Genomic DNA, 204,483 nt, shown 5'->3' on the forward strand with positions numbered 1-204,483 from the left:
GGCACTGACTATCGGTACACTGTTGAGTTCTCAAAGAACGGACACACACCCACTCAGCCCTTCCAGGCCTCGCCGGGGCAACCCGAACAACATTACCAGACCCGAACCACAGCGTCAAACCCGCTGCTTCAGTTCCGGCTCCCTCCGTCTCGTTCCCGGGCGCAGCAGCGCCCCAGTACGATCTGGTGCTTCAGGGATTGTGTTGACCTTCCGGCCGCTCTCGCGTCCCGCGCTGGCAACTCCGAGAACATTACGGGCGGCTGCAACCACTGTCAAACGCCACCGCTCACCCGCGCTGACCTGCACGTTCTCCATCTGACCAAGCACCCCCTGTGCTCCCCACCTGGCTGTATGCCGGAGAGTGACCGCTCGATAACCTTGTGTTGTCGATCGAACTCGCGGGATCACTCCGATCCCGGGGCGGTCGCTGCCCGATCGGGGGAAGTCATGACCTGGCTGTTGCTGGCCGGCGCCATCGTCGCCGAGGTCACCGCCACGGTGTCGCTCAAGCTGTCCGACGGGTTCAGTCGGTGGCTGCCCACCGTCCTGGTCGTCATCGGGTACATCACCGCCTTCGTGTGCCTGGCCATGGCCCTGAAGCGCGGCATGCCGCTGGGGATCGCCTACGGGGTGTGGGCGGCGTGCGGGGTGGCCCTGGTCGCCATCGTCGGCGCGGTCTTCCTGAACGAGCCACTGTCCCTGGTGCAGGTCGGCGGGCTCGCCCTCATCGCCGGCGGGGTGCTCGCCCTCGAGCTGGGCGCCAGCCACCCCTCGTCCTGACCGGACCGCGGGCATGCCCGTCCCGTCCGACGGACGGTGCCGTCCTCGCGGCACGCGGTCGAGACGGGTCAGCTGCTGCACGGTGGGTGACCTGGAGATCTGCTGTCCGAGCCGGGGTGGCGGCCGGCACCGTGCAACCTCCGGCGCACCGTGCCCCGTCCCACTCCCATGACCGCATCCCGACTGTCCCGGCGCGACCTGCTGCTCACTGCGATGCTCGCCACCGGCGGCGCGCTGGTCGGCGGCCTGGCCGGGTGCGGGCGCACTGATCCGGCGCCCGACCCCACCGCCGGCAGCACGACCCCCACCACGACGACCGGCGCGCCGGTGGTGGCGGCCGGTCTGGTCGAGACCCTCAGCGGGACCCGGCCCCGCGCCGCCGGAGATCCGGCGGCGGCGCAGCCCGCGCTGGCCGGCTTCGGCGCTGCGATGTTGCGCGCCGTGGTGCAGTCGGACCCGGCCGCGTCCACGGTCATCAGCCCGTACTCGCTGTACTCGGTGCTGGCCATGGTCCGGGCGGGCGCCGACGGTCAGACCGCGACCCAGCTCGACCAGTTGCTCCATCTGGACGGCGAGCAGCAGGGCGCGGCCATGACGGCAGTCGATGCGGGCGTCGCCGCCGCACTCGACTCGGCCCGTCAGGCCGCGCCCGACGATCCGGACGGCGTGCTGGTGGAGACGGCTGACCAGTCCTGGCTCCAGCGCGGGTTCGACGTCCGCCCGGCTTTCCTCGATGCGTTGGCCAGCCGGTTCGGCGCCGATGCGGTCAGCGCCGACTTCACCGCCGATCCCGAGGCCGTCCGGGCCGCCGTCAACGGCTGGGTCGCCGAGCGCACCCGCGACCTCATCCCCGAACTGTTCCCGAACGGTTCGATCACCGACGCCACCCGGGTGGCCCTGGTCAACGCGCTGTACCTCAAGGCCGCATGGGCCAAACCGTTCCGGGCGCCGGTGGACGGCGACTTCACCACCGCGAGCGGCGAGGCCGTGACGGTGCCGGTGATGACCAGCGAGCGCACCGTCGCCGGCGTGGCCGGGTCCGGGTGGCGGTCGGCCACCATCCCCTACCTCGGCGCCGGACTGGCCATGACGCTGCTGGTGCCGGACGCCGGCACCTTCGACGCCACGCTCGCCGGGCTCGACGCGGCCACCATCGCGGCGGCGGCCGCGGCCGACACCACCTCGGCCGCCCAGTGGACGCTGACCATGCCGACCTTCGCGATCGCGAGCACCCCCGACGTGCAGGCGGCCGCGCAGGCCGGTGGCGTGACCGACCTGTTCGACGCGACCACCGTCGACCTGTCGGGCATCGCGGGCGCCCCGGGCGACCTGGTCGTCGACGCCTTCCTGCACCAGGCGGTGATCTCGGTCGACGAGCACGGCACGGAAGCCGCTGCGGCGACCGGGGTCTCGATCGGCGTGACGTCGGCCGCCCCCGGTGAGCCGCTGGTGGTCGATCGGCCGTTCCTGTTCTGGATCGCCGACACCACCACCGGCGCGCCCCTGTTCCTCGGCACCGTCACCGACCCGCGGAGCTGACCGGGTCGTCCTGGGCCGAGCCGGTCAGCCGGGAACGCTGTCCTCGAGCGGGAACTCGATCCGCACCCCGAGCAGCCGGACCGGCCGGCCGGACTCGAACCGGTCGAGCACCCGCAGCGCGAGCTCGACGACCGCGTCCGGGTCGGTGGTCGGGGCGGGCAGTCTGCTGATCAGCGACCGGGTGAAGAAGGACGACGTCCGGACCGTCACGCCCACCCGGGCGGCCCGCCGTCCCTCGCCGAACACCTCGGCGGCCACCTCCCGGGCCAGCCGCGCCACCTGCGACCGGACCTCGTCCGGCTCGGTCAGGTCGGCGGCGAAGGTGACCTGGTGGCCGCGGGACCGCGGGTCCCGGGGTGTGGGCACCACCGTGGTGCCGACCTCACCCGCGCCGGTGGCCCCCAGCCGTGGACCGGTGGTCGGCCCGAACCAGCCGGCCAGCACGGCCGGATCGGCGTCGGCCAGGTCGCGGACGGTGAGCAGCTCGTGGGCGGCCAGCCGCGCCGCGGTCCGCGTCCCGATGCCCCAGAGGGCATCGGTCCGTCGCTCGCCCATGACCGGCAGCCAGGTGTCGGCGGTCAGCGCGGCCACGCCGTCCGGCTTGCCGAACGACGTGGCCGTCTTGGCCCGCAGTTTGGTGTCACCGATGCCGACCGAGCAGGTCAGCCCGGTCCGTTCCCGCACCGTCGCCCGGACGGCCGTCGCCACCGCGGCGGGGTCGCTGGTGTGCACACCGACGAACGCCTCGTCCCAGCCCCACGCCTCGACGACCACGGGTCCGTCGGCGACCACCGATCGCAGCGCGGTCATCACCGCCTCGGAGGCCAGTTCACAGCTGGTCTGGTCGACCGGTAGCCACACCGCGTCCGGACACCGGCGATGCGCCGTGCGCAACGGCATCCCGGAGCGGACGCCGTGCGCCCGGGCCTCGTAGGACGCGCAGGTGACCACGGTCCGCGGCTGGGTCGGGTCGCCGGCGCCGCCGACCACCACCGGCACGCCGACCAGCTCCGGGCGCCGCAGCCGCTCGACCGTCACCTGGAACTGGTCGAGGTCGACATGCAGGATCCAGGTGGTCCGACGTCCGGCCAGCCCGGCCACGTCTCGCGGGGACGGCACCGGGATCGGGGCGGCGACGGTCACCGCCCCATGCTCCGGCCCACGCGCCCGGACCGCCACCGTGACCCGGGGACCGGAGCCCTCCCGTACCCTCCGCCGGTGACCCTGCTCAAGTCGCTGCTGCTGTTCGTGGTGGCCGCCGTGGCCGAGATCGGCGGCGCTTGGCTCATCTGGCAGGGCGTCCGTGAACACCGCGGGCTGCTGTGGATCGGCGGCGGGGTCATCGCGCTGGGCCTCTACGGCTTCGTGGCCACCCTGCAGCCCGATGCGAACTTCGGCCGCATCCTGGCCGCCTACGGCGGCGTCTTCGTGGCCGGGTCACTGGCCTGGGCGATGGTGGTCGACAAGTTCCGCCCGGACCGGTGGGACGTCATCGGCGCGCTGGTCTGCCTGTTCGGCGTGGCCGTGATCATGTACGCGCCACGCAGCGCCTGATCGGTCGCGTCCGACCCCGGCGATCGGCTGTCCCGGGTCCGGTGCTTGGGTGCTGACCATGTCCGACGCGCTCACCGCTGAGACCGTGACCCTGCCCGGCGCCGACGGCGACCTCATCGAGGCCTACCTGGCCAGACCGGCCGGAACGACCCGCCGCGGTGGGGTCGTGGTCATCCACCACATGCCCGGGTGGGACCGGGGCATGAAGGAGATCACCCGCCGGTTCGCCGAACTCGGCTACGACGCCATCTGCCCGAACCTGTACGTCCGAGAGGCGCCCGGCGCGGCGCCGGACGACGCCGCGGCCACCGCTCGTGCCTCCGGCGGCGTCCCGGACGCCCGGCTGGTCGGCGACGTGGCCGGCGCAGCCGCCCACCTGCGGGCGCTGCCGACGTCGAACGGCCGGGTCGGGGTGATCGGGTACTGCTCGGGTGGCCGCCAGACCGTCCTGGCTGCCTGCCATCTCGACGTCGACGCCGCCGTCGACTGCTACGGCGCGTTCGTGACCGGGACCCCGCCGGAGGGCTTCCCGCTGCAGGTGGGGAACCTGGTCGACCAGCTGCCCGAGCTGCGCACCCCGCTGCTCGGGCTGTTCGGCAACGAGGACCGCTACCCCTCGCCCGACGACGTCGACGAGTTGGAGCGACTGCTCACCGCGCACGGCAAGACCTTCGAGTTCCACCGCTACGACGACGCCGGCCACGCGTTCTTCTCCAACGACCGTCCGTCCTACCGCGTCCACGCGGCCAACGACGGCTGGGAACGCGTCGCCGCCTTCTTCACCACCCACCTCGGGACACCGCGCACCACCGACCCCGCCGGGAGCTGACATGTGCACCTACGCCACGATCCGGACCGAGATCGACGGCAGCGCCAAGGGTCCGGGGTCGTCCTGGACCCACGTCACCGACGCGACGGTCTACTTCGACCACCCGGTGCACGCCGCGGCCGAGCACACGCTGAACATCGACTTCGTCGACCCCGCCCGCGGGCCCGGGTCACGGGTCGCGGTCGAACTGACGGCCGCGTCCGCGCGGGAGCTGGTCCGGGCCATCGAGGGCGCACTGGCCTCGGCCCCGGCCGAGCTCACCGTCTGATCGCGACCTGATCCCTTCCCGATCCGGCGCCGGCCCACCGATGAGTTGCCCTCGACCGCTCGGTCGACCCCGCTGACCGCCCCCGGAGCAGGAAGCAGGCATCCCGATGCGCCCTCTGATCGTCACCGAGTTCGTCAGCCTCGACGGCGTGATCGACTCCCCCGGCGGGGGCTCGTACCCGCACGCCGGCTGGACGTTCCAGGACATCGAGTTCGACGAGGCGGCGTACGAGATCAAAGGTCGCGAGCAGCAGGAGGCCGGCGCCCTGCTGCTCGGCCGGATCAGCTACGACGAGTTCGCGCCCGTCTGGCCGACCATGGACGAGTTCGCCGAGTACAACGCCATGCCCAAGTACGTCGTGTCCAGCACGCTCACCGGCCCGACCTGGAACAACACCTCGGTGCTGCGGAGTCTGGAGGAGGTGGCCGCCCTCAAGGAGCAGGACGGCCAGGGCAGCATCCTGGTCCACGGCAGTGCCACCCTGGTCCAGGGTCTCGCCGCGGCCGGCCTGGTCGACCGGTACCACCTGCTGGAGTTCCCGGTGCTGCTGGGCAGCGGCCGACGCCTGTGGGCGAACGCCGACGCACCCAAGACCTCGCTGCGACTGGTCGAGTCCGCCTCCTACGGCAACGGCATCCGGCTCGCGGTGTACGACGTGATCCGCTGACGTCCGGGCGACCCGGGAGCGACAACGCCCCCGGGTCGCGCGGTCATCGCTTGACGCTGGCCAGCAGGAGCTGGGCGACGTCGAGGACCTCGACGTCCTCGGCGGTGCTGGTTGTCACAGTGGTGCCGCCCGTGCTGGTTTCAGGCGCGGGTTGGCTCTGCCGGGCGGTGAGGCCGTCGGTGAGCATGACGCGGCAGAACGGGCAGCCGGTGGCGATCGCTCCACCCTGAGCCTTCCCGCCATCCGCGCCTGCCAGGGTGGTGAGGGCTTCGTCAGTACGTTCCAGGTTGACCCGCTTGCCGATCTTCTCCTCCATCCACATGCGGGCGCCGCCGGCGCCGCAGCACAGGGCGCGTTGGGAGTTGCGGGGCATCTCGGCCAGTTGCAGGTTCGAGGCCTGCAGCAGCTCCCGGGGCGGGGCGTAGACGCCGTTGTGCCGGCCCAGGTAGCAGGGGTCGTGGTACGTGACGTTCCGACCCGGAGCCTCGTCCGGGCGGCGCTGCGGCACCAGGCGCTTCTCGCGCACCAGCCGGTTCAGCAGCTGGGTGTGGTGGATGACCTCGTAGTTCCCGCCCAGCTGCGGGTACTCGTTCCCGAGGGTGTTCAGGCAGTGCGGGCAGGTCGTCACGATCTTCTTCGTGGGCCGGTCGCCGAACGCGGTGTTGATGGTCTCGACGGTCTCGGCGGCCATCATCTGGAACAGGAACTCGTTGCCGGCCCGGCGGGCCGGATCCCCGGTGCACGTCTCCGCCGTGCCCAGCACCGCGTAGCCCACGGCCGCGGTGTGCAGCAGCTCGGCGGTGGCCCGGATGGTCCGCCGGGCCCGGTCGTCGAACGCGCCCGCGCAGCCGATGAAGAACAGGTACTCGTGATCGTCATCGATCACGTCCTGGACCACCGGCACCTCGAACGGCAGGTCCTTGGCCCAGTCCATCCGGGACGTCTGGTTCTGCCCCCACGGGTTGCCCTTGTTCTCCAGGTTCCGGAACAACCCGCCCAGCTCGGTGGGGAACTCGGACTCGATCATCACCTGGAAGCGGCGCATGTCCACGATGTGATCGACGTGCTCGATGTCCACCGGGCACTGCTGCACGCACGCCCCACAGGTCGTGCAGTCCCACAACACCTCCGGGTCGATGATCCCGCCCGTCGCGCGGCCCAGCTCGTCGAACTCGGCCGGCCCGACCAGCGGCCGCCCCGCCTCCAGCACCGCCAGCGGATCCGAGTGCGCCAACGCCGCCAGATCCGCCTCGGACAGTTTCTCCTCGCCCTCGGCGGTGAGCCCACCGCCCGCGGCCAGGTACGGGGCCTTGGCGTGGGCGTGGTCGCGCAACGCCAGCACCAGCAGCTTCGGTGACAGTGGCTTGGCCGTGTTCCACGCCGGGCACTGCGACTGACACCGCCCGCACTCGGTGCAGGTGGAGAAGTCCAGCCAGCCCTTCCAGGAGAAGTCCTCGACCTTCCCGGCGCCGAAGGTGTCGGTCTCCGGGTCGGCCTCCTGAAGGTCCAGCACCTGCCCGTTCGACATCATCGGCTTGAGCCCGCCCAGGGCGGTCCGCTCCGGTTGCCGCTTGAAGTAGATGTTGAAGAAGGCCAGGAACCGGTGCCAGGCCACGCCCATGGTGATGTTCTGCCCGATCACCAACGCCCACGCCATCGACACCGCCACCTTGACCAACGCGATCAGCGTGATCGCGGCCAACGCGAACCCACCGCCGGGCAACCACGAACCGAGCCAGGTCGACACCGGCGCCGCCCACGTCGGGAACGGCAGGAACCCCGCCGCCGACTCGAACCCGCGGATGGCCAGGATGCACACCGCGATCACCGCGATCACGGTCTCCACGAAGTACGCCTGAGCGAAGTTCGACCCCGCGAACCGTGAGCGCAGTCCGGCCCGGCGCGGGTGCGCCCGCTGCCGCACCACGATCAGGTACCCGATCCCCAGCAACGTGAGCACCGCCACCAGCTCGACCAGCAGCCCGTACCAGGCCTGATGACCCAGCCACGGGATCTCGAACCGCGGATTCCACGTCTGCCCGGCCGCCTGCACCAGGGTCAGCACCAGCGCCCCGAAGCCGACCATCACCAGCCAGTGCGCGGCACCGACCACACCCCACTGCAGCATCCGGGTGTGCGCACCCACCTCGACCAGCACGGCCTTGAGCCGCTGCCCCGGCCGATCGGTCCGGGTCGGATCCGGCGCGCCCAACCGCAGCGTCCGCCAGATCCGCAGCGCGGCCCGACCCAGCCACCCGAACCCGGCCACCAGCAGCAGCACCGCCACCGGACCGCACACCCACTGCAGCGCGGACACTCGCGAGCCTCCAGTCCCGTGGCGGATCGCGGACGTCCGGACCGGCGCCGCCACGGCTGGGCCCGGTCGGGTCCCCCGGCGGCGATCGACCAGCGGTGACGCCGTCCGGCGTCGTCGGGACCGATCTCGGGAGGACGGGTCGAGGTTAACCGCGCACCGGCCGCCACCAGCACGATCGCCGTCGGGTGAGCCGACCGAGTCACCACGCACGGCCGCCGGAGATCCTTCTGGCCGCGACACGTTCGCACGTCCGAACGGTCGGTAGCACATCCACACAGGGGGCGGAAACCGGCATCGTTCCTGTTCAAGGGTTCACAGACGTTCTTGACAAGCTTCCTACGAAGCGCTGAACATGTCGTCCGACCGACCAGTCGGTTCTGTTGTCCCGGGCGCCGCCGCCGGTCGTCGGCGCCCGTCCCGACGACAGCCGTGTCCATGCGTCCACCCAGCCCGACCGGGCTCCCGTCAGGCCTGCCGCACCGGTCGACCCCGGTCAGCGCCCCGAACCTGCAGCGCCGATCCGCGGCCTGCCGGCCCGCCGTGACCGTCCAACGGAGGATGATCAATGAGCCTCGCTGAACTACCACCCGCCCTCCGCAACGTGGGGGCCGGCAAACGCCGGTGGGTGCTGATCACGGTCCTGTGGACCAACTTCGGCGTCTGGCTCGACAGCGCGAAGACCAGCCTGCTCACCCCGTACTGGGCCGGGGACCTGGGGCTTGACGCTGCGCAGATCGCCGACGTCTCCTCGGCCTACCTGCTCGGCTACTTCCCGACGCTGTTCGTGGCCGGCTTCCTGGCCGACCGCATCGGCCCCAAGAAGATGCTGATCATCTGTCTGACCGGCGTCACCGTCATGGGCTTCACCATGGCCGCGGTCCAGACCTACAACGAGATGTACGTCCGGAACCTGATCTTCGGCATCTTCTTCGGCTTCCTGTGGGCGCCGTGCCAGCGGATGCTCGCCGTGTGGTTCCCGGTCTTCGACACGCCTCGGGTGACCGCCCTGTGGGTCGGCTCGCAGATGATCACCGCGATCGTCGCGCCGCTCATCGCCCTGCCCATCGCGATCAACATCGACTGGCGCTGGTCGTTCGTGGTCATCTCGCTCATCGGCCTGCCCGCGCTGTTCCTGCTGATCTTCAAGACCAGTGACGTCCCGTCCCGGCTCAAGGGCATCAGCCAGGCCGAGGTCGAGCTGATCAACTTCGGCCGGTCCGAGGAAGCCCAGGCCAAGTTGCCGACGCGGGAGATCCTCGCGTTCTTCAAGCGCCCGTCGATCATCGCGATGTGCATCGCCGCCGGCCTGGCCACCACCCCGACCTGGTTGATCGGCACCTGGAGCTCCTACGGCGTCATCACTCTCGGCGGCGTGGACGGCAACATGTTCACCTACGTCGCGCCGCTGGCCTCGCTCATCCCCGTCGCGTACACGTTCCTGCACGGCAAGGCCGTCAACACGATCTTCAAGGGCCGGCTCAAGCCGCCGATGCTGCTGGGCGTCGGCATCGCCGCGCTGGGCTACCTGCTGGCGGCCGTCCTGGACGTCCCGTGGTTCCTGTGGCTGCTGTTCATCAGTGCCTTCGGGTTCATGTCGAACCCGCTGTTCTGGGGATCGCTGAACACTTACTGGGTCCGCGCCGCCCGCCCCGAGGCCACCGGCACCTTGAACGGCATCGCCGCGGGCCTGCAGGTGGCGTTCGGCTACGTCCTGGTCAAGGTCAGCGCCGAGTGGTTGGACCCGAACAAGCAGGGTCTGGGCCAGATCAGCACCATCTGGCTGGTCGGCGCGGCCGTCTTCGCCGCCGCCGCCATCCCGGTCCTCTTCGTCAAGGAACCGAAGTCGGACGGCAAGGACCTGCCGACCGGTCCCGCCGCCGGTGCCGCGGTGCACTGACCGTCCGCACGACGGCTCGGCCCGCATGATCTCGGCCGGTCCGGTGGTCCTCGAGACCGCCGGGCCGGCCGTTCCGCGGTCCGGGCCGGATCAGCCCGGCGGATCCGGCGCCGCGCTCAGGCCGACGGACGCCGGGTGTCGTCGCGGCGGAAGTTCAGGTGGGCCCGGGACGGCGTCGGCCCGCGCTGCCCCTGGTAGCGGGAGCCGTACTCGGCCGAACCGTACGGGTGCAGCGATGGGGAGGTCAGCCGGAACAGGCAGAGCTGCCCGATCTTCATCCCCGGCCACAGGGTGATCGGCAGGTTGGCCACGTTGGACAGTTCGAGCGTGATGTGGCCGCTGAACCCCGGATCGATGAAGCCGGCGGTCGAGTGGGTGAGCAGCCCGAGCCGGCCCAGCGACGACTTGCCCTCCAGCCGGCCGGCCAGCCGGTCGGACAGCGAAACCAGCTCGAAGGTCGAGCCGAGCACGAACTCGCCGGGGTGGAGCACGAACGCGTCGTCGCCGGCCACCTCGACCAGGCTGGTCAGATCGTCCTGCTGCACCTGCGGGTCGATGTGGGTGTAGCGGGAGTTGTTGAACACCCGGAAGAACCGGTCGAGCCGGACGTCGATGCTCGACGGCTGCACCAGCGTCGCGTCGAACGGATCGAGGGCCAACCCGCCGGCCTCGATCTCGGTGAGCAGGTCCCGGTCCGACAGCAGCATGCGCGTGAGGGTATCCGCGCAGGTCGCGCCGAGACGAACCGCCCGATCCGGGGGCCCGGGAGTCCCACCGCAGCGGCCGGCCGGACCGTGGGGTTGGATGGTCGGCGAGTGGGACGGGGCGTTCCGCGTCGCCGACGCAGTCGACGCCCCCGTGGACGGAGGGACACACCATGAGCACACCGAACCCGGCACCGGAGCCGACCGGCCCCACCCCGACCGATCCCGACGACGACGCGGTGCCGAACCCGGAGACCGGCGTCGGCATCGGCGCGGACGAGGGTGACACCTTCGAGCCCGAGGAGACCGGCGCGCCCGCCGACGAGAGCTGACCACACCCCGGCCGCCCGTGGGTCGGGAGCGGCCGCGGGGCGCGGACCGCGCCCGGCGTCGGGTAACATTCCCGGCACTGCGGGCGTAGTTCAGTGGTAGAACTTCAGCTTCCCAAGCTGATAGCGCGAGTTCGATTCTCGTCGCCCGCTCGTTCCGGAGCCCCGGTCCCTCCCTCGGAGGGCCGGGGCTCCGTCCGTTGCAGGGGTCCGTTGCAGGGGTCCGTTGCGGGGCTGACCGCGCCGAGCCCGATCCGACGCCGTGTCCGGTCCTGAGCGCGTCGCCGACCCGGCGCGGCATCGGTGGTCGGTCACACTCGGTCGGTGGAGACCCTGATCTACGCGCTCGTCGCCGTGCCGTACGCCTGGCTCGTCGCCGTCCTGACCCGCCGCTGGCTTGGTCGTCCGGTCGGCCGGATCCGGGCCGCCGTCGTCGGGCTGGCCGCGTTCGCCGCCAGCGTGCTGTTCACCGAGTCGACCAGCCGGGCCGCCGGCCTGGTCGACGCCGATGGCGAACGCGCGGTGCCGCTGGCCGTCACATGGGCGTTCTCGCTGCTGGCCTTCGGCTGGGTGCTGGCCATCGGCATCGCCGTCCTGGTGACGCTGGAGGCGCTGTGGCCGAGCCACCGGTGGGCCAACCCGCTGACCGCGTACCGGTCGTTGCAGCGACGGAACCGCCGCACCCGCCGCTACCTCGACATCCTGCGCATCGGTTCGCGGCACGGGCTCGGCCAGATCATGCACGGCCACACCAACGACCCGTCGCTGAGCGCACCGGAACAGCGGGCGGCGGCCGTGGTGCGGGCCATCAACGAGGCCGGCGTCACCTTCGTCAAGCTCGGCCAGCTCATCTCCACCCGCCGCGACCTGCTGCCCGAGCCGTACCTCTCCGCCCTGGCGTCGCTGCAGACCCGGGCCGCGCCGCTCCCGTGGCCGGAGGTCCAGGCCGCCGTGGAGCGGGAGATCGGCGGCCCGCTGGACACCCTGTACGCCGAGGTCGACCCGGACCCGCTGGCGGCCGCGTCGGTGGCCCAGGTGCACACCGGCACCCTGCTGGACGGCACTCCGGTGGTGCTCAAGGTGCAGCGGCCGGCCGCCCGGGCCCAGGTCGAGGCGGACGTGGACATCGTGATGCGGATCGCCCGCCGGCTGGAGAACCGCACCAGCTGGGGCCGCGACTTCCGCACCGTCGACCTGGCCGAGACGTTCACCAGCTCGCTGCGCGAGGAGCTGGACTACCGGGTCGAGGCCGGCAACATGGACATGCTCGCGACCGCGCAGCGCCGCAGCGGGGCGGGCGTGACCGTGCCGGCGGTCTTCCCGCAGGCGAGCTCCCGCCGACTGCTGACCATGGAGCGGGTGGAGGGCACGCCGCTGGTCTCGGCCGGGGCGCTGCTCGCCGAGATGCCGATGGAACAGCGCACCGCCATGGCCCGCGAGCTGCTCCGCACCGTGCTCGACCAGGTGCTGGTGCACGGCGTGTTCCACGCCGACCTGCACCCCGGCAACGTCCTGGTCCGGCCGGGCGGCACGCTCGGGCTGATCGACTTCGGCGCGGTCGGGATCATGGAACGCAGCCTGCGGGACGTGGTGGCCGGACTGCTGCTGGCGGTGGGTCAGGAGGACGACATCGCCGCCACCGACCTGCTGCTGTTGGCCGTGGACACCCCCGAGGACACCGACGTCGAGGCGCTGCGGCGCGGGGTGGGCGCAGTGCTGACCACGGTGTCCCTGCGCTCCGGGGCCGGAGTGTCGATCTTCGCGGCCATGCTCGACGTCATCCGTACGCACCGGGTCTCCGTGCCGCCGGCCCTGGGGCTGGCGCTGCGGACCCTGCTCGCCCTGGAGGGCTGCCTGCGGCTGCTGGACCCGGAGTACTCGTTCGTGGACGGTGCCCTGGACCTGGTGCCGGCGGTGTTCCGGCAGAAGCTGGGACCGGCCCGGCTCGCCTCCCAGGTCCCCACCCAGGCCGCGGTGCTGGGCGCGATGACCCGCCGCACCCCGGCGCAGCTGCAGGACTTCGTCGGTCAGCTGCTCGGTGGCCGGCTCGGGTTCCGGGTCAACCTGCTGGAGGACGAGAAGGAACGCAGCTGGATCAGCGCCCTGGTCGCCGAGACGGTGGGGGCGGTGGCTGCGGTGGTGCTGCTGCTGGTGGCTGCGGTGCTGGCCGCCAGCGACACCGGCCCGCTCATCACCTCGCAGGTGAGCGCGCTGTCGTTCATCGGTGCGGTGATCGGGCTCGGTGGGTTCCTGCTGCTGCTCCGGTCCATCCGCCGCATGTGGGACATGCGGTCCCCCTGAACGCATCGCCGGTGATCATCCGGCGCGCACCCGCGACGACTCACCGTGCTCCCACCGCCGGCTGCCCAGACCGATCGCGGCGGAGCCGGGGGGCCTGCCGCGGGAAGGGGCCGGCATGCCGGGCGCAGCAGCCGGACGCGGTCCGAGGCGGATCCTCGGCGACCACACCAAGTGGCGGATCCGGACGTCGGGATCCCCAGCCGGCCGGTCGCTGACGCCGGGTCAACCGGACGCCGCGCCCGCTCCGGCCGTCGGGTCGGGTTCCTCGACCACGGTGAGGTCGAGGAACTGCTGCACGTCGATGACGCCGAGCACCACCCGGGCCGGCGCCGGGATGCCGGCCCGGGTGCGGTCGACGACCAGCCGCGGATCGGTCAACGTGATCGTGCGACCGCGATGCACCACGGTGCACCCGCCGGCGGCGAGCACGTTGCGGACCCAGTCGGCGTCGGCGCCGTAGGTGAGTGCGATCCGGTACGCGGTCGGTCTGGTCGGAGCCCGCGCTCCCTCGTCCCTCGCTCGCGCGACTCCTCCGGTCGGTCTGGTCGCAGCCCGCGCTCCCTCGTCCCTCGCTCGCACGACTCCTCCGGTCGGTCTGGTCGCAGCCCGCGCTCCCTCGTCCCTCGCTCGCACGACTCCTCCGGTCGGTCTGGTCGCAGCCCGCGCTCCCTCGTCCCTCGCTCGCGCGACTCCTCCGGTCGGTCTGGTCGGAGCCCGCGCTCCCTCGTCCCTCGCTCGCGCGACTCCTCCGTCACCGAACGCGAAGAGGTTGATCGGCGTCCGGAACTCCCGCCCCGACCGGCGGCCCCGGTGCGTCAACAGCCCGAAGCCGGGCAGGGTCGGCGACACTCGACGCATCAGCTTGTTGAGTCCGACCCGGTTGGCCCGGGCCAGCGCGCGCGGCAACGGCATGGCGGCTCCTCGGCTCACCGGCGGCACTACGCCGGTTCAGAGCACGATGCTGCCCAGGTCGGTGCGCCGCCGCCACCCCGCCGGCGCTCGCCACTCCCGCCCCGCCACGACGGCAGCGGCACCGCCTCGCCCGTCAGGAACGACGGGTCGTGCCGCTGCGCGTCGGACGAGGTCGGGGCGCAAGTCATGGCGTCGACCCCAGTGACGGGGGACGACAGTCACGCGGGGATGCGCTCGGCCCGATCGGTGACCGCGCCGGTCGTCCCCTCGTCCGAGGGCTCGCCGGTGCCCCGGCCCGCCGGCAGCAACAGGCCGACCAGCATGGCCAGCGCGACCGCGGCCGCGCCGACCAGGACGGCGGGGCGGGCCGCGTCGACGTAGCCGGTCGGGGTCAGCTCGCCGCCGGCCCCGGTGAACACCGCGGTCAACACGGCGATGCCGAGCGCGACGCCGACCTCGCGGAGCATGCTGTTGGTGCCGGAGGCCTTGGCGTGGTCCACCGTCGGCAGGCCGGCCAGCACCACCGTGGACGCCGGCGCGAAGATCAGCCCCATGCCCACCCCGGCCATCACGAACCCGGGCAGCATGGAGACGAAGGTCTGGTCGGGCGTCAGCGTGATGCCGATCCAGCCGATGCCCGCGGCCAACAGGGCGGTGCCGCCGACGATGAGCGCCCGGGTCCCGACCCGTGGGGCCAGCAGCCCGGCCAGCGGGGCCACCACCATCGGCGCCATCGTCCACGGCATGGTCATCACGCCCGCCTCCAACGGCGAGCGGCCCTGCACCACCTGCAGGAACTGGATCAGGATGAACACCGCGCCGAACGCGCCGAAGGAGAAGGCCAGACCGACGACGTTGACCACGCTGAAGCCACGGTTGCGGAACAGCCGCAGCGGCAGCACCGGAGCGTCGGTACGGGTCTGTCGGCGCAGGAACGCACCGAGCAGCACCATGCCGCCGATCAGGGCGACCAGCACCTCGGCGCTGGTCCAGCCCGCCTCGTTGCCGCGCACGATGCCGTAGACCAGGCCCAGCACGCCGACCCCGGCCAGCAGCACGCCCAGCAGGTCGGCCCGGACCCGCTCGCCGAAGGTGTTGGGCAGCGCGCCGGCGGCCAGCACCGCGCCGAGCACGCCGATCGGCACGTTGATCCAGAAGATGGCCTGCCAGCTCCAGCCCTCGACCACGGCGCCGCCGATGAGCGGGCCGAGTGCCACCCCGAGCCCTGAGACTCCACCCCAGATGCCGATGGCCAGCGCCCGCAGCCGCGGCGGGACCGACTCCGCCAGCAGGGTCAGCGACAACGGCATGATCATCGCTGCGCCGGCGCCCTGCACGGCCCGGGCGGCGATGAGTGTGCCGGGATCGGCGGCCAGCGCGCACCAGGCGGACGCCGCGGTGAAGAGCACGATGCCGGCGACGAAGAGCCGGCGGCGGCCGAATCGGTCCCCGAGGGTGACCGCGAGCAGCATGAGCGACGCGAAGCTCAGCGTGTAGGCGTTGGTGATCCACTGCAGGTCCTCGACCTGGGCCCCGAGATCGAGATGGATGACGGGCAGCGCGCTGGTCACCACCAGGTTGTCCAGCGTGGCCATGAACATCGGCACGGACGCGGCCAGCACGGCCATCCAGACCGGCACGACGAAGCGGCGGGACGGGCCGGCGCCGCCGCGCGCGGGGGCCGGCGGGTCGGCCGGCTCGAGGGACGTCGTCATGGTCGGGAACCTCCGGAGGCGGGACGGCAGTTTTCGGTAGTCATCGACTGATCACTTCCGCCGTCGGACGCTAGTCATCGACTGATAACCTGTCAACGTGTCCGCTCCCCGCACCCGCATCCCGGCCGCCGAACGTCGTGAGCAGATCCTCGACGTGGCGGCAGACCTGTTCGGCAGCAACGGGTTCACCGCCACGACCACCGATCAGGTGGCTCGGGCGGCGGGCATCAGCCAGCCCTACGTGATCCGGGTGTTCGGGTCCAAGGACGAACTGGTCCGCGCCACCGTGGCCCGGGCCGGTGATCGGGTGATGGCCGCGTTCCGGGCGGTCGTCGACGAGGCGGACGGCATCAGCGGGGACGAACTGGCCCACCGACTGGGCGAGGCGTACGTCGATCTCATCGCCGACCGCGGACTGCTGCGGGTGCTCATGCAGGCGTTCCTGGCCGGAGCCGATCCCGCGGTGGGGCCAACGGCACGGCACTGCTTCCTGAAGATCGCCGGCTTCATGCGCGACGCCGCCGGGATGTCCGCGGACCAGGTCGTCGGCTTCCTGGCCCACGGCATGCTCCTGAACACCCTGCTCGGCCTGGACCTCCCGGCCGCGACCGACAGCGGGACGCCCGACGACACGCTCGCCGCCTGGCTGGTCCAGTGCGCGCTGGGGCACAAGGCCGACCTGCTGCTGCGGCAGTCACCGTGACGGTCACCCGTGGGCGTGAACCGGACGATCAGGACGCAGCGGACGCGGCTGTTGATCTCCACTCCGCCCGGGTCAGCGCCGGCAGCACCACCGGTCCCACCACGACGTCCGGGACGGCGAATGCGACGGCCTCGTCCGATCGCGTCCATGTCCGAGCCGCTCAGCGCCACGGTGGTCGCCCACGAGGTGCCCCGCGGGCACGGTCCAACTGGGGCCACCTGGTGGTCGAGCACCTGCCATGGTTCGCGCTCGCCGACCTGGTTCACCGAGCACGTCACCATCGGCGACCGGTAGTCGCACCGGCAAGGCTGCCCGAGCACGAGGCGACAACGCTCGAGGACATGGGGTACGACCAGCAGCAGATCCTCGAACGTCTCCGGTCCGAGCCGCTCCAGGCGTTCCGGGACTCGGAGGCCTCCACCAACTTCGGGCTCACCGCCGCGGACGAGTCGGTGGCCGCGGCAGCGCCGGCGGTCACCGTCGAGTACTTCGACGAGGACGGCCTCGGCGCCTTCGCGCGCTGACCTGCGCCTGGCCCGGACCGTCGGCGGTCCGGGCCAGGATGGGGTCGATGTCCGCCGCTGCTGGAACCGCGCCCGACCGGTGGTCGGTGACCGCCCTCGTTCCCGGTCCCCCCGGGCAGTGGTGGTGGCAGCGGCTGGACGAGGGCGGCACCCCGGTCGGACCGGTCAGCACCGCCGACGTTCGGGCGCTCACCGGGATCGCCGACACCACCCCGTCCGGGCACCGGTGGCTGGTGGAGCGGGCGGACCGCACCTGTCCCCCGCTGGTCGCGGCCGGGCTCCGGCTGTCGCGGATGCACGACGTGGTGGCGACCGAGCGCATCCTGCTCGGCCGCACACTGCGGCACGGCGAACCCGCGTCGGTGGCCGCGGTGCTGGCCCGCCGGGACGGGACGTCCGTTCCCGATGACCCGGCGGACCCGTCCCCCGAGCACCCGGTCGAGGCACCGACGCTGTTCGAGGCGACCGCCCCGGCCGGCGGGCCGGGCTCCGTGCCTGACCTGGTGGCGGCCTGGATCGACCAGCGGAACCGCATCGGTGAGGACCGCGCGCTGCGCCTCCTGGTGGCGGCGGAGGGCGCCGGCGCGCTGGCCGCGGTGGAGATGAGCGCGGACGGGGTGCCGTGGCGCATCGACGTGCACCGGGAGCTGCTGGCCGAGTTGCTCGGACCCCGCCCCGAGCCCGGTGCCCGCCCCGAGCGCCTGCAACGGCTGGCCGAGCAGATCGGCGCGGCCTTCGGCGCCCCGGTCAACCCCGATTCCCCGGTCGAGCTGCGCGAGGCGTTCCATCGGGTCGGGTTCGCGGTCTCCTCGACCCGGGCCTGGGAGCTGCAGCGCGTCGACCACCCCGCCGTCGCGCCGCTGCTGCAGTACAAGGAACTGGCCCGGCTGTGGACGGCGAACGGCTGGAACTGGCTGGACGAGTGGGTCGCGCCGGTGCCCGGTCATCCGGGCCGGGGCCGGTTCCGTCCCGGGTACGTCCCGGCCGGCGTGGTCTCCGGCCGCTGGGCGGCCCGTGGCGGTGGCGCGTTGCAACTGCCCCGGACGGTGCGCACCGCCGTCCGATCCGATCCGGAGTTCCGGCTGGTCGTCGCGGACGCGGCACAACTGGAGCCGCGGGTGCTGGCCGCGGTGTCCCGCGATCCGGCGCTGCAGGCCGCCTCGGTCGCCCCGGACATGTACGCGACGATCGCCGCGGAAGGGTTCGGTGGCGACCGGGCGCGGGCCAAGCTGGCGCTGCTCGGCGCGATGTACGGCGCGACCAGCGGGGCGGCCGGTCAGCTGCTGCCGGTGCTGCAGCGCCGCTACCCGTTGGCCATGGCGGCCGTGCAACGCGCCGCCGACGCCGGGGAGCTGGGCCGGAGCGTGTCGTCGGTGCTGGGCCGGACCTGTCCCGCACCCGATCCGGGCTGGCGGTCCCTGGTGGAGGAGGGTGCCCAGCCCGGCGCCGCCGAGGCGGCCGTGCGGCGGGCCCGGTCGGTGGCCCGGGACCGCGGGCGCTTCACCCGCAACTTCCTGGTCCAGGCGTCGGCGGCCGACTGGGCCGCGGTGTGGCTGTCCCTGGTCCGGCAGGAACTGCTCGCCGCGGCCGGGCCGATCGGCGAGACCCGGACCGTGCTGTTCCAGCACGACGAGCTGGTCCTGCACGCGCCGGCCGAGGTGGCCGACGACGTCGCGCAGCTGGTCGTCGACGCCGCCGACCGGGCCCGGTGCCTGGTCTTCCCGGGGTCGCCGGTCGAAACGCCGGTGCGAGCGGTGGTGGTGCAGGACTACGCGGACGCGAAGTGACCGACGCCGCGAGAGCGCTCAGTACTGGCCGCCGAAGTAGACATCGGTGGCAACCAGCCGACCGTCCCGAACCGTGCTGATCTCAGCGTTGCGGTGCCGGCTGCCGTCCCGCAACTCCTGCTCGTAGACCAGCAGAACGCGCTCGGCGTCGATGCCGGTCAGCACCAGGGTGCGCTGTGAGGTCAACCGGCCGGCGGTCGGGAAGCACCGGTCCAGGAACGCCGCGCGGTCGAGACGGTCGTCCTGTGGGCTGGTGAAGACGAAGTCCTCAGCCAGCAGGCGTTCCGCGGTGGGCTGGTCCTGGGCGAGGTAGGCCGCCACCGCGGCGCCGACCACCTCGGCCGGGGCCGGTGTCGTCGTCACGCGGGGCCGCCCTGCCGGTCCCGGTCCACGGCGGCGCGCAGTTCGGCCAACTTGTCGGCGGCGGCGCGCTCCCGGTCCCGCTGCCGCTCAGCCGCCCGCTTCGCCTCCGGCGTGTTCCCGGCCAGCTCGGTGGCGCCGAGCGCCCGCCCGAACCGTCCCTCGATGCGGTCACGGACGGCGTCCAGGGTCGGCACTCCCTGATCGGGATCACCGAGGTCGGCTTCGAGCAGGTCAGGATCGACGAGTGCTGCGCCGGACACGGGCGCGCCGACACCCGGCTGCGCGTCGGTGGCGGTGGTCGCGTCGGAGCCGGGTGGTGCCGGCGACAGGCCGGGCAACGCCGGGTCCGGTGGCGGCACCTCGGGCGACTGGGAATCGGGCGACTGGGAATCGGGCGACGGAGGCTGGCTCACGGTGCTGCACCCCTTCGGTGGACGTCGCGGGCTGGCACGTCCGCGCCGTCCGAGCGGGTCGTGACCCTCCGGTCGGCGGGCCGGTGCCGCTGTCAACCGTACGAGCCCGCGCCGCGACGCGCCGTGGCGGCGGCGTCGCCCGGTCGGCGCGCACCGAGATCTTGCCGTGGTCACCGTGCGGTCATACCCTGGCCCTACTCGTCGGTAACAAGAGCTGCGACGGCCACCGTCGCGGCCGGTGACACCGGCGTCCACCCCTGATCAGGGCATGTGCACGACGAGGGAGTTCCGGCCATGGGCCACTACCGCAGCAATCTGCGCGACATCGAGTTCAACCTGTTCGAGGTGTTCGGCGCCGACACCCGGCTGGGCACCGGCCCGTTCGTCGAGATGGACGCCGACACCGCCCGCAACGTGCTGCACGAGCTGGAGGAGCTGGCCACCGGGACGCTGGCCAACTCCTTCGTCGACGGCGATCGGCATCCGCCCGTCTTCGACCCGGCCACCTTCTCGGTCCGCATGCCCGAGTCGTTCCAGCAGAGCTACAAGATCTTCCACGACGGCGAGTGGTTCCGGCTGGAGCTGCCCACCGAGCTCGGCGGGTACGGCGCCACCCCGTCCCTGCGGTGGGCCTGCGCCGAACTGGTGCTCGGCGCCAACCCTGCCCTGTTCATGTACTCCAGCGGCCCCACGTTCGGTGTCGTCGTGCACAACAACGGCACCGAGGCGCAGCAGGCGATCGCCAGGCACATGATCAACCAGAACTGGGGCGCCACCATGGTGCTCACCGAGCCGGACGCCGGGAGTGACGTCGGCGCCGGCCGCACCAAGGCGCGGCTGCAGGCGGATGGCAGCTGGCACTTGGACGGCGTCAAGCGCTTCATCACCTCGGGCGACCAGGACATGACCGACAACATCGTGCACCTGGTGCTGGCCCGACCGGAGGGTCCGGGCGTCGAGACCCGCCCCGGCACCAAGGGTCTCAGCCTGTTCGTGGTTCCCAAGTTCCTGTTCGACTGGGAGACCGGGGAACTCGGCGAGCGCAACGGCGTCTACGTCACCGGCGTGGAACACAAGATGGGCCTGAAGGTCTCGACGACGTGCGAGGTGACGTTCGGGCAGCACGACCGCCCGGCGGTCGGCTGGCTGCTCGGCGACGAGCACAACGGCATCGCGCAGATGTTCCAGATCATCGAGTACGCCCGGATGATGGTGGGCACCAAGGCGATCGCCACGCTGTCCAGCGGCTACCTCAACGCCCTGGAGTACGCCAAGGAGCGGGTGCAGGGCGCCGATCTCGCCAGGTCCACCGACAAGACCGCCCCTCGAGTGACGATCCTGCACCACCCCGACGTCCGGCGACTGTTGATGCAGCAGAAGGCGTATGCCGAAGGACTGCGGGCGGTGTACTCGTACACCGCGCAGTGGCAGGACCGGGTGGCGCTCACCGCGGCCGACCAGGGCGGCGATCCGGCCGCGCACGCCGTGGCCCGGGCAGTGAACGACCTGCTGCTGCCAGTGGTCAAGGGGGTCGGCTCGGAGCGGGCCTACGAGCAGCTCTCCCGGTCGCTGCAGGTCCTCGGCGGCTCCGGGTACACCCAGGACTACCCCATCGAGCAGTACCTGCGGGACGCCAAGATCGACACCCTGTACGAGGGCACCACGGCGATCCAGGCTCAGGACTTCTTCTTCCGCAAGATCGCCCGCGACCGGGGTCGCGCCCTCGGGGTGGTCGCCGCGGAGATCGCCGAGTTCATCGGGGCGGCGTTCGCGGCCCGGCCCTCGGCCGATCGACCGGCGTCCGATGGTCGGGGCCCGGACTCGCTCGTTCCTCGCTCGACCGACCTCTCCGGCGATCTGACCGCGCTGCGGACCGCGCTCGAGGACGTGCAGGCCATCGTGCAGACCCTGTCCCGCTACGCGGCCGAGGCCGCCACCGACCCGACGTCGGTGTACCGGGTCGGCGAGCATGCCGTCTCCCTGCTGATGAGCGTCGGCGATCTGCTCATCGGCTGGTTGCTGCAGCGCCAGGCCGGCGTGGCCGAGCAGGCGCTGGCCGGACGGGTCAGCGATGCCGACCGCGACTTCTACACCGGCAAGTTGGCGGTGGCGCACTGGTTCGCTCGGAACGTGCTGCCGCAGTTGTCGACCCGCCGCGCCGTCATCGAGGCGGCCGACACCTCGCTCATGGCGGTGCCGGAGGCCGCGTTCTGACAGCCGTTCCGAGAGCCGTCCCGTCTCCGACCCGTCCGACCGGCCGTCCGTCCCGAACCACCACCACCAGGTCCCGGCGACCGGGATTCACCCGATCACCGACCGGGTACCGCAGATCGGACATCGGACGAACAGGTCCGTCACCCGGGCGGACGACGAGGCGAGGAGACGCCGGATGGCTGAGATCACCGCGCACCAGGGCATCTTCAAGGACACCCACCTGCACGTGGAGGACACCGGCGGCTCTGGTCGCCCGGTCGTGCTGATCCACGGCTGGCCGCTGTCGGCCGAGTCCTGGAAGCTGCAGGTGCCGGCGTTGCGCGCGGCCGGGTACCGGGTCATCACCTACGACCGGCGCGGCTTCGGGCGCAGTGACAAGCCGCTGACCGGGTACGGCTACGACACCCTCACCGAGGACCTGCACACCCTGGTCACCGAGCTGGACCTGCAGGACGTGACCCTGGTCGGCTTCTCCATGGGCGGCGGCGAGGTGGCGCGCTGGTTCACCCAGTACGGTGCGGAGCGGCTGCACAGCGTGGTCTTCGCCTCGGCGGTGACGCCGTACCTGCTGAGGACGCCGGGCAACCCGGACGGCCCGCTCGAGGCCTCGCTCGCAGCGAAGATGACCGCCCAGCTGACCGCCGACCAGGAGTCGTTCTACGACGACTTCACCACCGAGTTCTTCTCCGTCGACGGGGCGCTGAAGGTGACCGAGGCACAGCGGCAGGAGGCCCTCGCCCTGGCCCTGCAGTCGAGCAAGGTCGCCGCGTTGGAGGCCATGGCGTCCTGGGGCACCACCGATTTCCGCGACGACGTGGGCCGCGTGACGGTGCCGACGCTGGTCATCCACGGTGACGGCGACGGGACCGTGCCGTTCGAGGGATCGGGCGAGCGCACCCACGAGGCCATCCCGGGCAGCCAACTGGTCGTGCTGCACGATGCCCCACACGGCTGCAACGTCAGCCACGCCGACGAGTTCAACGCGGCGCTGCTGGAGTTCCTGGCTCTCTGACCCACGATCTCAGCCACCTCTCAGTCTCGTCCGAGCGCCGCCCGGTGTGCTCCTCGGGTCCCTGATCCCGGACCTGAGAAGCACCCGTCCCGCCGCCAGAGTGCTGCTGGTCGGCCTGGAGCTGTTCGGCGCCCGGGCGGTGCTGGCTCCACCCCGTTCCACGACGACTTCCCCGGGGGTGCTGCAGTTCGGCTGGGTGGCGCCGGCCGGGCCGCAGGAACAGGAGATGAGTGATCTGGTGCGCCGGCTGGGCCGGTCTGCTCGGGCGGGTGGTCGTCGACCCCGATGATCGACGGGCGCGTCCGGTCCATCACGATGGTCCGGTTCACCCGGGGGGCCGAGTGGGCCGGAGGATCAGGATGACCGACGACGAGCCGACGCACGAACGCACCGAGCGCGCCTCGACCGACCCGCCCGGTGTGACCGCGCCGGGCGGACTGGCGTACCGGATCCGGCCGCGGGTGATGACCATCCGCTGGGCTGCCGTCGGATCGGTCGTCGGGGCGGTGATCTTCGCCCTGCTGGTCCCCTTCGGTCGACCGGAGGCGTTCGCCCAGGTCATCGGCACGTCGACGGCGGTGGACGCGGTCGTCGACTCGGTCACCCTGTCCGACGACCAACCGAGCGGCCGGGACGACGCTCCGCGGTGGGACGTCCGGATGCACTGGTCGGTCGACGGAGTCGGACGGACCGGGGTGGGGTGGACCCGAGCCGACGAGGTGCCGTACCAACCGGGCGACGCCGTCCGGATCCACGCGGGCGACGGGGACGAGCAGGTGTCACTGTCGACCGACGGTGAAGCCCGCGGCGTCGTGATCAGCTTCGCCGTGCTCGCGCTGGCGTTCCTGTTCGCCGCCCCGCTGATCTGGCGTCTCGGTCGACGCTGGTCCCGGCTGCCGCAGGTCGTCCGGCGCACCGATCCGGTCGGGGTCGTCGTGGTCGCGGTCGAGGCGTCGGCCGCCCGACGGTGGAGCCACTTCGTCAACCGAGGTCAGACCCGCGAGCTGCCCCTCCGGTACCGACCGGAGGACGCTGATGCCCGCGGCGGCTGGTTCGCCGTCGACCTCCGCGAGGACGGTACGGAGCCCCGGCCCGACGACCGGCTGCTGGTCTGGTCCAGCCGACCCGGGCGTCGCGGCCCGTTCGCGGTGCTCCGCCCCGAGGACGGCACCTGGTGGGTGGGCACCGGCGCCGACCCGGTGCCCTCGATGATCCGTCCACAGCGCCGGTTCCGACGCTGAGATCGGCCGGGCGGCGCTGACGATGCGCCGCCCGGCACGCACACCTCAGTAGGCCAGCAGGTTCTCGCGGAACGTCGGCTCCGTGTACTCCGAGCGGATCAGCCCGCGCTTGCGCAGGGCCGGGCCGAGCCCGTCGCAGATCTCGGTGATGTTCCGGCGGGTCACCGGCATCGCGATCAGGAAGCCGTCACCACCGGCCTCGACCATGTACTCGTCCATCTGACCGGCCACCTCGTCCGGGGTGCCGACCAGCGGAGCTGACTCCTGCACGCGGTGGTTGCTGATCGCCTCGCGCAGCGTCTTCCCGGAGCGGGCGTAGTCGGCCACCGTGCTCTGGTGCCCGTTGTTGTTCAGCTCGGGGAACGGCGCGTCCAGGTCGAACTTCGAGAAGTCGGTGCTGGTGAAGTAGGACAGGCCGGCCAGCGCGCCCTCGACGTTCTCGGCCTGGGCGCGGAAGGATGCCTCACGCTTCTCGATCGCCGCCTCGCGGCTGTCGGCCAGGATCGGGTGGACCAGGTACAGCACCTTGATGTCCTTGGGATCGCGGCCGTACGTGATGGCGCGCGCCGAGATGTCGTCCCGGTAGGCCTTCATCTCCTCGGGCCCCTTGACCGCGGCGATGATGGTGTCGGCGTAGTGGGCGCCGAACTCGCGCCCGGCGTTGGACCCGCCGGCCTGGCAGATGACCGGGTGGCGCTGCGGGCCGGGCGGGGTGTTCAGCGGACCCCGGCTGGCGAAGAACCGGCCCTCGTGATCCAGCGTGTGGATCTTGGTGTGGTCGGCGAAGATCCCCTTCTGCTCGTCCATCAGGACGGAGCCGGTCTCCCAGGTGTTGCAGAGTCCCTTGACCACCTCAACCCACTCGTCGGCCATCTGGTAGCGCTCGTCGTGCTCGAGATGCTGCTTGAAACCGTAGTTCTGGGCCGCCTGGTGCGGGCTGGCGGTCACCAGGTTCATGCCCACCCGGCCGCCGGTGAGGTGGTCCAGGGTGGTGAACAGCCGGGCGGCCAGGAACGGCGGGTAGAACGTGGTCGCGATGGTCGCGATGATGCCGAGGTGTTTGGTGTGCGCGGCCAGCAGCGGCACCAGTGGCACCGGGTCGAAGCGGATGGTGCCGCCGTTGTGGACCGACGACTCGAAGGTGCCCTTGTAGATGTTGGGCAGGACCGACGAGTCCTCCATCATCATGTAGTCGAAGCCGGCCCGCTCCAGACCCTTGGCCATGTCGATGAACAGGCTCGGCTGCCCGACGTCGCTGCTGACGTTGCCGGACCACCGGTCGTTCCAGTTGTAGACGCCGAACCCGGTCCCCATGAACCAGCCCATGTGAAACATGCGATGCCTCCAGTGCTCGACCGGCGGCCTGCCCGTCCGGTGTTCCGACCTGCACGGAGTCAAGGCGACCGCCGTGTCGACGCCGTTTCGCGACCGTCGCGGATCCATTGCGCCGGGGGCCATCTGGAGAGCGCCACCGGCGCAAAGCACTGGAAACCCAGGCGATCCCGGGCAGGAACGCGGCGATGGTCCGATGACGCGGCGCACCGGCCGATCCGCCGGTGGACGTCGGCGGACCTGGACGGAGACCACGTGGGAGAGCTGCGCATCGGACTGACCATGGGCGGGGCCGGTGACCTGCGCGGTCAGCTGGCGCTGGCCGCCGAGGCGGAGCGACGCGGCTTCGACCTGATCACCGCGGGCGACTCGAGTTCCGACGTGTTCACCATGCTCGGAGCGCTGGCCCACGGGACCGCGCGGATCGGGCTGGTCGCCAACATCGCCGGCTGGACCCGCACGCCCGCGACGACGGCGCACGCCGCGACCACCATCAGCAACCTGTCCGGTGGGCGGTTCACCCTCGGTCTCGGCCCCACCCCCAAGGCATGGGTCGAGGGCTGGCACGGCATGGCCTTCGACCCGGTCGTCCCCCGGATGCGCGAGTACGTCACCGCGGTGCGGGCCTGCCTCGCCGCCACGCCGGACGCGCCGACCGCCGTCGACGGCCGCTACTACCCGACCCACGGCTACACCAATTGGGGCGTCGACGCGCCTCCCGTGCCGGTGGCCCTCGGTGTCACCCTGCCGCGGATGACCGAGCTGGCCGGCGAGGTGTGCGACGGCGCCATGCTCAACTCGATCGTCCCGTTCGAGACGATCGGCTCAGCGGTCCGGGACCGGCTGGACCAGGGGCGCGCGCGAGCCGGCCGGACCGGTGAGCCGTTCGACGTCGGCATCCTGCGGTTCGTCGGCGTGCACGACGACCGGGCCACCGCCTACGACCTGTGCCGGGCTCAGATCGCCTTCTACTTCCCCATCCCCTACTTCACCACGGTGCTGCAGGGTCTGGGCTTCGAGGCCGAGCTGGCCGCCGGCACCGCCGCGGCCGCGACCGGCGACCGGGCCGCCGCGGTGGCCGCGGTCAGCGACCGGCTGGTCGACGCGCTGGGCATCGCCGGGACGCCGGGCGAAGCGCGCGAGCGGCTGCAGGCCTACGCCGGCCTGGTCGACTGGGTCGCGCTCGCGGGCACCCTCGACCTCCCGCACGACCAGGCGAACGCCCACCTGGGCCGCATCCTCGACACGTTCGGTACGGGCCGATGAGCCGGCGTCCCAACGCCACGACAGGAGCGAGCATGTCCGACGATCTCCGGGTCGGTGTCAGTGTGGGTGGGTCCGGCTCGTTCCGGGACCACGTCGTGCTGGCCCAGCAGGCCGAGCGACGCGGCTTCGACCTGATCACCACCGGTGACAACGGCGCCGAGACCTTCGCCCTGCTCGGCGCCCTCGCCGTGGCCACCGAACGGGTCGAGCTGATCGCCAGCATCGCCGGGTGGACCCGGACCCCGGCCACCATGGCTCACGCCGCGGCCACGGTCAGCGCCCTGTCCGACGGACGCTTCACCCTCGGCCTCGGGCCGACGCCCAAGGCGTGGGTGGAGGGGTGGCACGGCATGGAGTTCGATCCCGTGCTGCCGCGGATGAAGGAGTACGTCACGGCCGTCCGGGCCTGCCTGGCGGCGACGCCGGACGCCCCGACCGACGTCACAGGACAGTGGTTCTCGACCCACGGATACACGAACTGGGGCATGCAGGCACCCCCGACCCCGGTCGCGCTGGGCGTGACGCTGCCCCGGATGACCGAGCTGGCCGGCGAGGTCTGCGACGGGGTGATGCTCAATTCGATCGTGCCGTTCGAGGCCGTCAACACCGCGACCCGGGACCGTCTGGACACCGGGCGGTCCCGCGGACCGCTGGCCGACCGGCCGCTCCGGGTGGGCATCGGCCGGTTCGCCGGGGTCGACGACGACCGGGATCGCGCCTACGACCTGTGCCGCGCGCAGATCGCGTTCTACTTCCAGATCCCGTACTTCGCGACGGTGCTCGAGCCGTACGGCTTCGAGGCCGAGGTGGCCGCGGGGACGGCCGCGGCGGCCGCCGGGGACCAGCAGGCGATGGTGGCCGCGGTGAGCGACCGCCTGGTCGACGCCCTCGGGGTGGCCGGGACTCCCGCGGAGGCGCGGGAACGCTTGCAGGCCTACGCCGGTCAGGTCGACTGGGTGGTGCTGGCCGGCACCATGAACCTGCCGGCCGAGATGGGCCGGGCCCACACCGCCAGGATCCTGGAGGTCTTCGGACGCTCCTGATCCGGCGGGGCGGGCCCGGCCGGCGGCGCCACCCGCGGTCAGGACGAGGCGGACAGCACCCGGGCCGCGTCCCGCTCGGCGGCGGTGTTCCTCTCGCCGGCCCGCGACCCACGCAGCTTGGCCTGGATGTGCTCGCCGACAGTGATGGGAGGGAAGCCGGTCTCGCCCGCGGCCAGACAGGACGGGATGGTCTCGATCACCGCGTCGATGTCCCCGTCGTGGAAGAAGGCGGCGGACCGGCGGCGCCGGATGGTGCCGTCCACGATCGGCGGCTTGACCCGGTGCAACGTCGACATCCATCGCTCGTTGGTCCACCGGGCGGTGAGGTCGCCGAGGTTGATGAGCAGCGCACCGTCGGCCGGCATGACGTCGTGCCAGACTCCCGCGGTGTCCAGCACCTGGAGCCCGGCGACCTGATCGGCCCACAGCACGGTGACGATGCCGTAGTCGGTGTGCTCGCCCATCCCGGTGAGATCGCCGTCCAGGTGGATGGTCCCGGGCGGCAGCGCGTAGTTGTTCATCCGCAGCACGTCGAGCGAGTGGCCGGTCCGGGCCGCGAAGAAGTCGGCCGGCAGGCCCAGCGCGTCGGCGAACACCCGGGTCAGGGTGCGCGCCACCCGGGCCGCCTCGGCGAAGTAGGCCTGCACCGCGGCCCGGTACCGCTCGGCGTCGAGACCGGGAGCGTCCGCGGGCCAGGTGTTCTCGGCGTAGTCGGACTCCGACCCGGCCGGCAGCTGGACGCCCGGATAGGCCGAGGCCCCGGCGCCGACGTTGAACGCCTCGAAGAAGTCGTTCATCCGGGAGGCCGCCTCGACCCCGAGTGACAGGCTCAGCGACTCGCTCTTGGGCGGGGCGTACCCGCGGTTGATCTCCGGCGGGGTCCGGTAGGCCTTCTTGGCCTCCAGGTCGAGGGCGAAGAAGGCATCCATGGCCTCGGCCAGGCCCGCCGTGATCGCGTCAGGGACGCCGTGGCCGACGATCTGCACGAACCCGACGGTGCGGCAGGCCTCGTCCATGGCGGCCGCCACGGCGGCCCGGGCGGCTGCACCGTCAGCGCCGTCGACCGTGCCGTCGGGCGCGTCGGTGACGTAGGCGGAGATGTCCACGGTGGGCACCGAGAAGGGAGCGCCGGAACGGTTCTCGAGGGAGGTGGTCGACATGGGAACTCCTGCGGCAGCGACCGGCCCGGGGTCGCGTGCCGTTCGACGCCCCACCCCGGGGAGCACCGTCACCGGTGCTGATAAGCAGTGTCTATCACCCGATGGTCTCTGGCAAGACTGCGGCTCGGCCGAGCCCGTGGCCACCGCACCCGCACCCGCACCTGGATCACCGCGGTGGTGCTGGCCGGCAGCCTGACGGTGAGCGCCTGCGGCGCGGCCACCACCGCGGCGCCGATCGGCGCCACCCTGGCTCGGCCGGCGCGGACGTCGCCGGCGTCAGCACCTCCGGCCGGGGCGACGCACATCATCGACCGCGACCCGAGCAACGACGACGCGGGCAGCGCGACCCAGCAGGAGGCCTCCGGCATGAGCGGCGGCCCCGGCGGGTCCGGTGGTCCGGGCGGCACCCCACCCACCGCCGGCTGACCGCCGGGCACGCGACCGTTCAGTAGGGTCGGCCGCACCGTGGGCCGTCTGGAGTTCTCGGCACCGATCCGGGAGGAAGCCGATGCCGCGCACCGACCGAGCCGCCGACCCGGACCTGGAACTGGCCGGCCGGATCGGCGCCCGGGTGCGCACGGTTCGGGAACAGGCCGGGCTGTCCATGCGAGCTCTGGCCGAGCGGGGCGGCGTCAGTCAGCCGTTCCTGAGCCAGCTGGAACGGGGACTGACCAGCCCGTCCATGGCCACCCTCTACCGGCTGGCCGCCGCGCTCGGGCTGCCGCCCGGCGACCTGCTGCCCGGCGCCGGCGCCGCGGAGGCCGGGCGGGTGGTCCTCACCCCGGCCGGGTCCGGACGGACGCTGGCCATCGGAGATGCGCCGGACGCCGCGCTCGGCCGGGCCCTGCTGTTGGAACCGGACGAGGCGCTCGAGGTGCTCGACTACGACATCGCCGCGGGCCAACAGGTCGGCGAATGGTTCGCCGGTCCCGGGCCCACCTGCGTGTACCTGCTCGCCGGCCGGCTGGACATCGAGTTCGACCCACCGACCACCCTGGACGGCGCCGCCGGGATGACCGACCGGCTGGTGGCGCCGGGCACCGTCCGGTTGCGCCCCGGCGACTTCCTCACCCACCCGGGCGCGGTGCCGCACCGCTGGTCCACCGTGCAGGGTGGCGCGGCCCGGGTCCTGCTCATCGCACGGCGGACCGGCTGAGCTCCCGCCGATCCGCCGCCCATCGGGGTCGGCGGGCGGTCGTCAGCCCTCGCCCACCAGCACCACGGCCTTGCCGGACAACCCGCCGGCGGCGGCGTCCGTGTGCAGCGCGGCCAGTTCGGCGAGCGGCACCCGGCGCGCGACGTCGATCCGCAACTCACCGGCGTCGACCAGGGTGACCAGCTGCGCCAACTGTCCGGCGTCACTGCGCACGAACAGGTCGACCCCGCGGACGCCGCGGGCGTCGTCGCCCGGAGCCGGCATCCACACCGTCGTGTTGACCAGCACCCCGCCGTCCTCGATCAGCCCCACCAGCCCGGCCAGGTCGTCCGGAGCCACCGGCGCGAGATTGACCACCAGGTCGACGGGGCCGGTGACCGCCGAGGCGACCACGGTGCTGGTGTGGTCGATCACCTCGACGGCCCCGGCGGCGCGCACCCGCGCCGCACTGCGCGGACCGGCCGTGGCGATCACGTGCGCCCCGGCCCGATGGGCCAGCTGGACGGCGTACCCGCCGACGGCCCCGCCCGCCCCGTTGATGAGCACCCGCTGCCCGGCGACCAGCTGCCCCTGGTCGAACAGCGCCTGCCACGCCGTCAGCCCGACCACCGGGAGGGCGGCTGCGTCGGCCAGCGGGAGGCTCATCGGGGCCGCGACCAGGACGCCGGCCGGGGCGATCACGAACTCGGCGGCCGCCCCGTCGCCGACCATCGGCAGGAAACCGATCACCCGATCCCCCACCGCGACCGCCTCGACGCCCTCGCCCACCGCGTCGACCGTGCCCGCGACGTCCAGACCCGGGATGTGCGGCAGCACCACCGGGATCGGACCCTGCATGGACCCGGCCCGGATGGTGCCGTCGACCGAGTTGAACGACGTGCCCGCCACCCGGATCCGCACCTCGCCCGGACCGGGTTCCGGCAACGCGACGTCCTCCAACCGCAGGACGTCCGGAGTGCCGAACTCGTGGAACCGCATTGCCTGCATGGCCTTCGCCTCTCTCGTGCCCGATGTGCTTCGAACTCGAAGCACTTCGTCGACCGTAGCATTGCTTTGAATTCGCAGCAAGTAGGATCGGAACCATGTCCGAACCGCTGCTCGACCGGGATCAGCTCGGCGCCTACTTCGCCCTCATCGAGGTGGCCGGCCTGCTGCGGCACGCGGTCGAGCATCAGCTCCGGGACGCCGGCGACCTGAGCTACGTGCAGTTCCAGCTGCTGGCCACCCTCGGCGACCAGCCCACGGGCAGCGCGCGGATGACCGACCTGGCCGACGGCGTCGTCTACAGCCGCAGCGGCCTGACCTACCAGGCCGGGCTGCTCGAGCAGGCCGGCCTGGTCACCCGGGGACCCTCGGCCGAGGACGAGCGGGTGGTCACGGTGAGCATCACCGACGCCGGCCGGACGCTGCTGGCCCAGGTGCTGCCCGGCCACGCCGAACTGGTCCGGGACCTGCTGTTCGAGCCGCTGTCCGGTCAGGACGTCCGCACCCTCGCCGGGCTGCTGACCCCCGTGCGCGATCACATGCGGGCGGCCCCGCCACGCTCCGCCGCCCCGCGTCGCCGGCGCAGCGCGCGATCGGAGCCCAGCTGAGCCGTGGCATGATCGCCCGCGGCCCGGGTCCACGGGGCAGGCGCATCGGCGCGCATGCCTGATCTCGATCGGGGCCGGCGAGGGAGCGGACATGCAACGACGTCAATGGCCGGTCGGGCTCCTGCTCGCGACCGGTCTGGTCCTCGCCGGTTGCGGCTCCGACACCGCCGACGAGCCGACCGGCGGACCCTCGTCCGGTGCGGCGACCAGCGTGCCGACGACCCGGACCCTCGACGGCGGCGCCGAGCTGGACGACCAGACGACCACCTGGTTCGCGACGTTCTGCTCGGGCGTCTCGGAGTTCCAGACCGCGCTCGGCTCGATGAATGCGGACACACCCGCCGAGGCCGGCCAGGGCATGGCGCAGACCGGTCAGCAGCTCACGGAACTCGGAGAGCGGCTGGCCGACACCCCGCCGCCGACGTTCGACGGCGGCGCCGACTACGCCGCGCAGACCGCGACGGGGTTCCAGGAGCTCGGGCCCGCACTCACCCGGCTGGGACAGCAGGCCGGCGAGCTCGACCCGGACGACGAGGCGGCCGCGCAGGCCTGGGCCGCGCAGGTCGACCGGGAACTGACGCCGCTCGCGTCGTCCATGCAAGGGCTCGACGGCATCGACATGGCGCCGGACACCGAACAGGCGCTGCTGCGCATCCCGGAGTGCGCGGCGCTGTCCAACGCGGCCGACCCGCGCACCGCGCCCACCTCCTGACGCCGGTCAGCCGTCGGTCGGCGGCGGGACGGCAGCCGACCGCTGCGCGGCGATGGCCAGCACCCGCTCCCGGCACAGCCGCCATCCGACGGCCAACGCCGGCACGATGATCACCAGCGACGCGACGGTCCACGTCCCCACCGGGAAGTCGAACCCGATGAGCACCAGCACCCCGGCCAGGAAGACCAGCGTCAGGTACGAGGTGAACGGCGCCCCGAACAGCCGGAACGACGGCCGCTCCACCAGTCCCCGTCGGGCCCACTGCTGCAGCCGGATCTGACACAGCACGATGGTCGCCCACGTCGACAGGATGCCGAGACAGGCGATGTTCAGTACGATCTCGAAGGCGTCCTCCGGCACGACGACGTTGAGTCCGACTCCCAGCAGGGTGACAGTGGCGGTGATGAGGATGCCGCCGTACGGCACCCCGGCCCGGCTCATCCGGGACGCGAACGCCGGCGCCGACCCGTTCACCGACATCGAGTGCAGGATGCGCCCGGTCGAGTACAGCCCGGCGTTCAGCGATGACAGCGCAGCCGTGAGCACGACGAGGTCCATCACGGCGTCGATGCCCTGCACGCCGATGGAGCTGAAGAAGGTGACGAACGGCGACTCGCCGGCCTGGTAGGCGGTGTACGGCAGCAGCAACGCCAGCAGCAGCACGGACCCGAAGTAGAACACCGCGATCCGCAGCACCACCGTGTTGATCGCCTTGGGGATGACCTTCCGCGGCTCAGGGGTCTCGCCGGCGGCGATGCCGATCAGCTCGATCGCCGCGTAGGCGAACATGACGCCCTGGATGATGACGATGGCGGGCAGCAGGCCGTTCGGCAGCCAGCCGCCGTGGTCGGCGATGAGCGAGAACCCGGTGGGTTGCCCGTCGACGGGCGTGCCGAACACCACGAACAGCACCCCGACGACCAGGAACAGCACCAGCGCGGTCACCTTGATGAGCGCGAACCAGAACTCCAGCTCGCCGAACACCTTGACCGACAGCAGGTTCACGCCGAGCACCAGGACGAGCGCGCCGAGTGCCCAGACCCACTGCGGCACGGCGTCCATCGGCGCCCAGTACTTCTTGAAGAAGTTGATGTACAACGCGGCGGCGGTCACGTCGACGACCGAGGTCATCGCCCAGTTCAGCCAGTACATCCAGCCGGCCACGAAGGCGGCGCGCTCACCGAAGAACTCGCGGGCGTACGACACGAACGACCCGGACGAGGGCCGGTGCAGCACCAGCTCCCCCATCGCCCGCAGCACCAGGAACGCGAAGAACCCGCAGATCAGGTAGATGAACGCGAGCGCCGGGCCGGCCTGGTTGAGCCGCCCGCCGGCGCCCATGAACAGACCGGTTCCGATGGCGCCGCCGATCGCGATCATCTGGATCTGCCGCGGCTTGAGGCTCTTGTGGAACCCGGCGTCCTCGCCGGCCAGGGCGGTGGTCGCAGGAGTGGCCGCCGGGTCGACGGCCGGGCCCCGGCCTGGCGGCGCGGTCGCCGATGCCCGCGAAGTGTCCTCGGTCGTCACGGCTCCCCCGATCACTGCTGCCCGCCGGCCAGCCCCCCGGCCCGGCGACCGACCACGCTCGGCCGGGCCGACGATCGGTCGGCCCAGTGTGGTCACTCAGCGCTGTCGAGACAATGCGGAGCGTGTTAACTTCCCGCGCATGCGGGGAACGACGGCATGAGCTGGGACCCCTCGATGCTGCCGCGGCACGTGCTGGCCGCCGCAGTGCTGCTGCGTGACACCGCCGGGCGGGTGCTGCTGGTCGAGACGCCGTACCGGGCGGAGCCGGTGCTGCCCGGCGGCGTGGTGGAGGACGGCGAGTCCCCGGCGACCGCGGCCGGACGTGAGGTGCACGAGGAGACCGGGCTGACCATCCCGGTGGGACGGCTGCTGGTGGTGCAGGCGGTACCGGCGCGACCGGACCGCCCGGCCACGATCCAGTTCGTCTTCGCCACCCCGGCGGTCCCGGTCGACGGACCCCTGGTGCCGCAGCCCGGTGAGGTGGCCGCGCTGCGCTGGTGGACACCTGTGGACGCGGTACGACAGACCGCAGCCTGGGGCGCCGACCGGCTGGCCGCGGCCCTGCGGTGCGAAGCGGACGGATCGACCGCCTACCTGGACGGGCCGCCGGCCGACGTCGACGGGCTGATCGCCGGACTCCCCTGTGTTGTGGTCGGGTCGGCGGCCGTTCAGGTGCCGGGCGGCGGGAAGCCGGCCACCACCCGCGGGAACGGGCCGGCGGGCGTCGGCGGCGGCTGACCACCCGGCGGCGGGAATCCGCCAGGCGCGATGGGCGGCGCGCTGACCAACGCCACGCTGGGCACCGTGGCGGGCGCGAACGCCGCGCGCCGCGCCGCCGGTCGGTCGTCCCGGGCCGGAGCTGCGACCGCCGCGCGCGGTGGGGCGGGCGGCTGGACGGGGCGCGGCGGCGGGACCGGCGCCGCCGGCTCCGGCGCCGCGTCGACCTGGACGCCGTGCTCGGTGGCCAGCGCGGCGAGCCCACCGGCCCATCCCTGCGAGACGCAGCGCACTTTCCAGGCGCCGACCCGGCGGTACAGCTCGAGCAGCACGGCGGCCCGCTCGGTGGTGAGACCCTGTGCCGGAGCGTCGATCCCGCCGCCGGACCAGGACGTCCGGACGCCCAGGCCGGCGACGCCCGCCAGCGATCCGGGCTGGGCGTCATCGAGCGCGACGGCGACGGCGAGGATCTCGACGACCGACGGGACACGGCTCAGGTCGACGGTCAGCCGGTCTGAGCCGGCGAGCCGGACGGCCCCCTCGGGCGAGGCCGGCTGGTTGAAGAAGACGAAATCGGCGTCGTCGCGCACCGTCCGATCGGCGGTCAGCTGGAACACCATCACGTCCACCGCGCCGGGCGCGGCGCCGTGCACGGTCAGCTCGAGCCGGTCGGTCGGCAGCGGCGCGTTGGCGCCCCGGGTCAACGGTGCGGTCACCCCGACATCATCCCGTCCGTCACTCCGGCAGCGGCCGGAACTCACCGGAACCGGTCACCTTGGCCACCGCCCGGATCTTGTTCACCGCATCGAGGGCCGCGACCTTGTACGACTCGGCCAGGGTCGGGTAGTTGAACACCGCGTCCACCAGGTAGTCGACGGTCCCGCCGCAGCCCATCACGGTCTGCCCGATGTGCACCAGCTCCGTCGCGTTCGTCCCGAACACGTGCACGCCCAACAACTCTCGCGACTCGCCGTGCACCAGCAGCTTGAGCATGCCGTAGGAGTCGCCGATGATCGCGCCGCGGGCCAGCTCGCGGTAGCGGGCCACGCCGACCTCGAACGGCACGTTCTCAGCGGTGAGCTGGTCCTCCGTGCGGCCGACGTAGCTGATCTCCGGGATCGTGTAGATGCCGATCGGCTGCAGATCGCCCAGCTTGCTGCCGACCGGCTCGCCGAACGCGTGGTACGTCGCCCGGCGGCCCTGCTCCATCGCGGTCGCGGCCAGGGCCGGGAACCCGATGACGTCGCCCACGGCGTAGATGTGGTCGACCTCGGTCTGGAAGTGCTCGTTGACCTCGACCCGACCCCGGTCGCTCGAGGTGAGCCCGGCCGCGCCGATGTTGAGCCGGTCCGTGACGCCCTGCCGGCCCGCCGAGTACAGCACCGTGTCGGCGGGGATGCGCTTGCCCGACTCCAGCACGGTCAGCGTGCCGGCCGGGTGCCGCTGCACCTCCTTGACCGACTCGGAGAACCGGAAGGTCACCGCCCGGTCGCGCAGCTGGTACTGCAGCGCCTCGATGACCTCCTTGTCGCAGAAGTCGAGCATGGTCGGCCGCTTCTCGACCACCGTCACCCGGGTGCCCAGCGCGGCGAACATGGAGGCGTACTCGATGCCGATCACCCCGGCGCCGACGACGACCATCGACCCGGGGACCTGCTCGATGCCCAGGATCTGGTCGGAGTCGACGATGGTCGATCCGTCGAACTCGACGCTGGCCGGACGGGCCGGGCGGGTGCCGACGGCGATGACGATCTTGTCGGCGGTGAGCTCGCGGTGCACGCCGTCCTCGCCGACCACCTCGACGGTGTGCGGGTCGACGAACCGGCCGGTGCCCACGACCAAGTGGACGTGGTTGCGCGCCAACTGGTTCCGGATGACGTCGATCTCCCGGCCGATGACGTGCTGGGTCCGGGCCGACAGGTCCGCGACGGTGATGTCCTCCTTGACCCGGTAGGACTGGCCGTACAGCTCACGCTGGTTCATCCCGGACAGGTAGATCACGGCTTCGCGCAGCGTCTTGGACGGCACCGTGCCGGTGTTGATGCAGACCCCGCCGACCATGTCGCGGCGTTCGATCACGGCGGCGCGGTGGCCCAGCTTGGCTGCGGCGATGGCCGCCTTCTGGCCGGCCGGACCCGAGCCGATCACGATCATGTCGTAGTGCTCCACGGTGCCTCCCCGTCGCGCGGACCCACCGGTCCCGACCGAGCGGCGGACCGTGGCACACCCGAGCGGCGCCGGCACCGGCGTCACCGCGGGTCACACCCGCTCCGATGGTCGCACAGCCGAGGTCGGCGTGAGCCACCACGAGGTTCCCGGCAGATGAACGTCGGCGTTCCGCACCCGGACGCGCGTCCGGCGGGCCTACAGGTACAGGCCGGTCCCGCCCCGCGTCGTCTCGTGCGCCACGGCCTGCAGGTCGCGCTCGCGCAGCACCAGGTAGGTCTCGCCACCGACCTCGACCTCGTACTGGTCGTCCGGGCTGAACAGCACCTGCTCGCCCTGCTTGACCGACCGCACGTGCTGTCCGACTCCGTGCACCTCACCCCAGACCAGCCGCTTGGCCACCGTCGCCGTGGCCGGGATGACGATGCCGGCGCGGGAGGTGCGCTCCCCGCCGCCGGAGGGCAGCTTGACCAGGATCCGGTCGTGCAGCATCTGGATGGCGAACGCGGAATCGGGCACGGCGGGCATCAGCGCAGGCTAGTCGCTCCGATCGACCGTCCGAGCCGGCCCGGGCCGGGACGTGAATGACCCCGGGCGGCTGCCAGGTCGGGGGTCCGGCAGCAACCCGGGGTCGCACGTGTCATCGGCGTCGACCGCGCCGGCGTTACAGACTCGAGCCGATCCGGATCGATCCGCCGACCTTTCACTCGCTCGGGGGATGTTCGGGGCCGGACCACGACCGGCCGTTCCGCCGAACGGGGAGGCCGGGCACCGGACCGAGCGACCGGCCCGGGTCAGTACGCCAGGGTCGACGCCGGATCCCCGAGCAGCGAGGCGACGTCGGCCAGGAAGATCGAGCCCTGCTGGCCGTCGACCACCCGGTGGTCGAACGACAGCGACAACTGGCAGACCTTGCGGACCGCCAGCTCGCCGTCCACCACCCACGGAGCGTCCTTGATCGACCCGACGGCCAGGATCCCCGACTCCCCCGGGTAGAGGATCGGAGTGCCGGTGTCGACCCCGAAGATCCCGATGTTGGTGATGGTGAAGGTGCCGCCGGCCATGGACGCGGGCGTGGTGCGGCCGGCCCGGGCCTCCTCGGTGAGCACACCCAGCTGCTGGGCCAGCTGCAGCACGTTCATCGCGTCGGCGTCCCGGATCTTCGGCACCACGAGGCCTCGCGGCGTCGCCGCCGCGATCCCCAGGTTCACGTAGTCCTTGTGCACGATCAGCTGACGGTCGGAGTCCCAGCTGGCGTTCAGCTCGGGCGTGCGCCGCAACGCCAGGCAGACCGCGCGGGCCACGAAGGCCAGCGGCGTCAGCTTCACCGCGGCGTACTCGCCGCGCCGGCGCAGCCGATCCCGCAACGCCATCAGCTCGGTGACGTCGATGGTGACGAACTCGGTGACGTGCGGCGCGGTGAAGACGCTGCGGACCATGGCGGCCGCGGTGGCCCGCCGCACCCCTCGGATGGGCAGGTACCGCTCCCGGGCCACCGGGTCGTACACACCCTCGTTGGGCAGGTCGGCCGCGACGATCTCCGCGGACGACCGGGCGCCGGCCGTGCCCTCGGACTCGGGGAGCAGCGGGACCACCGGAGTGTTCAACGACTCGGTCAGCCGCTCGGCCGCCGCCTGCACGTCGGCGCGGCCGATGATCCCGTCCGCCCGGGACGGGGCGACGGCGCTGAGGTCGACCCCCAGGTCCTTGGCCAGCTTGCGCACCGGCGGTGCGGCCAGCGGAGCAGCGGCACGAGCGGTGGGCACCGCGGCGGACACAGCGGGGCGCGGATCGGCGGCGGCGGCCGGTGCCGGTCCGGTGGCGGGTTCGGTGGACTCAGTGGGCCCGGTCCCCCGGCGACCGTGCCGCAGCCGCCGCCGGGCGCCGTGCTCCGGTGTGCTCACCCCGACCAGCGTCACCACCCGTTCCCCCACCCCGTCGGCGGCGGTCCCGGTCGCCGCCGGCGCGGCGGCCGCCGCGTCGGCAGCTGCACCGGTGCGGATCGCGATGATCGGCGTGCCGACCGCGACCAGGGTGCCGGGGGGGACCAGCAGCTCGGCGACCTCACCGGCGTAGGGCGACGGCAGCTCGACCGCGGCCTTGGCCGTCTCGATCTCGACCAGCATCTGGTTCACGGTCACCTGGTCACCGACGGCGACGTGCCAGGTCAGCACTTCAGCCTCGGTGAGGCCCTCCCCGACGTCGGGCAGCGGGAAGACCTCGACGCCGGGAGTCGAGGACGCCACCGGGGCGGGCGGGCGGGCGGTCATCGACCACCGCCTGCGGGCAGCGGTGCACGGCGAGTCATGCGGTCGGTCCTCTCAGGAGTCCAGCACCCGGTCGATCGCGTCCAGCACGCGGTCGACACCGGGAAGGTAGAGCGGTTCCACGCGACTGGGCGGGTACGGAGTGTCGGAACCGCCGACCCGCTGCACCGGCGCGGCGAGCGAGTAGAAGGCCTCCTCGGTCACCCGGGCGGCCACCTCGGAGGTGATCGACGCCTCCAGCGGAGCCTCGGACACCACCACCAGACGTCCGGTGTGGCGCACCGACTCCAGCACCGGCCCCAGGTCCAACGGCGACAGGGTGCGCAGATCGATCACCTCGACGGCCACGTCGTCGGCCGCCGCCGCCTCGGCCGCGGCCAGCACCGTCTTCACGCTGGGGCCGTACGTGACGACGGTGACGTCGCTGCCCGCACGCCGGACCAGGCTGGAGAACGTCGTGGGCACCGACCCGGACGACCGGGTGTCCCGCTGCACGGGGGCCTTCTCCCAGTACCGCCGCTTCGGCTCGAAGAACACCACCGGGTCGTCGCAGGCGATGGCCTCGAGCAGCATGTCGTACCCGTCCTGCGGGGTGGCCGGGCTGACCACCCGGATCCCGGCGACGTGGCAGAAGATCGACTCGGGCGACTCCGAGTGGTGCTCCACGGCACCGATCCCGCCGCCGTACGGCACCCGGATGACCATCGGGACCCGCAGCTTGCCCTGGGACCGGTACGACACCTTGGCCACCTGGGACACGATCTGGTCGAACCCGGGCCAGACGAAGCCGTCGAACTGGATCTCGGTCACCGGCCGGTACCCGCGGTACGCGAGACCCACTGCGGTGCCGATGATCCCGGACTCGGCCAGCGGGGTGTCGATGACCCGGTGCTCACCGAAGTCCTTCTGCAGGCCGTCGGTCACCCGGAACACACCGCCGAGCCGGCCGACGTCCTCACCCAGCACGAGCACTCGGTCGTCCCGCTCCATGGCGGTGCGCAGGGCGTCGTTCAGCGCCTTGGCGAAGGTGCTCGGGGCGACGTCCGACTGCGGGTCCCCGGCGGTCACGATGCTCGTCATCGGTGCCCTCCCTGCGTCGACACGTTCATCGGCACGGCCTCGTCCAGCGCCACGAACCGTCGGTCGTCGGCCAGTTGTCGTTCCAGCTGCTCGGTCGGCTCGACGAACACGTGCGAGTAGATCCGCTCCAGCGGCGGATCGGCGAGCGTCAGGCAGTGAGCCCGGAACCGGGCGGCCAGCTCGTCGGCGTCCCGGTCGACCTGGTCGAAGAACTCCCGGTCGGCCTGGCCGGTGCGACTGAGGTGGACGCGGACCCGCTCGATCGGATCGAGCAGCTTCCAGGCCTCCTGCTCGTCGGCCAGCCGGTACCTGGACGGATCGTCGGAGGTGGTGTGCGCGTCCATCCGGTAGGTGAACGCCTCGATCATCACCGGGCCGTTGCCGCTGCGGCACTCCTGCAGCGCCCACCGGGTCACCGCCAGCACGGCCAGCACGTCGTTGCCGTCCACCCGGATGCCCGGGAAGCCGTACCCGCTCGCCCGCCGGTACAGCGGGACGCGCGACTGCCGTTCCACCGGGTGGGAGATGGCCCACTGGTTGTTCTGGCAGAAGAAGACGATCGGGGCGTCGAAGGACGCGGCGAACACCATGCCCTCGTGCACATCGCCCTGGCTGGTGGCGCCGTCCCCGAAGTAGACGACGGTCGCCTCGCCGGAGTCGGCATCGTGGTCGTGCCCGAGTGCCCCGTCGAGCCGCTGACCCATCGCGTACCCGGTGGCGTTGAGCACCTGGTTGCCGATGACGATCGTGTACGGCCAGAAGCCGGTCGCCCGCGGATCCCAGCCGCAGTGCTCGGTGCCCCGGAACAGGCTGAGCAGCTCGGTGGGGTCCACGCCCCGGCACCATGCCACGCCGTGCTCCCGGTAGGACGGGAACGCCACGTCGCGGGGCCTCATGGCCCGACCGGAGCCGACCTGAGCCGCCTCCTGACCGAGCAAGGGCGCCCACAGGCTGAGCTGGCCCTGCCGTTGCAGCGCGTTGCCCTCCCGGTCGAACCGGCGCACCAGGACCATGTCCCGGTACAGACCGCGCAGCTCCTCGGCGCTGATGTCCAGCGCGAAGCGCGGGTGCTCGACGCGTTCGCCCTCCGGGGAGAGCAGCTGCACCGACTCCACGTCCGCGGCCACCGCCCGCAGCCCGGACATGACCGCGGTGCCGGGCACGCCGGCGACCTCCACCCGCCGCGAGGCCTGCTGCACCGCTTCCACTGCCGTCGTCTTCGCCTGCACCGGACTCCTCACCACGTCGATCGTCCCGATGGTGGCACGAACCGGGCACCGACGTGACCCAGGCCACCTCCTACTGTCGGAGGTGCGACAGTCGGCCCCGGAGCTGCCCGACCGCCGCCGCGGGCGGTCGTCGGGCGGTCCCGCCGTCCGCCTACGATCGGTGAGCGGCCGGATGCAGCGGCCGATCGACTCGGACGGACCGTGGAGGCTGTCGTGGAGCTGGAGCACCGGTTCGAGCTGCCGGTCGGCATCGACCGGGCCTGGGACACCCTGTCGGACATCGGTCAGGCGCTGCCCTGCCTGCCGGGTGCCACGGTGGACAAGGTCCAGGGCTCCGCGTTCCAGGGCTCGCTCAAGGTGAAGTTCGGGCCGGTGCGGCAGACGTTCCGTGGCGAGGGCCGGGTCGTCGAGCACGACGCCCAGACCCACCGGGTCCGCGTCGAGGCCACCGGCACGGCCGGCGCGGCGACCGAGGCGGTCGTGCTGGTCCGGGCGTCGGCCACCGCACTGGCGCCGAACCGGACGGCGATCGACCTGGTCACCACCCTGTCCCTCACCGGCCGGGCCGGCCGCATCACCGGCCCGATGCTGGTCCGCGCGAGCAACCAGCTGATCGGCCGCTTCGCCGACTGCCTGTCCAACAAGCTGGTCGGCCGGGCCGCCGGCGGTGCCGAGCTCGTCGATGTCGTCGACCCCAACGAGGTCGCGGCCCGCATCGCCGCCCAGGAGCGGGCCGCGGCCGAGCGGGCCGCACACCACCCGACGCACACCTCGCGCGCCCTCGCCGGGCATCGCGCCCCCGCGCTGTCGCACGCCCCAGAGGGCCCGTCCCTGCTCTCCGTGGTCGTCCCGGCCGTGTCGGCCGTCGTCGGCGCACTGCTGCTGCGCAAGCTGTTCAAGCGCTCGTCCCGCACAGCCGGCGGGACGGACGAGCTGCAGGACTGAACGCGTGGACCGGACGCCCGGTCCTGACCGCGGTCGGTCCTGATCGCGGGGAGACCACACCGCGCAGACGGGTCCGGCCCGCCGGGACGCCGGAGCGTCCTGACGGGCCGGATCACCGGTCGCGAGGTCAGCCGCGCGGGGTGGCCTCCGCCAGCCGCAGCTTCAGCGCGTCGAGCTCGTCGCGCAGCGAGCTGGGCACGCTGTCGCCGATCTTGGCGAACCACTCCTCGATCAGCGGGAGCTCCTGCCGCCACTCCTCCGGCTCCACGGCGAGCGCGGCGGCCAGCTGATCGGGGGTGACGTCGAGACCGTCGATGTCCAGGGCGCCCTCGGCCGGAACGTAGCCGATCGCGGTCTCCTCGGCCGTGGCGGCACCGTCCAGCCGCTCGATGATCCACTTCAGCACGCGCGAGTTCTCGCCGAACCCCGGCCACAGGAACCCGCCGTCGGCGTCCCGCCGGAACCAGTTCACGTAGAAGATCTTCGGCAGCTTGGTCGCGTCCGCGCCCTTGCCGACGTTGATCCAGTGCTGGAAGTAGTCACCGGCGTTGTAGCCGATGAACGGCAGCATGGCCATCGGGTCGCGCCGGACCACACCCACCGCGCCGGTGGCCGCGGCGGTCGTCTCGCTGGACAGCGTGGCACCCATGAAGACACCGTGCTGCCAGTCGCGGGCCTCGCTGACCAGAGGGATCGTCGTCTTGCGGCGCCCGCCGAACAGGATGGCCGAGATCGGGACACCGACCGGCTCGAAGTACTCGTCGGCCAGGATCGGTACCTGGGTGATCGGGGTGCAGAACCGCGAGTTCGGGTGGGCCGCCGGCTGCCCGGCGGACGCCAGCTCGTTGCCGTCGGCGTCCACGCCGGACGGGGTCCAGTCGCGGCCCTTCCAGTCGGTCAGGTGGGCCGGCGGCTCGTCGGTCATGCCCTCCCACCACACGCCACCGTCATCGGTCGCGGCGACGTTGGTGAAGACCGAGTTGCCGGCCTCGATGGCCCGCATGGCGTTCGGGTTGGTGTTCCAACCGGTGCCGGGGGCGACGCCGAACAGGCCGGCCTCCGGGTTCACCGCGTAGAGCCGGCCGTCCTTGCCGAAGGTCATCCAGGCGATGTCGTCGCCCAGGGTCTCGACCTTCCAGCCCGGGATGGTCGGCTCCAGCATGGCCAGGTTGGTCTTGCCGCAGGCGCTCGGGAAGGCGGCCGCGACGTAGTGCGTGGTGTTCGACGGCGAGGTCAGCTTGAGGATGAGCATGTGCTCGGCCAGCCAGCCCTCGTCGCGGGCCATCACCGAGGCGATGCGCAGCGAGTAGCACTTCTTGCCGAGCAGGGCGTTGCCGCCGTAGCCCGACCCGTACGACCAGATCGACCGCTCCTCGGGGAAGTGGACGATGTACTTGGTCTCGTTGCACGGCCATGCCACGTCGGCCTGGTCGGCCTCGAGCGGAGCGCCGAGCGAGTGCAGGCCCTTGACCCAGGTGTGGCCCTTGTTGATCAGGGCCAGCGCCCGGTCACCGACGCGGGTCATCACGCGCATCGAGGCGACGACGTACTCGGAGTCGGTGATCTCCACGCCCAGCTTGGGGCTGGCGGCCGTCTCCGGGCCCATGCAGTACGGCATCACGTACATGGTCCGGCCGCGCATCGCACCGCGGAACAGCGGCGTCAGCAGCTCCTTCATCTCGGTCGGGTCCATCCAGTTGTTGGTGGGACCCGCGTCCTGCGGACGCTCGGAGCAGATGAAGGTGCGGTCCTCGACCCGGGCGACGTCCGCCGGGTCCGACAGCGCGTGCCAGGAGTTCGGCATGCCGGCCACCGGGCGGAACGTGCCCGCCGCGACCAGCTTCTCGGTCAGTTCCTGCCACTCGGCGTCCGAACCGGTGACGAACACGATCCGGTCGGGAGTGGTGAGCGCCGCGACCTCCTGGATCCAGGCCAGCAGATCGGGCGCCAACGGATCCGGACGATCCTGGGCCGCGCGGTCGTCCTGGGTGGCCCCGGAGAGCACGGACGTCATGGACATCAACTCCTGCGTGGTCTGGCGGCGGATCCGGGTCCACGGGTTGCGCGGAGGAAGCGGACCGTCGCCTGGGAAGGGACGGACCTGGCCACGCGTCGTTGCGGGATCAGGGAATGCCAGAGATTAACCAGATCAGCGCGCCGCGTCGCCCCCGGAAGTGAGTAAGCCAGGCCACAGAATCGTGAAAGTTGAGCACTTGCGATGTGGTTCATCGCACCTCGTGTTGAGAAATGTTGGCCACTGCTCGTGGGCGGGTGAACGCGTCGGATCATGATCCGGCTGGTTGACCACTCATGAACTCGAGTTGAACGGCCACCGGGGACGGGCCGGCCGACGGACGGACCCCGAGTGACGGAGCACGCCGCGACCTGCCCCGATCCGACGGGCAGGCCGATCGCGGCGCCGGCCGGGGACGATCCGCCGGCCGCACCGCGCTCCCGCCGGGCGCGACCGGGACGATCCCCGATCACCGGGCAGGGATTCCGCCCCGCGACCGACTGGTCGACCACATCGGCTCGGGGTTGCCGAGATCATCGATCCGCGCCGGTGAATGCGGAATGCATTCCCGGACGGGCACCGGTCATTTCCGGCGCGCATTTCCGGCCGCCCCCGAGCCAGGTCGGCGCGCCCGGGGACGGTCGCACCCGGGTGCCCGTCGGACGGCGCCGGTAGCGTGCTGACCGCGCACGTCGCCGATCGGGGGACGACCCCGAGTCGCGTTCCGGGTGCATTCCGGGGCCGGTCAGGGGAACGGACTGACGCTGCACCGACGGCGACCAGGACACAGTGATCGCACGCCCGGACCGTCCGGTGCGTCGCAGCGAGCACCGGCCTGCGGGCCGGGGAAGGAGCGCACCGTGTCGCTGGCACCACCGGGACTCCCGGTCGGTCGGGTCGGTCAGGGGGGAGCGCCGTGATCGAGGTGAACGGCTTGACCAAGGTGTACGGACGGACTGTGGCCGTCGACGATCTGACCTTCCGGGTCGAACCGGGGACCGTCACCGGCTTCCTCGGTCCCAACGGCGCGGGCAAGTCGACGACGATGCGGATGATCCTCGGGCTGGACAACCCGACCCGGGGCACGGCGCTCATCGACGGGCAGCCGTACTCACAGCTCCGGCGGCCGCTGACCAAGATCGGCGCTCTGCTCGACGCCAACTGGATCCACCCGAACCGCTCGGCCCGCGCGCACCTGCAGTTCCTGGCCGCGTCCAACAAGCTGCCCCGGGCCCGCGTCGGTGAGGTGCTCGACCTGGTCGGGCTGACCCAGGTGGGCAAGAAGAACGCCGGCCAGTTCTCCCTCGGCATGAAGCAACGGCTCGGCCTGGCCTCGGCGCTGCTCGGCGATCCGCAGGTGCTGCTCTTCGACGAGCCGGTCAACGGCCTCGATCCCGAGGGCATCCACTGGATCCGCACGTTCATGAAGAGTCTGGCCGCGCAGGGCCGGACGGTGCTCGTCTCGTCCCACCTGCTGTCCGAGATGGCACTCACCGCCGATCATCTCGTGGTCATCGGCCGCGGCAAGCTGATCGCGGCGATGAGCACGGCCGACTTCATCAGCCGGTCCACCGAGTCGACCGTCCGGGTGCGGAGCCCGCAGCTGGCCGACCTGGCCGCGCTGCTGCAGCGCAACGGCGCCACCGTGGTGCCCGACGGCGAGGCGGCGTCCGTCCGCGGTCTGCCCATCGAGCAGATCGGCGAACTGGCCGCCGGTGCCGGCGCCGTGCTGCACGAGCTGGCGTCGCAACAGGGCTCGCTCGAAGAGGCGTTCATGCAGATCACCGGCGAGTCGGTGGAGTACAGCACCGACCGTCCCCCGGCCGCCCCGACCGCCCCGGCGGTCCCGACCCCCGGACCGGTGACCCGATGACCCTGATCAACGTCGAACGCATCAAGCTGTTCACGACCCGCTCGCCGTACTGGTGCCTGGCGCTGATCCTGGTCGCCGCCGTCGGCTTCGCGCTGATCTTCGGCCTGGCCGAACAGGGTCGTGAGGCGACGGTCTTCCTGTCCCAGATCGGACTGCAGCTCGGCCTGTCCGTCTTCATGGTGCTGGCCGTGCTGGCGGTGACCACCGAGTACCGGTTCGGCACCATCCGCACCACGTTCCTGGCCGTGCCGCAGCGAGTCCGGACCCTCGTGGCCAAGACCGTGCTGCTGGTCGTGCTCGGCGCGGTGGTCGGCCTGATCGCGGCCTTCCTCGCCTTCTTCCTGACCAAGACGCTGGCCACCTTCCCGGAGGAGCCGCTGGTCCTGGAGACCGGCGAGCAGTGGCGGATGGTGGCCGGACACGCCGCCCTGTTCGCCATCGGCGCGATCATCGCGGTGGCGGTCGGCATCCTGGTGCGGCAGTCGGCCGGGGCGATCGCCATCGTGCTGCTCTGGCCGCTGCTCATCGAGTCGCTCATCCAGCTGATCCCGAACATCGGGCCGGACATCCAGCCGTGGATGCCGTTCACCGCGGGGGCGAAGTTCGTCTCGCCGACCGACGGCGGCGCCGGTGGCATGTTCAACATCGGCCAGAGCGGGCCCACGGCGGTCCAGGGACTGCTCGTCTTCCTGGCCACCGGCATCGTGCTGTGGGTGATCAGCCTGATCGTGCTGAACCGTCGGGACGCCTGACCTCTGGTCAGGAACCGATCAGCCCGGTCATCCAGCGCACCACGGCGTCCGCGACGGCAGCATCCTGCCCGCGGACGTCGTGGGCGCCGGGCAGCCACTGCTGCGTCACCGGCCCCGGGATGGCCGGGACACGGGCGTCGAACTCGGCCGGGCTGCCGAACGGGTCCCGGTCCCCGCCCACGAAGAGCACCGGCACCCGCAGATCTCCGAAGTGCTCGACCCGCAGCCGGTCCGGCTTGCCCGGCGGGTGCAGCGGGTAGCTGAGCAGGGCCAGGCCGGCGGCCGGCAGACCCTGGGCCACGGCCATCGAGCACATCCGGCCACCGAACGAACGGCCGCCGAGCACCAGGTGCTCCACCCCACAGCCCCACTCGTCGGCCAGCCGCCCGGCCTCGGCCTCGAGGTGGGCGATCGCCACCGGCGGACGGTCGGGCGCCCGCCGTCCGGCCAGCCGGTACGGGAAGTCGATCCTGGCCACCGGCAGTCCGATGGCGTCGAGGACGGCCCGCTCCACCGCCAGCAGCGTGTGGTGGTGCCGGTCCGCGCCGGCACCCGGGGTGAGCAGCAGTCCTCTCGGTGGAGGCACACGCTCGGTCGTCATCGGACTCCCTCCGTCAGGCCCGCCCGATCATCACACCGCCCCGGGGATCGCCCGCCGAGCTGACCGGATCGCTCCCGGCCGGCCGATACCCTTCGGCGGTGCAGGACGCCCGTATCCATCCCAGCAGCATCGCGCTCGCCGACGGCCGCCCCCCGGAGTTCCGGCGGGTGGTCAGCTTCCACCCGCGGGGTGGCCGGCTGAACGACGTGCAGCGGCGCGCCTTCGACGCGCACGCCGACCGCTGGTACCGCGAGGCCGCCCAGTTCGACCGCCCGCTGGACGAGGCCGACCAGGTCGAGCTGTTCGGCCGCCCGGCGCCGCTGGTGCTGGAGATCGGCTCGGGCATGGGCGAGTCGACCGCAGCCATGGCCGCGGTCCGGCCGGACGTCAACCTCCTGGCCGTCGAGGTCTACAAGCCGGGCGTGGCCCAGACCATGCACCACCTGGCGCGGGCCGGTGTCGACACCGTCCGGATCATCCGCGGCGACGGCGTCGCGGTGCTCACCGACCTCATCCGGCCGGACTCGCTGTTCGAGGTGTGGCTGTTCTTCCCGGACCCCTGGCCGAAGACCCGGCACCTGAAGCGCCGGCTGGTCACGCCGGACTTCACCGAGCTGGTGGCCTCCCGCCTCGCGCCGGGCGGCACCTTCAGGCTGGCCACCGACTGGGCCCCGTACGCCGCCCAGATGCTCGCCGCCTGCTCGGCCACCGACGAACTGCGCAACGCCGCCTCGGGCTGGGCGCCGCGCCCGACCTTCCGACCGCGCACCCGGTTCGAGCGCCGCGGCCTGGCCGAGGGCCGGGAGATCTTCGATCTGGAGTTCGTCCGCCGCTGATCGTCGTCCGCACCCCCGCCGGTTGCGTCGTCGTGATGATGGTCACCGGCGGACGATCACTCTCACCGTTCTCCCATGGCCGCTTGACCACTGTTTGACCATCGGTCGACTTTCCGATGACGGTCGTCGCGACCGAACCGTCGGCGGCGGGGCCGTCCGGAGCGGTTGTCCGACAACGACTCCCGCCCCGTGGATGCGTGCCGAGCCGGGACGGGAACGGCACCGTCCCGCCGCACGCGCCGCCGGACACCGAGGTCCTCCGGCATTCCTGGTCGTTCTCTCCCGCATCGTCTCGAATTGGTCAAGCGTTCCCGGGAAGAATTCGCACGAATGTCACAATGGCCGACGTGACGACCCTGGAACGCGCTGCCTCAGCACCGTTGGCCCGGCTGTCGGGCTGGTGGACCGGGCTGTCCCGACCGGGCCGGGTGTCGGTCACCGTGCTCACCACCGCGCTGGCCGCGCTGGCCGTCTACTGGTGGGCGCACGTCGTCGTCGGACCCCACCACCACCAGTTCGACCTGGCCATCTACTACCGAGCCGTCAACTTCTGGACCGCGGGCAACGAGCTGTACGACTACGCCCAGCCGGACCCGGTCAACATCTCGCTCGGCTTCACCTACCCGCCGGTGGCCGCCGTCCTGATGGCACCGATGGCCGCCCTGCCGTTCGACGTGGTGTCGGCCATCACCGTGACGCTCATCGTGCTGGCCACCGCAGCGTGTGTCGGGCTGCTGCTGCGCGAGCGGATCAGCCTGCCCCGTGGGCTGTGGCCGATGGTGATCGGCCTGGTCACCGCGGTCGCGTTCCTGCTCGAGCCGATGCGGCAGACGATCGGGTTCGGTCAGGTGAACGCCTTCCTGATGCTGCTCGTGCTGGTCGACCTGCTGGTCCTGGTGCCCCGCGGCAGCCGGTTCGCCGGCATCGGGGTCGGACTGGCGCTGGCCATCAAGCTGACCCCGGGCATCTTCCTGCTGTACCTGTTGCTGGGCCGGCACTGGCGACCGCTCATCACCGCGGTCGTCAGCGCGGCGGCGGTCACCCTGCTGGCCGCCGCGGTGGCCTCGGCCGAGTCGTGGCGGTTCTTCACGTCCCTGCTCTTCGACAACGGCCGCGTCGGGTTCGTCGGCTCCAGCGCCAACCAGTCCATCAACGGGTTGCTGGCGCGCTTCACCGCGCCGGAGCCGCCGAGCACCGCGGTGTGGATCGCGCTGTCGCTGCTGGTGCTGGCCGTCGGCGCCTGGCGGATCCGCCTCGCGATCGCGGCGGACGACCGGCTGCTGGCGATCACCCTCACCGGCCTGGTCGGCGTGCTGATCAGCCCGGTGAGCTGGCCGCACCACATCGTCTGGGCCCTGCCCGCGGTGATCATCCTGGGCGCCTGGCTCGTCCGGTCGGCCGTCGACCTCGCCGCGCAGCGGCAGGCCGGGCGTGGCCCCACCGGGCGGCAGCTGCGCGGGCTAGCCGGTCCGGTCGCGTTGGTGCTGACCGGGGTGCTGATCTGGGGGTGCGACACCCGGATCCTGTTCCACCTCCCGGACGTGGACTACTCCGACCGGGGGCCCGTCGCCATCCTGCTCGGCAGCCTGCCCATGTTCTGGGTGCTGGCCGCCGTGCTGCTGCTGCCGACGGGGACCCGGGCCCGGGTCGAGCCGGCGATCAGTCCCGCGCGGTCGGCTGCGGTTCGGCCAGCCAGCTGAGCACGGCCTCGGTGTGCTGCCCCAGCATCGGTGGGGCGGTGTGCCGGCGGGTCCACTCACTGCCGTCGCTGTCGAAGAACCGCAGCGGCGGACCGGGCAGCTCGACCGGACCCAGGGTCGGATGGTCGACCTCGATGACCAGCCCCTGCGAGCGGGTCTGGTCCCACTCGTAGACCTGCTGCAGGTTCTTCACCTCCCCGCTGGGCACGCCCACCTCGTTGAGCCGGGCCAGCAGTTCGGCGGTGGTGAACCGACCGAAGGCGTCCTCGACGGCGGCGCGGACGGCGATCTTGTTGGCCACCCGCTGGCTGTTGCTGGCGAAGCCCGGCGCGTCCACCGGCAGGCCGAAGGCCGGCGCGAACCGCTGCCACAGCCCCTCGGACCCGACGGCGATCTGCACGGTGCCGTCCGAGGAGTGGAACAGGCCGTACGGGCAGATGGCCGGGTGGTGGTTGCCCTCGGCCACCGGGACCTCCTTGGCCACCGTCCACCGGGTGCCCTGGTAGGCGTGCACGCCGACGACGCCGGCCAGCAGCGAGGTGCGCACCACGCGTCCTCGGCCGGTCCGGGCCCGCTCGTGCAGGGCGGCCAGCACGCCGTAGGCGCCGTACATGCCCGACACCACGTCGGAGATCGGCACGCCGACCTTGGTCGGTTCGTCGGCCGCCGGGCCGGTCATCGACATGAGCCCGGCCTCGCCCTGGGCGATCTGGTCGTAGCCGGCGCGGCCGCCCTGCGGCCCGTCGTGCCCGAAGCCGGAGATCGACAGCACGACCAGGCGCGGGTTGAGCTGGTCCAGCACCTCCATCGGGAAGCCCAGCCGGTCGAGCACGCCCGGCCGGAAGTTCTCCATGAGCACGTCGCTGCGTCGGATGAGCTCGGTGAGCGCGGACTTGCCGGCCTCGCTCTTGAGATCGAGGGTGATCGACTCCTTGTTGCGGTTGCAGGACAGGAAGTACGTCGCGACCAGGTCCTCCGGCGAGGTGCCGTCCTCGGCACGGGTCAGTTCGCCGGTGGCGCCCGGCGGGCCGACGAACGGCGGTCCCCAGCCGCGGGTGTCGTCCCCGTTGCCGGGGGTCTCCACCTTGATCACCCGGGCACCCAGGTCGGCGAGCATCATGGCCGCGTGCGGGCCGGCGAGGGCCCGGGTCAGGTCGACCACCGTCACGTCGCTCAGCGGTCCGCTCCCGATCACCGGAGCCTGGTCGTCCACTGCTGTCACGCTGTCCTCCGCACCTGCTGGAACGCCCACCGAACACGATTCGGCGGGCGTTGCCGGATGGCCCCGCGGAACGGTCGCCGAGCTGCGCCGTCGCGGGTTCGGCCCGGGTCCGGGCCTGGGTGAGTGCGGCCACGCCGCCGCGTCCCGTCGTGGGGCTCCGATCCTGCCAGGTCCGTCGTCACGATCGGGCCCCGGTGTTTGCCGCCGGGCGCGCGGGGCACTGGCACAGTGAGAAGGTGATGCCCGAGGGGCGCGGTCGCCCGGGGTCGCGGCACGCCCGCGGCCCGGGGGACGTCCCCGATGGACAGCACCGACGAACCGACACCGTCGAACACCACCGTCGCCGCATCGTGTGGCACGGGCGCCCCCGGGCCGTCCGGCCCCGGCGTCAGGCGAGCACTCGAGGAGGACATCCCGTCATGGCCAAGCGACAGCCGCTCCCCCGCTACACCGTCCCGTCCCTGACCCCCGAGGTCGGCGGCAAGGTGGCAGCCATCCTGCAGCAGCGGCTCAACGCGATGAACGACCTGCACCTGACCCTCAAGCACGTGCACTGGAACGTGGTCGGGCCACACTTCATCTCGGTGCACGAGATGATCGACCCGCAGGTCGAGGTGATCCGCGGCTACGCCGACGAGATCGCCGAGCGGATCGCCACCCTGGGCCTCTCGCCCAAGGGCACCCCCGGCGCCATCGTCGAGGGCCGCACCTGGAGCGACTACTCCATCGACCGGGCCGACACCATCGCCCACCTGGGCGCGCTGGACGTCGTCTACCAGGGCGTGATCGAGGACCACCGCAAGGCGGCCGAGGACACCGAGGAGTCCGACACCGTCACCAACGACCTGCTGGTCGGGCAGCTGCACCAGATCGAGCTGTTCCACTGGTTCATCCGGGCCCACCTGGAGTCGGCCTCGGGCTCCCTGGCCACCGCCGGGTTGACCACCGAGTCCGACGCGGCCGTGGCCGGCGAGGAGTTCAGCGACGAGTCGGCCGGCGTGAACGGCCAGGACTCGACGTCGGCCTCCTCCACCAGCTGACCCATCGGTCCGGGGCGGCGTCGGTCGTTCCGGACTCCCGGCACGACTCAGCCGGTCGACCCCGAACGGGTCGACCGGCTGGCTCGCGTCGAGGCCAGGTGATCACGCAGCTCGAGCAGCCGCACGCGGGCGGTCAACAGATCGCCGAGCTGTTCACCGACGGTGCGGCCGCCCAGCAGGGTCTGCCAGCGGTCGTACCGCTCGGCCTCCAGCGCCGGCAACGACGGCGGACCGGGCAGGTCGGCGATCAGCGCGATGGCCGCGTCCGTGACCTCGGCGCGGGTGGTGTCGTCAACACGGTCGAGGACGGTGAGCATCCGGCTGCGGGCCACGACCGGGGGCAGCCGCCGCTCGGCGCAGTCGATGGCCGACGCGGCCAGCCACCGCATGATCGAGTCTTGACGCTTCTTCCTCACTTTTTCATCCTGCGTCTGAAAAACCGGCAGATCGTGTCGCATCGGTGTGACCTGGAACGGGCCGGCACAGATCACACGCCGAGAGATCGACTCTCAGTCATGGCCTGGTCACTGTCCGCCGTCCACACTGACCGCATGCCTCTGCACAGCGCCGAACCGCCGGCCGCCGCGAGACCCACAGCGACGTCCGGGTCGTCCGGGTCCGGTGTCCCGCCGTTGCCCGCCGCCGCACCGCGGGTCAACCCGATCATCGGGCTCGGCGATCCGGCCGGGGCCGCGCGGATCCGGCCACCGCACCACCGGCTGGCCGATGACCCGGTGCCGGCCGACGTCGCCTACCAGGTCGTCTCGGACGAACTCATGCGCGACGGCAACGCCCGGCTGAACCTGGCCACCTTCGTCACCACGTGGATGGAACCCCAGGCGGCTCGGCTGATGGCGGAGTCGGCCGACAAGAACATGATCGACAAGGACGAGTACCCGCAGACCGCCGCGATCGAGCAGCGCTGCGTGGCCATCCTCGGCGACCTCTGGCACGCGCCCGACCCGCACCGTGTGGTCGGTTGCTCGACCACCGGCTCGAGCGAGGCCGGCGTGCTCGCCGGGCTGGCCCTCAAGCGGCGGTGGGCCGCCCGCCACGGCATCGGGCCGGGCGGCGGTGGGCCTGACCGGGTGCCGAACCTGGTGATGGGCGCCGACGTGCAGGTCTGCTGGGAGAAGTTCTGCCGGTACTGGGACGTCGAGCCCCGGATCGTCCCGATGGAGGGCGACCGGTTCCACCTGGACGCCGCCACCGCGGCCGCGGCCTGCGACGCGAACACCATCGGGGTCGTCGCCGTGCTCGGCTCCACCTTCGACGGCAGCTATGAACCGGTCGCCGGGATCTGCGCCGCACTGGACGCCCTCGCCGCCGGCGGCGGCCCGGACGTCCCCGTCCACGTGGACGGAGCGTCGGGCGCCATGGTCGCCCCGTTCCTGGACCCGGAGCTGGAGTGGGACTTCCGGCTGCCCCGGGTCGCGTCGATCAACACCTCGGGCCACAAGTACGGCCTGGTCTACCCGGGAGTCGGCTGGGTGCTGTGGCGGGACACCGACGCACTCCCGCACGAGCTGGTGTTCGACGTGAACTACCTGGGTGGCAGCATGCCCACCTTCGCGCTCAACTTCTCCCGGCCCGGCTCCGAGGTGATCGCGCAGTACTACAACTTCTTCCGCCTGGGCCGGCAGGGCTACCGGCAGGTGCAGCAGGCGGCCCGGGACGTGGCGACCTCGCTGTCCGCCTCGATCGAGCAGATGGCGCAGTTCCGGTTGCTCACCCGGGGCGACGAGCTGCCCGTCTTCGCGTTCACCACCGGCGACGACGTCCGGGGCTGGGACGTGTTCGCGGTGTCCCGGCGGCTGCGTGAGCGCGGCTGGCAGGTGCCGGCCTACACGTTCCCCGAGCACCGGGAGGACCTGGCCGTGCTCCGCGTGGTCTGCCGCAACGGCTTCACCCGGGACCTGGCCGAGTCGTTCCTGGACGACCTGCGAGCCGTGGTGCGCGAACTGGACGCGGACGCCCGGTCGATCGGCGGCGGGGCCGCCACCGGCGCGACGATGAGCGGGCCGAGCGCATTCCGGCACTGATCGCCGCGGGTATCCAGGACGGTGCCGGTCCGGCATCCTGACCGGCAGGAACGGCCCACGGGGCCGACGATCGCCCGGCGGGACGCCGGAGGAGGGTGCGGCCACGTGCACGCAGGTGATCGCACGACCGAGGAGATCCGCCAGCTGCTCGTTGAGGTCCGCCGGGAGGCGGATCGGGCCTCCCCCGCCCGGCACCGGCAGCTCGTCGACGAGCTCGACGAGCTCGCCGAGTCGCTCGTCGGCCGCGGCGCCGAGGACGATCGCGCGGTCAAGCGCGAGATCGCCGAACTGGTCCGCACGCTCGCTCCGGAGCGCTGACGCCGCGAGCCCGCGAGCCTGCGACGCGGCGGGAGGCCCGGGACCGGATGCGCAGGTCGATCACCGCGTCGTCCCGCGATCCGGTGGCTCCTGCTCGTTACCCTGAGATCCATGGGGTCCGTCCGACTTCCGGTGTTCCCGCTGGGCATGGTGCTGTTCCCCGGCACGCTGCTGCCGCTGCACGTCTTCGAGCAGCGGTACCGGCGGATGATCACCGAGCTGCTCGAGCAGCCCGAGGGAACGCGCTGGTTCGGCATCGTCGCCATCCGGGCCGGCCGGGAGGTCGGCGACCTGGACGGGCACACCGACCTGTTCGACACCGGCTGTGTCGCCGATCTGCGCCGGGTGGTCGTCCGGCCGGACGGCCGGTTCGACATCGTGGTGGGCGGACGGTCGCGGTTCCGGCTCCGCGCGGGCACCCATGAGGTCGCCCCCGACGGGCTGCTGAGCGCGCAGGTCGACATCCGCGTCCCGGACGGCGCCGCCGGCCCGGCCGCGCACGCCCTGGTGCCCCAGGTGGTCCGACTGCTGGCCGACTACCGGGAGGCGCTCGGCCGGGCCGAGGGCGTGAGCGGCGACACCGGTCCGCATCCGCCGACCGAACCGGAAGCGCTGGCCTGGGCGGTGGCCCGGGCCCTGGTGGTCGACGTGACCGACAAGCAGCAGATGCTGGCGACCGGTACCGTCGACGAGCTGCTGCACCTGCAGGTCCGGCTGCTGCGCCGGGAGATCGGCCTGCTGCGGCACCTGGGCGCGCGGGCCGGCGTCGAGCTGCCGCGGGTGCACTACAGCGCCAACTGACCCGGCCGGGGCTGGTCCGGACCGGGCCGGCTGTCGGGGGTGCCGCCTACCGTTCCCGGTGTGCGACGAGCCGCCTTCCGCCCCTCCTTGGCCGTCCGCCTGCTGATGCTGGCGGCGGCCTACGCCCCCCTGCTCCTGCTCCTGGCCATCCTCGACTCGTTCCAGCAGCCGGTGGTGCGGTGGGCGATGGCCGCGGTGTGCGTGGCCGGGGTGGGGTTCACGGTGCTGTTCATCTTCGTGGTCATCCCCCGTCGCAACGCCACCCCGGAGCAGGTCTACGAGGCCAAGCCGCGCGAAGGTGAGGCATTGCGGTTCTTCGCCACCTACGTGGTGCCGTTCTTCGTCAGCGAGACCGCGCCGCCGACCCACCGCTGGGCACTGGCCGTGTATCTGGTGCTGATCGCGGCGCTGTACCTGCGCAACGACCTGTACTTCGCCAACCCGCTGCTCGCCCTGCTCGGCTTCCGGGTCTTCGAGCTGACCCGACGCGACCGCGGGATGGTGCTGGTGCTGAGCCGGGCGTGGCACCTGGCGCCGGGCCAGGTGATCGACCTGGTGCTCCTCGGCGGCTGGATCGCCGTCCAACGACCCACCCGCCGCATCACCCGGGAGGCAGCATGACCGACCTGGTCGCGTCCACGCCGGACGCACCGAGCCGACCGACCGCGCCGATCCCGGAGTCGTCCGACGCGCGCACCCCGCCCGCGGCCCGACTCCCCGACGTGCCCTCCGAGGACCTGGCCGCGGACCGGCTGCAGGCCGCCCTGGCCGAGCTGACCGGACCGGACGCCGATCGCCTGGCGGTGACCCTGCTGCTGGTCACCGACCACCGGACCGCGGATCCCCGGGTGTTCGAGGCTCCGATCGACGCCCAGTTCGCCGCGCAGTTGCGGGAGGTGGTCATCGAGACCGGCGCCGACGCGGCCGGCGCCGAGCTGGTGCCGGCCCGACCGGGGTTCGCGCCGTCCGGCGGACAGTGGGTGTTCGCCCCGCTCGATCCGGCGGTGGCGGCGCTGGACGAACGCACCCGGGCGGACAGCACGGCCCAGTACGACCGGAACCTGGAGTTCGGCCGGCGCAACCTGCTGGTGGTCCGCATCCGGTCCGCCTCGGGGGCCGACATCGCCCGGCTCTACCAGGGTTTCGCACCCGAGCAGGCGCTCACCTCGTCGCGCCGGCTGGTCGCCTTCTGGTCGGGTGAGCGGTTCGACGGGTTGACCGGCGACCCGCTGATCGTCGACCGGTCGTTCCGGGTCATGGTCACCGGGGGCACCGCGCTGATGTCGTCGGCCACCGCCTACGAGCGGCTGTTCGGCGCACTCGAGCAGCTCCGGGCCAGCGCGGCGGCGGTCTACGAGGCCACCTTCGCCCGCCTGCCCATCATCGGCGCCGAGGCGCTGCAGGCGGCATGCCTGTCCGACCTGAACATGATGCGCAAACTCACCAGCATCGGCGCCAAGCTGGCCGAACCGCGGTTCGCCGACGCGATGCGGATCGAGCGGATCCTGGTCTTCCTGCACGCCAATCCACACATCGACGTCCTGGTCGACCGGACCGGGCCGGCTCCGCGGCTGGTCTTCGACCCCGGGGCGCAGCAGCGGTGGTCACTGCTCAAGCTGCTCGACGACGACTACCTTCACTCGCGGCTGACCGACACCGACTACGAGGCCAATTCCAAGACGGCGCTGTGAGACAGGTCAGCCCTCGCCGGGTGGGGCCGAGCCGTCGGTCGCGGCCCGCCGGGCGCGGGCGCGGCGCTTGCCCTCGTGCATCGCCTGCACCCGGGCGACCGGGATGGCCCGGCCCTCGGTGACCACCTCGTCCGGGATCCGCTGCGGCGCCGGCATCAGCTCGGCCCACGGGTCCCCGCCGTGCGCGGCGACCCGGGCCGGGGCGGTCGCGACGGTGAAGTCGGCCGGGGTGATGCCGTCCAGCTCGGACCACGACACCGGGAACGACACCGGCAGCCCCGGGCGGCCCCGCGGGCTGTAGACGGCGGCGACGGTCGCCCCGCCGGACCGGGTCGCGTCGATGAAGACCTTGCCGTGCCGTTCGGTCAGGACGTAGGCGGTGGTGCACGCCTCCGGATCGATCCGCTCGGTGCGAACGGCCAGGGCCCGGGTCGCGGCCGCCGCAGCCTCGGCGTCGAGGGTGCCGTCGAGCGGGACCACCACGTGCACCCCGGAGGAGCCGCTCGTCTTCACCGCGGCGGCCAGCCCCACCTCGTCCAGCGCGGCGTGCACGGCGTGCGCCGCCCGCACCACCGCGGCGAACGGCGCACCGCCCGGCGGGTCCAGATCGAGCACCAGTTGGTCGGGCGTGGGCGGCCAGCCGGCGTCCGGCACGGCTGCGGTCGCCGGTTCGTCCACCCGGTACAGCGGCACGTGGTACTCGATGGCCCGCTGGTTGGCCAGCCAGCGCAGGGTGCTGCGGTCCTGGCAGAGCGGGAACCGGATCTCCCGGCGGGACGCCTGCGCCCACTGGGCGTGGGTGACGATCCAGGCCGGGGCCGACGCCGGGGTGTTCTTCTGCATGAACGGCGGCTGCCCCGGACGGGCCCGGATCACCGACAGCGGCCGGTCCCGCAGCACCGGCAGCAGCACGTCGGCCACCGCGTCGAGGTAGTCGACGAGCCCGCCCTTGGTCACGTCCGCACCGTCGAACAGCGGCGCGTCCAGGCTGGTGAGCGGGACCTGGTCGGGATCGGGCACGGTGGTGCCCGACGTCCCGGGTGCATCGCGGCGGCCGGCCATGGTGGGAGTCAGTTGAGCGTCGGGCCGAGGGGCGCCCGCCGCCACCGGTGCAGCGCGATCCGGTCGGCCGCGTCCAGCCCACTGACGACCACCGGGACGCCGGTGCCGGCGACCCGACGGTCGACCTCGGCCAGCCAGCGCAACGCCTCGTCCGACCAGGTGGCGACCGGCGCCACGTCGATCAGCATCCGGCGCACCCCCGGGAGGTCCAGCCGGCGCATCGCCGTCTCCCACGGTCCTCGGACCGCGTCGATCCGCGTCGCGTCGCCGCGCAGCACGACGGTGACGGTGCCGTCCCGGACCTCGACGTCGGCGCTGGCACCGGACCCGGCAGCACCTCCGGGCAGGCCGTCGGTGGCGTCCGCAGGCAGGGTGCGGCCCGCATCGTCGACGGTGTCGTCGGACGGTCCGTCGGCCGGCGACCGGTCCGGACCCGGAGCCGCGGCCGGGAGATCGAAGAGCATGAGCGCCGGCTCCGCGTCGGCCGGGGTGCGCTGCGCCGTCCGGACCGATGACCGACCGACGTCCACCCAGCGCTCCTCACCGTGCGTCGTTCCCTGCCCGGGGCGGCGCCGCCCGGGCGAGCCGGACGGTACCTGCGGCCACCGACAGCAGCAACCGACCCGCACCGGCCGGGAACGGGCGCGGCGCAGGAACGGCCACAGCCCCGGCCGGAGGTCGTCCGGTCGGGGCCGTGGTCATCGCGGGCAGCCGGTCACGGGCGAACCGCGGCCGGCAGGGTTCACTGGTGGAAGTACGGGATGATCAGCCACAGGCCGAACAGCACGATGAGCGCGCAGACACCCATGCAGAGCGCGGAGGCGAATCTGGCGGCGCCTCCGCGCTGGCCGGCGGCGACGCGGCCGTCGGCCACGTTGGCCGCGCCCACGCCGATGGCGTAGATCCCGACGACGACCACGGTGACCGCGATCGTGACGATGGCGACGACGCCCAGGGCGCCCCAGTCGATGGTCATGACGGTTCCTCTCGCTGGGCTCGGCTCAGACGCCGGCCGGCACCTCGGGCCTGGCGGAGAGGGTGACGTCGCGACCCTCGTTGACGTTGTCGGCCGAGACCGAGTTGCGGCGGGCGACCTGCCAGATGCCGAGGACGGCAGCCGCCAGGACGGCGATGACGACGACGGTGCCGAAGACGCCGGTGTCGGCCACGAACGCGGCAGCCGCGCCGACCAGCGCGGCGGCCGGCAGGGTGAGCAGCCAGGCGTAGACCATCTTGCGGGCGGTGCTCCAGCGGACCTCGGCCATCTTCCGACCGAAGCCGGAGCCGACGATCGACCCGGAGCAGACCTGGGTGGTGGACAGCGCGAAGCCCAGGTGCGAGGACGCGAGGATCGCCGTGGTGGACGCGGTCTCGGCGGCGAAGCCCTGCGGCGCCTGGATGTCGACCAGGCCGCGGCCCATGGTCCGCATGATCCGCCAGCCACCGGAGTAGGTGCCCAGACCGATGCACAGGCCGGCGGCCAGGATGACCCACAGCTGCGGGTCGGTGCCCGAGGCCTGGTAGCCGGCGGTGATGAGCACCAGGGTGATGACGCCCATGGTCTTCTGGCCGTCGGAGGTGCCGTGGGCCAGGGCGACCAGCGAGGCGGAGACGGTCTGGCCGTGTCGGAAGCCGGCCTCGGTCCGCTCGTTCTCCCGGTGGGCGGCGATCTTGTAGGCGATGAAGGTGGCGCCCGCCGCGGCCAGGCCGGCCACCACCGGGGCGACCAGCGCCGGCAGCAGCACCTTGGACACCACCGTGCCGAAGTGCACCCCGGAGAGTCCGGCGCCGACCAGGACGGCGCCGATGAGGCCGCCGAACAGGGCGTGCGAGGAGCTGGACGGCAGACCGAGCAGCCAGGTCAGCAGGTTCCAGATGATGGCCCCGACCAACCCGGCGAAGACCATGAGCGGCGTCACCACCGAGTCCTCGACGATGCCGCCGGAGATGGTGGCCGCCACCTCGGTGGACAGGAAGGCGCCGGCGACGTTCAGCACCGCGGCGATCAACACGGCGACCTTGGGCTTGAGCGCACCGGTGGCGACCGAGGTGGCCATGGCGTTGGCGCTGTCGTGGAAGCCGTTGGTGAAGTCGAAGAACAGCGCAGTGACGATCACGAGGATCACCAGGAAGAGCGTCATGTCCACGGGACGAGGACCCCTTGTGAGCAGCGGACGACACCGGTCCCCGACGGACCGGTGCTGATCGAGGAACGCTCCGGGAGACGACGGCACAGCCCCCGTTGGCCCACTGCTGCTCAGTCGTTGCGACCCGGTAACACACTGAGAGTAGGGGCGCAGGCCCGCCGCGTCATGAACGAGAGACGAACACCACGTGACGGTCCGAGCGGTCGCTCAGGGCGTGCGGGTGATCGGGGGCCCGACCGCCGCGTGGCAGTGCCTCGTACAGCGAACGGAGTGCACCCGCGCTGGTCCGTCCGGGCACGTCGGGCTCGTCCGGCCCCGTTCGCGCCCCCGCTCGATGGACCGGTCGGGGATCAGCGCAGGAAGCGGAACGCCGCCGAGTCGGGATCGATCCGCTCGACCTTCATCGGCGCCGCGTCGATCCGGTCGAGCAGCCCCTGCAGACCGGCCGCTTCGCCGAGCTCGATGCCGACCAGCGCCGGGCCGGTCTCCCGGTCGTTGCGCTTGACGTACTCGAAGAGGGTGACGTCATCGTCCGGGCCGAGCACCTCGTCCAGGAACCGGCGCAGCGCCCCGGGCTCCTGCGGGAACTCGACCAGGAAGTAGTGCTTCAGGCCCTCGTGCACCAGGGAGCGTTCCAGGATCTCGCCGTAGCGGGAGACGTCGTTGTTGCCACCGGAGACCAGGCACACGACGGTCGAGCCCGGCGCCACCCCGAGCTCGGACAGATGGTCGAGTGCGGTCACCGACAGCGCACCGGCAGGCTCGGCGATGATGCCCTCGTTCTGGTACAGGTCCAGCATCCGGGTGCACACCGCGCCCTCGTCCACGGTCCGCACCAGCGGCGGTCGGGACGCCAGGGTCCGGTAGGGCAGCTCGCCGATGCGCCGCACCGCCGCACCGTCGACGAACGGGTCGATCTGCTCGAGCTGGACCGGGCCGCCGGCCCGCAGGGCCGCGGTGAGCGAGGCGGCCCCGGCCGGTTCCACCCCGATGAGCCGGACGCCGGGGGCTCGTTCGGCCAGGTAGGCGGACGTGCCCGCGATCAGTCCGCCGCCGCCCACCGGCACGATCAGCGCGTCGGGCGCCCGGCCGAGCTGTTGCAGCACCTCACGGGTCACCGTCCCCTGGCCGGCCATCGTGCGCAGGTCGTCGAACGGCGGCACCGGGACGGCGCCGGTGCGTTCCGCGTCCAGGGCCGCCGAGGCCGCGGCGTCGTCGTAGGTGTCGCCGACCAGGACCAGCTCGACCCGGTCCCCGCCGTGGGCGCGGATCCGGTCCCGCTTCTGCCGTGGGGTGGTCCGCGGGAGGTGGATCCGCCCGTTGATGCCGAGCGCGCGGCAGGCGAAGGCCACTCCCTGGGCGTGGTTGCCGGCGCTGGCGCACACCACACCGCGGGCGCGCTCGGCCTCGTCCAGCTGCGACATCAGGTTGTAGGCGCCCCGGACCTTGTACGACCGGACGACCTGCAGATCCTCACGCTTGAGGTGGACCTGCATGCCGGTGACCGCACTGAGTCGCTCGCTGACCTGCAACGGCGTCCGGGCGACCACCGACTGGATCCGGGCGGCGGCCTCGTCGACGGACGCGGCGGCCAGCAGCGAACGGGGACGCTCCGCCCGCTGGGCAGCGGTCGAGCGCGAGGCGGGAGCGGCGGTCACCCCTCGATCTTGTCACCGCGAACGGGTTGCTCCGCTCGGAGGTCCCGCTGGTCGACGCCGTCGAGCTGGGGGGCTGCGAGGCCGAGCCGGCGTTGTCGGCCCCGGACTGCTGGTCGCCGCAGCCGGCCAGCAGCAGACCGGCGACCGCGGTGGCGGCCACCGTGCCCACCAGCCGGGAGCGCAGGATCCGGCGGCCGCCGGGACGGACGTCGGTCGACAGCTGGGGGAACATCGGTGCTCCTTGGTCCGGCACCCGGGAGAGGGCGCCCGTCGGGTCGGGTCGGCGGGCCAGCTGTCCGAGGGCACCGCCGGGGTCGAAGCTGATCTGCGCACCCCAGGGACCCAGGGGGGACGGGTCCGTACCGCGCGTGCGGCGTCCATCACCGGCACAGGCGACTAGGCTCGCGCGGTCGACACCGCGAAGCCCTGGTGTCCCCCGCCCGGCCGAACGCCGTCGACCGGGCATGTCCACTCCGTTCACCGATGCCGTCGAGTCGAGGAGGCCCTGTCGTGTTGGCTGCCATGCGCCGGGCGAAGATCCTCGAGGAGGTCCGCCGGACCGGCGGGGCCAAGGTCGCCGACCTGACCGCCATGCTCGGGGTGTCGGACATGACCGTCCGCCGGGACCTGGAGCTGCTGGACCGCAAGGGACTGCTGGCCAAGGTGCACGGTGGCGCGACTGCGGTGGAGACGGCCGGGGCGATCGAACTCAGCTTCGAGATCACCAGCCAGCGCGAGGTGCCGGAGAAGGAGGCCATCGCCGCCCGGGCGGCCACCCTCATCCGGCCCGGCATGGCCATCGCCATCACCGCGGGCAGCACCACCTGGACGCTGGCCCGGCACCTGGCCGACATCCCCGACCTGACCGTCGTGACGAACTCGCTCAAGGTCGCCGAGGTGCTGCACGCGCAGCAACGGCCCGACCTGACCGTGGTGCTCACCGGTGGGCTGCGCACCCCGTCGGACGGCCTGGTCGGCCCGATCGCAGTGCAGGCCATCCGGTCGCTGCACGTCGACATGGTGTTCATGGGCGTGCACGGGCTGGACGAGCGGGCCGGGCTCACCACGCCCAACCTGATGGAGGCGGAGACCAACCGCGCCCTGGTCGACTCGGCGCGTCAGCTCGTCGTGGTGGCCGACCACACCAAGTGGGGCGTCGTCGCGCTGGCCCACATCGCGCCGTTGAGCGCGATCGACACCCTGCTGACCGACGACCGGCTCAGCGAGGAGGCTGCCGAGGTGCTCACCGAACAGGTGGCCGAGATGATCCTGATCCCCGCCATCGGCGAGTTCACCCCGGCGCTGGACGGTGGACCGACGGCGCTGCCCCGGGCCGACGCCCCCGCGTACTGACGTCGGCCGGATCCTGACGGTGCGCCCGCGGCCTTGCCCGTCAGTAGGAGTACAGCGATCCGCTGGAGCGGGTCCCGTTCACGATCGACAGCCCGAACGACGTGCCGATCAGGTCGGCCCCGGCGACCAGCAGCGAGCGCACCTGCTCGATGGTCTGCACCCCGCCCGAGGCCTTGACGCCCACCGACGCGGGCGCCTCGTGCCGCAGGAAGGCGATGGTCGCCGGATCGGCGATCCCCACGCGGCCGCTCGAGGCCGGGGTCAGGAACGCGGCGCCGGCCTCCACCGCCGCGTGCACCGCGTGCACCCGCAGCCGATCCGACAGCAGGGGCAGTTCGAGCATGAACTTGACCCCGACCGGACTGGCTGCGGCCACCACGGCGGCCAGGTCGGCGGTGAACTCACGGTGGCGACCGGACAGCAACAGTCCGATCGGCACGGTGCAGTCGAGCTCGTCGACGCCCTCGTCGACCAGGGAGCGGACCTGCCCGACCCGCCCGGCGGTGGTGCCGGTGCCGTCCGGGAAGTCGACGATGGATCCCAGCCGGATGTCGCTGCCGCGCAGCTCCTCCCGCGCCACCGCCACCCAGAGCGGCGGGACCATCACCGCGTCGAACCCGAAGTGCTCGGCCTCGCGCACGTGGTCCCGCACGTCGCGGTCGACGATCCCGTGACCGATCAGCGTGTGCTGCAACCGGCCGGCCAGCTGTGCCGCCGGCAGGGTCAGCGCCGGGTGGCGGTCGGCCGGCCCGGGGACCGGGGGCGCGGCGACGGACGGCTCGGCCATGACCACTTCCCTCCTCGGCGCGGGCGGCCGTGCGGACGGGTCTGCGCGGCCAGTCTGGCACGGCGCCGATCGGCGCTCCCGGGCCACCGCGCTCCCGGGTGACCGCGCTCCCCGGAGGACGACCGTGCCCGCCGCCCGGCCGCCTCGCCCGGCGCTGGCTAGGGTGGCTCTCCATGCGCATCCTGTCCATCCAGTCGTCGGTGGCGTACGGGTACGTCGGCAACAGTGCCGCGACCTTCCCGTTGCAGCGGCTGGGGAACGAGGTCTGGCCGGTGCTCACGGTCCACTTCTCCAACCACACCGGGTACGGGCAGTGGCGCGGGCAGGTGTTCGATCCCGCGGTGGTGGCCGAGGTCATCGAGGGCATCGCCGACCGCGGCGTGCTGGGGACCGCGGACGCCGTCCTCACCGGCTACCAGGGTTCCCCCGGCGTGGCCCAGGTGGTGCTGGACACCGTGGCGCGGGTGCGGTCGCTGAACCCGTCGGCGGTGTACTGCTGCGACCCGGTGATGGGCGACGTCGGGCGGGGCATGTTCGTGCTGCCGGGTCTGCCCGAGCTCATCCGTGAGCGGGTGGTGCCGGTGGCGGACGTGCTGACGCCCAACGCGTTCGAGCTCGCCTACCTGTCCGCCCCGGAGCCCGACCCGGCGGCGGTGGACCTGTCGCGGCTGGCGTCGGTGGACGGCCTGCTCACCGCGGTGGAGACGGTCCGGGGGATGGGCCCGTCGACCGTGCTGGTCACCTCGGTGGAGCACGCGGGTGGGGTCGGCCGGATCGAGACCGACCAGCCGGAGATCGCCATGGTGGCGGTGGACGAGACCGGTGCGTACGAGGTCCGCACGCCGCGGCTGCCGATCTCGGTGAACGGTGCGGGCGACGTGACCGCTGCGCTGTTCCTGGCCCATCTGGCCGAGGGGGTGGAGGTGGCGCTGGCCCGGACGGCGTCCTCGGTCTACGCCGTCCTGGAACGCACCGCGGCCTCGGCCAGCCGGGAGATCCAACTGGTCGACGCCCAGCAGAGCATCGCGGATCCACTCTGCGAGTTCCCGGTGCGGCGCCTGGCCTGAGCCGGATGCGCCACGGGACAGCGGTTCCGAGTCAGACGACGATCCGCCGGATGGTCAGGTACGTCCCGGTCAGCGCGCCCAGCGCCAGCAGCGCGAAGACGCCGATCACGCCGATCATGTCGGCCTCGGCCAGGAACCGCCAGATGTCGCCCCACCAGCCGCGCCAGGTGATGACCAGGATGGCGGCGGCGGCCAGGACGGCCCAGCCGGCCAGGAACACCACGTTGCCCGGGACGCCCCAGCGCTGGTGGATCAGGCCGGACCACATGCCTGCGGCCATGAACAGCATGAGCAGGATGAAGCTGGTGGCCAGGTTCTGGTACCAGGGTCCGTCCAGCAGCCACGGGATCGCGAAGAATCGCAGGTTGACACCCCAACCCCGGGTGGTCATCTCGATCTCGGCGAGCACGGCCACGAGCACGGCGAACACCGCCGACAGCACGACGCCGAGCAACCAGGTGCCCAGGAAGTACGACCGCCGGCTGATGCCGAGCGACATCGCGAACGGCAGGGTCCGGGTGGCGGTCTGGATGCCGATCACGGTGAGGAAGATGAACATGGTCGACAGCCCGCCGGTCGCGGAGTCCTCGTAGGACGGCGGGTGCACCACCGCGAAGATCGCGTAGGTCAGCCCGAAGACGAGGGCCAGGATCCCCCACGGGAGGAACGTGTAGCCGTACCGGTCGACCAGGTGCATGCGGACGACGTTGAACACGTTGGCGCGCATCGCGGATCGCGGTCGCGCCGGGCGCGAGGTCAGGGACGTGCCGGGCACGGTGCTCTCCTGCCTGAGGATCGGTCGGTCGACGGTCGGGATCCGGGTGGCTCCGGTGGCGTTCATGCGCTCAGTTCTGCTGCGGCGTCCCGTCGGCGCCCGGTGGCGGCGACGACCAGCTCCTGCAGCGACACCGGCGCCAGCCGGAGTCCGGCGGCGGCGGCACGGGCTTCGTCGAGATCGGTGAACGGACCGGCCACGGTCGAGACCGTCTGCCCGGCCAGCGATCCGGTGCGCCAGACGGTGCGGCCGGTGGTGAACTCGGTGACCGCCCGGCTCGACCCGGCGACCGAGACCGCGTGCTCGCGCAGCTCGTCGGCGGCGCCGCTCAGCACGATGCGACCACGGTCGATGACCACCACCTGCTCGAGCAGGTTGGCCACCTCGTCGATCAGGTGGGTGGACAGCACGACGGTGCGCGGGTGTTCGGCGTAGTCGGCCAGCAGCCGGTCGTAGAAGACGTGCCGGGCGACCGCGTCGAGCCCGAGGTACGGCTCGTCGAAGAAGGTCAGCTCGGCCCGCGCGGCCAGGCCGATGATGATGCCGACGGCCGAGTGCATGCCGCGGGACAGCTTCTTGATCGGCCGGCGCAGCGGCAGGTCGAAGTCGGCCACCAGTTCACGGGCCAGGTCGTGGTCCCAGCCGGGACAGCACCAGGAGGCAGCCTCCAGGGCGCGGCGCACCGAGATGTCCGGGTAGACCTGACCCTCCTTGATGAACACCACCCGGCGCAGCACGCTGTCGTGTTCCAGCGGCGACTGGCCGAACACCCGGACGGAGCCGGCGCTGGCCAGCTCCTGCCCGGTCAGCACCTTCATCAGGGTCGACTTGCCGGCCCCGTTGCGGCCGAGCAGACCGGTGATGGTGTCGGGCTGCACGGTGAGGCTGACGTCGTCGAGCGCGGTGGTGTCCCGGTACCGGCGGGACAGGTGCTCGACCTCGATGACGGGCCGGTCGTCGGTCAGGTGGGCGGTACGGGTGGGGTCGGCGGGAGTGGCCATGGGTGTCACGACGCCTCCTTCGGGGTCCGGGGGACCACGGCTGGGGTCTGGGTGAGCACGGACCCGGAGTCGGGCCCGCTTCGATCGGGGTCGTGGTCCGGCAGGGCCCGGTCGGTCTGCTCGACGCTGGCGAGCACGGCGGCCAGGTCCAGACCCAGCCGGCGGGCCTCGGCCAGCATCGGCACCACGAACTGGTCGGCGAACCGGTCCCGCCGGGCCGCGAGCAACTGCTCGCGAGCGCCGGGGACGACGAACATGCCCACCCCGCGGCGCTTCTCGAGCACGCCCTGGTCGACCAGCAAGTTGATGCCCTTCGCCGCCGTCGCCGGGTTGATCCGGTAGAACGCGGCGAACTCGTTGCTCGACGGCACCCTGGCGCCTTCCGGCAGGGTGCCATCCACGACGTCACCGGCCAGGCGCTCGGCGATCTGGACGAACAGGGGCGTCCCCTCGTCGAACATCGCCTCACCTCCGACCGTGACCTCACGTCAGGTGGTCCGTTCCCCGCGAGGCTGCGCCCTGGGTTCCGGGGTTCGTTACTTGACTAATGTACCCACGAGCCCGACAGTGTCAAGGATGGGTCCGGGCGTCATCGGTGCGGCGGTCCGGTCAGCGCAGACCGGCGCCCGGTCGGATCCGCCCGACGGCTCGGCCGGCCCCGGTCACCGGCGGGATGACCGCGTCGACGACCCGCCGGGCGGCCGCCGGGTCGACCAGCCCGGTGGTGGCCAGCAGCTCGAGCGCGGCGAGCGTGGCCGCGCGGAGGTTGCCGTCCAGCACCTTCAGCGCGAGGCCGGCCCGGCCGGGGACGCCCATCAGCATGACGCCCTCGGCGCCGAGCTTGGCCACGATGCCGAGCCGTTCGATGGTCACGGCGTTCGGCCGGCCGGGTCCGTCGACCGCCCAGGGATGGGCCAGGACGGCGTCCACCAGGTCCCGCGCGTCGGGATCGTCGGTGCTCACCAGACCGGCCGCCGCGCGGGCCAGCCCGTGCAGGGTGACCGGCACGACGGGCGTGCCGCAGCCGTCCACGCCGATGTGGTCGACGATCTCGGCCGTGGCCGCCTCGACGGTGGCGACGACCGCTCGCTGCAGCGGATGAGCCGGATCCAGGTACGCACCGGGGTCCCAGCCGTTCACCCGGCAGGCGCCCAGCATGCCGGCGTGCTTGCCCGAGCACTCCATGGCCACCCGGGTCGGGGCCGTCGCGGCGTGCGCGGCGGTCGGGTCGAGCGGCAGCGCCGGCGGGCATCCCAGGTCGTCCGGGGTGTTGCCGTGCGCGGCCAGCATCGCGCGCACCGCGTCCTGGTGCCGCGGCGTGCCGGCGTGGCTGGCCAGCGTGAGCACGAGCTGCTCGCCCTCGAACCGGGCACCGGCCCGCCGGACGGCCAAGGCCTGGAACGGCTTGAGCGACGACCGCGGGTAGATGCTGGCCCCGACGTCGCCGACGCCGCGCACCACGGCACCGGTCGCGTCCACGACCAGACCGGCACCCAGGTGCCGGGACTCGTCGAACCCGGACCGCTCGACCACCGCCAGCTCGACCGCGCCGTCGGCGGTGAGCGGACGGCGGCTCATACCCGCCCGTCCATGCGCCGCCGCGCCGGCCCCGGTCCTCCCGCTGCGCCCGTCATGGGTCAGGCCTACCAGCTGACGGGTCCCGGGGCGGTCAGCTGCCGGCGAGGTCGCGGACCGTGGCGAGCGCCCCGCGGGTGCGCAGCGAGTGCAGCGTGTCGAGATACGCGGCCAGGAAGCGTTCGTCGTCGATCAGGTCGCCGAAGAGCTGCCGGTTCCGCAGGAACGCCGGCGGGTCGTCACGCTGCCCCCGTGCGGCCGGTACCAGCACGTCGGCCAACTGGTCGACGATCTCGTGGCCGGCGCCGTGCTCATCGACGCCCTCGGCGTACCGGGCCCAGCTCGCCACCACCGCGGCCGACCGCCGGATCTCGCCGCCGGAGGCCAGGTTCGCGCGGACCACGGGCAGCAGGAACTTGGGGATGCGGTCCGAGGATCCCACGCACAGCCGGGCCACCGTGTCCTGCACCTCAGGGTTGGAGAACCGCGCGATGAGCGTCCGGCGGTAGTCGGCCAGATCGATGCCGGGCACCGGCTCGAGCGTCGGGGTGGCCTCGCGTTCCATGTAGCCGAGCAGGAACGTCGCGAACGCCGGGTCCTGGCAGGCCTCGTGGACCACCCGGTACCCGGCCAGCCAGGCGAAGTAGCAGAGCGCCTGGTGGCCGGCGTTCAGCAGCCGGAGCTTCATCAGTTCGTAGGGCCGGACGTCCGGCACGATCTGGACGCCGACCCGGTCCACCGCCGGTCGGCCGAGCGGGAAGCGGTCCTCCAGCACCCACTGGGCGAACGGTTCGCAGACCACCGGCCAGCCGTCGCGGGTCCCGAACCGGAGGGCGATCTCTTCCCGGTCGCGGTCGGTGGTGGCCGGGGTGATCCGGTCGACCATGGAGTTCGGGAAGGCGACGTGCTCGCGCACCCACTCCCCCAGCGACGCCTCGCGCAGGCCGGCGAACGCGGCGAACACCCGGCGGGCCACATCGCCGTTGCCCTCGATGTTGTCGCAGGACATGACCGTGAACGCCGGGACGCCGCGGGTCCGGCGCCGGGCGAGCGCCTCCACGACCAGGCCGAACGAGGTCGCCGGGACCGCACCCGGTTCCAGATCGCCTCGGACCTGGGGGTTGTCGGCGTCGAACTCGCCGGTGACGGCGTGCAGGTTGTACCCGCCCTCGGTGACGGTGAGCGACACGATCCGGACGGCCGGGTCGGCCATCCGCTCGATGACCACCTCCGGATCGTCCGGGGCGAGCAGGTACTCCACCATGGAGCCGACCACCCGCGGGGTCCAGGTGCCGTCGGGCGCCTTGAGCACCACGGTGAACAGGCAGTCCTGCTCCTGCATGACTCGCTGCATCCGCCGGTCCGACGGCAGTACGCCGACCCCGCAGATGCCCCAGCCGAGGGCGTCGCCGGAGTCGTCCGCGGCCATCAGGTCGTCCAGGTACACGGCCTGGTGGGCGCGGTGGAAGCCGCCGACGCCCAGGTGCACGATCCCCACCGTGACCCGGGACCGGTCGTAGCCGGGCACCGGGACGCGACGGGCGACCTCGGCCAGGGTCGCCGAGCTGAGCGGCACCAGGTCGCCGGCCGGTGCGTCCCGGGCGGCGCCACGCACCGGGGCGTCCGTCATGGCCGACGCCCCGGGGTGACGGAACCCACGCCGATCGGCAGTCCACGGACGTGCATCACGGGATCCTCCGCTTCAGAAGACGCTGTTCGGGTCGTAGTACTCGTCGATGTTCTCGCACCCGATGCCGACCGCCTTGGTGAACGACTCCGCCGGGAAGTCGGCCGGCACCCGCTGCCCGGTCGCGACCTCGATCGAGATCCTGAGGGCCTCGTCCGCGGCCAGCGACGGCGAGTTCAGCCCGGTGGAGATGTACTTGCCGTCACAGCCGCCGGACTTGATGAGCGCGAGGGCCTCCTTCTGGCCGTCGGCGGACGCAGCGACGTAGACGCTGTCGTACTGCGGCTTGCCGTTGACGACGTTGTAGCCGCCCAGGGCCATGGAGTCGTTGAGACCGAGGATGAGGTCGACGTCGGGGTTGCCGGCCAGCATGTTCTCCGCCGCGACCTGGCCCTTGTCCTGGGCGTACTCACCGGACTGCTCGGCCCGGATCTCGTACTCCACGCCGCCTTCGGTGAGCCCGTCGAGAAATCCCTGCCGGCGGTTGGGACCGACGAACTCGTCAGTGGCCGGGCCGGTCAGGATGACCATCGAGATGCTGTCCTTGCCCATGTCCCGGAACCGCTGGGCGGTGATCTTCCCGGACTCGCGGCCGATGGTGAGGTTGTCGGACTGGACGCTGGTCATCCCGGTGCCCGGCACGCTGGTGTCGATGTAGGTGACCGGGATCTTCGACGCGACCTGGGTCATCATCTCGAACTGACCCTTGACGCTGGTGGCGTTGACGACCAGCACGTCGGCGCCCTGGGACATCATCGCCTGCATCTGGTTCATCTGGACGACGGGATCCTTGTTGGCCGCCTGGAACAGCAGCGTGAAGCCCTGCTCCTGCGCGATCTGCTCCGCCCGGACCTGCATCGCGGCGAAGTACGGCGCCTGCAGCTGCTGTTGCGCGAACCCGACCACCACGTCCTGCACGTCGGCCTTGACCCCGTTGGCCGGGCCGCTGGCGGGCTCGTCCGTCGGATAGATCTTCCCGCAGCCGCCGAGCGCCGCGGCCGCCACCAGCAGCGCGGCCAGCACCGCAGCCGTGCGCCCCCGCCCGGTCGTCATGACTGCCCGGCCGGCGTCGAGGAGGAAGCTGGGGAGTCGGTGGCGGTCTCAGTGGCGGCCTTGGTCCGGCGGCGGGAGTTGGCGAAGGAGACCGTGGCCAGGGTGACGGCGACCAGGATCAGCGCGCCACGGAAGGCGTCCTGCAGGAAGGTCGAGACGTTGAGCAGGGACAGCAGGTTCGCGATGACGGTGAAGATGATGGTGCCGACGACGGCGCCGAAGACGCGCCCGTAGCCGCCGGACAAACGGGCGCCGCCGATGACCACCGCGGCGATGGCCTCGAGCTCGAGCAGGTTGCCGGCGGTCGAGGTGCCGGCCGCGAACCGGCCCAGGAACATCCAGCCGCCCAGGCCGACGAGCAGCCCGGCGAGGATGTACACCGACCACAGGGTGCGCTTGACCGGGATGCCGGAGGCGCGGGCGGCCTCCTTGTTCGAGCCGATGGCGTAGACCCGCCGGCCCCACACGGTGCGGTACAGCAGGAACGCGATGAGCGCGATGGCAGCGATCCAGATGATGGCCAGCACCGGGATGCCGATGATGGTGGTCTGCCCGAACGAGGCGAACGTGGCGGCCGCTTCGGGGATGATCGGGATGCCGTTGCCGTACGCGTAGACCAGGCCGCGGGCGAGCGCGAGCATGCCCAGGGTCACGATGAACGGCTCCAGGCCGCGGTACGCCACCAACCAGCCGTTCACGGCGCCGACGATGCCGCCGATGACGATGGCCACCAGCAGGGCCAGCCAGATGGACGGTCCGCCGAACAGCCCGGCGGCGATGACCGCGGCCAGCCCGAGAGCGGATCCGACGCTGATGTCGATCCCGCCGGTGAGCACGACGATGAGCTCGGCGAGCACCACCACGCCGATGATCGACATCTGCAGCAGCAGGTTGGTCAGGTTGGTGCCGCTCCAGAACACCGAGCCACGGGTGATCGTGGCGATGATGAGCAACGCCAGCAGGATGTACAACGCGTACTGGCCCTTGAGCCAGGCGCCGATCGCACTGCCCCGGGAGGTGTTCTCCTCGTACTGGTGGACCGGGGGCAGCGTGCTTGCCGTCGACATGTGAACTCCTTCGTTCCGATGGCGTCCGGATGGCGGCGCTCGCCGCCGAGGCGGGACGGGCGGGATCAGTCCTGGTGGGTGAGGGCGGTACGGATGAGGTCGTCGGTGTCGGCGTGTTCGGGATCGAACTCGGCGACGACCTTGCCGTTGCGCATCACCAGGATCCGGTGGCAGAGGGAGAGCAGTTCCTCGGCTTCGCTGGAGACGACCAGCACCGCTTTGCCGCGGGCGGCCACCGACTGGATGATCTCGTAGATGTTGGCCCGGGCGCCGACATCGATGCCCTTGGTGGGCTCGTCGAGCACCACGAAGTCGGGGTCGGCCTCGAGCCACTTGGCCACCACGACCTTCTGCTGGTTGCCGCCGGACAGGGACTTCGTCATCGTCTTGACGCCGCCCTTGACCTGGAAGTCCCGGATCAGCTCCTTGACCCGGGCCTTCTCCTGACCGGCGTTGACGACGCCGGCCCGGGCCATCCGGGGCAGCACCACCAGGCTCATGTTCTGGCCGTTGTCGAAGTCGTTCACGAAGCCCTCGAGCCGGCGGTCCTCGGTCAGGTAGGCGATGCGACGGCGCAGCGCATCGCCGGGCGTGCTCAGCTTGATGCGCTCGCCGCGCATCGTGACGACGCCGCCGACGGCCTGCCGCTGGCCGGTCACGGTGCGGGCGACCGAGGATCGACCGCTGCCGACGAGGCCGTACAGCCCGACGATCTCGCCGGACCGGACGTCGAAGGAGACACCGCGGGCGGATCCCCCGTACAGGTCCTGGACCGAGATGACCGGCGGGGCACCGTGGTGCTCGACCGGTGCGGGGCGGGCCAGCGCCTTGAGCGCCTGCCCGATCATCAGGGCCGTCACGTCGTCCGGGCTGGAGTCGGCGGCCCGGACGACGTCGACCAGCCGGCCGTTGCGCAGCACCGCGATGCGATCCGCCATGGCGAACACCTCGTTGAGGCGGTGCGAGACGAAGATGATGCAGGTTCCGGCCGCCTTCTCGCGGCGGACGAGGTCGAGGATGTCGTTGAAGTGCTCCTCGCTGGTCGACGCCGTGGTCTCGTCCAGGATCATGATCCTGTGCTTGGTCACCGCGGCCCGGCTCAACGAGAGCATCTGCCGCTGACCGGGTCCCAGTCCGCGGGCGAGCTCGGTGGTCCGCAGGTGCCCGAGGCCGACCCCGCGCAGCACCTCGCGGGTCCGCTGGCTGTTGGTGTTCGTCTTCTGCGCCCACGGGCGGATGTCCCGCCCGGCGCGCAGCTTGTAGAGCCAGACGTTCTCCCCCACTGTGAAGTCGTCGATGATGAGCGGCTCCTGGTGCATCATCAGCACCCCGGCCTGCTCGGCCTCGGCGGCGTTGCGGACCGGGTGCGGGTAGCCCGCCACCATGATATCGCCGTCGGTGGGGGTCTCGACGCCGGCCAGCAGCTTGGCGAACGTCGACTTACCGGCGCCGTTGGCGCCGCAGACGGCCAGCACCTCGCCGGCGTACCCGGTGAGGTCGACGCCGTCGAGGGCCTTGACGCCGGGGTAGTGCTTCTTCACACCCGTCGCCCGGAAGGCGACGGTCTGCTGCGGGTCGGTGGTCGGGTCGTGACCGTGCTGGTCCGAAGTCATCGGGGGCCTCCATGCGCAGAGCGGAACAGCGGGAACGGGTTGCGCGGCACTGGGAACTGCGCGCGGCGGCGCCCGGGTCAGGAACGAGCCCTGGGTGGATCCGGGTCCTCGGCGGGGGTCCCGGACGGGCGGTCCGGTCGTGGTCGCGCCGGTTCGCTCGAGGCTCAGGGTCCGTGACGGACGACGGCGCGCAGCAGCGCGGATGTCCCTCGCCGCGAGCACATCAGACTTCCAGGCATCGCGGATCCTCCGTTGGATCGATGCGGGACGAGCTGCCTGTGACGCCGGGTGGTGACCAGATGCGACAACGTAACCTCTGCCCGCCGATCCGGCTCGGGGACGGCGTGCGCCGTTCGGGTGGCGCGGCCCACGCCGTGGCCCGGGCCGGGTTCGTCGACGAGATGGTCACCGACCGCGCGCTGGCCGAAGCGTTGTCGGGCTGACCGACTCCGGACCGGGGTTCTCCGGAGCCGGCCGGTTCCGCACGCGTCGCCGCATCGAGCTGAGCAGCACGCCACCGATGATCGCCGCTCCGGCGATGAGCTCGACGGGGTCCACCCCCTCGTCGAAGATCAGCCAGGACGAGAGCACGCCGACCACCGGGACCAGCATGGAGAACGGCGCCACGGTGCTGGACGGGTAGCGGCTCAGCAGGGTGTTCCAGATGCCGTAGCCGATCAGGGTCGCCACCAGGACCACGTACAGCAGGCCGAGCACGGCCGGCAGTGCGGCGGCGGTCGCGGCCGTCGACAACGATGCCCAGATCCGTTGCGGACCCTCGACGATGAACGACAGTGCCAGCATCGGCAGCACCGGGATCGTGGACATCCACAGGGTGAGGTGGAAGGCGTTCGGCGCCTTGGCCTGCCGGCTGCACACATTGCCGACGGCCCAGCCCAGCGCGCCGCACAGGGTGAGCACGACCGGCAGCAGCGCGGCCACCTGGGCGCGGTGGGCGGCGATGACGGCGAGACCCACGACCGCGGTCAGGATGCCGACCACCTGGCGGCCGGAGAGCCGCTCGCGCAGGAAGATCCCGGCCAGCACCACCGTGAACGGTGCGGACGCCTGCAGCACCAGGGACGCCAGGCCGCTGGGCATCCCGGCGGCCATGCCCAGGTAGAGGAACGCGAACTGCAGGGTGCCGATGCCCATCCCGACCCCGACCAGCCAGCGCACCGGGATGGCCGGGCGCCGTACCAGGAACAGCGTCGGCACGGCGATGATCGCGAACCGAACGGCCACCATGAGCAGCGGCGGGAAGTGTTCCAACGCCAGCGCGGTCGCGGGGAAGTTCAGTCCCCAGCAGACGGCGACGAGCACGGCGAGCAGGCGGTCGCGGGTGGTCACCCGACGAGGCTGACAGCCGGGCATCGTGAAGCACAAGCACCGTTCCGCACAGTGACGCTGTAGCGTCACTGCAATGAGGACCGACCGGCTGGATCTCGACCAGCTGGCGTTGCTGCGCGAGCTGGCCGACCGGGGCTCGGTGACCGCGGTCGCAGCGGCGGTCGGGCGGACGCCGTCGGCGGTGTCGCAACAACTCAAGGCACTGCAGCGGCAGGTCGGGGTGCCGTTGGTGGAGCGGGTGGGGCGCGGCGTCCAGCTCACCGACGCGGGTCGGGCCCTGGTCGTCGGCGCCGTCACGGTGGCGACCGCGCTCGAGGAGGCGCAGGCCGGCTGGCACTCGTTCCGCGGCGAGGTGGGTGGGACGGTGCGGCTCGCGTCGTTCCACTCCGCCGCGGAACTGTTGATTCCCGGCCTGTTGCACCGGCTGTCCCGCTACCCCGGACTCCAGCTGGACACCTTCGACCAGGACGTGGCCGAGCAGGCGTTCGCCGGGCTGACCGCCGACTACGACATCGTGGTCGCGCACCGGTCGAACGACGTGGTGGTACCGGACCGGCCGCAGCTGCGGACGACGCTGCTGCTCCGCGAGCCGATGGACGTCGGCCTACCGCTGGATCACCCGTTGGCCCAGCGGGCGTCCGTCACCCCGCAGGACCTGGATGGGGAGGCGTGGATCGTGCCGCCGCCGGACTACCCGATCGACCGGGTGCTGACCGCCATCGCCGCCCGGTCCGGGGTGCCGGTGCGGGTGGTCCGGCGCACCACCCACCTGCCGCTCATCGAGAAGCTGATCACCGCCGGTCACGGCATCGGCCTGCTGCCCCGGCACACCAGCGCGGAGCGGGCGGCGGGCCGATTCGCCCTGGTGCCGCTCAAGGAGATCCGCGCCGGCCGGGTGATCGAGGCGCTGTCGCGACCCGACCGGGCGGCCCGGCTTGCGGTGCGCACGGTGCTGGACGACCTGGTCGCCGAGGCGGCTACGGTCTGCGGCTGACCACGCGGCCTACAGCGTCCAGCTCGACCGTTCGTCCCGCGGGGACTCCGCCGCGATGCCCTTGAGCACGCCCAGCACCTTGCCCTGGGCCACGCTGGTCGCGGCCGGGTCGGTGCCGGCCACGCTGACCTGCAGCGCGTGCAGCAGCAGCAGGTGGGAGATCCGGCCGGTGACCACGTCGACGCCGTCGGACCCGGTGACCAGACCGGCGATGAGCGGGATGTCGACCAGCCGGGCCAGCGCGGAGTCGGGGTAGCTGGAGATGCCGATGGTGGTCGCACCGGCCTCCCGGGCCGCGGCGACGGTGTCCAGGGTGGGTTGGTTGGCCCCACTGTGACTGACGGCCAGGCACACGTCGTCCGCTGAGAGCAGGCGCGCGGTCAGCGACTGGGTGACCCCGTCGGCGGGCGCCTCCGTCGGCCACCCACTGCAGATGAACCGCAGAGCGGCGTCCTGGACGGGCGCGGCCGACGCCCCGGTGCCCACGAACAGCCGGCGGCGGGCCGACGCCAGCGCCATCACCGCGCGGTCGACCTGCCGCTGGTCGACCATGTCGGCGGACAGCCGCAGGCTCTCGATGGCCGTGGCGAAGATGCCGGCCACCGTGGTGCGGTCGGGCGCAGCCGCGATCCCGGGCAACTCGCGGGCCAGCACCATCCGCAGTTGCGGGAACCCGGTGAAGCCGAAGCGCTGACAGGCCCGCACCACAGTCGCGGTCGACGTGCTGGCCGCTTCGGCCACGTCGGCCACCGACCAGCCCAGCACCCGCTCGGGATCAGCCAGGACCACCTCGGCGACGCGGCGCTCGCTGGCCACCAGCCGACCGACCATGGCCCGGATCCGGGCCAGCGCCTCCGACGGCGCGGGTGGGGTCATCCGCGCAGGGTATGACGCGCCTGGACCGGACTCCCGGCTCACCGCAGTCCTGACCGCACGAAGGCGTCCACGACCTGCCGCTGCAGGGCCAGGTACAGCGCGAACACCGGCAGGCAGGCCAGCCCGGCGGCGGCCATCAGCGCCCCCCAGTCGTTGCCCTCGGACGTCAGGAAGGACCGGATGCCCACCTGGATGAGCTGGTCGGTCTGCCGCATCACCATGGTCGGCCAGAAGTACTCGTTCCAGGCCGAGATGAAGGCCAGGATGGCCACCGCTGCGATCGACGGCCGCAGATTCGGCAGCAGCACCGTCCACAGCTGGTTGAACGCCGACCGGCCGTCCATGGTGGCCGCGTCGAACAGCTCTTTGGGGAACGCACTGATGTGCTGGAACAACATCAGCACCGACACGGCCGAGACCACCTGTGGCACCACCACGGCCGAGATGGTCTCCAGCAGGCCCAGCTGGGAGATGAGCACGTAGTTGGGCAGCATGGTGGCCTGGGCCGGGACCAGCCAGGTGCAGACGATCAGCAGCATGATGATCCGCTTGCTGGGGAACTCCCAGCGGGCCAACGCGAACGAGGCCAGCACCGCGGTCACCACGGTGCCGATCGCCACCGCCGCGGCCATCACGAAGGTGCCGAGCATCATGCCGCCGAACGGCAGGGTGGCCAGGACGTGCGAGTAGTTGTCGAAGGTGAACGACGTCGGGACCAGGGACTGGTCGAGCACGTCCTGGGCCGGTTTCACCGAGGTGGCGTACATCCAGTAGACCGGGAACGCGCTCAGCACCCCGACCACCGCCAGCACCACGTGCCCACCGATGCCGCGCCACCAGGACGGGCGCAGGAGTCGCGCGAGCGAGGAACGAGGGAGCGCGGGCTCCGACCATGCAGCGTCGCGGCCGTGCTCGGCGGAACGGTCGGCCGGACGCGGACCCGTTGCAATGGAACGCGTCTCGGCGGCTCCGGCGCCAGTGGGCGGAGTGGACAGCGGCAGGTCTTCCAGGATCAGCACAACAGCTCCGGGGGCAGGAGGTGGGTGGACCGGTCCAGCCGGCGCGGGCATTCGCACCGCACCGGCCGGGCGTCCGGGGTCAGTTGTCGTAGAAACTGAACCGGCGCATCAGCGTGAGCATCCCGGCGGCCAGGACACCGAAGGCGGCGAAGAACGCCACCGAGGCGGCCGAGGCGTACCCGACGTCGAAACTGGAGAAGCCGAACCGGTACAGCAGGTAGTAGATGTTCATGGTGGTGCCGGACGGCCCGCCCTGGGTGAGCAGGTCGAGCAGCGCGAAGGTCCACTGAGCCGAGAGCAGCACCGTCATCAAGGTCATGAACAGCACCGTGGGTGAGAGCAGCGGCAACGTGATGGTCCGCAGGATGCGCCAGCGCGAGGCGCCGTCCAGGGCCGCGGCCTGGTCGTACTCGCCGTCGATGCCGGCCAGTCCGGCCGCGAAGATGAGCACGGCGAACCCGGTGATCTGCCAGCCGGTGATGAGGATGATCGCGATGATCGCGGTCGGCGAGTTGCGGAACCAGTTGCCCGGGTCGACGCCGATGGTGCCGAGCGCCTGGTTGATGATGCCGTCGGGCTGCATCATCCACCGCCAGATTGCAGCGGTGGCAACCGGTGTCACCAGCATCGGCACGAAGACCAGGGCCTGGTAGAAGCCGCGGGCCCGGCCGCCGACCTTGCGGCTGAGCAGCGCGATGACCATCGGGATGGCGACGGCGAACGGCAGCAGACCCAGCACGTACCACCCGGTGTTGACCACGGCCTGGCGCATCTCGGGCAGCGCCGCGATGTCCGAGTAGTTGTCCAGGCCCACCCAGCGTTTCGGCGTGGTGGGCAGCAGGTTCCAGTCGTAGAAGGACCACTCGACGGTCTGCACCAGCGGGCGGTACACCCAGAGCACCAGTCCGGCCACGGCCGGCAGCAGGTACAGGTACGGGCGCACTCGCACCCACCACCGCGACCCCGCCGGGGCCTTGGCCGCGACCGGCGGTCCGGACGGCGGCTTCGTCAGCAGGGGGCCCGGGCCGGCGGCGGTCGCCGGCCCGGGCGCGGTCTCGACCAGCATCAGGACGCGGTCGCCGGGGCGGCCGAGTGGGCCAGGATCGCAGCGGCCATCTGCTCGGCGGTGACCTCGTAGACCGGCGGCTCACCGACCGGCGGCAGCGGGACGCTGCTGGCGGTGACGATGCTGCCGGCGCCGGTCCGGGGTCCACGCAGGTCGATCCGGCTGAACGACGGCGCGGGACGGCCGCGCAGCGTGCCGGCGGGCGCGGTGCCGTCGAACGCGTAGGCCACCGCTCCCCCGACCCACAGGAAGGCCGAGCCGAGCACGCTGGCGGCCGGGGCGTGGGTGTGGCCGGCCAGCACGACCCGCACGTCGGTCCCGGCGATGGCGTCGGTGAAGCGCTGTGCGTCGTGGAAGCCGACGGCCAGGGCCATCTCGCCCTCGGCCGGCACCGGCGGGTGGTGCACGACCACCACGGTGCCCTCGGGAGCGGGCTCGGCGAGCTGGTCGGCCAGCCAGGTGTACTGCTCCTCGTCGATCCGACCGTGGTGGTGACCCGGGACGGTGCTGTCCAGGACCAGGATCCGCAGACCGCCGACCATGGTGACGCTGTCCACGCTGCGCTGGCCGGCGTCCGGGTCGTCGAGCAGCTCGGACGAGAACGCCGACCGCTCATCGTGGTTTCCCATCGCCCAGACCACCTGGGCGCCCATCCGGGCGGCCACCGGCTCGACCACGGCGCGCAGCCGCCGGTAGGCCTCCGGGACACCGGTGTCGGTGAGGTCGCCGGTCAGCAGGATGGCGTCGGTGGCGGTGCCGCTCGCCTCGGCTGCGTCCAGGATGCGGCGCAGGTTGTCCAGGCTGTCGACGCTGCCGTGCAGCAGCTCGCCCTCGGCGACGACGTGGGAGTCGGTCAGGTGCAGCAGGTTCCGACTGGGGTTCGCGCTGGTCATGGTCAGGCTCCGTTCTCGGCGGGGACGGTCGGGACGGTCGGGTCGGCCACGACCAGGGCAGTGCGCAGGGTGTCGAGTTCCTCGGTGGTCATCCCGTGGTGCCGCAGGAACGCCTCGGCGGAGCCGTGGTCGTCCCGCAGGGTCTGCAGCACCGTGGTCATCACGTCCGCCGGGCTCTCCCGGTAGATGGCGTGCAGCAGGGTGCGCCCGTGGGCGTCCAGCTCCTCCGGGACGGGCAGTGCGGCGAAGAGCGCGGCCGGCAGCCGGTCGGCGGTGAGCGCGTAGTCCTGCGCGATCACCCCGTCCGGTACCCCGACCGCGGCCAGGGTGAGCGCGACGACCACGCCGGTGCGGTCCTTGCCGGCCGCACAGTGCACCAGCGCCGGCAGCGCGCCGGGCCGGGCCAGCTCGCGGACCGCGGCGGTGAGCGCGGCCCCGCGGTCGGCGAGCATCTCGTGGTACAGCTCGGACAGGGTGGGCAGCGTACGGCCCGCGGCGAAGGCGGACACCGCGCCGCCGTAGATGGGCCGGGCCAGCGGGGTCAGGCCGGTGCCGGTCAGCGCGCTGGGCGAGTGGTCCCGCTCGGCGTCCTCCCGCAGGTCGACCACCGTGTGCAGGCCGAGATCAGCCAGCACACAGCGCCCCTCGTCGTCCACGGAGTGCAGCCCGCCGGAGCGCAGCAGCACACCCCAGGCGGTGCGGCCCCCGGCCGCGGGGTAGCCGCCCACGTCCCGGACGTTGAACGCCCCGGGGACGGGCACATCTCGTCGGTCGGCGACGGCGGTCACGACACCAGCCCCTGGGCGCGCTCCTGCGACGCCTGCATGGTGGCGGCCGGATCGGCGCCGCGGTAGACGACCTCGGTGGCCGAATCGGTGAGCAGGGTCAGGATCTGGCCGTACTGGTCACCCGGGTAGGCGACCGTCGGCTCCAGCCGATCCAGCTGCTCGAGGTTCGGCTCGATGAGCGGGTGGGCGGCCGCCCAGGTCTGCAGTCCGTCCGGGTCGTCGACCAGGCCGACGCGCAGCGGCAGATAGCCGATGCCGCTGGTGATCTCGGTGTAGGCGTGGTCACTGGTCATGTACTTGATGAACTCCCACGCCGCGGCCTGCTTGGCCGGGTCCTGGGAGAACGAGTACAGCGCCGACCCGGAGTTGGTGGGAACGGCCTCGTGGCCCTCGAAGGCCGGCATCTGCGCGGCGCGCAGCTCGAAGTGGCCCTCGGCGGCGGCGCTCAGCGCCGACTGCACCGCGCTGGTCTGCAGGAACATGCCGAGCTTGCCGGTCTGGAACGCCTCCTGGGCGTCGGTGGTGTCCATGTCCGGTGAGGCACCGCTGGTCACCAGGTCCTGCCACATGCCCAGCGCACCGACGGAACCGTCCTCGCCCCAGGCGATGGTGCTGCCGTCCTCGGCCAGCACCCGGCCGTCGTTGGAGCGGATGACGCCCTGCAGGCACCAATCACCGGCGCCAGAGCCCAGGCACGCGAGGTACCCGCCGTCGGCCTCAGAGGCCGCGGTGACGGCCAGCGCGTCCTCCTTGAACGCCGCCCAGGTGGTCGGCGGCTGCTCCGGGTCGAGACCGGCCGCCCGGAACAGGTCGGCGTTGTACCAGAGCACCGGGGTGGAGAACACGTAGGGCATCCCGTAGGTGTCACCGTCGATGTCGCCCATGGCACGGGTCTTCTCGTGGAACGGGTGCTGTCCGTCGGAGCCGTCGAACTGGGTGGTGACCGCCTCGTCCCCGAAGACCTGGTTGAAGTTCACCGCGCCGAGCGACTCGGCTGCGAACCGACGATCGCCGAACCCGAGCTGGGCGACGTCCGGCGGGTTCCCAGCCACCAGCTGCTGCTGGACACTGCCGGTCAGGTTGGCCAGGCCGCCCTGCGGGGCCTGGGCGGTCACGTCGATGTCGGGGTGCTCGGCCTCGAAGTCGGCGACCAGGCCGTTGATGGTGTCCGTCCACGGCCCGGCGTTGAGCAGGTTGTAGGTCTCGAAGGTGATGGTGACCGGCTCGCCGGGCGTCAGCGTGGGCGCGGCACCGGCGGTACCACTGCCGCTTCCGCCGCCGGCCGCCGCGTCGGTGGTGGCGTCGCTGGTGGCGCCGCCGCAGGCGGTGAGGGTCAGGCCGACGGCGAGAGCCAGCGCGACCAGCGCGGTCCGCGTGGACCTGGTGCCGAGGCGAGGGCCGGTCACCGCCCGGCGGGGCCGGAGGGAGGAGGGGATCGACATGCTGGGGGGTCCCTTCAGGTTTCGGGGGTCAGGCCACCGGGACGGCGTGCTCGACCCACCGCAGGCGGCGGCCGGTCGCGGCGTCGAACAGGTGGAGGTCGTCGGGATCGCAGGTGAGGGGCACGGGTTCGCCGGTGACCAGGCTCAGTGGTCGCGGTCCTCGGACGGCGACCTGGACGTCGCCGACGCGGCAGAAGGCGACCTCCTCGCTGCCGAGGTTCTCCACCGCCTCGACCACGCCGTCCAGTCGGACCGGGCATCCCGGAGGAGTCGGGAGAGCGAGGAACGAGCGATCACGGGCTCCGACCACCGAGCTGGGGCGTGCGGCGAGCCGCAGCCGTTCCGGCCGGACGCCGACCACGACGTCGCGGTCCGGGGTCGGACCGGACCACAGCTCCGCGCGCAGTCCGTCGCCGGTGGCGACGACCCGGCCGGCGGGATCGGCGGCGCGGTCGGTGGTGATGGTGGCCGGCAGCACGTTCATCGGCGGGGCGCCCAGGAAGGTGGCCACGAACACGGAAGCCGGTGCGTCGTAGACGTCCTCGGGGGTACCGACCTGTTCGACCCGCCCCCCGTTCATCACCACGATGCGGTTGGCCATGGTCATGGCCTCCACCTGGTCGTGGGTGACGTAGACGAAGGTCGCGTCGAGCCCGCGGTGCAGGGCGGCCAGTTCGGTGCGGGTGGCGGTGCGCAGCTTGGCGTCCAGGTTGGACAGCGGCTCGTCCATCAGGAACGCCGCGGGATTGCGGACCATGGCCCGGCCCAACGCGACTCGCTGCCGCTGACCGCCGGAGAGCTCCTTCGGTCGGCGGGAGAGGTACGGGGTGAGCGCGAGCTGCTCGGCCACCGCCGCGACCTTCTCGGTGATCTGCTCCTTGGCCACCCGGCGGCTGCGCAGCGGGTAGGCCAGGTTCTTGGCCACCGTGAGATGCGGGTAGAGGGCGTAACTCTGGAACACCATCGCCAGGTCCCGGTCCTTGGGCGAGGCGTTGGTGATGTCCCGGCCGTCCAGCAGCACCCGGCCGCCGGTCGGCGGCAGCAGGCCGGCCAGCATGCGCAGCAGCGTCGTCTTGCCGCAGCCGCTGGGGCCGAGGAGGGCGACGAACTCGCCGTCGAGGATGGTCAGGTCGACCGCGTCCACCGCGACGGTGGCGCCGAATCGGCGACTGAGCTGTTCGATCTCGATGCGAGCCATGGACGTCTCTCCGTTACTTCAGCGCGCTGTCTCCGCGTCACGTCGTTACGTCGACGACTGTGTCGGCCGCAGGGAACCGATCGACCCCGCCGAGATGGACGACAGATGACGAGGTGTCGACGGGTCGGCTCGAAGTGATGAGGCGTCGTCACGCACGGTCACCACCACCGCGGCCGGGTCGCGGGGCGTGAGTTCGACGGGTGGGGTCAGCGTGGTCGGTACCGGCGGCCAGACTGACGGGCGTGCGCCTGCATCCCCCCGACTGCCGACACCGGTTCGCCGACGCCCGCGTGGCCCGGCTGGCTACCGTCACCCCGGACGGCGCGCCGTTCCTCGTGCCGGTGACCGTCGCGGTGCTGGCGGACGACGCCGCCCCGGCGGGCGCGGCGGTGGTGTTCGCCGTGGACGACAAGCCCAAGCGGACCCGGGAGTTGCGCCGGCTCGAACACCTGGCCGCCGAGCCGCGGGCCGCGTTCCTGGTCGACAGCTACGACGAGGACTGGTCCCGGTTGTGGTGGGTGCGGGCCGACACGGTGACCACGGTGCTCACCGCTGGACCGCGCCGCGAAGCGGCTCTGGCCGCGCTGGTCGGGCGGTACCCACAACTGGCCGGCAGCGGCTTCGGCGCCGTGGTGTGGGCGGTCGTGCAGCGCTGGAGCGGCTGGGCCGCGGCATGAGTTCCCGCACGGTCGGCCTGCTGGCCATGACGACCGCCCTGGTGTGCTGGACCGGATTCGCGCTGAGCATCCGTGGCATCGGCACCTCGTCGCTGACCCCCGCGGACGTCGCCGTGCTGCGGTTCGCCGTCCCGCTGCTGGTGCTCTCGCCGTGGATCCCGCGGACCTGGCGCCGGCTGCGCACCGAGCGCCCGCTCGTGGTGCTGGCGCTGTGCGCGGGCGCCGCCCCGCACTTCGTGGCGTCCGCGATCGGCGGGCACCTGACCAGCGCCGCGCTGGTCGGCAGCGTCATCCCCGGAGTGGTGCCGCTGTTCGTGGCCGGGCTGGCCTCCCTGATCTGGCGGGTCCGGACCAGCCCGGTGCAGCTGCTCGGGCTGCTGGTGATCGTGGCCGGCGTGGTCGTCAGTGTGCTGACCGTCGGCAGCGGCGCGCAGGCCGCCGGAGTGGCGGCGCTCGCGGTGGCCGGACTGGCCTGGAGCGTCTACACCCTCGCGCTGCGCGCCACCGGACTCGACCCGGTCGGCGCCGCCCTCACCGTCTGCACGGCCTGCCTGATCGGCGCGCTGCTGGCCATCGGCATCGGCATCACCCCGTCGCACCTGTTCCCCGCGACCGCGACGGTCTCCGACGTGGTGCTCTACGGCCTGGTGCAGGGGGTCGGCGTCGGGGTGCTGGCGTCCCTCGGCTACACGATCGCGGTCCGGCGGCTCGGTGCCGAACCGGCCGCGACGCTGAGTGCCATCAGCCCGGTGCTGGTCACCCTGGCGGCGATCCCGATGTTCGGCGAACGGCCGACCGCGGCGACGCTGGCCAGCGTGGGCCTGTTCATCGCGGGGGTGCTGGTGTTCAACCTGGCCGGACTCCGGGCCGCCCGCCGCGCCGCCCGGTTCAGGCCGCGCGCTCCGTTGCCGGAGATGCCCGGCGCCACCGACACAGCAGCAGCGCCGCGCCGGCCGCCGTCGCCGTAGCACTTGATCGCCACGCTCGACTGGTGCGGAGGATCAGCCAGCGCGAAGTGCGCAACGAGAGCGGGCGGGCCCTGCGCGAACTGCGTGACGGCGAGGAGTTCGAGGTCACCGTCAACGGCGAGAGTTTCGGGATCCTCCGCATGAGCCCGCCACCGACCCGACCCCGACGATCCGTGAGCGCCCAGACCTTCCGGGCCTGGTACGACGACGCGCCACTGAGCCGCGAGCACGCTGAGGACTGGGTCCGGGACATCCGCGAGTCCTTCGACGACGATCCGAACGATCCGTACCAGCGGACGTCTGGGATCGAGGAGCGTTTGACCCGACCGTGAGCGTCCTGATCGACAGCAACGTGCTGGTCAACGGTCTGGTCGTCGAGGGTGCGTCCATCTCGATCCTGACCCTGTTCGAGTTGGCGAGTGGGATCAACGGTGCCGTCGACCCGGTGGAGCGAGCCGCCAGGCAACGTCGGTTCGACGCTTCCGTCGCGGTCTTCGACCCGTTCCCGGTCTCCCGACGCGTGCTCGAGGTCCGTGCGCCCTGACGGTCGAGTGACCAAGCCGGTGATCGCCGACCGGACCGGTTCCCGCCGGGACAGCTGATCACGGCTCGGGGGATGCTGGACCGATGCTCGCCGAATCGCGCATGGGGCCGGAGACGGCGCCGAAGCCCCCGGGGCCCGCTGACGACGCCGACATCCCCCGGTGGACGGCGGCGCTGGGCCTGCCCGGCCTGGCCGACGTGCACGTGCACTTCCTGCCCGAGCGGATGCTGCAGAAGGTGTGGGCGGTGTTCGACCACGCGGATGAGCACTACGGCTACCCGTGGCCGATCACCTACCGGCTGCCCGAGGACCGCCGGCTGGAGCTGCTGCGGGAGTTCGGCCTGCCGGTGATCCCGGCGCTGACCTATGCGCACAAGCCGGGCATGGCCCGGTGGCTGAACGAGTGGGGCGCCGAGTTCGCCGCCCGCGTCCCGGACGGGCTGCACTGCGCCACCCTGTATCCGGAACCGGACGTGGCCGAGTACGTCACCGAGGCGCTGGACGCCGGCGCCCGGCTGCTCAAGGTGCACATCCAGGTGGGCGGCTTCGCCCCGGACGACCCGCTGCTGGACGAGGCCTGGGCCGAGCTGGCCCGCCGCCGGGTCCCGGTGGTGCTGCACGCCGGGTCCGGGCCACGGCCCGGTGAGCACACCGGCGCCGACCCGGTGCGCCGGTTGCTGCAGACCCATCCGGAGCTGACCCTGGTCATCGCCCACCTGGGGATGCCCGAGTACCACGCCTTCGCCGATCTGGCCGAGGAGTACCCGGGCGTCCACCTGGACACCACCATGGCCGCCACCGACTTCACCGAACGCTTCGCGCCACTGCCGCCCGGCTACGTCCAGCGGCTCGGCGTCCTGCGGTCCAAGGTGGTGCTGGGCACCGACTTCCCGAACATCCCCTACCCGTACGCGCACCAGCTGCAGGCGCTCGCCCGGCTCGGGCTGGGCCGCGACTGGCTGCGCGCCGTGCTGTGGGACAACGGCGCGCGGCTGCTAGGGCTGCCGCCGAGCTGAGCGAGCCGGCCAGGCTGCTGTCCGACCGATCGGTGCCGACCGCGATCGTGGCGGGGGCTGCACGCTGCGCACCGGCCGTCGGCATCCAGTCCGCCGTCCGGGACCGGCCGTCACCCGAAGGCGTGGCAGTCGCTCAACGCATTGACTTCGCCACTCTCTGTTATCAAACTCTGCGCGACGAGGTCGCGTCGGACAGGCTCCCGGTGGGCCCGGCCGGGGACGCGCCCCCGCCCAGTCCGCACCGGTCCTCGGTGCCCCCACCCATGGAAGGTCACCACCATGACCGTGCAGGACCACGCGCCCGCGCCCAGTTCGGCGACCCAGGCGCCTGCCGACACCGTTCCGGCGATGCGGGACGTGCCCATCGGCCTCGAGGCCACCGGGACCCGCACCGAGTTCGACAGCATGGGGAAGGTGGAGGTGCCGGCCGATCATTACTGGGGTGCGCAGACGCAGCGGTCGTTGCAGCACTTCGACATCGGTGGGGACCACATGCCCAAGGAGGTCTACCGGGCGTACGGGTACGTCAAGAAGGCCGCCGCGATCGTGAACAGCCGGGCCGGACGGCTGCCGCAGTGGAAGGCCGACGCGATCGTCAAGGCGGCCGAGGAGACCATCGCGGGTGACCTGGACGAGCAGTACCCGCTGTTCGTGTGGCAGACCGGGTCCGGCACGCAGAGCAACATGAACGTCAACGAGGTGCTCTCGAACCGGGCCATCCAGCTGCTGGGTGGGACCCTGGGCAGCCAGCAGCCGGTCGGCCCGAACGACGACGTGAACATGGGCCAGTCCAGCAACGACACGTTCCCGACGGCCATGCACATCGCGGCCATCACCGAGATCGACAGCAAGTTGCTGCCGCGGGTGACCACGCTGGCCGACGAGCTGGAGCGCAAGGCGATCGAGTGGATGGATGTGGTCAAGATCGGCCGCACCCACCTCGAGGACGCGGTGCCGTTGACCGTCGGCCAGGAGTGGTCCGGCTACGCCGCCCAGATCCGCTCCTGCATCCAGGAGATCGAGCACAGTCGCGGCGGGCTGCTCGAGCTGGCCGCCGGTGGCACCGCCGTCGGCACCGGTCTGAACGCCCCCGAGGGGTTCAGTCAGGACATCGCTCTGACCATCGCCGAGTTGACCGGCAAGCAGTTCGTGACCGCTCCGAACAAGTTCGCCGCGCAGGGGTCGCTGGATGCGATGGTGCGGGCGAGTGCGGCGCTGCGTGGGTTGGCGGTGGCGTTGATGAAGATCGCCAACGACATGCGGTGGTTGGCGTCGGGTCCGCGCACCGGCTTCGCGGAACTGCTGCTGCCGCAGAACGAGCCGGGCAGCTCGATCATGCCGGGCAAGGTGAACCCGACCCAGTGCGAGGCCATGGTCATGATCAGCATCCAGGTGCTGGGTGACGACGCCGCCATCGCGTTCTCCGGCTCCCAGGGCAACTTCGAGCTCAACGCCATGCGCCCGGTGATCATCAACAACTTCCTGCACTCGGCGCGGATCCTGGGCGACGGTATCGAGAAGTTCGTGAAGTACTCCGTCTCCGGGACCGAGCTGAACCGACCCAAGATCGAGAGCTACGTGGGCGAGAGCCTGATGCTGGTCACCGCGCTCAGCCCGGTCATCGGTTACCAGAACGCCGCCCACATCGCCGAGAACGCCCTGGCCAACGACCAGACGCTCAAGCAGGCAGCACTGGCCTCCGGCCACGTCACCGAGCAACAGTTCGACTCCATCGTGGTCCCGGCCGCCCTCGTCGGGCACGGCGTGCAGGGCGCGTGACCGACGTCGAGCGCCGGGCTCCGGCCGCCTCCGGACCAGGGAATGCAGCGGGGGCGGCACCGCGCCCGGTGCGGACCGATCCGGAGGCGGCCGCCGACCTGACCGCCGCGGCCGTGGCCGGACTGCTGGCCAACGGCGCCGAGTCCGAGCGGATCGCCGAGCGGGCCGCCCAGGTCGCGGGCGGTGCCGGCGGCACGGCCACGGTCACACTCGGCTGGAGCGAGTCGTCGGTGACCACCACGGTGCCCGGTCATCCGCCGGTGGAACGCCGGTTCTCGGCCGCCCCGTCGGTGGTCGGGATGAACCGCGTGGTGGGCATCGACCATGCGGTGAACGACTTCTCGGGCGGCCGGAAGACCGTCCGGGAGTCGCTGGCGGCGATCGACACCGCCCGTCGGCAGCCGCTGGCCAACGTCTGGTTGTTCGCCGCGGCCTGCGCGGTCGGCGCGTGCGCCCTGGCGGTGATCTTCGGCATCGACCACTGGCAGGGGCTGCTGGCCATCGCGGTGTCGGCCGGCCTCGGTGCGTTCGTGCGCCGCGGCATCGGCCGGCTGGGCGGGTCGAACTTCTGGCAGGCCGGGGTGGCGGCGTTCCTGGCCGGGCTGATCGGTGCTCTGGCCGTCGATCTCGACGTCAGCTCACCCCTGCGGCTCATCGCCGTGTGCCCGTGCATGGTGCTGGTGCCGGGACCGCACCTGCTGAACGGCGCGTTCGACCTGGCCGCGGGGCGGATCCCGTTGGGTCTGGCCCGGCTCACCTTCGCCACCGTCACCCTGGTCGCGATCGCGGCCGGCCTGCTGCTCGGCCTGGCCGCCGGCGGCGCGACGCTGGTCCTCGACCCGGCCGGGCGCGAGATCCCCATCGCTCTGGATGCTCTCGCCGGCGGCGTGGTCGCCGTCTGCTACGGCGTCTTCTACTCCGCGCCGCTGCGCATCCTGATCTGGCCGTTCCTGGTCGGCGCCGGGGTGCATGCGCTGCGGTGGGTGGCCATCTACCACTGGCACGTCGAATCCTGGGTCGGGGCCGGTCTGGCCTGCCTGGTCGCCGGGTTCGTCCTCGTCCCGGTGTCCCGCCGGCTGCAGCTGCCCTTCTCGGCCATCGGGTTCGCGTCGGTGGTGTCGTTGATGCCCGGGTTGTTGGTGTTCCGCACTCTGGCCGCGTTGTCGATGCTGCAGGACGCGACGGGGGCCCAAGCCACCGAACTCGTGCAGTCGGCGGTCGACAACGCCAACGTCGCCGCGCTCACCGTGATGGCGATGGCCATCGGGTTCATCGTGCCGACCGCCTGCTACGGGCTGGTGCAGCGGCTGCGGACCGGCACCCCGGTCTCCTGGTGAGGCGAGATGGTGAGGCGAGCGTGACCACCACGCACGACCGCGCGACGACGGGCCCCGGCCGGCTGCCGTTGGCGCTGAGCGTGGTGGCCGGCCTCACCGACGTCACCACCTTCGTGCTGCTGCACGGGGTGTTCAGCGCCCACATCACCGGCAACCTGGTGGTGCTGGCCGCCGATGTCGGCACCGGCCGGTCGGTGAACCTGGCGTCCGTACTGGCCATCCCGTGCTTCGTCGCGGTCGCCGCGCTGGTGACCGCGGTGATCACCCGGTCGGCGCGGCCGGCTGCGTCCTGGACCGTCCCGCTGCTGACCGCGCAGGCGGTGCTGCTGGCCGGCGCTGCCGCCGTCGGCATCGGCTTCCGGGTCTCCACCCACCCCGGCACCGCTCTGGCCGCGATCACCGGCCTGCTGGCCGTGGCGGCCATGGCCGTGCAGAACGCCCTGCTGCACGTGGCCGTGCCCGGCTCACCGACCACCGCAGTGATGACCGGCAACGTCGTGGAGGCCACCGTCGCCGGCGTGCGGGTGCTGCTGGGGAGGGCCGGCAGCCGGTCGAGCGGACGTGGCCCGGATCCGGCCGACCGGGCCGCCTGGCGGCGGACCTGGCCGCTGCTGACCGGGTTCCTGGCCGGCTGTCTGGTCGGGGCCGCGGTGTGTGGGGCGGTCGACGATCTCGGCTCGCTGGCGCCCTTCGCTGCCGCGCTGGTGGTGGTGCTGGTGCCCGCGCTGCGCAACCGGACCGCCGTTCGGGCTCCCGCGGACCGGACCAGCTGACGGCTCAGCTGCCGGTGGCCATGCCCGGCTCCGGCCACACCCCGTGCTCCTCGACCCACGCGCGGCGCTGGTCGTACGGGGTGTTGACGTAGCTCTGCATGAGCTCGATGGCCTGCGGCTGCAAGCCGGCCTTGAGCCATTCCTCGGCCTCGATGCGCAGGCCCTCGGCGATCGGCAGGTTGCCGCCGCGGACCACCGACCGCTTGGCCGCGGCGAGCGCCGCCGGTGACTGCCGGGCCAGGCCGGAGGCGACCTCGATGCCGCGGGCCTTGGCGTCGTCGGCCAGTTCGTTCACGATGCCGAGTTCCAGCGCTCCCTCGGGTGAGACGTACCGGCTGCGCAGCAGGAAATCGAGGGCCCGCCCGTGGCCGATGATCTTGGTGAGCAGCTGCGACCCGGTGCCGGTCAGGATGCCCAGCGCGGCCTCCGGGAAGCCGACCCGGAAGTCGCCGCGCTGCATGATGCGGATGTCGCAGTTCAGCGACAGTTCCAGCCCGGCCCCGCCGGCGTCTCCGGTGATGGCCGCGACCACCGGTTTGTCCAGGTAGGTGATGGCCTGCAGCAGCGCGTTGCGGTTCGCGAAGCGCTCCGGGTGATGGGCGCGCAGGTGGTCGAGATCAGCGGCGCGCTCGAGGACCTCCTCCACGCTGAAGTGGGTGATGTACTGCCCTTCTGGCGCGCCGGTGATCACCACCGCCCGCACGTCCGGGTACCGCCAGCGGGCGACGAGCTCGCCGAGCTCCGCGGTGGCCTGGCCGGTGAAGTAGTTCATCGGGGGGTTCTCGTAGGCCGCCACGAAGACGCCGTCGTCGCGCAGCTCGGTCCGGAAGAGATCCATCGCGGCACGGTAGCGGGCGGTGGTCGGGTGAGGTCCGCGGCCCGACGGATCGCAGCCATCGTCGACGCGCCGCCCATCACCACCCACGGCCGATCATCGCCAGCAGGGCGCCATGTCCTCGTACTGGACCACCGCCAGCCAATCGTCCGAGGTCGGGGCATCGGGTGTCCCGGACGGTCAACCGCGTGTGCCGGCTTGCCCCCGTGCTCCCGGCTCCACTCCGACTCGGGTCGAACGGCAGGCTGATCCGATGCCATGCCGCTCGAAGAGCCCATCCAGGCCTGACCTGAGTCCACACCGGGCGACGGTGACCGGGCGGCTCTGGGTCACAGTCGCCGATCCGCCAGGACGGGGAACGCCTGTCGATAATCCTCGAGCTCGTCCAGATCGATGTCGACCGTCAGCACCTCCTCGCCGGCACCGGCTCGGGCGAGCACCTCACCGCGAGGTGAGATGACTTGGCTGTGGCCGCCCAGCTCGACTCCGCCGTGGGTGCCACCGGTGTTGCACTGGATGACGAACGCCTGGTTCTCGATCGCCCGGGCCCGCCCAAGGACCTCCCAGTGTTCGCGCCGTGCAGCCGGCCAGGCAGCGGGGATCGCGAAGATCGTCGAACCGACCGCAGCGAGCTGACGGAACAGTTCGGGGAATCGCAGGTCGTAACAGGTCGCCAGCCCCAGGGTGATCCCACCGGGATCGTGTTCGTGGCCGAGCAGGGCGGTGCTGATGCTCGTTCCCGGGTCGATCAAGGTGGGCTCGCCCTCCCCGAACCCGAACGGATGGATCTTCCGGTACTGGGCGATGCATGACCCATCTCGGCCGAGCACGATCGAGGTGTTCCACAACCGCCGGCTGCCCGGCTCTCCGCTGCGCGGTCGGCCCTCGGCCGCCCGCTCGAGGATCGACCCGGCGTGCACGAAGGCACCCACTTGGGCTGCCGCCTCGGCGAGCAGTGAGACGGTGGGGCCGTCCAGCAGTTCAGCACGCTCAGACCACTCCGCGAACGTGAAGTAGCCGGGCGCCCAGAGCTCGGGCAGCACGATCAGGTCCGCGTCGCGTTGCCCCCGGACGAGGTCGGCGACTCGATGGACACGGTCGGTGACCGACTCGCGATCGTCGTAGGCGACCTGCACCACCCGGACCCGGAGCACCCGCCCCGCTGCCCCAGCCCGACTCATGACTCGCCTCCACTGGCCGCTTCCGTGCCGGCGGACTCGATCCATCGCGCGCCCCCGATGGTTGTTGCCGCGCCGTGGTCATTGCGCTCGACCAGGGAACGGTCGCTGATCGCGTGCCAGGTGCGGTTGTGGTGGACCAGTGGCCGCCCGTCCCGGCCCGGCTCGTGCTCGCCCTGTGTGCCCGATTCCAGCGCGTGCACGACGACGATCGTCGCGGTCCCGACCTCGAACCGATGGACCGTCCGTCCCCGGATCCAGGACCGGGCTGCGTGGAACAACGGCTCCCCTGTTGGCAGCCGGGTCCACTGTTGAGCATCGGGGAACCGGTCGACGCCGCTGGTGGCGCCCAACTCGGCCAGGTGGAGCTGGTCGGCGCCCAGGAGGTGGACGACGAGCGTCTCCGCTCGGTGGATGACCGGCGACACCGATGACCGCCCGGGCAGCGAGAACATCAGCAGGGGCGGATCGGCGCTGACCGAGCCGACGGAGGTGACCGTCAACGCCACCGGAGCCGTCCCGTCATCGGCCGTGATGAGCGCGACGCCGGCCGCGTGGTTCCGGAAGATGTCCCGGAAGACGTCCGGGCTGAGACCGTGTTCCTCGTGGAGGATCTCCACTGTGCTCGTCCCTGTCTCGTTCATTTCCGCCACCAGATCACCCGTCTCGCCGTCCGTCCCGACGACGGCGCTTCGCGAGAGACACTCACACCGACTGGAGGGCGGCGAGCTTCTCGCGGACCAGCGGCAGCACCTTCTCGCCGAAGACCCTGATGTCCGGCACGTAGTCGACGAAGGTCATCAGCACACCGGCGACCCCCGTGTCGCGCTGCATGGTGGCGATCTGCTCGGCGACGCTCTCGTAGGAGCCGTGGAGGACGGGGAAGCTCATGAAGGTGAGGTTGCCCTCCTCCGGAGGAGCGGTGAGTCCCGCGATGAAGTGCGCACTCGTGCCACCGGACTCCGGGTCGAGCGCGGCGCTGCCGGCGACGTTCTTGAGCGCCTCGGTGTCCTGACCGTCGACGATCCGCTGGGTCTTGGCGCGGGCCTCCTCGTCGGTCTCCGCGGCGATCACCGTGAACAACGCGTAGGTGCCGACGGTGCGGCCCACCCGTTCGGCCTCCTGCACCATCGGCCTGGTGATCTGCGGCAGCAGCTCCCGGTCGCCGAAGACGAAGTTGTAGTCGCCGTAGTGGGCGGTGTACCGCTGGCCGGCCGTCGACTGGCCGGCCGTGACGATCGGGAGCTCGCGACCTGAGCTCGGCAGGCAGGTGGCGTCGTTGATGGTGAAGAACTCGCCGTTGAAAGTGGTGCGGCCGTCCCGCCACAGGCCGCGGAGGATCTGCACGTACTCGGCGGCGTAGTCGTAGCGGCGCTCGTAGTACTCGTCGCCGGGCCACAGGCCCATCGGGTCGTACTCCGGACGGTTCCAGCCGGTCACCAGGTTGACCCCGCCGCGGCCCTTGGCGATCTCGTCGAACGTCGCCAACTGGCGGGCTGCGATCACGGGAGGGATGCCCAGGATCGGCACGGTGGCGAAGACGTCGATCCTGCTGGTGTTGGCGGCGATGCCCGTGGCCAGGACCACCGAGTCCAGGCACCCGTCCCAGTAGCCGGTCTTCCCACCGAAGCCGTGGTACTTGATCATCGACAGCACGAAGTCGAGACCGACGCGCTCGACCTCCTGGGAGATCTCCAGGCAGTGCTCGAACGTCGGCTCGTACTGCGGCGCGTTCTCCGAGATGATGTACCCGTTCTGCCCGTTCGGGAGGAACACTCCGAGCTTCATTGCACTCATTGCTGCACTCCTGTTCTTCGTGAGGTGGCGCGTGCTCGACTCGGCGGTGCCGAGGACCCGAACGCGCAGGGTAGGGCGGCTCGTTCAGTTCGCGGGTTCGGTCGCAACCCGGCGGTACGGAGCCGCTGCCGGCACGTGCATCGCCGAGTGCTGTCGCAGGACCGGCCGGAGCCCGGCGTACAGGCCGCTGGCGACCACCACGGTGGCGATCGGACCCCAGGTCGCGCCCCACTCGAAGGCGCTGGTGAGCACGATGCCGACGACCGTCGCCACCACCCACGCGATCAGGCCGGGAACGTTGGCACGGCGGTAGTGCTCGTCCCCGAGCGAGCCGTGCTCCTCGGTGCGCGACCGGTTGAGCAGGATGTGGGTCACGGCGATCGCGACCCAGCCGCTGACCAGGACGCCCTGCCAGGCGAGCGCCTGCAGCAGGTACTGCGTGATGGGCAGCAGCATCAACGCGTAGATGATCACCGAGGAGACCACCACCCAGAATGCCGAGGGCAGCCTGGCCCCGAAGAGCCGCTCACCGAACTCCCTGAGGTTCGCTGCCCCGATGTAGTAGTTGGCGGTGTTGATCCGGGTCTGGAACACCAGGATCAAGATCAGTCCGACCGGTCCCATCAGGGTGACCAGTCCGCCGGACAGGCCGGCCTCGGAGACCTCCAGGCCGGGGATGGTGAACGTCAGGAAGATGCCGACCAGGGCGTTGATGCCGTAGGTCACCACCCAGAACAGCCAGGTGAAGGTGTACCGGGTGTGGAAGCGGACGTCCTTGCGCTTGCCCAGCGCGGCGTAGTCCATGACGTACATCATCAGGACCCAGACGCCCAGGTAAGCGGAGAAGGTCGCGAGCCAACCGGGGCCGCCGTTGGCCAGCGGGAGCTCGGGACCGGGGGTGTGGGTCAGCCAGGCGTCCGAGAAGCCGTGGCGGACGCCCGCCCACACCACCATCACGACCAGACCGATGATGTACAGCGGGAGCAGCCAGCCATTGAGCTTGTCCAGGAACCGGCGGACCCCGCCGAGGATCAACGGCGTCGAGTAGGCGACGACGATGAGGCTCCACAGCCACTTCTCGCCGCCGAACGCGGCCTGGAAGGCGTAAACCACGATGGCACCCTCGAACACCGCGTAGTAGATCGCGGTGAGCGCCAGGATGACCGCCGCGATGACGGTTCCGATTCGTCCCAGGATGGTGCGGGAGAAGCGTGCGACGGTGGTGCGGTTCCTGATCGAGTGCTTGGCCAGGACGTGGTTGATCAGGCTGTAGACGATGATGGTCAGGGCCAGCCCGATGATCGCGTTGGCCGTCCCGAACGCCACAGCCATCGCTGCACCGATGTAGAGCATGAACATGGCACTGGCGATGCCGTAGAACGCCATGAACAACGACCATCGACCCATCTGGTCCTCGTCCTTGGCGGACAGACCCATGGCGTCGGTGACTTCGACGGTGTCGTGGGGACCTGTGAGATCCATCGGATTTCCTTCCTGGGGGCTGGAACGAGCTGGCCGCGGCGCCGTGATCGGGATCGTGCCGACCGGCGTGGGGTTCCCCGTGCCCCCGTCGGTCGGCAACTCATCCGTCGATGCGCTCGCGGGATGTGCGACGTGTCCGGGGAGAGTGGTAGCCGTCCAGAGTGGAAGCCGTTCCTCGCGAGAATGTCTCCCCGGGGGTGGATCAGGTCAGGCGCAGGGCGACCGGTCGGATCGGGGCCCCGGTCGCGCCTTTCAGTCGGACGGGCGCCGCGATGACGCAGAACTCATTGACGTCGTCGGCCGAGAGTTCCTCGAGGTTGAGCAGTTCGATCATCGGCACACCGGCCTCGGCCAGGAAGTGGCAGTGGACCGGCAGCCAGTTGTCCTCGTGCTGGCTCGGTCCCACCTCGACGCACTCCTGGTCCGCGCCGACGACGCTGATGTGCTGCGCGGTGAGCCACCGCGCGGCCTCCAGGCTCAGTCCCGGAGGGTTGCCCAGGGTCTTCGATCCGTCGGGCCAGTATGACATCCGTCCGGTGCGCACGAAGACGACGTCGCCCTCGTTGATTGACAGACCGGTCCTGGACAGTTCGTCCTCGATGTCGGCCACGGTGATCGCATACGAGTCCTCTAGACAGACAACGCCTTTGAGTTTGGCGATGTCCAGCAGGACCGTGCGGGCGATGATCGGGGGGATGACGTCGACGCCGCCCTTGGTCCAGTTCCGACTGCCCAGATGCTCCCGATCCGAGAACCCGTTGTAGATGTGACCGTCGATGCCGAAGTGATTCAGCGCGTCGATGTGGGTGCCGGTGTGGGTGTAGAGGAACACGACATCGCCCGAGTAGCAGACATTGCGGTTGACCTGCTCACCGACACCGTTCAGGTTGTCGACGACCGTGCCATCGGGGGTGTGGCTCATGAAGATCTGGTACGACGGGTCGCCGGCGGCCTGGAAGCTCGGCATGCCGACGAAGTAGTCGACGCTCAGGTCGTACACCTTGGCGGGATCGACGCGGGTGAGGGTGTTCGTCTGATGGGCGGCTGCCAGGAAGTTGACCGCGCCGAGCTCGTCGTCAGGTCCGAACGGACTGGCTGCGACCTTGATGCCCGCCTTCACTGCGCGGCGCCGTCGCGAACGAAGTCGACCACAGCGCGGCTGCGGACCCTGGGGAGCAGCTGCGCCACGATCTCGTTGTGGAACGGATCGATCGAGTAGGCCTCCAGGTCCTCCCAGGAGGCGAAGTCGGTGATCAGTGCGCCGTCCCAGGGATCACCGTTGTCGTTCGGCTCGCCCTGATGACCGCCGAGCTCCCAGCTCTTGATCATCGGCAGGCGATCCGACAACTGGACCAGCAGGTCGAGCACGGGCTGTCGCTCCTCGGGTGCTGCTGCCTGCCACATGAAGATGTGCCTGATCATCGGTGACCGTCAATCCTTCCGGCGCACGGAACCGTGCGGCTCGATGGTGCTGTGTGGTGTGCGACAGAGTGTGTGAGGCGTCGCCGTATCAGTCCAATGCATGGTTTTCATCTCACCGATCGACGAGGATGATGCATCTATGGACCTGCAACAGCTTCGCTACGTCATCGCCGTCGCCGAGGAGGCCAGCTTCACCCGTGCGGCAGCGAGGTGCTTCGTGGCCCAGTCCGGCCTGAGCCACCGGGTCAAGAGCCTGGAGGACGAGTTGGGGGTCGCGCTGTTCAGCCGTACGAGCCGACGCGTCGAGCTCACCGCCTCGGGAGAGGCTTTTCTGATCTCCGCACGGGCCAGCCTCAACGCCGCTGACCGGGCCGCTGCAGACGCAGTGGCAGCGGCCGGGCAGATCCGCGGACGTCTCCGGGTCGGCGTCATCCCCACCGTGACCGCCGTCGATGTCTCGACGGCGTTGAAGGCCTTCCGACAGGAACATCAGCACGTGCAGATCGCTCTGCAGGTCGCCGGAAGCGACGAACTGGAGACAGCCATCGAGCGCGGCGACATGGACGTCGGGATGCTCGGGCTGCCCGAGGGTCGGGAACCGCGGGGCGTTGCCTGGCGCGACCTCGGCTCCGATCGTCTGGTGGCCGTCGTCAACTGCGATCACCGACTCGCACAAGTACGTGAGACGACGCTCAGCGAGATCGCTCGAGAGACGTTCGCCGATTTCCCGGCCGGCACACCGGCACGTGCCGAGAGCGACCTCGCCTTCGCCGCAGCCGGTGTGCACCGGGAAGTGGCGTTCGAATCGATGGCGATCGGTCTGACCATCGATCTCATCCGTCAGAACCTGGCCATCGCCTTGTTACCGTCCCGGTACGCGCCTCACAATCCCTCGCTCGCGCGCTTGTCGATCGCCGACGGACCCTCCCGGGTGGAATATCTCGCGTGGAGCAACTTCAATCCCAGTCCTGCCGCCCAGGCGTTCCTGTCGATCATCAACGACGGCGATTCCCTGTGAGGTGAGGCCTGTCCGGCTGACGATCCATGGCCCCCGACATCCTCCGGTGGCGTTCTGGGACGCGGTCACCAGGAGGACGAATCGGTACTGGGAAATGGCGGACCACTCAGGCCGCACCGGTGCGAGCGATCCGAGACCCGCTGTCGCCACCGGCATCCGCCGCGGTCACGGGGCACGACGACCTCCCGGGTGGAACTCACCAGCCTCGCCGGTCACGATGGCACCACCGTGTGCGCCGGCCAGCCACTGGGCGTGGTCGCCGGTCCGAGGGCGGTCACGGCGGGTCAGCCGTGCACGGCCAGCACGAAGTCGAGCGCACCCGTCGGCATCCCGCGCCCGTCCCGCCGTGGCCAGTGCACGCTGATCTCGTCGAACCCGAGATCATCCAACTGCGCGACGGTCCCGGCGTACCGAGCCCGACTCTCGAACGGCCAGTGGGCGTCCAGATCCAGCAACGCGATGCGGTGCACGTCGTCCGCGGGGCGACCGGCGGCGGCCAGCGCCGCGGTCAGCCGCTCCGACTGCTCCCCCAGCGCGGCGAACCACCCGTCTGCGTCCACCTCGACGCCGTACGGCCCGAAGGTGACCCAGGCCTGCCCGTACGCGGCGACCGCGCCGAGCGCCTTCGGTCCCGCGCCGGCCACCGTGAACGGGACCCGCGGCTGCTGCACGCAGCCGGGCAGCTGCCGGGCGTCCACCGCGCGGTACCGCGGCCCGCGCACCGTGGTCTCGGCCTCGCGCAGCAGCTGATCGAGCAGACCCAGCCACTCGGCGAACCGCTCGAACCGCTCCCGCCGGCTGATCGGTTCGTCGCCCAGCACGGTCGCGTCCGGGCCCTCGGTGCCGGCACCGACGCCGACCTCGAGCCGGCCGCCGCACAGCTGGTCCAGTGTCATCAGTTCCTTGGCGAACGGCACCGGGTGCCGGAAGTTCGGGGACGCCACCTGCAGGCCGAGCCGCACCGTCGTCGTCACCGCCGCCGCCGCGGCCAGCAGCGGCACGCTGCCGTACCAGGGCCCGTCCCGCAGCGTCGGCCAGCTCAGGTGGTCGTACGTCCACACCGTGCCCACCCCGGCCGCCTCGACCGCGCGGACGTCGTCCAGGAATGCCGACACCGGATGCCGATCCGGCAGCACGACGGCCGAGAGCGCAAGCGTCATGCGGCCGAGCCTGCCAGCTCAGCCCGGTCCGGCGCCTTCGGGGCTGCGCCGTGTGGCGAACGCCTTCCGCTGCACGGCGAAGGCGTCGGCCAGCGGCCCGATGTGCTCGAGCTCGTCGGGATCGGTGACCCCGCGGATGGTGGTGATCCGTCCGTCGAGGATCTCGAAGGCGACCGTGCTGAGCACACGGCCGTCCCGGTCCCGCACGATCGCGCCGGCTGACCGTTCACCAGGTGGAGGTCGAGCGTCGCGCCGACCCGCACGAACGGCAGCGCGACCGAGCCGAGCAGCCGCGCCACCGTGCCCGCCCCGACGAAGCGCCCCGACCCCCACAGCGGCCCCTTGCCCCCGCCGTCGGCCACCATGATCACGTCGGCGGCGAGGAGCTCGCGCAGTGGGTCGACGTCCGCGGTCCGCATGGCGTCCAGGAACCGGTCGGCCAGGCGCCATCGCAGGCTCCTTGTCGTCCGGTCGCTCGATCGGCGCCACCGGACACGGGACGAGACAGCCGCCGCGGATGTGACGCGCGGGGGGCGGGTCGGGACCGGCAGTCATCCGGTCGACCGGCGGATGGGATCCTGAGGTTGACGATCGGAGGGGATGGCGCGGGTGCAGGGTCAGGGGACGATCGCTGCCCACGTCGCGGTGCTGGGCCTCGGCCCGGCCGGGCGAGCCGCGCTGCACCGGCTGACCGCGCGCGGCGTCGACGCGATCGGCATCGACCAGGACCCCACCCGGCCGTGGCGCCCGACCTACGCGGCCTGGGCCGACGAGATCCCCGGCTGGGTGCCGCCCGCCGCGATCAGCACCACGAGCCCGGCCAGCGCCTGGGCCCTGTCCGAGCACCGCGCGGCGCGCGACTACTCGGTCTTCGACACCCGCGGTCTGCAACGGGCGCTGTCCTGCCCCGACGACCGGGTGCTCACCGGCCGGGTGGTCGGTGCCGACGGACACGACGTGTCGTTGGCCGACGGCCGCACGGTGCGCGCCGGGATCGTGCTGGACGCCCGCGGCAACCGGCCGGACGTGCACCGGGCCCAGCAGACCGCCGTCGGGGTGGTGCTGCGGCGGACGGACGTGCCCGTGCTGGACCGGACCTGGTTCATGGACTGGCGGCGGGACAACGGCACCGGCCCGGGGGATCCGCCGTCGTTCCTCTACGTGGTGCCGCTGGACGACGAGCGACTGCTGGCCGAGGAGACCTGCCTGGTCGGACGGCCGGCGCTCAGCGAGCGGGAACTGCGCCACCGGCTGCACGTGCGACTGGCCGCCCGCGGCGTGCGACTGACCGGCGACGAGACCACCGAGACGGTGCGCTTCTCGGTCGAGCCGGAACCTGCGGATCCCGCCGGGTCCGGCCCGCTGCGGATCGGGGCGCGCGGCGGGCTGATGCACCCGGCCACCGGCTACAGCGTCGCCGTCTCCCTGGACATCGCCGAGCGGCTCAGCGTGGCGGTGGCCGACGGCGCCGCGGACCTGGACGCCGTGATCTGGACCCCGGCGGAGCGACGGGTGCACCGGCTCCGCACCACCGGGCTGACCACCCTGCTGCGGCTGCGTTCCGACCAGGTCCCCGCGTTCTTCGAGGCGTTCTTCCGCCTGCCCCGCGGCCTGCAGCGGGCCTACCTGTCCCGCCGCGACCGCCCCACCGCGACCATGGCCGCGATGATGACCATGGCCGCGACCATGCGGCCGTCGCTGACCCGGATCGCCGTGTCGTCGGCGATGGGTGGACCGGCGAAGGACCGTTGACCCAGGGCATCGCGGGTGCCCGGCGGGATCAGCTGGGCCACCGGCAGTCCGCTGCACACACCGGGTCGACGCGTTACCCAGGTTGCAGCGTGTGTGACGCGTCGAGTCGGTGTGTGCCGTGATCTCGTGGTCACCGCCGTGCCCGTAGCACCTGCCCGATCCCCACGATCCCGGCGGCGATCCACACGCCTGCGCTCAGCCCGGCCGGCCACCGCGCCCGGGTGGTCGCCGCGGCGGCACAGGTCGCCGCCGCGCAGATGGCGAACGTCGGCCGTTCGGCCACGGTGATCCGGTCCGGGACGTGTCGGACCCGGCGCAGCGTGTCCACCCCCCAGGCCAGCCCCGCCGCGGTGGCCGCAGCCCGGCTCGGCGCGCCCCGGCGCCACAGCACCGCGGCGAACGCACCGTCGCAGAGCCGGTCGGCCACCGCGTCGGCCAGGGCGCCCGAGCGGGTGGCCCGGTCCCCGACCACGGCCGTGGCCCCGTCCAGCCCGTCGCACAGTGCCGCGCCGATCACCGCGACGGCGGCCGGTCCGGGCCGGTCGCGGGCCAGCGCCACGGCCCCGCCGGCCAGCGCCACCCCCGCGGCGGTGACCGCGGTGGGCGGGATCCCGGCCCGGGACAGCACCCGGCCGCCGGCCCACATCAGGCCCAGCCAGCGGCGCACCAGCGGGACGGCGGTCGGGTCGATGCCGTGGTGCAGTGACGACCAGCGCTGGCCGAGGTCACCCGCGGGGTCGTGCGGTCCGGCTCCGGCTGCGGTCACGGCGACAGTGTTCCCGCACACCGGGTTCCCGCACACCGGCCGGCGTCACCGCCGTCGCACTGGGTACCCGATCACCGTGCGCGTCGCGACGTTCAACATCGCCTCGGGCCGCGGCGCCGACGGGGTCTTCGATCTGGACCGGTTCGCCGCGGTCATCGCCGGGCTGGACGCCGACGTCCTGGCCCTGCAGGAGGTGGACCGGGACCAGCCGCGATCCGGCGGCGCGGACCTCACCGCGTGGGCGGCCTCGGCCATGGGCGCGGTCGCGCAGGTCTTCGCGCCCACGCTGTTCGGCACCCCCGGCGACCGGTGGACGGCAGCCGGCGGGACGAACCGGGCCGGGCCCGCCTACGGCTGCGCGCTGCTGAGCCGCGTCCCGCTCCGCGACCTCGAGATCCTGCGCATCCCGGCCGCCCCGGTGGCCGTGCCGCTCTGGGCGCCGGGCGTGGGCCGAGTGGTGCTGCGCGAGGAACCACGGGTGGCCATCGTGGCCCGGGCCGAGCTCCGCGCCGGCGCTCCGGTCACCGTGGCCGCCACCCACCTGCCGTTCGTCCCCGGGTGGAAGCACTGGCAGCTGGCCCGGCTGGCCCGGGAACTGCAGTCCCGTCCCGATCCGCTGCTGTTGCTCGGCGATCTCAACGTGCAGGCGGCCGCCACCCGGCTGACCGGCTACCGGGCGCTGGCCCGGGCGCCGACCTTCCCGGCCGCCCGGCCGCGGCTGCAGCTCGACCACGTGCTGCTGCGGGGGCCGCTGGACGCCCTGGGCCGGGTGACGGCCACCGCGGCGCCCGCGGTCACCGTCTCGGATCACCGGCCACTGCTGGTGGACGTCGACGTGGGCGGAGCGGGCGGAGCGGCGGGCTGAACAGCCGGCTGCTCCTCGGTTGTGGTCACCGGGGCGCCGGTCCGTCGCTCGTGCAGGACCAGGGCCAGCAGGTAGCCGCCGACGAAGACCAGGTTCTCCAGGTAGATGAAGAAGCTGAACGCGGCGACCACGGCCGCCGGGGCGTAGCCGCCGAAGGCGTGGTCGAAGCCGCCGATGAACCGGATGGCCAGCGTGTAGCCGATCAGCTGGCCGGCCAGCCACGACGCTGCCCAGAACGCCGACCACAGCAGCGCAGCCGGGCGCAGCCGCGTGCTGGCGAACAGCCGGTACACCACCAGCAGCGCCCCGAACAGCGGGAAGAACATCAGGTTGAAGGCCACGAACACGCCGAGCAGCCGGGCGCCCGTCCCGGTGCCGAACCCGTCGAACAGCGGCAGCACCGGCCCCGCGACCAGCAGCATGATGAGCACGGCGATGAGGGTGAGCAGCGGCGTCAGCGCGCGGCCGCGCAGCGCCCGCGGGTACCGCTCGCGGGCCCGGGAGAACCGTTCCAGGCCGCGCACGAAGCCCTCGGCGTACAGCGACACCGGCAGCAGCGCGAGCAGCACCGTCCACCACGGCGCGGCCACCGCCTCCCGGGTGAACTCGACGACGCTGGCGTCCAGGCCGAGCGGTCCGGGCACGAACTGGGCGATACCGGCCGCCGCCCGTTGCACCCGCTCCGGTCCGAGCAGCCACGCCGCGACCCGCGCCCCGATGGCCAGCAGCGGCACCAGTCCGAACGCCGCGGAGCAGGTCAGCGCCGCGGCGACGACCATCATGTCGGACCGCCGGGCGAGCCGACGGACGTCGCGGACGGTCTCCCGCACCGACGCCAGGAGCCGCCGGGGACCGCTGACGGAGGTCACGATCGTCGCGTCGTGGCGTCAGCGAGCCGGTCTGCGGGTACAGCCGTCGACGTACCGTCGCGGTGGGCAGGGATCACGCTGACTCCTCGCGGGGACGACCGATCGGACGGACGCAGGATCGACGCCCACCCGTCCGGTGGGCGCCCGGCCGGCGCCCGGGACGAGTACATCCGCACCGATACCCCGTTGGTACCGGTCCCAACGACGAGGAGCAGTGATCACCTCCGGCACCCGGTCGCGCACGAGCGTCACCCGCCTGGTCCCCCTGCTCCGTCCCGCCGTGTCCCACCGTCCTCGGCCGGCGGGGCTGGCGCTGGCCGTGCTGACCGTCGTCGTCGTGGGCCTGCAGATTGCCTGGCCGTTGGCCGAGGGCACGTCGAACCAGCGGCTGACCGTCCTCATCGTGGTCGGGTTCGCGGCACTCACGGTGCTGCACGTGGCCATCAGCCGCGGGCCGGCCCGGGCCGTGCTGTACCTGCTCGTCACCGCGGTGCCGGGGTTCCTGGTCGAGGTGCTCGGGACGCACACCGGCATCCCGTTCGGCGACTACACCTACTCTGACGTCATCGGGCCGCGGCTGCTCTCCGTCCCGATCGTGGTCGCGCTGGCCTGGACGATGCTCTGCTGGCCGGCCGCCTGCGCCGCCCGCGCGCTGGTCCGGTCGCCGCTCGGACGGGTGCTGCTGGGCGCCTGGGCCACGACCGCCGGCGACCTGTTCCTCGACCCGCAACTCGTCTCGCTCGGCGCCTGGACCTGGCACGACCCGTCTCCGCATCTGCCAGGCGTGCCGACCGTGCCGCTGTCCAACTACGCCGGCTGGCTGCTGGTCACCCTGGTGCTGTCGGCCCTGGTCCAGCTGGTCACCGGGCCGGCCCGGGCCGGCCGCCCGGGTCGTCTCGGGGACGGGTACGGCGTCGGGCTCTACCTGTGGTCGTGGGTGGCCTGGGCGACCGCACTGTTCGTCTTCCTCGACCAGCCGGCCGCGGCCGGCTGGGGGTTCCTGGGCATGGGCACCGTCGCCGTCCCGTTGGTCGTGGTGCTGGTGCGGCGGGCGTGCGCCGCCCCGACCGGGCTGCTGGCCGTCGCGCCCGGACGATCTGAGCGGCGGCCCCGGTGAGCCGCGGGCAGTGGCTGCCGGGGCGGGACGCGGCGGCCGTCCGGCATCCCGGGACACCGGGTCGGTTGCGGGACGACCGCGAGCACTCCGTGGTGGTGGTCGGCGGCGGTGTCGCCGGACTGGCCGCGGCGACCGCGCTGGCCGAACGGGACGTGGCCGTCACCGTGGTCGAAGCCCAGGACCGGCTCGGCGGCCGGGTGCGGGCCTGGCCGGCTTCGCAACGTCCGGACGGCGCCACCGGGACACCGACGAGCATGAGTCGTGGCTTCCACGCCTTCTTCCGGCAGTACTACAACCTGCGCGGCCTGCTGCGCCGCACCGATCCGGCCCTGGAACGGCTGCGTCCGCTGGCCGATTACCCGTTGGTGTCCCGGGCCGGGTACCAGGACTCGTTCGCCCGCATCCCCCGCACACCGCCGCTCAACCTCATGGCGTTCGTGCTGGCCAGCCGCACGTTCACGCTGCGCGACCTGCGTCGCATCGACACCGATGCGGCGGGTGAGCTGCTGGACGTCGAGTTCCCGCGCACCTTCACCGACCACGACGGCGAGAGCGCGGCGGCGTTCCTGGACCGGATGCGGTTCCCGCCGGCCGCGCGGCATCTGGCCCTCGAGGTGTTCGCCCGCAGCTTCTTCGCCGACCCGGCCGAGTTCTCGGCCGGCGAGCTGATCGGCATGTTCCACACCTACTTCCTCGGCTCGGCCGAGGGGTTGCTGTTCGACGTGCCCGACGACGACTACGACACCACCCTGTGGGCGCCGCTGGGCGCGTACCTGACCGATCGCGGCGCCGGGATCCGCACCGGAACGGCGGTCACCGCGGTGCGGTCCGGGGCCGACGGGGTCGTCGTCGACACCGCGGCCGGACCGCTGCACGCCGACGCCGTGGTGGTGGCCACCGATCGCGCCGCCACCCAGCGGCTGCTCGGCGCCCCGGACGCGCTGCGCGCCGATCAGGAGTGGCGTCGGCACCTGCTGTCCGGCCGCTCGGCGCCGCCGTTCGCGGTGTGGCGGCTCTGGCTGGACCGCCCCGCCCACGCCGACCGGCCGCCGTTCCTGGGCACCGCCGAGTACGGCTGCGTGGACAACATCAGCCTGGTCGACCGGTTCGAGGACGGCGCCGCGAGCTGGGCACAGCGCACCGGCGGGTCTGTGGTCGAACTGCACGCCTATGCGCTCCCGGCCCAGGCCGACCACGACGCGGTGCGCGCCGAGATGCTCGCGGTCCTGGCCGAGCTGTACCCGGAGCTGGCCGGCGCCCACGCCGTCGCCGACTCCTACCTGGTCGAGGACGACTGCCCGCTGGTGGGGACGGAACCGTGGGCGTCCCGGCCCGGGGTGGTCACGCCCGATCCGCGGGTGGTGCTGGCCGGCGACGGGATCCGCTGCGAGTTCCCGGTCGCGCTCATGGAGCGGGCCGCCACCACCGGCTTCCAGGCCGCCAACCGGTTGCTGGCGGGCTGGCAGCTGGCCGGGCACGACCTGTGGACCGTGCCGCTGGGCGCCCGGACCTGGCTGGCCCGGCACGCCGGACGGGCCGCCGCCCGTCGCACCGGCTCCCCGGCGGCGGCCGCCCCGGTCCGGGGCTGAACCCGTGACCTCCGGGCGGCCGGTCCGTCGGGTGCTGCGTCGTCTGGTCAGCCATCAGGTCAGCCGGCTGGTCCACCGCCTGGTCACCGTGGGCGCCACGCTGTCCGCGCTCGGCGCCGTGCACGCGGCGGTCAACGCGCGATTGCTGCGCCGGCCGGGCGGCAGCGGCACCGTGCTGCCCGCCGTGTCCGTGCTGGTCCCGGCCCGGGACGAGGCCGAGCGGATCGAGGATTGCCTGGCCGGGCTGCGCGGGCCGCACCAGCTGCTGGTGCTGGACGACGAGTCGACCGACGGCACCGGCGAGCGGGCCGCCCGCGGCGGCGCCACGGTGCTCCCCGGCCGGCCGCCGCCGGCCGGCTGGCTGGGCAAGCCGTGGGCCTGCGAGCAACTGGTGGCCGCGGCCGACCCGGCCAGTGGGGTCCTCGTCTTCGTCGACGCCGACGTCCGGCTCGTCCCGGGCGCGGTGGACGACGCGGTGCGGCTCCTGCTGGACGCGGACCTGGACATCGTCTGCCCGTTCCCGCGGCAGCTGGCCGTGACCGTCGGCGAGCGGCTGGTGCAGCCGCTGCTGCAGTGGTCCTGGCTGACCACGCTGCCGCTGCGCGCCGCCGAGCGCTCGCCGCGGCGGTCGCTCAGCGCGGGCTGTGGCCAGTTCATCGTGGTGCGACGGTCGGCGCTGGTCCGGGCCGGTGGGTTCGCCGCGGTCCGCGACTCGGTGCTGGAGGACGTCGCCCTGGTCCGGGCGGTCAAGGCGGCCGGCGGCCGCGGCGGCGTGGTGGACGGCACCGACCTGGCCTGCTGCCGGATGTACGACGACTGGCCGGCGCTGCGGGACGGCTACGGCAAGTCGCTGTGGTCGGCGTTCGGTTCCCCGGCGGGGGCGGTCGGGGTGCTGCTCGGGCTCGGGCTCGTCTGGGTGCTGCCGGCGGCGGCCGCGCTCACCGGATCCCGCGTCGGGCTGGCCGGCTACCTGGCCGGGGTCGCCGGCCGGATCGTCGCCGCTCGCCGCACCGGTGGCCGGATGCTGCCCGACGCGGCGGCCCACCCGGTCTCGGTGGTCGCGTTCGGCGCTCTGCTGGTCCGATCCGTCGTGCTGCGACGGCGGGGGGCGTTGTCCTGGAAGGGCCGGACCGTCGCCCCGGCCGGCCACGTCCCGTGAGCGGTCCGTTCGGTCCGATGGTCGGAGCCCACGCTCCCTCATCCCAGTCCACGCCGAGTGACGCTGCGCCGCGGTGCGCGGCGACCTGGAGCCCGAGCGGCGAGACCACCCAGCGCCATGGGGATCCAGTGCGAGGCGACCCGGTAGAGCAGCACGGCGGCGGTCGCCGCCGCGGCCGGGGCGCCCAGGCTGACCAGCCCGCCGATCAGCACGACCTCGACGATGCCGACGGCACCCGGGGTGACGGTGAACTGCCGGGCGGCCTGACTGCCCAGGTGCAGGGTCGCAGCCTGGACCAGGGTGACGTCGATCCCGAAGGCTGTGCACACCACCAGCAGGGCGGCCAGATCGGCGACCCACGTGAGCGCCCCGAGCACGATCGACCGCGCGACCACCGAGCCCGGCAGCGCCCGCAGGTCGCGCCCCGTGGTGCGCAGCGCTTCCACGGTCCGCTGCCACCCCGGCGGCCGGTGACGGTCCGGGGCATGGCCGGGATGCCGGCGCCGGACCAACCGGGCCGATCCGACGAGCAGCGGCCCGACGGACCGGCAGGCGGACCCCCTGCCCGTCGGACCGAGTGGTCAGCGACCGGCGTGCCCGACCTCGTCGAAGTCGTCGACGTGGGTCTCCGCGGCGTGCTGCCGGCGCTTGCGCGCCGACGGCGCGGCCAGCGCGGCGAGCAGGGCCAGCGCACCGACGACGGCGCAGGCCCAGAAACCGAGGCTGAACGAGGCGTCCGACGGCGCGCCCTGCGGAGTGATGTCGGACGAGATCAGTGCGGCGATGACGGCGGTGCCGATGCTGCTGCCCACGGTCCGCACCACGGTGTTCGCGCTGATCGCCTCGCCGGTCTGGGCCGCGGGCACGCTCTCCACGATGGCGTTGGACGTGGCCGCCAGGGCCATGCCGATGGCGATGCCGGTGAGGATGCCGGAGACCACGATCTGCCAGATCTGCCCGTGACCGATGGCCGGGACGGCGAAGGCGACGGTGACCGCGACCGCCCCGACGATCATCGGGATCTTCGGGCCGACCTTGCGGATCAGCGCGCCGGCGATGACGCCGGCGATGACCATGGCGACGACCGTGGGCAGCAGGAACAGTCCGGACTGGCTGACCGACTTGCCGAACCCGTAGCCGAGCACCGAGGGCAGCTGCAGCAGGGTCGGGATGAGGATGAACGTCCCGAACATGGCGAAGCCGAAGGTGAGCGCGACCAGGTGCGCGGTCCACACGCCGGAGTTGCGGAACAGCCGGATGTCGATGAGCGGTTCGGCGACCCGCAGCTCCACGAATACGAAGGCGACGAGCAGCACGACGCCGGCGACGAGCAGGCCGATCGTCCTCCCGCTGCCCCAACCCCAGTTCGCGCCCTCGCTCACCGCGAGCAGCAGCGCCACCAGGCCGACGGACAGCACGGCCGTGCCGAGCAGGTCGAGCCGGCCGGGGGTGCGGACCGGCGACTCCGGCATGCCGAAGATGGTGCCGAGCAGGGCGATCAGCACCAGGACGGCCGGCAGCCAGAACAGCCAGTGCCAGGACAGGCCCTCCACGATCGGGCCGGCGGCCACGATGCCGACACCCGCGCCGATCCCGAAGATGGCGGACAGCAGGCCGATGGTGACGCTGACCCGCTCGCGCGGCAGCTCGTCCCGGACGATGCCGATGGACAGCGGCAGCACCGCACCGGCGGCGCCCTGCAGGACCCGGCCGATGATCAGCACCCCGAGGTTCGGGGCCAGTGCGGCCAGGATCGCCCCGGCCAGCAGCAGGGACAGCACCACGATCATGATCTTGCGTTTGCCGACCATGTCGCCGAGCCGGCCCAGGATCGGGGTGAGCACCGAGGCGGACAGCAGGTAGGCGGTGAGCACCCAGCTGGCGCTGCCGGCCGAGACGCCGAGGTCGGCGCCGATGGTGCCGAGCGCCGGCGCGACCAGGGACTGCAGCACCGCGAAGGACAGCCCGCCGAGCGAGAGGTACAGGATGATCGCCGTGCTGCGGGAGCGCGGTCCGGAGGTCGTCGGGACGGCCGCCGACGCCGGGGTCGAGATGGTGGACACGGGACTCCTCGTCCAAGTAAACAACTGCTGACTTGAGTCACGATCCGATAGTTGGTTGCAGAAATCAACGAAATCGGCCGAGGCGTGGCCGAGATCGCACCGACGAGGAGGCACGCGTGGGTGACCCGGAGCCGCCGCGCGCGGCCGGCCGTGACGCGGCCGGGACCCGGTCCGCGTTGGTGCGGGCCGCCCGTCGGCGGTTCGCGACCGAGGGATACCGGGGCGCGACCGTCCGCACCATCGCCGCCGACGCGGGCGTGAACGTGGCGCTGATCAACCGCTACTTCGGGTCCAAGGAGGGCCTGTTCGAGGCCTGCCTGCGCCGATCGGTCGACCAGCTCGACCCGCAGGGCCGCACCGCCCCGGGCGACCTCGACCGCGTCGTCACCCGGGTGGTCGGTCACCTGGCCGACCTGCCGAACGCCGACGATCCGCTGCAACTGCTGTTGCTGCTGCGCTCGTCCGGCGACGAACGCGCCGACGCCATCCGCCGCCGCATGCTCGAGCACCACACCGAGCAGTTCGCCCGCGTGGCCGGCTGGCAGCCAGACGATCCCGCCACGGCGCCGCTGCTGCTGCGCGCCCAGGTGGCGCTCGGCTCCGTGCTGGGCCTGGTCATGCTGCGGACCGCGATCGGCGTGCAGCCGATCAGCTCGGCCTCGGCCGACGAGCTGGTCGCCACCCTCGGTCCGCTGTTGCGGACCCTGCTCGCGCCCTGACGCCGTCGCCACCAGCCCACGGACCGCCGCATCTCACCCCGCGGTGGCGAGGCGGAACCCGCCACGCGCGACCACCATCCGCTGATCCCGGCGGCGACGCCGCGGGGATCGGAGGGGAGATCGATGACTCAGCAGCGGACGCCGGTCATGCCGGTCGAGCACCTGACCGTCCCCTGGGGGCCTCGGCGGCGTGGGAGGCGCAGTTCGTCCGGATGGCGGAGGACTTCGACGACCCGCACCAGGGGTGGCGACGGTTGTTCTCGGAGGTGTCCGGCGCCCACCTGAATCCGGCGGTCAGCGTGGCCTTCGCGCTGCGCCGTGACTTCCCGTGGCGGGTGCCCGGGGTACGTGGTGGCCCAGCTGGCCGGAGCCACACTGACGGCGCTGTTCCTGCAGGCGGTGATCGACGTGTCGGCGTCGAACGGCGCCAACCACCCGGCCGCGGACGTCTCCGACTGGACCGCGTTCCTGATGGAGGCGGTGCTGACCTTCGGGTTGGTCAGCGTCATCCTGGGGACCGCGGCCGGGGCCCAGAACGTCGGCGTGGCCGGCGCGCTCGGCGTCGGGTCGTCCATCGCGGCGGCCGGTCGGGACGGATCGGACGGCGCGGCCCGGCCGGCCGGGCCCGGATCGAACTGAGCCCGGCGGCCGGACCCGGTTCAGTCCCGTTTCCGCGGGGCCATGTCCCGGTCGAGCACCAGCCCGTCCCGCATCTCCCGGGGCGCCAGCACCCGGGCCAGGTGCCAGCCGACGATGGCCACGATCGAGCCGAGGGCGATGCCGCCCAGCACGAAGTCGTCGCCGATCCGCCACTGCACGTCGCCGATGCCGATGATCACCCCGGCCGCGATCGGCACCAGGTTGACCGGGTTGCCGAAGTCGACGCGGTTCTCGATCCAGATCTTGGCGCCGAGCAGACCGATCATCCCGTAGAGCACCACGGTGATCCCGCCGAGCACCCCGCCCGGCGTCGCGTTCACCACCGCGCCGAACTTGGGAACCAGGCCGAGCAGGATGGCCACCACCGCGGCCACCCAGTAGGCCGCCGTCGAGTACACCCGGGTGGCGGCCATGACGCCGATGTTCTCCGCGTACGTGGTGGTCGGGGCGCCGCCGACGGCCGAGGCCAGCGTGGTGCCCAGGCCGTCACCGAGCAACGCGCGGCCCATGTACGGATCGAGGTCGTCGCCGGTCATCTCGGCCACCGCGCGGACGTGCCCGGTGTTCTCGGCGATGAGGGCGATGACGCCCGGCAGGGCCAGCAGGATGAACGACAGGTGGAACTCCGGCGCATGGAAGTCCGGCAGACCGAACCAGGCGGCGTCGCCGACCGCGTCCAGGTTGACCCGGAAGTGCGGCTCGGTGTTGCCGGCGCCGTCCGGGAAGACGATCTGGCCGGAGATCCGGTCCAGCACCCAGGACAGCACGTACCCGAAGACCAGGGCCAGGAACACGGCGATGCGGGAGAAGAACCCGCGGAACGCCACCGTGGCGATGAGGGTGAACAGCATGGTCACGATGGCGACGCCGGGGTCCTGCGGCCAGTACGTGCCGCCGACCACCGGGGCCAGGTTGAAGCCGATGAGCATGACGACCGCGCCGGAGACGACCGGCGGCAGCACCCGCCGGATGACCGCGCCGCCCGCGAAGTGCACCAGCACGCCGACCAGGGCCAGCACCACGCCGGCGACCAGGATGGCGCCGGTGATGCTCGCGGTGGTGCCCCCGCCCGCGGTGATCGCCGCGGCCACGCCCACGAACGACGCCGAGCTGCCCAGGTAGGACGGGATCTTCCCGTTCACCACCAGCAGGAACAGGATGGTGCAGACGCCGGACAGCATGATGGCCAGGTTCGCGTCCAGCCCCATCAGCAGCGGGAAGACGAACGTCGCACCGAACATGGCCACCACGTGCTGGGCGCCGATGCCGATGGTCTTCGGCCAGGGCAGCCGTTCCTCCGGCCGCACCACCGCGCCCGGCGGCAGGGACCCTCCGGACCCGACGACCTTCCATCCCCAGATGGCCATGGCTCAGCTCACTTCCTCGTCGCCGGACCCCGGTGGTTCCGGGCCTGCCTGCGCCTGCAGCAACCTAGGCGGTGCGTGCGTCGGTCGTGTTGCGACGCGGGGCGTCATGCCGCGCCGGCCTTGGGGGCGGGTGGGGCGTGAGTGGTGGAGACCGCCCCACGGTCCGGCGCGGAGCCGTCCGGTCACCGTGGATTCCGACCGCCACCACCGAACCTGCAGGTCACGGACCCGGAAATCGACTGGGCCCCGATCCGACGCACCAACTGGTTGCGTGCTGCAAGCAAGCGGGTCTATAGTTGCGCGAAGCAACCACTTGAGCTCGTCAACCGCCGTTCGAGCTCGCTCGCGCCCGCCTCGCCCCGACCGATCGTCGCCGCGGACGGACGCCGCTCCCCTTCTCGTTCCCCTGGAGTGCGTTCGTGACCACCTCCCTGCCCCGGCACTCGCGGCCTGACGACGCCCATGCCTCCCGGACATCAGCACCGTCCGACCGGCAGCTGTCCGACACCGCCGCGGCACCCATGTCGCGCCGGCAGACCCTCGAGGCGCTGTCCGGCCTGCTGATGGGCATGTTCGTCGCGCTGTTGTCCAGCACGGTCGTGTCCTCGTCGTTGCCGCGGATCATCGGCGACCTCGGTGGCACGCAGGCCGCGTACACCTGGGTCGTCACCTCGACGATGCTGGCGATGGCCGTGTCCACCCCGATCTGGGGCAAGCTCGCGGACCTGTTCAACCGCAAGTTGCTCGTCCAGTTGTCCCTGGTGCTGTTCGTGATCGGTTCGGCGCTGGCCGGTCTGTCCCAGGACTCCGGGATGCTCATCGTGTTCCGCGTCGTCCAGGGCCTGGGCGCCGGCGGTCTCACCGCTCTCGTACAGGTCGTGATGGCCGACATCATCAGCCCACGTGAGCGCGGCAAGTACATGGGCTTCATGGGCGCCGTCATGGCCGTGGCCACCGTCGGCGGCCCGCTGCTCGGTGGGGTCATCACCGACGGCATCGGCTGGCGCTGGAACTTCTACGTCGCCGTGCCGTTCGCCGTCATCGCGCTGGTGCTGCTGCAGAAGACGCTGCACCTGCCGACCAAGCGCCGCAAGGTCACCATCGACTACCTCGGCGCCGCCCTCATCGCGGTCGGCGTCTCCTCGATCCTGATCTGGGTCACCCTGGCCGGCAACAACTTCGACTGGTGGTCGTGGGAGACCGTGGCCATGGTCGGTGGCGGCATCGTGGTGCTGGTGCTGGCCGTGGTCGTCGAGCTGCGGGCCGAGGAGCCGGTGCTCCCGCTCACCCTGTTCAAGGACCGCACGTTCACGCTGGCCGTCGTGGCCAGCCTGGCCGTCGGTGTCGCGATGTTCGGCACCTCGGTCTTCCTGAGCCAGTACATGCAGCTGGCCAGGGGCAAGACCCCGACCGAGTCCGGCCTGCTGACCATCCCGATGATCGGTGGCGTCCTCATCGCGTCCACCATCGCCGGGCAGTTCATCAGCCGCACCGGCAAGTGGAAGAGCTGGCTGGTGACCGGGTCGTTCATGGTCGCGGTCGGCCTGACGCTGATGGGCACCATCCGGTACGACACCAGCTTCGTGCTCGTCTCGATCTACATGCTGGTGCTGGGCGCCGGCGTCGGCATGGTCATGCAGAACCTGGTGCTCATCGTGCAGAACTCGGTGGACGTGCGGCAGCTCGGCGCGGCCAGCGCCGGGGTCGCGTTCTTCCGGACCCTCGGCGGCACCATCGGTGTGTCGGCACTGGGCGCGGTGCTCGGCACCGCCGTGGCCAACTACACCAAGGAGGGCATCCCGGCCCTCGACCCGGCCTCGCAGCAGGCGGCCGGAGCGCTGGCCGGCGGCAGCATCCCGCACCTGAGCACGTTGCCGGAGCCGCTGCGGCTGCTGGTCGAGTCCGCCTACGGGCACGGCACCGGCGACATCTTCCTGTACGCCGTGCCACTGGCGATCATCACGATCCTGTGCGTGGTCTTCCTGCCGAACCGGCCGCTGGGCACCAAGACCGCCGTCGAGCAGATGCAGGAGAAGGGCCAGCCCGAAGGGGCCGGTGAGCGGTTCGCCGAGCGCCTGGTCGAGACCGCGGCGGACGAAGGTGCGGCCGTACCGACCGTGCACGACGGGGAGGCCGCCGGCCGGCACGGCGAGCAGGCCGAGACCGTCGGCGCGACCGATGGTGGGCGGCACCGCCGGTCATGACCAGCACCACGGTGGGCGGCCCGGCCCCGGCAGCGGATCGCACCGATCCCGCCGGGCCGGGCGCCGGCGACCGGCACCTGGTGCCCGACCCGGACGACGCCATCGGGCGGGTGGCCGCCGAGCTGTCCGAGCTGTACGTCGCCACCAAGCACCGCTCCGCGCAGGACGCCCACTTCGTCCACCCGGAGCTGAACGCGACCGGCTGGATCCTGCTCCGCACGATCCTGCAGCACGCCCCGGTGCAGGCCTCGACGCTCGCCCACCTCACCGACCTGGACAAGAGCGTGGTCAGCCGTCAGGTCGCGGTGCTCAAGCGGCTGGGGTTCGTGCAGGCCCGCACCGACCCGGACGACGCGCGGGCCACCGATCTGTCCCCCACCGAGGCGGCCTGCCACCGCCTGGAGCTGCTCGGCCAGCGGGTCCGCGACGACTACCGCGAGCGGCTCGCCGACTGGTCCGACACGGACCTCGATGCCCTGGCCACGTTGCTCGGCCGGTTCAACCGGTGCCGGTCCGGCCACCAGAGCGCCTGACGTCCGACCCTGACCGCCGGCGCGACCAGCGCCGACGGTCAGTCGTACTCGGTCGGCAGCTGCGGGTCCCGGGCGTGCGCGACCATCCGCTCCAGCTCCCAGCGGTTGATCCGACCCGGTGACAGTTCGGGCAACTCGTCGAGGCTGAACCAGCCGATGTCCAGGGTCTCCAGCACGTCCGGCGCGGTCGCCGATCCGGTCGGCCGGCACAGGAAGAACAGCTTGTAGATGCTGGTCGGCAGCCGCGGGCGGTGACCGCGGGTGTCGCGGTCCCAGACGCCGACCAGCTTGACCACCTCGGCCGGGTACCCGGTCTCCTCGCGGATCTCGCGGATCACCGCGTCGGTCGGGGTGTCCCCCGGGTCGGCCCAGCCGCCGGGCAGCGACCACCGGCCGTCGGAGCGTTCCCGCATGAGCAGGACGCGGTCACGGTCGTCGACCAGCGCGCCGCGCACGTCGACCTTGGGGGTGGCGTGGCCCTGGTCCCGCCCGAGATCGGCCAGCCAGTCGGCGGCCGGGACGTCCACGCTGGTCGCCGCGAGCAGGTCGGCGGCGATCGCCGCGACCTTGCGGTAGCGGTCGGCGTCGAACTCGCCGGGACCGTAGGACAGCCCGCTCTGCGCCAGCGCGGCGAGCGTCACCGCGGCGCGGTGGATCTGGGCGGCGGGATCGATCGGCTCGTGCTCGGAGGTGACGGTCACCGCAGTTCCCACACGACGATGATGCCGACCGTGACGTCGGCGTCGCCGGCGGCCACGGGCATCGGTGGTCCAGCCGACGCGGCGAGCGCGACGGACTCCCGCAGCATGGGGACGACCGGCGCGGCGCCCTCCTCGAGCCGGAGCACCCGGCCGAGCTGGCGGCCACTGAGCGCCGCGTAGTGCTCCGCCTTGGTGCGGGCATCGTCGAACGCCCGCTCGCGGGCCACGACCGACGCGTCCACCAGGTCCGTGGCCGAGAACGTCACCCCGTCGATCCGCAGTCCGCCGTCGCTGTCCGCGGCCAGGTCCGACAGCAGCTGCTCGATGCCGTCAAGACGGGGCAGCTCCACCGACAGCCGTTGCGTCGCGGCGTATCCGAGCAGCCGCTCCTGACCCGCGTGGTAGTCCGACCTGGGTCCGAGCGAGATGTCCTGGGTCCGGACGTGCCGCGCCTCCACCCCCTGCCCGGCCACCAACGCCAGCACCCTGGCGCTGGTGGTCGCCGCGTCCCGGAAGGCCTCGCCGGGATCCGGCCGCAGGACGTCGACGTTCAACCTGACGGTCGCCCGGTCCACCGGGGTGGCCGCACTGCCCGTGCCGCTCACGGTCACCGACGACCCTGCGTCGACATCACTCGGTTCGATCACCCGGACAGTGTGCCCGCGACGGCACCGCTTCGGGCGCCCTCGCCCTCGTCGGTCGAGGTCTTCGCGCCCGACGGTCGGCGCTCATGGACCGCCCCGGCGTCATGATCGCGCTCATCGTCGTCGCTGCGGTGATCCTCGTGGGCTCGGTGCTGACCGGTCTGCTGACCGACGCCGGTATCGGCGTGTGGTTCACGGCGGCCGCCATGCTCATCGCGGGGACCAACACGGCCTGGCTGCTGCGCCAGCAGCGTCGTCCTCGGCGCGACGAGATCTGACCCCCGGCGCTCGGTGTGGGCCGGCCGTGGCACCGTCAGGACGGCACGGCGGACCGGCTCGGGCGACCCCCGGTGCGCCGCCGCGGACCCCCGACCGGTCCCGCGGCGGTGTGGGTCAGCCCTGGCTGCGCAGGGCCGAGTTGATCGTCCCGGTGGACAGCACCGGCCCGGGTCCCATGGGCAGCTGCGGCATGAAGTACTGGGTCAGCACACCGACGAACCCGGTCCCGGCCGCGGCGCCGGCCAGGGCGTCCTCGCTCAGCTCCTCGTCGTCGGACACGGCCGGCGGCAGGGCGAGCACCATCTCGCCCGGCACGGACTCGACCACGGTGATGCCGACCTCGGCCGGCACCACGACGCCCTCGGCGCTCAGCGCGGCCCGCGGGTCGGCGATCAACGCCGCCCGGAACTCCGGGTCGGTGGCCGAACGGGTCAGCAGCTCGTTCATGTCCATGGCACGACTCCGATCCTCGGGTGGGTCTGGGGCGGGCGTGCCGTGGTCACGCGAGCCGCTCGGACTGTAACCGAGAGTTGATCACGAGTCACTGCCCGTGATGGATCTGGCCGGTTGGCCCCTCAGTCCGGCCGGACGACGACGATCCGGTCGGCCATCGTGTCCCGGGAACGGTGGTCAGTGATCCGGGCGGCTCTGGTGGAACTCCCACGCGTCGCTGACCATGCGGTGCAGGTCGTACTGCGGTTGCCAGCCCAGGCGCTGCCGGGCGCGGTCGGCCGAGGCCACCAACTGGGTCGGGTCGCCGAGCCGGCGCGGCCCGATCGCGTGCGGCAGGGTCAGACCGGTCACCTCCTCGATGGTGGCGATGACCTCCTTGACGCTGAACCCGTTGCCGTTGCCCAGGTTGCAGATCAGGTGCTCGCCCGGGTGCGCGGCGTCCAGCGCGAGCACGTGCGCCTTGGCCAGATCAGCCACGTGCACGTAGTCGCGGATCGGCGTGCCGTCCGGGGTCGGCCAGTCGTCGCCGTACACGGTGAGCTTGTCCCGCTTGCCCAGCACTGCGTCGAGGGCGATCGGGATGAGGTGGGTCTCGGTGGTGTGCCGCTCGCCCACCCCGTAGGCCGCGCCGGCCACGTTGAAGTACCGCAACGACACCGCGGCCAGGTCGGTCGCCGTGCACTCGTTGGTGATCATCATGTCGACGGCCAGCTTGGTGGCGCCGTAGGTGTTCGTCGGCCGCGGCGCGACGTCCTCGGTGATCGGCACGGTGTCCGGCTCGCCGTAGGTGGCGGCCGTGGACGAGAAGACCAGCCGCGGGACCCCGTGCTCGGTGATCGCATCCAGCAGCGCCCGGCTGCCGACCACGTTGGTCCGCCAGTACATCGACGGGTGCGCCACCGACTCGCCGACCAGCGACTTCGCCGCGAAGTGCAGCACCGCGTCGAACCCGGCCCCGGCCAGCACCCGGCCGGCCGCGCTGATGTCGTCGACGACCAGCTCGACCCCGTCGGGCACCGAGTCGGCGTGACCGGTCGAGCAGTCGTCCAGCACGACGACCTCGTGCCCCTCCTCGAGCAACACCCGCACCACGACGGAGCCGATGTACCCGGCCCCACCCACCACCAACGTCTTCACGAGCGCGTCTCCTCTCACCGGCCCCGGAACCCGCGTCGACGGTAGTGGACGCAGCCTGCGGCGCCCGTCCCGTCGACGGTGAGGAAGACCGCAGCAACCCCGAGCCTGCCGGGGTGGGCGGGCCGGGTCAGCTGGCCAGGTCGGCGAACCGCGAGTAGTGCAACTGGTGGGCCACGGCCACCGTGGCGGTCGGGCCGTTGCGGTGCTTGGCCAGGATGAGGTCCGCCTCGCCGGCCCGCGGATCGTCCGCCTCCCAGGCGTCCGGACGGTGCACCAGGATGACCATGTCGGCGTCCTGCTCGAGCGAGCCTGACTCACGCAGGTCGGACAGCATCGGGCGCTTGTCGGTGCGCTGCTCCGGACCACGGTTCAGCTGCGAGATCGCGATGACCGGCACCTCGAGCTCCTTGGCCAGCAGCTTCATCTGACGCGAGAACTCGGAGACCTCCTGCTGCCGGGACTCGACCTTCTTGCCCGAGGTCATCAGCTGCAGGTAGTCGAGCACGATCAGCTTGAGGTCGTGCCGCTGCTTCAGGCGCCGCGCCTTGGCCCGGATCTCCATCATCGTCATGTTCGGGCTGTCGTCGATGAACAGTGGCGCGTCGGAGATCTCGCTCATCCGGCGGACGATCTTCTGCCAGTCCTGCTCGCCCATGGTGCCGGCGCGCATGTGCCCCAGCTTGATCCCGGCCTCGGCCGAGAGCAGTCGCATGGTGATCTCGGTCTTGCTCATCTCCAGCGAGAAGATCACGGTGGCCATCCGGTGCTTCACCGCGGCGCTGCGCGCCCAGTCCAGGGCCAGGGTCGACTTCCCGACACCCGGCCGCGCAGCCACGATGATCATCTGGCCCGGGTGCAGGCCGTTGGTCAGCCGGTCGAAGTCGGCGAAGCCCGTCGGCACACCGGCCGCCTGACCACCGGCCGCGGCGATGGCGTCGATCTCGTCCATCGTCGGCTGCAGCAGCTCCTCGAGGACGACGTAGTCCTCGCTGGTGCGCCGCTCGGTGACCTCGTACAGCTCAGCCTGGGCCCGGTCGACGATCTCGTCGACCTCACCGCCGCCGACCTCGCCCTCGTTGCCGCCGTAGCCCATCTGCACGATCCGGGTGCCGGCCTCGACCAGCCGCCGCAGGATGGCCTTCTCGGCGACGATCTGCGCGTAGTAGCCGGCGTTGGCGGCGGTCGGCACCGAGGCCATCAGCGTGTGCAGGTAGACGGCGCCGCCGATCCGGGTCAGCGTGCCGCGGCGGTCCAGCTCGGCGGCCACCGTCACGGTGTCGGCCGGCTCGCCCCGCGAGTACAGGTCCATGATCGCGTCGAAGACGAGCGAGTGGGCCGGCTTGTAGAAGTCCGGTGACCGCAGCACCTCGACGACGTCGGCGATGGCGTCCTTGGACAGCAGCATGCCGCCGAGCACCGACTGCTCGGCCGGCAGATCCTGCGGCGGCTGCCGATCCAGAGGGACCGGTGCGTCCGTCCGTGCCGGTCGCCCCTGCCAGCGGTCATCGACCACCGCCATCTCGTGTCCCACCCTCTCCTGCCCGCGCCGCGGACGTCCCCGACGGGCGTCCGGTCGGCACCGCCCCGACCACTCACGAACCACCAACGTCGCACATCGCGGATCCCGCGTCGTGCCCCGGCACCGCTGTGCCGGCGAGCGCCGGACCCGTCCCGATCCGGCGCGGACGACGATCGACCGCTGTCCGGATCTGTCTACCGCGCACCCCCGACAGACCGGCATTCGGACCGCTGGGGCAGGTGACGGACCGTCTGCTGGACCGTCACCGGGCACCCGCCGGACCGACCGCCACCGCGGCGACGAGCACCCCGACCGGATGACCCCCGTGGCAGCGTCGGAACGGTAGAGCCACGACGGGTCGAGGGACAATCGGGACTGTGCACACCAGGAGGACCGGATGTGCACAAGCTCCGCATCACCGCAGGTCCACCACCCACACCGTGTGGACAGCTTTGGGGAAATGTCCGAGCCCTCGTCCCATCACCGCAGGTCAACGGCTCGCAGGCGTCACAGCCTCTGTGGACAACGGATCAATGGCCACCACTCGGCGCGCCGCGACCGGCGTGTCGGAACCGTGATCAACCGCTCGGCCTGTGATCGGGCCGAGATCCGGGCGTGATCGCGGCCACGATCGGCTGGTCCGCAGCGCGGAGCGAGCGCGGTCACCCCTCGGGCGGTGTGCCACTCGATCGAGGGACAGTGGTCGTCGCGGTGTGTCGTTCACTCAGCGTGACGATCGATCCGCGATCCGACGAGCCGCCTCGTGTCCGGCCACGTGCGTCCGCATCGCGACGGCGGTGGACGTCCCGGAGCACACGTCGACGAACACCCGAGCCGCAGCACGCCCGACCGCCCGACCGGGCCCACGTCGCCTTCGGTGCGTCTTCGTTGATTCCCGTTCGACGTCGTGCGGACCACCGACCCGCCAGGAGCTCGGATCACCGGCGCGGCGCCGGTTGCCGCGGTCGGTGGACCCCGGGTAGGAACCTGTCATGACCATCTGCTGCCGCAGCCTCCGTCCGGACCGCCGATGAGCGGCCGTCTGGTCGCGGGGATCGATTCGTCGACCCAGTCGTGCAAGGTGGTGGTGCGGGACGCGGAGTCCGGGGTGCTGGTGCGGGACGGCCGGGCCGGGCATCCGGAGGGCACCGAGGTCGATCCGCGGGCCTGGGAGGACGCGCTGGGGCAGGCGGTGGCCGCAGCCGGTGGGCTGGCCGACGTCGCGGCGGTGTCGGTGGGCGGGCAGCAGCACGGCCTGGTCTGCCTGGACGCCGACGGGGCCGTGGTCCGGCCCGCGCTGCTGTGGAACGACACCCGCTCGGCGGACGCGGCCGCGGCCCTGGTGGACGAACTGGGCGCCGCCGCGTGGGCAGACGGCACCGGCACGGTCCCGGTCGCCTCGATCACGGTGAGCAAGCTGCGCTGGCTGGCCGAGCACGAACCCGAGTCGGCGCGGCGGACGGCCGCAGTGTGCCTGCCGCACGACTGGTTGACCTGGCGGCTGACCGGGTCGACCGACCTGGCCGACCTGGTCACCGACCGATCCGATGCCTCCGGCACCGGGTACTTCGACGCTCGCACCGGGCAGTACCGCCGGGACCTGCTGGCCCACGCGTTCGGCCGGGACGACGTGGTGCTGCCCCGGGTGCTGGACCCGGCCGGCGCGATCCAGGGCCCCGGGTTCCTGCTGGCCGCCGGGGCCGGCGACAACGCCGCCGCGGCGCTGGGTCTGGACGCCGGGGACGACGTGGTCGTCTCGCTCGGCACCTCCGGGGTGGTCTCGGCGCGCACCAGGGTGCAGCCGGCCGACCCGTCCGGCACCATCGCCGGGTTCGCCGACGCCACCGGCGCGTTCCTGCCGCTGGTGGTCACCCTGAACGCGGCCCGGGTGCTGGACGCGGCCGCCCGGCTGCTGCGGGTCGACCACAGCGAACTGAGCCGGCTGGCGCTGGCCGCCCCACCCGGCGCCGACGGCCTGGTGCTGGTGCCCTACCTGGAAGGGGAACGGACCCCGAACCTGCCCGAGGCGACCGGCGCCGTGCACGGCCTCACCCTGGCCACCGCCCGACCCGAGCACCTGGCCCGCGCCGCCGTGGAAGGCATGCTCAGCGGCCAACGGGTCGGCATCGACGCGCTGCGCACCGCCGGCGCCACCGTCGACGCCGTCCGCCTCATCGGCGGCGCCGCCCGCTCCCAGGCCGTCCGCCGGATCGCACCCACCGTCTTCGGCGTGCCCGTCCTGGTTCCCGCCCCCGGCGAGTACGTCGCCGACGGCGCCGCCCGCCAAGCCGCCTGGGCCCTGCACGGGGGGACCGAACCGCCGGCCTGGCCCGCGGCCGCCGCCCCCCAACGCCACGAGGGCGACGAGACACCAGGGCTGGCCGACCGGTTCCGGGACGCGGCCGGTCGCTGGCTGCCGCGCTGACACCCTCCGAGTCACCACCGGTTCCGGCCCGGAAGCGCAGCAGGCCCCGTCGATCGCAGGGATCGACGGGGCCTGGTGCGCGCGGTGTCGGGTCACACCCGGATCACACTCAGATCATTCGGCGGCGACCCGCAGGGTGACGGTGGCCGAGACACCCGGGTGCAGCTTGACGGTCACCGGGTGCTTGCCCACAGTCTTGATGTGGCCGTCGGTCTCGATGATCCGCTTGTCCAGGACGGGACCGCCCGCGGCCTTGATGGCGGCAGCCACGTCGGCGGTGGTGATGGACCCGAACAGCTTGCTGCCGTCGCCGGTGGTGCGGGCGGTGATGACGACCTCGCCGGTCTTCTCCAGCGCCTGCTTCACCTCGTTGGCGTGCTCGACGCCGCGGATCTCCCGAGCCAGCTGGGCCCGCTTGATCGTGGCGATCTGCTTCTCGGCGCCCTTGGTGGCCGGGATGGCCAGGCCGCGCGGCAGCAGGAAGTTCCGGCCGTAGCCGTCCTTGACCTCGACGACCTCGCCGGGGGCACCCAGGCCGGGCACGTCGGTGGTGAGGATGAGCTTCATGGTGCGATCTCCTTCGGTTCCCTGAGCGCGCTCAGCGAGCGGTGGAGGTGTAGGGCAGCAGAGCCACCTCGCGGGCGTTCTTGACGGCCGTGGCGATGTCGCGCTGGTGCTGGGTGCAGTTGCCGGTGACCCGGCGGGCACGGATCTTGCCGCGGTCGGAGATGAACCGACGCAGCAGGGTGGTGTCCTTGTAGTCGATCGGCTGGGCGTTCTCCTTGCAGAACGCGCAGACCTTCTTCTTCGGCTTGCGGACCGGAGGCTTGGGCATGGATGGCTTCCTTCGATGAGTCTGGTGTCCCGGCGGCGCACGAGCGTGGCGCCGGCACGGAGGTGGTCGGCTCGGCCCGGGACCGGTGACGCGCGGCCCGCTCGGAGGCGGGACCGGCGGTGACCGACCCGACGAGGGTCAGAACCGGGGAAACGACGGCAGACGGCTGGACCGCTGCGCTCAGCACGCTGCGATCAGAACGGCGGTTCGTCGGAGTACCCGCCGCCGGCCGGCGGCGCCGATCCCCACGGGTCGTCCGACGGCGGCGCGGAACGACCGCCGCCACCACCGCCGTAGCCGCCACCACCGCCACCACCGAAGCCGCCACCACCACTGCCGCCGTCAGCCCGGGCGACCCGGTTGACCTTGGCCGTGGCGTACCGCAGCGACGGGCCGATCTCGTCGACCTCCAACTCGATGACGGTGCGCTTCTCGCCTTCCTTCGTCTCGAAGGAACGCTGCTTGAGTCGCCCGCTGACGATCACCCGGGAGCCCCGGGTGAGCGACTCGGCCACGTTCTCGGCGGCCTGGCGCCAGATGTTGCAGCGCAGGAACAGCGCCTCGCCGTCCTTCCACTCACCGGAGGCGCGGTCGAAGGTGCGAGGGGTCGACGCGACGGTGAAGTTGGCCACCGCAGCGCCGGACGCCGTGAAACGCAGCTCGGGGTCGGCGGTCAGGTTGCCGACCACCGTGATGACGGTGTCGCCTGCCATGTCGTCCGGGTCCTTACTTGGCGTCCGGGCGGATGATCTTCGTCCGCAGCACGTTCTCGTTGAGGTTGAGCTGACGGTCCAGCTCGGCGACGACCGCCGACTGACACTTGACGGTGATCACCGCGTAGATGCCCTCGGCGTTCTTCTTGATCTCGAACGCCAGCCGGCGACGACCCCAGACGTCGACGGTGTCGACGGTGCCGCCACCCTGCCGGATGACGTTGAGGAAGGTGTCGATGGACGGAGCGACCGTGCGCTCGTCCAGACTCGGGTCGAGGATGAGCAGCAGCTCATAGGAACGCGGAGCGGTGGAAACGCTCACATCGGCCTCCTGTGGTCTCATCGGCCGTGGTCGATCCACGGCAGGAGGATGTCGCCCGCCCACACCCGCGGGAGCGCGTCCGGGAGCGCCTCGGTGGCGCCGGTCCGGACACGATCCACCCGGCCACGACGGCTCGGGGACGACGCGCACGCGCACGACGGATCCCGGGCACGCTGGAGCCGGGCGGATGGCAACCTGACCATGCTACCAGCGGCGCAGCCGCCGACTCGGACCCCGGTCGGTCCGCACCCGGCGGCCGGCGGCGCTCAGGACCAGTCGGCCCCGCGGTAGGTGCCGAAGCTCCACAGGTTGCCCTCCGGGTCCCGGGCGGTGAACTCGGTGGACCCGTAGTCCCGCTCGACCGGTGCTTCCAGGATCTCCGCCCCGGCCACCGCCGCCCGCCGGTGCAACGCCGGCACGTCGTCGACCACGACGTAGACGGAGCCTGAGCCCGGCGGCACCGGCCAGCGGTCCTCCGGGTCGTCCCGGACGGAGCCGAGCATGACGCCGCCGCCGGCCGGCCCGGCGAGTTCGGCGTGCTCGACCCGGTCGCCGTCACCGTGCACGGTGACCACGCGGAAGTCGAAGGCCGTGGTCAGGAAGTCGATGAGCCCGCGGGCGTTCCGCGCGCGCAGCGCGGGCCACACCTGTGGGGCGGGCGTGCTGGTCGCCGTCCGCCGGTCGGTCTGGAGGTCGGTCCGGTTCTCGGTCATGACACCGACCGTGCCACCTGCGGACGGGCCCGGTCTTGAACGAATCGGTGATCGGCGCGGTGACCGTCGGCGTCCGCCTCGGCCGCGGCTCCGGTCTCCACGAGCATGCCCGACTCCGCGGCCACCCAGCCCGTCGGCGGCAGCCCGGAGAGCGACCGCCACTCCCGGGTCAGGTGCGCCTGGTCGGCGTAGCCGCACTCGGCCGCGAGCGTGGCCAGGTCCCAGTCACGACCGGCCGCGACCCGGCCGCCGAGCCGGCGGCGGGCCCGGTCGAACCGGGCCACCCGGGCGACCGTCTTGGGCGGCAATCCGGTCTCGGCCCGCATCCGTGCGGTCAGTCGCCGCGGCGACCATCCCACCGCCCGGGCGACCGCGTCGATCCGCACCCGGCCGGCGTCCGCGTGGATCAACCGCCACGCCTCCCGCAGCTCGGCCGGGACCGTCCAGCGGTGGTCACCAGCGGCCAGCCGGGCCAGCAGCGCCGTCTGCACCACGGCCAACCGGCTCGCCCATCCGGACGCCGCGCGGAAGTCCTCCACCAGTGCGGCCGCTCCGCCACCGAACAGGTCGGCCAGGTCGGCGTCCCAGCACACGAGCGCGCCGGCCGGACACCCGAGCAGCGCCCGAGACCCCCACGGCGTGAGCGCGACCTGCGCGCCCCACTGCCGCCCCTCGTGCCGGATGAGGGCCGGGCGGGCGTGCAGGCCGCCGACCATGGCGTCCCACCGGGCGGGCGGCTGCCCGGGATCGGCGTGCGCGGCCAGGTGCAGCGGCTCGTCCACGGTGAGGATCAGCGTGAGGTACGGCGACGGCAGACCGCGGTGCTGCCCGGGCGGCAGGCCCTCCTGCCGGTACCCGGTGATGGCGGCGACGAACGGCCGCAGCGCCGGATGGACGGGCCACGGCACCGACTCGGACAGCACAGACGCCGGGTGCACCCGACCATGGTGCCGTGCGCGGCCGGGCCCGGCCCGGCCGCGGTCCAGGGTGCCGTGGTCGGAGGTGCCGTGGTCGGAGGTGCCGGGTTCAGGGTGCCGTGGTCACCGGTGCGGGCGGCTCGGCCGGGCCGGGCCGGCCGGCTCGCTGGTCGGGCCCGGCCCCGGGAGGTTCCCGGTCCGGCGGCGCCGCCAGAGCGCGGGCAAGGAGGGGAGCACGACGCGGTCGGCTGCACCGTCCAGCACACCACCGGACGGGTCGTCGTCACCGGCCATCCGGACCAGGTCACCGGACGGCCGCAGGATGTCCCGCAGCACCAGCACGACGAGCGTCACCAGCAGCACGTCCCGCACGATCGCGGCGGCCAGGAACGGATGGATGGGCAGCCCCTTCTCGTCCACTCCGGCGAACGACAGCATCAGCAGGTACCAGACGACGACCTCACTGAGCTGCCAGAGCAGCACCGGCCGCCAGCGGGGCAGGGCGAGCACCACCAGCGGCAGCAGCCACAGCGAGTACTGCGGTGACCACACCTTGTTGGTGAGCAGGAACGCGGCCACCACCAGGAAGGCCAGCTGGGCGAACCGCGGCCGCCGCCGGGCGGACAGCGCCAGCCAGCCGATCGCCGCGCAGGCGACCAGGAACAGGCCCAGCGACAGCGCGTTCAGCAGTCCCGGCGAGGACTCCCCCGGTGCGGCGTTGAAGACGGTCGACCCGGACAGCGACTGGAAGATGAAGTACCAGGAGTCGTACTCGGCCGGTCGCTGCGAGTTGAGCCGGATGAACTCGTACCAGCCCTGCGGGTGGAGCAGCATCACCGGCAGGTTCACCGCCAGCCAGACGACGGCCGCGGCTCCCGCCGCCCGCGCCCAGCGCGGCAGGTGCCCGCTGCGCAGACAGAGCACCAGCAGCGGTCCGAGCAGCAGCACCGGATAGAGCTTGGCTGCGGTGCCCAGACCGATCAGCACCCCGGCCAGCACCGCGCGGTCCCGGGACCAGGCCAGCATCGCGGCGGCGGTCAGCGCGATCGCCAGCAGGTCCCAGTTGGTGAACGCGTGCACCACCAGCAGCGGGGACGCGCACATGATGGCCGTGTCCCAGATGCGGCGACGGGCGATCCGGGCGGTGCTGGCCACGGCCCACAGGTAGAGGAGGCCGAGCGCAACGGCGCCGATGGTGAAGTAGGCGGCGACGTCGAGCGGCACGGGCAGGAACCCGGACGACTCCACCACGGCCTGGTAGCCGTGGCTCAGCTGGGCCATCAGCCACATCCAGTAGCCGGTGACGACCGGGTACTCCATGTACCGGACCTGGCCGTTGTCGATCCACGACGTGGCGTACGGCAGGGAGCCGACGTCGAGCTGGTGCGACCCGAAGAGCGGGACCACGTCGTTGTAGCAACCGGTGATCCACGGCCGCTGACCGCCCTGGTCCAGGACGAACCCGCCCGCACCGTCCGGTCCCTGCTGGATGCAGGGCGACTTCGCCAGCCACCCGGCGATGAGCGCCAGCACGGCCAGCAGCAGGCAGACCCGCAGCGGCGTCAGGAACCGGTTGCGACCGACGACGGCGTGCCGACCGAGCGGACCGCCGATCGCGTCGCTGGCCCGCCGGACGGTGGGGTCCGTCCAGGACGGGATGACCCGGCGAGCCGGCGACAGCGACGCCCAGTCCGGCAGCCGAGGCGGCACGGATGAGGGGTCCGTGGCCGCGGCGTCCGGGTCGGCCCGGTCGCCGGGCGCCGTGGACACCGGCGTGGTGGAGGACCCGGTCCCACTGTGGGCGAACACCGCCCGGGGCTCGCCGTCCGGCGCGGACGCGGCGTCCGGCCGATGCGGAGCACCGGCCGGGGCGTCCCGTCGCCGGGTGGGTGGCTCGTGGTCGGGCGCCGGTCCGGTCACCGTGGGGATGGTACGCACCGCGGGTCTCCGACCGCGGTGCGCCGATGGTCGGTCTCCGACCGGCAGCTGACGGTCCGTCCCGACCGACCGCTTCGCCCGAGGCGAACCGACCGGCCGCACCCGACCGACGGGCGGTGAATCGTGCGCCGCACCACAAATCGTCGACAACTGCCCTGGGTCGGTCAGAAATTCATGTGATCAGGACGTGATCGGCGTGGCCGGGTGCTGGCCACCGTCTTTGCCCGCCCGTCCGGGCGCGTCACCGCCCCGGGTCGGCGGAGCCGGCAACAACCGATGAGCGTGAAGAACGCGCCGACTGTCCCTGGATCAGGGCACGACCGCGCCACTTGTCCTCGTCGCCGTGTGCTCGCCCCGGGCCACCCGAGACGTGACCGTTCGTGCTCGACCGTGCAGGCGACGTCGGCGGCTCGGTGCGACCCGGCCGCGCTCGGACCCCCGTCGCCCGCGTCGCCCGGGTGGGCACTCGCGGATCCAGCCCCGTCCGGCCGCGGGACCACCGGGAACAGGAATGCAACCAATACATCGCAGGAATCGGCGCTCGCATTGAGTTCGTTCGCCAGGCGAATGTTCAAAGAATGCGGCGCATCGCTCGGACGTCATTGCGCGCAACGCGCCGGCCACCTTCACGGAACGATCTCCGGCCCGTCACCCGAGTGCCGTCCTCGATCGGTCCTGGTCACCTCCGCGCGATCGGGGACCGCCCCGACGGTGATACGACCGACCAGTCGGTCGGGGGGTTGCTGACCACCCCGGTCACGCCTCGGCCGATCACCGGGAGCCCACTCGCGGCAGCACTGCGTCACGCCGTGTCACCCTCTCTGACCGCCGCCTGATCCACGCTGTGGGGGGCTCCGCAGCGGCGTCAGGTCGGGACCGGTCAACACCCGCGGACCGTCGTGGGCGGCCGATCGAACGACTGGTCGTTTCCGCGATGCTGCGGGCAGTGGTCGCCGGGTGGCGAACACGCCGGGCGGCACCGTGGCCGGCCACCGCTCGCGCCGACCCCGGCCGCTCGGGTCGGGCCCGACGGCTGCGGGTCGAGCGGCCCGAGGAAAGGCCGCCGAGATCGCCGACAAAGGCTGCCGTTATCTGATCGTTATCCGCCGGCGCACCCCCCGCATTGCGACCGACCACCGTGACCGCTTACCGTCCAACAACCGCAGACGGAACGACCACTCCGCACACCACCCCGTCGAACAATCGGACCACGTCGTCCGAGGTCGCCGCACGTCCGCACATGAAGACTTCAACGAGGAAGTGACCGCATTCGTGCTGAAGTTCATCCTCTACCGCATCCTGAGCACGATCCCGGTGCTGATCCTGGTGACCTTCGCCGTGTTCAGCCTGGTGCTGCTCATCCCCGGCGATCCGGCGGTGACCATCGCCGGGCCGGATGCCACCGTCGAGCAGGTCGCCCAAGTGCGAGAACGGCTGGGACTCAACCGACCCATCATCGTCCAGTACTGGGACTGGATCACCGGCGCGCTCCAGGGTGACCTGGGCACGTCGCTGTTCACCAGCCGCCCGGTCTCCACCTCGATCGCCGACGGCCTGCCCGTGACCCTGTCCCTGGCGGTCATGGCGCTGCTCATCTCGCTGCTGATCGCCCTGCCGACCGCCGTCATCTCGGCCGTCAAGCGCGGCACCTGGATCGACCGGGTCGCCACCGTGGGGTCGTCCCTGGGCATCGCGCTGCCGTCGTTCTGGCTGGGCCTGGTCTTCGTGCTGATCTTCAGCCTCGGCCTCGGCTGGCTGCCGGCGACCGGCTACGTGCCGATCACGGAGAGCCCCGGTCAGTGGCTGGAGCACATCATCCTGCCTGCGCTGACCCTCGGCATCGCCGGCGCCGCGGAGAGCACCAGACAGCTCCGTGGCTCCATCATCGGCGTGTCCCAGCAGGAGTTCATCCGCACGGCCCGCTCCAAGGGCCTGCGCGAGGGCAAGGTCATCGGCAAGCACATCTTCAAGAACGCCAGCGTCCCGCTGGTCACCGTGCTGGGCCTGCAGATCACCGCCCTGCTCGGCGGCGCCGTCCTGGTGGAGCAGATCTTCGGCGTCCCCGGCCTCGGTCAGATCGCCATCCAGGCCGTGACCACCCGCGACATCCCGGTCATCCAGGGCATCGTGCTGATCTCGGTGCTGGTCGCCATGATCTCGAACCTGCTGGTCGACCTCACGTACGGCTACTTGAACCCGAAGGTGCGTCCGCGATGACCGACACCCAGAAGAGCCATCCCTCCGGCGAGGACCGGATGGCCACGGAGCACCTCCGGTCCTCCACCTCGAACGAGATCATCGACCAGGAGTTCATGGGCCCGGACGCTCCGCAGGCGTCCGGCCTGCCCGGCGGGACGACCGCCGAGGAGGTCACGGCCGCGGTCGTGCACGGCGGCGGCGTCTGGAAGGACTTCCGCCGACGGGTCGGCAGCAACAAGGCCGCCGTCGTCGCCCTGTGCGTGATCGGCTTCCTCATCCTGGTCGCGATCATCGGGCCGTTCATCACCCCGGACGACCCGAACCAGCAGAACCTGCGGGCGGTGCTGCTGGACCCGTTCACCAACGGTCACATCCTGGGCACCGACCAGCTGGGCCGGGACATCCTGAGCCGACTCATCGTCGGGACCCGGGTGTCGCTGATCGCCATCGCGATCGCCATCGGTGTGTCGATGGTGATCGGCGTGCCGATCGGCTTCGTCTCGGGCTTCCTCGGCGGACGGTTCGACGCCGTCGTCATGCGCGTCAACGACGCCCTGATGAGCTTCCCGCCCCTGCTGCTGGCCATCGCCCTGGTCGCCGTGCTCGGGCCGAGCCTGGTCAACGCGATGATGGTCGTCGGCCTGCTGATGTCGCCCCGCTTCGTCCGTCTGGTCCGCGGCGTGGTCATCGGCCTCAAGGAGGAGACCTACGTCGAGGCGTCCCGCAGCATCGGCACCTCGACCGGCTCGATCATCGTCAAGCACATCCTCCCGAACACGCTGTCCCCGTTGACCGTCGCGGTCGCCGTGACCGCCGGGTACGCGATGCTCACCGAGGCCGGCCTGAGCTTCCTGGGTCTGGGCGTGCAGCCGCCGGACGCCAGCTGGGGATCGATGATCCGTGAAGGCTTCCTGTACTACGGCCGTTCGCCGTGGCTGGGCATCTTCCCCGGGATCATGATCGCCATCACGGTGTTCACCTTCGTCACCCTGGGCGACGGTCTGCGCGACGCCCTCGGCCGCGAAGAGCGGAAGGAGTAGGGATGTCGCACCGCTGCTGCCACCGCCCGGCTCCTCGAACGGCATCCCGAAAGGCCCTGTCATGACCAAAGCCGTCTCCCAGTCTGCGTCCTCCGGCGCAGTGCTCTCGGACCGGCCCACCCTCGAGGTGGAGGACCTCTTCGTCGAGGTCCTCACCGAGAAGGGCTGGGCCACCGTGGTCGACGGGGTCAGCTTCTCCGTGGCCCGGGGCGAGACCCTCGGCATCGTCGGTGAGTCCGGCTCCGGCAAGAGCGTGACCTGTCTGTCGATCACCGGCCTGATGCCGCCGAAGCAGACGCGGGTCCGGGCCAAGACGATGCGCCTCAAGGAGCACGACCTGCTCTCGCTGAGCCCCCGCCAGATGGCGGACGTGCGCGGGCCGGTCATCTCGATGATCTTCCAGGAGCCGATGAGCAGTCTGAACCCGGCGTTCACCGTCGGGGACCAGATCGCCGAGGTGCTGCGCCGGCACGAAGGGCTGTCCCGCAAGGCCGCCAAGGAACGCGCGATCGGGCTGCTCGCCCGTGTGGGTGTGCCCAACCCGGCCCGGCGCTTCAAGCAGTACCCGTACGAGTTCTCCGGCGGGATGCGGCAGCGCGTGATGATCGCCATCGCGTTGGCCTGCAACCCGGACATCATCATCGCCGACGAGCCGACCACGGCCCTCGACGTGACCGTCCAGGCCCAGGTGCTCGAGCTGCTGCGCGACATCCAGCGCGAGCACGGCATGTCGATCATCTTCATCACCCACGACCTCGGCGTCGTCGCCGACATCTGCGACCGGGTGGTCGTCATGTACGCCGGCCAGATCGTCGAGGGCGCGCAGCTGGACACGCTCTTCGAGCAGCCGGAGCACCCGTACATGGAGGGTCTGCTGGCCGCCATGCCCCGGATGGACAACTCGCTGGCCGAGCTGGTCAGCATCCCCGGCAATCCGCCGCGGGTCGGCGCCTTCCCCGAGGGTTGCCGGTTCAACCCGCGCTGCAAGTACGCGGACGACCGCTGCCGGACCGGGGAGTCGCCGGTGCTCGAACTGGCCGCCCCGAACCACACCACCCGCTGCCTGCGTCACGACGAGATCACCTTGACGGGAACGACATGAGCCACCCCGCCTCCGAAGCCTCGCCCGCCCCGGACGCCTCGACTTCCCCCGTCGGCGCCGAGGGCTCCGTGCCCGCGACCGCGCAGGACGCCGGACCAGTTGCGCAGCCGGAGCCGTCCGGCCCGGCGTTGCTGGAGGTCAAGGACCTCCTGGTCACCTTCGGCCGGAAGAAGGCGTTCCGACCGCTGGTCGAGACCCGTGCCGTCGACGGCATCAGCTTCAACCTCTACCAGGGCGAGACCCTGGGCCTGGTGGGAGAATCCGGCTGCGGCAAGTCGACCACCGCGCGCGGCGTCATGCGCCTGGTCGAGCCCAAGTCCGGCTCCGTCAAGCTGAACGGCAAGGAGCTGCTCGGGCTGCCGATCAAGGAGCTGCGGCCGGCCCGCAAGGACATCCAGATGGTGTTCCAGGACCCGTACTCGTCCCTGGACCCGTCGATGCTGGTGCGGGAGTCCATCGGCGAGCCGTTGGACGTCCACATGAAGATGAACCGGCAGCAGAAGACCGAGCGGGTGGCCGAACTGCTCCGTCTGGTCGGCCTGCCGCCGGACTACATGGTCCGGTACCCGCACGAGTTCTCCGGCGGTCAGCGGCAGCGGCTGACCATCGCCCGCGCCATCGCGGCCGATCCGAAGATCCTGGTCCTGGACGAGGCGGTCAGTGCTCTGGACGTCTCCACCCAGAACCAGGTCATCGACCTGCTGGAGGAGTTGTCCCAGAAGATCGGCCTGACCTACCTGTTCATCGCCCACGACCTGTCGGTGGTGCGGCACATCTCGGACCGGGTCGCCGTCATGTACCTGGGCCAGATCGTCGAGCACGGCCCGACCAAGGCCGTCTTCGACGAACCGGCCCACCCGTACACCGAGGCATTGCTGTCCGCGGTGCCGATCCCGTCGCCGAAGACCCAGCGCAGCCGCGAGCGGATCGTGCTCGCCGGTGACCCGCCGGATCCGTCCCGTGTGCCCCCGGGCTGCCGGTTCCACACCCGGTGCGCGTACGCGATGGACATCTGCCGCACCGTGATGCCGCAGCCGACCCCGAAGGTGGGTGGCGGCGAGGTGGCCTGCCACCTGCACACCTCCGGCCCGATGCTGCAGGGCCGATCCCTGCGCATCATCAGCACCGGCAGCACGCGGACGATCGAGAACGACGCGGCGCAGGTCGTGGCGTGAGCCGGACGATGCGCGCCGTCGGAGTCCCGGAACCCGGCGGCCCTGACGTCCTGCGCATCGTCGAACTGCCGGTCCCCGAGCCGGGCGTCGACGAGGTCCGGATCCAGGTGGCGGCCGCGGCGGTGAACCCGACCGACACCGCGTTCCGGCAGACCGGTCCGCCGGCGGACGCCGAGCTGCCGCCACCGTGGATCCCGGGCATGGAGTTCGCCGGCCGGATCGACGAGGTCGGCAGTGCGGTGACCAGCCGGTTCGCGGTCGGCCAGCGGGTCATGGCCATCGTCCATCCACGTCGGCCGCTCGGCGGGAGCTACGCGCAGTACGTCGTGGTTCCCGCCGACGCGGTCGCCCCGGTCCCGGAGGGGATCTCGGACGCGGAGGCCTCCACCCTGCCGATGAACGGGCTGACCGTCCTCTCGGCGTTGCAGCACCTGGACCTGTCCCCCGGCCAGACGCTCGGCGTCACCGGGGCGGCCGGCGCCGTCGGCGGCTACGCGGTCCAGCTCGGCAAGCACGCCGGGCTCCGGGTGATCGCCGACGCGTCCGAACGGGACGAGGAGCTGGTCCGCTCGTTCGGTCCCGATGTCGTCGTCCGCAGCTCCCGCGATCCCCAGCAGGAGACGGCAGCGTTCCGGGCGGTCGCCCCCGACGGCGTCGACGGGCTGCTGGACGCGGCCGTGCTGGACGCCGGCGCCCTGCCGATCGTCAAGGACGGCGGTGCCCTGGTCACGGTCCGCTTCTGGGAGGGACCGAGCGAGCGTGGCATCCGGATCCACGCCGTGAAGGTGCGCGACCACCTGCGCGACGGCGCGTCGATCGCGGACCTGGCCGAACTGGTCACCGCGAACGTGCTGACCCTCCGGGTGGCGCAGACCTATCCGGCGGAGGAAGCCGCCGCGGCCCACGAGCGGCTGCAGGCCGGCGGGACGCGCGGCCGGCTGGTGCTGACCTTCTGACGCACCACATCGAGTTCCCCGACGCTGTCCATGGTGTCGGGGTCGCACCAACGCATGATCGCTCCACCAGTTCCACACACCCGTGTCCAGGAGGACATCGAAATGAGCACAGCAATGAGGCTGCGATCTCGACGATCACGGATGTTGGTCGGATTCGTCGCCGCCGCCGCCCTGACCCTGTCCGCCTGTGGCGGGGGTTCCGACGGTGACTCCGGGGGCGGTGACGGGAGCACGTCCGGCGCAGCCGGCGGCACCGTCTCCCAGGGCCTGGACGCCATCGGCGCGAACTACGACCAGCGGGACCCGAACGGGACCTTCCGCTACGTGTTCGTGCAGAACCCGTCGACCTTCGACCCGCACCGATCCGCCAATCCGTGGGACATGATCTTCTTCCGGCTGGTCTACGACCAGCTGGTGCGCGAGAACGAGGAGGGCGAGCTGGTTCCCCAGCTGGCCACCGAGTGGGAGTTCAACGCGGACCAGACCGCGCTCACCATGAAGCTGCGGGACGACGTCGACTTCATCGACGGCACCCACTTCAACGCCGAGGCGGTCAAGGCCAACATCGAGCGGGCCAAGACCCTCGAGACCAGCACCCTCAAGGGCGCGCTCGCCCGAGTCGGTGACGTGCAGGTGGTCGACGAGTACACGGTGCAGATCAACCTGACCGGCCCCGGCGGCAACCTGCCGGCGCTGTTCAGCGGTACCGCCGGCTCGATGATCAGCCCGGCCGCGTTCAGCAACCCCGACCTGGACCAGAAGCCGGTCGGCTCCGGCTTCGCCACGCTGGCCGAGTACGTGCCCGGCCAGGTGTCCAAGTACGACCGCAACGAGGACTACTGGGAGCCCGAGGCTGCCGGTGCCGCGCACTACGAGATCTACGCCCAGACCTCGGCTCCCACCCGGCTGAACATGCTGCAGACCGGCCAGGCCGAGCTCACCTACCTGGACCCCTCGCAGAACGAGCAGGCTGCCCAGGTCGGGCTGAACGTCGCCCCGTCCAAGAGCCTGTCGATCATGTCGATGTACATGAACACCGGCAAGCCGCCGTTCAACGACTACCGGGTGCGTGAGGCGTTCGAGCACGCGGTGGACAAGCAGGGCCTCGTCGACGGCGTGTTCTTCGGGCTGGATCTGCCCGTCGCGCAGTACATGCCGCCGGACTACTGGGCCTACGACCCGAACGTCGCGGCCGACGACCCGCGCTGGAACTACGACGTGGAGAAGGCCAAGGCGCTGCTGGCCGAGGCCGGCTACCCGGACGGGGTCGACTTCGAGATGCTGGTGCCGGGTCTGGACGACCACCGCGCCATCGCCGAGGCACTGCAGCCGATGCTGGCCGAGGCCGGCCTGCGGGCGAACCTGCGCGTGGTCGAGTCCCCGACCACCGGTGTGACCTTCTACGGCCGCCAGGAGGGCAACGCCTTCCCGGGCATGGGGTCCCCGTTCCAGGACATCTCGTCGGTCTACCAGGCGAGCCTGCCCGACCAGTACGCCAACCCGTGGAACACCACCACGCCGGAGTTCCAGCAGGCGTGGCTGGAGTCGCTGCAGGGCGCGACCCAGGAGGAGCGGCTCCCCGCCATCCACAGGATGGTCGAGGAGGAGAAGAACATCCGGAAGAGCTTCGCCATGCTGGCGCACTACCCGCCGAGCGCGTGGACCGACAAGGCCGCGTTCCCGGAGGGCTACCGCCCGGCCTACGCCCCCGACCTGCGCTACGTGGGTGTGACCGCAGGCTGATCGCCGTCCCACCCGCGATCACATGATGTCCAGAACGCCCGGGCTGTCGACGATGTCGACGCCCGGGCGTTCTGTGTCGCCCCAGAATGCTTCGCAGTGCAAAGGTCTCGGTTCGAGAACAGTCCGCGGCGCGTCCACCGGACCGTGGTCCTGCGTCGCGGAACGTGCGAGAGTGACGGTCCCCGCCGGTGTGCCACCGGCGGCAGACGTTCCGGATGGGGACGGCACGATCGAGCCGGTGCGCTGTCATCGGCCCTGGTCATGACCACGACGACGCGAGGAAGGAACACATGAGCGCATCAGCGAAGCTGCGGCAGCGGCGCACCCGGTGGCTGGTCGGTGCCGTCACCGTCGCTGCCCTGGCCCTGTCGGGGTGCGGCGGCGGATCCGACGGGAACTCCGGCGGAGGCGGCGAGGGTTCGGCAGTGGAGACCGGTGTCGAGGACATCGGCCAGAACGCCGACCAACTCGACCCGAACGGCACGTTCCGGTACGTGTTCGTGCAGAACCCGTCGACCTTCGACCCGCACCGCTCGGGCAACCCGTGGGACCTGATCTTCTTCCGGCTGGTCTACGACCAGCTGCTGATGGAGGACCAGGCCGGTGAGCTGATCCCCGGACTGGCCACCGAGTGGGAGTTCAACGCCGACCAGACGGCCCTGACCATGAAGCTGCGGGACGACGTCGACTTCATCGACGGCACCCACTTCGACGCCGAGGCGGTCAAGGCCAACATCGAGCGGATGAAGAACCTGCCGGAGAGCACCCAGAAGGGCAATCTGGCCCGGGTCGGCGACGTGCAGGTCATCGACGAGACCACCGTCCAGATCAACCTGACCGGCCCCGGCGGCGATCTGCCGGCGCTGTTCGCCGGCCCGTCCGGATCGATGGTCAGCCCCGCCGCCTTCAGCAATCCGGACCTGGACCAGAAGCCGGTCGGCTCCGGCTTCGCCAAGCTGACCGAGTACGTCCCCGGTCAGGTCTCCAAGTACGACCGCAACGAGGACTACTGGGATCCGGAGGCGGCCAAGGCGGCCAAGTACGAGATCTACGTGCAGACCGCGGCGCCCACCCGGCTGAACATGCTGCAGACCGGCCAGGCCGAGCTGACCTACCTGGACCCCTCGCAGTCGGAGCAGGCCGCGGCGGCCGGGCTGAACACCGCGCCGTCCAAGAGTCAGACCATCGTGTCGTTCAACATGAACCCCGGGAAGCCGCCGTTCGACGACTTCCGGGTCCGGCAGGCCACCGAGCACGCCATCGACCGGCAGGCCATCGTCGACGGGGTGTTCTTCGGCATGGGCAACCCGGTGGCGCAGTACGAGACGCCGGACAGCTGGGCCTACGACCCGGACGTCACGCCGGACAACCCGGAGTACGGCTACGACCCGGAGAAGGCCAAGGCACTGCTGGCCGAGGCCGGCTACGCGGACGGCGTCGACATCGAGCTGCTGGTGCCAAGTCTGGACGACCACCGGGCCACCGCGGACGCCATCGTGCCGATGCTGGCCGAGGTCGGGATCCGGGCCACCACCCGGGTCATCGAGTCGCCGACCACGCCGGTCACGTTCTTCAGCCGCCAGGAGGGCAACGCCTACGCCGGCTTCGGTGCGCCGTTCGCCGATCCGACGACGCCGTACCTGGTCAGCCTGCCCGGGCAGTTCCGCAACCCGTGGAACCTCTCGACGCCCGAGTTCCAGGCGGCCTGGCTGGAGGCCCTCGAGGGCGCCACGCGCGAGGAGCGGCTCCCCGGGATCCACAAGATGATCGAGGAGGAGAAGAAGATCCTGAAGAACTTCCCGCTCCACCAGCACATCCCGCCGAGCGCGTGGACCGACAAGGCCGTCTTCCCCGAGGGCTACCAGGTCGCGTATGCGCCGAACCTGCGCGGGGTGGGTGTCACCGCGTGATCTGACCCCGGGTCGGCTGGTTACCGTGCTCCGGTGACCAGCCGGCTCCCAGCGACGACGACAGGACCGGTGCCGGTGGCGCCGGTCCTGTCGTTGTTGTTCGCCACCGGGTGGGCGGCCAACCACTTCGTGGCGCTCCTGCCGGTGCTCCGCGAGCAGGAACACCTGTCCGCCGGCCTGCTCGCCGGGGTCTTCGGCCTGTACGCGGTGGGCCTGCTGCCGGGACTGCTGCTCGGCGGGTCACTGTCCGACCGGATCGGTCGCCGACGGCTGGCCCTGCCCGGGGCGGCGGTCGCCCTGGCCGGCACCGTGTCGCTGCTCGCCTGGCACGACCCGGCCGGACTGGTGGTCGGCCGGCTGCTGGTCGGGTTGGGCGCCGGGGCCACGATCAGCGCCGGGACGGCCTGGGCGACCGACCGACGCGGCGCCGCCGGTTCCGTCCGCGCCGGGGTGGCGCTCACCGCGGGCTTCGCCGCCGGCCCGGTGGTCTCCGGCGTCCTGGCCCAGTGGCTGCCGGCCCCGCTGGTCGTCGCGTTCGCGCTGAGCGCGGCCCTGTCCGTCGGCGCCATCCTGGCCGCCGCCCGGGTGGACGCACTCCCGCCGCCGGACGGTCCCGTCCCCACCGATCCGGTCCCCGTCCGCCCCCGATCGGCCCACACGGCGCTGGGCTGGGCGCTGCCCGTCGCGCCGTTCGTGTTCACCAGCACCGCCGTCGGGATCGTGACGCTGCCGTCCCGGCTCGAGGGCTCGGTCGGCGGTCCGCTGCCGGCCGGGCTGGGCGCGGGACTGGTCATGGGCACCGGTGTCGTCGCCCAGATGGTGGCGCGCCGGCTGCACGCCGGAGCCTCCGTGGGCGTCGTCGGTGCCACCGCGTCCGCGGCCGGGCTGGCCCTGGTCGCCGCCGTGGTCGCCGACCCGCCGTTGGGCATGTTCCTGCTCGCCGGAACGCTGCTCGGCGTCGGGTACGGCCTGTGCCTGCGTGGCGGGCTGCTCGACCTGGCCACCTGGGCGCCACCGGCTCGGCGCGGCTCGCTCACCGGCGTGTTCTACGTCTGCGCCTATCTCGGGTTCGGGGTGCCCGTCCTGGTGGAGGCCCTGCGGCCGGCGTGGGGCGACCGGCTGCCGCTGCTGGTGCTGGCCGGGGCCGCCGCCGTGGCGGCCGCACACCGCGGGTGGCGGCTGCGTCGGCATCACCACTGACGCCGTCACTGACGACGGCACCGGTGACGGTGCGTCCCGTGGTCGGTTCACGCCTCGGTGCGCCGGGTACCGCACCGGCATCAGCGTCCTCGCTCCTCCCGGAGGTTCCCGTGAGTCCAGCACCCACCGCCGGTCGCTCCTTCGCCGTCGTGACCGGGTCCTCGTCCGGTATCGGTCTGGAGCTGGCCCGCCAGTTCGCCGGCCACCATTTCGACGTGCTGCTGTGCGCCGAGGACGACGGGCTGGAGACCGCGGCCGCCGGGGTGCGGTCCGAGCACCACGACGCCACGATCACCACGCTGCGGGCCGACCTGGCCAGCGACGACGGCCCGGCGGCGCTGGTCCGGCACGTCGAGGCGACGGGCCGGCCGGTCGACGCGCTCGCGCTGAACGCCGGGGTCGGCAACGCCGGGCGGTTCCTGGACACCGGGCTCTCCGGCGACCTGACCCTCATCCGGGTCAACATCGTCGCCGTGGTGCAGCTGGCCAAGCAGCTGCTGCCGGCCATGGTGGCCCGCGGCTCCGGGCGGCTGCTCATCACCGGGTCGGTGGCCGGCACGATGCCGGGCCCGTTCTACGCCACCTACGCCGCGTCGAAGGCCTTCCTGAACTCGTTCGCCGAGGCCGTCCGGTACGAGCTCACGGACACCGGCGTCACCGTCACCGTGCTCATGCCCGGGCCGACCGACACCGGGTTCTTCGACCGGGCCGGGATGCAGGGGACGCCGGCCGCCGAAGGACCGAAGGACGATCCGGCCCAGGTGGCCGCGGCCGGGTTCGAGGCGTTGATGGCCGGCAAGGACTCGGTCGCGGCCAGCACGCTCAAGGACAAGGCGATGGCCGTCGGGGCCAAGCTGCTGCCCGACCGCGCCGCGGCGGCCCTGCAGGCGAAGCTGACCGAACCGAAGGACGGCTGAAGCGGGCGGTTCAACCCCGCCGGGACTGGCGGCGCGGCTGGCGCGGCTGCTCGCCGTCCTTGCCCATCACGAACGACGCCACCAGGTGGTTCCAGGAGCAGGTCCGGCACACCTCGACCTGGTAGACGGAGAACTCGCCGAACGTGCCGGCCATCCGTTCCAGCTCCGCCGGGGTCCTCGCGGAGCCGGCCAGGTGCTTCAACTGGTCGCCGTAGACCCAGTAGACGTGGGTGAGCGGCTCCTTGCGGCACACCGGGCACGGCGTCTCGGTCGGGGTGCCGTGGAACTTGGCCGCCCGGATCAGGTACGGGGACGCGTCGCAGACCTCGGTGACGCCCGTCCGCCCGCGAGTGACCTCCGCGAGGACGGCGCGGCGCTGCAGCGCGTAGTCCACGAGGGCTCGCTGCGTGCGCATCCTCAGGAGGGTACGCCCGGGGTCTGCGGCCCGGCCGGGTGGCTGACCGACGGGATGCACCGCCTCCGGCCTGCGCATCTGCCGTCGCGTCGCCCTGGTTCCACCGGCGACCGACCACCACCGGAGCACGGACGGACCGGCACCGGCGTGGTCGCCGGATGTATCGGAGCGACATATCATGGGCGCCACTCGACCGGGTCCGTCCGGCCGGGCAGCCGCTCGGGAGGAGGTCCGGTGGTCCGTGCGACGTCGTCCATCTACGAGCTGGCCGTGCTGGCCGCCCTGGCCGAGAGCCCAGCCCACGGCTACCAGTTGCGCATCCGGCTGCGGGACGACCTGGGCCTGGTCCGGTCGATCTCGTTCGGCTCGCTCTACCCGTTGTTGCACCGGCTGCAACAGGCCGGGCTGGTGGCCAGCGCCTCCGGTCCGGCCGAACCGGACCCGGCGGCGGACAGCGCCCGACTCACCCGGGCCGATCGCCGCTCCCGGGTGACCTACCGGATCACCGGCGACGGTGAGGCACAGTTGGCCGGCCTGCTCGCCGACGCCGGCCCGCACGCGTTCTCCGACGACGAGTTCGGCATCCGGCTGGCCCTGTTCGGCCGGTTGACGCCGGAGGCCCGGATGCGGGTCCTGGAGGGACGCCGCCGCCGCGTCCAGGCCGAGCGCGACGGTCGTCGCACCGCGGCCAGCCGGGCCGCGGAACGGCTCGACGGCACCGGCCTCGGCGCCGCCGCGGAGTTCCTCCGCCTGGGCCTGGAGGCCAGCGACCGCGAGGTCCGCTGGCTCGACGAGCTCATCGCCCGGGAGCGCACCAGCGCTGCCGGCAGCCCCGGCTGAGGCGTCGCCGACCGGTCGGCGGTCTCACCTCGATGCCGGGATCCCGCCCCTCAGCCCTCACACTCGACAGCAGTACCCGGAAGCAGAAGGAGATCCTTGGTGTCATCCACCGCTACCCGACGATCCGATCGGGCCATTCGCGTCGCCATCGTCGGGGTCGGGAACTGCGCGTCGTCCCTGGTCCAGGGCGTGCAGTACTACAAGGACGCTGATCCGGCGAGCACCGTCCCCGGCCTCATGCACGTCCAGTTCGGCGACTACCACGTCAGCGACCTGGAGTTCGTCGCCGCGTTCGACGTCGACGCCAAGAAGGTCGGGTTCGACCTGGCCGAGGCGATCAACGCCAGCGAGAACAACACCATCACCATCGCCGAGGTGCCGCCGACCGGCGTGACCGTGCAGCGCGGTGCGACGCTGGACGGGCTCGGCAAGTACTACCAGCAGACGATCGCCGAGGCCGACGCCGAGCCGGTGGACGTGGCCGCCGCGCTGCGCGCCGCCGAGGTCGACGTCGTCGTCTGCTACCTGCCGGTGGGGTCCGAGGACGCCGCCAGGTACTACGCGCAGGCGGCCATCGACGCCGGGTGCGCCTTCGTGAACGCGCTGCCCGTGTTCATCGCCGGCACCCCGGAGTGGGCCGAGAAGTTCCGCGCCGCCGGCCTGCCCATCGTCGGTGACGACATCAAGTCGCAGGTCGGCGCGACCATCACCCACCGGGTGCTGGCCAAGCTGTTCGAGGACCGGGGCGTCGTCCTGGACCGCACCATGCAGCTGAACGTCGGCGGCAACATGGACTTCATGAACATGCTCGAGCGTGAGCGGCTCGAGTCCAAGAAGATCTCCAAGACGCAGGCCGTCACCTCTCAGGTGCGGCACGACCTCGGCAAGGACAACGTCCACATCGGTCCGAGCGACTACGTGGCCTGGCTGGACGACCGCAAGTGGGCGTACGTCCGCCTGGAGGGCCGCGCCTTCGGTGACGTGCCGCTGAACCTGGAGTACAAGCTCGAGGTGTGGGACTCGCCGAACTCTGCCGGCGTCATCATCGACGCGGTGCGCGCGGCGAAGATCGCCAAGGACCGCGGGCTGGGCGGCCCGCTGCTGTCGGCGTCGTCGTACTTCATGAAGTCGCCGCCGGTGCAGTACTCCGACGAGGAGGCGCGGGTCAACGTCGAGCGCTTCATCGCGGGCGAGCTGAACGACTGAATGGGGATGACCGGGGCTGACGTCCGGATCGACGCCCCGGGCGCCCTGGACCCGGCGGACGTCGGGACCCGCGTCGAGGCGGCGGTGCGGGCCGTCTCGACCGACCTCACCATGCTGGCCACAGCGCTGGCGGCCGACCCGGAGCTCGCGTTCGACGAGCACCGGGCGGCCGCCGCGGCGACCGCCCTGCTGGAGCACGCCGGGTTCACGGTGGACCGGGGCGTCGGGGGCCTGGCCACGGCGTTCCGGGCCACCGCCGGCAGCGGGTCGCTCGTCGTCGCGTTCTGCGCCGAGTACGACGCCCTGCCCGAGATCGGGCACGGCTGTGGGCACCCGCTCATCGCCGGATCCTCGCTCGGGGCGGCGATCGGACTGGCCGCGGTGGCCGGCCAGCTCGACGTGACCGTGCAGGTCATCGGCTGCCCGGCCGAGGAGCACGGCGGCGGCAAGGCGGTGCTGCTGGAGCGGGGTGTCTTCGACGGCGTGCACGCCGCGCTGATGGTGCATCCGGCGCCGGAGGAGTTCTCGGCCAATCCGGTGGGCACCACCTCGCAAGCGGCCGGGCGGTTCCGGGCCGTGTTCACCGGACAGGCGGCGCACGCGGCCGCCGCCCCGCACCTGGGCCGCAACGCCATGGACGCGGCGACGCTGGCCGGGGTGGCCATCGGGCTGCTCCGGCAGCAGCTGGCGGACGGGCTGCGGGTGTCCGCGTACGTGGTCTCCGGCGGTGCGGCGACGAACATCATCTCGGACCGGGCCGTGGTCGACTTCGAGTGCCGCGCCCTGCTGCTCGAGGACTACCTGGAGCTGGAGCGCCGGGTCCGGTTGTGCTTCGACGCGGCCGCGCTGGCCACCGAGACGACGGTCGCGATCACCGAGACCGAACCCCGGTACGAGCCGCTGCGCCAGCACGAGGGGCTCGGCGCGCTGTGGTCGTCGGCGATCGGCGAGCTCGGTCACCCGGTGCACCGGGCGCCGCTGCCCGGGCTGGCGTCCACCGACATGGGCAACGTCTCGCAGCGCATCCCCAGCCTGCACCCGTGGCTGCCGCTGCCCGGGGTGCAGGCGGTCATCCACTCCCGGGACTTCGCCGCGCAGGCCGCGACCCCGTCGGCCCATCGGGCCATGCTGGACGCGGCGGTGGCGCTGGCCCGGACGGCGGCGGGCGCCGCAGCCGACCCGCAGCTGCGGGTCGAACTGCAGGGCTGACCGGCCCGGTTCAGTCGGTGCCGGCCAGCCCGGTCTCGTAGGCGAGCACGACCAGCCCGACCCGGTCGCGCACGTCCAGCTTGGCCAGCAGCCGGCCCACGTGCGTCTTCACCGTCGCCTCGGCCAGCACCAGCCGGTCGGCGATCTCGGTGTTGGACGCGCCGGTGGCGATCAGCGCCAGCACCTCCCGTTCCCGGGCGGTGAGCACGTCGAGGCGCTGGTCGGGGACCGGGCCTGACGCGGTCGGGCTGGGCAGGGTGTGGCTGAACTGCTCGATCAGCCGGCGGGTCGCGCTCGGGGCGACCACCGCGTCGCCGGCGGCGACCGAGCGGATCGCGCCGAGCAGCTCGTCCGGCCGGGCGTCCTTCAGCAGGAAGCCACTGGCCCCGGCCCGCAGCGCCGCCCACACGTACTCGTCCAGGTCGAACGTGGTCAGCATCAGCACCCTCGGCGCGACCGGCCGGGCCAGCACCTGCGCGCAGGCCTGCACCCCGTCCATCCCCGGCATCCGCACGTCCATCAGCACCACGTCGACCCCGGGATCACCCCCGTCGGCCAGCCGTCCGGTGAGGGCGACGGCCTCGATGCCGGTCCCGGCCTCCCCCACCACGACCATGTCCGGCTGTGCGTCGATGAGCATGCGGAAGCCCGAGCGGACCAGGTGCTGGTCGTCGATCAGGGCGACCCGGATCCCCACCGCACCCGAGGCGGTCACCGGCGACCCGCCCCGACCGGCCCGACCGACGTCGGGACCGGCAGTTCGGCCACCACCTGGAACCCGCCGCCGACCCGCGGCGCCGCCTGCACCGTCCCGCCCTGCAGCACCACCCGCTCCCGCATGCCGGTCAGGCCGTGCCCGCCCTGGTCGAGCGGCTGCCCGGCCCCCCAGGCCGCCGCGCCACGCCCGTCGTCGGTGACCACCACCAGCAGCCGGGACGGGGTGGCCGCGACCCGGACGTCCACCGACGGGTCCGGACCGGCGTGCTTGAGCACGTTGGTGAGCGACTCCTGGACCACCCGGTAGACGGTCAGGCCCAGACCGGCCGGCACCTCGGGCACCGGATCCGGCAACGTGAGGGTGACGTCCAGACCGGTCCGGCGCACCTGGGCGACCAGGTCGGGGATGTCGGTCAGCTGCGGCATCGGTGCGAACCCCGCGTCCGCCGGCCCGCTGCCGCGACCGTCCCGCTCGGCGGCGCCGTCCGGATCCAGGTCCCCGCCGGTGCGCAGGACCCCGATCATCCGCCGCATCTCGGCCAGCGCCTCGCGGCCGGTGTCGGCGATGGTGGCCAGCGCGGCCGGGGCCACCGACGGGTCCACCTCCGACGCCGCCGCGGCCCCGTCCGCCTGCACGATCACCACGGACAGGGAGTGGGCCACGATGTCGTGCAGCTCCCGGGCGATGCGGGCGCGCTCGGCGGCCGCGCTGACCTGCAGTCGCTGCTGGTGCTCGCGTTCCAGCAGCACCGTCCGCTCCCGCGCCGCGGCCAGCTGGTCGGCCGTGCGCTCGCGTCGTTCCCGTTGCCAGCGCCCCAGCACCAGGGCGGCAGTCACCGCGATCACGCCCACGGCGATGCCCAGCACCAGCACGGACGGGTCGTTCCGACCGAACCAGCGCAGCCCGGCCAGCACCGACCCGACGACGGCGGTGGCGGCGGTGGCCAGGCCCCAGCGCCGGTCGGCGATGTGAGCGGCCGCGGTGTGCACCGCCACCAGCACGACCAGGTCGGCCATCAGCGGTCGGGACAGCAACAACACCTGGAGCAGGCAGATCGCCGCGGTCACCCCGACCATGGCCTCGGGCGCGGCCCGCCGGAACAGCAGCGGCAGCAGCAGCGCCACGGTCATCAGCAGCTCGACGGCGGTCGGCTCCCCGGACTGTCCCAGCGTGGGCGCCGACAGCACGAACAGTGCGAGCGCAAGCAGGGCGTCCGGCAGGGTGCGGTGCTCGCCGAACCACCGGGACCACCGCTCGACCATCCCCGCAGGGTAGGTCTCCGGGACGGTCCCGGGCACGGCCCGGCGCTCCGCGGAGCACAAGTCCCGACCCCGGTCGGACTCCGCCCGCCGCAGGTGCGACCCCGGTCGCACGCCGCGGACCTCCGGTCCACCCGCAGCGGGACCGTCCGGCCGGCGAAGACCCGACCGGCATCCGATGTCCCGATCGCGTCCGGTCCATAGCGTCGACGCCGGTCCTGATCACCGATCCCGAGGAGCCGTCCATGTCGACCCGTCCGGGCACCCGTCCGCCGTCCTCCGTCGCGCCCCAGCCGTCCCCCGTGAGCGCGCCGCCGGACGAGACCCGTGCGGACGCCATGGCCTGCCGCGCGGTCGGCCTGACCCGGACCTACGGCACCGGCAGCACCGCCGTCCGGGCGCTGGACGGGGTGTCGGTGGACTTCCCGCGCGGCACCTTCACCGCCGTCATGGGCCCGTCCGGGTCGGGCAAGTCGACGCTGCTGCACTGCCTGGCCGGGCTGGACACCCCCGACGCCGGGCGGGTGCTGCTCGGGGACACCGACCTGACCGGGCTGTCGGACCGTCAGCTCACCGAGGTGCGCCGGGACCGGATCGGCTTCGTGTTCCAGTCGTTCAACCTGCTGCCCACGCTGACCGCGGAGCAGAACATCCTGCTGCCGCTGGACCTGGCCGGACGCCGGCGGGACGACGCCGAGTTCGACGCCATCGTCGCCGAGCTGGGCCTGGGGGACCGGCTCGGTCACCGACCGGCTGAACTGTCCGGCGGGCAGCAGCAGCGGGTCGCGGTGGCCCGCGCGCTCATCGGCCGGCCCGCGCTCATCGTCGCCGACGAGCCGACCGGCGCACTGGACACCCGGACCGGGCAGACCCTGCTCGCCTTCCTGCGGAGCGCCGTCCGGGAGAGCGGGCGCACCGTCGTCATGGTCACCCACGATCCGGTGGCCGCGTCGTTCGCCGACCGGGTGGTGCTGCTGACCGACGGTCGGGTGTCGGGCACGCTCGACGACCCGACTCCGGACGCGGTGCTCGACGCGCTGCAACTGCGCGCTCCGGTGACCCGGTGAGCGGCCGGTCCACCGGGACGGCCACCGGCCGGGCGCTGGCGCAGCTGCGGGCCACCCCGTCACGGTTCGTCGCGGTGACGCTGGCCGTGCTGCTCGGCGTCGGCTTCGTCGCCACCATCGTGGTGTTCACCGGCACCTTCTCCGCCGGACTCCGCGCCTCGGTCGGCGCCGAGTACGCCCGCGGCGATGTCGTGGTGTCCGACGACACCGGCGCCGCCGACGACGCGGAGCGGCTGGCCACGGTGACCGCCACCCCCGGCGTCGCGGCGGCCGCACTGCTGGACCGGGTGTACGCCGAGTTCCGCGCCCCGGCCGCGCAGGGCTTCCTGCGGGTCAACGGGTTCATCGAGGACGACCGGCTGAGCTGGCTGGACCTGCAGGACGGACGCGCCCCGGTCGGACCCGGCGAGGTGCTGGTCGACCGGGTCACCGCGGACCGGACCTCGCTGACCGTCGGCGACGTCGTCGCGCTGACCGTTCCGGGCCACGACGACGGGACCGAGGTGATCGAGGACCGGACGGCCGATGCCACCGTGGTCGGCATCGCCGACAGCTCGGCCTCCGCGCTGGCCGGCGCCTCGCTGCAGGCGTGGGGTGGCCCAGCGCTGTCCGACGCGCTCGAGCCCGACAGGACCGGGTCGCGGATCGTGGTGGCCGCCGTCCCCGGCACCGACGTCGGGTCGCTCATCGCCACCCTGCAGCAGGAGCTGGGCCCGGACGCGATGGTCCGGACCAGCGCCGAGGAGGGCGATGCCGCCGTCGCGTCGATGAGCAGCGACGCAGACGCCATCACCACCGTGCTGCTCGGTTTCGCCGCGGTGGCGGCGGTGGCGGCGGCGATCGTCATCGCCAACACCTTCACCATCCTGGTCACCCAGCGGGCCCGGGCGGTGGCGCTGCTGCGCTGCGTCGGGGCCACCACCACGCAGGTGCGCCGGCAGGTGCTCGCCGAGGCCGCGGTGCTCGGGGTGATCGGCTCGCTGGCCGGCGTCGCGGTCGGCATCGGACTCGGCGCGCTGGCCGCCCGGCTGTTCGACCTGGACGCCGGCGGACTGGCGGCGGATCCGGTGGCGCTGGCCGCGGCGTTCGGCGGCGGCGTGATGCTGACCATCGTGGCGGCCGCGGTGCCGGCCGGCCGCGCGGCCCGGATCGCCCCGCTGGCCGCGCTGCGCACCGTCCCGGACGGGGCCGACCAGCGGCCGCGCCGGATCCGGTCGGTGCTGGCCGGGCTGCTGACCCTGGGCGGCGCCGCGCTCCTCGGACTGGGGGTGGCCACCCCGTCGCTGCTCGTCGCCCTGCCCGGGGGGATGGCCGCCGCGATCGGGCTGCTGCTGTTCACCCCGTGGTTCCTGCCGCCGCTGCTGCGGCTGCTCGGCGGCGTCGGCCGGCTCGTCGGCACCCCGGGCTCGCTCGCCGTGGCCAACAGCACCCGGCACCCGCGCCGGGCCGCGGCCGCCGCCGTCGGCCTCATGCTCGGCGTCGGGCTGATCGTCACGTTGCAGGTCGGCGCGGAGACCGCCCGCGCCTCGATGGACCGGTCGCTGGCCGACCGCTACCCGGTCGACGCGACGCTCACCGCGCTGGATCCCGCCGACCCCGACCTGCCGGCCGACCTGGCCGCGCGGGTGGCGGCCGTCCCGGGTGTCACGGACGTCGTCGCCCTGCCGGGCACCGTCGGCGCCCTGGCCGAACTCCCGGACCAGGGCGAGGTCACCGTTCTGGGCGCCGACCCGGCCGCGGTGCCGTCCCCGCTGGCCACCGACGACGGCACCCTGCTGGTCCCGGACTGGCTCGTCGATCCCTTGTACGGCCAGCTCAGTGCCGGACAGACGGTGACGCTGCAGACCCCGGACGGATCCCGCTCGTTCACGGTGGCCGCCGCTCCCGTCGACGCGCTCGGCGCCACGTCCATCACGTTCGTGACCACCGCGGCCGCGGTCACCGCGCTGACCGGCGCCGCCGGCGCCGACGCGGCGATGGCGGTGTGGGCGTCGATCCCGGAGCTGGACGATCTGGACCGGGCGACCGCGGCCCTCCAGGAGCTGTCGGTCGGCGAGGCCGGGGCCGGACTGCTGCTGGGCGGAGGGGCGCCGGAGCGGGCGGCGCTGCACGAGGCGCTCGGACAGATGCTGCTGCTGGCCACCGGTCTGCTGGCGGTGGCGGTGATCATCGCGCTGGTCGGGATCGGCAACACGCTGAGCCTGTCGGTGCTGGAGCGCACCCGCGAGTCGGCGCTGCTGCGGGCGCTGGGCCTGCGGCGCGGGCAGCTGGCCCTGATGCTGCTCATCGAGGCGGTGTTGCTGGCCGTGGCCGGGACCGTGGTGGGCGTGCTGGCCGGCGTCGGCTTCGGCTGGGCCGGGGTGGCGGCCAGCCTCGGGGAGACCGGCGGGGAGCTGGTGCTGTCGATGCCGTGGGGTCAGCTGGCCGGGGTGCTCGGTCTGGCCGTGCTGGCCGGGATCCTGGCCGCGGTGCTGCCCGCGCGCCGGGCCACCCGGACCGCTCCGGTGACCGCGCTGGCCGACCTGGGCTGAGCGACCTGGACCGACCCGGGTCAGCGACGCGACGGCGGCGCTGACCCGGCTGACCGGTTCAGCTCACCGCTTCCCGGCGCACCGCACGCAGTGGGTGGCCGTCGGCAACGCCTCGAGCCGGCCTGACGCGATGGCGCTGCCACAGCGTTCGCAGACCCCGTACCGGCCGGCGTCCAGCCGGGTCAGCGCGGCCTCGACGTCACGCACCCGGTGCTGCGCAGCCCGGTGCCGACCGTCCAGCCGGGACCATTCGGCCGACAGCGGCGAGCCTTCGGGATCGTGCTCGTCGTCGTCGGACCGATCGAGGCGCAGTCGCCGGATCTCCTGCAGGGCTCGCTGCGTGTCCTGCAGCTCGACGGTCAGCTGGTCCCGCAGGCGCAGCAGCGTGTCTCGCGGGTCGGTCCCTGGATCCGGTGCCTGCACCGTGGTGCTCCCGTTCGTGGCGCGGTGGCTCGATCGGTCGGCGACAGGCCTGTCCGCTCGGCCACCTCGAGCATGCAGGACGATCCCGGGCGGCGGCGGGCGTGGTCGAGTCGTCGCGCAGAGGCTCCGGCCGTGGATCGACCTCGGCCTTCGGTGCTCGTGGCGCTCGTCGCGGTGATCGGCCTCGTCCTGGTCGCCGTCACGGTGCTGGAGCCGCGCGAGGACGCGGTGGTGGAGGGACGAGCGGTCGCCGAGGTGATCGCCGCACCGCCCCGCGTCGGTGACTGCGTGATGGGCGATGTCGCTGCCAGTGCCCAGGGGTTGCGCTCCCGTGCGTTGCCGGAACTGCCGGTCGAACCGTGCACCGGGCCCCGCGACGGCGAGGTGGTCGCCGTCACCGACGACTACCCGGCACCCATCCCGTCTCCCGACGGACCGCCGATGCCAGGGGTCGAGGAGTGTCACGTCGAGGCATCGGCGTACCTCGGCTTCGACCGTGCTGACGCGGCGCCCTCCGACTGGGCGGAGTGGGCCGTGTTCGGGACCGAGCTGATCGGACCGGACGACCGGCAGGCGGCGACCGGACAGACGTGGGCCGCCTGCGTCGTCTTCGACATCACCTCGGAGGGGTACCCATCCGCGCTGTCCGGTTCCGTGCGCGACGTGATCCGTCGGCTCACCCCGGACACGGTGCGGTTCGCGGCGTGCCTCGACCGGTCCGGCGGCGCTCCGGTGAGCTGCACACGTCCCCACCGCGTCGAGATCTTCCGGACGGCCACGGTCCCCGCCGAGCCCGGCGCTGCCGCCCTCGACCGGGCGTGCCGCGACCTGGTCGCCGCAGCGACCTCGATGCCGGATCCGACTGCGGGAGGAGCGTTGACCATCGCGGCCGGCTCCGATGACCGTTCCGTCGTCAGCATCGAGGTCGGCGAGCTGGTGCGCTCCACCGACTGCTCGGTGACCGTCACCGATCCGGACCGGTTCCTGACCACCACGCTCCGTCACCGCGGAACGGCACCGCTGCCGCTGAGCTGACCACGGCCGGCCGCGGACCCGGTGGCGGATCCGAGTCGGGTCCACCGTCAGGCCCGTTCCTCGGCCACCCGCTTGATCACCTCGAGCATGGTCGACCACTGCTGCGCCGAGTGTTCGGCCTCCTCGGCGGAGGCGTTGTTGTCCTGCTCGAGGGTGAGGTGGGTGCCGCCGCCCCGTTCGGCCAGTTGGTAGACCAGCGTGTGGTGGTTCGACGGTTCGTCGGCGGTCCCCGACATCGGGCTCCAGTGCGTCATCGACAACCGGCGGTGCGGCTCGACGGCCAGGATCTGCCCCTTGTCCTGGAACGGCCGGCCCTGGAACTCCCCCGTCCAGGTGATCGGGCTGCCGGGCGTCCAGTCGGTGTCCACCTCGGCCCCGAACATGGCCTGCTTCACCGCCTCCGGCTCGGTGAGCGCCGCCCAGACCGCACTCGGCGGCGCCTGGATGTCGATCTCGGCGGTGGCGACGTGACCGGTCATGGTGACCTCCGGCGGTCTGGGGAGCATCGGGACGGTGCCGGAGCCCATGGTGCGCCGGAGACGATCGGTCGGCCAGCGGTGGCCGGAGCGACCTGGTCGGCTCACCCGGAGGGGCGGGTCTGACCCCGGGGATGTCGGGTCTGACCCCTGACGTGCGAGGTCAGACACACCATTGCGGGGTCCGAGCTGATGCCCCGGGATCAGGCTGTTGCCGGGTCCGGAGTTGACCGTCACGACCGGTGCATCCGGGCCCAGAGCTCGTCCAGCCCCTCCAGGACCGCGATGACGACGCATCCCCCGATCACGGCGCCCAGGGCGATGAGCGCCGAACCGAAGCTCCAGTGCAGGCCGACCGTGAACGTCGCCGCCTCGTGGATCGACACCGCGATGGTGATGGTGGCGGCGATGAGGCCGAGGGCCAGGTAGGGCGGCATCCACCACCACCCGACGACCAGCAGCCCGAGCAGGACGGCCGCGGTCCCCAGCACCCGCGTCTCGGTGGGCTGCACCGGGAGGAACGCCCACCAGGTCACCAGGACGGCCACCACCAGCAGCGCGGACTCGATCGACCAGGAGACCGCGCGAGGGCGGGCACGGACCGGGCTCGTCCGGTTGAACAGCGGACCGGACATCCGATGGGAATGCGTGACCATTCCGGAACGGTGCCGCATCACCTGATCACCGGCAACCGGAGATCACCGGCGTGTCCATCGCGATCAGGTCACGTTCTCGGCGCATTCCATGGGCCGCATCGCGAATTCCCCCGATCGGCCGACGGTCTGCACCGGACCGTGATTCTCGTCGTTCTGTTCGAGGATCGGCGCACGAGGCGCTGGACTCCGGAAGCTGATTCGTCCGGACGGGGCAGGCGAGGATCGTCGCACTTCGGGTCGCGAATCGTCCGCGCACCGCATTCCTTCACCGTCGTTGCCGCTGATCAGCCGGGACGGCAGGGTGGTGATCATGGACGGACGGAGAACACACCGCCCATGGTGGGTGGCGGCTGATTCCTTGCCCGACGCCAGGACATCGATCATCGCGCCGGCGGTCGGCGTCGCCGCCTTCACCGTCATCGTGGTCGGTGGTGATCGATCTGTCGTCGCGGTGACGTTCCTGGTGCTGCTGAGCGCATTCCTGGTCTCCGCGGTGGCCACGGTCGTGCTGTACCGACGGCACCCCGAACTGGAGCGACTCGGGTCACCGTCCAGCACCCGGATGGTCACCGGGCGGGCCGGTCGGCGCGCTCGCCGCCGCTCGGAGGAGGCCGGCCGATGACGCCCGCACCGTGGTGGTTGCTGACCACGTCGCGCGCACAGGCCTGCGCGAGCACCGGGGCCGGCGTCCTGTGGCTCGCCATTCCGGCGCTGATGGTCCTCGACCCTGATTGGTCGTTCGAGCTCGTCGTCTGCACGGTCATGGGCGTCGCAGTGATCGGTCTGTCGGTCGCGACGCTCGTCAGCCTCCGACGCCGGCCGGAGGTGCGGCGCACGCCCCTCGTGTCCATACCGATCAGCCGGCGGGGATCCGACGCCTGGGTGGTGATCAGGATCGCCGGGTGGGCGCTGGTCGCTGCGTCGGTCGTGGTGTTCGCCGTCACCCTGCGGGGCGAGGGTGACCCGTCCTGGGTGTCCGTGCCGGCGGCAGTCGTGCTGCTGACGGTGCTGAACGCCGGCGCGCAGCTCCGCCGGCCGATCGTGGACGGCGCCCTCGAGGCGACCAGGGCACCGGTGTCCGGTCACGAGTGCCCCGGGCCGACCCGATGACCAGCATGGAACTGGCTCGCCGGCCGCGATGGGTCGCCGCCGAGACGACCAAGGACGCATGGCGGACCGCGCTCGCTCCGAGCTTCCTGCTGATCAGTGCGATCATCCAGCTCAGCAGTCGCGGTCCCTCGGCCTGGACGATCGGCTTCCTCATCCTCGTCGCGCTCATGTTGCTGCACGCCCTGGCCACCGTGATGTTCTTCCACCGACATCCGGAGCTGCAGCGGACCGGGCCACCGCCGACACCCACCCGGCGCAGCGTGGCGCTCTGGCTGGCCCTGGCAGGTGCCGTCTTCGTCGCCGGTGTCGTTCTTCTCGCGATCGGGGTCGTCAAGGTCGGCGCCGTGGTCCTGATCGTGGGCGTCGCGCTGTCGGCGCCGGCCGTCGTGACCGCGTTCCGACTGGTCGACGCGGGCGGCCGCCGATGACCCCGGCCCCGTGGTGGCTGCTCACCACCGTCCGACGCTGGGCCGGGTTGGCCGTGGCGGGTGGCGCGGCCGGCGTGGTGTTCGCGCCGTCGAACATCTTCGGCGGGGAACGACCCTGGACCAGGTGGGGTCCGATGGCTGTCCTCGGAGTGCTGGTGGTCGTCGCCGGAGCGGCCTCACTGATCACCCTCATCCGTCGACCGGAACTCCGCCGCTTCCGGTTCACGGACCTGCCGATCAGCCGCCGCGGCGCCCGCACCTGGCTCATCCGGATCGTGGCGCTCGTCGTGATGCTCGGAATGTTCGTCCTGGCCGCGGTGGACCCGGGGAACGCCGGCATCCCCTGGCTGTCGGTGGCGACCCTGTTCGGGATCCTGGTCGGCTGGGCGGTCCACCCGCAGCGGCGTCGGCCGGTCGTCGAGCCGGCCCGTCCCGCACCGGCGCCCAGCCCTCACGGGGACGTGGTGTCATGAGGAGCACCGTTGCCGTTGCTCCTGGATCCGAGGTGGTCACCGTGGACCGACCGATGTCGCGCCGGCCGTGGTGGACGACCGGCGCCACCGCGGCGGACGCCCGGCGATCGCTCATCCTGCCGGCGCTGGGCGTCGTCACCTTCGCCGCGATCGTGCTGATGGGCGACCGCTCGTGGATCGCCATCGCCTTCCTGGCCCTGGCGGCGGCGTTCCTGCTGGCCGCGATGGCCACCGTCCGCCTGTACCGGCGCCGCCCGGAGCTGCAGCGCCCGGGCGCACCGGCACCGACCCGGCACGCGGCATTGCAGCGCGCTGTGCGGCCGGAACGGCGGCAGCGCGACGAGGGGCCGTGATGACGCCCGCGCCGTGGTGGTTGTTGACCACGTTCCGGCGCTGGGCCGGGATCGTCGCCGGCATCGGCGCGGCAGCACTCATCGGCCTGGTCTGGGTACTGCTGGCGCGCGACCGTTCCTGGTCTCCGGCACTGCCGATGATGATCATCAGCGCGATGGTGCTGGTCGTCGGCGCAACCTCATTGGCCACGCTCGCCCGGCGACCGGAGTTGAGGGGGTACCGGTTCCAGGACCTCCCGATCACTCGACGCGGCGCCCGTGCCTGGCGGGTCATCTGGATCCTCGGCCTTGTCGTGGTGATCGGCCTGATCATCCTCGGCGTCGTCGAGCTGCGCTCCGACGACAGGGTCGGCTGGCTCCCGGTGGGAACCTTGCTCAGCTGCCTCCTGAGCCCGACCGTGCACGCGCAGCGCCGGCGTCCTGTCACGGACGACCGGGCCGGCGCGGCAGCGAGCCTCGTGTACCGCCCCTGACCTCAGGGGACGATCGACACCATCTTCCCCGGCACCACCACGACCTTGCGCGGCGCGGCCCCGGCCAGCAGCTCGACGATCTTCTCGTCGGCCAGCGCGGCCGCCTCGATGTCCGCCGCGGCGGCGTCGGCCGCGACCTGGATGCGGGACCGCACCTTGCCCTTGACCTGGATGGGCAGCTCGACGAGATCCTCGACCAGCAGGGCCGGATCGGCCTGCGGGAACGGTCCGTGGGCCAGCGAGGCGTCGTGCCCCAGCCGCTGCCACAGCTCCTCGGCGATGTGCGGGGCCAGCGGCGCCGTCATCAGCACCAGCGCCTCGGCCACCTCCCGCGACACCGGCACGTTCGCCTTGGTCAGGTGGTTCACCATGACGTTCAGCTTGGCGATCGCGGTGTTGTAGAGCATGCCCTCGTAGTCGGCGCGCACCCCGTCGATGGTGCGGTGCAACAGCTTCGCCGTCTCCGCGTCCGGTCCGTCGTCCACCACGGTCAGCTCGCCGGTCTCCTCGGAGACGACCGACCGCCAGAGCCGCTGCAGGTACCGCTGCGAGCCGACCGCGTCGCGCGTCGACCAGGGCCGGGACGTGTCCAAGGGTCCCATGTTCATCTCGTACATCCGGAACGTGTCCGCGCCGAACTGCTCGCACATCTCGTCCGGCGTCACCACGTTGTTCAGCGACTTGCCCATCTTGCCGTACTCCCGGCCGACCGGCTTGCCCTCGAAACCGAAGACGCCGGGCGAGGTCTCGACGACCTCGGACGCCGGCACGTACACCCCACGCTCGTCGGTGTACGCGTACGCCTGGATGTAGCCCTGGTTGAACAGCCGGCGGAACGGCTCCTCGCTGGTCACGTGCCCCAGGTCGAACAGCACCTTGTGCCAGAACCGCGAGTACAGCAGGTGCAGCACGGCGTGCTCCACCCCACCGACGTACAGGTCGACACCGCCCGGGTCTCCGGCGATCCCGTCCCGCTTGCCCATCCAGTACTGCTCGACCGCCGGGGCGCAGAAGGTCTGGTCGTTGGTCGGGTCCAGGTAGCGCAGCTCGTACCAGCACGACCCGGCCCATTGCGGCATCACGTTCAGCTCACGACGGTAGGTCTGCAGCCCGTCGCCGAGATCCAGCTCCACCGTGGCCCAGTCGGTGGCGCGGGCCAGCGGCGGGACCGGCTCGGACTCGGCGTCCAGCGGATCCAGTTGCTGCGGCGCGTAGTCGGTGACCTCCGGCAGCTGCAGCGGCAGCAGTGCGTCGGGCAGTGCGTGCGCGATCCCGGCCCGGTCGTAGACGATCGGGAACGGCTCGCCCCAGTAGCGCTGCCGGCTGAACAGCCAGTCCCGCAGCTTGTACTGCTTGCGGGCGAAGCCGAAGCCCTTGTCCTGCAACCACTGAGTGATCCGCGCCTTGGCCTCGACGACCTCCAGGCCGTCCAGCGACACCTCGTCGTTGGCGCTGTTGATCGCGGCACCGGCGCCGGTGTACGCCTCGTCGGCCGGGTGGTCCGACGGTGCCTGCACGGTGGCCACGATGGGCAGGCCGAAGACCGTCGCGAACTCGTGGTCGCGCACGTCGTGCGCGGGAACGGCCATGATGGCGCCCGTGCCGTAGCCCATCAGCACGTAGTCGGCCACGAAGATCGGCACCCGGGCACCGTTCACCGGGTTGACGCCGGAGGCGCCGGTGAAGACGCCGGTCTTCTCCTTGTTCTCCTGCCGATCCAGCTCGGACTTCTGCGACGCGGCCAGCCGGTAGGCGGCGACGGCCTCGGCCGGGGTGGCCGCCCCGCCGGTCCAGCGCGGGTCCGTGCCGTCCGGCCAGGCCGCGGCGGTGATCGCCGGCACCAGCGGGTGTTCCGGCGCCACCACCATGTAGGTCGCGCCGAACAGCGTGTCCGGGCGGGTGGTGTAGACCTCCAGGGCAGCGTCCGGGTCGGCGTCGGCGATCGGGAAGCGCACCTGCGCCCCGGTCGACCGGCCGATCCAGTTGCGCTGCATCGACTTCACCGAGTCGGGCCAGTCGAGCCGGTCCAGGTCGTCCAGCAGCCGGTCGGCGTACGCGGTGATCCGCATCATCCACTGCCGCAGGTTCCGCCGGAACACCGGGAAGTTGCCGATCTCCGACTTGCCGTCGGCGGTGATCTCCTCGTTGGACAGCACGGTGCCCAGGCCCGGGCACCAGTTCACCGGCGCCTCGTCGACGTAGGCGAGCCGGTGACCGGTGAGCACCGCGTCCCGCTCGGCGGCCGACAGGTCCGTCCACGCCCGTCCGTCCGGGGTGGGTCGGGTGCCGGCCTGGAACTCCGCGACCAGCTCCGCGATGGGACGGGCGCGGTGGGCGTCCTCGTCGTACCAGGCGTCGAACAGCTGCAGGAAGATCCACTGCGTCCAGCGGAAGAACTTCGGATCGGTGGTGGCCACGCTGCGCCGCTGGTCGTGCCCGAAGCCCAACCGGCGCAGCTGCGCGCGGTAGCGGGCGATGTTCTCCTCGGTGGTCACCCGCGGATGGGTGCCGGTGCGCACCGCATACTGCTCGGCCGGCAGCCCGAAGGCGTCGTAGCCGATGGTGTGCAGCACGTTACGACCGGTCATCCGGGCGAACCGGCCCAGCACGTCGGTCCCGATGTAGCCCAACGGGTGCCCGACGTGCAGTCCCTTGCCCGACGGGTACGGGAACATGTCGAGCAGGTACAGCTTGTCGGCCGGCACCGCACCGTCCGCCGGAGCCAGCGCACCGACCGGGTTGGGCGCCTCGAAGGTGCCGTGCAGCTCCCAGAAGTCCTGCCACTTGGCCTCGATCGACCCGGCCAGGGCCGCGGTGTAGCGGAACCGGGGGGCGTCCCCCGGCGCATCACCGTGGCCGGCGGCGGTGGTGGTGCTGGTGGCGGTCATGGCGATCTCCTCGACTCCGGTGGTCACCGGCGGCCCTGCCTCGAGCGCACTGCCCGCTGCGGGCACAAAAAATCCCTCCTGATCTCAGGAGGGATCGCCGCGCTCCGACGGTCGGGGATCGACCCGCCGATCAGCGCGGCTGCACGAGCAGCGGAACCGTGACCACGCAGGTCAGTCTACCCGCCGGGGCCCCGCCGACCGTCCCGCCCCGTGACCACCGCTCTCCCCGCCCGGCCCCGCCCTGCGCACCGTCACACGCGCCCGGACCGCTGCGGCAGCACGACTACGATCGCCGTCGTGCCCACCGCTCCCCTGGCCCTCACGCTGATCTGCGCCGCCCTGTTCCTGGTCCTCGCGGCGGCGTCCGGCCTGACGGCCTGGGCCAGCTTCGTGGGTCGGCTTCACCGCACCGGCAAGCTGGGCGTGCACTCGCCCGCCGCCGTGCAGACCGACCGGCACTTCGCCCTGGCCAACCGGGTGGCCGCCCCGGTGGTCAGCGGGGCCGCGGGCGTCGCCGCGGTCTTCGCCCTGATCATGCTGTTCGCCCCGATCAACACCCTGGCCACCGTGGTGCTGGCCGTGGTGGGCCTGGTCGGCACCGCCGCGCTGCTGGTGGTGGGCGGTTCGCTCGGCGAGCGGGCGGCCCAGGCACTGCCGCGGCCGGCCCGCAAGCCCACCGGCGGCGGGTGCGACGGCTGCGCCTGCGGCACCGCCGAGCAGAGCGGCTGCGCGGTCGCCGCGCTCAAGTCGGGGTCCCATCACCAGCACTGACGCACCAGCACTGACGTACCAGCACTGACCGACGGACACCGACGCCCGCCGTCGGTGTGATCAGTTCCGCTCGAGATCACCCGGGTGGTACGCGGCCAGCCGGTCGGGCCAGGGCTGCCGGCGCAGCACCTCGAACCACAGGTCGGTCTTCGCGCCGGCCAGCACGTCCCCGTCCCGGCCCGGCACCACCCGCCACGCGCCGTCGTCCACCTCGGAGCGGAGCTGGTCGGCCGTCCATCCCGCCCGGCCGGCGAACAGCCGGATGCCGGACAGGTAGCCGCGCATCTCCTCCGGATCGGTGTCCAGGCTGACCAGCACCACCGAGCCGGTCACCGGGACCGTGCCCGGCACCTCCCGCGGGTCCACCCCCGGCCGGCAGACGCCCAGGCACATGGCCGACGACGGCTGCACCGGTCCGCCCACGTACATGGCCTGCGGCCGGGCGGTCAGGCCGGCCCAGGCCGGCAGCACGTTCTGCACGGCCGTCTCGCTCATCCGGTTCAGCACGACACCGACCGTGCCGTCCTCACCGTGCGCGACCAGGTAGATCACCGTGCGGCGGAAGTTGGGGTCGAGCAGCTCCGGCACCGAGACCAGGAGCGAGCCGGTCTTCAGCACCGTGGGCTCCGGGTGCGCGCTCATCCCGGCCATTGTCGCCCCGACACCGGGCCGGCGATGCGGTGACCCGGCCCGAGTCGCGATCCGCGGGGTGCCCGCCCGGAGGGGCGGGTCCGCCCGACCGGGCGGCCGGGCCGGACGGTCGATCACCGTGCGTCACACCGGGGCGGCCGGGCGGCCGGACCGCACCCTGTGCTGTCGGCCGGTTCCGACGTACCGTTCTCTGGTGCGCGCCGAACCCACCCCGACCGCCGTCTCGGCGTACGGATCAGGGCTGGGTCCCCGCCCGCCGCACCCGCCCGGCGCCGACGAGTCGATCTCCCCCGGCACCCGCCGGCCCTCGGTCCGCGGCCTGGTCTCCCTGCTCACGCTGCCCGCCCTGCGCCGCCTCGTCGGGGTCCGGGCGCTCAGTTCGTTCGGCGACGGCGCCTTCCAGGGTGCCCTGGCCGGCGCGGTGCTGTTCAGCCCGGAGCGGGCGACCGAGCCGGCCGCCATCGCCGCCGGGTTCGCCATCCTGCTGCTGCCCTACTCGATCGTCGGGCCGTTCGCCGGGGCCCTGCTGGATCGGTGGGACCGCCGCCGGGTCATCGTCTGGGCGAACGTGATCCGGTCACTGCTCGTGGTGGTGGTGGCGGCCCAGGTCGCACTCGACCTGCCGTGGGCGGCCCTGTTCGGCACCGCCCTGCTCATCATGGGCGTCGGCCGCTTCGTCGGCTCCGGCCTCTCGGCCGCGGTGCCGCACACGGTCGCGGACGACTCCCTGGTCGGCGCCAACGCCCTGGCCACCACCAGCGGCGCCATCGCCACCGCGGTCGGCGGCGGCTACGCCATCGCCATGCGGTCGGTGATCGGCGAGACGCCCCTGCCGATGGCCGTGGTGACGGCCAGCGTGATGCTCTTCTACCTGGCCTCGGCCGCGCTGGCCGCCCGCTACCGGCCGCGGGCGCTGGGTCCGGACCACACCGACGAACCGGCCCAGACGGTCCGGGCGGTGCTCGACGGCTTCCACAGCGCGCTCAAGCACGTGCTGCAACGACCGACGGTGGGCACCAACATCCTGCTCATCGTGCTGGTCCGGTTCTGCTTCGGCCTCTGCACGCTGGTGGTGCTGCTGCTGTTCCAGCACACCTTCACCACCAACTCGGGCATCTTCCGCAGCGGCCTGGCCGGCATCGCCGAGGTGCTCGCGGTGGGCGCGGTCGGGCTGTTCCTGGGCGCCGTGGTCACCGCGCCGACGGTGCGGCTGGTGGGACGGACCCGGTACCTGGTCTTCCTGCTGACGATCACGGCCGTGCTGGTCGTCATCTGCGGCAGTCAGTTCACCCAGCTGACCACGATGATCGCCACGCTGGTGGTGTCGTTCTGCTACCAGTCGAGCAAGGTGTGCGCCGACACGGTGGTGCAGGCCGACTCCGACGACGCCTTCGTCGGTCGGGTGTTCGCCCTCTACGACACGGCCAACAACCTGTTCTACGTGCTGGCCTTCTCACTCGGCGTGCTGATCGTCCCGCACGACGGGCAGGGCATCGCCGCGGTCGTCCTGGTCGGCGCCGTGCTGCTGCTCTGCGCCGTCGGTTACGGGCTGGCTGCCCGGCGCACCGACTCCGCCGCCGACCCGCAGCCGGTCGCCACGGTCTGACGCACCGGTCAGCCGGTCAGGCCCTGCTCACGCGCCCAGGCCAGCAGGGCGGCCTCGGCCTCGTCCCGCGGCAGCGGACCGCGGTCCAGCTTCAGCTCCTTGAGGAACTTCCAGGCGCGGCCGACCACCGGCCCGGCGGGCACGCCGAGCAGTTCCATGATCGCGTTGCCGTCCAGGTCGGGCCGGACGCGGGCCAGGTCCTCGGCCGCCGACAGCTCCGCGATGCGCCGTTCCAGGTCGTCGTAGGACCGCTGCAACGCCCGCCGCCGCTTCGGATTGCGGGTGGTGCAGTCGGCCCGGACCAGCTTGTGCAGCCGGGGCAGCAGCGGACCGGCGTCGGTGACGTAGCGGCGGACGGCGGAGTCCGTCCACGCCCCGGTGCCGTAGCCGTGGAACCGCAGGTGCAGGAAGGTCAGCTCGGCGACGTCCTCGGTGAGCGCCTTGGGCATCCGCAGCGCGCGCAGCCGCTTGCGGACCAGCTTGCGACCCTCCACCTCGTGGTGGTGGAAGCTCACGCCGCCGCCCGGCTCGAACCGACGGGTGGCCGGCTTGCCGATGTCGTGCAGCAGGGCGGCCAGCCGCAACGTCAGGTCCGGGCCGTCCTCCTCCTGGGCGATGGCCTGGTCCAGCACGGTCAGCGAGTGCTGGTAGACGTCCTTGTGCTGGTGGTGCTCGTCCCGCTCCAGCCGCAGCGCCGGCAGCTCGGGCAGCACGTGATCGGCCAGTCCGGTCTCCACCAGCAACGACAGCCCGCCGCGCGGGTCGCGTCCGAGGACCAGCTTCTCCAGCTCGGTGGCCACCCGTTCCGCGGTGATCCGGGCGATCTGCGGCGCCATGTCCGTCATCGCGGTGACCACTCGGGGGGCGGCCGTGAACGCCAACTGGGAGACGAACCGCGCCGCCCGCAGCATCCGCAGCGGGTCGTCCGAGAACGACTGCTCCGCCGCCGCCGGGGTGTCCAGCAGGCCCTGGGCCAGGTGGGTCAGGCCGCCGAACGGGTCGGTGAACCGCAGGTGGTCCGGCTCCCCCGGCCGCAGCGCGACCGCCATGGCGTTCACCGTGAAGTCGCGTCGCCGCAGGTCACCGGCCAGGGTGTCGCCGAAGACGACCGCCGGGTTGCGGGACTGCCCGTCGTAGGAGTCGGCCCGGAACGTGGTGATCTCCAGCCGGCGACCCGACTTGGCCACGCCGACGGTGCCGAACGCGATGCCGGTGTCCCAGGTCGTCTCGGCCCAGCCCTCGACGAACCGCTCGATCTCCTGCGGGCGGGCGTCCGTGGTCAGGTCGAGGTCCTCGCTGGGCCGGGCCAGCAGCGCGTCCCGGACCGAGCCGCCGACCAGGTGCAGCTCGCGGCCGCCGGCGGCGAACCGACCGGCCAGCGCGTCCAGGACCTTGGCGTGCCCGACGTGCCAGTCGCGGATGCGCCCGGCCTGCTCGGCGGTCGGCGCGGACGCGTCCGCCGGACCGGCCGGCTCCAGCTGGGGGGCCGACGACCCGGGACCGGACTCGGGCACGGGAGACGACACGGCAGTCGACTCTAGTCGCGTCTGCGCCCGTCCCGACCCCGCCAGAACCCGCGGACGGGCCCTTCCCGTCCTGGTCCGTGCCGGTGCCCGGGCGGTCCGGCCCACCCCCGGCGGGACCGGACGACGGGTCGGTGCCGGGATCGAGGGCCGGACCCGCCCAGGACGCGCGGATTACCATCGCGGCATGTCAGCGTCCGGTCCGGCCCGAGCCTCCGCCGCCCGGTCCACCTCCGACCGGCGCCGCTCCCGCCTCGACGAGTCCCCGGCCGCGGGCCGGTCCCGGCCGCGCCGGACCACCGAGGAGACCTCGGCCGGCGGGTTGGTGGTGCGCCGGGAGAACGGCACCGACGCCGGTGCGTTGATCGGCCGGCTGGACCGCCGGGGCCGGCTGCGCTGGTCCCTGCCCAAGGGCCACATCGAGTCCGGCGAGACCACCGAGGAGGCCGCGATCCGAGAGGTCGCGGAGGAGACCGGGATCAGCGGCCGCATCACCGCGACGCTGGGCAGCGTCGAGTTCACCTTCGTGGCGGGCGGACGGCGGGTGCACAAGCGGGTGCACCACTTCCTCATGGAGGCGGTCGGCGGCGAACTGTCCGACGCCGACATCGAGGTCACCGAGGTCGCCTGGGTGCCGCTGTCCGAGGTGAACGAACGCCTGGCCTACGCCGGGGAACGACGCCTGGTCTCCCGGGCCATCGAACTGCTGGGCCGGTCGGCGTGAGGTGCGCCCCGTGGGCCGGGCCCGCCGAGTGACGGCTGCGCCCGCGACCACCCCGCCGGCGTCCACCCGGGCGCCGCGCCCGAGGCCCGCGGTGCGGCTGCTGCTCGCCCTGGTGGCGGCGTGCGTGGCGGCGCTGGTGACGGTCGTCCCGGCCGTCGGGCCTGCCGTCGCCGCGGTGCCGGGGCCCGGGACTGCCGCGGTCGGGGCCCGAGCGGCCGCGATCCCCGAGGGCTACGCCGGGACGGTCACCTTCGACGTGACCTCGATCGACCCCACCGTGGTGACGGGTCCCGGTCCGGCCGTGCTGACCGTCACCGGCACCATGACCAACACCGGTGAGCTGCCGATCGACGGGCTGGTGTCGCGGTTCCAGCGCGGTCCGGCCGTCGACGCCGACGCGCTGATCGAGCGGCTGGACGACCCGCTGGTGCCGTCCGACGTGGTGGCCGGCACCTTCACCGACCTGGTCGAGCGGCTGGAGCCGGGGGCCACCAGCCCGTTCACCGTCTCTGTGCCGCTCACCGAGACCGCACCCGGCGGTGACCGCGGCAGCCTGGAGCTGACGGATGCCGGTGTCTACCCGGTGATGCTGAACGTCAACGGCACACTGGTCAGCCCGGACGGCGACGTCCCGGCCCGGGTCGGCGAACTGCACCTGTGGCTGACCGTCGCCGCACCGCCGAGCGCGGGCGAGCCGCCGGCCGGACCCGGCGGCGGCACCAACACCACGAGCGGTTCCGCTGACGCACAGCCCGTGGCCGTGCTGTGGCCGCTGGCCGACCGGCCGCACCTGGGGACCGCCGGTGTCTTCGCCGACGACGACCTGCTGGACGAGATCCGCCCGGGCGGGCGGCTGGATGCGGCGCTGACCGCACTGCTGCCGGCGGGTGGGGACGCCACCCTGCCGGCTGACCTGGTCACCGTGCTGCTGGACCCGATGCTGGTGGACGAGCTGGACCGGATGAGCCGTGGCTACCGGGTACTCGTCCCTGGTGCCGGGCAACCGGCGGTGGACCCGGTGGCGGCCGCGGCGCGGGAACCGGAGGCCACCACGACGGACCAGGTGCCCGGCACCTCGCCGGGCGCCCCGTCCGGCACCGCCCCGGCCGATCCGGAGCTGCCGGACGGTGCCCCCGACCTGGCGCAGGACCTGGACGACACCGACCTCGAGGCCGCGGTGGCCGCGCAGCTGGCCGGGACGACCACGCCCGGCGCCGGTCAGGCGGTGGCCACCCAGTTCCTGGACCGGCTGCGCCGGGTGGTCGCGCAACGACCGACCGTGCTGCTGCCGTACGGCGACCCGGACGTGGTCGGGCTGGTCGGCGTGGGCGCCACGGCGGTGCTGGACGACGCCGTCGAGCGGGGCCGCCGGGTCACCGACCGCGTCCTCGGACCGCTCAGGGGTGCGGCCGGCGCGCCGACGGTGCCCGGCCCGGACGGACCCGGGCCGGCGGTCGACGGCATCGCCGTCCCACCGGACGGGCGGCTCGACGCCGCGGCCGCCACCGCCCTGGTCGGCGTCGGCACGCGAGCCGTCGTGCTGGACCCGGACGCCGTGCCCGAGCCACGCGGCACCGACGGGCTGGTGCTGGACGTCGCGGGGACCGACGGCGAGACCGTCCGGGTCCCCGCGCTGCTCACCGATCCCGGGCTGTTGCCGTCCACCGATCGGCTCCGCGCGGCCGGCCGACCGGCCGGCTTCGCCGCCCGCACCAACACCACGGCCGCGCTGCTGGCCGAGCCCGGCACCGGATCCGGGGGGGCGGTCGCCGTGCTGGCACCCACCGCGCAGGGCTGGGACGCCACCCCGGCCGAGCTCACCGGCTTCGCCCGGACCCTGGCCGCCCTGGCGGCGGCCGACCTCGTCACCGGGGTCGACCTGCCCACCGCGCTCGACCTGGCCACCGGCGAACCGGACGCACCCACAGCAGGACTGCCCGGCCAGGTGCCGGCAGTGCTGCCCGCCGACCTGCTCGAGCGGGTGACGGCGGCGCACGACGCGATCGGCCTGCTGCGTTCGGTGCTGCTGGCCCCGGTCGAGCCCGGCGAGTCGGACCCGGCGCCACTGCTGGACGTGTTGGACGACGCCGTGACCTCCGCCGCCTCCAGCGCGCTGGCGGCCGACCCCGAGCCGGGCCGGGAGCTGCTCGACACCGTCGCCGCCACCACCGACGGGGTGCAGGCCGCGGTGACCATCCCGTCCGCCGGCTCGTACACGCTGGCCTCGGCCAGTTCCCCTCTGCTGCTGACGGTGCGCAACGCCCTGCCGTACCGGGTGCAACTGTCGGTGGCCATCCGCGGTGGCGCGTTCGCCGGCCTGACGGTCACCGACCCCGGCGTGCAGACCATGCTGGCCGGCCGGTCGCTGCAGATCTCGATCCCGGCCGAGGTGGCCCGGTCGGGCACCTTCCCGGTGACGGCGGCGCTGGTCAGTCCGAGCGGGCAGGCCTGGGGAGCCGGGGAGCCGTTGTCCGTCACGTCCCGGGCCTATGGCGCGTTCACTCTGATCGTGGTGGGCGTGGCCGGTAGCGTGCTGCTGCTGATGGTGATCTGGCGGATCCGGCAGCGCTGGCAGGCCCGGCGGCTGCGGACCGCCGGTGGTGAGTCCGCCGATCCCGGGCCTGGCTTGCCGCCGGGGGACGGACCCGGGTCCCAGCCCGACCAGCGGGAGCCTGCCGAGCTCCCGACGGCCTCGACGGAGCGTTGATGACCTCGTCCGACTCGATGCAGTCGGTGCCCGACCCCACCACCGACCCGCCCCCCACCGCCGACCCGCCCCCAACCGCCGACCGGAGCCTGGCCGACCGGACCCACGACGACGTCGCGGCCATGAAGACCTCCCGCACCGGCGGGGTGGTCCGGGCCGGCGCGGTCATGGCGGTGGCCACCCTGGTGAGCCGGCTGACCGGGTTCCTGGCCAAGGTGGTGCTGCTCGCGGCGCTCGGCGCCGGGGTGGTCAGCGACGCGTTCAACCTGGCCAACACCCTGCCGAACATCGTGTTCGAGCTGCTCATCGGCGGCGTGCTGACCTCGGTGGCGATCCCGCTGCTCTCCCGGGCCCGATCGGATCCGGACGGCGGCCAGGAGTACACCCAGCGGCTCACCACGATGGCCGTGGTCGGACTGCTCGGCGCCACGGCGCTGGCCGTCGCGGCCGCCCCGTTGCTCACCCGCCTCTACCTGTCGGCCGACGCGGGCGGCGACACCCGGGGGCTGGCCAACGCGCTGGCCTACCTGCTGCTGCCGCAGATCTTCTGCTACGGCATGGCCGCGCTGTTCGGCGCGGTACTGAACACCAACGAGCGGTTCGGCGTGCCGGCCTGGGCACCGGTGGTCAACAACCTGGTCCAGATCGCGGTCGGCATCGTGCTGTTCGTCTCCGTCAGTGACGCCGACGGGGCGCTCACCAACCTGTCGACCGGGCAGTTCCTGCTGCTCGGCCTGGGCACCACCGCCGGCATCGCGCTGCAGGCCCTGGTGATGCTGCCGGCGCTGCGGCGGACCGGCTTCCGGTTCCGCTGGCGATGGGGTGGCGACCCGCGTCTGGCCGAGGCCGGTGGGCTGCTGCTCTGGGCCACCGCGTACGTGCTGGTCTCGCAGGTCGGCTACGTCGTGCTCACCCAGGTCGCCTCCAACGACAACCCGGGTGGCTACACCCTCTTCACCTTCGCCTCGCTGCTGTTCCAGCTGCCGTACGGCATCCTCGGCGTCTCGGTGCTGACCGCGATCATGCCGCGGATGAGCCGGCACGCCGCGGCCGGCGACCTGGAGGCGGTCAAGCAGGACGCCTCGCTGGCCAACCGGCTGTCCATCCTCGCACTGACCCCGATCGCGGCCGGGTTCGTCGTGCTGGCCGGCGCGATCGCGGTGCTCACCGCGCTGTACGGCCAGGTCACCCAGGGCGACACCGTCGAGCTCGGCGGAGCCCTGGCCGTGCTCGCCGTCGGCCTGGTGCCGCTGGCCGTCAGCCTGGTCCAGATGCGCGTGTTCTACGCGATGAAGGACGCCCGCACGCCGACGCTGATCAACGCGGTCATGGTGGTCGTCCGGGTCCCGCTGATGATCCTGTGCCTGCGGCTGGACGACGAGCTGGTCATCGTCGGGCTCGCCGCCGCCACCACGCTGTCGTACGTGGTCGGCGCGGTGGTCGGCGAGGTCTGGCTGCGCATCCGGTACGGCCCGATGCACACCCGTCGCACGCTGGTCACCTTCGGCAAGATGCTGGTCGCCGGCGGCGCCGGCGCGGGCGCGGCCCTCGGCGTGGAGGCACTGTTCGGTCTGGAGGCCGACGACCTCGTCGGTGCCCTCGGCCACCTCGTCGTCCTCGGGCTGGTCGGCCTGGTGGTGATCGTGCTGGTCGCTTGGGCGCTGCGCACCGAGGAACTCCAGCCCATCCTGGCCCGAGCGCTCCGGGTCGTCCGGCGCACGCCCGTCGACCGCCCTGGAGGCACCGCCGGACCCGGGGCGATCACGGTCAGCGACACCGCGCCGATGCCCGGGCACCGGCCCGGGCCTGGGACCATGGCGTCCGGACCCGACGAGCAGGAGCACTCCGTGGTGAGCGAGCAGGACGGTACTTCCCGGCGCGCCGGCGACGACCCGTGGGTCGAGGACGCCGACGAGGCCGAGGCGCTCGCGGCCGTGCCCCGGGTGGATCCGGCGTCGCCGCCGGCCCCGGAGCCCGACTCCACCCCCGCGCGGCGGCCGGGACCCCGGCACGCGACGACCGGCCCCGACGGGCCGGGTGACGGGTCCGATCCGGCCGACCCGATGACGTCCTTCACCCCGGGCGCCACCGTCGGCGGCCGCTACCGGCTCACCACGCTCATCTCCACCGACACCCAGGGCAACCGGTTCTGGCGGGCGCAGGACACAGTGCTGCCGCGCGACATGGCGGTCACACTGCTGCCCGAGGGCCCGGCCACCGCCGGCACGGTGAACCGGACCCTGCGGGCAGGCCGGCTCAACCACATCGGGCTGCCGCAGACCCTGGACATCGGCACGGACCGCGGCGTCAGCTTCGTGGTCGGCCAGTGGGTGGACGGGGCCACCCTCACCGACCTGCTCACCGCGGGTCCGCTGGAGCCCTCGGTCGCCGTGTCGGTGACCGGGAAGGTCGCCGACGCCGTCGCCGAGGCCCACCGCACCGGCATCGCCCTCGGCGGGCTCAACCCGGACCTGGTCCGGGTCAACTTCGACGGCCAGGTCCGCCTCTCGCACGTGGTGGCGCACAGCTCGGCCACCGCCGAGCAGGACATCCGGGCCGTCGGCGCACTGCTGTACCTGATGCTCACCGGGACCTGGCCCCTGCCGACCACCGAGGCGGCCGACGCCGGTCCCCGCGGCGTCCCCGGGCCAGTGCTGGCCGGCCTGTCCCCGGCGCCCACCCGGCGCGGCCGCGAGGTGCCGGCCGACGAGATCGTCGCCGAAGTGCCGACCGCACTGGCCCACCTGGCCGAACGGGCCCTGCACCCGGAGGAGCCGGACGGCATCCACGCCGTCGGGGCCATCGCCGCCCTGCTGACCGGACCCGAGCACCTGCCGCCGACGCCGCGTCCCGCCGCGGTGATGGAGCCGGAGCCGGTGCTGGTGGAGGCCGAGCGGCGACTGGTCCGGGAACGTCGGGTCAAGCTGGGACTCGGCCTGGCCGTGCTGGCCGTGTTCGGCGCGCTGATCGTCATCGTGGCCGCGAGCCTGGGCAAGCAGGTCCTGGCCGCGGTGGAGCCGGCGCCCGCCGAGGTCGAGGTGCTGGACGCGCCGACCAGCAGCGCGGTCGCGCCGTCCGAGCCCTCGGCCGCGCCCAGCAGCGCCGCCCCGACCAGCGCCGCCTCCGCGCCACGACCGGTGGCGATCATCGGCGGCACGGTGTACGACCCGGAGGGCTCCGGTCAGCCGGACTACACCGCGTACATCGACCGCGCCTTCGACGGTGACCCGACCACCAACTGGCTGACCTACGTCTACTTCCAGCAGTTCCCCACCCTCAAGCCCGGCGTCGGCCTGGCCCTGGAGCTGGAGCGACCGGTGTCGCCGGCCTCGGTGACGGTGACCAGCCCGTCCCCGGGCACGGTGTTCGAGGTGCGCTCGGCCACCGCCCCGGACGTGCCGCTGGCGCAGACCCAGGTGCTGGGCACCGGCACCGTCACCGGCCCGGAACCGGTGACCGTTCCCCTCACCGGAGCGCCGACCTCGCAGTACCTCATCGTCTTCGTCACCCAGCTCGAGGGCTCGGGCCGTCAGTGGCAGTCGCGGATCAGCGAGATCAGCGTCACCGCGGCCTGACCACCGTGATCTCCTGCGCGGCCCGGACGGGGCACCGGACGGGGAATGACCGTCGGTACGGTGACGTTGACCGGGGCGGACGACCGGACACCGATCGGACCTCCGGCCCAGCGGCCGGAGTGACCAATCCGGTCGCACGGTGTCAGCGTCCGCCCGGACCTCCGATCGGCCAGTACCCGACCAGCATCCAGGGAGCAGCAGTGAGCGACCAGGCCGCCACCGATTACACCGGGTACGGCGCCCACGTCCCGACGTCGCCCGAGGGCGACGTGCCGACCGTCGACCCGCACGCCCCGGACGAGGTCGTGCACGACGTCATCGTCGTCGGGTCCGGCCCGGCCGGCTACACCGCCGCGATCTACCTGGCCCGGGCCGAGCTCAAGCCGCTGGTGTTCGAGGGCTACCAGTACGGCGGCGCCCTGATGACCACCACCGAGGTGGAGAACTTCCCTGGCTTCCCGGAGGGCATCCAGGGCCCTGAACTCATGGCGAAGATGCGCGAGCAGGCCGAGCGGTTCGGCGCCCAGCTCGAGGCCGTGGACGTGGACTCCGTCGACCTGTCCGGCGAGATCAAGACGGTGACCGTGGACGGGACCGTGCACAAGGCCCGCGCAGTCGTGCTGGCCACCGGCTCGGCCGCCCGCTACCTGGGGCTGCCCGACGAGCAGCGGCTCATCGGCCGCGGCGTGTCGGCCTGTGCCACGTGTGACGGCTTCTTCTTCCGCGACAAGGACATCGCGGTGGTCGGCGGGGGCGACTCCGCGATGGAGGAAGCCACCTTCCTCACCCGGTTCGCCAACTCGGTGTCGATCGTGCACCGCCGCGAGGAGTTCCGGGCCAGCGCGATCATGCTGGACCGGGCCCGCGCCGACGCCAAGATCCGCTGGGTGACCAACGCCCAGGTCGAGGCGCTGCACGGCGAGTCCGCGCTGGAGGGCGTCACCCTGCGCGACACCCGAACCGGCGAGACCTCGCAGCTGGACGTGTCCGGATTCTTCCTGGCCATCGGCCACGATCCGCGGTCCGAGCTGGTCCGCGGCCAGGTCGAGCTGGACGACGAGGGCTACGTCCTCACCGGGCACCGGGCCGGCGCGGACGCAGGCACCGGCACCAACCTGCCGGGCGTCTTCGCCTGCGGTGACCTGGTCGACCACACCTACCGCCAGGCGATCACCGCGGCCGGCAGCGGCTGCGCCGCGGCGCTTGACGCCCAGCACTGGCTGGCCGCCCACCCGCGCCAGCAGGTGAACGGCAGCACGGTCGCCGGCTCCTTCGCCTCCAGCCCGGTCGACGAGCGCGCCGCCGCGCCCGCCGGCGTCTGATCCACACCGTTCGACCCGCGCCCAGCCATCCGCCAGCCACCCAGGAAGAGGAGCCCATGGCCACCAAGAAGGTCACCGACGCCACCTTCGTCGAGGACGTCCTGCAGTCCGACAAGCCCGTGATCGTCGACTTCTGGGCGGACTGGTGCGGCCCGTGCCGGATGGTCGCGCCGGTGTTGGAGGAGATCGCCGAGAAGCACGGTGACAAGGTCGTCGTGGCCAAGGTCGACGTGGATGCCAACCCGGAGACGGCGCAGCAATACCAGATTCTGTCGATCCCGACCATGCTCGTCTTCCAGGGCGGCAAGCCGGTCAAGCAGATCGTCGGCGCCAAGCCGAAGAACGCGCTGCTGGCCGAGTTCGCCGACGTCATCGGCTGAGAGGTCGCACGACCACGGACGGCCGTCCGACGAGCGCCGGGTCCCGATCGGGGATCCGGCGCTCCGTCGTTCCGGACGGTGACCGAAGTGTCCGGATCCGGGTGATCGTCCGCAGGATCCGCCCGACCGGTCGCCCCGACCATGCGGATGCCCGGACACCGGCACCCGCACCGCCCGATGGGTGACCGCCGGTGATCACCCGGTCCCGGACGGGGTGCGGTGCGGCGAGCGTGCCCGCCGCCCGGGACAGGCGTCCGTCGCGCTGGGTGGCCGTCCGGGCGGACGATGCATCGATCAGCGCTGTCGCGACCCGCCGGCGTCGTCGGTCCGGTGGTGACCAGGGACCCTCAGGCATATGGTGACCGCGCCGCGGGGTGACGGAGCGCATCCGGCGGATGGTCCGGACGACGTCCCGACCGGCTGTGGGAGAGCCCACCCGTGCCCGGACGGGGGATGGACCGGCGCGCCGATCAACCAGATCGCCGGTGGGGCGTCTGCGCTCCGGCGGGACCGACGTCCGTCTCGGGGGAAGGAGCAGTCCGGTGATCGGTGGTCCGATGGATCGGCTGCCCGGAGCCGCTCCGGCGCCGGCCGGCCGCCGCCGGCCGACATGCCCCGCAGCTCCCCGGACCGCGACCGGCCGGCGGGTACGCTCATCAGCCGCACGGCCTGCGGACCGTCGTCCCGTCGGAAGGTCGACGGGATGACTGTGCCGGTCCCCGGACGGCCGAGCACGCGGATCGAGCGCGACGACACTGCGAACGACGACATTGGGAACGACGACACTGGGAGAGCGATGCTGCTGCGCCGCGGAGATCATGGGCCGGCGGTCTCGGCCCTGCGAGCGGCCTTGGCGTCCCTCGAGTTGTTGCCCCCGCCCCGGACGGACGAGTCGATCCAGAACGGGACGGCTGACCGGTTCGACGACGCGGTGGACCGCGCCGTCCGCGCGTTCCAGCAGCGACGGGGGCTGATCGTCGACGGCATCGTCGGCCCGGTCACCTCCCGCTGCCTGGACGAGGCCCGCTGGGATCTCGGCGACCGGGTGCTGTCCCTGGTGTTCTCCGCCCCGATGTCCGGCGACGACGTCACGGCGCTGCAGGTCCGGCTGGCCGAGCTCGGCTACGACGTGGGTCGGTCCGACGGCATCTTCGGCCCGCTCACCGAAGCCAGCGTCCAGGACTTCCAGCGGCACCGCGGCCTGGTCGCGGACGGCGTCTTCGGCGAGCAGACCAACCGCGAGCTGGAGCGCATCGGCCGCAAGGTCACCGGTGGCCGTCCGCAGTACCTGCGTGACCGGCACCTGCTGCAGCAGGCCGGGCCGCAGCTGCGCGGCAAGCGCGTCGTGATCGACCCGGCGCACGGCGGCGACGACCGCGGGTGCACGGTCGACGGCGTCGCGGCCGCGGACATCACCTACGACCTGGCCAAGCGTCTTGAGGCGCAGGTGGTCCGGGCCGGCATGACCGCCTGGGTGACCCGCGGCCCGCACGACAACCCCACCGCCGAGGAACGGGCGCAGCGGGCCAACGAGGTCAAGGCCGACCTGCTGCTGAGCCTGCACATCGACTCGTCGAGCTCGCCGCTGGCCAACGGCATCGCGACCTTCCACTTCGGCACCGACGCGGGCGCCACCTCATCGGTCGGCGAGACGCTGGCCCAGCTGGTCCAGCGCGAGCTGGTGGCCCGGACGCAGTTCACCGACTGCCGGGTGCACCACAAGCCGTGGGAACTGCTGCGGCTGACCCGGATGGCCGCCATCCAGGTGGAGCTCGGGTACCTGACCAACGACCGGGAGCGGGCCCGCCTGCTGGACGCCGACTTCCGGGACACCGTCACCGACGGTCTGCTGGTGGCGGTCAAGCGGCTGTACCTGGACGGGCACGACGACCCGCACACCGGCACGTTCACCTTCTCCGACCTGCTCGCCCACGAGCGGATGGTGCGCAACTCGGCCTGATCGGGACCCGCCAGGCCGGGGCGTGCGTCAGTCCCGCTGGCCGTGCCGATGGTGGACCGTCTGCCCGACCAGCTGTCGCGCCGGCTCGTCGACCGGCCGGACCGGCACCGACAGCGACACGACCAGCCGCTCCAGCGCCGCCTCCACGTCGGCCTTCCAGCCACTGCCCTGGGCCAGTTCGTACCGCAACCGCGGGTACCGGTGGTGCGGCGCCACTTCCTGGAAGCCCACGGCCAGCGCGAACGAGGCCGGGACCAGGCAGCGCGGGATGCGCAGCGCGTCCGGGTCGGCCGCCTCCAGCTCCCCCTGCAGCTCCGCGTCCCCCGGCTCCTCCGGGTCACCGTGGCGGCCGAAGAGCTCGATGGCCCGGACGCCGCGACGGGTCAGGTCGCCGATCACCCCGGTGAGCAGGAAGCGGGCCAGGCCCTGCCCGGCGTACTGCGGCAGGATGTGCGCAGTGGTGAGCAGCACCGCGTCCGGCGACACCGGCGAGGTGGGGAACGCGGCGGCGCCGGGGACGGCGGTCGGCGGCGCGTAGAGCGCGAAGCCGGCCGGCTCGTCGTCGACCAGCACGATCTGCCCGGCCGTCCCCCAGGTGAGCATCACCCCGGACAGCCAGACCTCCTTCTCGAACTCCCCGTCGAAGACGCCGACGACGTCGGTCTCCCGGTCGGGGTCACGCACCGACCGCGGCACCTCCCAGCGGACGCACCGCCGGCACGGTTCGGGCAGTGAGCCGATGGTCGACATCGACACCGGGACCAGTTCCCGACCCACCTGATCTGGCTCCCCGCTCCCGTTCGGACGACGTCACACCGCTCCGGTGTGTCACCCGGCCGGTCCGACGTCCGTGTTGCCCCGGTCGAGGATAGGCGCCCCGGGCGTCACCCACCGCAGCGCGCAGGCGTCCCGGGTCCGTGATCGACGTCTTGCCGGTCACGGATCGGTGGTGTCCGTGATCCGTCGAGCGAACGGTCCACCACTGCGTCACCGGACCGGGGGTGATCAGGGGCAGCCGGGCGGGACCGCGGTAGCATCGATCCGACCGTCTCGCGAACTGTCAGTGACGGCCGTGCCGAAGTTCGTCGCTGTCCGTGAGTGCGCCGTGTCGCCACGGATGCGCATCCGTCGCCGCGCGAGAGGGCCACCATGCCGGGCACCAGCCTCGACCAGCACCGTGACCGGTACGCCCAACGCACCGAGGGCATGCGCGCCTCGGCCATCCGCGCCCTGTTCGCCGTGGCCAACCGACCCGAGGTGGTCTCCCTCGCCGGCGGCATGCCCTACCTGCAGTCGCTACCGCTGGACGGACTGGCCGAGGAGTTCGGCCAGCTGGTGGCCAAGGACGGCTTGGTCGCGTTGCAGTACGGCTCCGGTCAGGGCATCCCGGAGTTGCGCGAGCAGATCTGCCAGGTGATGGCCCTCGAGGGCATCAAGGCGCATCCGGACGACGTCGTGGTGACCGTCGGCTCCCAGATGGCGCTCGACCTGACCACCCGCATCTTCTGCGATCCGGGCGACGTCATCCTGGCCGAGGCCCCGTCCTACGTCGGGGCGCTGGGCACCTTCAGCGCCTACCAGGCACAGGTCGTGCACGTGGCCATGGACGACGACGGTCTGATCCCGGAGGCGCTGGTCGCCGCGATCGAGCAGTGTCGCGCCGCGGGCCGCCGGGTGAAACTGCTGTACACCATCCCCAACTTCCAGAACCCGGCCGGCGTCACGCTGTCCGAGGCGCGCCGGCCGGTGATCGCCGAGATCTGCCGCAGTGCCGGTGTCACCGTGCTCGAGGACAACCCGTACGGCCTGCTCGGGTTCGACAGCACCATGCGTCGGGCGATCCGGGCCGACGACCCGGACAACGTCATCTACCTGGGCTCGTTCTCCAAGACCTTCGCCCCGGGACTCCGGGTGGGCTGGGCGCTGGCCCCGCACGCGGTGCGGGAGAAGCTGGTGCTGGCCAACGAGTCCACCACGCTGAACCCACCGGTGTTCAACCAGATGGCCATCTCCCGGTACCTGGCCACCTTCGACTGGCAGAGCCAGATCAAGGCGTACCGGCAGACCTACCTGGAGCGGCGCGACGCGATGCTGGGCGCGCTCGCCGCGCACATGCCCGAGGGCACCACCTGGACGGTCCCGGACGGCGGCTTCTACGTCTGGGTCACCCTGCCCGAGGGGTTCGACAGCGCCGCCATGCTGCCCCGCGCGGTCAGTGCCCGGGTCGCCTACGTGCCGGGTACCGCCTTCTACGCCGACCAGCTGGGATCGCGTCAGCTCCGGCTGTCCTACTGCTTCCCCACTCCGGAACGCATCGTCGAGGGCGTCCGCCGGCTGGCCGGCGTGCTCGACGGCGAACTGGAGGTGATGCGCACGTTCGGCACCGGAGCCACCCGTGCGGTCCGCGGCCCGCAGTCGCCGTCGCCGGACACCGCGTGACCGTCGACCGCGCAGCGGCCGTCCCGATCCGGCCCGACCTCCGTCGGGATCCGTCCCCGGTGCCCCGCGGCGCCCGCCCGAGTGCAGGAGTGTGCATCCCATGACGTCCGAAGCCCGGCACGTGCTGGTCCTGGCCGGCGGCCTCACGCACGAGCGTGAGGTGTCGCTGCGGTCCGGGTCCCGGATCACCGAGGCGCTCCGGTCGGAGGGACTGGAGGTCTCGCTGCGGGACGCGGATGCGGCACTGCTGCCGTGGATCGCCGAGCACCGGCCGGACGCTGCGGTGATCGCCCTGCACGGCGGCCGCGGCGAGAACGGTGCTGTACAGGCAGTTCTCGAGATGACCGGGATCCCGTACGTCGGGACGGACTCGTGGAACTGCCGGCTGGCCTGGAACAAGCCGACGGCCAAACAGCTGCTGCAGCGCCAGGGTCTGGCCACCGCCACCTGGTACACGTTGGCGCACGACACGTTCCGCGACCTGGGGGCCAACGCGCTGGTCGACGCGCTGGCCGGCTCGCTCGGGCTGCCGCTCATGGTCAAGCCGATCAACGGTGGTTCCGCGCTGGGTTCGTCCGCGGTGCACGAGACGGCCGACATGCCCAGCGCGCTGGTCGGGGCGTTCGCCTACGGCGACGTCGTGCTGGTCGAGCGCTTCATCACCGGCACCGAGGTGTCGGTGACGGTGCTGGAGGGTCCGGACGGCCCGCGCGCGCTGCCGGCCGTCGAGGTGGTCCCGGCCAGCGGGGTGTTCGACTACGAGGCCCGGTACACCGCCGGCTCCACCACGTACCACACGCCCGCCCGACTGGACGAGCAGGCGACCGGGAACGCGGCCGACCTCGCCCTGGCCGCCCACCGCATCCTCGGGCTGCGCGACATCTCCCGGACGGACGCGATCGTCGACGAGCACGGGGTGGCGCAGTTCCTCGAGGTCGCCGTCTCCCCCGGACTGACCGAGACCTCCATGCTGCCGATGGCCGTCGGGGCGTCCGGTCTGCACCTGGGTCGGGTCTACGCCGATCTCATCGAGCAGGCCATCGCCCGAGGGCGCTGAGATCGCCGCAGCGGCTGCAGGACCGTGAGGCCCGAGTGGATCGATCACCCGGGCCTCACGACCGCACTGGGGTCAGGCCTGTGCGGTCAGCCGCTGCCCGGCCGGCACGGTCGGCGCCATCAGCGTCAGGATGCGCTGCAGGTCGTCGCCGGTGGCGAACTCGACGACGATGCGGCCCTTGGACCGGCCCATCTCCACTTTGACCCGGGTGTCGAACGCGTCGGACAGATCGGTGGCCAGGTCGGCCAGGCCGGGTACGGTGCGCTTGGCCGGGCTGGTCCGGCGTCGCACGGCACTCCGCCCGTTCAGCAGCGTCACCGCCTCCTCCGTGGCTCGGACGGACAGACCCTCGGCGACGATGCGGGCGGCCAGCTCCTCCTGCTCGTCCGGATCGCTCAGCCCGAGCAGCGCCCGGGCGTGCCCGGCGCTCAGCACGCCGGCGGCCACCCGGCGCTGCACGGCCACCGGCAGGTTCAGCAGGCGGATCGTGTTGCTGATCACGGGCCGTGACCGACCCAGCCGTTGGGCCAGCTCCTCTTGGGTGACGTCGAACTCCTCCAGCAACTGCTGGTAGGCGGCCGCCTCCTCCAACGGGTTCAGGTTCGCCCGATGGATGTTTTCCAGCAGGGCGTCGCGCAGCAGATCGGCGTCCTGGGTCTCCCGCACGATGGCCGGGATGGTCTCGAGCTGCGCACGTTGCGCGGCCCGCCACCGGCGCTCCCCCATCACCAGCTCGTACCGGCCACCGGCGACCGGCCGCACCACCACCGGCTGCAGCAGGCCGAAGGTCCGGATCGAGTGCGCCAGTTCAGCCAGGGCGTCCTCGTCGAACACGGTGCGCGGGTTGCGCGGATTCGGGTCGATCGAGTCGAGCGGGATCTCGCTGAACCGTGGCCCGTCCGTTCCGTCCGGTTCGACGATCGCAGCCTCCGGCTCGGCGACCACCGTCTCCGGCGTGACGGCGGGCACGTCGGCACGGGACGGCTTCGTCGACGTCCGCACGGTCGTCCGGGACGCCGCCTTGGGCCTGCTGGGCCGGCTGGTGGCGCTGCCGCTGCCGGGCGTGCCGGTACGGGCGGTCCCGGACTTCGCCGGTGCCGCGGTCGACGATGCGGTCGACGATGCGCTGGACCGCTTGCGCCGCGCCGGCTGCTCCGGCGCCGATGGCTTCGGGTGTGTCGGGCCGTTCATGAAGACGTCCGTGACCGTCGTGGTGCTCGGTCCGGTCGGGATGAGGGCGGCCAGGCCGCGACCCAGACCACCCCGCGGCTTGCTCATACGATCTCCCTCGTTCCTCGTTCGGCGATCTCCTTCGCCGCATCCAGATAGCTCATCGCGCCCCGTGAGCCGGGGTCGTAGGTCAAGACCGACTGGCCGAACCCGGGTGCCTCGGAGACCTTGACCGACCGCGGGATCGTCGCGCGCAGCACCTTGTCGCCGAAGTGGCTGCGGACCTCGTGCGCGACCTGGTCGGCCAGCTTGGTCCGGGCGTCGTACATGGTGAGCAGGATGGTGCTGACGTTCAGCGTGGGATTGAGGTGCTGCTGGACCAGACCGATGTTGGTGAGCAGCTGGCCCAGGCCCTCCAGGGCGTAGTACTCGCACTGGATCGGGATGAGCACCTCGTCCGTGGCCGTCATCGCGTTCACCGTCAGCAGCCCGAGGGACGGCGGGCAGTCGATGAGGACGTAGTCGTACTCGGCTGGGATGGCGTCGATGGCCTGCCGGAGCCGCGTCTCGCGCTCCTCCATGCCGACCAGCTCGATCTCCGCGCCCGCCAGGTCGATGGTGGCCGGGATGCAGCCCAGGCGCGGTGCATCGGGGCACGTCTGGATGGCCTCGGCCGCCGACAGCTCGCCGATCAGGACGTCGTAGCTGGACGGCGTGCCGGACGTCCGGTCGATGCCGAGCGCCGTGCTGGCGTTGCCCTGCGGGTCCAGATCGATGACCAGGACGTTCAGACCGGACAGTGCCAGGGCGACGCCGATGTTCACCGTCGTGGTCGTCTTGCCGACGCCACCCTTCTGGTTCGCCACGGCGAACACCCGCCGCTGGCGCGGTCGCGGCAGCTCCACCTGTCCGCTGCGCATCTGGACCGCGCGCTGGGCTGCTGCGGCCAGCGGACTCTCGTCGTCGTCCAGCGATGTTCCACGTGGAACGTCGAGCTCGGTGCTCACCGGCTGCTCACCTCTGCCTTCCTGACGCCGACCACCGGGCCTCGGCTGATCGACATGAGAAATCTACGGTGACGGTGCGCTCGGATCGGTTCGACACGCACGACGCTTCCCGGGCAATGTGGTGATCACCAGGGCGTTCCACGTGAAACGTGGACCGGAGCGGCCTGGGCCATTGTTGAGGCTCCGTCACCGTGACGCATCGCCGGCAGGTGCCTCGGAAGGACTCGCGTGGGCGCTCGGAGCCTTCGGCTGACCTGGGATCCACTCGCCGATGCGCTCAGAGGTGCTGACGCGTCATTCCTGGACGGGCGAACCAGCGGAGCTTTCGCCCCGATCGACTGACACCTGGTCGCACGACTGTCGACACGCCGCAGGATCCGACGGCCACGCACGGCGAACCCATGACACCGGTGCTCCGCCGTCGTCGATGGTGCAGGCGCGAGAGCCACGACGGGCGCGAGCGACTGGGCGCCGAAGAACTGCACACCGACCCGATGAGCTGATCCGCACGCGCGCGTTCCACGTGGAACCAGGCCGCGGGGCCGGTCACCCGACCGTGCTGCCGATGATGTCGGAACCGAGGCCGCATCAGCTGGACGGCCGGCCCGTCGTTCCCACTTCCCACACACTGTCACCGTGACGGAACTGGCGAGGCCCTCCCGGGCTTGGTTCCCGGGCGGAACTGCCGGCGAGACACCGCTCATGGTTCACGGACAGGCGGTACGAGCGCGCAGTGACAGCCCGATCGGCGCTCGGCCCCGGCACACCGCAGGCCGAGTCGCAGCTGTCGTCACCGGCCGTGCCCGCTTGGAGACGCGGAATCCATCCGCATCACGGCACAACGAGAGTCCTGGTCGGTCCTCTCCAAGGGGCGGACGGCCCAGACGCGGATGTTCCACGTGGAACGCACTGTCGACAGTCGGTCCACGTTCCACGTGGAACATCGATCGGATCGAGGCATGGCCGAGACACTCATTCGGTCCGAATCCGATCGATCCGCTGAACGAGTCGGCCGCCGAGTTGTCGCCGCCGGCCAGACGTGATCGCCGGGCCTGGTGGAACCACCGATGTTTCGCACCGCTCGCTGCGTGCGGACCGAACCGCGACGACACCGCCCGGAGCGTTCCACCGACTCCGAACGCGCGGCGGAAGTGCATCCACGAACGGATGCGTCGACGCCGTTCGCGTTCCTCGCGGCCTCACTGTCGGCCCGGATCACGGGGGACCCAGCCCGCGGGGCCACGAGCCTGCCCGCGACGAGGTCATCGACCACGTCGATCGGTGGCGCGGTCGTCCAAGTGGAGCGTGCGCCGGGGGAGCGGTCACCTGCTCCGCGGCCCGGCGTGGTGACCATGACGCCCGGGAGTGGCGGCAGGAGTCTTCGCTCCGGGAACTCGGCCGTCCTTCCACACCGGTCCCGATCGACCTTGACGGCATGAACACCAACCGGCGCTCCCGTGGACACCATCGACCGCCGCGGTGACGGCGCCAACGACCGCGCGAGTGCCACCGGCGTCTCCCGGCCGTGACCCGAGCGGCCCATCGGCATCGGGGACAGCTGGACGACGATCGCGATCCAGCCGGGCCGGCTCGGGCCGTCGCGAAACCGCTCCGCCTCTCACTGCGGCCGATCGAGGCCGACTCGGTGGACATCGCAGCCAGGGGTCCCGACAGGGCCGAGCAGTCGACAGAACCCCGACCGGGCCCGCTGTGGGTCAGTCGGTCTCAGCCCGTACTCGATTCGACGCCCACCTGGTGTCCGGCCTTCCGCCGAACCAGGACGAGATCGCCCGCAAGCACGGTGATCCCGCTGCCCACTCGTCGTGGTGCGGTCTGGCCCGCCCGTCGGCTGTCAGTCCCGTGCACGCCGCCACCACCTGTCCGACTGCTGATCTCGTCCGGTCGACATCATCACTCCGCCGGACGGCACCCCACGGACCGAACGCACCGACCTGACAATCGGTCTCGGCGTCACACCCCGCACCACATCGTCACCGTGACGAATCGACGTCGGGATCGCGGAGACTCCTCCCAGAGCCGATCCGCCCCTGATGGTCTCGGCGATGCCGGGACGAGTTCTGGTTGGTACCCGGCGGTGTCCCGGCGCGCCACCGCCACCCGGGCGGGGCGCGCGACGCTCAGCGACGTCGGGGCGTCCGTCGGACCGACCGGCGACCGGCGGGGGACCGGCGCGGACCGGCAGGCCGGGCTGGGCCGGCGCGCCGGACGGCCCGGACCACCACCGTCGGATCGGTGACCAGGTCGACACCGACCGTCTCCACCCGGACGTCGCCCAGGCCGACGGCAGCCAGCGCATCCGCGTGCTCGATGATCTCCCGCTCGGCACTCGAGCCCTTCAGCGCGATCATCTCGCCACCCACCCGCACCAGCGGCGCGCACCACAACGCCAACCGCCCGAGCGGCGCGACTGCCCGCGAGGTCACCACGTCGGCATCGCCGGCCTGGTCCACCACCTCGTCGGCCCGGCCTCGGACGACCCGGCAGTTGTCCAGACCCAGCTCGGCGACCACTTCGCGCAGGAAGTCGACCCGACGGATCAGCGGCTCCACCAGGACGACGGCACAGTCCGGGCGAGCGATGGCCATCGGAATCCCGGGCAGCCCGGCACCGCTGCCGACGTCGACGACTCGGCCGTCGGCCGGCAGGAGCGACGCGGGCAGCGCCGAATTGACCACGTGCCGGCTCCACAGCCGACTCCGCTCCCGGGGACCGATGAGCCCGCGGACGATGCCGTCACCGGCCAGCACCGCCACGTACCGTTCGGCCACCGGCAGGCGGTCGCCGAACACCGTGGCCGCGACCTCCGGCCGCGACTCGACGTCGGTTCCGCCGTCCACCTCGTCCGGCGCGGCTCCAGGTTCCTGCATCGGCGCGCTGTCGCCGCGACTCAGGACGCGGCCGGACTGACCACGACGCGGCGACGCGGCTCCTCGCCCTCGCTGGACGATTCGGCCCCGCTCACAGCGGCCACCGCGTCGTGCACGATCTTGCGCTCGAACGGGTTCATCGGGCTGAGCCGCACGGCCTCACCGGTCTGCACCACCTCGTTCGCGGTGCGGGTGCCCAGGTCGCCCAGCTCGGTGCGCCGCCGCGCCCGGTACCCGGCGATGTCCAGCATCAGCCGGGAGCGGTGCCCGGTCTCGGCCATCGCGGCCAGCCGGGTGAGCTCCTGCAGCGCGTCGAGGACCTCGCCGCGCTCACCGATCAGCTTGTGGATGTCGCCCTCGCCGATGATCGACACGACCGCACGCGAGCCGTCGACGTCGAGGTCGATGTCGCCGTCGTAGTCGAGGATGTCGAGCAGCCGCTCCAGGTAGTCGCCGGCCGCGTCGCCCTCGGCGACCAGCACGTCCCCGGAGTCCTCCCGGCCCGGGCGATCGGTCGACCCGCCCTCGTCGCCGCCGGTGCGCTCGGCGCCCGCGACGACGTCGGTGTCGTCCTCGGTGCCGACCAGGTCGGTCGATGCGTTCTCGCTCATCTCGTTCCTTCTCTCACGGTGACCTCCGTCGGACCGGGCAGGACGCCGGCACGGGTCGGAGGTGGGTCTGGTGCACACCGGTGGCGCGACCGCCGTCCGGCGCGACGCGCCGACGGGCGTCGGGTCGCGCGGACGCGGTCGGACGGCCTACCGGCGTCCGGACTTGCGCCGGTTGCCCGACGGCGGTCGCCCGCCGCGCCCACCGCGGGTGTTCTGCGGCCGGGCTCCGGGACGGGGCTTGGTCCGGTCGCCGACCGGGCGCTCACCGGGTGTGTCGGCGGATCCGGTGGCTCCCGCATCGGCGGCGTCGCCGGTCGGAATCGCACCGGCCGTCGGGGCGGTGTCGCGGGGACCCGCGGTGATCTCCGTCGTCGGCGTGACCGGACGCGCGGTCTTGGGCTTGGCCCCGGGCTTGGGCTTGGAGAACGCCTGCGCCGTCTTGGCCTCCTCGACCACCTGCGCCTCGGTCGCTTTGCGCTTGTCCTGGATCCGGTGCGCCACCCACAGCTGTCCGAAGGTCCACGAGTTGTTGGCCAGCCAGTAGAAGAGGATGGCCAGCGGGAAGAACGGACCCGTGGCAATGACGCCCAGCGGGAACAGGTACAGCATGACCTTGTTCATGATCGCCGCCTGCGGCTGGGCGGCGGCCTCGGGGTTGAGGAACTTCTGCCGGTTCACCGAGCGGCGGCTGGTCAGGTGGGTGGCGATGCCCGCGAGGATGGTCAGCGGGATGCCCCAGATGATGATCGCCTCGCGCAGCCCGTCCAGGAACGCCAGCTGACCGCTGGCCATGGTCATCGAGCCGACCAGCGGGGCGCCGCCGGGCAGGTGCGCCTGGGAGAACGACTCGACGTCCGAGGCGCCGAAGAAGTAGACGTTCTGCCGGAGGGTCCAGCCGCCCGAACCGTCCTCGACGGGGGCGAACATCCGCAGCACGTGGAACAGACCGATGAAGACCGGCGCCTGGATGAGGATGGGCAGACAGGAGGCCAGGGGGTTGACCCCCGCCTCCTTGTTCAGCTTCATCATCTCTTCGGTCAACCGCTGCCGGTCGTCCTTGTACTTCTCCCGGAGCTTCTTCATCTCCGGCTGGACCGCCTGCATCTTCAGCTGCGAGTCCATCTGCTTCATGAACGGCTTGAAGAGGATCGCCCGCAGGGTGAAGACCAGGAAGACGACGGACAGCACCCAGGCCAGGACGTTGCTCTCACCGAGGAACGAGCCGAAGACCTTGTGCCAGACCCACATGATCCCGGAGACCGGGTAGTAGATGTAGTCCAAGGACCAGAAGTTGAAGTTCACGCGAGGGTTCTCCCGGCATCGACGACGAGCCTGTCCGACCTGGGGCGGCCGGTCGGGGCAGGGCTGGATTCGGAGTGCTCCGGCTCGGTGTCGCCGGTGAGCCAACTCCCGTGGGGGTCAGCGGGTTCCCGGCCGGCGCGGTCGGGACGGTGGTCCCGGTCCTGCTGCTCGGCGGCACCCGGCCACACCTCGGGATCGGGACGCTGGTCCTGCGACCGGCGCCATCGGTTCTGCTCACGGCGGCTCATCCCGGCCGGGGGGACGTGGTCGACTCCGCCGGTGCTCCACGGGTTGCAGCGGCCGAGCCGTCGGGCGGTGAGCCACAGACCGCGCAGCGCACCGTGCCGGTGCAGGGCGGTGATCGCGTAGCTGCTGCAGCACGGGTAGTACCGGCAGCTCGGCGGGGTGTAGGCGGAGATGAAGCGCTGGTAGCCCCGCACCGGGAGGATGAGCAGCGCGGCCAGCGGTGAACGCGCGCGGACCGGAACGCCGACGGGGTCGGTCACTCGGTCGGCCACGCGGTCAGTCATGCGATCGTTCCCGGCATCGGTCATGACGGGACCCCGGGCGTCTCGGCCGCGGGGGCTCCGAGCCGGATCCCGGCCCGGCGGGCGGCGACCCCCACCCCGGCATCCAGGTCGGCCTCGAGCTCCGGGGAACTCGCGGTCGACGCCGGCGCCAGGGCTCGCACCACCAGGTCGGTGCCGTCCGGCAGCAACGGCAGGCGCTGCCACACCAGCGGCCGCAGCCGCCGGGTGATCCGGTGCCGGACGACCGAGTTGCCGATCTTCCCGGACACCACGAACCCGGCCCGGGGAGGCCCGAGCCGGGTCGACGGCAACAGATGGATCACCATGGTCCGCGTCCCGCCGCGGCGACCCGATCGGAACACCGCGGTGAACTCGTTCGATCGACGCAGACGGTGGACGACAGGGAGCACGGCGGACCCAGCCGGGCCGGGACGGCGACCGCGATCAGGCGGACAGCTCGGCGCGGCCCTTGCGACGCCGGGCCGCGAGGATCGCGCGCCCGGCGCGGGTCCGCATGCGGAGCCGGAAGCCGTGGGTCTTGGCCCGGCGACGGTTGTTCGGCTGGAAAGTGCGCTTGCTCACGGTGACTCCAGAGGTGTTCGTACGGTGTTCGGCTGCGGGCACTGCGGATCGGGAGCTGTTGCAGGCGGCCGCCACCGGGTCGTCCCCGCCAGCAGCCGAGCCCGATCACGGAACCCGGTCGACCGATCCCGGGCTCCCGATGCGCAGACAAGAACAGGCAGCACAACAGGGCCGACAACCAGCCGGACCGTCCAATGGTACGGACGCCGTGGAGGGTGGTCAAAACCCGGACCGGGGGACACCGGCTCGAGCCGGAGCGGCCCGCGCATGTCCCCGGTGATGGCGCCGTGGACGGCCGCGGCTGGCGAGGCCGCCTCGCGCCCGCGATACCGTTGTCACCAGCACATTTCCGACGTGTGACAGCTTCGGTCCGAGTCGTGACGAAACGGTCTTCTCGGACACTCACCTTGTGGATCGGGCCCCGCTGTTGTTAGCGTCCCGGCTCGCACGGCATGGAAGTCACGCCGCGGTGTCCATCACCCGCAGGGCTCCCGCTCCCGTTCGCGGACCGTCGCCGTTGAGTTGTGCACCCGTGTGGACAACTCTGTGGACAGTTCGACGGGTCTGCACATCGTGTGAGGGGGGGTCAGCAGCGCCGATGGATCACGCCGGGGCAGCCAACGACTCCGCCGCGTCGCTGGCCCCGGTCTGGCGGGCCGTGGTCACGGAACTGGCTCCTGAACTCAGCTCGCAGCAGCGCGCCTGGCTCTCGCTGACCCAGCCGATCGGACTTCTTGGCACGACCGCCCTGCTCGCGGCGCCGTCGGACTTCGCCAAGGAAGTCATCGAACGCAAGCTGAGCAAGCCGATCACTGCGGCGCTGTCCACGCACCTGCAGGCCGAGATCAACCTGGCCGTCACCGTCGCCGCCGCACCGACCGCGGCCGCCGACGATCCACTGGACGGCGACGACCCGGACGCACCCGGCGACCAGCCGTTCGCCGACCCCGACCTCCACGCCCGCCTGGCCGAACCGTCAGGCGGCGGACCCGACGCGGCCGGCCACGGTCGCGGCCCCGGAGTGCCCCCGGCCGGGCAGCTGCTCGACGGTGACGACGATGACGTCGACGAGGAAGCCGACGCGTTGGCCACCGTCACCGAGATCTGGCCGACCTATGCCGGCCGCCGTGGTGAGGCGCCCCGGCACCCGTCGCTGACCAAGCTCAACGGCAAGTACACCTTCGACACGTTCGTCATCGGTGCGTCCAACCGCTTCGCCCACGCCGCCGCCGTCGCGGTGTCCGAGGCGCCGGCGGTGGCGTACAACCCGCTGTTCATCTGGGGTGACTCGGGGCTGGGCAAGACCCACCTGCTCCACGGCATCGGCCACTACGCCCAGCGGCTGTTCCCGGGGATGAAGGTGCGGTACGTCTCCAGCGAGGAGTTCACCAACGACTTCATCAACTCGCTGCGCGACGACCGCAAGGTGGCGTTCCAACGCCGGTACCGCGACGTCGACGTGCTGCTGGTGGACGACATCCAGTTCCTGGAGGGCAAGGAAGGCACCCAGGAGGAGTTCTTCCACACCTTCAACACGCTCTACAACGCCAACAAGCAGATCGTGATCTCGTCGGACCGTCCGCCGAAGCGGCTGGAGACCCTCGAGGACCGGATGCGCACCCGGTTCGAGTGGGGCCTGACCACCGACATCCAGCCGCCCGAACTGGAGACGCGGATCGCGATCCTGCGCAAGAAGGCCGCCCTGGACCGGATGGCCGCGCCCGACGACGTGCTGGAGTTCATCGCCAGCCGGATCGAGCGCAACATCCGTGAACTGGAGGGCGCGCTCATCCGGGTCACCGCGTTCGCCTCGTTGAACAAGCAGCCGGTCGACCTGTCGCTGGCCCAGATCGTGCTCCGCGACCTGCTCCGCGACCCGGTGTCCAACGACATCGACGCCGCCACGATCATGGCCGTCACCGCCGAGTACTTCGGCGTCACGCTCGACGAGTTGTGCGGGCCACAGAAGACCAAGGCCATCGCCGGCTCCCGGCAGATCGCCATGTACCTGTGCCGCGAGCTCACCGACCTGACCCTGCCCAAGATCGGGCAGACCTTCGGCGGCCGCGACCACACCACCGTCATGCACGCGGCGAAGAAGATCCGGGCCGAGATGGCCGAACGCCGGCAGACCTACGACCACGTCCAGGAGCTCACCGCCCGCGTGCGCGAGCGGTCCCGCCACTGATCCGGCCCTGCGTGGGGGCTGAACCCGCGCTGGACTCGCTGATTCCCCGCTGAAGCGGCCCGAGCGGCCGGGCCGACGCACGTCGGCGACCTGTCGCACCCGCATCCGGATCCGCACCACTCCCCGCGCGGCCACCGACCCGCGGCGCGGATCCCACAACCCGGCGCGTCCGCGGCGTACCTGCCGGACTCGGCGAACGCACCAGACCGTCCGATCCGTCCGGTTCCTGGAGACGCCGGGGCGGATGCCGCGCGGATCACACCCATCCCGGCACCACACCGGTGTGATTCGACCCCGGTGGGCGAGGACGCGGCCCGCCGGAGCCCGATGACCTGCGGCAAGTCCGTCGAATGGCCGCGTGATGGTCACGCTGCGTTCAGGTTCGACGGCGGATTGCCTGCGCTGCGTGTCCGACCGGCCGAGTTCTGCACACTGTGTGGACAACCCTGTGGAGAACCGCGGGGTACGACGGGGACAACTGGGGACACTCGCGAGTCACCCACATCGGGCCGGTCGGGCCGCCCTGCCGTCCCCGAGCTGTCCACGTCGGCGACACGCGACCGGGCCTGCACGGATCCCGCTCGTTCCACACCGTCCACACTGCTTACTGCTGCTACTGATCTCTCCTTGAGAGGGAGAACTACAAGCGCAGCCTGTGGGGACAACCGTCGGGCAGCAGCGGCGGACCGGCTCGCGCCCCGACTGGCACGGCCTGCCACGAAGCGCCGGGAACCCCCGCGCGGGTGGACCCCGATGCTGCGCACCCCCGTCCGGGGCCGTACCGTTGACGGCCCCGGACCCGACGCGTGGGGCTGGTCGGCCGCCGTGCCAGGAGATCCGGACGAGTCCCGGCGTCCTCCGGGTCCCCGGTGGCCCACCGCGCCGTCGCGATCCTGGTCGTTCCGTTCGCAGAAGCAGTTCCTTGAGGTGCTGGAGGCCGGCTCATGAAGTTCCGCGTCGCCCGTGACGATCTGGCCGACGCCGTCGCGTGGGTGGCCAAGTCGCTGCCCAGCCGGCCGCCGGTGCCCGTCCTGGGCGGGATCCTGCTCGAGGTGCAGGACTCGACCCTGACCGTCTCCGGGTTCGACTACGAGGTCTCCACCCGGGCCGAGGTCGCCGTCGACAGCACCAGCGACGCCGACCACGACCGCGTGCTGGTCTCGGGTCGCCTGCTGGCCGAGATCACCCGGGCCCTCCCGGCCAAGCCGGTCGACTTCTCGGTGGACGGCCCCAAGGTCACCATCGTCGGCGGGTCGGCCCGGTTCACCCTGCCGACCATGCCGGTCGAGGACTACCCGCCGCTGCCGGCATTGCCCGAGGTGGCCGGCACCGTCGACGCCGGTGCCTTCGCCGAGGCCGTGGTCCAGACCGCGGTCGCCTCCGGACGCGACGACACCCTGCCGATGCTCACCGGCATCCGGGTCGAGCTCGAGGGCGACACGCTCACCCTGGCCGCGACCGACCGGTTCCGGCTCGCCGTCCGGGAGCTGGCCTGGACCCCGGAGCGGCCGGACCTGTCGACGTCGGTACTGATCCCGGCCCGGACGCTGGCCGACGCGGCCAAGACCATCGCGGCGGGCTCCGGCAGCAGCACCGTGACGGTCTCGCTCGGTGACGGCCTGCTCGGCCTGCAGGCCGGGTCGCGGCGCACCACCGTCCGATTGCTCGACGTCGAGTTCGTCAAGTTCCGGTCGCTGCTGCCGTCCGAACACAGCACCACGGTCGACCTCGAGGTCGGTGAGCTGACCAACTCGATCAAGCGCGTCGCCCTGGTCACCGATCGCGGCCACCACCTGCGGATGCACGTCACCGACGGCATGCTGACGCTGACCGCGGGGGGTGACGACGAGGGTCGCGCCGAGGAGTCGCTCCCGGTGACCGCGGACGGCGCCGAGCTGCTCATCGCGTTCAACCCGACCTACCTGCTCGACGGCCTCGGGGTGATGCGGTCGCGGTCGGTGCGGTTGGCGTTCACCACGGCGTCCCGTCCGGCGCTGGTGTTGCCGCTGGCTGAGCCGTCCGGCGGGCCGGAGGCCGGTTCGTCGGATTCGTCGGGTCCGGCGGACGAGGCACCGGCCGAGCTCGCCGATGGGTACCAGTACCTGGTGATGCCTGCTCGACTGCCGGGGTGACCCCCGACGCTGGCCGACTGGGCGTCACTGATATCTACTGTCCGTAGTCTCCGAGGGTGGGCGGCGACTGAGGTGGTCGCCGTTCGCGATCGGAGTCCAGGACACGGGTCGACCGCAGTCGGCCCGCAGCGTGTGTCACCAGTCAATTCCGGCACTGCGGTCGACGGATCGGTGCGGGCCACCGACTCGCGGACCGTCCCAGCAGAAGGGCACGCCATGCAGATCGGACTCATCGGCCTGGGCAAGATGGGCGGCAACATGGCCGAGCGGCTGCGCCGCGACGGTCACCAGGTCGTCGGCTTCGACCGCAGTCCCAGCGCTCCGCGGGACGTCGACTCGCTCCAGGGCCTGGTCGCCGCGCTGCAGGCGCCGCGTGTGGTCTGGGTGATGGTGCCGTCCGGCGAGCCCACCCGGGCCACGATCGCCGACCTCGGGGACGTGCTCGAGCCCGGCGACGTGATCATCGACGGCGGCAACTCCCGGTACACCGACGACCAGGCGCACGCCGCCGCCCTGATCGAGAAGGGCGTGAAGTTCCTCGACTGCGGTGTCTCCGGCGGCGTGTGGGGCCTGACCGAGGGCTACGCGCTCATGGTGGGCGGCGACGCCGAGACGGTCGCGCTGGCCCAACCGATCTTCGACTCGCTGAAGCCGACCGAAGGCGGGTTCGTGCACGCCGGGGCGGTGGGCGCCGGCCACTTCACCAAGATGGTCCACAACGGCATCGAGTACGGGATCATGCAGGCCTACGGCGAGGGCTACGAGCTGCTCAAGGCCGTCGACCTGGTGGAGCGTCCGGACGAGGTCATGGCCTCATGGCAGCAGGGCACGGTCATCCGGTCCTGGCTGCTGGACCTGCTGGTTCGCGCCCTGGACAGCGATCCGGGCCTGGCCAAGATCCGCGCCTACGCGCAGGACTCCGGCGAGGGCCGGTGGACCATCGAGGCCGCCATCCAGAACGCCGTCCCGCTGCCGGTGATCACCGCGGCGCTGTTCGCCCGGTTCGCCTCTCGTCAGGACGAGTCGGTGGCCATGAAGGTGGTCGCCGCGCTGCGCAACCAGTTCGGCGGGCACGCCGTCGGCCACGAGGGCAGCACCGCACCGGTCCCGGTCAGCTGACGTCTCCGGTCCGGTGGTCGCGGGCCGCCGGACCGGACGTGACCCGGCCACCTCGGGGTCGGGTGGTCGGCCGGGACTGTCCGGGGCAGAGCTGTCCGGGGCTGCGGGCAGAATCACCCCGCGTGTGGATCCGTCACCTCTCGCTGACCGACTTCCGGTCCTGGCCGGCGGCCGACCTGCCGCTCACCCCGGGGGTGACCGTCCTGGTCGGACGCAACGGCGCCGGTAAGACGAACCTGGTCGAGGCGGCCGGCTACCTGGCCACCCTGTCCTCGCACCGGGTCGCCGGGGACGCGGCGCTCATCGCTCGCGGCGCCACCACCGCGGTGGTGCGGGCCGCGGTCGTGTCCCAGGGCCGCGAGTTGCTGCTGGAGACCGAGCTCACCACCGGCCGACCGAACAAGGCGCGGATCAACCGCTCACCGCTGCGCCGACCGCGGGAACTGCTTGGCGTGCTCCGCACCGTCCTGTTCGCCCCCGAGGACCTGGCCCTGGTGCGCGGTGATCCGTCGGAGCGCCGCCGCTTCCTGGACGACCTGCTGGTGCAGCGCACCCCCCGGCTGGCCGGCGTTCGCGCCGACTACGACCGGGTGCTCAAACAGCGCAACGCCCTGCTCAAGAGCGCCGGCGGGCGGTTGCGCCGGCAGTTCGGCGGTCGGTCCGCATCCCCCGCCGACCCCGACGGCAGCACTGCTCCCGGTGAGCCCAGCACCCTCGACGTCTGGGATCAGCACCTGGCCGAGACCGGTGTCGCGCTCGTCACCGCCCGTGAGGAACTGGTCGAGCAGCTGCGGCCGCTGGTGCGGGACGCCTACCGGGAGGTCGCCGGCCCGGACGCGGTCGTCGACGTGCGCTACCGGTCGACCGTCCCCGCCGCGCTCGCGGACGCCGCACCGCCGACCCTCCCCGATGGCACCGTGGACGACCGGACGGACGACCGGGCCGACGACCGGGACCTGACCGGACGCGGCCCGCGGGTGGTGGCGATGCTGGAGGCGCTGACCCGGCGGCGGGCCGACGAACTCGACCGTGGCATCAGCCTGGTCGGCCCGCACCGGGACGAGCTGGAACTGATGCTGGCCGACGGCCCGGCCAAGGGCTTCGCCTCGCACGGCGAGTCGTGGTCCTACGCGCTGGCCCTGCGGATCGCCTCGTTCCGGCTGCTCCGCGCGGACGGCGTGGATCCGGTGCTCATCCTGGACGACGTCTTCGCCGAGCTGGACAGTCGCCGCCGCGACCGGTTGGCCGACCTGGTCGCCGACGCCGACCAGGTGCTGGTCACTGCGGCCGTCGCCGGCGACGTGCCCGCCGGCCTGCGCGGCCGGCAGATCCAGGTGCAGGACGGGACCATCACCGTGCCCGAGCAGCCCGAGCAGCCCGAGCAGCCCTGGCCGGTCGACGGGGACGAGGGAGGACGATGACCGGCATGGAACCGGACGACCCGACCCCGGCCGACACGCCCGGGAACGACACGCCGGTACGCGGGTCCGACCTGGCCCGGCAGGCGCTGGAACAGGCCCGCGAGCGGAACGCCGCCCGGCGTCGCGAGGCCGGCCGGACCCCGTTGGTGCGCCGCGGTGGCGGCCCGGCCGCACGCCGTCGCCGCCGCTGGTCCGGGCCCGGCCCGGACAGCCGGGACCCGCAACCGCTGGGCGCGACCCTGCGCACGTGGGTGGACCGGGCTGGAGTGGGGGCGGACCTGACCCGGGCGCAGATCTTCGGCCGGTGGCCGCAGCTGGTCGGGCCGGAGGTGGCCGACCACTGCGCCCCGGTCTCGCTCACCGACGGAGAACTGTTGGTGCAGGCCGAGTCCACCGCGTGGGCGACCCAGATCCGGATGCTGGCCCCGCAGCTGCTCGTCCGGATCAACGGCGAGCTCGGGGCCAACTCGGTGCGCCGGATCCGGGCCCGCGGGCCCGCCGCGCCCAGCTGGCGGTTCGGCACCCGGCACGTGCCGGGACGCGGCCCCCGGGACACCTACGGCTGACCGGTCCGGGTCCGGTCCGGTGATCGGCCGCCGTTGCGGCTGAGACCGACCGGATCCGCCCCGCGCGACCGTCCCCTCTCCCGGTCGCGTGAACATCGCGCCATGGGCCGATCAGAGCGCTCCGGAGCCCGGCTCAGCGCCCGCGCAGCGGTAGAATCGAGACAGTGCGGGCCGGAAACCGGCCTGAGAGCCTCGCTCCCGCTCGAGCGGTGGGAACGGACGTCATGCCCGGGACGATCGGCCAGCTGACCGGCCGGCCCGGGAACGGCCGTGTCCATCTCCCTGGCGGGCGCAGCAGTGCCGAGCGAAGGAGACCGGTCAGTCCGTGGCCACCAAGAAGAACGAATACGGCGCGTCCTCGATCACCGTGCTGGAGGGCCTGGAGGCGGTCCGCAAGCGCCCCGGCATGTACATCGGCTCGACCGGCCCCCGCGGGTTGCACCACCTCATCTGGGAGGTGGTCGACAACTCGGTCGACGAGGCGATGGCCGGGTTCGCCGACACGGTCGAGGTCGTCCTGCGCGCCGACGGCGGCGTCACGGTGATCGACAACGGCCGCGGCATCCCGGTGGACATGCACCCCAAGGAGAAGAAGCCGACCGTCGAGGTGGTCATGACCATCCTGCACGCGGGCGGCAAGTTCGACTCCGAGTCGTACGCGGTCTCCGGCGGTCTGCACGGCGTCGGCATCTCGGTGGTGAACGCGCTGTCGTCCCGGCTCGAGGTCGACATCAAGGTCGGCGGCAAGCTCTACCACCAGAACTACCTGCAGTCGAAGCCCGAACCGCTGCAGACCGTCGGCCCGGCCACCGGCACCGGCACCACAGTCACCTTCTGGCCCGACGCCGAGATCTTCGAGACGGTCGAGTTCACCCGGGAGACGATCACCCGGCGGTTGCAGGAGATGGCGTTCCTGAACAAGGGACTGACCATCAAGTTCCGCGACGAGCGCCGCGCGGAGGCGCCGGACGCCGCCGCCGAGGACCCGGCCGACGGCGGTGACGTGATCGCCGCGACGCTCGCCCCCGACGTGCACGACGAGCAGGCCCGCGCGCTCAAGCCGTTCGAGCAGGTCTTCCACTACCCGGGCGGCCTGGTCGACTTCGTCAAGCACCTGAACAAGTCGAAGGAGCCGGCCCACCCCACGGTCATCGGCTTCGAGTCCAAGGGCGACACCATGGAGGTGGAGGTCGCCATGCAGTGGAACCAGAGCTACGTGGAGTCGGTCCACTCGTTCGCGAACACCATCAACACCCACGAGGGCGGCACCCACGAGGAGGGCTTCCGCTCGGCGCTGACCTCCGTGGTGAACAAGTACGCCAGGGACAAGAAGCTGCTCAAGGAGAAGGACACCAACCTCGACGGCAGCGACGTCCGCGAGGGGCTCGCGGCCATCGTGTCGATCCGGCTGCGCGAGCCGCAGTTCGAGGGGCAGACCAAGGGCAAGCTCGGCAACACCGAGGCCCGGTCGTTCGTGCAGAAGGCCTGCAACGAGTGGCTGGCCGACTGGTTCGAGCGCAACCCCACCGAGGCCAAGACGATCATCAGCAAGTCCATCGCCTCGGCCCAGGCCCGCCTGGCCGCCCGCAAGGCGCGTGACCTGGTGCGTCGCAAGGGTGCACTGGACATCGGCGGCCTGCCCGGCAAGCTGGCCGACTGCCGCTCGTCCGACCCGGCCCGCTCCGAGCTGTACATCGTCGAGGGTGACTCGGCCGGCGGCAGCGCCAAGTCCGGCCGCGATTCGATGTTCCAGGCGATCCTGCCCATCCGCGGCAAGATCATCAACGTGGAGAAGGCCCGGATCGACCGGGTCCTCAAGAACACCGAGGTGCAGTCGCTCATCACCGCGCTGGGCACCGGGATCCACGACGAATTCGATCTGGCCAAACTGCGCTACCACAAGATCGTGTTGATGGCCGATGCCGACGTCGACGGTCAGCACATCCGGACGCTGTTGTTGACGTTGTTGTTCCGGTTCATGCGACCGCTGGTCGAGGCCGGCCACGTCTACCTGGCCCAGCCGCCGCTCTACAAGTTGAAGTGGACCCGCGGCGAGCCGGATTACGTGTACTCCGACCGCGAGCGCGACGCGATGCTCAAGGAAGGACAGGAACAGGGTCGAAAGATCCCGGCGGACGACGGCATCCAGCGCTACAAGGGGCTCGGCGAGATGGATGCCAAGGAACTCTGGGAGACCACGATGGACCCGGCCACCCGACTGCTGCTGCAGGTCACGCTGGACGACGCGGCCACGGCGGACGAGTTGTTCTCGATCCTGATGGGGGAGGACGTCGAAGCGCGGCGGTCCTTCATCACCCGCAACGCCAAGGACGTCCGTTTCCTCGACTTCTGACCCGGCGGCCCGCCGTCGCCCCTCTCGGTGACGGCGGGATGCGTCGGATCAACCGGTCGGGGCGGAGTGTCGCGTTGCGCAACGGAACGGGCACGTTCCGATTGCGCCGAATGACACCCGATCGCCGACCGATCCCGATCCGCCCGATCACCCATGCACAACAGCTGTCCACATGTGGATATCCACGTCACCCGTTCGTGGAGATCTGCGGGCTCCGACCATTCAACTCCGTGAGACGGAAGGCCACCTGAAGTGACAGGTCCCACCACCGGCGAACACGACCGCACCGAGCCGGTCGACATCCAGCAGGAGATGCAGCGGTCGTTCATCGACTACGCGATGAGCGTCATCGTCTCGCGGGCCCTGCCGGACGTCCGGGACGGTCTCAAGCCGGTGCACCGTCGCGTGCTGTACGGGATGTTCGAGTCGGGCTTCCGCCCGGACCGGGGCCGGGTGAAGTCCTCCCGCGTCGTCGGTGACGTCATGGGCAGTTACCACCCGCACGGCGACAGCGCCATCTACGACACCGTGGTGCGCATGGCGCAGCCGTGGTCGCTGCGGTACCCGCTCATCGACGGGCAGGGCAACTTCGGCTCGCCGGGCAACGACCCGGCGGCGGCCATGCGGTACACGGAGTGCCGGATGTCGGCGTTGGCGATGCAGATGATCGCCGGCATCAACGAGAACACCGTCGACATGACGCCGAACTACGACGGCAAGACCGAGGAACCCACGGTCCTGCCCTCGCGGATCCCGAACCTGCTGGTCAACGGCTCGTCCGGGATCGCGGTCGGTATGGCGACCAACATTCCCCCGCACAACCTGCGCGAGGTGGGGGCCGCGGTCGTCTGGGCGCTGGACCATCCGGAGGCCACGCCCGAGGAGCTGCTCGAGGCCTGCATCGAGCGGGTGAAGGGCCCGGACTTCCCGACCGGCGCCCAGATCGCCGGGGTCAGCGGCATCCAGGACGCGTACCGCACCGGCCGTGGCGCCATCCGCATGCGTGCGGTGGTCAACACCGACGAGGACGCCCGCGGCCGCACCATCCTGGTCGTCACCGAGCTGCCGTACCAGGTCAACCCGGACAACCTGGTCACCTCGATCGCCGAGCTGGTCCGGGACGGGCGGGTGGCCGGCATCGCCGACATCGCCGACGAGTCCAGCGACCGCGTCGGCATGCGCATCGTCGTCACGCTGAAGCGGGACGCGGTGGCCAAGGTCGTGCTGGCCAACCTGTTCAAGCACACCGCGCTGCAGACCAGCTTCGGCGCGAACATGCTGGCCATCGTCGACGGGGTGCCGCGCACCCTGCGGCTCGACCAGATGATCGGCCACTACGTCGATCACCAGATCGAGGTCATCGTCCGGCGCACCCAGTACCGGCTGGACGAGGCGGAGAAGCGGGCGCACATCCTGCGCGGCCTGGTCAAGGCCCTCGACGCGCTGGACGAGGTCATCGCGCTGATCCGGGCGTCGTCCAGCCCGGACGAGGCCCGCACCGGCCTGATCGGCCTGTTGGACATCGACGAGGTCCAGGCCAACGCCATCCTCGAGATGCAGCTGCGCCGACTCACCGCGCTGCAGCGCCAGCAGATCATCGACGACCTGGCCCGGATCGAGCTGGAGATCGCCGACTACCGCGACATCCTGGCCCGGCCGGAACGGCAGCGGCAGATCGTCAAGGACGAGCTCACCGAGATCGTCGAGAAGTGGGGCGACGAGCGGCGCACCGCGTTGGTGCCGTTCGAGGGCGAGGTCTCCATGGAGGACCTCATCGCCACCGAGGACGTCGTCGTCACCATCACCCGTACCGGCTACGCCAAGCGGACCAAGACCGACCTGTACCGCGCCCAGCGGCGCGGCGGCAAGGGTGTGCAGGGCGCCGCGCTCAAGCAGGACGACATCGTGGCGCACTTCTTCGTGTGCTCCACCCACGACTGGATCCTGTTCTTCACCAACAAGGGTCGCGTCTACCGGGCCAAGGCCTACGAACTGCCCGAGGCCAACCGCAACGCCCGGGGCCAGCACGTCGCCAACCTCCTGGCCTTCCAGCCGGACGAGCGGATCGCCCAGGTCATCCAGATCCGGGACTACGGCGTGGCGCCGTACCTGGTGCTGGCGACCAAGGCCGGCCTGGTCAAGAAGAGCGAGCTGACCGCCTTCGACTCCAACCGCTCCGGTGGCATCGTCGCCGTCAACCTGCGCGAGGACGACGAGCTGGTCGGCGCGGTGCTCTGCTCCGCCGAGGACGACCTGCTGCTGATCTCGGCCGAGGGGCAGTCGATCCGGTTCCACGCCACGGACGAGGCGCTGCGGCCGATGGGGCGGGCCACGTCCGGCGTGCTGGGCATGCGGTTCAACGCCGGTGACGAGCTGCTCTCGCTCGAGGTCGCCCGGGCCGATTCCTTCGTGCTGGTGGCCACCGAGCGGGGCTACGCCAAGCGCACCGACATCGAGGAGTACCCGGTCCAGGGTCGCGGCGGGAAGGGCGTGCTGACCATCCAGTACGACCGGCGCCGTGGCAAGCTGGTGGGCGCACTGATCGTCGACCTGGACACCGAGGTCTACGCGATCACCTCCGGCGGGGGCGTCATCCGGACGTCCGCCCGTGAGGTCCGCAAGGCCAAGCGCCAGACCATGGGCGTGCGGCTGATGAACCTGTCGGAAGGGGACAGCCTGGTGGCGATCGCCCGCAACGCCGACGCCGCGGCTGACGCTGCCGTCGACGCTGCCGTCGACGGTGAGACTCCCAGCGGTCCGGACGGCAGCACGGACGGCAGCACGGACGGTGGCGCGTGACGGCGGCCTCCGGCGCCAACCCGGCCCGTCCCGCGATGAGTTCGCCGACCGCCTCCACCGCGGCGACCAGTGCCACGGCCGGTCCCGCGGCGGCGGGTCCGGCCCGGGCCGGGGAGGCGCCCAGCCGTCCCGGCCCCGCCGCGGTGGGTGCCCCGCGCCGCACCCGGCGGCCGCCCCGGCTGGCCTCGCTGCAGCTCAAGCGGCTGGATCCGTGGACCGTCCTGAAGATCAGCCTGATCGTCTCGATCGTCATGTTCTTCGTGTGGATGATCGCGATCGGCATCCTGTGGCTCTCGCTGCAGGGCATGGGCGTGTGGGGCCAGATCAACGACACGTTCTCCACACTGACCAGCGCGGACGCGGTCAGCGGGTCGACCGACCTGATCACGCCGGTGCGGGTGTTCGGGGTGGCTGCGGTGGTCGGCGCGATCAACATCGTGCTGTTCACCCTGCTGGCCACGGTGGCCGCATTCGTCTACAACGCGGCGGCAGCCATGTCCGGCGGGGTCGAGCTCACCCTCAGCGAACGGGACTGATCCCGCTCAGCGCTGCTCGGCTCCGACCAGGTGGCGCGGCCTGACCACCACGACGGGGCAGGCGGCGTTGCTGACCAGGGCCTGGCTGGTCGACCCCAGTGCGAGGCCGGCCAGACCGCTCAGGCCGCGCGAGCCGACCACCAGCAGCGCCGCGGTCCCGGACCGCTCCAGCAGCACGGACGTCGGCCGGCCCGGATCGATCACCGCCTGGACCTCGACGTCCGGGTAGCGCTCGCGCCAGCCGGCCAGCTGCTCGGCGAGCGTGGTGCGCTCCTCGGCCTCGAGTTCCGACGGGTCCCGGTGCACCGCCAAGCTGGGAGTGCCCAGGGCGACGTCGGCCCGTTCCCAACAGCTGAGCGCGACCAGCCGGACGCCACGCACCGCGGCCTCCTCGAAGGCGTACCCGACCGCAGCCTCGCTGATCGCCGATCCGTCCACCCCGACGACCACCGGGCCCTCGGTGCGCCGGTGCCGTTCGTTGCCGTGGTCGCCGCGCACCACCGCGACGGGGGTGGTGCTGGCCAGCACCAGGTTCCAGGACGTCGAGCCGAGCAGCGCCCCGGCCAGCCGGCCGCGCCGGGCGCCGACGACGACCAGCAGCGCTCGGTCGGAGGCCTCACGCAGCGCCTCGGACGGGCGGCCGGCCGCCAGCCGGCACGACACCGGCACGCCGGGGAACTGCTCGGTGACCGCTCGGGCCGCATCGGCCAGCATCCGGTCGCCGTCCTCCCGCAGCGTGGCGGACAGACCGTCATCGCCGCGGTCGCCGCGGTCGCCCCGGCGGCCGAACAGCCCGAGCCTCGGCAGATCCCAGCCGTGCACCAGCAGCAGCGCGGCCGAGCGGGCCTGCGCCTGTTCGGCCGCCCAGCGGGTCGCGTGCAGGGCGGCCTCGCTGCCGTCGACGCCGGCCACCACGACGTTGGTGCGACCCGGGGTGCTCATCAGATCGGTGCGGTCCTCGGCCATGCCGCCCCCTCGGGTGCCCCCTTGATGCCGACCGCTGATCATCCCCGCCCGTGGTGTCCGGCGCGCCAGCGCCAGGTGAACGCCCGGCGGTGACGAGACGTCGATCACCCCCCGTCACAGGACGCGCGCGTCCCGACACGGCCGGGTGGCTCAGGGTCTTGCAACGTTCAACCATAGTGTGGTTAGCCTGTCCTCATTCCGTCGGGGAAAGGATCACCCACATGTCCGTCACCATGACCGGCTCGGCGTCCGCCGTCCGGGCCGATGCCGTCGTGTCACTGCCGCGAGCGGGGCGCACCGCCTTCGGTGTCGTCCGCATCCTGCTGGGCGTCGTCTACCTCTGGCCGTTCGTCGACAAGCTGTTCGGGCTGGGGCTGCAGACGCCGAGCGAGCGGGCCTGGCTCTCCGGCGGCTCGCCCACCAACGGGTACCTGTCCAACCTGGAGGGCCCGATGGCCGGCGTCTTCGGCGCGATGGCCGGCAACCCGGTCGCCGACTGGCTCTTCATGCTCGGGATCCTCGGGACCGGCGTGGCCTTCCTGGCCGGCGCCGGGCTCTGGCCGGCCGCCGTGGCGGGAACGGTGCTGATGGGGTCGATCTGGCTGACCAACCTGCCGTTGGCCACCCACCCGTTCCTGGACCAGCACCTGTTCTACGTGGTGCTCGGCTGGGCACTCGCGCTGGCGGGCGCCGGTCGGTGGCTGGGCGTGGGAACCTGGTGGGCGAGCACCGGCGCGGTCCGGCGGATGTCCTGGCTCCGCTGACCTGAGCCGCACCCCTGCGGTTGCGCAGGGTTCCGCCGCCCGGGGTGATCACCCGAACAGGGGAATGCCCCGGGCGGTGCTGCGTCCGCTGTGTCCCGGTTCTGATGGCGAAGCGTCGCCGCCCTCCACTACTGTCCACCCGGTTGACGGTGCGACCTGGACCGAGTACCGACGGTGATCGACTCGGCCGATGTGGCGTGGACAGCACGCCACCGGGACGAACTGGAGCCGAACTTCGGTTAGCCTGGCCTTTGTCAACAGACGGAGGAGGACGCGTGGACGACGAGCTCGGGCGATCGGTCGCCTCGGTGCGGCCGCCGGCGTCCGCCCCGGTCGTCCGTCCGCCGCTGTGGTGCTTCGCCGGTGGCGGCGCCCCCGCACTGTCCATGCTGCCGTTGGCGCGCGCCCTGCCGGCCGATCAGCCGGTGCACGCCTGGCAGGCGCCGGGCTACGAAGGCCGGGCGTGGCCGGACTGGTCCGTCGCCGGAGCGGCGACCCGCGCGCTGCGCACCATCCGGCGGACCACCCCGTGCGGCCCGTTCCCGCTGGTCGGGCACTCCTTCGGGGGGCTGCTGGCGTTGGAGGTGGCGGCCCGGCTGACCGCCGCGGGTCAGGACGTCCCGTTCGTCATGCTGCTCGACACCGTCGTGCCGCCGACGCTGCCGGCAGCACCGGGTGCGCCCGCGCCCGTCGGTGACGACCGGCCGATCCCAGAGCCGATGGACGGCCCGGCCGGGGCGTCGGCCCCTGACCTGCGGTCCCGACTCGCCATGCATCTGATGGTCGCCGGCGCCGGACTCGTGGAGTACTCGCCCGGCCGACGGGACGCCGTGTTCTGGGAGCGCAGCCTGCGGATGACCAACCGGCACCGGCCGCGCCCGTGGTCCGGCCGGGTCATCCTGGTCATGGCCGGCGACAACCCGGACGATCCGCGGCGCTGGGAGACCGTGCTCACCGGCCCCTTCGAGGTGCATCGCGTCGCCGGTGGGCACAGTTCCATCATGCGACCGCCGTTCAACGCGCCGATCGCCCAGCTCCTGCTGACCGAACTGGACGCCGTGGCTCCCGGCGCCGCCGTGACCGCGTGATGAGCCCCGTGGAACTGGTTCCCGAGCCGTCCCGGACCGCTCACCGTCCGCTCCGGCGGGCGGGGGAGGCGCGGCGTGCGATGCCGGACCAGCCGGCCGGGCCGTCCACCGACCCGGCGACGGTGCTGCCGTTCACCGGTGGCGCCGGCGGAGCCACCCGGCACGACGAGGTACCCGGAACGGCGACGATCTCGGTGGTCGTCCCGGTGTACCGGGTGGAGCGGTTCGTCGGGGACTGCGTCCGGTCACTGGCTGCGCAGACCCGGCGGCCCGACCAGGTGGTCCTGGTCGACGACCGCGGCGGGGACGCGTCGATGGACGTCGCGCTGGCGGCGGCCCGGGCATGCGGCCTGCCGGTCACCGTGGTGACCTGCCCGTCCAACGGGGGCATCGGCCGGGCCCGGAACCTGGGTCTGCAGGCGGCCACCGGCGACCTGGTGCTGTTCCTGGACAGCGACGACACCCTGGTCCCGGACGCGTTGACGGAGTTGCTGGCCGCCCTGCGGCGCGAGCAGGCCGACTTCGCCAGCGGCCGGACCGTCGAGGTGCTGCCGGACGGCACCGAGCTGGACGTCATGGAACCGGCCGCCGGGGTGCCGGCGGTGTCCGGCGCCGAGTTCGCCCGCGGCCTGCTGGTCAACCGGTTCCGCGCGCACAGCGCGACCAAGCTGTTCCGCCGCAGCGCCCTGCCCGAGGACCTGTTCGACGTGGACCGGGCGTACGAGGACTTCCTGCCCAACTTCCGGCAGGCCATGGAGAGCAGCCGGGTCGCCCTCACCGACCGGGCGGTGCTGCGCTACCGCGTCAACCCGGCGTCGGTGTCCCGCTCCTTCGGCCGGCACACCGAGGACCTGTTCGCCGTGTCCCGCGACGTCCGCACCGAACTGGCCGACCGCGACCTGCTCACCCGGTGGTCCCGCGAGTGGTCCGTCTACCAGGCCGTCAACCTGGCCATCGCCGTCGGCAACACTGCCGTCCGCGCCCGGCACCTGGATCCCGCCGTGACCGGTACCGACACGGCCATCGCCGCCGCCCGAGCCCTGGTCCGACCGGCCGTGCTGCGCGCGCTGGCCGCCGACCGGCGCTGGCGCGACCTGGCCGCCTGCGTGGTGCTCAAGGTGAGCCCGCGGCTGTACTCGTCGATCCTGCGGTTCCGGTGACCCGGTGGTGAGCCGTCCGGCAGCGGTGCCCGGTCGGGTGTCGGTGGTGCTCCCGGTGCGGAACGCCCGGCCCTACATCGCGGACGCGCTGGCGTCGGTGACCGTCCAGGACCACCCCGACTGGGAGATCGTGGTCGTGGACGACGGCTCGGACGACGGGACCCCCGAGGTGGTGACCGGGCTGGCGGCGGCCGACCCGCGGATCCGCCTGGACCGGCAGCCCGGCCGCGGCATCGTCGCCGCCCTGAACCGTGGGCTCGGGTTGGCCACCGGCGAGTTCATCGCCCGGATGGACGGCGATGACCTCATGACGCCGGGCCGGTTGTCCGCCCAGGTCGCCCACCTGCGGGCGCACCCGTCCGTGGTCGCCGTGGGCACCGACTACGAGCTGTTCGGCGCCCTGGTCGGACGGGTGCGGACCCCACGCACCCCGGCCGCCGCCCGGGCCCGGTTGTTGTTCGGCCCGTGCATGTGTCACCCCGCCATGCTGCTGCGCCGGTCGACGCTCACCGAGCAGCTGATCGAGTACCGGGCCGGCTGGGACGGCGCCGAGGACTACCTGCTGGAGTCGGAACTCGCCGGCGTCGGTGAGCTGGCCAACCTGCCGACCGTCGGGCTGCGCTACCGGCGGCACCACCAGCAGGTCAGCAGCGCCGGCCGTGACCGGCAGCGCGAGCTGCACCTGCGCATCGCCCGGGCCAACCTGGCCGGCGCCGGGTGTTCGCAGGTGACCGACGAGCAGTTGGTGCGCTGGCTGTGGCCGACCGAGCAGGCGGGCACCACCGGCCTGAGCTACCTGCGCTCGGTCCCCGGTCTGCTGCGGACCGGCGCCCGCGCCGCGGGAGTGCCCGGCCTGCTCACCGCGGTCCAGTTGGTCCGGGAGAACCTGGCCACCCTGCGGGCCGCGAGTCGGGTGAGCGCTCGCCGTGACCGTCCCGCCGCCCCTGCTGCCACCACCGCCCCGTCCTGATCGCGCTGTCCGAACCTGTGTCCGAACCCCTGTCTGAATCCGTTGACCCGCAGGAACGCCTGATGACCTCTGCCCCCGACCGACCCGCCGCCGTCCTGGACGAGCTGGTCGTCCCCGGTCCGACCGCCGACCTGGCCGACCGCCTGGACGCCGTGACCGCCGCCCGGCCGGACGCGGAGGCGGTGACCTCACCGGGGGAATCCTGGACGTACGCCGAGGTCACCGCGACGGCTCGCCGCTGGGCGCGAGCCCTGCGCGGCCACCTGGCCGACGAGCCCGCGGACCGGCCGGTCGCCCTCGCCGTGGAGCCCACCGCGTCCGCCGTGGTGGCCCTGCTGGCGGTCATCCTGTCCGGCCGGCCGGTGGTGCCGGTCGACCCGATGCTGCCGGTCGAACGTGCCGCGCTGATCCGGGAGCTGAGCGGCGGCGTCCCGATGGACGTGGCCGAAGTCCGGCAGCTGGGCGAGACGGACGGGGCGCCGGAGGCCGATCTGCCGACCGCCGGGATCGACGACCCGGCCGTCATCTTCTTCACCTCCGGCTCGACCGGGCGGCCCAAGGGTCTGGTCCACTCGCACGGCGCCTGGCTGAACCAGGCGTACGAGACTCGGCTCGCCCTGGACCTGACCCCCGACGACCGGTTGTCGCTGATCCTGCCGGTCAGCTTCGGCGCCGGGCTGGACGTGCTGTTCATGGGTCTGCTGAACGGCGCCACCGTGTGCGTGTACGACCCGCGGGTGCTCGGTGTCGGCGGCCTGCACGCCTGGCTGCAGGAACAGCGGGTCACCACCGTGCACGGCACCCCGGCGTTGCTGCGCGCGGTGCTCGACCACCTGCCCGACGGTGCCCCGATGAAAGGGGTCCGGCTGGTCACCAGTTGTGGAGAGGCGATCCACTCCAGCCAGGTCGAGGCCATCCGCGCGCGGCTCGACCCGGGCGGCCGGTTCACCGGGGTGTCCGGGGCGTCCGAGATCGGCAACCTCGCCTTCCACCGCCTCGATCCGGACCGGCCGGTGCCGGTCGGGCTGTTGCCGGTCGGCCGACCGGCGGCCAACAAGACGATCGAGGTCGTCGACGAGGCCGGCGTCCCGGTGGTGGTCGGCGCGACCGGCGAGGTGGCCATCACCTCCCGGTTCCTGGCCCGCGGCTACTTCGGTGACCCGGAGCAGACCGCGGCCCGGTTCGTCCGGCATCCCGACGGCACCACCACCTACCGCGGGGGCGACCTGGGGCGCTGGGACGCCGACGGGGTGCTGCACCTGCTGGGCCGGGCCGATGCCGCGGTCAAGGTTGGCGGGTACCTGGTCGAACCGGCCGAGGTCGAGGCCGCACTGCTGGCCTTCCCGGAGATCCGGGAGGCGGTGGTGTCGGCCGTCCGCCCGACCGACGCGGTCGACGGCGCCCGCACCCGGTTGCTGGCCCACGTGGTGCCGGTCGAGACCAACCAGCCGGTGACGCCCGCCTCGGTGCGTCGGGCACTGCGTGATCGGCTCCCCAGCTGGATGGTCCCGGCCGAGGTGGTGATGGTGCCGGCGCTGCCCCGCAACGAACGCGGCAAGATCGACCGGCGCGCGCTGCCGACGCCGCCCGCGCCGGCCGCCGTCGACCCGGCGCCGGGCACGGAGACGGTGATCGCCGCGGTGTGGGCGCAGGTGCTGGGCCTGGACCGGGTCGGTGCCACCGACGACTTCTGGGCCCTCGGCGGCGACTCGCTGGCCGTCGAGGAGATGCTGGCCGGGGTCGGCACCGCCACCGGGGTGGGCATCACCACGGCCGACGCCGCCGCCACGGCCACGGTCCGGGAACTCGCGGCGCTCGTCGACACCCGGGCCGGGGCCGCCGCCCGGGTCCGGACGGACGTCGCCGGCCGGCTCGGTCGCGTCGCCCAGGCCGCCCGGGCGCCGCGCCGCCCCCGCCGGGGGGCGCCCTCCCCCCAGCCCCCCACCC

General features: G+C 72.3%; 191 protein-coding genes, 1 tRNA gene and 1 pseudogene. 104 read left to right on the forward strand and 89 right to left on the reverse strand.

Features of this window, described 5'->3' with window-relative positions; all coding sequences use genetic code 11:
* The first annotated feature begins 447 nt into the window (after window positions 1-447).
* Window positions 448-780, forward strand: a complete 333-nt coding sequence (locus JL106_RS16025) for a DMT family transporter (RefSeq protein WP_205261754.1) — start codon at window positions 448-450, stop codon at window positions 778-780.
* A 168-nt stretch (window positions 781-948) separates the two neighbouring features.
* On the forward strand, window positions 949-2,319 hold the full coding sequence (locus tag JL106_RS16030) for a serpin family protein (RefSeq protein ID WP_205261755.1): 1,371 nt from the start codon (window positions 949-951) through the stop codon (window positions 2,317-2,319).
* A 24-nt stretch (window positions 2,320-2,343) separates the two neighbouring features.
* Here JL106_RS16030 and JL106_RS16035 read toward each other — a convergent pair whose 3' ends face one another.
* Window positions 2,344-3,462, reverse strand: a complete 1,119-nt coding sequence (locus JL106_RS16035) for a DNA polymerase IV (protein ID WP_328842539.1) — start codon at window positions 3,460-3,462, stop codon at window positions 2,344-2,346.
* 75 nt (window positions 3,463-3,537) lie between these two features.
* On the opposite strand from JL106_RS16035, the gene JL106_RS16040 reads away from it, so the two are divergent.
* The 4 genes from JL106_RS16040 to JL106_RS16055 all read left to right on the forward strand — a co-directional run bounded on the left by JL106_RS16040 (window position 3,538) and on the right by JL106_RS16055 (window position 5,637).
* Window positions 3,538-3,873, forward strand: a complete 336-nt coding sequence (locus JL106_RS16040; RefSeq protein WP_205261756.1) for a YnfA family protein — start codon at window positions 3,538-3,540, stop codon at window positions 3,871-3,873.
* A gap of 58 nt (window positions 3,874-3,931) precedes the next feature.
* Complete coding sequence (locus JL106_RS16045; RefSeq protein WP_236007820.1) at window positions 3,932-4,702, forward strand: dienelactone hydrolase family protein; 771 nt, start codon at window positions 3,932-3,934, stop codon at window positions 4,700-4,702.
* A gap of 1 nt (window position 4,703) precedes the next feature.
* Window positions 4,704-4,970, forward strand: a complete 267-nt coding sequence (locus JL106_RS16050) for a DUF6295 family protein (protein ID WP_205261758.1) — start codon at window positions 4,704-4,706, stop codon at window positions 4,968-4,970.
* Window positions 4,971-5,076: 106 nt separating this feature from the next.
* On the forward strand, window positions 5,077-5,637 hold the full coding sequence (locus JL106_RS16055) for a dihydrofolate reductase family protein (protein ID WP_205261759.1): 561 nt from the start codon (window positions 5,077-5,079) through the stop codon (window positions 5,635-5,637).
* Window positions 5,638-5,680: 43 nt separating this feature from the next.
* On the opposite strand, the gene JL106_RS16060 is transcribed toward JL106_RS16055, so the two are convergent.
* Complete coding sequence (locus JL106_RS16060) at window positions 5,681-7,954, reverse strand: (Fe-S)-binding protein (RefSeq protein WP_328842540.1); 2,274 nt, start codon at window positions 7,952-7,954, stop codon at window positions 5,681-5,683.
* 565 nt (window positions 7,955-8,519) lie between these two features.
* Here JL106_RS16060 and JL106_RS16065 point away from each other — a divergent pair.
* Complete coding sequence (locus tag JL106_RS16065) at window positions 8,520-9,851, forward strand: MFS transporter (RefSeq protein WP_205261761.1); 1,332 nt, start codon at window positions 8,520-8,522, stop codon at window positions 9,849-9,851.
* 116 nt (window positions 9,852-9,967) lie between these two features.
* Here JL106_RS16065 and dcd read toward each other — a convergent pair whose 3' ends face one another.
* Window positions 9,968-10,558, reverse strand: coding sequence for a dCTP deaminase (gene dcd, locus JL106_RS16070; RefSeq protein WP_205261762.1), 591 nt, complete (start codon window positions 10,556-10,558; stop codon window positions 9,968-9,970).
* 170 nt (window positions 10,559-10,728) lie between these two features.
* Here dcd and JL106_RS16075 point away from each other — a divergent pair, with 170 nt between their 5' ends.
* From JL106_RS16075 to JL106_RS16085, 3 genes are all read left to right on the forward strand, one after another.
* Window positions 10,729-10,887 carry a hypothetical protein gene (locus JL106_RS16075; protein ID WP_205261763.1) on the forward strand — a complete coding sequence of 53 codons (159 nt, stop codon included), beginning with the start codon at window positions 10,729-10,731 and terminating at the stop codon, window positions 10,885-10,887.
* Between the two features lie 79 nt (window positions 10,888-10,966).
* Window positions 10,967-11,037: transfer RNA gene (locus JL106_RS16080), tRNA-Gly, on the forward strand.
* A gap of 171 nt (window positions 11,038-11,208) precedes the next feature.
* Window positions 11,209-13,185 carry an ABC1 kinase family protein gene (locus tag JL106_RS16085; RefSeq protein ID WP_205261764.1) on the forward strand — a complete coding sequence of 659 codons (1,977 nt, stop codon included), beginning with the start codon at window positions 11,209-11,211 and terminating at the stop codon, window positions 13,183-13,185.
* 222 nt (window positions 13,186-13,407) lie between these two features.
* Here the strand turns inward: JL106_RS16085 and JL106_RS16090 are convergent, their stop codons facing one another.
* A complete protein-coding gene (locus JL106_RS16090; protein WP_205261765.1) occupies window positions 13,408-13,563 on the reverse strand; it encodes a hypothetical protein in 156 nt (51 codons plus the stop codon).
* A 752-nt stretch (window positions 13,564-14,315) separates the two neighbouring features.
* Window positions 14,316-15,812, reverse strand: a complete 1,497-nt coding sequence (locus JL106_RS16095) for a DHA2 family efflux MFS transporter permease subunit (RefSeq protein ID WP_205261766.1) — start codon at window positions 15,810-15,812, stop codon at window positions 14,316-14,318.
* Window positions 15,813-15,909: 97 nt separating this feature from the next.
* Here JL106_RS16095 and JL106_RS16100 point away from each other — a divergent pair, with 97 nt between their 5' ends.
* The 4 genes from JL106_RS16100 to JL106_RS16115 all read left to right on the forward strand — a co-directional run bounded on the left by JL106_RS16100 (window position 15,910) and on the right by JL106_RS16115 (window position 18,826).
* A complete protein-coding gene (locus JL106_RS16100; protein WP_205261767.1) occupies window positions 15,910-16,515 on the forward strand; it encodes a TetR/AcrR family transcriptional regulator in 606 nt (201 codons plus the stop codon).
* A 147-nt stretch (window positions 16,516-16,662) separates the two neighbouring features.
* On the forward strand, window positions 16,663-16,809 hold the full coding sequence (locus JL106_RS16105) for a hypothetical protein (RefSeq protein ID WP_205261768.1): 147 nt from the start codon (window positions 16,663-16,665) through the stop codon (window positions 16,807-16,809).
* A 47-nt stretch (window positions 16,810-16,856) separates the two neighbouring features.
* A complete protein-coding gene (locus JL106_RS16110) occupies window positions 16,857-17,039 on the forward strand; it encodes a hypothetical protein (protein WP_205261769.1) in 183 nt (60 codons plus the stop codon).
* Window positions 17,040-17,086: 47 nt separating this feature from the next.
* Entirely contained in the window at window positions 17,087-18,826 is a 1,740-nt protein-coding gene (locus JL106_RS16115) for a bifunctional 3'-5' exonuclease/DNA polymerase (RefSeq protein ID WP_205261770.1), read from the forward strand.
* An 18-nt stretch (window positions 18,827-18,844) separates the two neighbouring features.
* Here the strand turns inward: JL106_RS16115 and JL106_RS16120 are convergent, their stop codons facing one another.
* Together JL106_RS16120 and JL106_RS16125 are read right to left on the reverse strand one after the other, a co-directional pair.
* On the reverse strand, window positions 18,845-19,189 hold the full coding sequence (locus JL106_RS16120) for a DUF4440 domain-containing protein (protein ID WP_205261771.1): 345 nt from the start codon (window positions 19,187-19,189) through the stop codon (window positions 18,845-18,847).
* A complete protein-coding gene (locus JL106_RS16125; RefSeq protein WP_205261772.1) occupies window positions 19,186-19,602 on the reverse strand; it encodes a hypothetical protein in 417 nt (138 codons plus the stop codon). Before JL106_RS16125 ends, JL106_RS16120 begins: the two co-directional genes overlap by 4 nt.
* Before the next feature lie 294 nt (window positions 19,603-19,896).
* Between JL106_RS16125 and JL106_RS22195 the strand changes: the two genes are divergently transcribed.
* The 4 genes from JL106_RS22195 (at window position 19,897) to JL106_RS16145 (ending at window position 24,069) form a co-directional block, all read left to right on the forward strand.
* On the forward strand, window positions 19,897-21,816 hold the full coding sequence (locus JL106_RS22195; protein ID WP_205261773.1) for an acyl-CoA dehydrogenase: 1,920 nt from the start codon (window positions 19,897-19,899) through the stop codon (window positions 21,814-21,816).
* A 175-nt stretch (window positions 21,817-21,991) separates the two neighbouring features.
* Window positions 21,992-22,828, forward strand: coding sequence for an alpha/beta fold hydrolase (locus tag JL106_RS16135; protein WP_205261774.1), 837 nt, complete (start codon window positions 21,992-21,994; stop codon window positions 22,826-22,828).
* A gap of 100 nt (window positions 22,829-22,928) precedes the next feature.
* Window positions 22,929-23,117 (forward strand): hypothetical protein, encoded by a 189-nt coding sequence (locus JL106_RS16140; RefSeq protein WP_205261775.1) that lies wholly within the window; start codon window positions 22,929-22,931, stop codon window positions 23,115-23,117.
* Between the two features lie 70 nt (window positions 23,118-23,187).
* On the forward strand, window positions 23,188-24,069 hold the full coding sequence (locus JL106_RS16145; RefSeq protein ID WP_205261776.1) for a hypothetical protein: 882 nt from the start codon (window positions 23,188-23,190) through the stop codon (window positions 24,067-24,069).
* A 45-nt stretch (window positions 24,070-24,114) separates the two neighbouring features.
* Here the strand turns inward: JL106_RS16145 and JL106_RS16150 are convergent, their stop codons facing one another.
* Window positions 24,115-25,404, reverse strand: a complete 1,290-nt coding sequence (locus JL106_RS16150; RefSeq protein ID WP_205261777.1) for an NtaA/DmoA family FMN-dependent monooxygenase — start codon at window positions 25,402-25,404, stop codon at window positions 24,115-24,117.
* 252 nt (window positions 25,405-25,656) lie between these two features.
* Between JL106_RS16150 and JL106_RS16155 the strand changes: the two genes are divergently transcribed.
* Window positions 25,657-26,667, forward strand: a complete 1,011-nt coding sequence (locus JL106_RS16155) for an LLM class flavin-dependent oxidoreductase (RefSeq protein WP_205261778.1) — start codon at window positions 25,657-25,659, stop codon at window positions 26,665-26,667.
* 32 nt (window positions 26,668-26,699) lie between these two features.
* Window positions 26,700-27,710, forward strand: a complete 1,011-nt coding sequence (locus JL106_RS16160; RefSeq protein WP_205261779.1) for an LLM class flavin-dependent oxidoreductase — start codon at window positions 26,700-26,702, stop codon at window positions 27,708-27,710.
* A 38-nt stretch (window positions 27,711-27,748) separates the two neighbouring features.
* Here the strand turns inward: JL106_RS16160 and JL106_RS16165 are convergent, their stop codons facing one another.
* The gene (locus JL106_RS16165) at window positions 27,749-28,870 is read right to left on the reverse strand and encodes an isopenicillin N synthase family dioxygenase (RefSeq protein WP_205261780.1); all 1,122 of its coding nucleotides are present in this window, start codon (window positions 28,868-28,870) and stop codon (window positions 27,749-27,751) included.
* Between the two features lie 87 nt (window positions 28,871-28,957).
* Here JL106_RS16165 and JL106_RS16170 point away from each other — a divergent pair, with 87 nt between their 5' ends.
* Window positions 28,958-29,296 carry a hypothetical protein gene (locus JL106_RS16170; protein WP_205261781.1) on the forward strand — a complete coding sequence of 113 codons (339 nt, stop codon included), beginning with the start codon at window positions 28,958-28,960 and terminating at the stop codon, window positions 29,294-29,296.
* 82 nt (window positions 29,297-29,378) lie between these two features.
* Entirely contained in the window at window positions 29,379-30,026 is a 648-nt protein-coding gene (locus JL106_RS16175; RefSeq protein WP_205261782.1) for a helix-turn-helix domain-containing protein, read from the forward strand.
* A gap of 42 nt (window positions 30,027-30,068) precedes the next feature.
* Here JL106_RS16175 and JL106_RS16180 read toward each other — a convergent pair whose 3' ends face one another.
* On the reverse strand, window positions 30,069-31,013 hold the full coding sequence (locus tag JL106_RS16180; protein WP_205261783.1) for an NADP-dependent oxidoreductase: 945 nt from the start codon (window positions 31,011-31,013) through the stop codon (window positions 30,069-30,071).
* Between the two features lie 95 nt (window positions 31,014-31,108).
* Here JL106_RS16180 and JL106_RS16185 point away from each other — a divergent pair, with 95 nt between their 5' ends.
* On the forward strand, window positions 31,109-31,618 hold the full coding sequence (locus tag JL106_RS16185; RefSeq protein WP_205261784.1) for a MarR family winged helix-turn-helix transcriptional regulator: 510 nt from the start codon (window positions 31,109-31,111) through the stop codon (window positions 31,616-31,618).
* A gap of 91 nt (window positions 31,619-31,709) precedes the next feature.
* Window positions 31,710-32,330, forward strand: coding sequence for a hypothetical protein (locus tag JL106_RS16190; protein ID WP_205261785.1), 621 nt, complete (start codon window positions 31,710-31,712; stop codon window positions 32,328-32,330).
* Between the two features lie 6 nt (window positions 32,331-32,336).
* On the opposite strand, the gene JL106_RS16195 is transcribed toward JL106_RS16190, so the two are convergent.
* Window positions 32,337-33,764 carry an amino acid permease gene (locus JL106_RS16195; RefSeq protein ID WP_236007826.1) on the reverse strand — a complete coding sequence of 476 codons (1,428 nt, stop codon included), beginning with the start codon at window positions 33,762-33,764 and terminating at the stop codon, window positions 32,337-32,339.
* Window positions 33,765-34,013: 249 nt separating this feature from the next.
* Between JL106_RS16195 and JL106_RS16200 the strand changes: the two genes are divergently transcribed.
* Window positions 34,014-34,595: an NUDIX domain-containing protein gene (locus JL106_RS16200; protein WP_205261786.1), complete on the forward strand. Its 582-nt coding sequence runs from the start codon at window positions 34,014-34,016 to the stop codon at window positions 34,593-34,595.
* On the opposite strand, the gene JL106_RS16205 is transcribed toward JL106_RS16200, so the two are convergent.
* From JL106_RS16205 to pdhA, 6 genes are all read right to left on the reverse strand, one after another.
* Window positions 34,526-35,290: a TerD family protein gene (locus JL106_RS16205; protein WP_328842542.1), complete on the reverse strand. Its 765-nt coding sequence runs from the start codon at window positions 35,288-35,290 to the stop codon at window positions 34,526-34,528. The two genes, JL106_RS16200 and JL106_RS16205, sit on opposite strands and share 70 nt — an antisense overlap.
* A gap of 19 nt (window positions 35,291-35,309) precedes the next feature.
* Window positions 35,310-36,743, reverse strand: coding sequence for a Si-specific NAD(P)(+) transhydrogenase (gene sthA / locus JL106_RS16210; protein WP_205261787.1), 1,434 nt, complete (start codon window positions 36,741-36,743; stop codon window positions 35,310-35,312).
* Between the two features lie 195 nt (window positions 36,744-36,938).
* Entirely contained in the window at window positions 36,939-37,268 is a 330-nt protein-coding gene (locus tag JL106_RS16215) for a GroES family chaperonin (protein ID WP_236007807.1), read from the reverse strand.
* Window positions 37,269-37,534: 266 nt separating this feature from the next.
* Window positions 37,535-39,010, reverse strand: coding sequence for a dihydrolipoamide acetyltransferase family protein (locus JL106_RS16220; RefSeq protein WP_205261788.1), 1,476 nt, complete (start codon window positions 39,008-39,010; stop codon window positions 37,535-37,537).
* 51 nt (window positions 39,011-39,061) lie between these two features.
* Entirely contained in the window at window positions 39,062-40,087 is a 1,026-nt protein-coding gene (locus JL106_RS16225; protein WP_205261789.1) for an alpha-ketoacid dehydrogenase subunit beta, read from the reverse strand.
* Window positions 40,084-41,232: a pyruvate dehydrogenase (acetyl-transferring) E1 component subunit alpha gene (pdhA, locus tag JL106_RS16230; protein ID WP_205261936.1), complete on the reverse strand. Its 1,149-nt coding sequence runs from the start codon at window positions 41,230-41,232 to the stop codon at window positions 40,084-40,086. The genes JL106_RS16225 and pdhA overlap by 4 nt, the downstream gene beginning before the upstream one ends.
* Before the next feature lie 297 nt (window positions 41,233-41,529).
* On the opposite strand from pdhA, the gene JL106_RS16235 reads away from it, so the two are divergent.
* A complete protein-coding gene (locus tag JL106_RS16235) occupies window positions 41,530-42,261 on the forward strand; it encodes an SRPBCC family protein (RefSeq protein WP_205261790.1) in 732 nt (243 codons plus the stop codon).
* Window positions 42,262-42,388: 127 nt separating this feature from the next.
* Here JL106_RS16235 and JL106_RS16240 read toward each other — a convergent pair whose 3' ends face one another.
* Window positions 42,389-44,275 (reverse strand): phosphoenolpyruvate carboxykinase (GTP), encoded by a 1,887-nt coding sequence (locus JL106_RS16240; protein ID WP_205261791.1) that lies wholly within the window; start codon window positions 44,273-44,275, stop codon window positions 42,389-42,391.
* A 916-nt stretch (window positions 44,276-45,191) separates the two neighbouring features.
* Here JL106_RS16240 and JL106_RS16245 point away from each other — a divergent pair.
* Both JL106_RS16245 and JL106_RS16250 read left to right on the forward strand, forming a co-directional pair.
* Window positions 45,192-46,148 (forward strand): ABC transporter ATP-binding protein, encoded by a 957-nt coding sequence (locus JL106_RS16245; RefSeq protein WP_205261792.1) that lies wholly within the window; start codon window positions 45,192-45,194, stop codon window positions 46,146-46,148.
* Entirely contained in the window at window positions 46,145-46,900 is a 756-nt protein-coding gene (locus JL106_RS16250; RefSeq protein ID WP_205261793.1) for a hypothetical protein, read from the forward strand. The genes JL106_RS16245 and JL106_RS16250 overlap by 4 nt, the downstream gene beginning before the upstream one ends.
* Before the next feature lie 7 nt (window positions 46,901-46,907).
* Here the strand turns inward: JL106_RS16250 and JL106_RS16255 are convergent, their stop codons facing one another.
* Window positions 46,908-47,501 carry an alpha/beta hydrolase family protein gene (locus tag JL106_RS16255; protein ID WP_205261794.1) on the reverse strand — a complete coding sequence of 198 codons (594 nt, stop codon included), beginning with the start codon at window positions 47,499-47,501 and terminating at the stop codon, window positions 46,908-46,910.
* A 98-nt stretch (window positions 47,502-47,599) separates the two neighbouring features.
* On the opposite strand from JL106_RS16255, the gene trmB reads away from it, so the two are divergent.
* Window positions 47,600-48,337, forward strand: coding sequence for a tRNA (guanosine(46)-N7)-methyltransferase TrmB (trmB, locus tag JL106_RS16260; protein WP_328842544.1), 738 nt, complete (start codon window positions 47,600-47,602; stop codon window positions 48,335-48,337).
* A 347-nt stretch (window positions 48,338-48,684) separates the two neighbouring features.
* The gene (locus tag JL106_RS16265; protein ID WP_205261795.1) at window positions 48,685-50,037 is read left to right on the forward strand and encodes a glycosyltransferase 87 family protein; all 1,353 of its coding nucleotides are present in this window, start codon (window positions 48,685-48,687) and stop codon (window positions 50,035-50,037) included.
* Here the strand turns inward: JL106_RS16265 and JL106_RS16270 are convergent.
* Window positions 49,997-51,259, reverse strand: coding sequence for a CaiB/BaiF CoA transferase family protein (locus tag JL106_RS16270; RefSeq protein ID WP_328842545.1), 1,263 nt, complete (start codon window positions 51,257-51,259; stop codon window positions 49,997-49,999). The genes JL106_RS16265 and JL106_RS16270 overlap by 41 nt on opposite strands.
* Before the next feature lie 419 nt (window positions 51,260-51,678).
* On the opposite strand from JL106_RS16270, the gene JL106_RS16275 reads away from it, so the two are divergent.
* Window positions 51,679-52,299 (forward strand): Dps family protein, encoded by a 621-nt coding sequence (locus tag JL106_RS16275; RefSeq protein WP_205261796.1) that lies wholly within the window; start codon window positions 51,679-51,681, stop codon window positions 52,297-52,299.
* Window positions 52,300-52,346: 47 nt separating this feature from the next.
* On the opposite strand, the gene JL106_RS16280 is transcribed toward JL106_RS16275, so the two are convergent.
* Entirely contained in the window at window positions 52,347-52,715 is a 369-nt protein-coding gene (locus JL106_RS16280; RefSeq protein ID WP_205261797.1) for a hypothetical protein, read from the reverse strand.
* Window positions 52,716-52,850: 135 nt separating this feature from the next.
* Between JL106_RS16280 and JL106_RS16285 the strand changes: the two genes are divergently transcribed.
* The 5 genes from JL106_RS16285 to JL106_RS16305 all read left to right on the forward strand — a co-directional run bounded on the left by JL106_RS16285 (window position 52,851) and on the right by JL106_RS16305 (window position 57,151).
* Window positions 52,851-54,341 (forward strand): glutamate decarboxylase, encoded by a 1,491-nt coding sequence (locus JL106_RS16285; protein WP_205261798.1) that lies wholly within the window; start codon window positions 52,851-52,853, stop codon window positions 54,339-54,341.
* Window positions 54,342-54,446: 105 nt separating this feature from the next.
* On the forward strand, window positions 54,447-54,659 hold the full coding sequence (locus JL106_RS16290; protein ID WP_205261799.1) for a hypothetical protein: 213 nt from the start codon (window positions 54,447-54,449) through the stop codon (window positions 54,657-54,659).
* A 111-nt stretch (window positions 54,660-54,770) separates the two neighbouring features.
* Window positions 54,771-55,460: an LON peptidase substrate-binding domain-containing protein gene (locus JL106_RS16295; RefSeq protein WP_205261800.1), complete on the forward strand. Its 690-nt coding sequence runs from the start codon at window positions 54,771-54,773 to the stop codon at window positions 55,458-55,460.
* Window positions 55,461-55,520: 60 nt separating this feature from the next.
* On the forward strand, window positions 55,521-56,081 hold the full coding sequence (locus JL106_RS16300; protein WP_205261801.1) for a hypothetical protein: 561 nt from the start codon (window positions 55,521-55,523) through the stop codon (window positions 56,079-56,081).
* Window positions 56,078-57,151: a Kiwa anti-phage protein KwaB-like domain-containing protein gene (locus tag JL106_RS16305; protein WP_205261802.1), complete on the forward strand. Its 1,074-nt coding sequence runs from the start codon at window positions 56,078-56,080 to the stop codon at window positions 57,149-57,151. Before JL106_RS16300 ends, JL106_RS16305 begins: the two co-directional genes overlap by 4 nt.
* A gap of 6 nt (window positions 57,152-57,157) precedes the next feature.
* Here the strand turns inward: JL106_RS16305 and JL106_RS16310 are convergent, their stop codons facing one another.
* The 5 genes from JL106_RS16310 to ilvA form a co-directional block, all read right to left on the reverse strand.
* Window positions 57,158-58,213 carry a DNA polymerase domain-containing protein gene (locus JL106_RS16310; protein ID WP_205261803.1) on the reverse strand — a complete coding sequence of 352 codons (1,056 nt, stop codon included), beginning with the start codon at window positions 58,211-58,213 and terminating at the stop codon, window positions 57,158-57,160.
* A gap of 8 nt (window positions 58,214-58,221) precedes the next feature.
* Window positions 58,222-58,743 (reverse strand): hypothetical protein, encoded by a 522-nt coding sequence (locus tag JL106_RS16315; RefSeq protein ID WP_205261804.1) that lies wholly within the window; start codon window positions 58,741-58,743, stop codon window positions 58,222-58,224.
* 212 nt (window positions 58,744-58,955) lie between these two features.
* Window positions 58,956-59,189, reverse strand: coding sequence for a hypothetical protein (locus JL106_RS16320; protein WP_205261805.1), 234 nt, complete (start codon window positions 59,187-59,189; stop codon window positions 58,956-58,958).
* Window positions 59,190-59,214: 25 nt separating this feature from the next.
* Window positions 59,215-60,360: an inorganic phosphate transporter gene (locus JL106_RS16325; protein ID WP_407940185.1), complete on the reverse strand. Its 1,146-nt coding sequence runs from the start codon at window positions 60,358-60,360 to the stop codon at window positions 59,215-59,217.
* A 350-nt stretch (window positions 60,361-60,710) separates the two neighbouring features.
* Window positions 60,711-61,958, reverse strand: a complete 1,248-nt coding sequence (gene ilvA / locus JL106_RS16330; protein ID WP_205261939.1) for a threonine ammonia-lyase IlvA — start codon at window positions 61,956-61,958, stop codon at window positions 60,711-60,713.
* Between the two features lie 570 nt (window positions 61,959-62,528).
* Between ilvA and JL106_RS16335 the strand changes: the two genes are divergently transcribed.
* Window positions 62,529-63,371: a DeoR/GlpR family DNA-binding transcription regulator gene (locus JL106_RS16335; RefSeq protein ID WP_328842547.1), complete on the forward strand. Its 843-nt coding sequence runs from the start codon at window positions 62,529-62,531 to the stop codon at window positions 63,369-63,371.
* A 40-nt stretch (window positions 63,372-63,411) separates the two neighbouring features.
* On the opposite strand, the gene deoC is transcribed toward JL106_RS16335, so the two are convergent.
* Complete coding sequence (gene deoC / locus JL106_RS16340; protein WP_205261808.1) at window positions 63,412-64,158, reverse strand: deoxyribose-phosphate aldolase; 747 nt, start codon at window positions 64,156-64,158, stop codon at window positions 63,412-63,414.
* 173 nt (window positions 64,159-64,331) lie between these two features.
* Between deoC and pdxY the strand changes: the two genes are divergently transcribed.
* The gene (gene pdxY / locus JL106_RS16345) at window positions 64,332-65,225 is read left to right on the forward strand and encodes a pyridoxal kinase PdxY (protein WP_205261809.1); all 894 of its coding nucleotides are present in this window, start codon (window positions 64,332-64,334) and stop codon (window positions 65,223-65,225) included.
* Window positions 65,226-65,256: 31 nt separating this feature from the next.
* Here pdxY and JL106_RS16350 read toward each other — a convergent pair whose 3' ends face one another.
* The 8 genes from JL106_RS16350 to JL106_RS16385 form a co-directional block, all read right to left on the reverse strand.
* Complete coding sequence (locus tag JL106_RS16350; RefSeq protein WP_205261810.1) at window positions 65,257-66,000, reverse strand: hypothetical protein; 744 nt, start codon at window positions 65,998-66,000, stop codon at window positions 65,257-65,259.
* Between the two features lie 62 nt (window positions 66,001-66,062).
* Window positions 66,063-67,001: an ABC transporter ATP-binding protein gene (locus JL106_RS16355; protein ID WP_205261811.1), complete on the reverse strand. Its 939-nt coding sequence runs from the start codon at window positions 66,999-67,001 to the stop codon at window positions 66,063-66,065.
* A gap of 5 nt (window positions 67,002-67,006) precedes the next feature.
* A complete protein-coding gene (locus tag JL106_RS16360) occupies window positions 67,007-67,462 on the reverse strand; it encodes a GntR family transcriptional regulator (protein WP_205261812.1) in 456 nt (151 codons plus the stop codon).
* Window positions 67,463-67,610: 148 nt separating this feature from the next.
* Window positions 67,611-68,579, reverse strand: coding sequence for an asparaginase (locus tag JL106_RS16365; RefSeq protein WP_205261813.1), 969 nt, complete (start codon window positions 68,577-68,579; stop codon window positions 67,611-67,613).
* A gap of 91 nt (window positions 68,580-68,670) precedes the next feature.
* Window positions 68,671-70,206, reverse strand: a complete 1,536-nt coding sequence (locus tag JL106_RS16370; RefSeq protein ID WP_236007809.1) for a mannitol dehydrogenase family protein — start codon at window positions 70,204-70,206, stop codon at window positions 68,671-68,673.
* 72 nt (window positions 70,207-70,278) lie between these two features.
* The gene (locus tag JL106_RS16375; RefSeq protein ID WP_205261814.1) at window positions 70,279-71,316 is read right to left on the reverse strand and encodes a substrate-binding domain-containing protein; all 1,038 of its coding nucleotides are present in this window, start codon (window positions 71,314-71,316) and stop codon (window positions 70,279-70,281) included.
* Window positions 71,313-72,383 (reverse strand): ABC transporter permease, encoded by a 1,071-nt coding sequence (locus JL106_RS16380; protein WP_205261815.1) that lies wholly within the window; start codon window positions 72,381-72,383, stop codon window positions 71,313-71,315. The genes JL106_RS16375 and JL106_RS16380 overlap by 4 nt, the downstream gene beginning before the upstream one ends.
* A 65-nt stretch (window positions 72,384-72,448) precedes the next feature.
* A complete protein-coding gene (locus JL106_RS16385) occupies window positions 72,449-73,996 on the reverse strand; it encodes a sugar ABC transporter ATP-binding protein (RefSeq protein ID WP_205261816.1) in 1,548 nt (515 codons plus the stop codon).
* 299 nt (window positions 73,997-74,295) lie between these two features.
* Between JL106_RS16385 and JL106_RS16390 the strand changes: the two genes are divergently transcribed.
* A complete protein-coding gene (locus tag JL106_RS16390; RefSeq protein ID WP_205261817.1) occupies window positions 74,296-74,439 on the forward strand; it encodes a hypothetical protein in 144 nt (47 codons plus the stop codon).
* On the opposite strand, the gene JL106_RS16395 is transcribed toward JL106_RS16390, so the two are convergent.
* Window positions 74,402-75,346 carry an EamA family transporter gene (locus JL106_RS16395; protein ID WP_205261818.1) on the reverse strand — a complete coding sequence of 315 codons (945 nt, stop codon included), beginning with the start codon at window positions 75,344-75,346 and terminating at the stop codon, window positions 74,402-74,404. The genes JL106_RS16390 and JL106_RS16395 overlap by 38 nt on opposite strands.
* Before the next feature lie 73 nt (window positions 75,347-75,419).
* On the opposite strand from JL106_RS16395, the gene JL106_RS16400 reads away from it, so the two are divergent.
* Window positions 75,420-76,340 carry a LysR family transcriptional regulator gene (locus JL106_RS16400; protein WP_205261819.1) on the forward strand — a complete coding sequence of 307 codons (921 nt, stop codon included), beginning with the start codon at window positions 75,420-75,422 and terminating at the stop codon, window positions 76,338-76,340.
* Window positions 76,341-76,349: 9 nt separating this feature from the next.
* Here the strand turns inward: JL106_RS16400 and JL106_RS16405 are convergent, their stop codons facing one another.
* From JL106_RS16405 to JL106_RS16435, 7 genes are all read right to left on the reverse strand, one after another.
* Window positions 76,350-77,216, reverse strand: a complete 867-nt coding sequence (locus JL106_RS16405; RefSeq protein ID WP_205261820.1) for a MurR/RpiR family transcriptional regulator — start codon at window positions 77,214-77,216, stop codon at window positions 76,350-76,352.
* Window positions 77,217-77,254: 38 nt separating this feature from the next.
* Window positions 77,255-78,235: a carbohydrate ABC transporter permease gene (locus tag JL106_RS16410; protein ID WP_205261821.1), complete on the reverse strand. Its 981-nt coding sequence runs from the start codon at window positions 78,233-78,235 to the stop codon at window positions 77,255-77,257.
* A 79-nt stretch (window positions 78,236-78,314) separates the two neighbouring features.
* Window positions 78,315-79,301 carry a carbohydrate ABC transporter permease gene (locus JL106_RS16415; RefSeq protein ID WP_205261822.1) on the reverse strand — a complete coding sequence of 329 codons (987 nt, stop codon included), beginning with the start codon at window positions 79,299-79,301 and terminating at the stop codon, window positions 78,315-78,317.
* Window positions 79,301-80,194 carry a metallophosphoesterase gene (locus JL106_RS16420; protein WP_205261823.1) on the reverse strand — a complete coding sequence of 298 codons (894 nt, stop codon included), beginning with the start codon at window positions 80,192-80,194 and terminating at the stop codon, window positions 79,301-79,303. The genes JL106_RS16415 and JL106_RS16420 overlap by 1 nt, the downstream gene beginning before the upstream one ends.
* Before the next feature lie 2 nt (window positions 80,195-80,196).
* Window positions 80,197-80,982 carry a tyrosine-protein phosphatase gene (locus JL106_RS16425; RefSeq protein WP_205261824.1) on the reverse strand — a complete coding sequence of 262 codons (786 nt, stop codon included), beginning with the start codon at window positions 80,980-80,982 and terminating at the stop codon, window positions 80,197-80,199.
* Window positions 80,979-82,424, reverse strand: coding sequence for an ABC transporter substrate-binding protein (locus tag JL106_RS16430; protein WP_205261825.1), 1,446 nt, complete (start codon window positions 82,422-82,424; stop codon window positions 80,979-80,981). Before JL106_RS16430 ends, JL106_RS16425 begins: the two co-directional genes overlap by 4 nt.
* Before the next feature lie 28 nt (window positions 82,425-82,452).
* The gene (locus JL106_RS16435; RefSeq protein ID WP_205261826.1) at window positions 82,453-83,622 is read right to left on the reverse strand and encodes an ABC transporter ATP-binding protein; all 1,170 of its coding nucleotides are present in this window, start codon (window positions 83,620-83,622) and stop codon (window positions 82,453-82,455) included.
* A 242-nt stretch (window positions 83,623-83,864) separates the two neighbouring features.
* On the opposite strand from JL106_RS16435, the gene JL106_RS16440 reads away from it, so the two are divergent.
* The 8 genes from JL106_RS16440 (at window position 83,865) to JL106_RS16475 (ending at window position 90,716) form a co-directional block, all read left to right on the forward strand.
* On the forward strand, window positions 83,865-84,299 hold the full coding sequence (locus JL106_RS16440; protein WP_205261827.1) for a TIGR03668 family PPOX class F420-dependent oxidoreductase: 435 nt from the start codon (window positions 83,865-83,867) through the stop codon (window positions 84,297-84,299).
* Window positions 84,296-85,267 (forward strand): DMT family transporter, encoded by a 972-nt coding sequence (locus tag JL106_RS16445; RefSeq protein ID WP_205261828.1) that lies wholly within the window; start codon window positions 84,296-84,298, stop codon window positions 85,265-85,267. Before JL106_RS16440 ends, JL106_RS16445 begins: the two co-directional genes overlap by 4 nt.
* 23 nt (window positions 85,268-85,290) lie before the next feature.
* Window positions 85,291-85,599 carry a hypothetical protein gene (locus JL106_RS16450; RefSeq protein WP_205261829.1) on the forward strand — a complete coding sequence of 103 codons (309 nt, stop codon included), beginning with the start codon at window positions 85,291-85,293 and terminating at the stop codon, window positions 85,597-85,599.
* Entirely contained in the window at window positions 85,596-85,811 is a 216-nt protein-coding gene (locus JL106_RS16455; RefSeq protein ID WP_205261830.1) for a PIN domain-containing protein, read from the forward strand. Before JL106_RS16450 ends, JL106_RS16455 begins: the two co-directional genes overlap by 4 nt.
* 83 nt (window positions 85,812-85,894) lie before the next feature.
* On the forward strand, window positions 85,895-86,827 hold the full coding sequence (locus tag JL106_RS16460; RefSeq protein WP_236007811.1) for an amidohydrolase family protein: 933 nt from the start codon (window positions 85,895-85,897) through the stop codon (window positions 86,825-86,827).
* Window positions 86,828-87,175: 348 nt separating this feature from the next.
* Entirely contained in the window at window positions 87,176-88,606 is a 1,431-nt protein-coding gene (fumC, locus tag JL106_RS16465; protein WP_205261942.1) for a class II fumarate hydratase, read from the forward strand.
* Window positions 88,607-88,674: 68 nt separating this feature from the next.
* A complete protein-coding gene (locus JL106_RS16470; protein ID WP_205261831.1) occupies window positions 88,675-89,943 on the forward strand; it encodes a threonine/serine exporter family protein in 1,269 nt (422 codons plus the stop codon).
* A gap of 20 nt (window positions 89,944-89,963) precedes the next feature.
* Window positions 89,964-90,716 (forward strand): YoaK family protein, encoded by a 753-nt coding sequence (locus tag JL106_RS16475; protein WP_205261832.1) that lies wholly within the window; start codon window positions 89,964-89,966, stop codon window positions 90,714-90,716.
* A 4-nt stretch (window positions 90,717-90,720) separates the two neighbouring features.
* On the opposite strand, the gene JL106_RS16480 is transcribed toward JL106_RS16475, so the two are convergent.
* From JL106_RS16480 to JL106_RS16510, 7 genes are all read right to left on the reverse strand, one after another.
* On the reverse strand, window positions 90,721-91,554 hold the full coding sequence (locus tag JL106_RS16480; RefSeq protein ID WP_205261833.1) for an enoyl-CoA hydratase/isomerase family protein: 834 nt from the start codon (window positions 91,552-91,554) through the stop codon (window positions 90,721-90,723).
* Between the two features lie 326 nt (window positions 91,555-91,880).
* Window positions 91,881-92,732 carry a carbon-nitrogen family hydrolase gene (locus tag JL106_RS16485; protein ID WP_205261834.1) on the reverse strand — a complete coding sequence of 284 codons (852 nt, stop codon included), beginning with the start codon at window positions 92,730-92,732 and terminating at the stop codon, window positions 91,881-91,883.
* On the reverse strand, window positions 92,729-93,373 hold the full coding sequence (locus JL106_RS16490; protein ID WP_205261836.1) for a flavin reductase family protein: 645 nt from the start codon (window positions 93,371-93,373) through the stop codon (window positions 92,729-92,731). The genes JL106_RS16485 and JL106_RS16490 overlap by 4 nt, the downstream gene beginning before the upstream one ends.
* Window positions 93,374-93,434: 61 nt before the next feature.
* Entirely contained in the window at window positions 93,435-94,526 is a 1,092-nt protein-coding gene (locus JL106_RS16495) for an LLM class flavin-dependent oxidoreductase (RefSeq protein ID WP_205261837.1), read from the reverse strand.
* 84 nt (window positions 94,527-94,610) lie between these two features.
* The gene (locus JL106_RS16500) at window positions 94,611-96,008 is read right to left on the reverse strand and encodes a purine-cytosine permease family protein (RefSeq protein ID WP_205261838.1); all 1,398 of its coding nucleotides are present in this window, start codon (window positions 96,006-96,008) and stop codon (window positions 94,611-94,613) included.
* Between the two features lie 202 nt (window positions 96,009-96,210).
* Window positions 96,211-97,128: a cyclase family protein gene (locus JL106_RS16505; RefSeq protein ID WP_205261840.1), complete on the reverse strand. Its 918-nt coding sequence runs from the start codon at window positions 97,126-97,128 to the stop codon at window positions 96,211-96,213.
* Complete coding sequence (locus JL106_RS16510) at window positions 97,125-97,430, reverse strand: Dabb family protein (protein WP_205261841.1); 306 nt, start codon at window positions 97,428-97,430, stop codon at window positions 97,125-97,127. The genes JL106_RS16505 and JL106_RS16510 overlap by 4 nt, the downstream gene beginning before the upstream one ends.
* A gap of 139 nt (window positions 97,431-97,569) precedes the next feature.
* Between JL106_RS16510 and JL106_RS16515 the strand changes: the two genes are divergently transcribed.
* Window positions 97,570-98,448: a LysR family transcriptional regulator gene (locus JL106_RS16515; protein ID WP_205261842.1), complete on the forward strand. Its 879-nt coding sequence runs from the start codon at window positions 97,570-97,572 to the stop codon at window positions 98,446-98,448.
* Between the two features lie 284 nt (window positions 98,449-98,732).
* Here the strand turns inward: JL106_RS16515 and JL106_RS16520 are convergent, their stop codons facing one another.
* Entirely contained in the window at window positions 98,733-99,608 is an 876-nt protein-coding gene (locus JL106_RS16520) for an LLM class flavin-dependent oxidoreductase (protein WP_205261844.1), read from the reverse strand.
* An 18-nt stretch (window positions 99,609-99,626) separates the two neighbouring features.
* Entirely contained in the window at window positions 99,627-99,794 is a 168-nt protein-coding gene (locus tag JL106_RS16525; protein ID WP_205261845.1) for a hypothetical protein, read from the reverse strand.
* Between the two features lie 414 nt (window positions 99,795-100,208).
* Between JL106_RS16525 and JL106_RS16530 the strand changes: the two genes are divergently transcribed.
* A complete protein-coding gene (locus JL106_RS16530; RefSeq protein ID WP_205261847.1) occupies window positions 100,209-101,360 on the forward strand; it encodes a lycopene cyclase family protein in 1,152 nt (383 codons plus the stop codon).
* 130 nt (window positions 101,361-101,490) lie between these two features.
* On the opposite strand, the gene JL106_RS16535 is transcribed toward JL106_RS16530, so the two are convergent.
* Window positions 101,491-102,126: a CDP-alcohol phosphatidyltransferase family protein gene (locus JL106_RS16535; protein ID WP_205261849.1), complete on the reverse strand. Its 636-nt coding sequence runs from the start codon at window positions 102,124-102,126 to the stop codon at window positions 101,491-101,493.
* A 76-nt stretch (window positions 102,127-102,202) separates the two neighbouring features.
* Here JL106_RS16535 and JL106_RS16540 point away from each other — a divergent pair, with 76 nt between their 5' ends.
* Window positions 102,203-102,991 (forward strand): endonuclease/exonuclease/phosphatase family protein, encoded by a 789-nt coding sequence (locus JL106_RS16540; RefSeq protein WP_205261851.1) that lies wholly within the window; start codon window positions 102,203-102,205, stop codon window positions 102,989-102,991.
* Here JL106_RS16540 and JL106_RS16545 read toward each other — a convergent pair.
* Window positions 102,934-103,860 carry a YhjD/YihY/BrkB family envelope integrity protein gene (locus JL106_RS16545; protein ID WP_205261852.1) on the reverse strand — a complete coding sequence of 309 codons (927 nt, stop codon included), beginning with the start codon at window positions 103,858-103,860 and terminating at the stop codon, window positions 102,934-102,936. The two genes, JL106_RS16540 and JL106_RS16545, sit on opposite strands and share 58 nt — an antisense overlap.
* A gap of 280 nt (window positions 103,861-104,140) precedes the next feature.
* Between JL106_RS16545 and JL106_RS16550 the strand changes: the two genes are divergently transcribed.
* Genes JL106_RS16550 through JL106_RS16560 form a run of 3 tightly spaced genes read left to right on the forward strand, consistent with a single transcriptional unit; the run spans window position 104,141 to window position 107,725 of the window.
* On the forward strand, window positions 104,141-104,977 hold the full coding sequence (locus JL106_RS16550) for a carotenoid biosynthesis protein (RefSeq protein WP_205261853.1): 837 nt from the start codon (window positions 104,141-104,143) through the stop codon (window positions 104,975-104,977).
* A complete protein-coding gene (locus JL106_RS16555) occupies window positions 104,974-106,566 on the forward strand; it encodes an FAD-dependent oxidoreductase (protein ID WP_205261854.1) in 1,593 nt (530 codons plus the stop codon). The genes JL106_RS16550 and JL106_RS16555 overlap by 4 nt, the downstream gene beginning before the upstream one ends.
* A gap of 31 nt (window positions 106,567-106,597) precedes the next feature.
* On the forward strand, window positions 106,598-107,725 hold the full coding sequence (locus JL106_RS16560) for a glycosyltransferase (protein WP_205261855.1): 1,128 nt from the start codon (window positions 106,598-106,600) through the stop codon (window positions 107,723-107,725).
* Between the two features lie 38 nt (window positions 107,726-107,763).
* Here the strand turns inward: JL106_RS16560 and JL106_RS16565 are convergent, their stop codons facing one another.
* Together JL106_RS16565 and JL106_RS16570 are read right to left on the reverse strand one after the other, a co-directional pair.
* Window positions 107,764-108,171, reverse strand: a complete 408-nt coding sequence (locus JL106_RS16565) for a flippase-like domain-containing protein (RefSeq protein WP_407940186.1) — start codon at window positions 108,169-108,171, stop codon at window positions 107,764-107,766.
* A 135-nt stretch (window positions 108,172-108,306) separates the two neighbouring features.
* Window positions 108,307-109,788, reverse strand: coding sequence for an MFS transporter (locus JL106_RS16570; RefSeq protein ID WP_205261858.1), 1,482 nt, complete (start codon window positions 109,786-109,788; stop codon window positions 108,307-108,309).
* Window positions 109,789-109,904: 116 nt separating this feature from the next.
* Here JL106_RS16570 and JL106_RS16575 point away from each other — a divergent pair, with 116 nt between their 5' ends.
* A complete protein-coding gene (locus JL106_RS16575; RefSeq protein WP_205261859.1) occupies window positions 109,905-110,507 on the forward strand; it encodes a TetR/AcrR family transcriptional regulator in 603 nt (200 codons plus the stop codon).
* Window positions 110,508-110,825: 318 nt separating this feature from the next.
* Window positions 110,826-111,146, forward strand: coding sequence for an aquaporin (locus tag JL106_RS16580; RefSeq protein ID WP_205261860.1), 321 nt, complete (start codon window positions 110,826-110,828; stop codon window positions 111,144-111,146).
* Window positions 111,147-111,166: 20 nt separating this feature from the next.
* On the opposite strand, the gene JL106_RS16585 is transcribed toward JL106_RS16580, so the two are convergent.
* Window positions 111,167-112,534, reverse strand: coding sequence for a uracil-xanthine permease family protein (locus JL106_RS16585; RefSeq protein ID WP_205261861.1), 1,368 nt, complete (start codon window positions 112,532-112,534; stop codon window positions 111,167-111,169).
* A gap of 521 nt (window positions 112,535-113,055) precedes the next feature.
* On the opposite strand from JL106_RS16585, the gene JL106_RS16590 reads away from it, so the two are divergent.
* Together JL106_RS16590 and JL106_RS16595 are read left to right on the forward strand one after the other, a co-directional pair.
* Window positions 113,056-114,738 (forward strand): MDR family MFS transporter, encoded by a 1,683-nt coding sequence (locus tag JL106_RS16590; RefSeq protein WP_268928255.1) that lies wholly within the window; start codon window positions 113,056-113,058, stop codon window positions 114,736-114,738.
* The gene (locus JL106_RS16595) at window positions 114,735-115,271 is read left to right on the forward strand and encodes a MarR family winged helix-turn-helix transcriptional regulator (protein ID WP_205261863.1); all 537 of its coding nucleotides are present in this window, start codon (window positions 114,735-114,737) and stop codon (window positions 115,269-115,271) included. Before JL106_RS16590 ends, JL106_RS16595 begins: the two co-directional genes overlap by 4 nt.
* Before the next feature lie 38 nt (window positions 115,272-115,309).
* Here JL106_RS16595 and JL106_RS22200 read toward each other — a convergent pair whose 3' ends face one another.
* Together JL106_RS22200 and JL106_RS16605 are read right to left on the reverse strand one after the other, a co-directional pair.
* The gene (locus JL106_RS22200) at window positions 115,310-115,972 is read right to left on the reverse strand and encodes an NUDIX hydrolase N-terminal domain-containing protein (RefSeq protein WP_328842548.1); all 663 of its coding nucleotides are present in this window, start codon (window positions 115,970-115,972) and stop codon (window positions 115,310-115,312) included.
* Complete coding sequence (locus JL106_RS16605; protein WP_205261864.1) at window positions 115,969-116,619, reverse strand: SIMPL domain-containing protein; 651 nt, start codon at window positions 116,617-116,619, stop codon at window positions 115,969-115,971. Before JL106_RS16605 ends, JL106_RS22200 begins: the two co-directional genes overlap by 4 nt.
* An 83-nt stretch (window positions 116,620-116,702) precedes the next feature.
* On the opposite strand from JL106_RS16605, the gene JL106_RS16610 reads away from it, so the two are divergent.
* Complete coding sequence (locus tag JL106_RS16610; protein WP_205261865.1) at window positions 116,703-116,894, forward strand: hypothetical protein; 192 nt, start codon at window positions 116,703-116,705, stop codon at window positions 116,892-116,894.
* A 115-nt stretch (window positions 116,895-117,009) separates the two neighbouring features.
* On the opposite strand, the gene JL106_RS16615 is transcribed toward JL106_RS16610, so the two are convergent.
* From JL106_RS16615 to dnaB, 3 genes are all read right to left on the reverse strand, one after another.
* The gene (locus JL106_RS16615) at window positions 117,010-117,348 is read right to left on the reverse strand and encodes an NHLP leader peptide family RiPP precursor (protein WP_205261866.1); all 339 of its coding nucleotides are present in this window, start codon (window positions 117,346-117,348) and stop codon (window positions 117,010-117,012) included.
* A gap of 177 nt (window positions 117,349-117,525) precedes the next feature.
* Entirely contained in the window at window positions 117,526-118,485 is a 960-nt protein-coding gene (gene galE, locus JL106_RS16620; protein WP_205261867.1) for a UDP-glucose 4-epimerase GalE, read from the reverse strand.
* Window positions 118,486-118,612: 127 nt separating this feature from the next.
* Entirely contained in the window at window positions 118,613-120,004 is a 1,392-nt protein-coding gene (gene dnaB / locus JL106_RS16625) for a replicative DNA helicase (protein WP_205261868.1), read from the reverse strand.
* A gap of 1,030 nt (window positions 120,005-121,034) precedes the next feature.
* Here dnaB and xylB point away from each other — a divergent pair.
* Entirely contained in the window at window positions 121,035-122,429 is a 1,395-nt protein-coding gene (xylB, locus tag JL106_RS16630; RefSeq protein ID WP_205261869.1) for a xylulokinase, read from the forward strand.
* 114 nt (window positions 122,430-122,543) lie between these two features.
* Here xylB and rplI read toward each other — a convergent pair whose 3' ends face one another.
* From rplI to JL106_RS22205, 7 genes are all read right to left on the reverse strand, one after another.
* Window positions 122,544-122,996, reverse strand: coding sequence for a 50S ribosomal protein L9 (gene rplI, locus JL106_RS16635; protein WP_205261870.1), 453 nt, complete (start codon window positions 122,994-122,996; stop codon window positions 122,544-122,546).
* Window positions 122,997-123,027: 31 nt separating this feature from the next.
* Window positions 123,028-123,264, reverse strand: coding sequence for a 30S ribosomal protein S18 (gene rpsR, locus JL106_RS16640; RefSeq protein WP_205261871.1), 237 nt, complete (start codon window positions 123,262-123,264; stop codon window positions 123,028-123,030).
* Between the two features lie 194 nt (window positions 123,265-123,458).
* On the reverse strand, window positions 123,459-123,977 hold the full coding sequence (locus JL106_RS16645) for a single-stranded DNA-binding protein (RefSeq protein WP_205261872.1): 519 nt from the start codon (window positions 123,975-123,977) through the stop codon (window positions 123,459-123,461).
* 13 nt (window positions 123,978-123,990) lie between these two features.
* Entirely contained in the window at window positions 123,991-124,299 is a 309-nt protein-coding gene (gene rpsF / locus JL106_RS16650; RefSeq protein ID WP_328842549.1) for a 30S ribosomal protein S6, read from the reverse strand.
* A 266-nt stretch (window positions 124,300-124,565) separates the two neighbouring features.
* Complete coding sequence (locus JL106_RS16655) at window positions 124,566-125,012, reverse strand: VOC family protein (protein ID WP_205261874.1); 447 nt, start codon at window positions 125,010-125,012, stop codon at window positions 124,566-124,568.
* Window positions 125,009-125,950 (reverse strand): helix-turn-helix domain-containing protein, encoded by a 942-nt coding sequence (locus tag JL106_RS21730; protein ID WP_205261875.1) that lies wholly within the window; start codon window positions 125,948-125,950, stop codon window positions 125,009-125,011. Before JL106_RS21730 ends, JL106_RS16655 begins: the two co-directional genes overlap by 4 nt.
* Before the next feature lie 102 nt (window positions 125,951-126,052).
* The gene (locus tag JL106_RS22205) at window positions 126,053-127,849 is read right to left on the reverse strand and encodes a glycosyltransferase 87 family protein (RefSeq protein WP_205261876.1); all 1,797 of its coding nucleotides are present in this window, start codon (window positions 127,847-127,849) and stop codon (window positions 126,053-126,055) included.
* A gap of 1,278 nt (window positions 127,850-129,127) precedes the next feature.
* Between JL106_RS22205 and JL106_RS16670 the strand changes: the two genes are divergently transcribed.
* The 9 genes from JL106_RS16670 (at window position 129,128) to JL106_RS16710 (ending at window position 140,109) form a co-directional block, all read left to right on the forward strand.
* The gene (locus tag JL106_RS16670) at window positions 129,128-130,084 is read left to right on the forward strand and encodes an ABC transporter permease (RefSeq protein ID WP_205261877.1); all 957 of its coding nucleotides are present in this window, start codon (window positions 129,128-129,130) and stop codon (window positions 130,082-130,084) included.
* Window positions 130,081-131,106, forward strand: a complete 1,026-nt coding sequence (locus JL106_RS16675; protein WP_205261878.1) for an ABC transporter permease — start codon at window positions 130,081-130,083, stop codon at window positions 131,104-131,106. The genes JL106_RS16670 and JL106_RS16675 overlap by 4 nt, the downstream gene beginning before the upstream one ends.
* A 61-nt stretch (window positions 131,107-131,167) precedes the next feature.
* Entirely contained in the window at window positions 131,168-132,208 is a 1,041-nt protein-coding gene (locus tag JL106_RS16680; RefSeq protein ID WP_205261879.1) for an ABC transporter ATP-binding protein, read from the forward strand.
* Entirely contained in the window at window positions 132,205-133,383 is a 1,179-nt protein-coding gene (locus JL106_RS16685) for an ABC transporter ATP-binding protein (RefSeq protein WP_205261880.1), read from the forward strand. The genes JL106_RS16680 and JL106_RS16685 overlap by 4 nt, the downstream gene beginning before the upstream one ends.
* Before the next feature lie 8 nt (window positions 133,384-133,391).
* Window positions 133,392-134,339, forward strand: a complete 948-nt coding sequence (locus JL106_RS16690; protein WP_205261881.1) for an NADP-dependent oxidoreductase — start codon at window positions 133,392-133,394, stop codon at window positions 134,337-134,339.
* A 141-nt stretch (window positions 134,340-134,480) separates the two neighbouring features.
* Window positions 134,481-136,082, forward strand: coding sequence for an ABC transporter substrate-binding protein (locus JL106_RS16695; protein ID WP_205261882.1), 1,602 nt, complete (start codon window positions 134,481-134,483; stop codon window positions 136,080-136,082).
* Window positions 136,083-136,372: 290 nt separating this feature from the next.
* A complete protein-coding gene (locus JL106_RS16700) occupies window positions 136,373-137,992 on the forward strand; it encodes an ABC transporter substrate-binding protein (RefSeq protein ID WP_205261883.1) in 1,620 nt (539 codons plus the stop codon).
* A 33-nt stretch (window positions 137,993-138,025) separates the two neighbouring features.
* Window positions 138,026-139,192 carry an MFS transporter gene (locus tag JL106_RS16705; protein WP_205261884.1) on the forward strand — a complete coding sequence of 389 codons (1,167 nt, stop codon included), beginning with the start codon at window positions 138,026-138,028 and terminating at the stop codon, window positions 139,190-139,192.
* 110 nt (window positions 139,193-139,302) lie between these two features.
* Entirely contained in the window at window positions 139,303-140,109 is an 807-nt protein-coding gene (locus JL106_RS16710) for an SDR family NAD(P)-dependent oxidoreductase (RefSeq protein ID WP_205261885.1), read from the forward strand.
* 10 nt (window positions 140,110-140,119) lie between these two features.
* Here JL106_RS16710 and JL106_RS16715 read toward each other — a convergent pair whose 3' ends face one another.
* Complete coding sequence (locus JL106_RS16715; RefSeq protein WP_205261886.1) at window positions 140,120-140,524, reverse strand: DUF5318 domain-containing protein; 405 nt, start codon at window positions 140,522-140,524, stop codon at window positions 140,120-140,122.
* Window positions 140,525-140,758: 234 nt separating this feature from the next.
* On the opposite strand from JL106_RS16715, the gene JL106_RS16720 reads away from it, so the two are divergent.
* The 3 genes from JL106_RS16720 (at window position 140,759) to JL106_RS16730 (ending at window position 143,779) form a co-directional block, all read left to right on the forward strand.
* Window positions 140,759-141,364: a PadR family transcriptional regulator gene (locus JL106_RS16720; protein ID WP_328842550.1), complete on the forward strand. Its 606-nt coding sequence runs from the start codon at window positions 140,759-140,761 to the stop codon at window positions 141,362-141,364.
* 99 nt (window positions 141,365-141,463) lie between these two features.
* Window positions 141,464-142,570 (forward strand): inositol-3-phosphate synthase, encoded by a 1,107-nt coding sequence (locus tag JL106_RS16725; protein WP_205261887.1) that lies wholly within the window; start codon window positions 141,464-141,466, stop codon window positions 142,568-142,570.
* A gap of 6 nt (window positions 142,571-142,576) precedes the next feature.
* Window positions 142,577-143,779, forward strand: coding sequence for an amidohydrolase (locus JL106_RS16730; RefSeq protein ID WP_205261888.1), 1,203 nt, complete (start codon window positions 142,577-142,579; stop codon window positions 143,777-143,779).
* A 10-nt stretch (window positions 143,780-143,789) separates the two neighbouring features.
* Here JL106_RS16730 and JL106_RS16735 read toward each other — a convergent pair whose 3' ends face one another.
* Both JL106_RS16735 and JL106_RS16740 read right to left on the reverse strand, forming a co-directional pair.
* Window positions 143,790-144,494, reverse strand: coding sequence for a response regulator transcription factor (locus JL106_RS16735; protein ID WP_328842551.1), 705 nt, complete (start codon window positions 144,492-144,494; stop codon window positions 143,790-143,792).
* The gene (locus JL106_RS16740; protein WP_205261889.1) at window positions 144,491-145,759 is read right to left on the reverse strand and encodes a sensor histidine kinase; all 1,269 of its coding nucleotides are present in this window, start codon (window positions 145,757-145,759) and stop codon (window positions 144,491-144,493) included. The genes JL106_RS16735 and JL106_RS16740 overlap by 4 nt, the downstream gene beginning before the upstream one ends.
* Window positions 145,760-146,001: 242 nt before the next feature.
* On the opposite strand from JL106_RS16740, the gene JL106_RS16745 reads away from it, so the two are divergent.
* Together JL106_RS16745 and JL106_RS16750 are read left to right on the forward strand one after the other, a co-directional pair.
* The gene (locus JL106_RS16745) at window positions 146,002-146,823 is read left to right on the forward strand and encodes an ABC transporter ATP-binding protein (RefSeq protein ID WP_205261890.1); all 822 of its coding nucleotides are present in this window, start codon (window positions 146,002-146,004) and stop codon (window positions 146,821-146,823) included.
* Window positions 146,820-149,354, forward strand: a complete 2,535-nt coding sequence (locus JL106_RS16750) for an FtsX-like permease family protein (RefSeq protein WP_205261891.1) — start codon at window positions 146,820-146,822, stop codon at window positions 149,352-149,354. Before JL106_RS16745 ends, JL106_RS16750 begins: the two co-directional genes overlap by 4 nt.
* Before the next feature lie 63 nt (window positions 149,355-149,417).
* On the opposite strand, the gene JL106_RS22210 is transcribed toward JL106_RS16750, so the two are convergent.
* Window positions 149,418-149,777: a TraR/DksA family transcriptional regulator gene (locus tag JL106_RS22210; protein ID WP_205261892.1), complete on the reverse strand. Its 360-nt coding sequence runs from the start codon at window positions 149,775-149,777 to the stop codon at window positions 149,418-149,420.
* A gap of 132 nt (window positions 149,778-149,909) precedes the next feature.
* Between JL106_RS22210 and JL106_RS16760 the strand changes: the two genes are divergently transcribed.
* A complete protein-coding gene (locus JL106_RS16760; RefSeq protein WP_205261893.1) occupies window positions 149,910-150,812 on the forward strand; it encodes a septum formation family protein in 903 nt (300 codons plus the stop codon).
* A 47-nt stretch (window positions 150,813-150,859) separates the two neighbouring features.
* On the opposite strand, the gene JL106_RS16765 is transcribed toward JL106_RS16760, so the two are convergent.
* From JL106_RS16765 to JL106_RS16775, 3 genes are all read right to left on the reverse strand, one after another.
* Window positions 150,860-151,291 carry an SRPBCC family protein gene (locus JL106_RS16765; RefSeq protein WP_205261894.1) on the reverse strand — a complete coding sequence of 144 codons (432 nt, stop codon included), beginning with the start codon at window positions 151,289-151,291 and terminating at the stop codon, window positions 150,860-150,862.
* Window positions 151,292-151,521: 230 nt separating this feature from the next.
* On the reverse strand, window positions 151,522-151,944 hold the full coding sequence (locus JL106_RS16770) for a hypothetical protein (protein ID WP_205261895.1): 423 nt from the start codon (window positions 151,942-151,944) through the stop codon (window positions 151,522-151,524).
* A 63-nt stretch (window positions 151,945-152,007) separates the two neighbouring features.
* A complete protein-coding gene (locus JL106_RS16775) occupies window positions 152,008-152,256 on the reverse strand; it encodes a hypothetical protein (protein ID WP_205261896.1) in 249 nt (82 codons plus the stop codon).
* Between the two features lie 31 nt (window positions 152,257-152,287).
* Here JL106_RS16775 and JL106_RS16780 point away from each other — a divergent pair, with 31 nt between their 5' ends.
* The 6 genes from JL106_RS16780 to JL106_RS16805 are packed head-to-tail and all read left to right on the forward strand — an operon-like array spanning window position 152,288 to window position 154,781.
* Window positions 152,288-152,566 carry a hypothetical protein gene (locus JL106_RS16780; RefSeq protein WP_205261897.1) on the forward strand — a complete coding sequence of 93 codons (279 nt, stop codon included), beginning with the start codon at window positions 152,288-152,290 and terminating at the stop codon, window positions 152,564-152,566.
* Window positions 152,563-153,054, forward strand: a complete 492-nt coding sequence (locus JL106_RS16785; protein ID WP_205261898.1) for a hypothetical protein — start codon at window positions 152,563-152,565, stop codon at window positions 153,052-153,054. The genes JL106_RS16780 and JL106_RS16785 overlap by 4 nt, the downstream gene beginning before the upstream one ends.
* A gap of 5 nt (window positions 153,055-153,059) precedes the next feature.
* A complete protein-coding gene (locus tag JL106_RS16790) occupies window positions 153,060-153,482 on the forward strand; it encodes a hypothetical protein (protein WP_205261899.1) in 423 nt (140 codons plus the stop codon).
* Entirely contained in the window at window positions 153,479-153,955 is a 477-nt protein-coding gene (locus JL106_RS16795; protein ID WP_205261900.1) for a hypothetical protein, read from the forward strand. Before JL106_RS16790 ends, JL106_RS16795 begins: the two co-directional genes overlap by 4 nt.
* 41 nt (window positions 153,956-153,996) lie before the next feature.
* Window positions 153,997-154,308 (forward strand): hypothetical protein, encoded by a 312-nt coding sequence (locus tag JL106_RS16800; protein ID WP_205261901.1) that lies wholly within the window; start codon window positions 153,997-153,999, stop codon window positions 154,306-154,308.
* Window positions 154,308-154,781, forward strand: a complete 474-nt coding sequence (locus JL106_RS16805) for a hypothetical protein (RefSeq protein ID WP_205261902.1) — start codon at window positions 154,308-154,310, stop codon at window positions 154,779-154,781. Before JL106_RS16800 ends, JL106_RS16805 begins: the two co-directional genes overlap by 1 nt.
* A 2-nt stretch (window positions 154,782-154,783) precedes the next feature.
* Here the strand turns inward: JL106_RS16805 and leuS are convergent, their stop codons facing one another.
* Window positions 154,784-157,669, reverse strand: a complete 2,886-nt coding sequence (gene leuS, locus JL106_RS16810; RefSeq protein WP_205261946.1) for a leucine--tRNA ligase — start codon at window positions 157,667-157,669, stop codon at window positions 154,784-154,786.
* A gap of 297 nt (window positions 157,670-157,966) precedes the next feature.
* Here leuS and JL106_RS16815 point away from each other — a divergent pair, with 297 nt between their 5' ends.
* Window positions 157,967-158,440, forward strand: coding sequence for a hypothetical protein (locus JL106_RS16815; RefSeq protein ID WP_205261903.1), 474 nt, complete (start codon window positions 157,967-157,969; stop codon window positions 158,438-158,440).
* 60 nt (window positions 158,441-158,500) lie between these two features.
* Here JL106_RS16815 and JL106_RS16820 read toward each other — a convergent pair whose 3' ends face one another.
* Window positions 158,501-159,082, reverse strand: a complete 582-nt coding sequence (locus JL106_RS16820; protein WP_205261904.1) for a YqgE/AlgH family protein — start codon at window positions 159,080-159,082, stop codon at window positions 158,501-158,503.
* A gap of 202 nt (window positions 159,083-159,284) precedes the next feature.
* On the opposite strand from JL106_RS16820, the gene JL106_RS16825 reads away from it, so the two are divergent.
* On the forward strand, window positions 159,285-160,697 hold the full coding sequence (locus JL106_RS16825) for an MFS transporter (RefSeq protein ID WP_205261905.1): 1,413 nt from the start codon (window positions 159,285-159,287) through the stop codon (window positions 160,695-160,697).
* Between the two features lie 8 nt (window positions 160,698-160,705).
* Here JL106_RS16825 and JL106_RS16830 read toward each other — a convergent pair whose 3' ends face one another.
* Window positions 160,706-162,118, reverse strand: coding sequence for a CCA tRNA nucleotidyltransferase (locus tag JL106_RS16830; RefSeq protein WP_407940190.1), 1,413 nt, complete (start codon window positions 162,116-162,118; stop codon window positions 160,706-160,708).
* A gap of 289 nt (window positions 162,119-162,407) precedes the next feature.
* On the opposite strand from JL106_RS16830, the gene JL106_RS16835 reads away from it, so the two are divergent.
* From JL106_RS16835 to JL106_RS16860, 6 genes are all read left to right on the forward strand, one after another.
* Window positions 162,408-162,944 carry an NUDIX hydrolase gene (locus tag JL106_RS16835; protein WP_205261906.1) on the forward strand — a complete coding sequence of 179 codons (537 nt, stop codon included), beginning with the start codon at window positions 162,408-162,410 and terminating at the stop codon, window positions 162,942-162,944.
* 10 nt (window positions 162,945-162,954) lie between these two features.
* On the forward strand, window positions 162,955-165,651 hold the full coding sequence (locus tag JL106_RS16840) for a DUF6049 family protein (protein WP_205261907.1): 2,697 nt from the start codon (window positions 162,955-162,957) through the stop codon (window positions 165,649-165,651).
* Window positions 165,651-169,226 carry a murein biosynthesis integral membrane protein MurJ gene (murJ, locus tag JL106_RS16845; RefSeq protein ID WP_205261908.1) on the forward strand — a complete coding sequence of 1,192 codons (3,576 nt, stop codon included), beginning with the start codon at window positions 165,651-165,653 and terminating at the stop codon, window positions 169,224-169,226. Before JL106_RS16840 ends, murJ begins: the two co-directional genes overlap by 1 nt.
* A 269-nt stretch (window positions 169,227-169,495) precedes the next feature.
* Window positions 169,496-170,548: a thioredoxin-disulfide reductase gene (gene trxB, locus JL106_RS16850; RefSeq protein ID WP_407940191.1), complete on the forward strand. Its 1,053-nt coding sequence runs from the start codon at window positions 169,496-169,498 to the stop codon at window positions 170,546-170,548.
* A gap of 56 nt (window positions 170,549-170,604) precedes the next feature.
* A complete protein-coding gene (gene trxA, locus JL106_RS16855; RefSeq protein WP_205261909.1) occupies window positions 170,605-170,928 on the forward strand; it encodes a thioredoxin in 324 nt (107 codons plus the stop codon).
* Between the two features lie 796 nt (window positions 170,929-171,724).
* The gene (locus tag JL106_RS16860; protein ID WP_205261910.1) at window positions 171,725-172,888 is read left to right on the forward strand and encodes an N-acetylmuramoyl-L-alanine amidase; all 1,164 of its coding nucleotides are present in this window, start codon (window positions 171,725-171,727) and stop codon (window positions 172,886-172,888) included.
* Between the two features lie 27 nt (window positions 172,889-172,915).
* Here the strand turns inward: JL106_RS16860 and JL106_RS16865 are convergent, their stop codons facing one another.
* Window positions 172,916-173,665 (reverse strand): GNAT family protein, encoded by a 750-nt coding sequence (locus tag JL106_RS16865; RefSeq protein ID WP_407940188.1) that lies wholly within the window; start codon window positions 173,663-173,665, stop codon window positions 172,916-172,918.
* A gap of 372 nt (window positions 173,666-174,037) precedes the next feature.
* Between JL106_RS16865 and JL106_RS16870 the strand changes: the two genes are divergently transcribed.
* Both JL106_RS16870 and JL106_RS16875 read left to right on the forward strand, forming a co-directional pair.
* Window positions 174,038-175,327 carry an aminotransferase-like domain-containing protein gene (locus JL106_RS16870; protein ID WP_205261911.1) on the forward strand — a complete coding sequence of 430 codons (1,290 nt, stop codon included), beginning with the start codon at window positions 174,038-174,040 and terminating at the stop codon, window positions 175,325-175,327.
* 100 nt (window positions 175,328-175,427) lie between these two features.
* Complete coding sequence (locus JL106_RS16875) at window positions 175,428-176,384, forward strand: D-alanine--D-alanine ligase family protein (protein WP_205261912.1); 957 nt, start codon at window positions 175,428-175,430, stop codon at window positions 176,382-176,384.
* A 72-nt stretch (window positions 176,385-176,456) separates the two neighbouring features.
* Here JL106_RS16875 and JL106_RS16880 read toward each other — a convergent pair whose 3' ends face one another.
* The 8 genes and pseudogenes from JL106_RS16880 to rpmH all read right to left on the reverse strand — a co-directional run bounded on the left by JL106_RS16880 (window position 176,457) and on the right by rpmH (window position 184,474).
* Complete coding sequence (locus JL106_RS16880) at window positions 176,457-177,662, reverse strand: ParB/RepB/Spo0J family partition protein (protein WP_205261913.1); 1,206 nt, start codon at window positions 177,660-177,662, stop codon at window positions 176,457-176,459.
* Complete coding sequence (locus tag JL106_RS16885) at window positions 177,659-178,474, reverse strand: ParA family protein (RefSeq protein ID WP_205261949.1); 816 nt, start codon at window positions 178,472-178,474, stop codon at window positions 177,659-177,661. The genes JL106_RS16880 and JL106_RS16885 overlap by 4 nt, the downstream gene beginning before the upstream one ends.
* Window positions 178,475-180,699: 2,225 nt before the next feature.
* Complete coding sequence (rsmG, locus tag JL106_RS16890) at window positions 180,700-181,449, reverse strand: 16S rRNA (guanine(527)-N(7))-methyltransferase RsmG (RefSeq protein WP_205261914.1); 750 nt, start codon at window positions 181,447-181,449, stop codon at window positions 180,700-180,702.
* Between the two features lie 20 nt (window positions 181,450-181,469).
* Entirely contained in the window at window positions 181,470-182,060 is a 591-nt protein-coding gene (locus tag JL106_RS16895; RefSeq protein WP_205261915.1) for a Jag family protein, read from the reverse strand.
* A 147-nt stretch (window positions 182,061-182,207) separates the two neighbouring features.
* Window positions 182,208-183,362, reverse strand: coding sequence for a membrane protein insertase YidC (yidC, locus tag JL106_RS16900; protein WP_205261916.1), 1,155 nt, complete (start codon window positions 183,360-183,362; stop codon window positions 182,208-182,210).
* 173 nt (window positions 183,363-183,535) lie between these two features.
* Window positions 183,536-183,892: pseudogene (gene yidD, locus JL106_RS16905) on the reverse strand (membrane protein insertion efficiency factor YidD); the annotation flags it as partial.
* Window positions 183,893-183,912: 20 nt separating this feature from the next.
* A complete protein-coding gene (rnpA, locus tag JL106_RS16910) occupies window positions 183,913-184,302 on the reverse strand; it encodes a ribonuclease P protein component (RefSeq protein WP_205261918.1) in 390 nt (129 codons plus the stop codon).
* A gap of 34 nt (window positions 184,303-184,336) precedes the next feature.
* Entirely contained in the window at window positions 184,337-184,474 is a 138-nt protein-coding gene (gene rpmH, locus JL106_RS16915) for a 50S ribosomal protein L34 (RefSeq protein WP_010849920.1), read from the reverse strand.
* A 598-nt stretch (window positions 184,475-185,072) separates the two neighbouring features.
* Between rpmH and dnaA the strand changes: the two genes are divergently transcribed.
* From dnaA to JL106_RS16955, 8 genes are all read left to right on the forward strand, one after another.
* The gene (gene dnaA, locus JL106_RS16920; RefSeq protein WP_205261919.1) at window positions 185,073-186,662 is read left to right on the forward strand and encodes a chromosomal replication initiator protein DnaA; all 1,590 of its coding nucleotides are present in this window, start codon (window positions 185,073-185,075) and stop codon (window positions 186,660-186,662) included.
* 944 nt (window positions 186,663-187,606) lie between these two features.
* Window positions 187,607-188,794, forward strand: a complete 1,188-nt coding sequence (gene dnaN / locus JL106_RS16925) for a DNA polymerase III subunit beta (protein WP_205261920.1) — start codon at window positions 187,607-187,609, stop codon at window positions 188,792-188,794.
* Between the two features lie 171 nt (window positions 188,795-188,965).
* Window positions 188,966-189,913 carry a phosphogluconate dehydrogenase (NAD(+)-dependent, decarboxylating) gene (gene gnd, locus JL106_RS16930; protein ID WP_328842556.1) on the forward strand — a complete coding sequence of 316 codons (948 nt, stop codon included), beginning with the start codon at window positions 188,966-188,968 and terminating at the stop codon, window positions 189,911-189,913.
* Window positions 189,914-190,035: 122 nt separating this feature from the next.
* On the forward strand, window positions 190,036-191,334 hold the full coding sequence (gene recF / locus JL106_RS16935; protein WP_205261922.1) for a DNA replication/repair protein RecF: 1,299 nt from the start codon (window positions 190,036-190,038) through the stop codon (window positions 191,332-191,334).
* On the forward strand, window positions 191,331-191,900 hold the full coding sequence (locus tag JL106_RS16940) for a DUF721 domain-containing protein (protein WP_236007818.1): 570 nt from the start codon (window positions 191,331-191,333) through the stop codon (window positions 191,898-191,900). Before recF ends, JL106_RS16940 begins: the two co-directional genes overlap by 4 nt.
* 325 nt (window positions 191,901-192,225) lie before the next feature.
* Window positions 192,226-194,253, forward strand: coding sequence for a DNA topoisomerase (ATP-hydrolyzing) subunit B (gyrB, locus tag JL106_RS16945; RefSeq protein ID WP_205261923.1), 2,028 nt, complete (start codon window positions 192,226-192,228; stop codon window positions 194,251-194,253).
* A 252-nt stretch (window positions 194,254-194,505) separates the two neighbouring features.
* The gene (gene gyrA, locus JL106_RS16950; RefSeq protein ID WP_205261924.1) at window positions 194,506-197,052 is read left to right on the forward strand and encodes a DNA gyrase subunit A; all 2,547 of its coding nucleotides are present in this window, start codon (window positions 194,506-194,508) and stop codon (window positions 197,050-197,052) included.
* Between the two features lie 35 nt (window positions 197,053-197,087).
* Window positions 197,088-197,588: a DUF3566 domain-containing protein gene (locus tag JL106_RS16955; protein ID WP_205261925.1), complete on the forward strand. Its 501-nt coding sequence runs from the start codon at window positions 197,088-197,090 to the stop codon at window positions 197,586-197,588.
* 6 nt (window positions 197,589-197,594) lie between these two features.
* Here the strand turns inward: JL106_RS16955 and JL106_RS16960 are convergent, their stop codons facing one another.
* Window positions 197,595-198,554, reverse strand: coding sequence for a universal stress protein (locus JL106_RS16960; RefSeq protein WP_205261926.1), 960 nt, complete (start codon window positions 198,552-198,554; stop codon window positions 197,595-197,597).
* 221 nt (window positions 198,555-198,775) lie between these two features.
* On the opposite strand from JL106_RS16960, the gene JL106_RS16965 reads away from it, so the two are divergent.
* The 5 genes from JL106_RS16965 to JL106_RS16985 all read left to right on the forward strand — a co-directional run.
* Window positions 198,776-199,318, forward strand: coding sequence for a hypothetical protein (locus tag JL106_RS16965; RefSeq protein WP_205261927.1), 543 nt, complete (start codon window positions 198,776-198,778; stop codon window positions 199,316-199,318).
* A gap of 275 nt (window positions 199,319-199,593) precedes the next feature.
* A complete protein-coding gene (locus JL106_RS16970; RefSeq protein WP_205261928.1) occupies window positions 199,594-200,406 on the forward strand; it encodes a thioesterase domain-containing protein in 813 nt (270 codons plus the stop codon).
* 80 nt (window positions 200,407-200,486) lie between these two features.
* Window positions 200,487-201,566: a glycosyltransferase family 2 protein gene (locus JL106_RS16975; protein WP_205261929.1), complete on the forward strand. Its 1,080-nt coding sequence runs from the start codon at window positions 200,487-200,489 to the stop codon at window positions 201,564-201,566.
* 7 nt (window positions 201,567-201,573) lie between these two features.
* Window positions 201,574-202,536 (forward strand): glycosyltransferase family 2 protein, encoded by a 963-nt coding sequence (locus JL106_RS16980; protein ID WP_205261930.1) that lies wholly within the window; start codon window positions 201,574-201,576, stop codon window positions 202,534-202,536.
* A 62-nt stretch (window positions 202,537-202,598) separates the two neighbouring features.
* On the forward strand, window positions 202,599-204,483 hold a 1,885-nt coding region (locus tag JL106_RS16985; protein WP_205261931.1), incomplete at its 3' end, for a non-ribosomal peptide synthetase.

Origin of the sequence: Nakamurella leprariae (genome assembly GCF_016918035.1) — a bacterium.
In the GTDB taxonomy this organism is placed as follows: Bacteria; Actinomycetota; Actinomycetes; order Mycobacteriales; family Nakamurellaceae; genus Nakamurella; species Nakamurella leprariae.

What these genes read in the sequence shown, in the direction of transcription:
- JL106_RS16110 (WP_205261769.1), top strand. Translation starts at nt 16,857, where the DNA reads ATGGGGTACGACCAGCAGCAGATCCTCGAACGTCTCCGGTCCGAGCCG.
- JL106_RS16510 (WP_205261841.1), bottom strand. Translation starts at nt 97,430, where the DNA reads ATGATCAGGCACATCTTCATGTGGCAGGCAGCAGCACCCGAGGAGCGA.
- JL106_RS16370 (WP_236007809.1), bottom strand. Translation starts at nt 70,206, where the DNA reads ATGACGGACGCCCCGGTGCGTGGCGCCGCCCGGGACGCACCGGCCGGC.
- JL106_RS16420 (WP_205261823.1), bottom strand. Translation starts at nt 80,194, where the DNA reads ATGACCAGCGCGAACCCCAGTCGGAACCTGCTGCACCTGACCGACTCC.
- JL106_RS16700 (WP_205261883.1), top strand. Translation starts at nt 136,373, where the DNA reads ATGAGCGCATCAGCGAAGCTGCGGCAGCGGCGCACCCGGTGGCTGGTC.
- JL106_RS16590 (WP_268928255.1), top strand. Translation starts at nt 113,056, where the DNA reads ATGTCGCGCCGGCAGACCCTCGAGGCGCTGTCCGGCCTGCTGATGGGC.
- JL106_RS16145 (WP_205261776.1), top strand. Translation starts at nt 23,188, where the DNA reads ATGACCGACGACGAGCCGACGCACGAACGCACCGAGCGCGCCTCGACC.
- JL106_RS16520 (WP_205261844.1), bottom strand. Translation starts at nt 99,608, where the DNA reads ATGACGCTTGCGCTCTCGGCCGTCGTGCTGCCGGATCGGCATCCGGTG.
- JL106_RS16880 (WP_205261913.1), bottom strand. Translation starts at nt 177,662, where the DNA reads ATGAGCAAGCCGCGGGGTGGTCTGGGTCGCGGCCTGGCCGCCCTCATC.
- JL106_RS16795 (WP_205261900.1), top strand. Translation starts at nt 153,479, where the DNA reads ATGACCCCGGCCCCGTGGTGGCTGCTCACCACCGTCCGACGCTGGGCC.
- JL106_RS16730 (WP_205261888.1), top strand. Translation starts at nt 142,577, where the DNA reads ATGACCGGGGCTGACGTCCGGATCGACGCCCCGGGCGCCCTGGACCCG.
- JL106_RS16135 (WP_205261774.1), top strand. Translation starts at nt 21,992, where the DNA reads ATGGCTGAGATCACCGCGCACCAGGGCATCTTCAAGGACACCCACCTG.
- JL106_RS16460 (WP_236007811.1), top strand. Translation starts at nt 85,895, where the DNA reads ATGCTCGCCGAATCGCGCATGGGGCCGGAGACGGCGCCGAAGCCCCCG.
- JL106_RS16445 (WP_205261828.1), top strand. Translation starts at nt 84,296, where the DNA reads ATGAGTTCCCGCACGGTCGGCCTGCTGGCCATGACGACCGCCCTGGTG.
- JL106_RS16610 (WP_205261865.1), top strand. Translation starts at nt 116,703, where the DNA reads ATGGACCGCCCCGGCGTCATGATCGCGCTCATCGTCGTCGCTGCGGTG.
- JL106_RS16770 (WP_205261895.1), bottom strand. Translation starts at nt 151,944, where the DNA reads ATGGTCACGCATTCCCATCGGATGTCCGGTCCGCTGTTCAACCGGACG.
- JL106_RS16895 (WP_205261915.1), bottom strand. Translation starts at nt 182,060, where the DNA reads ATGAGCGAGAACGCATCGACCGACCTGGTCGGCACCGAGGACGACACC.
- JL106_RS16745 (WP_205261890.1), top strand. Translation starts at nt 146,002, where the DNA reads ATGTCGACCCGTCCGGGCACCCGTCCGCCGTCCTCCGTCGCGCCCCAG.
- JL106_RS16365 (WP_205261813.1), bottom strand. Translation starts at nt 68,579, where the DNA reads ATGAGCCGCCGTCCGCTCACCGCCGACGGCGCGGTCGAGCTGGCGGTG.
- JL106_RS16765 (WP_205261894.1), bottom strand. Translation starts at nt 151,291, where the DNA reads ATGACCGGTCACGTCGCCACCGCCGAGATCGACATCCAGGCGCCGCCG.
- JL106_RS16695 (WP_205261882.1), top strand. Translation starts at nt 134,481, where the DNA reads ATGTTGGTCGGATTCGTCGCCGCCGCCGCCCTGACCCTGTCCGCCTGT.
- JL106_RS16190 (WP_205261785.1), top strand. Translation starts at nt 31,710, where the DNA reads ATGCAACGACGTCAATGGCCGGTCGGGCTCCTGCTCGCGACCGGTCTG.
- JL106_RS16530 (WP_205261847.1), top strand. Translation starts at nt 100,209, where the DNA reads ATGGCGCGGGTGCAGGGTCAGGGGACGATCGCTGCCCACGTCGCGGTG.
- JL106_RS16390 (WP_205261817.1), top strand. Translation starts at nt 74,296, where the DNA reads ATGCGACAACGTAACCTCTGCCCGCCGATCCGGCTCGGGGACGGCGTG.
- JL106_RS16860 (WP_205261910.1), top strand. Translation starts at nt 171,725, where the DNA reads ATGCTGCTGCGCCGCGGAGATCATGGGCCGGCGGTCTCGGCCCTGCGA.
- JL106_RS16250 (WP_205261793.1), top strand. Translation starts at nt 46,145, where the DNA reads ATGACCCTGATCAACGTCGAACGCATCAAGCTGTTCACGACCCGCTCG.
- JL106_RS16975 (WP_205261929.1), top strand. Translation starts at nt 200,487, where the DNA reads ATGCCGGACCAGCCGGCCGGGCCGTCCACCGACCCGGCGACGGTGCTG.
- JL106_RS16645 (WP_205261872.1), bottom strand. Translation starts at nt 123,977, where the DNA reads ATGGCAGGCGACACCGTCATCACGGTGGTCGGCAACCTGACCGCCGAC.
- JL106_RS16360 (WP_205261812.1), bottom strand. Translation starts at nt 67,462, where the DNA reads ATGTTCGACGAGGGGACGCCCCTGTTCGTCCAGATCGCCGAGCGCCTG.
- JL106_RS16065 (WP_205261761.1), top strand. Translation starts at nt 8,520, where the DNA reads ATGAGCCTCGCTGAACTACCACCCGCCCTCCGCAACGTGGGGGCCGGC.
- JL106_RS16175 (WP_205261782.1), top strand. Translation starts at nt 29,379, where the DNA reads ATGCCGCGCACCGACCGAGCCGCCGACCCGGACCTGGAACTGGCCGGC.
- JL106_RS16240 (WP_205261791.1), bottom strand. Translation starts at nt 44,275, where the DNA reads ATGACGTCCGTGCTCTCCGGGGCCACCCAGGACGACCGCGCGGCCCAG.
- JL106_RS16965 (WP_205261927.1), top strand. Translation starts at nt 198,776, where the DNA reads ATGTCCGTCACCATGACCGGCTCGGCGTCCGCCGTCCGGGCCGATGCC.
- JL106_RS16595 (WP_205261863.1), top strand. Translation starts at nt 114,735, where the DNA reads ATGACCAGCACCACGGTGGGCGGCCCGGCCCCGGCAGCGGATCGCACC.
- JL106_RS16690 (WP_205261881.1), top strand. Translation starts at nt 133,392, where the DNA reads ATGCGCGCCGTCGGAGTCCCGGAACCCGGCGGCCCTGACGTCCTGCGC.
- JL106_RS16820 (WP_205261904.1), bottom strand. Translation starts at nt 159,082, where the DNA reads ATGAGCGCGCACCCGGAGCCCACGGTGCTGAAGACCGGCTCGCTCCTG.
- JL106_RS16150 (WP_205261777.1), bottom strand. Translation starts at nt 25,404, where the DNA reads ATGTTTCACATGGGCTGGTTCATGGGGACCGGGTTCGGCGTCTACAAC.
- JL106_RS16215 (WP_236007807.1), bottom strand. Translation starts at nt 37,268, where the DNA reads ATGCCCGCCGTGCCCGATTCCGCGTTCGCCATCCAGATGCTGCACGAC.
- JL106_RS16740 (WP_205261889.1), bottom strand. Translation starts at nt 145,759, where the DNA reads ATGGTCGAGCGGTGGTCCCGGTGGTTCGGCGAGCACCGCACCCTGCCG.
- JL106_RS16075 (WP_205261763.1), top strand. Translation starts at nt 10,729, where the DNA reads ATGAGCACACCGAACCCGGCACCGGAGCCGACCGGCCCCACCCCGACC.
- JL106_RS16380 (WP_205261815.1), bottom strand. Translation starts at nt 72,383, where the DNA reads ATGTCGACGGCAAGCACGCTGCCCCCGGTCCACCAGTACGAGGAGAAC.
- leuS (WP_205261946.1), bottom strand. Translation starts at nt 157,669, where the DNA reads ATGACCGCCACCAGCACCACCACCGCCGCCGGCCACGGTGATGCGCCG.
- JL106_RS16680 (WP_205261879.1), top strand. Translation starts at nt 131,168, where the DNA reads ATGACCAAAGCCGTCTCCCAGTCTGCGTCCTCCGGCGCAGTGCTCTCG.
- JL106_RS16320 (WP_205261805.1), bottom strand. Translation starts at nt 59,189, where the DNA reads ATGACCATCGACTGGGGCGCCCTGGGCGTCGTCGCCATCGTCACGATC.
- JL106_RS16295 (WP_205261800.1), top strand. Translation starts at nt 54,771, where the DNA reads ATGGGGTCCGTCCGACTTCCGGTGTTCCCGCTGGGCATGGTGCTGTTC.
- JL106_RS16885 (WP_205261949.1), bottom strand. Translation starts at nt 178,474, where the DNA reads ATGCGCAGCGGACAGGTGGAGCTGCCGCGACCGCGCCAGCGGCGGGTG.
- JL106_RS16480 (WP_205261833.1), bottom strand. Translation starts at nt 91,554, where the DNA reads ATGGATCTCTTCCGGACCGAGCTGCGCGACGACGGCGTCTTCGTGGCG.
- fumC (WP_205261942.1), top strand. Translation starts at nt 87,176, where the DNA reads ATGCGGGACGTGCCCATCGGCCTCGAGGCCACCGGGACCCGCACCGAG.
- JL106_RS22195 (WP_205261773.1), top strand. Translation starts at nt 19,897, where the DNA reads ATGGGCCACTACCGCAGCAATCTGCGCGACATCGAGTTCAACCTGTTC.
- JL106_RS16025 (WP_205261754.1), top strand. Translation starts at nt 448, where the DNA reads ATGACCTGGCTGTTGCTGGCCGGCGCCATCGTCGCCGAGGTCACCGCC.
- pdxY (WP_205261809.1), top strand. Translation starts at nt 64,332, where the DNA reads ATGCGCATCCTGTCCATCCAGTCGTCGGTGGCGTACGGGTACGTCGGC.
- JL106_RS16225 (WP_205261789.1), bottom strand. Translation starts at nt 40,087, where the DNA reads ATGACGAGCATCGTGACCGCCGGGGACCCGCAGTCGGACGTCGCCCCG.
- JL106_RS16355 (WP_205261811.1), bottom strand. Translation starts at nt 67,001, where the DNA reads ATGGCCACTCCCGCCGACCCCACCCGTACCGCCCACCTGACCGACGAC.
- JL106_RS16785 (WP_205261898.1), top strand. Translation starts at nt 152,563, where the DNA reads ATGACGCCCGCACCGTGGTGGTTGCTGACCACGTCGCGCGCACAGGCC.
- JL106_RS16045 (WP_236007820.1), top strand. Translation starts at nt 3,932, where the DNA reads ATGTCCGACGCGCTCACCGCTGAGACCGTGACCCTGCCCGGCGCCGAC.
- JL106_RS16415 (WP_205261822.1), bottom strand. Translation starts at nt 79,301, where the DNA reads ATGCTGGTCGAGACCGCGCCCGGGCCGGCGACCGCCGCCGGCCCGGGC.
- JL106_RS16115 (WP_205261770.1), top strand. Translation starts at nt 17,087, where the DNA reads ATGTCCGCCGCTGCTGGAACCGCGCCCGACCGGTGGTCGGTGACCGCC.
- JL106_RS16310 (WP_205261803.1), bottom strand. Translation starts at nt 58,213, where the DNA reads ATGGCCGGCCGCCGCGATGCACCCGGGACGTCGGGCACCACCGTGCCC.
- JL106_RS16255 (WP_205261794.1), bottom strand. Translation starts at nt 47,501, where the DNA reads ATGACGACCGAGCGTGTGCCTCCACCGAGAGGACTGCTGCTCACCCCG.
- JL106_RS16400 (WP_205261819.1), top strand. Translation starts at nt 75,420, where the DNA reads ATGAGGACCGACCGGCTGGATCTCGACCAGCTGGCGTTGCTGCGCGAG.
- JL106_RS16955 (WP_205261925.1), top strand. Translation starts at nt 197,088, where the DNA reads ATGAGTTCGCCGACCGCCTCCACCGCGGCGACCAGTGCCACGGCCGGT.
- JL106_RS16285 (WP_205261798.1), top strand. Translation starts at nt 52,851, where the DNA reads ATGCCTCTGCACAGCGCCGAACCGCCGGCCGCCGCGAGACCCACAGCG.
- dcd (WP_205261762.1), bottom strand. Translation starts at nt 10,558, where the DNA reads ATGCTGCTGTCGGACCGGGACCTGCTCACCGAGATCGAGGCCGGCGGG.
- dnaB (WP_205261868.1), bottom strand. Translation starts at nt 120,004, where the DNA reads ATGGCGGTGGTCGATGACCGCTGGCAGGGGCGACCGGCACGGACGGAC.
- JL106_RS16490 (WP_205261836.1), bottom strand. Translation starts at nt 93,373, where the DNA reads ATGAACGAGACAGGGACGAGCACAGTGGAGATCCTCCACGAGGAACAC.
- JL106_RS16405 (WP_205261820.1), bottom strand. Translation starts at nt 77,216, where the DNA reads ATGACCCCACCCGCGCCGTCGGAGGCGCTGGCCCGGATCCGGGCCATG.
- JL106_RS16675 (WP_205261878.1), top strand. Translation starts at nt 130,081, where the DNA reads ATGACCGACACCCAGAAGAGCCATCCCTCCGGCGAGGACCGGATGGCC.
- pdhA (WP_205261936.1), bottom strand. Translation starts at nt 41,232, where the DNA reads ATGTCCGGGCTGCGGGCGGTGGCCGCGGACGTGGAGTCGGTGCAGCTG.
- JL106_RS16220 (WP_205261788.1), bottom strand. Translation starts at nt 39,010, where the DNA reads ATGACCGCCCGCCCGCCCGCCCCGGTGGCGTCCTCGACTCCCGGCGTC.
- JL106_RS16105 (WP_205261768.1), top strand. Translation starts at nt 16,663, where the DNA reads ATGTCCGAGCCGCTCAGCGCCACGGTGGTCGCCCACGAGGTGCCCCGC.
- JL106_RS16805 (WP_205261902.1), top strand. Translation starts at nt 154,308, where the DNA reads ATGACGCCCGCGCCGTGGTGGTTGTTGACCACGTTCCGGCGCTGGGCC.
- JL106_RS16940 (WP_236007818.1), top strand. Translation starts at nt 191,331, where the DNA reads ATGACCGGCATGGAACCGGACGACCCGACCCCGGCCGACACGCCCGGG.
- JL106_RS16185 (WP_205261784.1), top strand. Translation starts at nt 31,109, where the DNA reads ATGTCCGAACCGCTGCTCGACCGGGATCAGCTCGGCGCCTACTTCGCC.
- JL106_RS16435 (WP_205261826.1), bottom strand. Translation starts at nt 83,622, where the DNA reads ATGGCTCGCATCGAGATCGAACAGCTCAGTCGCCGATTCGGCGCCACC.
- JL106_RS16200 (WP_205261786.1), top strand. Translation starts at nt 34,014, where the DNA reads ATGAGCTGGGACCCCTCGATGCTGCCGCGGCACGTGCTGGCCGCCGCA.
- JL106_RS16585 (WP_205261861.1), bottom strand. Translation starts at nt 112,534, where the DNA reads ATGGCCATCTGGGGATGGAAGGTCGTCGGGTCCGGAGGGTCCCTGCCG.
- JL106_RS16875 (WP_205261912.1), top strand. Translation starts at nt 175,428, where the DNA reads ATGACGTCCGAAGCCCGGCACGTGCTGGTCCTGGCCGGCGGCCTCACG.
- JL106_RS16180 (WP_205261783.1), bottom strand. Translation starts at nt 31,013, where the DNA reads ATGCAGGCAATGCGGTTCCACGAGTTCGGCACTCCGGACGTCCTGCGG.
- rsmG (WP_205261914.1), bottom strand. Translation starts at nt 181,449, where the DNA reads ATGCAGGAACCTGGAGCCGCGCCGGACGAGGTGGACGGCGGAACCGAC.
- deoC (WP_205261808.1), bottom strand. Translation starts at nt 64,158, where the DNA reads ATGGCCGAGCCGTCCGTCGCCGCGCCCCCGGTCCCCGGGCCGGCCGAC.
- JL106_RS16835 (WP_205261906.1), top strand. Translation starts at nt 162,408, where the DNA reads ATGTCAGCGTCCGGTCCGGCCCGAGCCTCCGCCGCCCGGTCCACCTCC.
- JL106_RS16960 (WP_205261926.1), bottom strand. Translation starts at nt 198,554, where the DNA reads ATGGCCGAGGACCGCACCGATCTGATGAGCACCCCGGGTCGCACCAAC.
- JL106_RS16715 (WP_205261886.1), bottom strand. Translation starts at nt 140,524, where the DNA reads ATGCGCACGCAGCGAGCCCTCGTGGACTACGCGCTGCAGCGCCGCGCC.
- rplI (WP_205261870.1), bottom strand. Translation starts at nt 122,996, where the DNA reads ATGAAGCTCATCCTCACCACCGACGTGCCCGGCCTGGGTGCCCCCGGC.
- JL106_RS16790 (WP_205261899.1), top strand. Translation starts at nt 153,060, where the DNA reads ATGGAACTGGCTCGCCGGCCGCGATGGGTCGCCGCCGAGACGACCAAG.
- murJ (WP_205261908.1), top strand. Translation starts at nt 165,651, where the DNA reads ATGACCTCGTCCGACTCGATGCAGTCGGTGCCCGACCCCACCACCGAC.
- trxA (WP_205261909.1), top strand. Translation starts at nt 170,605, where the DNA reads ATGGCCACCAAGAAGGTCACCGACGCCACCTTCGTCGAGGACGTCCTG.
- JL106_RS16870 (WP_205261911.1), top strand. Translation starts at nt 174,038, where the DNA reads ATGCCGGGCACCAGCCTCGACCAGCACCGTGACCGGTACGCCCAACGC.
- JL106_RS16375 (WP_205261814.1), bottom strand. Translation starts at nt 71,316, where the DNA reads ATGACGACCGGGCGGGGGCGCACGGCTGCGGTGCTGGCCGCGCTGCTG.
- JL106_RS16160 (WP_205261779.1), top strand. Translation starts at nt 26,700, where the DNA reads ATGTCCGACGATCTCCGGGTCGGTGTCAGTGTGGGTGGGTCCGGCTCG.
- JL106_RS16430 (WP_205261825.1), bottom strand. Translation starts at nt 82,424, where the DNA reads ATGTCGATCCCCTCCTCCCTCCGGCCCCGCCGGGCGGTGACCGGCCCT.
- JL106_RS16655 (WP_205261874.1), bottom strand. Translation starts at nt 125,012, where the DNA reads ATGACCGAGAACCGGACCGACCTCCAGACCGACCGGCGGACGGCGACC.
- JL106_RS16775 (WP_205261896.1), bottom strand. Translation starts at nt 152,256, where the DNA reads ATGATCACCACCCTGCCGTCCCGGCTGATCAGCGGCAACGACGGTGAA.
- JL106_RS16495 (WP_205261837.1), bottom strand. Translation starts at nt 94,526, where the DNA reads ATGAGTGCAATGAAGCTCGGAGTGTTCCTCCCGAACGGGCAGAACGGG.
- JL106_RS16275 (WP_205261796.1), top strand. Translation starts at nt 51,679, where the DNA reads ATGGCCAAGCGACAGCCGCTCCCCCGCTACACCGTCCCGTCCCTGACC.
- JL106_RS16685 (WP_205261880.1), top strand. Translation starts at nt 132,205, where the DNA reads ATGAGCCACCCCGCCTCCGAAGCCTCGCCCGCCCCGGACGCCTCGACT.
- JL106_RS16500 (WP_205261838.1), bottom strand. Translation starts at nt 96,008, where the DNA reads ATGGATCTCACAGGTCCCCACGACACCGTCGAAGTCACCGACGCCATG.
- dnaN (WP_205261920.1), top strand. Translation starts at nt 187,607, where the DNA reads ATGAAGTTCCGCGTCGCCCGTGACGATCTGGCCGACGCCGTCGCGTGG.
- xylB (WP_205261869.1), top strand. Translation starts at nt 121,035, where the DNA reads ATGAGCGGCCGTCTGGTCGCGGGGATCGATTCGTCGACCCAGTCGTGC.
- dnaA (WP_205261919.1), top strand. Translation starts at nt 185,073, where the DNA reads ATGGATCACGCCGGGGCAGCCAACGACTCCGCCGCGTCGCTGGCCCCG.
- JL106_RS16095 (WP_205261766.1), bottom strand. Translation starts at nt 15,812, where the DNA reads ATGACGACGTCCCTCGAGCCGGCCGACCCGCCGGCCCCCGCGCGCGGC.
- JL106_RS16165 (WP_205261780.1), bottom strand. Translation starts at nt 28,870, where the DNA reads ATGTCGACCACCTCCCTCGAGAACCGTTCCGGCGCTCCCTTCTCGGTG.
- rpsR (WP_205261871.1), bottom strand. Translation starts at nt 123,264, where the DNA reads ATGCCCAAGCCTCCGGTCCGCAAGCCGAAGAAGAAGGTCTGCGCGTTC.
- JL106_RS16305 (WP_205261802.1), top strand. Translation starts at nt 56,078, where the DNA reads ATGACCGACCTGGTCGCGTCCACGCCGGACGCACCGAGCCGACCGACC.
- JL106_RS16515 (WP_205261842.1), top strand. Translation starts at nt 97,570, where the DNA reads ATGGACCTGCAACAGCTTCGCTACGTCATCGCCGTCGCCGAGGAGGCC.
- JL106_RS16030 (WP_205261755.1), top strand. Translation starts at nt 949, where the DNA reads ATGACCGCATCCCGACTGTCCCGGCGCGACCTGCTGCTCACTGCGATG.
- JL106_RS16055 (WP_205261759.1), top strand. Translation starts at nt 5,077, where the DNA reads ATGCGCCCTCTGATCGTCACCGAGTTCGTCAGCCTCGACGGCGTGATC.
- JL106_RS16615 (WP_205261866.1), bottom strand. Translation starts at nt 117,348, where the DNA reads ATGGACATGAACGAGCTGCTGACCCGTTCGGCCACCGACCCGGAGTTC.
- JL106_RS16485 (WP_205261834.1), bottom strand. Translation starts at nt 92,732, where the DNA reads ATGAGTCGGGCTGGGGCAGCGGGGCGGGTGCTCCGGGTCCGGGTGGTG.
- JL106_RS16050 (WP_205261758.1), top strand. Translation starts at nt 4,704, where the DNA reads ATGTGCACCTACGCCACGATCCGGACCGAGATCGACGGCAGCGCCAAG.
- JL106_RS16385 (WP_205261816.1), bottom strand. Translation starts at nt 73,996, where the DNA reads ATGACTTCGGACCAGCACGGTCACGACCCGACCACCGACCCGCAGCAG.